Below are 227,520 nucleotides of genomic sequence, written 5' to 3' on the forward strand. Positions count from 1 at the left end.
GTGTCCTCCCCGGCCGTGCCGGTCTGTTCGCCGACCTTGTCGGCCGTCCTGTGCTGTTCGGGGCCGCCGGTCGTGAGCTGTTCGCCGCCGGTCTGGAGCCGTTCGCCGCCGGTCCCCCGCTGTTCGGCCTTGCGGCGCTGGGCGATGCGCGCCTGGCGCGGGTCGAAGGGCGTCGCGGGGGCCTTCTCGCCGCGGAGCTCCTCGAGGAGTGCGGTGATGGCGGCCATGATGACTTCCGTTGCCTCCTTGAGGAGTTCGGGCGTCATCTCCTTGTCGTAGAAGCGCGCCAGGTCGACCGGCGGACCGGCGAGGACGTGGTGCGTCTTGCGCGGCAGGATCTGCGGCTTCTTCGCGTACGGCGGCAGGAGTTCGTTGGCGCCCCACTGCGCGACGGGAATCACCGGGCACTTGGTCTGCAGGGCTACACGGGCGGCGCCGGTCTTGGCGGTCATGGGCCACAGATCGGGGTCGCGGGTGAGCGTTCCCTCGGGATAGAACGCGACGCATTCACCGCGTTCCACGGCGTCGATCGCGGCCCGGAACGCACTGAGTGCGTCGGTGCTCTCGCGGTAGACGGGGATCTGTCCGGTACCCCGCATCACGGCACCGACAAATCCGCCCTTGAATAGTCCGTTCTTGGCTAGGAAACGCGGCACACGTCCGGTGTTGTACTGAAAGTGCGCGTAAGCGAAAGGGTCGACATGAGAATTGTGGTTCACCGCGGTGATAAATCCACCGTCGCCCGGAATGTGTTCCACACCACGCCAGTCCCGCTTGAGAAGAACCACCAGCGGCGGTTTTGCGATGACCGCCGCCAGGCGGTACCAGAAGCCGATTCTGCGGCGGGACACTCGGACACCTTCCTCTGCTCACTTGTCATGCGCTGGTGCGCCGCACAAGTGTCGCCCCAGGTTCTTCGTCTGTCGAGAACACCGTATGCCAAGCCCTTCGGACGACTTGTCCCAAGGACCGGTCACCGGCTGTCCACAGGGCCGCACACAGTACGCGCCGACAGGCGAGAATGGGCGGCGATGCGCACACAAGCCGACCGTGCCGAGCCGTTCGCGTGGAGCCTGGTCATCCCCCTGAAGCCCCTGGCGCGGGCGAAGAGCCGACTTGCGGCCGCCGCGGACGACCGGCTGCGCCCCTCGCTCGCCCTCGCCTTCGCGCAGGACACGGTGGCCGCGGCGCTCGCCTCAGGTGCCGTACGGGATGTGGTGGTCGTCACGGACGACGCCCGCGCGGCACGCGAGTTGGCGTCCCTGGGCGCCCGCGTCGTGCGGGACGAGCCGGGCGCCGGCCTCAACGCCGCGCTGTCCCACGGCGCCCGCACGGCCAGGGCGCTGCGCCCCTCGGCGGCGGTGGCGGCGCTCAACGCGGACCTGCCCGCTCTTCGCCCGGCGGAATTGACGCGAGTTCTGGATTACGCCCGTGCATTTCCGCGCGCATTTCTCCCGGACGCCGCAGAATTCGGAACGACACTGCTGTGCGCGAAGCCGGGAGTCCCGCTCGCCCCGAAGTTCGGCGAGGCCTCACGGGCCCGGCACACGGCCTCGGGCGCCGTGGAGATACCCCTGCACGACGTGGCGAGCGTCCGCCAGGACGTGGACACCCCCGGGGACCTGGCCGCGGCCCTGTCCCTGGGTGTCGGCCCGCACACGGCGGCGGCCGCGGACCGGGCGCTGTTCAGAGGGTCTGCAGCGTCACCAGAGTGATCCGCCGCTCCTGCTCCCCCGCCGCCTCGTCGAGCTCGATCCGCACCCGCTGACCGGGCCGCAGCAGCCGCAGCCCGCCGGCGTCGAACGCGGCGCCGTCGAAGGGCACCGGAGTGCCGTCGTCCAGAAGCACACTGCCGCTGCGGGTCTCGGGGTCGTACGTGTACGCGGTGGCCTGCATGCCCGCAGCGTATCGGGCGCCGCACACCGCCCGTACCGCGTACCCCGTGCCGCCGTACCGCGCGGGCGGGCGCGGACGCCCGCCTCGCGCACCGGCTCCGGACACACCGCGGGCCGGGCTCCCCGAGAGGAGCCCGGCCCGGCGCGTGAGTGAGCCCTGCCTACCGTTACTTCTTCCTGGCGGTGGCCTTCTTGGCGGTGGTCTTGCGCGCCGTCGACTTCTTGGCGGGCGCCTTCTTGGCCGTCGCCTTCTTCGCGGGCGCGGTCTTCTTCGCGGTGGCCTTCTTGGCCGTGGTGGCCTTCTTCGCGGCGGTCTTCTTGGCCGGAGCGGCCTTCTTCGCCGTCGCCTTCTTGGCCGTCGTCTTCTTCGCCGCGGTCTTCTTCGCGGTGGTCTTCTTTGCCGTCGCCTTCTTGGCGGTGGTCTTCTTCGCCGCCGCCTTCTTCGCGGTGGACTTCTTGGCCGCTGCCTTCTTCACCGTGGAACGGGTGGAAGTGCCGCCGGAGAGGCTGCCCTTGGGCGCCTTCTTCACCGCGACATCGTTCTTCGGGAGCTTCTTCGAGCCGCTCACCAGGTCCTTGAAGCCCTGACCCGCACGGAAACGCGGAACCGAGGTCTTCTTCACGCGCACGCGCTCCCCGGTCTGGGGGTTGCGTGCGTAGCGGGCCGGACGGTCGACCTTCTCGAAAGAGCCGAAGCCGGTGACCGAGACCCGGTCGCCGCTGACGACCGAGCGGACGATGGCGTCCAGGACCGCGTCGACGGCGTCGGCGGCCTGCTGACGGCCACCGACCTTGTCGGCAATCGCTTCTACGAGCTGCGCCTTGTTCACGTCTTCCCCTTCGGAGACATTGCCAGAACCAATGTGTTCAAGCTTTTTCGCACGTTAGGCAGATGTATACCGCAAATCAAACACGAAACGGGCTAATCACCCTTGTGCCGCAACGAACTGAAGACTCAGTGAGTTCCGTCAGTTCGGCCCGGATCGGCATCCGCGGGGAATCGCTCTGAGTCCAGTTCACTCATGAACTGGTCCAGGCGCCTGGCCGCATCGGTGAGATCGTGTTTGGCCGCGGCCGTAATGACCAGCAGCTTCCGGGTCAGCGCCATCCGTACGCCCTCCGGGACTTGCAGTGTGCGCACCGTCGCGTGCGCTTCTTTCAGCCGGTCCGCGACGAGCCCGTAGAGCTCGAGTTGGCTGTCGCGGTCCATGCACTGATTGTGCCATCTAGGGCGAGTTGTCGCCTCGCGAGGTCTCAGCGTGCCGCCCAAATGGGGTTTTCGGGCTTCGAGGGGGCCTTAAGTCGTGCTGGCCACGCGTCTGCGAAGGTCTCCTGCCCAGAGCCCCAACTCGCATGCCTCATCGGCGTGTTGGCGCTGGTCCGGGGCAAACGAACGAACCGCGGTCTGCGTGCAGACCGCGGTTCGGATGAGGTTGTCGATTCGGTTGCCCGAATGGCCGATTCAGACCTGGACGGTGCGCGGCTTGTGTGCAGGGCGCTTGGTCTCGTAGGCCGCGATGTCGGCTTCGTTCTGCAGCGTGATGCTGATGTCGTCAAGGCCGTTCAGCAGTCGCCAACGGGAGTTCTCGTCCAGCTCGAACGAGGCGGTGACGCCTTCGGCACGCACCTCGCGGGCCTCCAGGTCGACGGTGATCTCGGCCTGCGGGTCCTTCTCGGTGAGCTCCCACAGCGCGTCGACGACCTTCTGGTCGAGGACGACCGTCAGGAGGCCGTTCTTCAGCGAGTTACCGCGGAAGATGTCGGCGAAACGGGACGAGATGACGGCCTTGAAGCCGTAGTTCTGCAGCGCCCACACGGCGTGCTCGCGGGACGAGCCGGTGCCGAAGTCGGGACCCGCCACCAGGACCGTGGCGCCTTGCCGCTCGGGCTTGTTGAGGACGAAGGTCTCGTCCTTGCGCCAGGCCTCGAACAGCCCGTCCTCGAAGCCGTCACGGGTGACTTTCTTCAACCAGTGGGCCGGGATGATCTGGTCGGTGTCGACGTTGCTGCGGCGCAGCGGGACGGCCCGGCCGGTGTGCTTCGTGAATGCTTCCATGGCTGTTCAGACTCCAGCGGGCGTCGGGGCGTCGGTCAGGTCGGCGGGGGCGGCCAGGTGGCCGGTGACCGCGGTGGCGGCGGCGACCTGCGGAGAGACCAGGTGCGTACGACCGCCCTTGCCCTGCCGGCCTTCGAAGTTGCGGTTGGAGGTGGACGCGGAGCGCTCACCGGGCGCCAGTTGGTCGGGGTTCATGCCGAGGCACATCGAGCAGCCCGCGTGCCGCCATTCGGCGCCGGCGGCCTTGAACACCTGGTCCAGGCCCTCCTCGACGGCCTGCAGACCGACCCGGGCGGAGCCGGGAACGACCAGCATCCGTACGCCGTCGGCGACTTTGCGGCCCTTGACGATCTCGGCGGCGGCGCGCAGATCCTCGATACGACCGTTGGTGCAGGAACCTACGAAGACGGTGTCGACCTTGATGTCGCGCAGCGGCTGACCGGCCTCCAGACCCATGTATTCCAGGGCCTTCTCGGCCGCGAAGCGCTCCGAAGCGTCTTCGTACGAAGCGGGGTCGGGGACGTTGGCCGACAGCGGCGCGCCCTGACCGGGGTTGGTGCCCCAAGTCACGAAGGGCGCCAGCGAATCGGCGTCGATGACGACCTCGGCGTCGAAGACCGCGTCGTCGTCCGACTTCAGCGTCTTCCAGTACGCGACGGCCTCGTCCCAGTCCGCACCCTGCGGGGCATGCGCGCGGCCCTTGATGTACTCGAAGGTGGTCTCGTCGGGGGCGATCATGCCCGCGCGGGCGCCGGCCTCGATCGACATGTTGCAGATGGTCATCCGGGCCTCCATCGAGAGCTTCTCGATGGCGGGGCCGCGGTATTCCAGGATGTAGCCCTGGCCGCCGCCGGTGCCGATCTTCGCGATGATCGCGAGGATCAGGTCCTTCGCCGTTACGCCCTCGGGGAGTTCACCGTCGATGGTGATGGCCATGGTCTTCGGGCGGGCCAGCGGCAGCGTCTGCGTGGCGAGCACGTGCTCGACCTGCGAGGTGCCGATGCCGAACGCCAGCGCGCCGAAGGCGCCGTGCGTGGAGGTGTGCGAGTCACCGCAGACCACGGTGGTGCCGGGCTGGGTCAGTCCCAGCTGCGGTCCCACGACGTGGACGACGCCCTGCTCGACGTCGCCCAGCGGGTGCAGCCGTACGCCGAAGTCCGCGCAGTTCTTGCGCAGCGTCTCCAGCTGGGCCCGGGAGACCGGGTCGGCGATGGGCTTGTCGATGTCGAGGGTCGGGGTGTTGTGGTCCTCGGTGGCGATGGTCAGGTCGAGCCGGCGCACCTGGCGGCCGCCCTTGCGGAGACCGTCGAAGGCCTGCGGGCTGGTCACCTCGTGCAGCAGGTGCAGATCGATGAAGAGGAGGTCGGGCTCGCCCTCGGCGCGCCGGACGACGTGGTCGTCCCAGACCTTCTCCGCGAGTGTCCTACCCATCGCTTTCCCTCCGGCCGGCAGTTGTGTGCCCGGCCACTTCTAGAGATGTGAGCGGCAACGCCCGTACCCCTCGTGCCGAGCGTGATCCGCTGGGCCCGTTGGTCTGCGGGCCGCTGTGGTTACAGGGTGACAAGTTCCCTGGGAAATTGAACTTGCGTTTCACAGAGTGAGACGCGAGTATCGACGCATGGACAACTCTAGCGGCGTCGGCGTCCTGGACAAGGCAGCCCTTGTCCTGGGCGCCCTGGAGTCCGGTCCGGCCACCCTCGCGGGTCTGGTCGCGGCCACCGGGCTCGCACGACCTACTGCACATCGTCTCGCTGTGGCCCTCGAGCACCACCGCATGGTGGCGAGGGACATGCAGGGCCGGTTCATCCTCGGCCCGCGGCTCGCCGAACTGGCGGCCGCGGCCGGCGAGGACCGCCTGCTCGCCACGGCGGGCCCCGTACTGACCCACCTCCGTGACGTGACCGGCGAGAGCGCCCAGCTCTACCGCCGCCAGGGCGACATGCGCATCTGCGTCGCCGCGGCGGAACGCCTGTCCGGACTGCGGGACACCGTCCCGGTGGGCTCGACGCTCACCATGAAGGCCGGCTCGTCGGCGCAGATCCTGATGGCCTGGGAGGAGCCGGAGCGCCTGCACCGCGGCCTCCAGGGCGCCCGCTTCACGGCCACGGCCCTGTCCGGCGTACGGCGCCGTGGCTGGGCCCAGTCGATCGGCGAGCGCGAGCCGGGCGTGGCCTCGGTGTCGGCGCCGGTGCGCGGCCCGTCGAACCGCGTGGTCGCCGCCGTCTCGGTCTCCGGACCGATCGAGCGGCTGACGCGGCACCCGGGCCGGATGCACGCCCAGGCCGTGATCGACGCGGCGGGCCGCCTCTCCGAGGCGCTGCGCCGCACCGGCTGAACTCCCCTTGTACGTAAGGCCGGATCCGCCTCAACGCCGCGGCGGGTCCGGTCGTCCGGGCGCACGAACCGTCCATCGCGCGCCTCCTCAACGGCTTTCCGTGCGCCGGGAGTTGACGTCTCCGCACGCGAACACTCCGGCAGCTCACGACAGTTGACCGCCGCTCCCCCTCGTCCCGGAACTCCGGGGGATCTCCACGGCAACGCGAAGAGGCCCTCCGCATTGCTGCGGAGGGCCTCTTCGATGCGTACCCCCGACCGGATTCGAACCGGCGCTACCGCCTTGAGAGGGCGGCGTGCTAGGCCGCTACACAACGGGGGCGAGATCGCGTGTTTCCACGTGATACAGCTGGCCTACCAGGACTCGAACCTAAACTAACGGAACCAGAAACCGTCGTGCTGCCAATTACACCATAGGCCAATGCTTGTCAAGCAAGCAGTACCCCCGACCGGATTCGAACCGGCGCTACCGCCTTGAGAGGGCGGCGTGCTAGGCCGCTACACAACGGGGGCCCTAGCGATCCTGCATCAGGAACAGTGGGTGCGACCCGATCTGTTCCCGCGGGAAGGATCTGTACCCCCGACCGGATTCGAACCGGCGCTACCGCCTTGAGAGGGCGGCGTGCTAGGCCGCTACACAACGGGGGCGTTGCAGATAAGCTCTGCGAGCTGGCCTACCAGGACTCGAACCTAGACTAACGGAACCAGAAACCGTCGTGCTGCCAATTACACCATAGGCCACCAAAACGCAACTCCCTGCTGGGAGCTTTGTTCGGCTTGCGCTTTCCGGCCGGACTCTCGGTCCGGCGGGCGGCGCAGAAAGAACATTACCCGAAGGTGGACGGCGCTCCAAAACGGGTATCCCCGGCCAGCAGTCCGGGCAGCTCCGCGAGCCCGGTGATCCGCCGTACGCCGGGCGGCACTTCGGCACTCGGAGGCTCGGCCCCGCTGCGGTCGAGCCAGATCCCGAGCAGCCCGGCGTCGTGGGCGCCGCGGGCGTCGATCTCGGGCTGGTCGCCCACGTACGCGACTTCCGCGGGGTCGAGGGCGAGGGTCGTGCAGGCCGCGTGGAAGGCCTCGGGGGCGGGCTTGGCGACGCCGAGTTGGGCCGCGCAGAGCAGCGCCTCGAAGCGGTCGCGTACGCCGAGGAGGCGCAGCTTCCGCTCCTGCTGGTCGGCGTGGGAGTTGGAGAGGACGGCGTGCCGGTAGCCGTCGGCGAGGGCGTCGAGGGTGGGGAGCGTGTCGGGGAAGAGGGCCCAGGCGGATTCGTAGTGACCGAGATAACGGTGGAACCAGGCGTCGGACTCGGCGTCGGTGAGGGCCGGCTGGTCCAGGAAGTCGCGTACGCGGTCGCGGCGCTGGGTGAGGAAGTCCGCTTCGCCGGTGCTGAAGCGGCCCCAGTGGCGTTCGGTGGTGGCCTTCCAGCGGGCCAGGGCGTCGGCGGCGGTGCCGTAGCGCCCGAGCGCGCCTTCGGCTTCGAGGTGGGCCCGCATGCCGGCCGTGTCCGCGCTCGCGTAGTCGAAGAGGGTGTCATCGATGTCCCAGAGGACGGCTTTGAGCGGCATGAGGTCGACGTTAGCCCCGACGGCCTTCCCGGCTGGGGGTTCGGGGGTTATCCCCCGAAGAACGCAGTGTCGATGTCCCACAGGACGGCTCGGATGGGCATGGGGCGACGGTACGGCGAAGGGCCCGGGAGCCGTAGTGGCTTCCGGGCCCTTCGGGGCGTACGAGGGCGGACTCAGGCGGCGAGCTTCGCCAGTGCCGCGTCGATGCGGGTCAGGGACTTCTCCTTGCCCAGGATCTCCAGGGACTCGAAGAGGGGCAGGCCGACCGTGCGGCCGGTGACGGCTACGCGGACCGGGGCCTGGGCCTTGCCGAGCTTGAGGCCGTGCTCCTCGCCGGCGGCCAGGACGGCCTCCTTGAGGGCCTCGGGGGAGGTCCAGTCGGCCGCTTCGAGCTTGGCGCGGGCGGTGGTGAGCAGGGCCGCCGGGTCGCCCTTGCCCATGGCCTTGCTCCAGCTCGCCTCGTCCTCGACCGGCTCCTTCAGGAAGAGGAAGTCGACGTTGGCCGTGATGTCGGAGAGGACCGTGACGCGGGTCTGGGCGTGCGGGGCGATGGCCTCCCACTTGGCCTGGTCGAAGTCCTCGGGGGCCCAGTTGGCGTGCGGGGCCTTGAGCCAGGGCTCGCAGGCCGCGGCGAAGTCCTTCACGTCCAGCATGCGGATGTGGTCGGCGTTGATCGCCTCGGCCTTCTTGAGGTCGAAGCGGGCCGGGTTGGCGTTGACGTCCGCCAGGTCGAACTTCTCGATCATGTCCTTGATCGAGAAGACGTCCTGGTCGGCGGAGAACGACCAGCCGAGCAGGGACAGGTAGTTGAGCAGTCCCTCGGGCAGGAAGCCGCGCTCGCGGTAGAGGTTGAGGTTGGCCTGCGGGTCGCGCTTGGAGAGCTTCTTGTTGCCCTCGCCCATGACGTACGGCAGGTGCCCGAAGGTGGGGACCTCCTTGGCGACGCCGAGCTCGATCAGGGCCTTGTAGAGGGCGATCTGGCGCGGGGTGGAGGAGAGCAGGTCCTCGCCGCGGAGCACGTGCGTGATGCCCATGAGCGCGTCGTCGACCGGGTTCACCAGGGTGTACAGCGGGGCGCCGTTGGCGCGGACGATGCCGTAGTCCGGGACGTTCTCCGGGGTGAAGGTGAGCTCGCCGCGGACCGCGTCGGTGAACGTGATCGGCTCGTCGGGCATCCGGAAGCGGATGATGTACGTCCGGCCCTCGGCGTCGAAGGCCTGCTTCTGCTCGGGGGTGAGGACGCGGCAGGTGCCGTCGTAGCCGGAGGGCTTGCCGGCGGCGCGGGCGGCCTCGCGGCGGGCGTCCAGCTCCTCGGTGGTGCAGTAGCAGGGGTAGGCGTAGCCGCCGTCGGTCAGCTGCTGCGCGACGTCCTTGTAGAGGTCCATGCGCTGCGACTGGCGGTACGGGGCGTGCGGGCCGCCCACCTCCGGCCCCTCGTCCCAGGTCAGGCCCAGCCAGCGCATCGAGTCCAGGAGCTGCTCGTACGACTCCTCGGAGTCCCGGGCCGCGTCGGTGTCCTCGATGCGGAAGACCATGGTGCCGCCGTTGTGCCGGGCGTAGGCCCAGTTGAAGAGGGCGGTGCGGACCAGGCCCACGTGGGGGTTGCCGGTCGGGGAGGGACAGAAACGGACGCGGACGTCTGCGTTAGCCACGCTTGATCACCTTGTTGGTGAGAGTGCCGATGCCTTGGATGGTGACGGCGACCTCGTCGCCGACGTTGAGGGGGCCGACTCCTGCGGGGGTGCCGGTGAGGATCACGTCTCCGGGGAGCAGGGTCATCGCCTCGGTGACGTTGACGATCAGGTCCTCGATGGAGTGGATCATCTGGCTCGTGGAGCCGAGTTGGCGTTGTTCGCCGTTGACCGTGCACTGGATCGCGAGATCGCTCGGGTCGAGGTCGGTCTCCACCCAGGGGCCGATGGGGCAGGCCCCGTCGAAGCCCTTGGCCCTGGCCCACTGCTTCTCGCGGCGCTGGACGTCGCGGGCGGTGATGTCGTTGGCGCAGGTGTAGCCGTAGATGACGTCCTTGACGCGTTCGCGCGGGACCTCGCGGCACATGCGGCCGATGACGACGGCGAGTTCGGCCTCGTGGTGGAGCTCCTCGGTGAAGCCCGGGTACACGATGGGGTCGCCGGAGCCGATCATCGAGGTGGTCGGCTTGAAGAAGGCGAAGGGGGTCTCCGGGACCTCGTTCCCCAGCTCCTTGGCGTGGTCGGCGTAGTTGCGGCCGAAGGCGACGATCTTGTTGCCGATCACCGGGGGCAGCAGGCGGACCTTGCTGAGCGGGACCTTGACGCCGCTGAGCTCGAAGTCGGCGTACGGAATGCCCTTGATGATGTCGAGGACGAGTTCGCCGTCCGTCGCGGTGGAACTGTCGCCCTCGACCGCGCCGAAGGCGACATTGCCGTCGATGGAGAACCTGGCGATGCGCACGGAATGCGGGCCCCTCTGCTTGCGGTGCCTGGAGACTGACGCTCCAGGCTAACGCGCTCGGTCCTGTCTTCGATCTCCCGTCGTCACCCGGAGGGTGGCCCCGCGGCGTTCGGTGCGTGCTCTCGGCGTGCCGGGCGAAGGCCCTCGATTGGGGTCTCCCCTGCTCGAGCGAAGCCGAGAGCTTGGGGAAGGAGCTACTTGGGTCTTTGCCCGGTGCGGCGAGAGGGCGTGCCGGGCGTCTCGGGGCAGGCGGGAGATCGAAGACAGGACCGAGGGGGGTGCGACCTCGCGGTATTACTCCGCGGCCACCGTGACGGGGGCCTCCATGAGGACCGTACGGCGCGGGTTGGCCGTGTTGGTCGGGAGCTCGGCGAGGTCGGTGAGCTGCTCGGGCTGCTCGGGGGCGGCCTGCAGTTCTTCGGCGTCCGTCAGGTGCGCCAGGGTGGTGCGCCGCGGGTTGGCTATGTTGTGGAACATCATCGTCGTCTTCACGGCGGCTTCGACCTCTTGTGCTCTCTGTGGACGGGGGGTTGACGGCTGAGCCATCCCTGTAAAGCGTCAGGCTAAACATTTGAATTCCCCGCAAAGGCGGGAACTCCCCTTGATCTTCATGTGAGTTTGCTCACGAAAGGCCGGACGAAGCAGACAGAACGGACTAGTTGTGGTCACTGCCGGAACGGACATTCCGGCACTGAAGCGCTGATTCCGCTCCCGATCATGGCGACTGGGACACCCCCCACACGTAAGCCGTACGCAAGGAAAAGTCCGTTATGGATGGGATGTTGCTCGACATCTCGTAACACACTCGTCACCAGCTGTCACAGACGTCACAGCCCCGCAGCAGGGCTTGTTGGAGATCCGGCACTGTGCTGGAATTCCGGGAACCGCCGCAGGTATGAACCGGCGCGCACGGGCGCAACGCAGCGTCGAGTGGCGGTGGGGAGGGGGAGACGCGCCGGTCACTCACGACCACCAGGGGCCCGCACGGGTTCCATGACGCCGACACCGTCCCACCGCTCGCGCGGCGGGGCGCCTGGTCCAGAGGTTGCGACGCTAGTGCAGGGACGTTTCAAGAGGGAAGGCAGCGCTGCGGCGAAGCCGGAGCTGCGCGGCGGGACGGGCCCCGTGCCCGGCAACTCCTCAACCCCCGACGCCGCGGGCTCCGACGGCGGCGGCCGCGGCAAGGGCACCGGTGTGTCCAGTGGCGGCCCGGCCCCCGCGAGTCCGAAGAAGCCCTCCTCGGCCGGCTCGCGAATAGCCCTGCGCAACTGGCGCATCTCGACGCGCCTGGTCTCCCTGCTCGCGCTCCCCGTGGTCGCCGCGACCTCGCTCGGCGCCATCCGCATCAGCGACTCCGTCGACGAGATGGAGCAGCTTGACCGGATGAAGCTGCTCACCGACATGACGAAGCAGGCCACCGAGCTGGCCGCCGCGCTCCAGGACGAGCGTGACCAGTCGGCGGGCCCGCTCTCACACGGCGCCAAGGCCACGGACTTCACCGTCAAGGGCGCCCGCAGCAAGACCGACCGCGCCCGCGACTCGTTCCTGCACGGCACCTCGGACATCGACGACGCCCGCGGCGACCAGGCGATCGACAGCATCCGCCAGAACGTCGTGCAGATCTCCACGCAGCTGCGTGTCCTCAAGGACGTCCGCCGCGACGCGTACAAGGAGGGCCTGCCGACCTCGCAGACCGTCTCCAGCTACAACCAGCTGATCGAGCAGCTGCTCGGCCTCTCCCGGGACATGGCGCTCGCCACCAGCAACCCGGAGATGATCCAGCGCACCCGTACGCTCGCGGCCTTCTCGTCCGCCAAGGAGTACGCGTCGGTGCAGCGCGCCGTGATCTCCGCCGCGCTCCCGCCGAACAAGACCGAGTTCGGCAAGCTCTCCGACAACGACCGCCTCTACGCGCTCTCCGCCCTGCGCAACGAAGAGGCCGAACTCGACAGCTTCCAGCGGTCGTACGAGGGCACCGGCGGCAACGCGGCCGAGCTGATGAAGCCGCTCGACGACTCCAACGCCGTCATCAAGGACGCCAACGACTACGCGGCCCGCGTCCTGGAGAGCCCGAGCGGCCTGAAGAACCGCGAGAAGCGCTCGTACCCCGACTGGAACGACGCCGCCACCACCAAGCTGCGGCAGATGGCGCTGATCGAGACCACGCTCCTGAACGACATGGAGCAGGAGGCCCGCAACCTGCGCGACGAGTCGCAGCGCGAGGCGATCATCAACGGTGCGCTGATCCTGCTCGTCCTCGGCGTCTCCCTCGTCGGCGCGTTCGTCGTGGCGCGGTCCATGATCCGCTCGCTGCGCCGCCTCCAGGACACCGCGACCAAGGTCGCCCAGGACCGGCTGCCCGACCTGGTCAAGCAGCTCTCCGAGGCCGACCCGCAGGACGTCGACACCTCCGTCGAGTCCGTCGGTGTGCACTCCCGGGACGAGATCGGCCAGGTGGCCACCGCCTTCGACGACGTGCACCGCGAGGCCGTCCGGCTCGCCGCCGAGCAGGCCCTGCTCCGGGGCAACGTCAACGCGATGTTCACCAACCTCTCGCGCCGTTCCCAGGGCCTCATCCAGCGTCAGCTGTCGCTGATCTCCGAGCTGGAGTCCCGTGAGGCTGATCCCGATCAGCTCTCCTCCCTCTTCAAGCTCGACCACCTCGCGACCCGCATGCGTCGTAACGGTGAGAACCTCCTCGTCCTCGCCGGTGAGGAGCCGGGCCGTCGCTGGACCCGCCCGGTCCCGCTGGTCGACGTGCTCCGCGCCGCCGCGTCCGAGGTGGAGCAGTACGAGCGGATCGAGCTGGCCGCCGTGCCGACCACCGAGGTCGCGGGACGCGTCGTCAACGACCTCGTGCACCTGCTCGCCGAGCTGCTTGAGAACGCCACCTCGTTCTCCTCGCCGCAGACCAAGGTCAAGGTCACCGGTCACGCGCTGCCCGACGGCCGTGTGCTGATCGAGATCCACGACACCGGCATCGGCCTCTCCCCCGAGGACCTCGCCGCGATCAACGAGCGGCTCGCCTCGCCGCCCACCGTGGACGTCTCGGTCTCCCGCCGCATGGGTCTGTTCGTGGTCGGCCGCCTCTCGCAGCGCCACGGCATCCGCATCCAGCTCCGCCCGTCCGACTCCGGTGGTACGACGGCGCTCGTCATGCTGCCCGTCGACGTCGCCCAGGGCGGCAAGAAGGTTCCGAGCAAGGCCGGTGCGCCCGCGCCGTCCGGCGGTCCCGCCGCGGCGCAGTCCGCCGCGGGTGTCGCCGCCGCGCGCCGTGGCGGACAGGGCGGTGCCGCCGGTGGCCGCCTCGGTGCCACGCCGGGCGCCGGGCGCGCCCAGAGCGGCCAGAGCGGCTTGGCCGCCGGGTCGGGTCCGCGCGCCGCGCTGCCCAGCCGGGGCAACGGGCCGGGGCAGGACCAGGGGCGGCCGGGTGCCGGTCAGGGGCAGGGTCCCGGTGCCGGTCAGGGTCAGGGTCCCGGTGCCGGTCAGGGCCCGGGCGCCGGTCAGGGGCAAGGCCCCGGTGCCGGGCAGCCGCAGGGTGGTGCGCCGCGTGCTCCGCAGGTGTCCGGCGGGCTGCCGCCGCGTCCCGGTGCCGGTGGGCCGCAGGACCGTCCGGCCGATCCGCAGGGCCGACCCGGTGTGGGTGACGCGCTCAACGGCGGTCAGCGTTCGGACGTCTTCGGCGGACCGCTTGGCGCCCAGCCTTCCGGTCCCGCCGGTGGTGCTCAGCCGTCCGGTCCCGCCGGTGGCGCCCAGCCGTCCGGTCCCGCCGGTGGCGCTCCCGTACCGTCGCGGCAGCGGGGGGATCAGGGGCAGGGCCGTCCCGAGGCGGGCCGGCCGCAGCTGCCGCCGCGGGGTGGACCGCGGGCCGAGCTGCCCGGCGGCAACCCGCAGCCGCAGGCCGGGTCCTGGGGTGCCAAGCAGGACCTGCACCCCTCCGTCGACGCCGCGCGCGAGCAGCACGACTCGGCGCCGCCCGTCGACTCCACCGCGCAGCTCGCCCGGATCGAGCCCGACGACCGCCAGGGCGACCGTCAAGGACCGGGCTCCACGGCCGAGTTCGCCCGCCCCGACTTCGACGCCCCGCGTCCCGACGCCAGCGGCCCGCACTCCGTACCGCAGCAGCCGGGACCGGACGTGCACGGCCCCGGTTCCACCGGCCAGTTCGCGCGTCCCGAGCTGCCGCAGGCGCCGCTCGGCGGCGGTGCGCGCAACGGCGCCCGGGACACCGGCGAGCACCAGGCACCGCGCCCGCCGCAGCAGCACCCGGCCCCGCATGCCCCGCAGCAGCCGCAGCAGCCGCAGCAGGAGCGCCCCGACGAGCTGACGGGCCCGGTCGAACTGCCTCCGGGCGACGGCCGTACGCCGCTGTACGACACCCTGGAGACCAACTGGTTCCACGGGCAGCAGCAGGAGCGCCAGCAGCAGGCCCAGGCTCAGCAGGGCCAGGCACAGCAGGGCCAGCCCCGGCAGGCGCAGGCTCAGCAGTCCGCACAGGAGCCGCCGCAGAACGGTGGCCGTCCCGCCGCTCCGGGCCGGCGCCCCGAGCCGCAGGCCCCGCCGATGCCGCCCACGCCTCCGGGTACGCCCGCCAACTGGCGCCAGTCCCCCAACGACGAGCTGGTCCGTCAGGCCGAGCGCGTCAAGCAGCCTTCGGCGGGCGGGGTCACCACCTCCGGCCTGCCGCGCCGCGTGCCGCGGGCGAACCTCGTGGCCGGTACGGCACAGCAGCAGCAACAGCAGCAGGGCGGCCCGCAGGTGTCACGCTCGCCCGACGACGTGCGCGGCCGGCTGACCAACCTCCGCCGTGGCATCCAGCAGGGCCGCGAGGCCGGCACCGGCCAGACCGGCAGTTTCCGCAGCCCCTCTCACCAGCAGGAGCGTTAGTTGAGTCCGAGCCAGGCGGCGCAGAATCTGAACTGGTTGATCACCAACTTCGTGGACAACACCCCAGGGGTGTCCCACACGGTGGTGGTGTCGGCCGACGGTCTGCTGCTCGCGATGTCCGAAGGTTTCCCGCGCGACCGCGCCGACCAGCTGGCGGCGGTCGCCTCCGGCCTGACCTCCCTCACGGCGGGCGCCTCCCGCATCTTCGAGGGCGGCCCGGTCAACCAGACCGTGGTGGAGATGGAGCGCGGCTTCCTCTTCATCATGTCCGTCTCCGACGGCTCCTCGCTCGCCGTACTGGCGCACCCCGAGTGCGACATCGGCCTCGTCGGATACGAGATGGCCCTGCTCGTCGACCGGGCGGGCAGCGTGCTCACCCCGGATCTGCGCGCCGAGCTCCAGGGGAGCCTGCTGCACTAGCCAGAGCGCACCAGCCAGGCGCGCACCAGCAGGAGCGCACCGCACCCCGCCCACCCGTCCGGCCCGTCCCCCACCGGCCCACTTGAAGACGGCTAGCCGACCACTTGCTGTCCAGCCCGGAGGATCCATGACCCCGCCCACCGCCGCTCACGACCCGTACGGAGCTCATTCCGCGTACGGGCCTGAGGGCGACCAGCCACTGGTCCGTCCGTACGCGATGACCGGTGGCCGGACCCGGCCGCGCTACCAGCTCGCCATCGAGGCGCTGGTGAGCACGACGGCCGACCCGGCCCAGCTGATGGGGCTGCTCCCCGAGCACCAGCGGATCTGCCACCTCTGCCGTGAGGTGAAGTCGGTGGCTGAGGTGTCCGCGCTCCTGGGTATGCCGCTAGGGGTGGCCCGGATCCTGGTCGCGGACCTCGCCGAGGCGGGACTCGTGGCCATCCACCAGCCCGGCGGCGACGAGAACGCCGGCGGACAGCCAGATGTGACACTGCTCGAAAGGGTGCTCAGTGGACTTCGCAAGCTCTAGCGGCGGTGCAGCCCGCTCTACCACCAGCGCGAAAATCGTGGTGGCGGGCGGCTTCGGCGTGGGCAAGACCACGTTCGTCGGCGCCGTCTCGGAGATCAACCCGCTGCGCACGGAAGCCGTCATGACCTCGGCCTCGGCAGGCATCGACGACCTGACGCACACCGGCGACAAGACCACCACCACGGTGGCCATGGACTTCGGCCGCATCACCCTCGACCAGGACCTGATCCTGTACCTCTTCGGCACCCCCGGACAGGACCGCTTCTGGTTCATGTGGGACGACCTCGTACGCGGCGCCATCGGCGCCGTCGTGCTCGTTGACACGCGTCGCCTCGCGGACTGCTTCCCGGCCGTGGACTACTTCGAGAACTCCGGCCTCCCGTTCGTCATCGCCCTCAACGGCTTCGACGGACACCAGCCCTACCAGCCCGACGAAGTCCGCGAAGCCCTCCAGATCGGCCCCGACACCCCCATCATCACCACCGACGCCCGCCACCGCGCGGACGCCAAATCGGGCCTCATCACCCTGGTCGAGCACGCCCTCATGGCCCGGCTGCGATAACGACTACGCCTCAAAGTCGGATACGACACAAGGAAGTTGTCGTAGGCGTCACGGAGCGGGCTGTGTCCTTTGACACGGCCCGCCCGGGTGTTCATAACGTTTCGACAGAGAATTCCGCCGTCGCCGACACAGCTCGCATTCGCGCGGTACCGCTGCGCTCATATCGCGCTCCCCTTTTGCTGAACCTTCTTCTTTATGCCCGTTTTATCTGAGGCTCAGGTCACCGAAATCAAGCTCTCCCCACTGTTTGGAGGAGCCGCCGCTGACGTGCTGAAATTCGCTGAACTGCCCAGTAGCCATACGGGTGTGAACCAGTAGCAATACGGGTGTGAAGACGAAGCGGCACGATGCAGGTGCCCTCGCCGAGAGGTTGTTGGTCGAGTGAGGCGAAGCAAGAACAGCCCCGAGCCGCAGGAGCGGGGCAACTTCACCCCGCCGTCGCGCGGGGCTGCAGCACCCGCGCCGGCGCCGGTGCCTGGGGCCGACGCGGCGCCCACCGGCAGCGGCAGCAAGTTCTCGCCCCGCAACTGGCGTGTGCCCACACGTCTGAACGCGATTCTCCTCATACCCGTGATCGTGGCCATCGTCATGGGCACCTTTCAGGTCAAGGGCTCCATTGACACGTGGAGCGAGGCCGAGGACGCGGAGAAGACCGCGCTCATCGTGCGCGCCGCCGAGAACTACGGCCAGGCGCTGCTGAACGAACGCGACCTGTCCGCCGCCCCGCTGCTGAGCGGCAAGGGCACCAACGGCACGGTCGACAAGGCCCGCGACGCCACGGACGCCGCGAAGGCCGCCTTCGACGAGGCCGTCGCGGACATGCCGGAGAAGCAGGGCCTGGAGCGGCGCCTCGCGCTCTTCAAGGAGAACGAGTCCAAGCTGACGGCCCTGCGCAAGGCGGCCTACACCCGCGCCATGGACCCGGTGAAGACCGAAGAGGGCTACGTCACCGTCCAGCACTCCCTGATGGAGTTCGCCAACGAGCTCGGCCTCGGCACCGGCAACATCACCAGCTACGGCCGTACCGTCTACGCCGTCTCGCTCGCCAAGGCCGCCGTCTCCCTGCAGCGCTCCATCGGCACCCACCTGATCGTCCGCCCGAGCTCCGAGCGCGCGACGCTCGAGGCCCAGTCCACCGCGTTCAGCTCGTACGCGTACCTGGAGAACATCGCCATCGGCGAGTACGTCTCCGCCGGTACCGAGCAGGACTACGAGGACCTCAAGTCCGTGCTGCGCGGCAAGCAGGACGAGGGCAAGAAGAAGCTCGCCGCCGCCGCGAAGGAAGCCCGCGCGAACGGCCAGGAGTTCACCCCGCCGCCCTCGCCCGAGAAGATGATCAAGCTGATCGGCAGCGGTGCGAGGCCGTCGACGCTGCGCGCCCAGGGCGTCACACCCGAGGCCTGGTTCGCCGTCACCACCGCCAAGTTCGACGGCTACCGCGAGATCGAGACCCAGCTGATCGACAAGGCGGTCGCCGAGTCCGCCGCGATCGCCGACGACGCCGAGCGGGACGCCTACATCAACGGCGCCATCGTGGTCGCCGCCGTGCTCGCCGCGTTCATCATCGCCGGCATGATGGCCCGCCAGATGAGCCGCAGCATGCGCCAGCTCCGCACCGCCGCCTTCGGCATCGCCGAGCAGCGCCTGCCGATGCTGGTCGACCAGCTCTCCCGCACCGATCCGGGCCGGGTCGACACCCGCGTCCAGCCCATCCCGATCAACACGCAGGACGAGATCGGCGAGGTCGCCCGCGCCTTCGACCAGGTGCACCGCGAGGCCGTCCGGCTCGCCGCCGAGCAGGCCCTGCTCCGGGGCAACGTCAACGCGATCTTCACCAACCTGTCGCGCCGCAACCAGTCGCTGATCGAGGGCCAGTTGACCCTGATCACCGACCTGGAGAACAACGAGGCCGACCCGGACCAGCTGGAGAACCTCTTCCGCCTGGACCACCTCGCGACCCGTATGCGCCGCAACGGCGAGAACCTCCTGGTCCTCGCCGGCGAGGAGCCCGGCCGCCGCTGGGACCAGCCGGTCCCGCTGGTCGACGTGCTCCGCGCCGCCTCCTCCGAGGTGGAGCAGTACGAACGCATCGAGCTGTCCGGCGTCCCCGAGGCCGAGATCCACGGCCGTGCCGTGACCGACCTCGTGCACCTGCTCGCCGAGCTCCTGGAGAACGCGACGACGTTCTCCTCCCCGCAGACCAAGGTTCGTGTGACCGCCACCCGTCTCCCCGACGGTCGGGTCATGATCGAGATCCACGACAAGGGCATCGGCCTCACCGCCGAGGACTTCGCGGACATCAACCACAAGCTGGCCAACCCGCCGACCGTGGACGCCGCGATCTCCCAGCGCATGGGTCTGTTCGTGGTCGGCCGGCTCTCCGACCGGCACCACATCCGCGTCCAGCTGCGCCCCTCCGGCGAGCAGGCGGGCACGACCTCGCTCGTCATGCTCCCGGACGCGATCACCCACGGTGGCAGTGGCGCCGACCTGCCGGAGAGCGAGTTCACGGTCTCCCGGATCGTGCCCGAGCAGCAGCAGGCGCCCGCGTACGAGGCCCCGCCGCTGCGCACGGCCGCCGAGCTCGGCTTCGACGACAGCCGCTACGACGAGGGCGACGCCTCGCTCGACCCGGTGGGCCGCTCCCTCCTCCGCGAGGAGCGCCGCGCCGCGCTCGAGTCCCAGGGCGAGCGCCCGCTCTACCGCGACGAGGTCTCCCCGCACCCGTACGACCAGGGTGACCAGGGCGGCCGGGAGCAGTCCTACGAGCAGCAGGGCACGTACGACGGCCAGCAGGCCGCGTACGAGCACCAGGGCGGCTACGAGCAGGGTTACGAGCAGCAGGACCCGTACGCGCAGCAGGGCGGCTACGAGCAGGGTTACGCGGCCCAGGGCGGCGGCTACGACGGCTATCCGGAATCCGCGTACCCGGAATCCGGCTTCGACGGCCAGGGCACCCCGCAGGACCCCGCCCAGGACGCATACGCCAACTACAACGGCCAGCCCCAGCAGGGCGGTTGGCAGCAGCAGGGCCCCGCGACGGACGCCTTCGGGAACAGCTACGAGCCGGAACCGGAATCTGCTCCCAGCGCTCCTCAAGCGGACCGTGAGCGCGTAGGCTTCGACCGTCAGGGACCTGCCCCTTCCTCCGCGCACGAGCTGACCGACGCGGGCCTGCCGCGCCGCGGGAGCACGCCCGCGAGCAACGGCCACCGGAACGCGACGGGCGACGTGTGGACGCCGGGGCCGGTCCAGGACACCACTGCCCCTTCGCCGCAGGCGGAGAACGCACCCGCAGGAGCGGACGGCAGCGGTGCCGGCGACGACGATTGGCGTTCCGCCAACGACGAGCGCTGGCAGCGCGCCGAGCAGCTCCGGCAGCCCAGGGCCGGCGGCGTCACCTCGTCGGGGCTGCCGCGCCGGGTCCCGAAGGCCAACCTGGTCGAGGGCACGGCGGAGCAGACCCCGCAGGGCGGACCCCAGGTCTCCCGCGCCCCCGAGGACGTGCGTGGCAGGCTGAGCAACCTGCGCCGCGGCGTCCAGCGGGGACGTGACGCGGGCAGCGACGACTCGAACGGCCAGGGCCTCGGTCCTGGTGGCAACTACAACCAGGAGCGTTAGTGTGAGCCCGATGAGCCAGGCGGCGCAGAACCTGAACTGGTTGATCACCAACTTCGTGGAGAACACCCCCGGTGTCTCCCACACGGTGGTGGTCTCCGCCGACGGACTCCTTCTGGCGATGTCCGAAGGGTTCCCCCGCGACCGCGCCGACCAGCTGGCGGCCGTCGCTTCGGGTCTGACCTCGTTGACCGCGGGTGCGTCCCGCATCTTCGAGGGCGGCAGCGTGAATCAGACAGTTGTGGAGATGGAGCGAGGATTTCTCTTCCTCATGTCCATCTCCGACGGTTCCTCCCTTGCTGTACTCGCACACCCCGAAGCGGACATCGGTCTCATCGGGTACGAGATGGCGCTTCTGGTCGACCGGGCGGGCACCGTGCTCACCCCCGACCTGCGCGCCGAGCTTCAAGGGAGCCTTCTCAACTAGTGCTCAACTAGCAGACAGGCAGTGCGTATTCGCGTCCCGTGGCCTTAAAGTTCGGGGCGCGGCACCACATTGATGGATGCCCGGCACAGTCGGAGGAGGAAGCACGTGGCAAGTGGCGCAACACCCCCAGAGGGTTCGTCTTCGGCCAACTGGTCATACGGCCCGGCCCAGGGCGGCCAGGGCGGCGACGGCACGCCCAACCGCTACAACTTCCCCTCCGCCCCCAGCCGTCGGCAGCAGCAGCCCTACGCACCGCCCCCGCAGCGCCACCAGCAGCCGTACGACCAGCAGCGGCCTCCGGCGCCGCGCGCCCCGTACGAGCAGCAGGCGTCGCCGCGCATCCAGCCCGTGCAGCCGCAGCCGCGCCCCGCGGAGCAGCAGCCGGCGGGGGGTGCGCACAACCCGCTCGTGCGTCCGTACGCCATGACGGGCGGACGCACCAGGCCGCGGTACCAGCTCGCCATCGAGGCGCTGGTGCACACCACGGCGCAGCCGCACCAGCTTCAGGGACAGCTCCCCGAGCACCAGCGGATCTGCAACCTGTGCCGGGAGATCAAGTCCGTCGCGGAGATCTCGGCACTGCTCTCCATCCCCCTCGGGGTGGCCCGGATCCTGGTCGCGGACCTCGCGGAAGCCGGACTCGTGGCCATCCACCAGCCCGGCGGCGACGAGAACGCCGGCGGACAGCCAGATGTGACACTGCTCGAAAGGGTGCTCAGTGGACTTCGCAAGCTCTAGCGGCGGTGCAGCCCGCTCTACCACCAGCGCGAAAATCGTGGTGGCGGGCGGCTTCGGCGTGGGCAAGACCACGTTCGTCGGCGCCGTCTCGGAGATCAACCCGCTGCGCACGGAAGCCGTCATGACCTCGGCCTCGGCAGGCATCGACGACCTGACGCACACCGGCGACAAGACCACCACCACGGTGGCCATGGACTTCGGCCGCATCACCCTCGACCAGGACCTGATCCTGTACCTCTTCGGTACGCCCGGACAGGACCGCTTCTGGTTCATGTGGGACGACCTCGTACGCGGCGCCATCGGCGCCGTCGTGCTCGTTGACACGCGTCGCCTCGCGGACTGCTTCCCGGCCGTGGACTACTTCGAGAACTCCGGCCTCCCGTTCGTCATCGCGCTCAACGGCTTCGACGGACACCAGCCCTACCAGCCCGACGAAGTCCGCGAAGCCCTCCAGATCGGCCCCGACACCCCCATCATCACCACCGACGCCCGCCACCGCGCGGACGCCAAGTCGGCGCTGATCACGCTGGTGGAGCACGCGCTGATGGCCCGCCTCCGCTAGCGCGTTTGTGGCATCTCCGGTCCCGCACCCCTGAGTTGGGGGTGCGGGACTTTTTGTTCCCCACCCCGCCCCTTCCCGAGAGCTTGCAGCGGCCGTCTTTCGGGTGCTGCGCCGTCGTGGCTGGTCGCGCCCCGCGGCGGAGCCGCAAATGTCACAGCCCCGCGCCCCTAGAAACCAGCCCCTCCGGCGTTTGAGGAGCGGGGGTCCGGGGGCTGGCCCCCGAAGCGCCGCAGGCTTTCGGGAAGGGGCGGGGTGGGGAAACCAAACAGCCCCCGCCCTCCCTGGCAAGGGGAAGACGGGGGCTGCCCGTAGGGAGTGGGAGGGCTCAGCCCTGCCAGCTGTGCGGCGCGCGGAAGCCCGGCGTGCGCTCCAGTCGGCGCCAGCCGGCCTTGGACCGGCCGCGGGCCGGGGCAACGGCAGCGGGCTGCGCGGCGGCGCGGGCCATCAGGACGGCGGTGATGGCCGCCAGCTCCTCCGGCTCCGCGTGGCCCTTCTCGACCCGCAGCAGGTGATCGGTGGGAGTGCTCATGAGTTCGGGGTCTCCGTAACGTGTGAGGCGGGACGAAAAGTCACTGGGGCGGGTTGCCGTGCTTGCGGGACGGCAGGTCCGCGTGCTTGTTGCTGAGCATCGCGAGCGCGGCCACGAGGACCTCGCGGGTCTCGGCGGGGTCGATGACGTCGTCGACGAGGCCGCGCTCGGCCGCGTAGTACGGGTGCATCAGCTCGGCCTTGTACTCCTTGACCATGCGCGCCCGCATCGTCTCCGGGTCCTCGGCCTCGGCGATCTGCCGCCGGAAAATCACGTTAGCGGCGCCTTCCGCACCCATCACCGCGATCTCGTTGGTCGGCCACGCATACGTCAGGTCGGCGCCGATGGACTGTGAGTCCATGACGATGTAAGCACCGCCGTACGCCTTCCGCAGGATGAGCGAGATCCGCGGCACCGTCGCGTTGCAGTACGCGTACAGCAGCTTCGCGCCGTGCCGGATGATGCCGCCGTGCTCCTGGTCCACGCCCGGCAGGAAGCCCGGAACATCGAGCAGCGTGACGATCGGGATGTTGAAGGCGTCGCACATCTGCACGAAGCGCGCGGCCTTCTCCGAGGCCTCGATGTCGAGGACACCGGCGAGCGCCTGCGGCTGGTTGGCGACGATGCCGACGACCTGGCCGTCGAGGCGGGCCAGGGCGCAGACGATGTTGCGGGCCCAGCGCTCGTGGACCTCCAGGAAGTCGCCGTCGTCGACGAGTTCCTCGATGACCTTGTGCATGTCGTACGGCCGGTTGCCGTCCGCGGGGACCAGGTCGAGCAGGACGTCGGAGCGCCGGTCGGCGGGGTCGTCGCAGTGTGCGGTCGGGGGGTTCTCGCGATTGTTGGACGGGAGCATCGACAGGAGGTAGCGGACCTCGGCGATGCAGGTCTCCTCGTCGTCGTACGCGAAGTGCGCGACGCCCGAGGTCTCCGCGTGGACGTCCGCGCCGCCCAGGCCGTTCTGCGTGATCTCCTCACCGGTGACGGCCTTCACGACGTCCGGGCCGGTGATGAACATCTGCGAGGTGTCCCGCACCATGAACACGAAGTCCGTCAGCGCCGGCGAGTAGGCGGCGCCGCCCGCGCACGGGCCGAGCATCACCGAGATCTGCGGGATCACACCCGAGGCCCTGGTGTTGCGCTGGAAGATCCCGCCGTAACCGGCGAGCGCGCTGACGCCCTCCTGGATACGGGCGCCCGCGCCGTCGTTGAGCGAGACCAGCGGCGCACCGGCCGCGATGGCCATGTCCATGATCTTGTGGATCTTCGTGGCGTGCGCCTCACCCAGCGCACCGCCGAAGATCCGGAAGTCGTGCGCGTACACGAAGACCGTCCGGCCCTCGACCGTGCCCCAACCGGTGATCACACCGTCCGTGTACGGCTTCTTGGCCTCCAGGCCGAAGCCGACCGCGCGGTGCCGGCGCAGCTGCTCGACCTCCTTGAACGAACCCGGGTCGACCAGGAGCTCGATCCGCTCCCGGGCCGTCAGCTTGCCCTTGGCGTGCTGGGCGGCGGTGGCCTTCTCGCTGGGGCCGGCCAGCGCCTGGGCGCGGATCTCGTGCAGCTCGGCCACGCGGCCGCGGGCGTCTGCGGGCTCACCCGGGGTGTCGTCCAAAACGGTCATGTAGCGACCTTACGAAGCCGACCAAGGAAAACGGGCCGTCGACTCCTCACAGTCTCCGGCCCGTTTTCCTGGTACCCCCGGACAGAACCCGGACAGGAACCCTCCGGTGTGCAGTTGAAGTGACTGCTCAGGGGGGCGTCGGCTTGTGGTGATTCCACAAAAGCGCGGGATGGCTCAGCTGAGAGTCACCTCACAGCGGTGACCGCCGCCCGCCGTGCCCGGAGTGATCCGCAGCCTCAGTTCGCGCCCCGTGGAGAGCACCTCCACCGACGGATCGTGCGCGGTGACGCGGGCGACCCGGCGGCGCCAGACGAGCTCGAAGGGCCGCCCGGTGCGGGTCGGCTCGCTGACCGTGAGGCCGGCGGTGCGGCCGCGGCGGCGCAGCAGCACGCTGGCCGGCCCGGTCACGGTGAGGTCCCTCACCGTACCGGGCGTCCAGAAGTTGGCTGCGGTCAGGCCGAGGGAGGGGACGGCGACGGCCTGGCGGGCGCTGTCGTTGGCGAGGGTCCGCAGCCAGCCGCGGTCGGCGGCGCGCTCCGCGAGCTCGCGCGGCCCGGCGCCGGGCATGAGGAGGTAGACGTACGAGGCGTCGGTGGGGTCGGTGCCGTGGTCGAGCCAGAGGGTCTGCCAGCGGCGGGTGCGGCGCTCCGTGGAGCTGGTCGTGTTGATGTCGGACCAGGCGCCCGTGCGGTCCTCGCGGAGCGTGCGCAGGCGTCCGCCGGAGGGCAGGACCCAGCCGCCGTGGCCCTCCAGATGGGCCCAACGGCTCCGTACCGTAAGGGAGTTGGAGCCGGACTCGCCGAGATTCCGGTTGTCGACGATCGTCTCCACGGGCGCGCCGTCGCGCGCCGTGATGCCCGCGCCGAGGCAGATCACCGCATCGGCCGCGCAGAACCAGGACTTGCGGGCCTCCAGGGTGGAGCCGAGTCCCTTCAGATGCTGGCCGACGGCCGCGAACTCGCCGTCGGTGACCCCGCCGACCCACTGCGCGTCGGGTTTCGGCTCGCCCCATTCGCCGCCCGCCTTGTCGGCAAGTCGTTTGGTGGACACGGTCGTTCCGGGCAGCCGGTAGAAGTCGACGGTCGGCCAGAACCAGTCGGTGTACTGGTCGGTCTTGCCCTCCGGGCCCCACCAATAGACCATGCCCGCGCCCGTGTGCCAGCCGCGCGGGTTCTCGCCGTTGCCGCACTCGTAGTACGAGATCCGCTCCGAGGCCATCGAGATGTTCGCGGCCCAGCCGGGGCGGCGGTGCACGGACCGGTCCATGGACGTGAAAAGGCGGTGCGCGACCGGCTCGGGCGCGGCGGGTACGGGCGACGCCTGGACGGCGTGAAGGCGGGCCAGGTCGTCGGTGCCGAACTGGCGGCCCGTGAGGATCGGGATGACCGTGTCGCGCGCGATCCAGCCCTTGACCATGCCGTGCCAGCGATCCCGTTCGGCGGGGCTCGCGCCCTGGGCGAGCAGGGCGATCGCGGCGATCAGGGCGTGGCCGTGGAAGTGGTCGGAGCGCATCACCCGCCGGTCGTCGGATTTCAGGTAACCGCGGCTGATGGCACGGCCGTTGACGCTGTCCATCATCAGGCCGTCGTGGATGAGCGGCGCGAAGGCGTGCTCGACGCTGTCGAGGATGATCTGCCGCTTCGGGTCGGTCACCTCCCAGGTGGCCCCGGTGAGCAGCGCGAAGAGCCGCCCGAGCCCGTCCATCAGGACCTGCCCGTACGTACCCGAGTACGCGACCCAGGTGTGCTGCACGAACGAGCCGTCGGCGTAGAGCCCGTCCCCCTTCGTGACGTACGGGAAGACCGGGGAGAGGGCATCGCGGGCGAGGGCGATCTTCTCGGGCTTCTTGCCGACGATGCCGCGCAGGGCGACCGAGCGGCACAGGTCGACGCGGTTGGCGCCGGTCGAGGTGCCGGTGTAGTCGCCGAGCATGCTGTCCGGGATGAAGTGGTCGACGGCCGCGCAGGCCGCCTCACGCTGGGCCTCGGTCAGCTCGTCGTAGAGCGTGGCGACGATGTCGAGGAGCAGGCGGGGGCTGCCGATCTGCCACTCCCACCAGTTGCCGTAGCGGGTGGTGGACGGGTTGTAGACGGTCACGGAGAGGTGGTCGAGGCCGCGCTTGATGTCGGCGAGGAGGGTCTGGTCGCCCGTGAGTCCGGTGCCTTCCTGGGCGTACGCCCTGGTCATCGTCCAGAGACGGCTGTAGCTCTGGGTGATGCCGGCGGGCGGGTCGAAGGGGTGACCGGGCCAGAGGGAGTCGGCGGTGGGCGCCATGGTGCCGCGGAAGCCGCGGGCGAGTTCCCCGGTCTCCTTGAGGCGGGCGGCGAAGGGCTCGGCGGCCGGGTCGTAGCCGGTGCCGAGCTGGATGGTGAGCCAGCGGGCTCTGAGGGTGTCGTACTCGTCCTCGGCTGCCGCAGCCGGTCTCGCGGTTCCGAGCACCGTGAGCGCGGCCCCGGCGGCTGTGGCGCTCGTGGCTGTCAGGAACGTACGGCGTGTCGTCGGCACGTCTCAACCTCCGCAGTGGGTACAGGCGTTGCCCCGGTCGGCGTGGTCTATACCGTTACCGCCGCTGCGGCTCCCGACAAGGATTTCGACACGCCTGAATCCGGCCCGCGGGACCCGACCTCCCCAAACTGTTGAAAGTTGAACTTCTCCGCGCTACAGTGAATCTCGTTGAACGTTAAACCTCCTGCTTCGGAGCCTCTCCGGAGCCGTCCCCCTCAGGAGCAGTCATGGGCATCTTCAGCCGCAAGAACGACACCGCCACCGTCCCCGCACAGGTCAGCCCCGAGCTGGCCGCGCTCACCGGCGAGTACACGATCGACCCGTCGCACTCCTCGCTCGGCTTCACCGCCCGCCACGCGATGGTCACGAACGTCAAGGGCGCCTTCCTCGACTTCGAGGGCGGCCTGAGCCTCGACGGCTCGAACCCGGCCGCGTCCGCCGCGAGCCTCGACATCAAGATGGACAGCGTCGACACCGGTGCGCCGGACCGCGACGGCCACCTCAAGAGCGCCGACTTCTTCGACGTCGAGCAGTTCCCGGCGATGACCTTCCGCTCCACCTCGGCGGAGGCCCTCGGCGGCGACGACTACCGGATCACCGGCGACCTCACCATCAAGGGCGTCACCAAGCCGGTCACGATCGACCTGGAGTTCAACGGCTCGGCCACGGACCCGTTCGGCAACGAGCGCGTCGGCTTCGAGGGCAAGGCGGAGATCCTGCGCTCGGAGTGGGACCTGACCTGGAACGCCGCGCTCGAGACGGGCGGCGTGCTGATCTCGGACAAGATCAAGCTGAGCTTCGACATCTCGGCGATCAAGAAGTAACCGTTCGCGAGGCCCGGGAGAACCCCGGGCACCCCTCCCCATGAGCTGCGCCCGCCCTCCGCTCCCCCGTCGGAGGGCGGGCGCTCATGCCCCGAGCCGGGCCACCGCCGCCCGCAGCGCGGCCTCCCGCGCCTCGGCCGTACGCGCCTTCAGGAGCGGCAGCAGCACGAGATACGCGTCCGTCCGGCCGAGCTTCTCGTACGCCCGTCTCGCCTTCGGGTCCGCGTCGAGCGCCGCCGCGAGATCCTCCGGGACGGTGGCGTCCTTCTGCGAGGCGTACGCCGCGTCCCAGCGGCCGTCCGCCTTCGCCGCCTCGATCTCCGCGAGCCCCGGCTCCCGCATCCGGCCGTCGGCGATCAGCTCCGCGACCCTGCGCACGTTCACCTGCGACCACACGCTGCGCGCCCGTCTCGGCGTGATCTTCTGCAGGTAGTACACCGCGTCAACTCCCTTGCGCTGACCGGTGATCCAGCCCCAGCACAGCGCCGCGTCGTTCACCTCGGCCGCCGTCACCGACGCGATGCCCGAGCCCTTCTTGGCGACCTTCACCCAGATCCCCGCCTGCACGTCGTGATGCCGCTCCAGCCAGCCCTCCAGCCCGGCCAGGTCCACGAACTCCAAGGTCTCCGTCATACGTTCGATCCTGCCACCGACCACTGACAGTCGCCCTCGAACTCACACCACACGACCTTGCCCGGCACGCGCTCCCCCACCCCCCAGCGGTCCGCGAGCGCCGCGACCAGCTGCAGCCCGCGCCCACCCTCGGCATCCGGCTCCGCGCCGGGCGTCCGCACCTCGCCGTCGCCGCTGTCATGCACTTCGATGCGTACGGTGCGGTCGGGGCGGCGATCGATCCGCAGCAGATAGCCGCGCCCCGGCGGTACGCCGTGCAGCAGGGCGTTGGTGGCGAGTTCGCTCACGCAGAGCGCGATGTCGTCGGCGCGGGCGGTCACTTCCCAGTCCTTCAGCGCCCGGCGCGCGAACTCCCGCGCGGCGGGGACGGACCTGCGCTCCCGGCGGTAGAACGCCTCGCGGAGGGAGGGGAGTTGGGGTTGCTCGTTCATACGGCGAATGTCACAGGGAGTGACTAAGCTCATCCAGTGAGTCAGCTCGTACAAGGCGTTTGTACGGGCCGTGTACGGAGTCGTACGGCTCCACAGGGGGAAGGACGCGGCCATGCACCCGGCGAAGAAGCCCAGGAAGAGCACCTCGTGGTGCGTGGTCGGCGCGCAGCTCGCCCATTTCCGCAAGCAGGCCAGACTTACGCAGTTCCAGTTGGCGGAGGAGATCGGCGTCCACGTCGACACGATCGCCTCGATCGAGCAGGGGCGCCGCGCGCTGCACATCGATCTGGCCACGCAGCTCGACGAATTCCTCGCGACTGGTGGGGTGTTGGCGATCGGGGCCAGCCATATGCCCACGCGGGAGCGGTTTCCGGCGTTCGCGCAGGACTTTATTGAGTACGAGCAGGAGGCGTTGACGCTGCTCTGGTACGAGAACCAGGTCGTGCCGGGGTTGCTCCAGACCGAGGCGTACTCCCGAGCTGTGTTCTCGTGCCTCTATCCGCCCCTGGACGAGGAGGAGTTGGACGACTGGGTCACTGCACGCCTCGACCGCCAGAAGGTCTTCCAGCGCAAGCCACGCGTGATGGCCAACTTCCTGTTAGAGGAAGTGGTCCTGCACCGCCCCATCGGAGGCCGAGAGGTTCTGCGCGACCAGATTCGACACCTGCGGAAATGCGCCGAACTCCCTTTCCTCGGGCTGCAGATCATGCCGACCGACCGGGAACTCCACGCCGGTCTGGCCGGGCCCATGGTGCTCCTGGAGACCCCTGATCACGATCAACTGGCGTACGTCGAAGGGCAGCTGGTGAGCTTCCTGCACGATGATCCAGACAAGGTCAGTGTGCTCCAACAGAAGTATGGGATGCTGCGTTCGCAGGCCCTCTCTCCCACCGAGAGCATGCGCCTGCTGGACGATCTGCTTGGAGAGACATGAATTGGTTCAAGTCCAGCTACAGCAGCGACCAGGGCGGCGCCTGCCTCGAAGTCGCCTACGAATGGCGGAAGTCGAGCTACAGCGCCAGCGCAGGCGCCGACTGCGTCGAGATCGCCACCCACCCCGCCGCCATCCACATCCGCGACTCCAAGAACCCCGGCGGGCCGGTCCTCACCGTCGAACCGGCCGCCTGGGACGCCTTCGTCAGCGCGCGGTGGAGCTAAGGATCGCGTCTCGGAGCGAGGCCGTCATCGCGTCGAGGCAGGAGGCGAAGTTCTCGCCGTCGGCCGCTTCGATCCATCGCGCGAGGGCGTTCTCGTAGGCGATGGTCGCGGTCTGCGCCACGAGACGTGCGGTCTCTCGGTCCGTGCCTCGGTCCGCCAGTGCTGTGGCGATCGACGCGGCGACCTCCGCCAGCTTCGTCCGGTCGCGTTCCTGGAGTTCCGGGCTGGCGTCGATCACCGCGCGGCGCTCGGCCGCGTTCTGAGTGTGAGCGACGAGTTGTGCGCCGACTCGACCAAGGGCCTCAAGAGCCGCCACGAGGGGCGGCGCTTCGCGGTGGACCGCGCGTACGGCCTTGTAGACCGCGGGCGGCAGTTTCTCCGAGTCCGCGAACAACACCGCGCGCTTGTCGGGGAAGTAGCGGAAGTACGAGCGGCGGGTGATCCCGGCGCGCTCCGCGATGTGCGTCACCGTCACGTCGTCGTACCCGCGCTCCATGAAGAGCTCAAGTGCCGCCTTCGCGAGACGCGCCTGCGTGCCGGAATCCCATCTCGCCATACCCCCGACCCTAACAAGTGATGACACACTGAGACATCACAAACGGGGGGCACCCCCACGGCGCCCCCCACGACGCCCCGGACCACGGCCACACTCAGCGGCGCTGGTCCGGATCGCGGATCCCATCGATGATCCGGGTCCAGTTCTCCTTCCCGTGGCCGTCGGCGATCGCTCGGTGATAGTGGGACTGGACAGCGCGCGGCAGCGTCAGGTCGATGCCGACGGCGGCGCTCGTGGCGACGATGTGGTCCGCCGTGGCGCCCATCATGGTCGCCGTGCTCAGGTGGCCCGGGTGCTCGCCCGCGTCGATCTGCGCGCCGACGTTCTCCTCGCCTGCCTGGAGCATCGCCGGGATGTCGGCCAGCGTCGGCATCAGCTCCGGGACGGCCTCCGCGGCGGTGATCCCGGCCGAGCCGAGCAGCGCCGTCGCGTGCATCAGCGCCGAGAGGCTCGTCAGGAAGACGTCCAGGTGGGCCTGGTACATCAACTGCGCGAGGCCCGCGTCCTCGCCGAGGTAGCGCGGCGCTCCGATCCGGGCCAGCGCCGGGCGGTGTGCCTCGAAGGCGTCGGACGGCCCGCTGTAGTAGACGTACGCCGCCTCGGTGCCCACCATCGGCGCGGGCACCATCACCCCGCCGGTGACGAACCGTGCCCCGTGCTCGGCCGCCCAGGCCGCGGCCTCGCGGGCGCGGTCGGGGGTGTCCGAGCTGAGGTTGACGATGGTGCGACCGGCCAGGGCCGTACCGGCGGCGCGGAGTACGTCGTACATCGCCTGGTAGTCGGTGAGGCTGAGGATGACCAGCTCACTCGCGGCGACCGCCTCGGCGGGCGAGGCGGCCAGGACGGCGCCGTCGGCGACGACGCCGTCGGCCCGGCCCGCGGTGCGGTTCCAGACCGTGACCGGGTGACCGGCGGCGAGCAGCGAGCGGACCATGGCCTGACCCATGGGGCCGAGGCCGATGAGCGTGACGGGCGTGGCGTTCACGCGGCGTCTCCTTCGTTCGTGGTGGTGGAGGAGGAGTTCGTGGTGGAGGAGGAGTTCGTGGTGGTGGAGGAGTTCGTGGTGGTGGAGGAGGCTTCGGCGCGCAGGCTCTCGTAGATCCGCGCGAACCCCTCCGTGCCGTGGCCCGCGGCGATCTCGCGGCTGATGAGCGTCTGGACGGCGGCGATCGGGGCGGGGTCGACGCCCTCCTCCTCGCTGGCGCGCACGAGGTGCGACAGGTCGGAGAACTCCAGACTCTGCTGGCCCGGGACGGTGTAGTCCCCGCCGTCGACGACCTTCGCGAGGGCGGCGAGTTCCTGGGTCATGGCGGACAGGAACGGGGCCTGCCGGGCGGCGAACCCGGACGCGCTCATCCCCGCGGAGGCGGCCATCGCGGCGCCGTGGAAGAAGCCCGCGAACATCTGGTACATCCCCGACAGCATCGCCAGGTCCACAAGCGCGGCCCGCCCGGCGTCCGTGCCGTGGAACTCGCTCGGGGCCCAGAGGTCGAAGGTCGGCAGCAGGGCGTCGTAAGCGGCCCGCGAACCGCTGTAGAAGAACTGCCCCTCGCCGGATCCGATCATGGAAGGTACGGCCATGATGGCGCCGTCGAGGTAGTCGATACCGTGCTCGGCCGCCCAGGACGCCAGGGCGCGGGACTCGTTCGGGGTCGTGGTGGTGACGTTGACCAGGGTGCGACCGCGCAGCTCGTCGGCGACCGGACCGAGGGTCTCCTTGACCGAGGAGTGGTCGAGCAGGCAGGCGACGACCACCGGGCTCGCCGCCACGGCCTCGCGCACCGGGTCCACGGCACGGGCGCCGTGGGCCACCAGTGCGGTGGCACGGCCGGGGGTGCGGTTCCAGACGGTCACGGAACGGCCGGCGTCGAGCAGGGTGGACGCCAGGACGCTGCCCATCGCGCCGAGGCCGAGCAGGGTGACGTCGGTCAACTGGGATGATTCTTCAGTGCGTTCAGGTTGTGCAGGCATGTCCACCATGCTGCTCAAGGCGGTAGCGTCGTGGAAGTACCCACTATTTACTGCGGTACTTACCTTTTGGTAAGTGAGGAGCGGCAGCCATGGCGAAAGCACCGCGCAACGGCCCCTACATCTGCGGGATCGACGCCGCACTCGACGTCGTCAGCGGCAAATGGAAGGGCCTCGTCCTCTGGGAGCTGCACGCGCACGGCATCCGGCGCTTCGCCGAACTGCGCCGCGCGCTGCCGGGAGTGAGCGAGAAGATGCTGACCCAGCACCTGCGCCAGATGGAAGAGGACGGTCTCGTCCACCGCACGGTCTACGCGGAAGTCCCGCCGAGGGTGGAGTACGGGCTGACCGAGGCGGGCGAGGCGCTCAACGAGGCGCTGCTGCCGCTCGGTGAATGGGGGCAGAACCGGATCCGGCGCAACGGCCTCGACGTCGTCGCGCACCCCGACTCCGAGGTGTCGGCTTCCGCTTAGAACCCGCCGCCGAAGTCCCCGCCTCCGAACCCTCCCCCGTCCCCGAAGCCGCCGCCGAAGTCGCCGGAGCCGAAGTCGGAGCCCGAGCTGTCGCCGCCCTCGAAGCCGCCCTCGCCGGAGCCGTAGTCCGTGGCCGCGTAGGCCGGGCTCGCCATCATGTGGCCGAGCATCGTGCCCATGAGCAGACCCGGCAGCAGGCCGCCGCCGAAGTAGCCGCCCGCCCAGGGGCCGTACACCGGTCCCGCCTCGTAGTACGGGCGGCGGCCGGTGGGGGTGTCGACGGTGCGGACGGCGGGGTCCTCACCCTCTTCGATCCGCGTACGGTCCGCCGCGCAGACCGGCACGTCTCGCGGCGTACCGCCCTCGGGGGCCCAGGACATGTCCGCTACGGCCGGGCCGTGGCGCGGATCGAAGAAGCACGGAGGCCTGCGGACCGGCAGCTCGCGGCCCTCGCGGCGCGCGGCCAGGACGGCGAGCGCGAACCGGCCGTCCTCGATCGCCTCGGTCACACCGCGCACGTCCTCGGGCCGTTCCGCCTGGCCCATCAGGGACTTGGCCTTGTCGTACGCGTCGAGGGCGTGCTCGTAGTCGGTGCGCATCTCGTCCGTGGCGCCGGGTTCGCTCGGGTGGAAGTCCAGACGGTCCAGTTCCTCGCCGAACGCGGTGATGTCCTCGTCGACGACGACTCGCAGCTTGGCCAGGGCCGCCCACTCGGCGTCGGCCTTGCGCTTGCGGTTCCGCCTCACCAGCGCGTACGCACCGGCACCGCCGGCGAGGGCGACCGCGCCCAGACCGATCAGGGCGGCGGGGTCGAAGTCGTCGGCCGCGGTGTCCCAGGAGGCGGGGGCGGAGCCGGCGGCGTCGCGGACCGCCAGGTCGACGAAGCTGTTGAGGCGCTCCGTGACGGTGGTGCCCTCGACGCTCTCCTTGATGTTGTTCAGCGCATTCGAGGGCAGCGTGCTGGGGTTCGCCGCAGCGTTCAGCCGGTCCCCGACGCCGATGACGTAGACGCCCTCCACACCGGTCTGGGTCCGCAACCGGTTGAAGAGGGTGTCATCCGTCGGATAGTCCTGCGGCAGCACAGCCACGAACACCGGCTTGTCCGCGTTCTCGATCTTCGTGGCGAGAGCGTCCGCATCCGCGGCGGAGAGCAGGCCGGAGGCCGCGGGGTCGACGTAGACAGGGCTCTTCTTCAGGGCCTGTGCCACTTCGGACACGGGCGTCGCGGCCTGTGCCCCGGGTGCCACTGTGAAGGCGACACCCAGGGCCAGAAGCAGTGCCAGGATCACTCGGACGGTGATCCGTACCGATATGAGAGGCCTCATACCTCGACGGTAACTCGGTCGGCCGTCATTCGACCGGCCTAGGAGGCCACCGGTTGCAGGCCTCGGGTCGGGCGGCTACTCCGTGGGCTCGACCCCGGCGCGCAGCAGACCGTAGGTGTACGCGTCCTCCAGGGCCTGCCAGGAGGCGGCGATGACGTTCTCCGCGACGCCGACGGTGGACCACTCGCCGGTGCCGTCGGAGGTCGAGATCAGGACGCGGGTCGTGGAGGACGTGCCGTGCGTGCCCTCCAGGATGCGGACCTTGTAGTCGACCAGCTCCAGCTTGGACAGCTCCGGGTAGAACCGCTCCAGGCCGACGCGCATCGCCATGTCGAGGGCGTTGACCGGACCGTTGCCCTCGGCCGTGGAGACGATCCGCTCGCCCTTCGCCCAGAGCTTCACCGTGGCCTCGTTGGCGTGCGTGCCGTCGGGGCGGTCCTCGGTGATGGCGCGCCAGGACTCGGTACGGAAGTAGCGGCGCGGGCGGCCCTCGACCTCCTCGCGGAGCAGCAGCTCGAAGGAGGCGTCGGCGGCCTCGTACGAGTACCCCTTCAGTTCGCGCTCCTTGACGCGCTGGACGACGCGGCCGACCAGCTCGCGGTCGCCGCCCAGGTCGACGCCGAGTTCCTTGCCCTTGAGCTCGACGGAGGCGCGGCCCGCCATGTCGGAGACCAGCATGCGCATGGTGTTGCCGACGAGCTCGGGGTCGATGTGCTGGTACAGGTCCGGGTCGACCTTGATGGCGGAGGCGTGCAGGCCCGCCTTGTGCGCGAAGGCCGAGACGCCGACGTACGGCTGGTGCGTGGAGGGGATGAGGTTGACGACCTCGGCGATGGCGTGCGAGATCCGGGTCATCTCGGCGAGCGCGCCCTCGGGCAGGACCTGCTTGCCGTACTTGAGCTGGAGGGCGGCGACGACCGGGAAGAGGTTGGCGTTGCCGACGCGCTCGCCGTAGCCGTTGGCGGTGCACTGGACGTGGGTGGCGCCCGCGTCGACGGCGGCGAGGGTGTTGGCGACGGCGCAGCCGGTGTCGTCCTGGGCGTGGATGCCGAGCCGGGCGCCGGTGTCGGCGAGGACGGTGGCGACGACGGCCTGGACCTGGGCGGGGAGCATGCCGCCGTTGGTGTCGCAGAGGATCACGACGTCGGCGCCGGCCTCGGAGGCGGTGCGGACGACGGACTTCGCGTACGTGGGGTTGGCGCGGTAGCCGTCGAAGAAGTGCTCGCAGTCGACGAAGACGCGGCGGCCCTGCTCGCGCAGGTACGACACGGTGTCGGCGATCATCGCGAGGTTCTCGTCGAGCGTGGTGCGCAGGGCGAGTTCGACGTGCCGGTCGTGGGACTTGGCGACGAGTGTGACGACCGGGGCGCCGGAGTCGAGGAGGGCCTTGACCTGCGGGTCGTCGGCGGCCTTCACATGCGCCCTGCGGGTGGCACCGAAGGCCACCAGCTGGGCGTGCTTGAACTCGATCTCCTGCTTGGCGCGGGCGAAGAACTCGGTGTCGCGGGGGTTGGCGCCCGGCCAGCCGCCCTCGATGAAGCCCACGCCGAAGTCGTCCAGGTGCCGGGCGATGGTCAGCTTGTCCGCGACGGTGAGGTTGATGCCCTCGCGCTGCGCGCCGTCGCGCAGCGTGGTGTCGAAGACGTGGAACGAGTCGTCGGGATTTCCCGTGCTTACCGTCATGCTGATCTGGCTCCTGTTTTTGGATCTCGGTCTGCCGGAATGACCGGTTCCACCGTTCCCCTATGATCCCTCGCGCTCCGTTCCCGGTGTGAGGTGGGCCGGGAAAACAGAAAAACCTCTCGCGGGTGCGAGAGGTCTGCGCGCGGGTCTGGGACGACGGTGTCCGCCCGTACGGGGTGGTACGGAGCGGTCACTGCGGACCGGCGCGCTCGCTGCGAATAATCATCGCGATGCGGAACACGCGGTGAGTTTTGCACAAGTTGCCCCTTCCTGGGGCGGGGGTCTCACGATGCGGTCGGCCGCATGACGTGGTGTCCGTCACGAGGCCGACCGCCTGAACGTCAGGAGACCTTGGCCTCCACGGGAGCGGATACGGAGGCATCCGTGGGGGCATCGGCGCACAAAACCTCCACGCGTCGCTGCGACGCCTGAGCAGTGGTCCGGACCTACGATGCTGGCGCTTCTGTTGTGAACACGACACCCCCACCCTGTCGGGAGGCAGCACGTGAAGCGCACTCTGGCCACCGCCGTGACCCTGGTGGCACTCCCCCTCACCCTCCTACTCCCCGGCTCCCCCGCGGCCGCCGCGTCCGGCGCCGACGAGCCCTCGCCCGCCCCCGGCGTCCGTGCGGGCGCCGACACGTACCAGCGCAGCGCGGACCTCGCGCGCGAGCTGGGCGGGCGCAGTGCGGGCAGTTACCTCGACACCCGCACGGGCGACCTGGTCACCACGGTCACGCGCGAGGCGGACGCCGAACTGGTCCGGTCCCGCGGCGGCACGCCGAAGCTGGTCGAGCGCAGCGGCACCCGGCTGCGGGAGGCGGCCACCGCCCTGGAGAAGGGCGCCAAGATCCCCGGCACCAGCTGGGGCGTGGACCCCAGACGCAACCAGGTCGTCGTCGAGGCCGACTCCACGGTCTCGGCGGCCGGGTACGCCACGATCGAGCGGGTCGCGGGCACCCTGGACGGAGCGGTCCAAGTCACCCGCGTACCGGGCGAGTTCACTCAGGAGGTGGCGGGCGGTGACGCGATCTACGGCGGCGGCTCCCGCTGCTCGGCCGCCTTCAACGTCTCCAACGGCGCGACCCGGTACTTCCTCACGGCCGGGCACTGCACCGACTCGGTCGCGAACTGGAGCGCCTCCTCCGGCGGCCCGGTGATCGGCCGGCGCACCGGGTCGAGCTTCCCGACCAACGACTACGGCATCGTCAAGTACACCGACGGCTCGGCGCCCGCGGGCCATGTGAACCTCTACAACGGCGGCTACCAGGACATCACTTCGGCCGCCACGGCCGTGGTCGGCCAGGCGCTCAAGAAGTCCGGGTCGACCACCAAGGTCACCTCGGGCTCCGTCACGCAGACCGACGTCACCGTGAACTACGGCAACGGCAACTACGTGTACGGCATGGTGAAGACCAACATCTGCTCGTCCGGCGGCGACAGCGGCGGCGCGCACTTCGCGGGCACCACGGCCCTCGGCATCCACTCCGGCTCCGGCGGCACCTGCGACAACGGCGTCGGCTCGGCGGTCTTCCAGCCGGTGCAGGAGGCACTGACCGCTTACGGGGTCGACGTCTACTGATCCGCGTACGGAAGATCGCGTACGGAACCGCCTACGGAACCGCCCACCGAACGGCAAGAGCGGCGCACCCCCCGTCCCGGGGTGCGCCGCTCGGTCATACGCCCAGCGCGTCGTCCACGAACTCCCGTACGTGCGCTATGACTTGATCCCTTGCCGTGCCCGGCAGGCCCACCGCCACATGCAGCGAGAAGCCGTCGAGCAGGGCGCGAAGGCGGGCCGCGAAGCGCTCCGGGTCGACCGCGCGCAGCTCGCCGCGCGAGATGCCCTCGGCGAGCAGCGCCACCAGGTCGCGGTGCCAGGCCTTCTCGATGGCGGCCTGCCGGCCGCGCGACTCGGCCTCCTCGTCCGCGTACTGCGAGCGGTTCCAGACCTCCAGCCACAGCGTCCAGTGCGGGTCGCGGGGCGCGTTCGGGACGTACAGCTCGACATACGCGTCCAGGCGGGCGCGCGCCGGCTCCGTGGAGTCGAGGAGCGTGCGGCGCTCCTCGCCGAGGCGGCCCTCGCTCCACTCCAGGGTCTGCAGGAGCAGCTCGTCCTTCGTCTTGAAGTAGTAGAGAAGGTGGCCGCTGCTCATGCCGACCTCACGGCCGAGCGCGGCCATGGTGAGCCGGTCCAGGCCGCTCTCGGCGATCATCGCCATGGCGGCGGACAGCACCTGGTCGCGCGGTGGGGCGTGCCTGCGCGCGCGGGCTCCCGGAGCCATGCGGGTCTCTCCTCGGATCACACCTTGGGCTGCTGCTGGGTGATGCAGTGGATGCCACCGCCTCCCGCGAAGATCGTACGGGCATCGACGAGGGTGACGGTCCGGTCCGGGAAGAGCCTGCGGAACGTACCGGCCGCGAGCTCGTCGCGCGGATCGTCGAAGGAGCAGAGCACGACGCCGCCGTTGCAGAGGTAGTGGTTGATGTACGAGTAGTCGGCCCAGCCGCCGTCCTCTTCGCGGATCTTGGTGGGCGCGGGCACCTCGACGACCTGGAGGCTTCGGCCCTTCGCGTCGGTCTGGGTGCGCAGGAACTCGACGTTCTCCTGGCAGGGCTCGTGGTCGGGGTGCTCCGGGTCGGGCTGGGTATGCGCGACGACGACTCCGGGTCCGGCGAAGGCGGCGACGATGTCGACGTGGCCGAGGGTGCCGTAGCCGTGCGGGGGGTAGTCGGCGGCCAGGCCACGCTTCAGCCAGATCGCCTTGGTGGTGCCGAGTTTGGCGTGGATCTCCGCCTCGACCAGCTCTTTGGTCCAGCCGGGGTTGCGCTCCGGGCCGAGCTGCACGGTCTCGGTGAGGAGCACGGTGCCTTCGCCGTCCACGTGGATGCCGCCGCCCTCGTTGACGAGCGACGAGCTGTGCACGGGGACTCCGGCCAGGTCGGCGACGTACGAGGCGATCTTCGTGTCGTGCTCCCAGGTGGCCCACTCCTGGGCGCCCCAGCCGTTGAACACCCAGTCCACGGCGGCCAGTTGGGTGCCGTCGGTGACGAAGGTCGGACCGATGTCGCGCATCCACGCGTCGTCCAGCTCCCGCTCGACCAGCTCGATGTCGGGGCCGAGCAGGGCGCGCGCGGAGGCGGACTGGCCGGGGCCGTGGACGACGGTGACCGGCTCGAAGCGGCGTACGGCGCGGGCCACGGCGGCCCAGGCGGCGCGGGACTCTGCCAGCTCCTCGGAGGACGAGAACGTGGTGTTGGGGCCGGGCCAGGCCATCCAGGTGCGCTCGTGCGGGGCCCACTCGGGCGGCATGCGGAACGTCATGGGGATCCTTCTCGCAAGAGGGGTCGGTCAGGGGTCGGTCAGAGGAAGTACAGGCGGTTGAGTGACATCGACTCGACGGGCTCGGAGCGCAGCGGGTCGCCGTCGAGCGTGACGAGGCCGCTGCGTGCGTCCACGTTCACGTCGCCGATACGGGAGTTGAGCAACAGGTCGGCCGGGCCGATGCCGCGGGTGCCGCGCACGGCGACGCGGCGGCGCCGGGTCGGCATCAGGTCGTGCCCGCGGTCGATGGCGGCCTGCGCGACGAAGGCCACGGAGATCTCCGCGGGCGTCGCCCCGTGCGCCCCGAACTGCGGTCCCAGGACGAGGGGTTCGCAGGTGTCGGTGGCGGCGTTGGGGTCGCCGGTGACGCCGTACGCGGGGAAGCCGGACTTGAGGACGAGCTGCGGTTTGGCGCCGAAGAACTGCGGCTGCCACAGCACGATGTCGGCCATCTTGCCGACCTCGATGGAGCCGACCTCGTGCGAAAGGCCGTGCGCGATCGCCGGGTTGAGGGTCAGCTTCGCCATGTAGCGGAGCACGCGCGCGTTGTCGTCGTGCACGCCGTCGCCCTCCATCGGGCCCAGCTCGGCCTTCATCTTCCCGGCCATCGCGAACGTACGCCGCACGGTCTCACCCGCCCGACCCATGCCCTGCGCGTCCGACGAGGTGATCCCGATCGCGCCCAGGTCGTGCAGGACGTCCTCGGCACCCATCGTCCCGGCCCGGATCCGGTCTCGGGCCATCGCCGCATCACCCGGCAGATCCGTCTTCAGGTCATGGACCGAGACGATCATCCCGTAGTGCTCGGCGACCGCGTCCCGCCCGAAGGGCAACGTCGGATTGGTGGACGAACCGATCACATTCGGCACGCCCGCCATCTTCAGCACGTTCGGCACGTGACCGCCGCCGCAGCCCTCGATGTGGAAGGCGTGGATCGTACGACCGTCAAGAACGCTGAGCGTGTCCTCCACCGACAGGCACTCATTCAACCCGTCGCTGTGCAGGGCGACTTGGACGTCATATTCCTCGGCAACGCGCAGCGCGGTGTCCAACGCCCGCGTGTGCGCGCCCATGTCCTCGTGCACCTTGAAGCCGGAGGCCCCGCCCTCGGCGAGCGCCTCCACGAGGGGAGCACCGTCGGAGGACGAACCCCTCGCCAGGAAGCCGATGTTGACCGGCCAGGCATCGAACGCGCCGAACGCATTGCGCAGCGCCCAGGGCGAGTTGACGCCGACACCCCACACCGGGCCGAACTCCTGGCCGATGATCGTGGTGACACCGGAAGCCAGCGAGGCCTCCATCACGCGCGGCGACAGCAGGTGCACGTGGGTGTCCACGGCACCGGCGGTGGCGATCATGCCCTCGCCGGAGACGATGGTGGTGCCGGTGCCGACGACGACGTCCACACCGTCCAGGGTGTCGGGGTTACCGGCCCGCCCGATCGCGGAGATCCGCCCTTCCCTGATCCCGATGGAGACCTTCCGGATCCCCTGCACCGCATCGATCACCAGCACATTGCTGATCACGACATCGCAGGTCTCGCGTACGGCCGCGGCCTTGAGATGCAGCCCGTCACGGGCCGTCTTGCCGAAACCGGCCAGGAACTCGTCGCCGTGCTTCTGCGAGTCCGACTCGACACGGACGACGAGCCCGGAGTCGCCGAGCACGACGCGGTCACCGGCGCGCGGACCGTGCACGGAGGCGTACTCGCGCGGGTCGATGTGCTCGCTGGTCGGCACGCCGTGGTCGGTGTGCCTGGTGGGCCTGCTCATGCTCGGTCTCCCTTCGTGACCCCCAGGTATCCGCAGGCCGCGGCGCGGCGCAGAGCTTCTTCCTTCGCGCCGGGCGCGTCCAGCGCTCCGTCGACGAGACCGGCGAAGCCGATCGCGATCCGAGCGCCCCCGATCGGTACGAGACCGACCTCGGCCTCGCCGCCCGGGTCGAAGCGGAACGACGCCCCGGCGGGGATCGCGAGCCGCATGCCGTACGCCGCGGAGCGGTCGAAGTCGAGCCGCGGGTTGGCCTCGAAGAAGTGGAAGTGCGAGGTCACGCTGACCGGGACGGAAGCCGTGTTCCGCACGGCGAGCCGCACGTCCGGCTCGGGCTCCTCGTGCGCCGGTCCGGGCAGCACGGCGCCGGGGGCCCAGTCACCGAGGGAGCCGCCCCGCAGCGGGTCGGAGACGACGGCGAGGCGGGAGCCGTCGTCGAAGACGGCCTCCACATGCACCTCGGTCACGACGTCGGCGACGCCGGGCAGCACATCGTCCGGGCCGAGCACGGAACGGGCGCGCTCTATGGCCTCGGCGAGGCGCAGCCCGTCACGGGCGGCCTCGCAGACGGTGTCGGCGATCAGGGCGGTCGCCTCGGGGACGTTGAGTCGCAGACCGCGGGCGCGGCGGGCGCGGGCCAGCTCGGCGGCGTTGAACAGCAGCAGCCGGTCCCGCTCGGTGGGGGTGAGTCGCACGGCACTCCCTCGCTTCCAGTTAGCACGACACTCTAAACCCGGATCCGGAATCGGCAAAGGATTGACGCGGAACCTTGACGTACTTCACGGTAGCGAGCCTAGATGAGTTAGAGCACCACTCAAATTGCATGCTCGCACTTACGCCACGGACAGGGGACGCCGATGCCGATCGAACAGCGCGGAGTGGACACCATCCCGGAAGCGGAACGCACCAGCGGCCCGCGTGACCTCATCTCGATCCTGCTCGGCTCGAACCTCTGCCTGGGGGTGATCGTCTTCGGCTGGCTGCCGCCGTCCTTCGGGCTCGGCCTGTGGCCGTCCGTCACGGCGATCGTCGCGGGCACCGCCGTCGGCGTCCTCGTCACGGCCCCGCTCGCCCTGGTCTCACTGCGCACCGCGACCAACCTCTCCACCTCCAGCGGCGCCGCCTTCGGCGTCCGCGGCCGCCTCATCGGCTCGGTCGTGGGCCTGCTGCTGTCGCTCGGCTACACCGCGCTGACGCTGTGGATCGGCGGCGATGTCATGATCGGCACGCTGGCCCGGCTGACCGGGATGCCGGACGGCGGCCTGGTGCACGCCCTGGTGTACGCGCTGCTCGCGGGCGCCACCGTGGTCGGCGCGGTCTTCGGCTACCAGCTGCTGCTCCGCCTCAGCAAGGCGCTCGCCGTCGGCATGACGGTCCTGCTCGCCCTCGGCGTCCTCGCGTACGCGGGCGACTTCACGACCGCCGCCCCGCCCGAGACCCCGTACCTGCTCGGCTCGTTCTGGCCGACCTGGCTGTTCGCCGCGGTCGCCGCGGGGCTCAGCGGACCGGTCGCGTTCATCACCCTGCTCGGCGACTACTCCCGCTACATCTCCCCCACCCGGCACTCCTCGCGGACCGTCCTGCGCGCCACGGGTGTGGGCCTGACGGTGGGCCTCCTGCTCCCGCAGCTCTTCGGCACGTTCACGGCGCTCGCCGCCCGCGCGGGCCTGGACTACGCGGGCCCGCTGGTCGACGCGGCCCCCGGCTGGTACCTGCTCCCGCTCCTGCTCGCCGCCACCGCGGGCTCGGTCGGCAACGCGGGTCTGATGCTGTACTCGATGGGCCTCGACCTGGACGCGATCGTCCCGCGCGCCAGCCGTACGCAGGCCACGGTGATCGTCGCCGTCGTCGCCACCGCGTTCGTCTTCCTCGGCCACTTCGCGTGGGACGCCCAGTCGGCGATGACGTCCTTCGTCCTGCTCCTGACGGCGATCGGCACGCCCTGGGCGGTGATCACCCTCATCGGCCACCGGCGCCTGCGCGGCCGTTACGACCCGGAAGCCCTCCAGGTCTTCAACAACCGCTCCCGGGGCGGCATCTACTGGTACCGCGCCGGCTGGGAACCCCGCGCCACGACGGCCTGGACGGCGGGCGCGCTGATCGGCCTGGCCTCGGTCTCGACCCCGCTGTACGAGGGCCCGCTGCTCGGCCTGACCGGCGGCGTCGACTGCAGCTTCGTGCTGTCGGGGGTGGTGGGGGGTGTGGTGTACGCGCTGCTGAAAGCACCGGTGCCCGCACCGGAGCCGTCCGGTGCGGGCACTACAGAGGTGCGCCAGAGCGTGAGCTCGTAGGCCGTGTCCTTTACGGACACGACCTAGCCCAGCACGTGCATCCAGCCGTGCTTGTCCTCCGCCTTGCCGCGCTGGACGTCGAGGAGCGCGTCGCGCAGTCGCATCGTGACCGGGCCCGGCTCGCCGTTGCCCTGGGTCCACTCGGTGCCGTCCGTCTTGACGGTGCCGACCGGGGTGATCACCGCGGCCGTGCCGCAGGCGAAGACCTCGGTGAGCGTGCCGTTCGCGGTGTCCTCGCGCCACTGGTCGATGGAGACGCGCTCCTCCACGGACTCGTATCCGAGGTCACGGGCGACCTCCAGGAGCGAGTCGCGCGTGATGCCCTCCAGGATCGAGCCGGTGAGGGTCGGCGTGACGATCTTGTCCTGGTACACGAAGTACAGGTTCATGCCGCCGAGTTCCTCGACCCACTTGTGCTCCACGGCGTCGAGGTAGCAGACCTGGTCGCAGCCCTGCTCCGCGGCCTCGGCCTGGGCGAGCAGCGAAGCGGCGTAGTTGCCGCCGGTCTTGGCGTCGCCCATGCCGCCGGGCACGGCGCGCACGCGGTCCTGGGAGGCCCAGATGGAGACGGGCTTCACGCCACCGGGGAAGTACGCGCCGGCGGGGGACGCGATCACCACGAACAGGTACTCGCTCGCGGGCTTCACGCCGAGCCCGACCTCCGTGGCGATCATGAACGGCCGCAGGTAGAGCGACTCCTCCCCGCCGTGCGCCGGAACCCACGCCTTGTCGTGCTGGACGAGCACGTCGCAGGCCTCGACGAAGGTCTCGACGGGCAGCTCCGGCATGGCCAGACGGCGGGCCGAGGCCTGGAAGCGGCGGGCGTTGGCGTCGGGCCGGAAGGTGGCGACGGAGCCGTCGGGGCGGCGGTAGGCCTTGAGGCCCTCGAAGATCTCCTGCGCGTAGTGCAGGACGTTCGTCGCCGGGTCGAGCGACAGCGGGCCGTACGGCACCAGCTGACCGTCGTGCCAGCCACGCCCCTCCGTCCACTTGATGGTGACCATGTGGTCGGTGAAGTGGCGGCCGAATCCGGGGCTGGCCAGGATCGCGTCCCGGTCCGCGTCGGAGAGCGGCCTCGAGGAGGGCTTGAGCTCGATCGTGGGCGTCGTCATGAGTGCTTGTCCTTCACCGTTTCGTGTGTGTCGGACCGCGCTCACGCCGCCCTGAGGCGACTTGTCTCGTACTCGCTCATCCCGCATTCCGCGGCCCCACGTCCGATTATCGCTCGGCTGGGGCTGTGACTGAAAACGGTGTGGCTGCGGTCCAGATGTCGATGGTGGCACCCGGAGGCGCATACGAGAAGCCGCCGGGTGCGTGTGCGACCCGGCGGCTTGGTAACCCCTGAGGTGGAGCGGCCGGGTCAGCCGGCTACTCGCCCGGCGAGCGCGTCGCCGATCTCGTCCGTGGTACGGGAGTTCTCGCCGCGCTCGGCCAGGTCGGCGGAGACGGCGTCCTCGATGCGCGCGGCCTCGGCGTCGTACCCGAGGTGGCGCAGGAGGAGAGCGACGGAGAGGACCGTGGCCGTGGGGTCGGCCTTGCCCTGACCGGCGATGTCCGGGGCCGAGCCGTGCACGGGCTCGAACATGGACGGGAACTCGCGGCTCGGGTTGATGTTCCCGGAGGCCGCGACGCCGATGCCGCCGGAGACGGCCGCGGCGAGGTCGGTGATGATGTCGCCGAAGAGGTTGTCGGTGACGATCACGTCGAAGCGGGCCGGGTCGGTGACGAGGTAGATCGTCGCGGCGTCGACGTGGATGTAGTCGGTGGTGACCTCGGGGAACTCCTCGGCCACGCGGTTGAAGACGTCCGTCCACAGGTGACCGGCGTACGCGAGCACGTTGTTCTTGTGGACCAGGGTCAGCTTCTTGCGCGGGCGGGCCTGGGCGCGGGCGAAGGCGTCCCGGACGACGCGCTCGACGCCGAAGGCCGTGTTCACGGAGACCTCGGTGGCGACCTCGTGCGGGGTGCCCTTGCGGATCGTGCCGCCGTTGCCGGTGTACGGACCCTCGGTGCCTTCGCGTACGACGACGAAGTCGATCTCGGGCTCGCCCTTGAGCGGCGTCGAGACGCCGGGGAGCAGGCGCGAGGGGCGCAGGTTGACGTGGTGGTCGAAGAGGAAGCGGAGCTTCAGCAGGAAGCCGCGCTCCAGGACGCCGGACGGGACGCTCGGGTCGCCGATGGCGCCGAGGAGGATCGCCTCGTGCTTCTTGAGGGCGTCCACGTCGGCGTCGGTGAGGGTCTCACCGGTGGCGTGGTACCGCTTCGCGCCGAAGTCGAACTCCTTCGTCTCCAGCTTCACATCCTGCGGGAGCACCGCGGAGAGCACCTTGAGCCCCTGGGCTACGACCTCCGGGCCGATGCCGTCGCCGGGGATGACTGCGAGATTGATGCTGCGAGACATGGTTTGAGGGTACGCGGTTGTCTTACCCGGTGACATTCGCTGTCCGTTATTTGGACGCACCCCCTGAGGGCTCCGCCCCCGGCCCCCCGCTCCTCAAACGCCGGAGGGGCTGATCGCGCAGTTCCCCGCGCCCCTGTCAATCCAGCCCGTCCGGCGTATCAACACCGTTCGTTCACCCAAAAGCCTGGCCCCAGTTGGAAGTTACTGGCAAGTTCGGCCGCATGGACACGCCTGACGTCGGTATCCCGAAACAGCTAGCGCAGCGCCTGAGCATGCCGGAGCAGCACGAGTACCTGCGGGCCAAGCACGCCCGCCCCAAGGTCTCCCGGCGCGGAGCGCTCATCGGTGGGCTCGCGACGGCGGGCGCGGCGGGCGGCGCGGGGCTGCTCGTCGGTTCGGGGAGCGCCGCCGCGGCCTCCCCCGCGCCGGCCACGAGCGGCGCCACCGCCAAGGTGGACGGCTCGCTCGTCGCCCCCTTCGGCCGACACCTCGCCTTCGGCGCCGATCCGACGACGCAGATGCGGATCTCCTGGCAGGTCCCGTTCGCGGTGAAGCAGCCGTACGTCCGGATCGGCACGACGCCCTGGGAGTTGAGCCGGAAGATCGAGGCGGAGGTGCGCCCGCTGCACACCCCGGCCCTGTCGAAGAAGCTGCCGGAGGTGGAGCAGTACTACCTGCACGCCGCCTTCGACCACCTGAAGCCGGGCACTACGTACTACTACGGCGTCGGCCACGAGGGCTTCGACCCGGCCGCGCCCGAGCGGATGGGCACCATCGGCACGTTCCGTACCGCGCCCGCGAAGCCGGAGAAGTTCGTGTTCACGGCCTTCGGCGACCAGGGCGTGAGCTACCACGCCCTCGCCAACGACCAGTTGATCCTCGGTCAGAACCCGTCGTTCCACCTGCACGCGGGCGACATCTGCTACGCGGACTCCAGCGGCCTGGGCAAGGAGTCGGACACGTACGACGCACGCGTGTGGGACACGTTCCTCGCGCAGACCGAGTCGGTGGCGAAGTCCGTGCCGTGGATGGTGACGACCGGCAACCACGACATGGAGGCCTGGTACTCGCCGAACGGCTACGGCGGCCAGTCGGCCCGCTGGTCGCTCCCCGAGAACGGCTTCGACCCCGAGAACGCCCCGGGCGTCTACTCGTTCCGCTACGGCAGCGTCGGCGTGGTGGCCCTGGACGCCAACGACGTCTCGTACGAGATCCCCGCCAACAAGGGCTACACGGACGGCAAGCAGACCGCCTGGCTGGACAAGCGCCTCGCCGAGCTGCGCGCGGACGCGGACGTCGACTTCATCGTGGTCTTCTTCCACCACTGCATGTACTCGACGTCCACGCACGCCTCGGACGGCGGGGTGCGCGACGCCTGGCTGGAGCTGTTCACCAAGCACCAGGTGGACCTGGTGATCAACGGCCACAACCATGTGTACGAGCGCACGGACGCCGTGAAGAACGGCGAGGTCGGCAGGCCCGTGCCGGTCGGCGGGAGCACGGACCCGACGCGTGACGGCATCGTGTACGTCACGGCCGGCGGCGCGGGCAAGGAGCTGTACGGCTTCGGGCCCGGCGTGAAGGACAGCTACGAGGGCCACGTGAACGACCGGGAGTCGATCGTCACGTTCCACTGGACGAAGCTGCGGCTGCCCGACCCGGACACGGTGGAGTGGTCACGGGTGCGGTACACCGGCTACTCGTTCCTCGCGGTGGAGGTGGAGACCGGAGCGAAGCCGCGGATGACGGTCTCCGCGCTCGCCGAGAGCGGCGAGCGCATCGACCACTTCGAGGTCGTACGGGGTGGTCAGCGGGGCGATCGGGGCGGCAGCGCCGCTCAGTGACCCGTCTCGCCGCCGTTGTCCCTCCGGTCGAGAGCGCGCTGGAGGGCGGCGGCGGCGTTCTTGCGCTCGGTCTCCCCGATGCGGGGGGCGCGGCGGACTCGGCGGGCGGCGACGGTCGTCTCGGTCATGAGGATTCGACTCCTTGAGGGGCACGACGGAGTGCGGAGAGGGGGGTACGAGACGCCGGAGGGGCGGGGAGCGGGGGCGGCAGGGGTTGCCTGCGGGGGTGCCCGGCTCACGACCGCCATTCGCTGGATCGAGCGAGACGTTCGGCTCCTACCAAGCTAAGCGAGCATCGAGCCGCTGTCTCTACAATTACTCGGACTTCCTACTATCTGAGACGGCGATCATGAAGCGGAGCCCGCGGAGGCCTCTCTTCCTGCGCCGCCGCTCAGCCCTTGAGCTCCCTCAATTCCCTGATCAGCGCCCTGACTACGGGTGTTCCGGCGAGCTCGGGCGTCGTCACCCAGCCGATCGAGCGGAACGGGCGGTCCGGGCCGAGATCGGTGATCTGAACCGAGGGCGGTGCTCCGGTCAGCGAGAGCTCGGGCATGATCGCCATTCCGTGACCGGCGCTCACCATCGACAGCACCGCTCCGTCGTCCCCGGTCTCGACGGTGGCGCGCGGGATCCAGTCCTGCTCGCTCCACCAGCGCCGGGTGTACGAGCCGCAGTTCTCCACCCAGTCGACCAGCGGCAGCGACCGCGGATCGGGGTGCCCGGCCGGATGCACGAACGCGTACGCCTCCTCCCGGAGCACGTCGCCGGTCAGGCCCGGCAGGATCGGCGAGGTCTCCCCGATCGTGGCGATCCCGACGTCCGCACGCCCGGCGAGCACCTCGCCCCCCGTGCCCGCGCCCACTTCGCGTACGACCTTGACGCGGGCGTCGATCCCCGGGTGCCGTTCGCGCAGCCGCCCCAGCGCCTCGGGCAGCAGATGCAGCGCGGCGCTGCGGAAGGCGGCGATCCGCAGCGGGCCCTCGATCCGGCCGCGCTCCGCGCCGCGCACCTCGGCGGCCATCGCGTCGAGCAGATGCAGCACGCGGCGCGCGTAGGCCACGGCGCGCTCCCCCGCCGCGGTCGGCGCCGCCCCCGCGCGTCCCCGCGTGAACAGCACGGCACCGAGCTTGCGCCCACCCGTCTCCCGCCACCGCCCTACTCGAGGCCCTTCGGGCCGCCCCTCAGGATGGTGCCCCGCACCGAGTGCGAGACCGCGGACTGCGTCAGTCCGAGCGCCGAGGCCGCCGACGAGAAGCCGCCCCGCTCGGCCACGGCGACGAGCGTCCGCAGTTCGTGCGGTGCCAGATCCTGCTCGGCCATCGCGCGGGCCACCTCTCTCACCTGTACGTATGAGCACCGCTCATACCCGGCGCCGTTCCATGAGCCCAACCCTCTGCCCGGCCCGCGGATTCCCGCCTACGTTTCCGGCCATGACGAACGACACCGCCCTCACCGTCCACCAGACCGCCCGCCCGCACGGTTTCCCCACCCCCGACCACTTCGCGTTCGTGGAGTCGGCCGTCCCGCATCCGACTCCCGGCACCGCCCTGGTGGAGAACCTGTACTGGTCCGTGGACCCGTACCACCGCGAGCTGATGGACGACGTGCCCGGCGGCTTCGCGCTGCACGCGTCGCTGGAGGGGCGGACCGTCGGCCGGGTCGTGGAGTCGCGCGAACCCTCCGTGAAGGAGGGCGAGTTGGTCTTCCACCGGCAGGGCTGGCGCACCCACGCCGTGGTCACGCCCGACGAGGTCCGCCGCCTGCCGCACTTCGACGGGGTGCCGCTCTCGGCCCACCTGAGCATCCTCGGCGGCACCGGCCTGACCGCCTACGTCGGGCTGACCCGGATCGCCCGGCTGCGGGAGGGCGAGGACCTGTTCGTGTCGGCCGCGGCGGGCGGCGTCGGCACGGCCACCGCACGGCTCGCGCGACTGCTCGGCGCGGGGCGGATCGTGGGCAGCGCGGGCTCGGCGGCGAAGGTCGCCCACCTCACGGCGGAGGTCGGGTACGACGCCGCCTTCGACTACCACGACGGGCCCGTGGCCGAGCAGTTGGCGAAGGCCGCGCCCGACGGCTTCGACGTGTTCCTGGACAACGTCGGCGGCGAGCACCTCGGCGCCGGGATCTCCGCGCTGCGGGAGCACGGCCGGGTGGTGCGGGTCGGCACGGTCAGCCAGTACAACGACCCCGACGCACCGCCCGTCCGCTTCAACCACGCCGACGTCGTGGAGAAGTCCTTGCGCCTGGAGGGCTTCCTCGTCCGCGACTACCGGGACGTGCAGGAGGAGTTGTACGAGTTCGTCGTGCCGCATCTGCAGGGTGGGCGGGTCGCGTTGGACGAGACGGTGACGGAGGGGTTCGAGTCGATCGTGGACGCGTTCCTCGGCATGCTGCGTGGGGCGAACCTGGGCAAGACGATCGTGCGGTCGCCTGCGGCGGGCTGATCCCCTCCCCGCCCCTTCCCGAAACTGGGGGCCAGCCACCCAGACCCCCGCTCCTCAAACGCCGGAGGGGCTGATTTTGCAGCCGGGAAGAAAAATCACCGCCCCCGTCCGGCGTGGGGACCGTACGGGGGCGGGTGTTCAGACGGGCAGCGAATCTCAGCCCATGTGCGGGTAGGAGTAGTCGGTCGGCGAGACCAGCGACTCCTTGATGGCGCGGGTCAGCGTCCAGCGCATCAGGTTCTGCGGGGCACCGGCCTTGTCGTTGGTGCCCGAGGCACGACCGCCACCGAACGGCTGCTGCCCGACGACGGCACCGGTCGACTTGTCGTTGATGTAGAAGTTGCCCGCGGCGAAGCGGAGCTTCTCCATCGCGTCGGCCGCGGCCGCACGGTCGGAGGAGATGATCGAGCCGGTCAGCGCGTACGCGGACACGGACTCCATCTGCGCCAGCATCTCCTCGTACTTGTCGTCCTCGTAGACGTGGACGGCGAGGATCGGGCCGAAGTACTCGGTCGTGAAGACCTCGTTCTCGGGGTCGGTGCACTCGATGACGGTCGGGCGGACGAAGTAGCCCTCCGAGTCGTCGTAGGTGCCACCGGCGACGATCGTGCAGGACGCGTCGGCCTTGGCACGGTCGATCGCGGCCTTGTTCTTCGCGAAGGAGCGGTCGTCGATGACGGCGCCGATGAAGTTCGTCAGGTCGGTGACGTCACCCATCTTGATGCCGTCGACCTCGGCCGCGAACTGCTCCTTGAAGCCGTTGTTCCAGATCGAGGCGGGGACGTACGCACGCGACGAGGCGGAGCACTTCTGGCCCTGGAACTCGAAGGAACCGCGGGTCAGCGCCGTCTTCAGGACCGCCGGGTCGGCCGACGGGTGGGCGACGACGAAGTCCTTGCCGCCGGTCTCGCCGACGATGCGCGGGTACGACCGGTACTTCTCGATGTTGTTGCCGACCGTCTTCCACAGGTGCTGGAAGGTCTTGGTCGAGCCGGTGAAGTGGATGCCCGCGAGCTCCGGGTGCTCCAGGGCGACCTCCGAGACCGCCAGGCCGTCACCCGTGACCAGGTTGATGACGCCCTTCGGCAGACCGGCCTCCTCCAGGAGCTGCATGAGCAGCACGGCGGCGTGGGTCTGCGTCGGGGACGGCTTCCACACGACCACGTTGCCCATGAGGGCCGGGGCGGTCGGCAGGTTGCCCGCGATGGCCGTGAAGTTGAACGGCGTGATCGCGTACACGAAGCCCTCGAGCGGGCGGTGGTCCAGACGGTTCCACACGCCCGGCGCGTTGGCCGGGGGCTGCTCGGCGAGGATCTGGCGGGCGTACGAGACGTTGAAGCGCCAGAAGTCGATGAGCTCACAGGGGGTGTCGATCTCCGCCTGCTGGGCGGTCTTCGACTGGCCGAGCATCGTCGAGGCGGCGAGCGTCTCGCGCCAGGGGCCGGAGAGCAGCTCGGCGGCGCGCAGGATGATCGCGGCGCGGTCGTCGAAGGACATCGCGCGCCAGGCCGGGGCGGCGGCGAGCGCGGCGTCGATCGCGTCCTGCGCGTCCTGCGTGGTGGCGTTGCGCGCGGTGCCGAGGACCTTCTGGTGGTTGTGCGGCTGTACGACCTGGAAGGTCTCGCCGCCACCCAGGCGACGCTCGCCGCCGATGAAGCACGGCAGGTCGATCGGGTTCTCGGCCAGCTCCTTGAGCTTGGCCTCCAGGCGGACACGCTCGGCGGAGCCGGGGGCGTAGCCGTGCACCGGCTCATTGACGGGGGTGGGGACCTGGGTCACGGCGTCCATGTATTCCGTCCTCCTTGGTGGGGTTCTGATGAGGGGTGTGGGGCTCGGCCCTGGGCCAAGTCTCGGTGCCCGACGGTCAGTTCTTGGTGATCGTCGAGCGGGCGAAGAAGAGCAGGTTGGCGGGCTTCTCCGCGAGGCGCCGCATGAAGTAGCCGTACCAGTCGGTGCCGTACGCGGTGTAGACGCGCATGCGGTGTCCCTCGGCGGCCAGCCGGACATGCTCCTCGCTGCGGATGCCGTACAGCATCTGGAACTCGTACTCGTCCAGTTTGCGCCCGGCACGGCGGGCGAGCTCCTGGCTGATGGCGATGAGTCGCGGGTCGTGGGACCCGATCATCGGGTAGCCCTCGCCGTGCATCAGGATCTTCAGGATGCGGACGTACGCCTTGTCGATCTCGCCCTTGTCCTGGTAGGCGACCTCGACGGGCTCCTTGTAGGCGCCCTTCACGATCCGGACCCGGCTGCTGTTCGCGGCGAGGCGGCGGGCGTCGTCCTCGGTGCGGAACAGGTACGCCTGGATGACGCAGCCGGTCTGCGGGAAGTCCTTCCGCAGCTCGTCGTGGATGGCGAACATCGAGTCGAGGGTCGTGTGGTCCTCGGCGTCAAGGGTCACCGTGGTGCCGATGGCGGCGGCGGCCTCGACGACGGGGCGCACGTTGGCAAGCGCCAGCTCGTGGCCGCCCGCCAGCGCCTGGCCGAACATCGACAGCTTCACGGACATCTCGGCCTTGGTGCCGAGGCCGAGGCCCTTGAGGTGCGCGATCAGGTCCAGGTACGCGTCCCGGGCGGCGGCGGCCTGCTCGGGCGTCGTGATGTCCTCGCCGACGACGTCGAGGGTGACTTCGAGGCCCTTGGCGACGGCGTCCTCGACGACCGGCACGACCTGGTCGACGGTCTCGCCGGGGATGAACCGCTCGACGACCTGCCTGGTGCCCGGCGCGGCCGACACGAAGCGGCGCATCTTGTCGCTGCGCGACGCGGCGAGAATCACGGGAGCCAGCACGGGGCACCTCCAGAACGGATGTGAAGGGAGCGACTCCCGGGCGGTCGGTGACCGAAAGGGAGCGGCAGGGGGAACCACCGTGAAACCTAAGGTTCGCTCCGATCCTGAACCATCGACAGGTGTCACGCATCCGTGCCCTGCATCTCAGACATCTGTATGGGACAGGCTTCCGAGTGCCGCACAATGGCCCTCGTGAAGGGCGACTACCAGGACCTGGTCGATGAGATCTCCGCGCTGCTCGGAGCGCCCGCGACCTTGGAGAACCGGGATTTCGAGCTGATCGCGTTCGGCGCGCAGGACAGCGACGGCATGGACGAGCTGGACCTCGATCCGGTGCGTACGCGCTCGATCCTGACCAGGAAGTCCACCGCCGCGGTGCGGTCCTGGTTCGAGGGCTTCGGCATCACCCGCGCGGACGGCCCGGTGCGCATCCCGGCGGCCCCGGACGCGGGCGTGCTGCGCGCCCGGATCTGTCTTCCGGTACGCCACCGGGGCGTGGTCCACGGGTACGTGTGGCTCCTGGACTCGGAGCCGGGCCCCTCCGCCGCCCAACTGGACGCGGCCCTCCAGGTGACGGAGCGGATCGGGGTGCTGCTCGCGGCGGAGGAGTCGGCGGGCGACGACGTGGCCCGCGAGCTGCGCGCCCTGCTCACCGCCCCGGCGGGTTGGCAGCGGGAGGCGGCGACGACGGCCCTGCGGGACGCACTGGGCGCGGCGGCCGACGAGCTGCACGCGCTGGTGTGCGTCACGCCGTGGCCGGCGTCGGCCTCTCCGGGTGCTCGGCGGGCGCCGGGCACGGTCGCGGTGTGCACGGTGCCGGGGGCGCCGGGTGCCACGGCCGGGGCTCCGGCGGGGCCGCAGACCCTGGCCGCGCTGGTGCGGCTGCGCTCGGCGGAGGTGCTCGGGCCCGCGCGGACGGCGGCCGGACGGCTCGTCGACGCGGTGGACGGTGCGGGCACGACGGGCACGACGGGCACGGCGGGCATCGCGGTGCCGCGCCGCGGCCTCGGCGAACTGCCCGCCGCCTGGCAGGAGGCCGCTGCGGCGGCGCGCGCGGCGGCGGCCCGGCGGGCGGCGGCGACGAGCGGGGGTCCCGGCGGTACGGCGGTCGCGGCCGAACGGGTGGCGGAGTGGGCCGAGTTGGGCCCGTACCGCCTGTTGACCGCGCTGCCCGCGGAGGCCGCGCACGATCCGGTGGTGGAGCAGCTGCTCACCCGTCCCGAACTGGCCCGCACCGCCGAGGTGTTCCTCGACCAGGCGGGCCAGGCGGGGCGCGCGGCGACGGCACTCGGCATCCACCGGCAGACGCTGTACTACCGGCTGTCGCGGGTGGAGCAGCTGACTGGGCTCGACCTGGACGCCGGGGAGGACCGGTTGCTGCTGCACATGGCGTTGAAGGCGGCGCGGCTCTAGTTCCTCCCCTTCCCGAAAATCCTGCCGGACGGGCCTCCGCAGGATTTCGGGAAGGGGCGGGGAGGGGAAACAAAAAGCGGGGCCCAGAGTGCCGAACCGCACCCCGAGCCCCGCCAACTCCCCAACTACTCCGACAGGTTGACCGACCGAGCCGACGTCGCGCCGATCTCCGCCGCCAGCTCCGTGAGAACCTGCGCCGGAACCGTGTCGTCCACGGTCAGGACCGCGAGGGCCTCACCACCGGCGGCCGCCCGCGACACCTGCATGCCCGCGATGTTCAGCCCGCCCTCGCCGAGGACCCGGCCGACCGTGCCGACGACACCGGGACGGTCCGCGTACCGCAGCACCACCATGTGGTCGGCGAGCGCCAGGTCGATGTCGTGCTCGCCGATCGCGACGATCTTCTGCAGGTGCTTCGGCCCGGCCAGCGTGCCGGAGACCGCGATCTCCTCACCGCCGGACAGCGTGCCGCGCACCGTGACCATGTTGCGGTGGTCGGGCGACTCGGACGTGGTGGTCAGCCGCACCTCGACGCCGCGCTCCTGCGCGAACAGCGGGGCGTTCACGTACGACACCGTCTCGTCCACGACGTCCTCGAACACGCCCTTGAGCGCGGAGAGTTCGAGCACCTTGACGTCGTGCTGGGTGATCTCGCCGCAGACCTCGACGTCCAGGCGGACGGCGACCTCACTGGCGAGCGCGGTGAAGATCCGGCCGAGCTTCTCGGCGAGCGGCAGACCCGGGCGTACGTCCTCGGCGATGACACCGCCCTGGACGTTCACCGCGTCCGGCACCAGCTCACCGGCGAGCGCGAGGCGCACCGACTTGGCGACGGCGATACCGGCCTTCTCCTGCGCCTCGTCCGTGGAGGCGCCGAGGTGCGGGGTGCAGACGACCTGGTCGAACTCGAAGAGCGGCGAGTCCGTGCACGGCTCCTTGGCGTACACGTCCAGGCCGGCGCCGGCGACGCGGCCCTCCTTGAGCGCCGAGAACAGCGCCTCCTCGTCGACGATCCCGCCGCGCGCGGCGTTCACGATGCGGACGCTCGGCTTGACCTTGTGCAGCGCCTCGTCACCGATGAGACCGAGGGTCTCGGGGGTCTTGGGCAGGTGCACGGTGATGAAGTCGGAGACCTCGAGCAGCTCGTCGAGCGAGAGCAGCTTGACGCCCATCTGCGCGGCCCGCGCGGGCTGGACGTACGGGTCGTACGCGACGACCTTCATGCCGAAGGCCGACATGCGCTGGGCGACCAGGACGCCGATGCGGCCGAGGCCGACGACACCGAGGGTCTTCTCCGCGAGCTCGACACCCGTGTACTTGGAGCGCTTCCACTCGCGGTTCTTCAGCGCGGTGTTGGCCTGCGGGATGTTGCGCGCGGTGGCGACGAGCAGGCCGCAGGCCAGCTCGGCGGCCGTGACGATGTTGGACGTCGGGGCGTTGACGACCATCACGCCGGCCTTGGTGGCGGCGGACACGTCGACGTTGTCGAGGCCGACACCGGCTCGTGCGACGACCTTCAGCTTCTTCGCGGCGGCGATGGCCTCTGCGTCCACCTTGGTGGCGGAGCGGACCAGGATCGCGTCGACGTCGGCGATCGCGGGGATCAGCTCGGCGCGGTCGGCGCCGTTGCACTGCCGGATCTCGAAGTCCGGACCCAGCGCGTCCACGGTCGCGGGCGACAGCTCTTCGGCGATGAGTACGACGGGTTTGGCAGGGTTCGAGCTCACGTGTGTCCTCACAAGTCCATTGCGGACGGCCGTCCCGACGGCCGCAGGCGGAGGGGCAAGCCGCGTGGAAGACGCACGACGCTGTGGGCCTGACGCGTATGTAGTACGGCAGTCTAGTGCCGGTGCGGAGGTGGTCTTGCGCCTCAGCGGAAGGGATCACCCGTCCGTGTGGGACGGGTTGGACAACAGGGCCGGAGCAAGCTGCTCCGGCCCTGTCGGCTGAGGCTTACGCCTCCTCGTTCACCCAGCTCATGAGCTTGCGCAGCTCCTTGCCGGTGGTCTCAAGCAGGTGCTCGGAGTCCTGCTTCTTGTACTCGTTGTACTTCTTCAGACCGCCGTGGTACTCGTCCATCCACTGCTGGGCGAAGGTGCCGTCCTGGATCTCGGCGAGGACCTTCTTCATCTCGGCCTTGGTCTGGTCCGTGATGATCCGCGGGCCGGTGACGTAGTCGCCCCACTCGGCGGTCTCGGAGATGGACCAGCGCATCTTCTCCAGGCCGCCCTCGTACATGAGGTCCACGATGAGCTTCAGCTCGTGCAGGCACTCGAAGTACGCGATCTCCGGCTGGTAGCCGGCCTCGGTCAGGGTCTCGAAACCGGCCTTGACGAGCGCGGCCGTGCCACCGCAGAGAACGGCCTGCTCGCCGAAGAGGTCGGTCTCGGTCTCCTCGGTGAAGGTCGTCTTGATGACGCCGGCGCGGGTGCCGCCGATGCCCTTCGCGTACGAGAGCGCCAGCGCGAAGCCGTTGCCCGTGGCGTCCTGCTCGACGGCGGCGATACACGGAACGCCGCGGCCCTCCTCGTACTGGCGGCGGACCAGGTGGCCCGGGCCCTTCGGGGCGACCATGCAGACGTCGACGCCCGCCGGGGGCTTGATGAAGCCGAAGCGGATGTTGAGGCCGTGGCCGAAGAACAGGGCGTCGCCGTCCTTCAGGTTCGGGGCGATCGTCTCCTCGTAGACCTGGGCCTGGATCGGGTCCGGGACGAGGATCATGATGACGTCGGCCTCGGCGGCGGCCTCCGACGGGGTGACCACGCGCAGGCCCTGCTCCTCGGCCTTGGCCTTGGACTTCGAGCCCTCGTGCAGACCGACGCGGACGTCGACGCCCGAGTCGCGCAGCGACAGCGCGTGGGCGTGGCCCTGGCTGCCGTAACCGATGACCGCGACCTTGCGGCCCTGGATGATGGACAGGTCCGCGTCGTTGTCGTAGAACAGCTCGGCCACTGGAGATCTCCTATGTGTGCTGGTGGTGCGTCCCACCGTACGGCGGGCAGAGGGTGAGAGGGTGTCGGGTCTCGGTATCCGAGAGGCGCGCCGCGGGGGCGCGCCCGCGCGTCAGGCCGAGCGGTCGAGGGCGCGCAGCGAGCGGTCCGTGATGGAGCGCGAGCCACGGCCTATGGCGATCGTGCCGGACTGGACGAGTTCCTTGATGCCGTAGGGCTCCAGCATCCTGAGCATCGCCTCCAGCTTGTCGCTGGATCCGGTGGCCTCGATGGTGACCGCCTCGGGCGAGACGTCCACGGTCTTGGCGCGGAACAGCTGGACGATCTCGACGATCTGCGAGCGGGTCTCGTTGTCGGCGCGGACCTTGGCGAGGACGAGTTCGCGCTGGACGGCCTGGCCGGGCTCGAGCTCCACGATCTTCAGGACGTTGACGAGCTTGTTCAGCTGCTTGGTGACCTGTTCGAGGGGGAGGTCCTCGACGTTGACCACGATGGTGATGCGGGAGATGTCGGGGTGCTCGGTGACACCGACGGCGAGCGAGTCGATGTTGAAGCCGCGGCGCGAGAACAGGGCGGTGATCCGGGCCAGGACACCGGGCTTGTTCTCGACCAGGACGGAGAGCGTGTGCTTGGACATGTCTCGTGAGTCTCTCTTTCGCTCTCTTGGGCCTCAGTCGTCTGCCGCGTCGCCGAAGTCGGGGCGGACGCCCCGGGCGGCCATGACCTCGTCGTTGGAGGTGCCGGCGGCGACCATCGGCCAGACCTGGGCGTCCTCGTGGACGATGAAGTCGACGACGACCGGGCGGTCGTTGATCTCGTTCGCCTTGGCGATGACCGCGTCGAGCTCGGCCGGGTCCTCGCAGCGCAGCGCGACACAGCCCATGGCCTCGGACAGCTTCACGAAGTCCGGGACACGGGTGCCCTTGCGGGCGGCCTTGCTCGCGCCGACCTGGGAGCCGGTGTTCTCGTGGCCGGTGTCTTCGGAGTGCAGGACGGTGTTGGAGTACCGGCCGTCGTAGAACAGGTTCTGCCACTGGCGGACCATGCCGAGGGCGCCGTTGTTGATGACGGCGACCTTGATCGGGATGTTGTTCAGGGCGCAGGTGGTCAGTTCCTGGTTGGTCATCTGGAAGCAGCCGTCGCCGTCGATCGCCCAGACCGGGGCCTCGGGGCGGCCGGCCTTGGCGCCCATGGCGGCGGGGACCGCGTAACCCATGGTTCCGGCGCCGCCGGAGTTGAGCCAGGTCGCGGGCTTCTCGTAGTCGATGAAGTGCGCGGCCCACATCTGGTGCTGGCCGACGCCGGCCGCGAACACCGTGCCCTCCGGGGCGAGTTGGCCGATCCGCTGGATGACCTGCTGCGGGGCGAGGCTGCCGTCCTCGGGCAGGTCGTAGCTGAGCGGGTAGGTCTCGCGCCAGCGGTCGAGCAGCTCCCACCAGGCGGCGTACCCGCCCTTGGCGGCCTCGCCGACGTGGCCTTCGGAGTGCTCGGTCTGCAGGGCCTGGACCAGGTCGGCGATGACCTCGCGGGCGTCACCGACGATCGGGACGTCGGCGGCGCGGTTCTTGCCGATCTCCGCGGGGTCGATGTCGGCGTGCACGATCTTCGCGTACGGGGCGAAGGAGTCGAGCTTGCCGGTGACGCGGTCGTCGAAGCGGGCTCCGAGGGCGACGATCAGGTCGGCCTTCTGCAGCGCGGTGACGGCGGTGACCGCACCGTGCATGCCCGGCATTCCCACGTGCAGCGGGTGGCTGTCGGGGAACGCGCCGAGCGCCATCAGTGTGGTGGTGACGGGCGCCCGGGTGAGTTCTGCGAGGACCTTCAGCTCGGCGGTGGCGTGCGCCTTGAGCACACCGCCGCCGACGTACAGGACGGGCCGCTTGGCCTGGGCGATCAGCTTGGCCGCCTCGCGGATCTGCTTGGCGTGCGGCTTGGTCACCGGCCGGTAGCCCGGCAGGTCGGCCTGCGGCGGCCAGCTGAACGTGGTCTTCGCCTGCAGCGCGTCCTTGGCGATGTCCACCAGGACCGGGCCCGGACGGCCGGTGGAGGCGATGTGGAAGGCCTCCGCGATCGTCTTCGGGATGTCCTCGGCCTTGGTGACCAGGAAGTTGTGCTTGGTGATCGGCATGGTGATGCCGACGATGTCCGCCTCCTGGAAGGCGTCCGTGCCGATGGCCTTCGAGGAGACCTGGCCGGTGATCGCGACGAGCGGCACCGAGTCCATGTGCGCGTCGGCGATCGGGGTGACCAGGTTGGTGGCGCCGGGGCCCGAGGTGGCCATGCAGACGCCGACCTTGCCGGTGGCCTGCGCGTAACCGGTGGCCGCGTGGCCCGCGCCCTGCTCGTGGCGGACCAGGATGTGGCGGACCTTGGTGGAGTCCATGAGCGGGTCGTAGGCCGGCATGATCGCGCCGCCCGGGATGCCGAATACCGTCTCGGCCCCGACTTCCTCGAGAGAACGAATGAGGGACTGCGCACCCGTCACCTGCTGGGCGGGGGCGGTCTGCTGTCCAGAGGGTCGGGGCCGCGGCTGCGGATGGGCCCCGGTGGCCTGCTCGGTCATCGGCGTCTCTTCTCGAAGCTAAGAGGGTGTTTTGCGAGGGTATGTGAGGTGCCAGTGCAATAAAAAACCCCTCGTGCCCAGAGGCAAGCGAGGGGAGCGCGTCGGTTCCAGTAGCGCTGAGATCTCTGCGGTGTCCGCAGTCCCAGCCTTAGCCGACGCGCTTTCCAAGTACGAGAATTCGGGTGCGCATGGCATTGACCCTCTCCCCGCCCCCCAGGATGTGTCAAGTGGGTGGGACGGCCGTCTCATTATGTGAGCGCAGCCGGGTGTCTCTGGTACCGCCGATCACCGCGCCGCCCACGAAGACCGGCTCGGCCGGACCCTGCGGCACCGCATAGTCGGCTCCGGCGAGGGCTCTGCGCAGCCGGTGCTCGTCGAGGGGGCCGGCGAAGGCCATGCCCTGGCCGTGCGTACAGCCCATCTCGCGCAGGGCGACGACCTGCTCCGGCAGGTCCACGCCGTCGGCAAGGGACTGCAGGCCGAGGTCGCCCGCGATGCGGAGGAGACCGCTGGTGATCTTGTGGAGCCTGGCCGATTCGACGACGCCCTCGACCAGGGAGCGGTCCAGCTTCAGTACGTCCACGGGGAGGCGGCGCAGCGCGTTGATCGCGGCGTGGCCGGTGCCCAGGCCGTCCAGGGCGATGCGGACGCCGAGTCTGCGCAGTGCGGCCAGGCGCCGCTCCAGGTCGTCGAGGGGCGTGCGCGGGTCGCTGTCGGCCAGCTCGATGACGAGGGCGCCGGAGGGCAGTCCGTACCGCGTCAGGAGCGCCTCGACGGAGCCGAGGGGCATGGAGCGGTCGAGGAGGCGCTGAGCGCTCATCCGGACGGTCACGGGGACGGCGTGCCCGGCGCGACCGCGCTCGGCGGCCTGCTCGACGGCCTCCTCCAGGAGCCAGCGGCCCAGCTCGGCGGCGCGGTCGTGGTCGTCGGCCACGCGCAGGAACTCGGCGGGTGTGAACAGGATGCCCTGGGCCGAGCACCATCTGGCCTGCGCGGCGACGGCGGTGACGTCCCCGGAGCCGAGCGAGACCACCGGCTGGTGCAGGAGCACGAACTCGCCCTCGTGCAGCGCGCTGCGCAGCCGCGTGGCGAGCTCGGCCTTGCGGACGACCTCGGCCTGCATCTGGGGCGCGTACAGCACGACACGGCCCTTGCCCGCGGCCTTGGCGCGGTACATCGCGAGGTCGGCGTTGCGCAGCAACTCCCCTGCGGTGATGCCGGGTTCGGCGAAGGCGACGCCGATGGAGGCGGCCACGCGCACGTCCTGGCCGTTGATGGCGTACGGCTCGGAGAGGCGCACCCGCAGGCGGTCCGCGAGCTCGTAGATGTGCCGTTCGCGCGCCGCGCGGTCGCGGGTGCCGTCGCCGACGATGAGCGCCGCGAACTCGTCGCCGCCGAGGCGGGCGGCGGTGTCCCCGGAGCGTACGGATTCGGCCAGTCTGCGGGCGGCCTGGACGAGGAGTTCGTCGCCCGCCTGGTGGCCGATGGTGTCGTTGACGCCCTTGAAGCCGTCGAGGTCGATGAAGAGCACGGCGGTGCCGCGGTCCCCGATGCGTCTGCCGCCGAGGGCGCCCGCGACGCGCTTGGTGAACAGGGCGCGGTTGGGCAGGTCGGTGAGCGGGTCGTGCTCGGCGTTGTGCTGCAACTGGGCCTGCAGGCGGACCCGTTCGGTCACGTCACGGCTGTTGAAGATGAGGCCGCCGTGGTGCCGGTTGACGGTCGACTCCACGTTCAGCCAGGTGCCGCTGCCGGAGCGGAAGCGGCACTCGATGCGCGTGGTCGGCTCGTCCTGTGGGCGTACGGCGAGGAAGCGGCGGATCTCGTGGACGACGCGGCCGAGGTCGGCGGGGTGGATCAGCGTGGCCAGCTCGGAGCCGACCAGCTCGTCCGCGTCCCGGCCCCAGACTCCGGCGGCGGCCGGGCTGACGTACCGCAGGATGCCGTTCGGGGCGGCGATCATGATGACGTCGCTGGAGCCCTGCACCAGGGAGCGGAAGTGGTTCTCCTTCTGGGCGAGTTCCTGGGTGAGCGTGATGTTGTCGAGCAGCATGATCGCCTGGCGCACGACCAGGGCGAGCACGACCGTGCAGGCTGTGAAGAGCACGACGCGGTCGACGCTGCGGCCGTCCAGGGTGTTGTAGAGAATCCCCAGCGTGCAGACGGCGGCGGCCAGATACGGGGTGAGTGCGGCCAGCGAGCCCGCGATCGGCCGCGGTCCGCGCCCGGCACCACGCCCCGCGCCGCGCCGCGGTCCGGTCGCGTCCGCCGCCCGTCGCGCCTCGGGCCCCGGCTCGCTCTCGGCCTGCTCGCGGGGGGTGACCCACGGGGCGTACGCGAGGAGCAGGGAGCCGGCGAACCAGCCGGCGTCGAGGATCTGGCCCGAGCGGTACGACTCCCGCAGCAGCGGGGACGTGAACAGGGCGTCGCACATCACCGTCAGGGCTATCGCGGCGATCGCCGTGTTCACCGCGGAGCGGTTGGTCGCGGAGCGCCGGAAGTGCAGGGCGAGGACCATGCTGATGAGCGCGATGTCGAGCAGTGGGTACGCGAGCGCCAGCGCGGCGTGCGAGACGCTCAGGTCGCCGAACTCGGCGGTGTGCGCGAGGGCCAGGCTCCACGCGAGCGTCAGGAGCGAGCCGCCGATCAGCCAGGAGTCGAGCCCGAGGCAGACCCAGCCGGCGCGCGTGACGGGCCGCTTGGCGAGCACGAGCAGTCCGACGATGGCGGGCGGCGCGAAGCACAGGAAGAACAGGTCGGCGAGGCAGGGGCTCGGCACGGGGCGCTCGAGCACCACTTCGTACCAGCCCCAGACGGCGTTGCCGAGCGCCGCCATCGCGGAGGAGATGCCGAAGAGCAGCCAGGCGGGCCGGAAGCGGCTGTGCTTGCTGCGGGCGTAGAGGAAGCACGACACGGCGGCCACGGCGGCGGCGGCGCTGAGGCCGAAGTCGCCCATGATGTACGAGAGTTCGTCCGAGCCCCAGCCGACGGCGGAGCCCGCCGCGTACGCCGCGCAGACGCCCGCGAGCAGCAGCTGGTTCAGCTGGCTGCGGCGCGGGTCGAGGAGGCGGACCTGCCACGCTCCCGGCGCGTTCACCGGGCCACCCACCTCGGGCGGGGCCACCGGGCCTTCGCGTCCCCGGCGGGCGCGGTCCTGCCGCGCAGCGCTCGCGCGTAGGGAGCCCTCGTGCGTGGCGGTGCCCCGCGGGGCGCTCTGCGGTCGCTCGCGGGCAGTGGAACGCGCGGTGGTCGCCGCCGGCGGCCCTGCCGCTTCGGAGTGTTCGCCCATCGGCCGTACATCGCCCGTCGCCCCCTCGTCCTCTGCTGTCTCCCCTGGCGCCGAACTCCGCCTGGCGCAGCCCCTGTCGGGACGATACACCAGTCTCGTCACTCAGGGACATAGTCTCTCTACGCTCCGTGACGACCAGCGGTGATGCAAGCACGGGGCGCACGCGGGCGATGGCGGAGCGTGCGCAACGGCCTTGAGAAATGGCCCAGTTGAGGCGTTTATTCAGTGATGTGTACGACGTTGTCCACGGGATCACCGTCGGCGAACCGGTTCAACTGCCGTACGAGCAGCCTCTTGGCGCGCGGCAGGAAGGCGGAGCTGCTGCCGCCGACGTGCGGGCTCACCAGAAGGTTCGGAGCATGCCACAGGGGGTGTCCGGCGGGCAGCGGTTCCGGGTCGGTGACGTCGAGCGCCGCGCTGATCCGGCCGCTCTCCAGTTCGGTCAGGAGCGCGTGGGTGTCGACCACCGGACCGCGCGCGACGTTCACCAGGAGCGCGCCGTCCCGCATCCCGGCCAGGAACTTCGCGTCCGCAAGGCCCTTCGTCTGCTCGGTGAGGGGCGTGCAGAGGATCACCACGTCGGCGTCGGGGAGCAGGGCGGCCAGTTCGGCGAACGGGTGCACGGGGCCGCGCTCCGTGGTGCGGGCGGAGCGCGCGATGCGCACGACCCGCGCGCACTCGAAGGGGGCGAGCCGGTCCTCGATGGCGGAGCCGATGGACCCGTAGCCCACGATGAGCACCGACTTGTCGGCCAGGGCCGGGTAGAAGCCGGAGCGCCACTCCTCCTTGCGCCGGGCCTCGACGAAACCGGGGATGCCGCGCAGGGACGCCAGGACGAGCGCGAGCGTCAGCTCCGCGGTGGACGCCTCGTGCACACCGCGCGCGTTGCACAGCCGCACGCCGGGACGCAGGTCGGCGGCGCCGGGCAGCATGTGGTCCATGCCCGCGGTGAGGGTCTGCACGACCTGCACGGACGTCATCGCGGACAGCGGCCGGACGCAGACCTCTGCGGGCTTCATGTACGGCACGACGTAGAACGCGCAGTCCGCGGGGTCGGCCGGGAAGGCGTCCTCGCCGTCCCAGATCTGGTAGTCGAAGCCGTCCGGAAGTCCGGGGACGGTGTCGGGCGCGAAGGGGATCCATACGTCTCGTGCGGTCATGCCCAGGAGGCTAACTGCCGGTCCCGCACGGGCGGACGCGGTGTTCGGCATGCGGTACGGGCGGGGTCAGGGGCGGTCGCACGCGCGCGTGGTGGTCGTTTCGGGACGGGTCGCACGCGCGCGTGGTGGTCGTTTCGGGACGGGTCGCACGCGCGCGTGGGGGCGGCTTTGAGGCTGGGCGCACGCGCGCGTGGTGCCGGTTTCGGGGTGGTCAGGGGCGGGCTGAGCGCGGTGCCCGTGGGCGCAGACGTTAGTTTGGGGCGCGGTTCGTATCGTGGGGAGGAACGGGCAGGTGGAGCGCAGGACGATCGGCGCGGGGGCGCTCGATGTGGGCGCGGTCGGCCTCGGCTGCATGCCGATGAGCTGGGCCTACACCGGCTCGCAGCAGCGTGGGGACGAGTCCCTGCGTACGGTGCACGCCGCCCTCGACGCCGGTGTGAGACTCCTCGACACGGCGGACATGTACGGGCCGTTCACCAACGAGCTGCTCGTCGGCCGGGTGCTGAAGGAGCGCCGCGCGGACGCGTTCGTATCGACCAAGTGCGGGCTGCTCGTGGGTGAGCAGCACATCGTGGCCAACGGGCGGCCCGGGTATGTGAAGCGGGCCTGTGACGCCTCACTGCGTCGGCTGCAGACCGATGTGATCGACCTCTACCAGCTGCACCGCGCCGACCCCGAGGTGCCGATCGAGGAGACCTGGGGCGCGATGGCGGAGCTCGTCACCGCGGGCAAGGTGCGCACGCTCGGGCTGTGCGCCGTGGGCGCGCGGGCGCAACGAAGCGCGCAGCGGAGCACGCCCGCAGCCGGACCGCGAAGGGTCTCGCGGGGGCGCGGGCCCGGAGCGGCCCTGTACGAAGGAACGATCCGGCAGTTGGCGCGGATCCAGCAGGTCTTCCCGGTCAGCGCCGTCCAGGCGGAGCTGTCGGTGTGGTCGCCGGAGGCCCTGGAGACGCTGCTGCCGTGGTGCGAGGCGCGCGGGATCGGGCTGCTCGCGGCGATGCCGCTCGGCAACGGCTTCCTGACCGGCACGCTGACGCCGGGGCAGGGCTTCGAACCTGACGATCTGCGGGCCCGGCACCCCCGGTTCGCGGCCGAGACGATGGCGTCGAACCAGTCGATCGTGGTGGGCCTGCGCCGCGTCGCCGAGCGCCACGGCCCGGAGGTCACCCCGGCCCAGGTGGCGCTCGCCTGGCTGCTCACGCGGGGTCCGCACGTGGTGCCGGTGCCGGGCACGAAGCGCGCGCGGTGGGCGGTGGAGAACGCGGCCGCCGCCGAGCTCACGCTGACGCACCGCGACCTGACGGAGCTGGCGGCGCTGCCGGTGGCGGAGGACTCCTGGGAGTAGGCCCCGGGGCTCCGATCCCCTGCCGCTTCTCTGCCGCTTCCCTGTCGCTTCTCTGCCGGTTTCCCTGCCGCTTCTCTGCCGGTTTCCCTGCCGCCCAGCGCCGGTCGTCGCGGAATGAGCCGGGGCGGTCGCCGTACGTGATTCCTGTTGCGGGGAACTTCCGCGGCTGCTGCGGTGTAGGAACAGGTGAGGATGAACACGCTGTCCGCGTCGAAGGGATGCCTGTCGTGCAACGACCAGCTGTGGCGGCCGCGTTGGCCCTCTCCGCCCTGCTCCTGACCGGGTGTTCCGGAGATGGGGACGGCACCGGCGACGGCCCGGCGGGTGGGCGGAGCAGCGAGGCGAGCCCCGGCGGCAAGGCCTCGCCCTCGGACCGCGCCACCGCCGACTCCGTACCGCCCGACAAGGGTGAGGCGAAGGTGGTGGGCACGCTCACCGAGAACCTGAAGTCGCCGTGGGGCCTGGCGGCGCTGCCGGGCGGCGACCTGATCGTGTCCTCGCGGGACGAGGGCACGATCACGCGCATCGACGGCAAGAGCGGCGAGAAGACCGAGCTCGGCTCCGTACCGGGTGTCGCGCCCGGCGGCGAGGGCGGCCTGATGGGCCTGGCGATCTCGCCCGACTACGCCTCGGACCGCATGGTGTACGCCTACTTCACCACCGCGTCCGACAACCGCATCGCCCGCATGCTGTACGACGAGAAGAAGCCCGCGGGCGAGCAGCTCGGCGCCCCCGACACGGTGCTGCGGGGCATCCCGAAGGGCACGATCCACAACGGCGGCCGGATCGCGTTCGGCCCGGACAAGATGCTGTACGCGGGCACCGGCGAGACCGGGGACACCGGCCTCGCGCAGGACAAGGACTCCCTTGGCGGCAAGATCCTTCGGATGACACCGGACGGCCGGCCCGCGCCGGGCAACCCCGAGGCCGACTCGCTCGTGTACTCGTACGGCCATCGCAATGTGCAGGGCCTCGCCTGGGACGAGAAACAGCGGCTGTGGGCGGCCGAGTTCGGGCAGAACACCTGGGACGAGCTGAACCTGATCAAGCCCGACGGGAACTACGGCTGGCCCGAGGTCGAGGGCAAGGGCGAGGGGGATTCGGAGTATGTGAATCCGGTCGCCCAGTGGAGGACCGACGAGGCCTCCCCCAGCGGCATCGCCTGGGCCGAGGGCTCGATCTGGATGGCGGGCCTGCGCGGCGAGCGGCTCTGGCGCATCCCCCTGGACGGCACGAAGGCCTCGGCGGATCCGCAGGCGTTCCTGACCGGGAAGTACGGGCGGCTGCGCACCGTCGTCGCGGAGAGCGGCGCCAAGCTGTGGCTGGTCACGAGCGAGACGGACACGCGCGGCGAGCCGGAGGAGGGCGACGACCGGGTGCTGCGGCTGCAGGTGAGGTAGGTCCTCGCCGGACGGGCCTCCTCAATCGCCGGAGGGGCTGGATTTTCAGGGGCGCGGGGCTGTGACATCTGCGGCTACGCCGCGGGGCGCGACCAGCCACGACGGGGCCGCAGCCGAACGACGGACCTGGGGCCGGGGGCGGAGCCCCCGAGGGCCGTCCGCCGAGGACTCGGGAAGGGGCGGGCAGGGGAAAGATCAGGCCCCCGGCGGAAACAACCGCAACCGATGCGCCAGCGCAGCCGCCTCGCCGCGTGCCGAGACGCCCAACTTGGCCAGGATGTTGGAGACATGGACGCTGGCCGTCTTCGGCGAGATGAACAGCTCCTCAGCGATCAGCCGGTTGCTGCGGCCGAGCGCGACCAGGCGCAGCACATCCCGCTCGCGGCTCGTCAGGCCCAGGTCACCGGCCGGATCGGCGGGCCCCGCGCCACCCGTGGCTCTCTGCCGCCCTCCCGGGTCCGGCTCGGTGAGCGGTATCCGGGCGCGCTGGGCGAGCAGGGCGATGTCCTCGGCGAGAGGGCGGGCGGCCAGGTCCTCGGCGGTGGCGCGGGCCTGGCGCAGGAGTTCGGCCGCGTGCGTACGGGCGGTGTCGTCGGGGCGGGCGGCGAGCAGGGCCTCGGCCGCGCGGTGCCGCACCTGTGCGAGGTCGAAGGGCCGGTCCAGGGCCTCGAAGGCGGCCAGGACCTCCGCCCAGTGCTCGGGGGTGTCCGCGTTCTCGGCACGGGCCAGCTCGGCCCTGACCCACTGGTCGTGCGCGCTCCACACCGGCACCGGCGTCGCCAGGGTCTTGCGGACCGTACGCAGCGTCTCCAGGGCCTCGGCCCGGCCGGACTCCGCGGCGGGCAGGCCGCGGGCGTCGGCCTCGGCGGTGGTGGCGGTGAGCACGAGCGGCCAGCCGTACCGCTGCGTGCCGGGCGGGAGACCCGCGGCCGCGAGCTCGCGGAGTCCGGCGCGGAGGTCGAGGATGCGTCCCTCGCGGGCGGCGATGCCCAACTCGATGGTGAGCAGCGGGAGTTCGTACTGCGGCTGGGGGTCGTACGTGCCGTACTGCTCGTGGGCGGCGGCGAGTTGACGGCCTGCGGTGGCGAGGTCGCCGCGGTACAGGGCGAGGCGGGCGACGCGTTCGGCGGCCGAGCCGCGCGGTTTGGCACTGAGGGCGCTGCGGCGCACCTGCTCGACGGCCGTCAGGGCCTCCTCCCACCTGCCCAGGGAGATCTGCGACTCGGCGAGGTTGGCCCAGACCCAGCCTTCGGTGTCGAGGAGGCCGAACTCGCGGCAGAAGGCGATGCCCTCGGTCGCGGTGCGCACGGCGTCGGCGGAGCGGCCGACGCCCTCCAGGGCGGACGGCAGGTTGATGTGCACCCGGGCCAGGTCGGCGATCATTCCGCGTTCGACGGCCTGCTGCCTGACCTCGTACATCTCCGCCAGGCCCGGTTCCACCGAGCCCGCCTCGACGAGGAGTCCCGCGCGGGTGAGCCGGGCGTTCAGCTCGATGTCCTCGGCGGCCACCATGCGCGCGTACTGCACGGCCCGCTCGGCCGCCGCGATGGCCTCCGGGCCCGGTTCGTGCAGCGAGTGCCAGGAGGCGAGGTGGGTGAGGACGTCGGCATGCACGACGGAGGGTGGCAGTCCGCGCATCAGGTCCTCGGCGTGGGCGAGTTCCTCCCGGCCGTCGCCGCGGCCGAGCGTGGAGACGAGGCGGGAGCGCTGGGTCCAGAACCAGGCGCTGCGCAGTGCGTCGCCGTCGTCGCCGTCGTCGCCGAGCAGCCGCAGGGCGCGCTTGGTGATCTTCAGCGCGGTCTCGCGCTCGCCGCACAGCCGCCCGGCCACGACCGCCTCCGCCAGGAGGTCCAGGAAGCGCAACGGCCCGCTCGCACCGTCGGATTCCGCCTCCGCGGCGGCGCCGTGGCCACCGCGCGGGGACAGTGGTGGGCGGAAGCCTTCCGTGAACTCGGAGGGGCGCAGGCGGGCGTGGACCTCGTCGGGCACGTCCTCCCAGAGCTCCATCGCCCTCTCCAGGAGCCGGAGTTGCTCGGCGTAGGCATGCCGGCGGCGGGCCTCGACCGAGGCGTGCAGCACGGCGGGCAGGGCCTTGGCCGCGTCATGGGCCGCGTACCAGTAGCTGGCCAGGCGGGTGGCGCGCTCCCCGGCGCGGACCAGTCCGGGGTCGGCCTCGAGCGCCTCGGCGTACCGGCGGTTGAGTCGGGAGCGCTCGCCGGGCAAGAGGTCGTCGCTGACGGCCTCGCGGACCAGGGAGTGCCGGAAGCGGTAACCGGCGCCGTCGGCCGAGGCGAGCAGCAGGTTCTCGCCGACGGCGGCGCGGAGCGCTTCGAGGAGGTCGTCCTCGGCGAGCCGGGCGACCTCGGCCAGGAGTTCGTACTCGACCGTGGAGCCGCCCTCCGCGACGATCCGCGTGACCCGCTGGGCCTGCTCGGGCAGTGCCTCCACACGGACGAGCAGCAGGTCCCGCAGGGAGTCGGGGAGCGTGCCGGGGCCGTCCTCGTCCCGCGCGCAGACCAGCTCCTCGACGAAGAACGCGTTGCCGTCGGACCGCTCGAAGACCATGTCGACCAGCGCCTCGTCCGGCTCGGAGGCGAGCATTCCGGTGACTTGGCGGCGGACCTCGGCGCGGGTGAAGCGGGGCAGTTCGATCCGCTCGACGGTACGCAGCCGGTCCAGCTCGGCCAGGAGCGGGCGCAGCGGGTGGCGGCGGTGGACGTCGTCCGCGCGGTACGTGGCGATCACGACGAGTCGGCCGCCGCGGAGCGCACGGAACAGGTACGCCAGGAGGTGGCGGGTGGAGGCGTCGGCCCAGTGCAGGTCCTCCACGACCAGGACGACCGTGCGCTCCGCGGCGATCCGCTCCAGGAGCCGCACCGTCAGCTCGAAGAGGCGGGCCATCGCCTCTTCGTCGTGCCGGCTGCCGCGCGGCGGGGCGCTGCCCGGCTCGCCCAGCTCGGGCAGGAGCCGGGCCAGCTCCTCCTCGCGGCCCGCGGCAGCCGCCGCGACCTCGTCCGGCAGCAGGCCGCGCAGTGCGCGCAGCGCCGTCGAGAACGGGGCGAACGGCAGTCCGTCCGCGCCGATCTCCACACAGCCGCCGACCGCGACGACGGCGCCCGCACGCCGCGCCTCGGCGCCGAACTCCTCGACGAGCCGGGTCTTCCCGACCCCGGCCTCGCCCGCGAGCAGCAGCGACTGCGGCTCGCCCGCGGCGGCACGCGCAAGCGCGGCACGCAGCACGGCGAACTCACCGGTGCGCCCCACGAACACGGGGCTCAAGGACCTGATCTCCACGTCTGCGAGCATGGCACAGGGGTCTGACAACGCCCCCTCGACCGCTGACTCCCGCATTCCGCCTACGAGTTGGGCCCGAGCCGGGACCGGCAGGGCGACCGCGCTCGCCTCCCCCGTCACGCGGCGCGCGTGAACCGGAACCTGCGGGGCGGCTCGTTCACCCGCCCCTCCGGATCACGGGATCCGGAACGGCGGCCCGAACGCCGGGACCTGCCCTCGCGCACGGCCGCGCGCACCTCGGCCACCAGGCGGTGCGCCTCGGCCTCGGCGATCAGCTCGTCGCTGCGCATCCGCTGCATCTCGTAGTCGTACACGGCGTCCTCCGAAGGTCGGCTCCACGGCACCTGCCGGAACGGCCCGGTGCGGTGACTTCACCTTCGCCGCCCAGGTGGGCCGACCACATCGGGAGTTCGCCGCATCTACGACATGCCAAGGGCCTCAGACCGCGTAAGGAGGGGACTTACGCCGGTCCGAGGCCCTGGTCCGAAGGGCGTCCCATGGCTCAGGACGCGGAGGGAAGTCCGAGGATCAGATCCGTGTACTTGGCGACGGCGAGCAGCAGGCCGATCGCGCCGAGGCCGACTCCGGCCCAGGCCACCGACTTGATCCACGGCGCCTGGACCCGGCCGGGCGTGCCGAACGAGGGACGGGCGAGCACCACGACGCCGACGACCACCGCGAGCAGCGCGAACGCGCCGCCGATCAGCGCGGTGAGGTGCCACTGGTTGCCGTAGAGCGCCTGGATCTGCTGGGCGACACCGGCGGTCTGGGCGGTCTCCAGCTGGCCGACGAGGTTGGAGCGGGCGGCGGCCACGGTGCCGACCCAGCTGCCGGTCAGGGACACGACACCGAGCCCGGCGGCGATGACGGCCGCGGCGCCCTGTCCGACGCCGTAGGACTTGTCCTGAGATACGGCCTCGGTCTCGCTGTCGGAGTCCTCGGCGTCCTCGAAGTCGTCGGCGTCACCGTCGGACACCGCGTCGGCCTCGGTATCGGCCTCAGTACCGGAATCCGCCGCTGCCTTCTCAGGCGCAGCCTGCTTCTCCTCGCCGGGCTCGACGGCGGTCTCGGCGGTCTCGGGGTTCTCGGCCGTCTCGGACTCGGCGGCGGCCTTCGTGCCGCCCTGTGCTGTCTTCGTCTCTGTGCTCATCTTGCGCACGCTAGGTGTCGCGTCTGAGAGCTTTCTTAACGCGCAGGGGGGACGTGCCCCGGTCAGCGGCGCTCACCGGACAGCAGGTCCTGGTCGCGGTCTTCGTCATCGCCCTGGCCCGTGTCCACGCCCGCATCCACGCCCGCATCCACGCCCGCTTCCACCTCCGGCCGCTGAGCCGGTATGGCCGCCACCGCACCGCACTCCGGCGGCTCGATGCTGATGCGCGGGAGCCACCGGTCGACTCGGCGCGGCAGCCACCAGTTGGCGCCGCCGAGCATGTGCATGAGGGCCGGTACGAGCAGGGTGCGCAGCACGAACGCGTCGAGCGCGACGGCCGCCGCGAGGGCGATGCCGAACATCGCGATGACCCGGTCGCCGCTGAGCACGAAGGCCAGAAAGACCGAAATCATGATCACGGCGGCGGAGTTGATCACCCGGCTGGTCTCGGCGAGCCCGACCCGCACCGCGCGGCGGTTGTCACCGGTCTCCAGCCACTCCTCGTACATCCGGCTGACCAGGAACACCTGGTAGTCCATGGAGAGCCCGAAGAGCACGGAGACCATGATCACCGGGAGGAAGGGCTCGATCGGCCCGGCCCGGCCGAGGCCGAGGAGTTCGCTGCCCCAGCCCCACTGGAAGATCGCGACGACGACACCGAAGGCTGCGGCGACGGCGGCCACGTTCATCGCGGCGGCCTTCAGCGGGATGCCGACGGACCGGAACGCGAGCAGGAGCAGCAGACAGCCGAGCCCGATCACCACGCCCACGAAGAGCGGCAGTTTGCCGACGATGACATCGGCGAAGTCGTCGTAGCCCGCGGTGACCCCGCCCACGTGGACGTCGAGCGCGGAGCCGGACTCGGCGCGGGCCTCGGGCAGCACCTCGCCGCGGAGCCGGTCGACGAGATCGCTGGTGGCCTCGGACTGCGGGGCGGAGTCCGGCACGACGGTGAGGAAGCCGATCTGGCCGTGTTCGTCGTACGTCACCGGGGTGACCGTCGCGACGCCCTCGGTGTCGCGCAGCGTGGTCGGGAGCTGGTCGAGGGCGACCTTGTCCTCGGCGTCGTGTATCTCCGCGACCAGCGTGAGCGGGCCGTTCACACCGGGCCCGAAACCGGAACCCCCAGAACCGGAACCCCCGGAACCGGAAGCCGCAGAACCGGAAGCACCGGACCCGGAGCCCCCGGAACCGGCACCGTCGCCCCCCGCGAGCAGGTCGTACGCCTGCCGGGTGGTCGAGGACACCGGATTGTTGCCCTGGTCGGAGGTGCCGAGGCGGAGCGAGAACGTGGGCAGGGCGAGGACGGCGATCACGATGAGCGCGAGGGCGCCGAGCAGCTTCGGGTGCTTCTCCACGAACGCGGACCAGCGGGCGGCGAGCCCGGTCGGCAGTTCGGGCTGCGGCCCGTGCTCGGCGAGGGCGCGGCGCTCACGGCGGGACAACGCGCGCGTGCCGATGAACGAGAGCAGCGCGGGCAGCAGCGTCACGGACGCGGCCACGGTCAGGACGACGGTGAGGGACGCGGCGATCGCGACGCCGTTGAGGAAGCTGAGGCGCAGGATGAGCATGCCGAGCAGGGCGATGCACACAGTGGCGCCAGCGAAGGCGACGGCGCGCCCGGTGGTGGCGACGGCGTTCTGCGCGGCCTCGGCGACGGACAGGCCGCGTTTCAGGCCGCGGCGGTGCCTGGTCACGATGAACAGGGCGTAGTCGATGCCGACGCCGAGGCCGATGAGCAGGCCCAGCATGGGCGCGAAGTCGGCGACCGTCATGACGTGGCCGAGCAGCACGGTGCCCGCGTACGCGGTGCCGACGCTGACCAGGGCGGTCGCTATCGGCAGCAGGCTCGCGGCGAGTGATCCGAACGCGATGAGCAGGACGACCGCGGCGACGGCCACGCCCACGGCCTCCGCGAGGTGTCCGCCGGGCGCCTCGGTGAGGCCGACGGCGCTGCCGCCGAGCGCCACTGTCAGGTCACCGGAATCCGCCGCACGCGCGGTGTCGACGACGGCCTCCGCCTGTGCGGGTTTGATGTCGTGGACGGGCCCGTCGAAGGTGACGGTGGCGTACGCGGTGTGCCCGTCGCGGCTGATCTGTCCGGCGCCGTCGGCGTGGTACGGGCTGACGACGGAGGCGACGCCGGGCAGCCGTGCGATCTCGTCGAGGGTCCGGGTCATCGTCTGCTGGACGCCGGCCGCGTTCACGGTGCCGGTGTCGCTGTGCCAGACGACGGTGTTGCTGTCGCCCGCCAGCTCGGGGAAGCCGGACTCCAGGAGCTCGGTCGCGCGGCCCGATTCGGTGCCGGGGACGTCGTAGTTGTTGGAGTACGCAGTTCCGGCGAGGGTCGCGGCGGCGCCGACACCGATGAGAGCGAGAAGCCAGAGCAGAACGGCTACGAGACGGCGCCTGACGCACCACCGAGCAAGTGCTGCCACTGAGCTGCTCCCTGGATGTTTGTGGATCTTCATCGGGAACATGACCCGCAAAGAACACTTACCCGATACATATCCGACATCGGGCTTTACATCGAGCACTCTGACAGCAAGCGGAGATCCTTTGCCCCTTTCGTGGTCATTCTCACAGGGGCGGCCACGGCTGCGGTACGGAGGTCCCGGGCCCATGGGCCGAAGGAATCGGGCCCAGGGGAAGAGGGCCCGGAACCATCCGCGGGGAGCAGCCGTCGAGGTCAGCCGGACACGCTGTCCCGGCCGTTCTCGATGTGCCCCATCAGCCGCCGCCGGAACGGTTCGTCACCCGCGGCCACGATCGCCAGGTCGTACCAGCCGTGCGCCTCGGCCGTCTCGTACGCGACGCTGCGCCTCTTGCCCGGCCGCACGCGGACGGTGCGCGGCGGCACGTCGGCGTACGCGAGCGGGCGGATCGTGAAGGTCAGGTCGGCGCTGCCGGTGTTGCGCAGGGTGAGGCGGACGGCACGCGCGCGTGCGTCGATCTCCGTGCTCACCGCGGCGGTTCCGTCGGCGCTCCCGGCGAACTCTCTGCGGAACCCGTTGGGCCCGGTCACGGTGAAGTCGTACGCACCCTCGGTAAGGGGCACGCGCAATGGTGCGGCGCCCCTTACATCGACGTGCTGCGGCACCTCGAACTCACCGGCGTACGGATAGAGCGCGAAGTGCGCGCTGGAGCGGCCGGTGTTCGTCAGGCGCAGCTCGACCTGCTTGCCGTCGCCGCTCACCCGGCCGTGCGCGTCCGGCTGGTACGGCAGTGCGCGGGCGGGGCGGCGGCCCGGCTCCTGCTCGGGCATCCGCTGGTCGGCGGGCGGCTGCGGGCGCCAGCGGCCGGAGAAGGGCGGTACGGGCCCCGGCTGCTCGACCTCCGGCTGCGGTCGGCCGCGCGTGAAGTCGAAGGCGCCGGTCAGATCGCCGGTGACCGTGCGCCGCCAGGCACCGATGTTGGGCTCCTCGATGCCCGTCCACCGCTCCAGGAAGCGGATCACGGAGGTGTGGTCGAAGACCTCGGAGGAGACATGGCCGCCGACCGTCCACGGCGACACCACCAGCATCGGCACCCGTATCCCGAGCCCCGTGGGCTTCCCCTGCCAGTGCTCCTCGGTGACGTCGGCGGACGGCACGGGCGGCGGCACATGGTCGAAGAACCCGTCGTTCTCGTCGTAGTTGATGAACACGGCGGTGTGCCGCCACACCTCGGGGTGCGAGGCGAGGGCGTCGAGGACCTTGTAGACGAGGGTCGCGCTGTGGATCGGCGAGGACGAGCCGGGGTGCTCGGAGTCTTGCGCGGACGGCACCAGGTAGGACACCTCGGGGAGCTCGCCCGCCGCGATGTCGCGGCGGAACTCGTCGGCGAGCGTGCCCGTCGGAACCCGGCGCAGGGCGCGCTCGAACAGCGAACGCTCCTTCGCGTCAAGGGACTTCACGCCCTCCTCGAGGACCGCGAGCAGCTTCTCCCGCTCGGCCTCGTCGGCGGCCTCGCGGACCTTCGCGTAGAAGGACTCCATGTAGGTGTGCTCGGTCTTGGCGAGGACCTTGCGGGCGATGGCCTTGAAGGTGGTGAAGAACTCGATCTGGTTGTCGGTGAAGTTCTCCCACTCGGTGTACGTGCGCCAGCTGCGCCCCGCCTTCTCCAGGCGCTCGGCGTACGTGCCCCAGTCGTAGCCGGGGTGCGTGCCCTCCGCGTAGGCGTCGTTGCCGACGGCCCGGTCGCCGTTCGCCTCGTCGCCGGTCTTCCCGCTCCACAGGTGGTTGCGGTTGGGGCTGGTGGAGGTGTGGATCGAGGAGTGGTAGGCGTCGCAGAGGGTGAAGGTGTCCGCGAGCTCGTAGTGCAGCGGGATGTCCTCGCGCGTGTAGTACGCCATCGTGGCCGCCGACTTGGCGGAGATCCAGTTGTCCATCCAGCCCTTGTTCCAGGCCTTCGCGCCTCCGGACCAGGAGTGGTCGAGGTCGCCGATGTACTGCAGGTCCTTCTGCTGAGCCTCGGCTGCCGCGCGCACCGGGAAGGGCAGCACGGTCCGGCCGAGCGGCGCGGGCTGCTCGAACACCGGCTTCCCGCCGGGCAGTTGGACCGCGTTGCGGTCACCGAAGCCGCGTACGCCGCGCAGGGTGCCGAAGTAGTGGTCGAAGGAACGGTTCTCCTGCATCAGGATCACCACGTGCTTGACGGCCTTCAGGCCACCGGCGGGCGGCTCGGCGGCCAATGCGGCCTGCAGCGAGGGCGGAAGCAGCGAGCCCGCCGTGGCGACGCCCAGCGCGCCGCCGCCGAGCGCGAGCAGCCGCCGCCGCGAAAGCCCTGCGCCTGAAGTGTCCGTGGTCAACTGATCCTCCCGAGTTCGGTGTAACGCTCGGGAAGGTATGCAGCACGGATGGATCAGGGAAGACGTACGGCCAACTCAGGGGTGAACGGTCCAAGCACCGGGCCCCGTTGTCCAAACCCGCCGCCCACGCCAAGGGCGGGACCGGAAGTTCCGGTCCCGCCCTTGGCGCGTACGAAATCGGGGTCAGCCCTCGACGCCCAGCTTCTCCAGGATCAGCTCCTTGACGCGGGCCGCATCGGCCTGGCCGCGGGTGGCCTTCATGACCGCGCCGACCAGGGCGCCGGCCGCGGCCACCTTGCCGCCGCGGATCTTGTCCGCGATGGCCTGGTTGCCGGCGATGGCCTCCTCGACGGCGGCGGTGAGCGCGCCCTCGTCGGAGACGACCTTCAGGCCGCGCTTCTCGACGACGGTGTCCGGGTCGCCCTCGCCCGCGAGCACGCCCTCGATGACCTGGCGGGCCAGCTTGTCGTTGAGGTCACCGGCCGCGACGAGTTCGGCGACCCGGGCGACCTGCGCCGGGGTGATCGACAGCTCGTCGAGCGCCTTGCCCTGCTCGTTGGCGTTACGGGCCAGCTCGCCCATCCACCACTTGCGGGCCTGGTCGGCCGGGGCGCCCGCGTCGATCGTGGCGACGATCGGGTCGACCGCACCGGCGTTGAGCATCGACTGCATGTCGTGCTCGGTGACACCCCACTCCTCGCGCAGCCGGTTGCGGCGCACGCGCGGCATCTCCGGCAGCGTCGCCCGCAGCTCCTCGACCCACTCACGGGCCGGGGCGACGGGGACGAGGTCGGGCTCCGGGAAGTACCGGTAGTCCTCGGCGTTGTCCTTGATGCGGCCCGAGGTGGTCGAGCCGTCGTCCTCGTGGAAGTGTCGGGTCTCCTGCACGATCGTGCCGCCGGAGGAGAGCACCGCCGCGTGCCGCTGGATCTCGAAGCGCGCCGCCCGCTCCACGGAGCGCAGCGAGTTGACGTTCTTCGTCTCGGAGCGCGTGCCGAACTCCTCGCGCCCGTGGGGCCGCAGCGACAGGTTCACGTCGCAGCGCATCTGGCCCTTGTCCATGCGCGCCTCGGAGACGTCCAGGGACCTGATGACCTCGCGCAGCTCCGCGACGTACGCCTTGGCGACCTCGGGGGCCCGCTCGCCCGCGCCCTCGATGGGCTTGGTGACGATCTCGATGAGCGGGATGCCCGCGCGGTTGTAGTCGAGCAGGGAGTGGGACGCGCCGTGGATACGGCCGGTGGCGCCGCCGACGTGCGTCGACTTGCCGGTGTCCTCCTCCATGTGGGCGCGCTCGATCTCCACGCGGAAGACCTCGCCGTCCTCCAGCTGGACGTCCAGATAGCCGTTGAAGGCGATCGGCTCGTCGTACTGCGAGGTCTGGAAGTTCTTCGGCATGTCCGGATAGAAGTAGTTCTTCCGGGCGAAGCGGCACCACTCGGCGATCGAGCAGTTCAGCGCGAGGCCGATCTTGATGGCGGACTCGACGCCGGTCGCGTTGACGACGGGCAGCGAGCCGGGCAGGCCGAGGCAGGTCGGACAGGTCTGCGAGTTGGCGTCCGCGCCGAGCGCGGTCGAGCAGCCGCAGAACATCTTCGTCCTGGTGCCGAGCTCGACATGGACCTCCAGGCCCATGACGGGGTCGTACGACGCGAGCGCGTCCTCGTACGACACCAGGTCAGTCGTGACAGTCACGGTGAAACTTTCCCTCTCAGCCCAGCAGGACGTCGTCGTCGCCGAGCCGCTTCAGCTCGCGATAGAGGATCGCCAGGCCGGTGACGATGGCGGCGGCGGAGACCGCGGCGTCGGCGAGACGCAGCAGGTCGTTGTCCTGGCGGGCCATCTTCGCCTGCTTGGCGACGCTCAGCGCGCCGAAGGCGGTGCTGGCCAGCGATACATAGACACCGGTCTTGGACTTCTTGAAGTTCTTGGCCTTCTTTGCCATGGCAGTCACAGCGACGGAGCCTCCTCAAGCAGCGGGTGACCCCACTTTTCCACGAAGGCGGCCTCTACGGCGGCGCCGACCTTGTAAAGCCGGTCGTCCTTCATGGCGGGGGCGATGATCTGCAGCCCGACGGGCAGGCCGTCCTCCGGCGCGAGGCCGCAGGGCAGCGACATGGCGGCGTTGCCCGCCAGGTTCGTCGGCAGTGTGCACACATCCGCGAGGTACATCGCCATCGGGTCGTCGGCGCGCTCGCCGATCGGGAAGGCGGTGGTCGGCGTGGTCGGCGAGACGATGACGTCAACCTGCTCGAAGGACTTCGCGAAGTCCTGCGTGATGAGCGTGCGGACCTTCTGCGCGGAGCCGTAGTACGCGTCGTAGTAGCCGCTCGACAGGGCATACGTGCCGAGGATGATGCGGCGCTTGACCTCGTCACCGAAGCCGGCCTCACGGGTGAGCGCGGTGACGTCCTCGGCGGACTTCGTGCCGTCGTCCCCGACGCGCAGGCCGTAGCGCATGGCGTCGAAGCGGGCCAGGTTCGAGGAGCACTCGGACGGCGCGATCAGGTAGTACGCCGCGAGCGCCAGGTCGAAGGACGGGCAGTCCAGCTCGACGATCTCGGCGCCGAGCTCCTTCAGCAGCGCGACCGACTCGTCGAAGCGCTGCACGACACCGGCCTGGTAGCCCTCGCCGCGGAACTGCTTGACGACGCCGACGCGCATCCCGGCGACGGAGCCGTTCTTCGCGGCCTCGACGACCGGCGGGACCGGGGCGTCGATGGAGGTGGAGTCCATCGGGTCGTGCCCGGCGATGGCCTCGTGCAGGAGGGCCGCGTCGAGGACCGTACGGGCGCAGGGGCCGCCCTGGTCGAGGGAGCTGGAGAAGGCCACCATGCCGTAGCGGGAGACGCCGCCGTAGGTCGGCTTGACGCCGACGGTGCCGGTGACGGCCGCGGGCTGGCGGATGGAGCCGCCGGTGTCCGTGCCGATGGCGAGCGGGGCCTCGTACGACGCGAGCGCGGCGCTCGAACCACCGCCGGAACCGCCCGGGATCCGGGTGAGGTCCCAGGGGTTGCCGGTCGGGCCGTAGGCGCTGTTCTCCGTCGACGACCCCATCGCGAACTCGTCCATGTTGGTCTTGCCGAGGACGACGACGTCGGCGGCCTTGAGCTTCTTGACCAGCGTCGCGTCGTACGGCGGGAGCCAGCCTTCGAGGATCTTCGAGCCGACCGTCGTCGGGACGCCCTCAGTGGTGAAGATGTCCTTCAGCGCGAGCGGGACGCCGGCAAGGGGGCCGAGCTTCTCGCCCGCCTCGCGCTTGGCGTCGACGGCGCGGGCCTGCGCGAGCGCGCCCTCGCGGTCGATGTGCAGGAAGGCGTGCACCTTCTCGTCGACGGCTTCGATCCGGGCCAGGTGCGCCTCGGTGACCTCGACGGCGGTGAGCTCACCGGAGGCGATCTTCGCGGCGATCTCGGCGGCCGTGAGCTTGATGATGTCCGTCATGATGGGTTAGTCCTCCCCCAGGATCTGCGGCACCTTGAAACGCTGCTGCTCCTGGGCCGGGGCGCCGGAGAGCGCCTGCTCGGGGGTGAGCGACGGACGGACCTCGTCCGCGCGCATGACATTGGTCAGCGGCAGCGGGTGAGAGGTCGGCGGTACGTCTTGGTCGGCGACCTCGGAGACGCGTGCTACTGCGCCGAGAATGTCGTCGAGCTGGCCGGCGAAGTGGTCGAGCTCTTCGTCCTTCAGCTCCAGACGCGCCAGCCGAGCGAGGTGGGCGACCTCCTCGCGCGTGATGCCAGGCATGCGGATCCTCACTGGGATGAGCGTGATGTGTCTGGCCCAATCCTATGGGGCCCGGCCCTGTGCCCGTTAAACGGTTGGCCGGAGGGGCGCCGTGGCCGGGGCGCGGAGGGGTGCCTCGGCGGGGGCGCGGAGGTGTGTCTCGTAAGAACGCGAACGGGTGTCTGCGCAGGACCGTTACTTCACCACATGCCCGGAGGGCCGATCCGCTTCCTCCTGGGTGTCGTCCTGGTCCGTCTCCGCCGACAGCTCCGCGGGGCGGCGCCAGCCGCGCGAGCCGCGGGCGCGGAGCCAGGACGTGGTCTCGTCGGCGGGCATCGCGGCCGCGACCAGCCAGCCCTGCACCGCGTCACAGCCGAGGTCCCGCAGCCGCTCCCAGGTCTCGTCGTCCTCGACGCCCTCCGCGACGACGAGGAGGCCGAGGGAATGGGCGAGGTCGACGGTGCAGCGGACGATCTCCGCGTCCTCGTTGTCCACGGCGAGGCGGGCCACGAACGAGCGGTCGATCTTCAACTCGCTGACGGGCAGCCGCCGCAGGTGCACGAGCGAGGAGTACCCGGTGCCGAAGTCGTCGAGGGACATCTTCACGCCGTGCCCGGTGAGCCCGGCCAGGGTGTCCGCGGCGCGCTGCGGGTCCTCGAGCAGGACGTGTTCCGTTATCTCCAGCTGGAGCGCGCCCGCCGGGACGCCGTGCCGGGCCAGGCGGGCCGCGACGGCGCCCGCGAAGCCGGGCGTGTGGACGTCCCGCGGCGAGACGTTCACCGCGACCGGCACCTTCAGGCCCTGCTTGTGCCAGCGCGCGACCTGGGCGAGCGCGGTCTCCAGGACGTACTCCGTCAGGTGCGGCATCAGTCCGGACGACTCGGCGATCGCGATGAACTCGTCCGGCGGGACCTTGCCGCGCTCCGGGTGCACCCAGCGGACCAGCGCCTCCAGGCCGGCGACCTGGCCGTCGAAGCGGACCTTCGGCTGGTAGTGCAGCTCGACGTCGCCCGCGTCGAGCGCGCGCCGCAGGTCGCCCAACAGACCGAGGCGGTCGGGGGTGTTGGAGTCCCGCTTCGACTCGTACACCTCGACGCCGGTCCGGTCCCGCTTCGCCTGGTACATCGCGACGTCGGCCCGGCGCAGCAGGCCCTCCGCGTCCAGGGCGTGGTCGGGGAAGACCGCGAGGCCGGCGCTCGCCTCCAGGACGAGGGTCAGCCCGTCCAGGTCGAGCGGGGAGCTGAGCTCGGCGACGAGGCCGCGGGCGACCCGCTGCGCGCTGGTCGTGGAGTCGCAGGTCGGCAGGAGTACCGCGAACTCGTCGCCGCCGAGCCGCGCGGCCTCCGCACCGCGCGGCAGGGCGTGCCGGAGCCGGTCGGCGATCTGCAGCAGCAGCCGGTCACCGGCGAGATGACCGAGGGTGTCGTTGACGGAACGGAACCGGTCGAGGTCGATCAGGACGAGGGCGGAACGCGCCCCGACCCGCTCGGCCTCGTCGAGCGCGGTCCAGGTCCGCTCCAACAGCCACTGCCGGTTGGGCAGTCCGGTGAGCGGGTCGCGCAACTGCTCCTCGGCCCTGGCCCGGGCGATCCACAGCGTGGAGTCGAGCGCGATCAGCGGGACCGCGAAGAGCGGCAGCAGGATCGGCAGGGCGGTGGCGACCACGCAGATCAGCGGGGCGATGCCGAGCAGCGCGACGCCGACGAGGGCCTGACGGACCACGGCGGTACGGGCGACGGTCGGCAGGCCCGCGCCGTGCGGCGCGTTCATGTACCAGAGCAGCAGGCGGGTCACCAGGAGATACGCGGCGGCGACCAGCACGATCTCCGGTGCGCTCCAGACGTTCCAGCTGTTCGGGTCCCAAGGGGTCTCGACGGTCGGGGCCTGGCCGAAGGCGGCGAGGACCAGGGCTCCGGCGCCGATGCCGATGATGTCCACCGCGCCGTGCAGCACGGCCTGCCACCAGCGGCGTCTGCGGGCGGCGGCGACCAGGACCACGACGCTGAGGCTGACCATGCCCGCGGGCACCCAGCCGTAGAGCAGCAGCACGGCGAGAGTGAGGGCGGCTCCGGAACCGGTGCCACCCCACCAGCGCTCGCGGCCGAGGAGCACGAGATGGCCGACGATGACGCCGGTGAGCACGGCGAGCGACCAGCCGACGACGCCGCTGGGGAAGAGTGCGTGGTGATCGGTGAAGGCTCGGACGAACCCCGCTGCCAGGACCACTGCCGCGGTGGCCGCGACCGCGGCCGGCAGCGCGGGCAGCATCAACCGGCGCAGCCCTGACACCGGATCGGCGCTTTCGGTCGGTTTCATTCCCGTCCCTCTCACAGCCGGCGGTGCCCACGCCACGCGGCCCTCGTGTTCAGAAGTCACCGCGTCTGAAAACCCTTCTCCAGGCTCTCGTGGAGCCGGAGATACCCCATTCGGCAGCGGGGCACGGCAGGCGCACTCCTCAACAGTAGGCCGCAGAAGGCTTCTACGGGCAGCGGTCGACAACGGTTGCCCGAATGCGACCCGACCACCCGTATGCATCTGGTATGCGCTGAACGAGTGGCCTTCAACCGCTACTCCTCGGCCGAAAGTGCGACATCCCGAGCGGCGTCGGGGCCTTGGTCCAGGAGCACCTCGAAGCCTTCTTCGTTCAGAACCGGGACTTTGACCTGCATGGCCTTGTCATATTTCGAACCCGGATTCTCACCAACCACCACAAAAGACGTCTTCTTGGAGACGGATCCGGTCACCTTGGCTCCAAGACGCTGCAGCGCCTCTTTTGCGCCATCTCGCGTATATGTCTGCAACGTTCCGGTCACGACGACCGTCAAACCCTCCAGCGGACGCGGCCCTTCGTCGCCCGCGCCCTCCTCCTCCATGCGGACTCCCGCGGTCCGCCAGCGGTCGATGATCTCGCGGTGCCAGTCCACCTCGAACCACTGCTTGAGGGAGGCCGCGATGGTCGTCCCGACGCCCTCGACGGCGGCCAGCTCCTCCTCGCTCGCCTGCTCGATCCGGTCCATGGAACGGAACTCGCGGGCCAGGGCCTCCGCGGCGACCGGGCCGACGTGGCGGATCGACAGGCCCGTGATCACGCGCGCGAGCGGGCGGTCCTTGGCCTCCTGGATGTTCTTCAGCATCGCGAGGGTGTTGGCCTTGGCCTCGCCCTTCTGGTTCGCGAAGAACGTGACGACCTTCTCCTCGCCGGTCTTCGGGTCCCGCTTGGGCAGACCGGAGTCCTGGTCCAGTACGTACGACTTGATGGGCAGGAGCTCTTCGACGGTGAGGTCGAAGAGGCCGCTCTCGTCCTTCAGGGGCGGCTCGGCGGGCTCCAGGGGCTGGGTGAGCGCGGTGGCCGCGACATAGCCGAAGTTCTCGATGTCCAGGCACTTGCGGCCCGCGAGGTAGAAGAGCCGCTCGCGCAACTGGGCCGGGCAGGAGCGGGAGTTGGGGCAGCGCAGGTCGATGTCCCCCTCCTTCATGGGCCGCAGCGGCGTGCCGCACTCGGGGCACTCGGCGGGCATCACGAACTCCCGCTCGCTGCCGTCCCTGAGGTCCACGACCGGGCCGAGGATCTCCGGGATGACGTCTCCGGCCTTGCGCAGCACCACCGTGTCACCGATGAAGACACCCTTGGCCTTGACGACCTCCTGGTTGTGCAGCGTCGCGAACTCGACCTCCGAGCCGGCCACCGTCACCGGCTCCACGCACGCGTACGGCGTGACGCGGCCGGTGCGGCCGACGCCGACGCGGATGTCCACCAGCTTGGTGTTGACCTCCTCCGGCGCGTACTTCCAGGCGATCGCCCAGCGGGGCGCGCGCGAGGTGGAGCCGAGGCGGCCCTGCAGCGGGATCTCGTCGAGCTTGACGACGACACCGTCGATCTCGTGCATCACGGAGTGGCGGTTCTCGCCGTAGTACGCGATGAACTCGCGGACGCCGTCGATGCCGTCGACCACCTTGTTGTACTGCGCGGTGGGCAGGCCCCAGTCCCGCAGCAGCTCATAGGCGTGGCTCAGGCAGTCGATGTCGAAGCCCTCGCGGGCGCCGATGCCGTGCACCACCATGTGCAGCGGACGCGTGGCGGTGATGCGCGGGTCCTTCTGGCGCAGTGAACCCGCCGCCGCGTTGCGGGGGTTGGCGAACGGCTTGTCGCCGTGCTCCACCAGGCGGGCGTTGAGCTCCTCGAACTTCTCCATCGGGAAGAAGACCTCGCCGCGGATCTCCACGAGCTCCGGGATGCGCTCACCCTTCAGGCGCTCCGGGATGTCCGCGATCGTGCGGACGTTGGGCGTGATGTCCTCGCCGGTGCGGCCGTCCCCGCGCGTGGCGGCGCGGGTGAGCCTGCCGTGCTCGTACGTCAGGTTCACCGCGAGGCCGTCGACCTTCAGCTCGCACAGGAAGTGGTAGCCCCCCGAGCCGACCTCCTTCGCCACGCGGTCGGCCCAGGAGGCGAGTTCCTCGTCGTCGAAGGCGTTGTCCAGGGACAGCATCCGCTCGCGGTGCTCGACCGCGGTGAACTCCGTCTCGTACGCCCCCGCGACCTTCTGCGTCGGGGAGTCCGGGGTGCGCAGCTCCGGGTGGCGGTCCTCCAGGGCCTCCAGGGAGCGCAGGAGCTTGTCGAACTCCGCGTCGCTGACGACCGGCTGGTCCTTCACGTAGTACCGGAAGCGGTGCTCCTCGATCTGCTCCGCGAGCTGGGCGTGCTCCTCGCGCGCCTGAGCGGGCACGGAGCTCCCGGTCGAGGCAGTCTGTGCGTCCTTGTCGCCGGCCACCGTCTTCGTCCTCCCGTAACGGTTACTCAGGGTTGTCCGCGAGTGATCTCGCCGCCGTGACACAGTGCGCGAGCGCCTTGCGGGCGTACGCGGGAGAGGCCCCCGCGAGTCCGCACGACGGCGTCACCACGACCGAGTCCGCGAGCAACCCCGGATTCAGCCCCAGCCTGCGCCACAGCGTCCTGACACCACTGACGTTACTGGCAGGGTCTGACAATGCGGCGTCGGTGGACGGCACGACGCCCGCGAACAGCTTCGTACCGCCCTCGACGGCCTCCCCGATGGAGTCCTCGTCACGTTCGGTGAGGAGGCCGAAGTCGAAGGAGACCCCGGCGACGCCCGCGCGCCGCAGCAGCGCGAACGGCACATCCGGGGCGCAGGAGTGGACGACGACGGGGACGCCCGCCGCCTCCATGACCGACCGCAGCGTGGCCTCGACGACCTGCCGGTCCGCCGCGCGGTGCGTGCGGTAGCCGCTGGCGGACTTGATCTGTCCGCGCAGTACGGCGGTGAGGGACGGCTCGTCGAGCTGCAGGACCGGCGTGGCCCCGGGCACGCGGCGGCGCACGTCGTCGAGGTGCCGGACCAGGCCCTCGGCGAGCGAGCCCGCGAGGTCGCGGCAGGCCCCGGCGTCGGAGAGCGCGGCCTCGCCGTTCTTCAGCTCCAGGGCCGCGGCGAGCGTCCACGGCCCCACGGCCTGCACCTTCAGCGGGCCCTCGTACCCGTGCGCGAACTCCTCCAGGGCGTCGAGGTCCTCACCGAGCCAGGACCGGGCGCGGCGGGTGTCCATGCCGGGGCGGTCGCCGATGCGCCAGCCGCTGGGCTCCACGCGCGCGTAGACCTCGACGAGGAGGCCGGCCGTGCGGCCGATCATGTCGGCGCCCGGTCCGCGCGCGGGCAGCTCCGCGAGGTACGGGAACTCCTCGAAGGTGCCGGTGACGGTTTTCGCGGCCTCGCGGGCGTCGCCCCCGGGCAGGGAGCCGATGCCGGTGGCGGGGCCGAAGACGTGCTCGCTCATCGGCCGGGCCGCACCGTCAGGTCGTTGACCTCCGCGTCCCGCGGCAGGTCGAGGGCCATCAGGATCGTCGTGGCCACGGACTCCGGGTCGATCCAGCGGTCCGCGTCGTACGCCTTGCCCTCCTGCTGGTGCACCTTGGCCTGCATGGGGCTGGCCGTGCGCCCCGGGTAGACCGTGGTGACGCGCAGGCCGTTGGGCTTCTCCTCGGCCCGCAGGGAGTCGGCGAGCGCCTTCAGGCCGTGCTTGGACGCGGCGTACGCCGACCAGTCGGCGTGGGCGTTCAGGCCCGCGCCCGAGTTCACGAAGAGCACCTGGCCCTGGGCGACGCGGAGTTGGGGCAGGAAGTGCCGGGTCAGCTCGGCCGGCGCGATCAGGTTCACCTCCAACTGGTGGCGCCAGACCTTGGGGGTGAGGTCGCCGACCTGGCCGAGGTCGACGACGCCCGCGATGTGCAGCAGCGAGTCGACCCGGTCGGGCAGCGCCTGGTGCGAGAACGCCCAGGAGAGGCGGTCCGGCTCGGCGAGGTCGCCGACGAGGGTGCGGGCGCCTTCGTACCGCTCGGCCAGTTCCTTGGCGCGGCCGGCGTCGCGCGCGAGGAGGACGAGGTCGTCGCCGCGCTCGTGCAGTCGGCGCGCGACGGCGGCGCCGATGCCGGAGCCCGCTCCGGTGATCACATGGGTAGCCATGCGGGCCATTCTCGCAACAGGCGGATCAGCGCGTGCCCATGGACTCCTCGAGATACGCCAGGGCACCGACCGGCTCCTCCGCGAAGAAGACCAGGTCGGTGAGGGGAACGGGCAGGAAGCCCTCGTCGTCCATGCGACGGAACTGGGTCTTCAGGCCGTCGTAGAAGCCCGCCGTGTTCAGGAGCACCACCGGCTTCGTGGTCCTGCCGTGCTTCTTCAGCTCCAGGATCTCGGTGGCCTCGTCGAGCGTGCCCGTGCCGCCGACCATGATCACCACCGCGTCGGCGTTCTCCAGGAGCGCCGCCTTCCGCTCCGCGAGGTCGGCCGTGACCAGCATCTGGTCGGGCTCCGTGACGGGCCGCGCCTTGGCCTGCAGGAACTCCACGGAGACGCCGAAGAGGCGGCCGCCCGCCTCCTGCACGCCGTCCGCGACGACCTTCATCAGGCCGACGTCGGAGCCGCCCCACACCAGCGTGTGGCCGGCCTTGCCGAGCAGCTCGGCGAACTCGCGGGCGGGGCGGGTGTAGCGCTCGTCGAGCTCGGCCGCGGAGAGGAAGACGCAGATGTTCATGCAGTCACCGTACGACCCGCCACCGACACTCCGTCCCCGCCCCGCGGCCGGCCAACTCCACGCGCGCGTGCGGGAAGATCCGGCACCGCGCGGGTGCTGTACGGAGTGACGCCGACCGCACTCCTGGGAGGGCCGCCGTGGCCGAGGGACACCCGACCGAGGGACACAAGATCACCGTCGAACAGGGCACGCAGCACGTGCGCGTGGTGCGCGACGGGCAGGTGATCGCCGACAGCGCCCGCCCCCTGGTGCTGCGCGAGACCGGCTACCCGGCGCGCTACTACCTGCCGCCGCAGGACGTCCGCACGGAGCTGCTGGCGCCCTCGGAGACGCACACGTACTGCCCGTTCAAGGGCACCGCTTCCTACTGGTCGCTTCCGGAGGCGCCCGATCTGGTGTGGGCGTATCCGGAGCCGAAGCCTCAAGTGGCCGATATCAAGGACCACTTCTGCTTCTACGAGGTGGAGGAAGTGACGGGCTGAGAACCGGCGCTGCTACGCGGCGGCCGTCGCGCGCCCCGTCGTCGCGATGGTCGCCGAGCCCACCACGCGCGTGCCGTCGTAGAGCACGATGGCCTGGCCCGGGGCGACGCCACGGACCGGCTCGTCGAACGTGACGTGCAGCGTGCCGTCGACCAGCTCCGCGCGGACCGGGGTCTCGCCGCCGTGCGCCCGCAGCTGCGCGGTGTACGTGCCGGGGCCTGCCGGGGCGGTGCCGCACCAGCGGGGCTTGATCGCGGTGAGGGCGGTGACGTCGAGCGCCTCGACCGGGCCGACCGTCACGGTGTTGTTCACCGGCGAGATGTCCAGGACGTAGCGCGGCTTGCCGTCCGGGGCCGGGGTGCCGATGCGCAGGCCCTTGCGCTGGCCGATCGTGTAGCCGTACGCGCCCTCATGGGTGCCGAGTTTCGTGCCGGTCTCGTCGACGATGTCGCCCTCAGCCTTGCCGAGGCGGTTCGCGAGGAAGCCCTGGGTGTCGCCGTCGGCGATGAAGCAGATGTCGTGCGAGTCGGGCTTCTTGGCGACGGCGAGGCCACGGCGCTCGGCCTCCGCGCGGATCTCGTCCTTGGTGGTGACGGTGTCGCCGAGCGGGAACATCGCGTGCGCGAGCTGCCGGTCGTCCAGGACACCGAGGACGTACGACTGGTCCTTCGCCATGTCGGACGCGCGGTGCAGTTCGCGGTTGCCGTCGGCGTCCGTGACGACCTGGGCGTAGTGCCCGGTGGCGACGGCGTCGAAGCCGAGGGCGAGGGCCTTGTCGAGGAGCGCGGCGAACTTGATCTTCTCGTTGCAGCGCAGGCACGGGTTGGGCGTGCGACCCGCCTCGTACTCGGCGACGAAGTCCTCGACCACGTCCTCGCGGAAGCGGTCGGCGAGATCCCACACGTAGAAGGGGATGCCGATGACGTCGGCCGCGCGGCGGGCGTCGCGGGAGTCCTCGATCGTGCAGCAGCCGCGGGCTCCGGTGCGGAAGGACTGCGGGTTGGCCGAGAGTGCCAGGTGCACTCCGGTGACGTCGTGCCCGGCCTCCGCGGCGCGGGCGGCGGCGACGGCTGAGTCGACCCCGCCGGACATGGCGGCGAGGACACGGAGGCGGCGCTGCGGGGCGGCGGGGATCTCAGTCATAACTCCTCCAGGGTAGACGGAACCTTCGAGGACCCCTCGCGCGTTTCTACGATCACGGGGAGCACGGGGAGGTTCAGTGGCCGAGGAGCAGTCCGGCGGCGAGAAGGACGAGCAGCGGGAGCGGTCGGGGCGAGGCGTGAGCAGACGCGGGCTGCTGATCGGCGGCGCGGTCGTCGTGGGCGCGGGCGCGGCGATGTTCCACGAGGAGCTGGGCCGCCTGTGGTGGCGGGTGCCCGGCATCGACAAGCAGCGCAACGACGGGGACGTGGACCACAGGGGCGCGCAGTGGATCGCGGCCTCGGAGGCGAACCTGCGGTACGCGGACCGGCCCGCGGACTTCACGGTGGACCGCATTGTCATCCATGTCACGGAGGGCAGTTACGCGACGGCGGTGCGGGTCTTCCGCGATCCGCTGCACGCCGCGGCGACGCACTATGTGATCCGCGCGAAGGACGGCCACATCGCGCAGATGGCCCGCGAGCTGGACGTCGCGTTCCACGCGGGCAACCGCGCGTACAACGAACGCAGCGTCGGCATCGAGCACGAGGGCTTCGTCGACAAGCCGGAGACCCTGACGGACGTGATGTACCGCTCGTCGGCCCGCCTGGCGGCGGACATCTGCGCGCGGTACGGGATACCGGTGGACCGCGAGCACATCATCGGCCACAACGAGGTCCCGGGCGCCACGCACACCGACCCGGGGCGGCACTGGGACTGGGACAAGTACATGCGCCTTGTGCGGGCCGCCGCGAAGGAGCGCGCCGAGTCAGCGGCTAGCTGAGCCCCGCCGACCGCGCCCGTTCCACCGCCGGGCCGATCGCCTTCGCCACGGCCTCGATGTCGGCGCGGGTCGTCGTGTGCCCGAGGGAGAAGCGCAGGGTGCCGCGGGCCAGGTCCGGGTCGGTGCCGGTGGCGAGCAGGACGTGGCTCGGCTGGGCCACGCCCGCCGTGCACGCGGAGCCGGTGGAGCACTCGATGCCCTGGGCGTCGAGGAGGAGCAGCAGCGAGTCGCCCTCGCAGCCGGGGAAGGTGAAGTGCGCGTTGGCGGGCAGCCGGCCGAGGGCGTCCGGGCCGGCCGGCGCCGGGTCGCCGCCCAGGATCGCGTCGGGTGCGGCGGCGCGGACGGCGGTGATCAGCTCGTCCCGCAGGCCGCCGATCTCCTGCGCGAACCAGTCGCGGCGCCCGGCGGCGATCCGCCCGGCCACGGCGAACGCGGCGACGGCCGGGACGTCGAGGGTCCCGGAGCGCACATGCCGCTCCTGCCCGCCGCCGTGCAGCACGGGCACGGGGCTGTACTCCCGGCCGAGCAGCAGCGCCCCGATGCCGTACGGACCGCCGACCTTGTGGCCGCTGACCGTCATCGCGGCGAGCCCGGAGGCACCGAAGTCGACGGGGAGCTGACCGAAGGCCTGGACGGCGTCGGCATGCAGCGGAACGTCGAACTCGGCTGCCACGTCGGCGAGTTCACGCACCGGCATGACCGTGCCGATCTCATTGTTGGCCCACATGACCGTGGCGAGGGCGACGTCGTCGGGGTTGCGCTCGATGGCCGCGCGCAGCGCCTCGGGGTGCACCCGGCCGTACGCGTCGACGGGCAGGTACTCGATCGTCGCGCCCTCGTGCTCGCCGAGCCAGTGCACCGCGTCGAGCACGGCGTGGTGTTCGACGGGGCTGGCGAGGACGCGGATGCGCGCGGGGTCGGCGGCCCGGCGCGCCCAGAACAGGCCCTTCACGGCGAGGTTGTCGGCCTCGGTGCCGCCGGAGGTGAGGACGACTTCGCTGGGGCGGGCGCCGAGTGCGTCGGCGAGGGTCTCGCGGGCCTCCTCGACGGTGCGCCTGGCCCGCCGCCCGGCGGCGTGCAGGGAGGAGGCGTTGCCGACGACGGTGAGCTGCGTGGTCATCGCCTCGACGGCCTCCGGAAGCATCGGAGTGGTCGCGGCGTGGTCGAGATAGGCCATGGTGCGATCGATTCTACGAGCCGCGGGGAGGGGGCACGGCGGGCGTAGGGGGGCACGACGGGGTCCCGCGCAACCCTGGCGCCGAGTGTCAGTACCAAATAGCCTTACGGTCATGACAGCCAAGCGGTTTCTCGACCACGCCAACCGGGCCATCGACCAAGCCAACCGGGCTCTCGACCACGACTGGGTACTCGACCGCACCTTCCACAGCTCTTCCGGCGAGGTCCGCTGGGCCGCGCTCGGCGCATCCGAGGCGCCTCCCCTCGTCTTCGTCCACGGCACCCCGTTCTCGTCGTACGTCTGGCGATCCGTCGCCCGCGCGCTCGCCCCGCACCACCGGGTCCACGTCTGGGACCTGCCGGGGTACGGCGCCTCGGAGATGCGGGATGGCCAGGACGTCTCCCTCGACCAACAGGCCCGCGTCTTCACGGAACTGCTCGACCACTGGGGCCTGGACCAGCCCGCCGTCGTCGCGCACGACTTCGGCGGCTGCATCGCGCTGCGCGCCCACCTGCTGCACGGGGCGCGCTACGAACGACTGGCCCTGCTCGACCCGGTGGCGCTCGCCCCGTGGGGCTCGCCGACCTACCGGCTGCTCGGGGCGAACGCCGAGGTGTTCGCCCAGCTCCCGGCGCCGCTGCACGCAGCCCTGGTACGGGAGTACCTGGGCTCGGGAAGTCATCTCGGGCTGCACCCCGAGGTCCACTCACGCCTAGTCGCGCCGTGGTGCACCCCGGAGGGGCAGGCGGCGTTCTACCGGCAGATCACCCTGAACGACCAGCGCTTCACCGATGAGATCCAGGACAGATACGGGGAGCTGAAGCTTCCGGTCCTGGTGTGCTGGGGCGCCGAGGACACCTGGATCCCGGTGGCCAAGGCACACGAACTGGCCGAGGCGATCCCGGGCGCCGAGCTGCGCGTGTTCGAGGGCGCCGGACATCTCGTACAGGAGGACGCCCCCGCGGAGCTGGCGGCGCAGCTCGCCCGCTTCCTCGGCTGAGCCCTCGGCGCGGGCTCAGCTCAGCCGAAGTTCCAGACCACCGCCGAGTTGGCGCTGGTCAGGGCGGCCAGGACGAGCAGGTCGGCGACGCCCAGACCGAGGCCGAGGTAGGCGCGGCCACGGCGAGCGGTACCGGCGCGCAGCGCGAGGCAGGCGAGGACGATGGCGATCGGCCCGAGGACGACGTTCAGGACGAGCAGCCCGAGGAGGCCGAGGACGAAGGACGCGACGGCCATGGAGTCGGGGCGGCGGGTCGCCCCGTCGGGCAGGCGGGCGCGGTCGGCGAGCAGGGAGGAAGGCACGGGACTCACTCCGATCGGTGGCGCGCGAGCTGCTCACGCACCGCGAAGACGGCCAGCCAGCCGGCGATGACGGCGGCGGCCACGAGGGATACGGAGAGGGGGAGTTGGGCCACGGAGCCGAGCAGAACGCCCAGCAGCAGCAGCGCGGCGACAAGTGCGATCACGTTACGCCTCTCAGATTTCAGCGTACGACTGTTCACTGACTGCCGAGTCTAAAGGGTGCGAGGGGTCCCTCGCGACAGAGAACGGTTGTTTACTGAGTTCCATGAGTCACACTCCCGACGCCCCGGGCACACGCCAGGCCCAGAAGCTGCGGACCCGCCAGGCCCTCATGTCCGCGAGCCTGGAACTCCTGGAGCAGCAGAGCCTCAGCAGCCTCGGTCTGCGCGAGGTGGCACGGGCGGTCGGCATCTCCCCCGCGGGCTTCTACCGCCACTTCTGCGGCATCCCGGACCTCGGCGTGGCCCTGGTCGAGGAGACCCTGGGCAGTCTGCGCACCCTGATAGCCGCGATCCTGACCGAGACCGGCGACACCGAGCGGCGCATCGCGCACACCGTCGAGCTGATCGCCCGCCATATCGCCGAGCAGCCCGCCTACTTCCGTTTTCTGGTACGTGAGCGGACCGGCGGAGTGGCCCCGGTGCGCCAGGCCATCGCGACCCAACTCGACCTGTTCTCGGAGGAGTTGACCGAGGTGCTGGCCGCGGAGACCGAGCTGCGCGGCTGGCAGCCCGAGGATCTCCGCATGCTGGCGGGCATGTACGTGGACCAGATGGTGATGACCGCGGCCGCGCTCCTGGAGGCCGGGCCGGACGCCACGGAGGAGACCGCGCGCATCACCCGTACCGCCCGACGCAGGCTGCGCCTGATCAACGTGGGCAGCGAGCACTGGCTCGACGCGGGTCAGCCGCCGTCCGCGTAAAGCCCGGTTCAGCCGTCGTCCGCGTAGAGCCCGACGATCGACGACGCCGCCCGCGCCAGTTCGCGGCGGGCCTCCGACGGGGAGAGGACCTCGGCGCGGTCGGCGAAGGAGAGCAGCTGGCGGATCTCGCGGATGTCACCGAAGGCGAGGCGCACGGGGACCCAGTCCTCGTCGTCGAGCCCCTCCGCCGGGAGCGCCGTCATGTAAGCGCCGTTCATCCGGACGAACATGTCGAGCCAGGGCCGCCGCACCCGCGCCTCCACGACGATCGCGCCCGAGCGGTCCTCGACGCGGCGCCGCAACTCCTCCCATACGTCGGCGAGTTCGACACCCGGCCGCCTGCGCACGGGCTCCCCGGTCACCTCGGCCGCCTCGACGCGGTCGACGCGCAGCAGCCGCGGGGCGCCGTCCCGGTCGGCGACCAGGTACCAGACACCGGCCTTGGAGACGAGGCCGTACGGGTCGACGGTGTAGTCGCGCGCCGCCGACCGGCCGCTGTGGCGGTAGCGCACATCGATGCGGCGGTCGCTGAACACGGCGTCCTGCAGGGCCTCCAGGTCGACCGCGGGCCGCGGTCCGCCGAGCCAGCGCACCGGGTCGACGAGGATGCGGCGCGCGGCCAGTTCGGCGCCGGGCCGGTGCGGGGCGGGCAGTGCGGCCATGACCTTGCGCAGCGCCGAGCCGATCGCAGAGTCCAGGCCGAGCGCGGCGTGCGTGCCCTCCGCGGCGAGCACGAACAGCGCCCGCGACTCGTCGGCCGTGAGCCCCGTGACATCCGTGCGGTAGCCGGGCAGCAGCGCGATGCCGCCGTGCCGGCCGCGCTCCGCGTACACCGGGACGCCGCTGCCGGAGAGCGCCTCGACGTCGCGGTAGATCGTGCGGACGGACACTTCGAGGCGCTCGGCGAGTTCATGCGCGGGCACGCGGCCGCGGGTCTGGAGCAGCAGCAGGATGGAGAGCAGCCGTTCGGACTTCACGCCACCCAGGATCGCCCACCCATACGCGTACGGGGATCAGCGGGCGAGGACCGTCCTGGCCAACTGCCGGGACTGGGCGACGAGTCGGCCCGCGCTGTCCCAGACCTCGGCGTCCTCCTCCAGGAAGCCGCCCGCGAGGTTGCGGGTGGCTATGGCGACGCGCAGCGGGCCCGGGGCGGGGCGGCAGCGCACATGCACGGTCAGCTCGACGGTCGGCACCCAGCCGGAGAGGCCGAGCTCGAAGGCGGTCGGCGGGAGGGCGTCCACGGTGAGGAGCAGGGAGAGCGGGTCGGCGTCACGGCCGTCGGCGAGGCCGAACCAGGCGCGCATCTCGCCCTTGCCGGAGGGTGTGCCGAGGGCCCAGCCGAGGGTGGCGGGGTCCAGCTTCAGCCACAGCCGCTCGGCGATGGCGGTGCTGCCCTGCACGGGGGCGTCGTCGGGCGCGTCCTGCGGGCCGAAGCACTGGTCGACGGGCGGGATGGGCGGGACCTCGGCCGATGTGCGGACGTCGTCGGGCAGGGCGTCCAGGTCTCCGTACGAGGCGATGACGCGGATGCGTTCCACCTCGGTGCCGTCGGCCTCGTACTGGACGAGGGAGGCCTGGCCGGTGGAGAGGGTGCGGCCGGCGCGGACGGTGTCCGTGCGGATCACGGCCGGGCCCGGCTGGGAGGCGGTGAGGTAGTGCGCGGAGATCGTGAACGGGTCGGGGTGCGGCAGGGCGTCGGCGAGGGCGCGGCCGATGACGGCGAGCAGATAGCCGCCGTTGACCGCGTTGATGATCGTCCAGCCAGCGGAGAGTTCGGTGTCGTAGACGCCCTCCGCGCGGCGCACCACCGCGGTGTCGCGGTCGAACTCGCTGTCGCCGATGGTGGCCCGTGTCGTGGCCTGCGCAGCCTGCGTGCCCTGAGTCATGGATGCACGGTACAACAGGCAACTACTGAGCGGTAGCTTTTTCGTCGACCGCGGATCGCCGGTTCCAGGCGCGCGGGGCCCGCCAGTGCCGGGTGATGGCGAGCAGCCGCAGCACGAACGCGGTGATGACGGCGAGGGCACTGGTGTAGCCGTTGAGGATCTCGAAGTGGATGCAGAGGACCACGATGCCCGCGCCGACCATGGCCGGCACCGCGTACAGGTCACGGTCCCAGCGCAGCAGCGACGGCACCTCGTTGGCGAGTACGTCGCGCAGCACGCCGCCGCCGACGGCCGTGGCGAGGCCGAGCGCGGCGGATGCGGTGAGGCCGAGGCCGTACTCGTACGCCTTTATCGTGCCCGCCACGCAGAACAGGCCGAGGCCGGCCGCGTCGAAGACGTTCACGGCCAGGTTGATCCGCTCCACCTCCGGGTGCAGGAAGAAGACCAGGGCCGCGGCGAAGAGGGGGGTGACGAAGTAGCCGAGGTCGGTGAAGGCGGACGGGGGTACGGCACCGATGATCACGTCCCGGAAGATGCCGCCGCCGAGCGCGGTGACCTCGGCGAGTACGGCGATGCCGAACACGTCGAAGTTCTTGCGGACCGCGAGGAGGGCCCCGGAAATGGCGAACACGAAGATTCCGACCAGATCAAGGCTGTGCTGGACGGAGGGTGTGAAGAGGTCCTGGATCACGGGGTGCATTGTGCCGGGTCCGTGCCGGTGCGTTCAGGTGCGGGCCGACCTGGGCACCCCCAGGGGGCTCCGCCCCCGGCCCCCCGCTCCTCAATCGCCGGAGGGGCTTCTTTTCGCGCTCCGCGCTCGTCCTCAATCGCCGGACGGGCTCAAATTGAGCCCCTCCGGCGATTGAGGAGGCGACGTCAGTCCGCGGACTTCGACGCCCCCGGGACCTCCACCCCCGCCGCCTCCGCCGCGGCCACCGCCGCGGTCAGCAGGACCGTGTCCTGTGGGGCCTGGTCCTCCGCGTTCTCCGGGTGGTGGCAGGCGACCTGGTGGCCCGTGGCCAGGGAGAGCATCGGGGGCTCGGCCGTCTTGCAGATCTGTGTCGCCTTCCAGCAGCGCGTGTGGAAGCGGCAGCCGCTCGGCGGGGCGATCGGGGACGGCACGTCGCCGCGGAGCAGGATGCGTTCGCTCTTCGCCGCGCGGCGTCGCGGGTCCGGCACCGGCACGGCGGAGAGCAGCGCCTTCGTGTAGGGGTGCATCGGCGACTCGTACAGCGACTTGCGGTCCGCCAGCTCGACGATCTTGCCGAGGTACATCACCGCGATCCGGTCCGAGACGTGCCGGATGACCGACAGGTCGTGGGCGATGATCACGTAGGTGAGGCCGAGCTCCTGCTGGAGGTCGTCGAGGAGGTTGACGACCTGCGCCTGGATGGAGACGTCCAGGGCCGAGACCGGCTCGTCGGCGACGACCAGCTTCGGCTTCAGGGCCAACGCCCTTGCGATGCCGATGCGTTGACGCTGGCCGCCGGAGAATTCGTGCGGATAGCGGTTGTAGTGCTCGGGGTTGAGGCCGACGACCTCCAGGAGTCGCTGGACCTCCTTCTTGATGCCGCCCTCGGGCGTGACGCCCTGGAGCTTGAAGGGGGCCGAGACGATCGCGCCCACGGTGTGCCGGGGGTTCAGCGACGAGTACGGGTCCTGGAAGATCATCTGGACGTCGCGGCGCATCGGGCGCATCCCGCGCACGCCCAGGTGCGTGATGTCGCGGCCCTCGAACTCGACCGTGCCCGCGGTGGGTTCGAGCAGCCGCGTGATCAGCCGGCCCATGGTCGACTTGCCGCAGCCGGACTCGCCGACGACGCCCAGGGTTTCGCCCGAGCGGACGTCGAAGTCGATGCCGTCGACGGCCTTGACCGAGCCGACCTGCCGCTTCAGCACGCCCTTGCGGATCGGGAAGTGCTTCTTCAGGCCGGTGACCTTGAGCAGGACCTCGCCCGGCGCGGGATCCTTGCTCAGCACCGCGGAACCGGAGTCGGCGCTCTGCTCGGGAATCGTCACGGGCGTGCCCTGCCCCTCGGGACGGTCTTCGCGGTTCTCGCGCATCTCGCGGAGTTCACTGTCTTCGCTTCGCTCTTCGCGACGGTCTTCGCGTCGGTCTTCGCTCACAGCTTGGGCGCAATCTCTTCGGTCCAGATACGTTCCCGCTGCTCCAAGGAGAGGTGGCAGGCGCTCCAGTGGCCGCTGTCGGTCTCGGCCAGCTCGGGGCGCACCTCGCGGGTCACATTGCCCTTCGGCACGTCCGCGTACGGGCAGCGCGGGTTGAAGGCGCAGCCGGACGGGATGTTGATCAGCGAGGGCGGGGAGCCCTTGACCGGGATCAGACGCTCGGTCTGCTCCTTGTCGATCCGCGGCATCGACCCCAACAGGCCCCAGGTGTACGGGTGTTGGGGCTCGTAGAAGACCTTCTCCGCGGGGCCGCGCTCGACGCAGCGGCCGCCGTACATCACCAGGATGTTGTCGGCGAGCTCGGCGACGACGCCCAGGTCGTGGGTGATGACGATGACGGCCGAGCCGAACTCCTTCTGCAGATCGCGGATCAGGTCCAGGATCTGCGCCTGCACCGTCACGTCGAGCGCGGTGGTCGGCTCGTCGGCGATAAGGAGTTCGGGGTTGTTGACCAGCGACATCGCGATCATCGCGCGCTGCCGCATACCGCCGGAGAACTCGTGCGGGTAGGAGTCCACGCGCTTGTCGGGCTGCGGGATGCCGACCCGGTCGAGCATCTCGATCGCCCGCTTGCGCGCGGCCTTCTTGTCGACGTCGTGGTGGACGCGGTACGCCTCCACGATCTGCTTGCCGATCGTGTAGTACGGGTGCAGCGCGGAGAGCGGATCCTGGAAGATCATCGCCATCTCGCGGCCGCGCAGGCGGCGCACCTCGTCCGGGTCGGTGGTGAGCAGCTCCTGGCCGTCCAGCCAGATCTCGCCGGAGATCTGCGCCTTGCGCTTGCCGTACTGACCGGCGGTGTGCAGGCCCATGATGCCGAGCGAGGTGACGGACTTGCCGGAGCCCGACTCGCCCACGATGCCGAGGGTCTGCCCCTTCTCCAGCTGGAAGCTGAGGCCGTCGACGGACTTCACGAGGCCGTCGTCGGTGGGGAAGTGCACCTTCAGGTCGCGTACTTCGAGGAACGCGGAGGGTGCGGGAGAGTCGCTCGCGACCGGCTCGCCGACGGCGGCTCCGGTCTTCTTCAGGTCGCTCATCCGAGCCTCACTCGCGGGTCGATCACGGCGTACATCAGGTCTACGACGAGGTTGGCGAGGGCGATGGCGAGGGCCGTGCACAGCGTGACGCCGAGGATCATCGGCAGGTCCTTGCCCTCGATCGCCTTGACCGCCTCCTGGCCGAGCCCCGGCAGGTTGAAGGTGGTCTCGGTGAGGATGGCGCCGCCGATGAGGATGCCGAGGTCCAGGCCGAAGACGGTGAGGATCGGGGTCATGGTGGAGCGCAGGGCGTGCCGCCGGATGACCACGGGCTCGGTGACGCCCTTGGCGCGGGCGGTACGGATGTAGTCCTCGCCGAGCACTTCGAGCATGGTGGCGCGGGTGAGCCGTGCGTACATGGCGGCCTGGAGGAAGGCGAGCACGATCCAGGGCAGGATCAGCGTCTCCACCCAGGTGCCGATGGAGTCGCTCGTGGTGAGCGAGTCGTCGAGGCTGAACCAGCCGAGGCTGTGGACGAAGACGCCCATCGCGATCATGCCGGTGAAGAAGATCGGCATGGAGACACCGCCGAGGGCGGTGATCATCGCGGCGCGGTCCCAGATGGTGCCCCGCTTGAGCGCGGAGACGACACCGACGGTGACACCGCCGATGAGCCACATGACGGCCGCACCGCCGGCGAGCGCGAGGGTGACGGGCAGGGCGTCCTTGACGGTCTCCCAGACGGGGAGTTCCGTACGGAACGAGTAGCCGAGGCAGGGCGCGCCACAGTGCGTGACGTTTTCACCGCTGCCGTAGTCCCGGCCGAGCGGAATGCCCTTGACGAACTCCCAGAACTGGACGAGCAGCGGATCGCTCAGGCCCAACTTCTGCCGGATGCCCTCCAGTTGCTCGGCGCCGGAGTTCTTGCCGGCGAAGAGCACGGCGAGGTCCTGGCCCGACCACTTGGGCAGCATGTAGAAGATGACGAAGGTCGTCAGGAGGACGACCAGCACCATCACGAAGACGGCGCCCAGGCGCCGGATGAGATAAGCAAGCACTGTGCGCGGCCCGCCGGCGGCCGGATCTCCGGGTCTCGGAGCTCCGGCCGCCGACCGGGGCCATCACCTGCCCTTCGGACTGGCGGGGTTCGGCGGTTGGGAGGTGGTGGCTACTACTTCACGCCGAGCGAGATGTAGTCGTAGCGACCGCTGTAGGCGGCCGAGGTGTAGACGTTGGTCACCCTCGATCCGCGCCAGGTGATGTTCTTCTCCTGGATGAACGGCATCCACACGGCCTGGTCGATCACGCGGTGACTCAGGTCCTTGTAGATCTTGGCGGCGTCCTCGGGCGTCTCGGCCGCGATGGCGTCGTCGAACATCTTGTCGATCTTCGGGTCGGAGACCTGCGCCTCGTTGTAGTTGCCGTTCTCGAAGATGAAGCGGCTGTCCCACAGCGGCTGGCCGAAGCCCTGGCCGGACGGGAAGTCCGGGCCCCAGCCGGCCATGATCATGCCGTAGCCGCGCTTCGCGACGACCGAGGGCGAGCCGGTGATGCTGGAGGACTCGGAGCCGACGATGGTGTCGACCTCCAGCTTGATGCCGACCTTGGCGAGGTCCTGCTGCAGCTGCGTGGCCGCTTCCTTCTCGTTGGGCTGGTCGCTGCGCGCGCTGATCTTGGTGGAGAAGCCGTTCGGCTTGCCGCACTTCTTCAGCGCGTCCTTGGCCTTGGCGACGTCCGGCTTGCCCTTGCGCTCCAGGACGCCGTACGGGTCGTAACTGGCGTCCGAGCCCGGGATCGACTTGGGCAGCGGGCTGACCGCGATCTCACCGGCGGCGAGCTTGCCGCCGCGGGTCTTCTGCAGCGCGGCGAAGTCGGTGCCGTAGAAGACGGCCTTGCGGCACTCCAGCTTGTCGAAGGGCTTCGCCTTCGTGACCAGGGCGACGTACCGGATGAAGTCCGTCTCCATGTTGTCGACGTTGTCCTTGTGGTCCTGCATGGCGGAGATACGGCCCGACTGGGTCATACCGGTGCCATTCATGTCGATGTCGTACTTGCCCTCCATCAACTTCTTGTCGTTCTCCTCCTTGTTGGAGGAGAAGGTGACGGTGACCTTGTCCGGCAGCGCGGGCCGCACCGGGTCGGAGGACTCCTTCCACTCGGTGTTGCGCACGAGCGTCAGGGACTTGCCGGGGCGGTACGACTCGAACTTGTACGGGCCGGACGAGAACGGCATGTTCGCGTACTTGGCCTTGGTGTCCTTCTCCTGCTTCACGGGGGAGCCGGAGGGCATGGCCAGCATGTTCTCGAAGTCGCTGTTGGGCTTCGGGAGCTTGAAGATGATGGTCTGGTCGTCGGGCGTCTCGATCGCCTTCAGACCGAGCTTGTCCTTCGACTTGTCCTTGTACGGGCCCTCGTACTCGCCCTTGGGGTCGAGCACGTTCTTCAGGTACGCGGGACCACCGGTGATGACCTCGGTCGCCCAGATGCGCTCGATGCCGTACTTGATGTCCTTGGAGGTCAGCTTCGAGCCGTCCTCCCAGGTGAGCCCGTCACGCAGCTTGTACGTGTAGGTCTTGCCGTCGTCGCTGATCTCGGCCTTGTCCTTGGCCAGGTCGGGGACCAGGTTGTTGGACGCCTCGCCCGGCTTCGTGTCGTAGGTGACCAGGGTGCGCGTGTAGAAGCGCATAAAGTCCCAGGTCATGCCGTAGTAGGCGCGCTGCGGGTCGGCCGAGTCGATGGGCTGCTTCGCGATGAACCGCAGCGTGCCGCCCTTCTTCTTCGACGCGTTGGCGACCTTGTTGATGCCCGCGTTGTAGCCGGCACCCTTGCTGTCGTCCTCGGTGTCGCCGCCGCCACAGGCCGTGGTGGTCATCAGCGCCGCGACGACCAGGGCCGCACCTGCGGTGAACCTTCGTTTCGTGGAAGCTCTGGGCATTTGTCTCGCATCCTCCGAGATTCGCGGTCCTTGGCTTTGGTGGCCTAGGAGCCTTTGGGCAGAAGCCACCTGACGGTGCGGCAGGGGCAGCTCAGATGAGGGTCAACGGGTTCCCTTGGGGTCCAGGGCGTCGCGCAGCCCGTCGCCGAAGAGGTTGAAGGCCAGCACGGTCAGGAAGATCGCCAGACCGGGGAAGACCATGAACATCGGGTCGTGCTCGTAGACGTTGAGCGCGTCCCGGAGCATGCCGCCCCAGGAGGCGGTCGGCGGTCGGACACCCACGCCGAGGAAGCTCAGGGCCGCTTCGGTGAGGATGTTGGTCGGGATCATCAGCGTGGTGTAGACGGTGATCGGCGCGACCAGGTTCGGCAGCAGTTCGCGGAAGAGGATGTGTCGCGATCCGCCGCCCAGGCTGCGCGCGGCCTCCACGTACTCCCGCTCGCGCAGGGACAGCGTCTGACCGCGCACGATGCGCCCGATGTACGGCCAGCCGAAGAGGCCGATGACCAGGATCAGGGTGGCGATGCGGACGCCGCTGCCGGAGAGGCCGAACAAGTCGTCCGGGAGCACCGAGACGAGGGCGATGATGAAGAGCAGCTGCGGGAAGGAGAGCAGCACGTCCATCGTGCGGCTGATCACCGCGTCCACCCAGCCGCCGAAGTACCCGGCGATGATGCCGAAGAGCGTGCCGAGGACGACGGCGACGACGGCGGCGAGCACGGCGACGAGCATCGAGATGCGGGCGCCGTAGACGATCCGGCTGAACACGTCGCGGCCCGTGTTGGGTTCGACGCCGAAGAGGAAGTCTCCGCTGATGCCGCCGAGCGCACCCTTGGGCAGGTTGGTGAGGTCTTCCAGCCGGTCCAGGTTGCCCTCGTTCGGCGGGTGGCCGAGGAGGCCGACGATCACCGGGGCGAAGACGCTCACCACGACCAGGAGCACGACAACGATGCCACCGGCCAGGGCGACCTTGTCCTGCTTCAGGCGGTTCCAGGCGATCTGCTTGAGGGAGCGCCCTTCGACCTTCTTGGCCCCGGACCCGTCCGCGGCCTCGACGGGCGCGGCCTTCGCCACGTCCGTGGGTGTGTCATGCATTGGCGCCGTCATCGTGGCAGGGACCCCTCTCAACCGGTGGTGACCGGCCCACACTTGCCGCTGTAGCGACTGGTTCGTATGCGTGGCGCAAGCGGCACCGGCCCTCGGGCCGTTTGGTCTGGCAGCTCGCACACAGGCCCGAAAGGCCGTACATCCGGGGAGTCTTCAATGTGTCCGCGATCACCCGCCAGCCCTGGTGGTGAATGGATGCGCAACCGTGATGTGGCCAGCGGGCTTCCGTTATGCGAACGTCCGGTTCGCCCTCGCGGGCGCGCAAATTCGGTCAACTTGCCGCAGAGGGGCTTAAGTTGCGAGGGGGTCCCAATCCGTGGGCTCGGGGGCCAGTCCCCGGACCCCCGCTCCTCAATCGCCGGAGGGGCTGATTTTTCAGCCCCTCCTTCGGGAAGGGGCGGGGAGGGGAAGAGGCAGCGTCAGTACCCGCCCTGTTGCGGGTAGCCGTAGCCCGCGCCGCCCGGGGCCACGTGGGCCTCTCGGTCGTAGAACGGGCGGGAGTTGGCGCGGAGCCACATCGCGACCGGGTCGTACTCGTCGGAGAGCGCGACCGTCGAGACGGGGAGGCCCTCCGGCACCGCCGCGATGGACTGCTGCATCATCGCCCGCACCGCGTCGACGGACGCCGCGTCCGTGCCGTACACATCCAGGCCGATCGCCAGATACGGCGCGCCCACCGCGGGCTGCACCCACGCGCGGCGCAGCGAGCGGACGACCGGCGTGCGGTGCGCGTTCTGCGTCAAGTGGGCGTAGAACTGCGGGATTTCGACGGCCGGTTCGGACAGCCGCAGGGGGCCCGCGGGGGCCTTGTCCAGGCCGGTCGCGATGCGCCGCAGGTCCAGCCACGGGATCCCGACGCCGCCGCCGGGCGCGTGCGGGTTGAGCCAGAGGCCGTACTGGTCGGGGAAGAGCGTGCGGGCCACGTCGACGCCCGCGACGACCTCATGCGCACGGTTCCAGCCGGAGGCGGCGAGCTCCTGCGCGGAAGTCACGCAGGGGGCGTAGCCGAAGCCCTCCACGTCCATGTTCCCGTACTGCGCGTCCGGGGATCCGGCCTGGCCGTGCCAGAGGAGCATCCACACCCGGCCCTCGGCGATCGCGCCGAGCAGCGCTTCGTAGGCGTCGTACCGCCCGGGTGTGACCTGGCGCAGCATGTGCTCGACCTGCCCGACCGCAGCCGTGCCCGACGCACTCACTAGTTGACCGCCCCTTCGCCCCGTACGCATCGACTGCCGTCCCCGACCTCTCCCGGCCCGGGCACCCGGGCCGCACTGGGGACACCCGGGTCATCAAACCAGCTTATGCGGCGCGGTTCGCAGCGGCGCTCCACAGCCGGAATCCCGCCCAGAAGAGGAATACGATGCTCCGCCCGTCAGTGGCCGTCGGTGTAGAACGGCCGCGCCTTCTCCCGCATCCAGTCCGCCACCGGGTCCTGGGTGACGTCAAGCAGGACCAGGTTCACCGGCCATGCCACCGGCACGCGGCCGAGCGCACGGCCCAGCGCGTCCATCGGTCTGTTCCGGTCTGCGCCCTCCCAGTTCGACAGCTCGACGCCGACGAACATCACCGGGCTCTCACCCTCGATGCTCGCGAGGCAGCGGCGCGCGCTGCGCACCACGCCCGTGGCGGCGAACTCCTCGCCCGCGGCGGCCAGGAAGTCCACCGGGTCGTCCTGCCAGTCCGGCTGGAACAGCCGGACCCGGCCGCCGGTCGTCGGCCCGTCCAGCTCGGTGCGGCCGGTGCGGCACAGCTCCGCCACCGCGGGCGGCGGCAGCGGCACCCCGACCGCGCCCTCGGGGTTCACGGCGATGCCGAGCAGCGGCGGAAGGCCGCGGGCGAACTCCACGGCGGGCGCGACGGTGTACGGCATGTGCTCGCCGGCGACCCGGCGCAGCTGTTCCTCGGAGCTGAAGACCGGTACGTAGGCCGCGCCGCCGATGTCCATCGTGGGCAGGTCCAGGTTCGGGCTGTCCTGGCTGCCGCCGTTCGGCAGCGGGACCCAGACGCGGCTGCGGCCGAGCACCTGCAGGATCCGGCCGCCCGCCGACGCGGGACCGGGCTCGGCACCGGCGCCGAGCGAGGCCGCGAGGACCTCCTCCAGCTCGTTCGCAGGCCAGCCTCCGTACGGATGCCCCTGAGGCCCCTGCGCACCCTGTCCCGGAATGTCCATCTCGTACCTCTGCCGCCCTGCTTCACCTACGTGTCCGCACCTGCGCCCCAGACCCTAACTCCTCGGCCAGGGGCGGCGAGGAGCCGTCCACGGGTGGGCTCCCGGCGGCGGTCAGCGTCCGAAGCCGATCCCCCGCAGCCGGTCCACCGCGTCCCGGTCGAGCAGCACCGCCGAGGCGCAGCCCGCCGGGATACGGCCCCGCTCCGCGTCCCGGACCAGGCGGCCGACGGCCCTGCGGTGCCGCGCGAAGGCGTACCGCGAGACGCCGCGGCCGCGCTCGCGCTGGCCGGCGAGGGCCGTGTCCGGGTCGACGTCGAGCAGCAGCAGATGCAGTCCGCGGCCGCGGCGCTGCGCCTCGCGGGCGAGCCAGCGGCGCACCCAGGACTGCGTACCGCAGTCGTGCACGACGACGCTCGCGCCGGAGCGCAGGGCGCGGCGCAGGCCGGCGTAGTGCGCGACCCGGACCAGGGGGCGGTACAGCGCGTACGGCAGGAAGCCGGGCATCCGGCGGGCCCAGCGGTCGCGGGCGTCCTGGGAGTCGAACCGGGGCGAGGCCACCACGCGGTCGATCAGCGTCGTCTTGCCGCTGCCGGGCAGGCCCGAGACCACGACGAGGTCGCCCGCGCCGAAGCACAGCTGCCGCGGCGCCCGCCCGGCGCGGTGCCGCAGGTCCCGGACCACGGGCGCGGGACCGAGCGCCTCCGCCGCCGCGGCGCCCGGCTGCTCGGGCACCGCGACACCATTCGTCGCGGTCATCGCCGGATACGCGCTGGCCTTGTGCACCGTGATCGTCCTCCCCGTTCGGTCACGCGACTCTTCTCGCCCACTGTAAAGAGACGGTAATGCGGCACAAGCGGATTACCCCATTACCTGTGTCACCACCCTCGCCCACCTGTGACCTGGCCGTCGCCGTGCACCGGCCCGGTCACAGATCCGCAGCGGCCCGCTCCGCGCGGGCGCAGGCGTGCAATGATGTGCGGGCCAACTCCATACCGGCCGCTTGAATCCGCGCGGGAGAGCCCCCAGCCAGCATCGGGGCGCCGAAGGAGCAAGATCCTCCCTTGAATCTCTCAGGCCCAGTTACCGCGCGGGCGAGGCAGATCTGAAAAGCGAGCCGCGCTGTGTGGCTCCACCCAAGGTGCAAGCCGGGCTCCCGGCGAACCTCTCAGGTTGTGAATCCCAGGTTGTGAAACCGCGGGTTCCGATGACAGATGGGGAGGACGACCTCGCCAGTCATGCCCCGGGAGCCACACACATGAGCCCATCCGTATCGCCGCGCCGTACGGCGCTCGACGCGCTGCACCGTTCGCTCGGCGCGACCATGACCGACTTCGCGGGCTGGGACATGCCGCTGCGCTACGCAAGCGAGCGCGACGAGCACAACGCCGTCCGCACCGCCGCCGGCCTCTTCGACCTCTCCCACATGGGCGAGATCACCGTCACCGGCGTACAGGCCGCGGACCTCCTCGACCACGCCCTGGTCGGCAACATGGGCTCCATCAAGCCCGGCCGCGCCCGCTACACCATGATCTGCCGCGAGGACGGCGGCATCCTCGACGACCTGATCGTCTACCGCCTGGAGGCCGACACCTACATGGTCGTCGCCAACGCCTCCAACGCCCAGACCGTCCTCGACGCCCTCGTCGAGCGCGCCCCCGGCTTCGACGCCGAGGTCCGCGACGACCGCGAGGCGTACGCGCTGCTCGCCGTGCAGGGCCCGCACTCCCCCGCGATCCTCAAGTCGGTCACGGACGCCGACCTCGACGGCCTCAAGTACTACGCGGGCCTGCCCGGCACCGTCGCGGGTGCCCCCGCCCTGATCGCCCGCACCGGCTACACCGGCGAGGACGGCTTCGAGCTGTTCCTCGCGCCCGAGCACGCCGAGCAGGTCTGGCAGGCGCTCACCGAGGCGGGCCAGGAGTACGGCCTCGTCCCGGCCGGCCTGTCCTGCCGCGACACCCTGCGCCTGGAGGCGGGCATGCCGCTGTACGGGCACGAGCTCAGCACCGCGCTGACGCCGTTCGACGCCGGACTCGGCCGCGTCGTGAAGTTCGAGAAGGCCGGTGCTTTCGTCGGCCGTGACGCGCTCGCCGCCGCCGCCGAGCGCGCCGAGAAGAACCCGCCGCGCAAGCTCGTCGGCCTGATCGCCGAGGGCCGCCGGGTGCCCCGCGCAGGCATGGCCGTAGTGGCCGACGGCACCGTCATCGGCGAGATCACCTCAGGGGCCCCGTCCCCGACCCTCGGCAAGCCGATCGCGATGGCGTACGTCGACGCCGCGCACGCCGAGCCCGGCAGCAAGGGCGTCGGCGTGGACATCCGCGGCACCCACGAGCCGTACGAGGTCGTGGCGCTGCCCTTCTACCAGCGGCAGAAGTGACACACCCGCTCCGCACTTCCCTCCCCTCGTCCCTCAGCACTCCACCGCGTACAGGAGAATTCAGGCCATGAGCAACCCCAAGGAACTGCGTTACAGCAAGGAACACGAGTGGCTGTCGGCGGCCGCCGACGGTGTGTCCACGATCGGCATCACCGAGCACGCCGCGAACGCGCTCGGCGATGTGGTCTTCGTCGAGCTGCCCGAGGTCGGCGCGACCGTGACCGCCGGCGAGACCTGTGGCGAGCTGGAGTCGACCAAGTCGGTCAGCGAGCTGTACTCGCCGGTCACCGGTGAGGTCGTCGAGGCCAACGAGGACGTCGTGAACGACCCGTCGCTCGTCAACTCGGCCCCGTTCGAGGGCGGTTGGCTCTTCAAGGTCCGCGTCTCCGAGGAGCAGCAGGACCTGATGTCCGCCGACGAGTACACCGAGTTCTCCGGAAGCTGAGGCGCCGTACCCATGTCTGTGCTGAACACCCCTCTCCACGAGCTCGACCCCGACGTCGCCGCCGCCGTCGACGCCGAGCTGCACCGCCAGCAGTCCACCCTCGAAATGATCGCCTCGGAGAACTTCGCTCCGGTCGCCGTCATGGAGGCGCAGGGCACCGTCCTCACCAACAAGTACGCCGAGGGCTACCCGGGCCGCCGCTACTACGGCGGCTGCGAGCACGTCGACGTCACCGAGCAGATCGCGATCGACCGGATCAAGGACCTGTTCGGCGCCGAGTACGCCAACGTCCAGCCGCACTCCGGCGCCTCCGCCAACCAGGCCGCCCTCTTCGCGATCGCCCAGCCCGGCGACACGATCCTCGGCCTCGACCTGGCGCACGGCGGCCACCTCACCCACGGCATGCGCCTGAACTTCTCCGGCAAGCAGTTCAACGTGGTCGCGTACCACGTCGACGAAGCCGGTCTGGTCGACATGGCCGAGGTCGAGCGCCTCGCCAAGGAGAACCAGCCCAAGGTGATCATCGCGGGCTGGTCCGCCTACCCGCGCCACCTGGACTTCGCCGAGTTCCGCCGCATCGCCGACGAGGTCGGCGCGAAGCTGTGGGTCGACATGGCGCACTTCGCCGGTCTCGTCGCCGCCGGACTGCACCCCAACCCGGTGCCGTACGCGGACGTGGTGACCTCCACCACCCACAAGACGCTCGGCGGCCCCCGCGGCGGCGTCATCCTGGCCCGGAACAAGGACTTCGCGAAGAAGCTGAACTCCGCGGTCTTCCCCGGCTTCCAGGGCGGCCCCCTGGAGCACGTGATCGCCGCCAAGGCCGTGTCCTTCAAGGTCGCGGCCAGCGAGGACTTCAAGGAGCGCCAGCAGCGCACCCTGGACGGCGCCCGCATCCTGGCCGAGCGCCTGGTGCAGGACGACGCCAAGGCCGCCGGCGTCGACGTCCTCTCCGGCGGCACCGACGTCCACCTGGTCCTCGTCGACCTGCGCAACAGCGAGCTCGACGGACAGCAGGCCGAGGACCGCCTCCACGAGGTCGGCATCACCGTCAACCGCAACGCCGTCCCGAACGACCCGCGGCCCCCGATGGTCACCTCGGGCCTGCGGATCGGCACCCCGGCGCTCGCCACGCGCGGCTTCGGGGCGGAGGACTTCCGCGAGGTCGCCGACATCATCGCCGAGGCCCTCAAGCCGGACTTCGACGCCGAGTCGCTCAAGGCCCGCGTCACCGCCCTGGCCGAGAAGCACCCGCTCTACCCCGGCCTGAAGTAAACCGGGACACTTTCGTACCCTTTAGTTCGTACGTACGAAAGGTCGGGGCACCCCGCACACTGGACAGTGTCAGTGAGCGAGGTGCCCCGCACCACGTCCACACCCCCCGCACGTCCTGCACCGCCCTTGTTTCTCTGCGTCACCCCCGGCAGACAACGGCGTCTACCAACCACCCCTTGGAGTTCCCGTGGCCATCTCGGTCTTCGACCTGTTCTCGATCGGCATCGGCCCGTCCAGCTCCCACACCGTGGGCCCGATGCGCGCCGCCCGGATGTTCGCCCGCCGCCTCAAGAACGAGGGCCTGCTCGCCCACACCACCGCCGTCCGCGCCGAACTCTTCGGCTCCCTCGGCGCCACCGGCCACGGCCACGGCACCCCCAAGGCCGTCCTCCTCGGCCTGGAGGGCGACTCCCCGCGCACCGTCGACGTGGAGAGCGCCGACGACCGCTTCGAGCACATCAAGCAGAGCGGCCGCATCAACCTCCTCGGCGCCCACGAGATCGACTTCGACTTCGACGAAGACCTGATCCTGCACCGCCGCAAGGCCCTGCCGTACCACGCCAACGGCATGACGATCCACGCGTACGACCAGGAGGGCGCCCTCGTCCTGGAGAAGACGTACTACTCCGTGGGCGGCGGCTTCGTCGTCGACGAGGATGCTGTCTCGGGCGAGAACCCGATCGTCCCCGAGGACACCGTCCTCAAGTACCCCTTCCGCACCGGCGACGAGCTGCTCCGCCTCGCGGGCGAGACCGGCCTGTCCATCTCCGCCCTCATGCTGGAGAACGAGAAGGCCTGGCGCACCGAGGACGAGATCCGCGAGGGCCTCCTCGACATCTGGCGCGTCATGCAGTCCTGCGTCTCCCGCGGCATGTCCCGCGAGGGCATCCTCCCCGGCGGCCTCAAGGTCCGCCGCCGCGCCGCGAACAGCGCCCGCAAGCTGCGCTCCGAAGGCGACCCGGCCGCCCTCGCCATGGAGTGGATCACCCTCTACGCGATGGCGGTCAACGAGGAGAACGCGGCGGGCGGCCGGGTGGTCACCGCCCCGACGAACGGCGCGGCCGGCATCATCCCGGCGGTCCTGCACTACTACATGAACTTCGTGCCCGGCGCCGACGAGGACGGCGTCGTCCGCTTCCTCCTCGCCGCCGGCGCCATCGGCATGCTCTTCAAGGAGAACGCCTCCATCTCCGGCGCCGAGGTCGGCTGCCAGGGCGAGGTCGGCTCCGCCTGCTCCATGGCCGCGGGCGCCCTCGCCGAGGTCCTCGGCTGCTCCCCCGAGCAGGTCGAGAACGCCGCCGAGATCGGCATGGAGCACAACCTCGGCCTCACCTGCGACCCCGTCGGCGGCCTCGTCCAGATCCCCTGCATCGAGCGCAACGGCATGGCCGCCGTGAAGGCCGTCACCGCCGCCAAGATGGCCATGCGCGGCGACGGCTCCCACAAGGTCTCCCTCGACAAGGTCATCAAGACCATGCGGGACACCGGCGCCGACATGTCCGTCAAGTACAAGGAGACCGCCCGCGGCGGACTCGCGGTGAACATCATCGAGTGCTGAACCGCTGAGCAGTACGTACGAAAGAGGGCGCCGTGGTCGAACGACCACGGCGCCCTCGTCGTACGTATCGACGGGCCCGCTCAGTGCAGCGCCTTGAGGCCGATCACACAGCCCACGATCCCCGCGAGCAGCAGCAGCTTCAGGAGCGACACCGGCTCACCGCCGAACACCATCCCGTACACGACGGTCAGCACCGCGCCGATGCCCACCCACACCGCGTACCCCGTGCCCACCGGCAGCGTGCGCAGCGCGAACGCCAGGCCGGCCATGCTCAGGACGAGACCCACACCGAACACCACGGTGGGCCAGAGACGACTGAAACCCTCGGACTTGCCGAGCGCGGTCGCCCAGACGGCCTCGAGGACACCGGAGACGACAAGAACGATCCAAGCCATGACGGAACGGCTCCCTTCGGCGCCGTCGTCAATACCGGGTACGGCGCACCTCGTCCGGGAGCCGGTCGGGCTCTGCCTCCAGAATCCCACAACCCGCGCAGGTCAGAGCGGTGACCCCGACCACAGCGACCGGTTCCGCGCCCGCACCCCGGCCCCGATCCCCGCCAGCACCTCCGCCACCGGCAACGGCTCCGACCGGCGCCCACCCCGCAACCGCAACGCCACCCGCCCGTCCACCGCCTCCTTCGGCCCGATCACCGCCAGATACGGCACCAGGCGCGCCGCCCTGATCCGCGCCCCCAGACTCCCCCGCCCCGGCCCGACCAGCTCCGCCCGCAGCCCGGCCCGCACGAACTCCTCCACACAGCGCTCCGCCTGAGGCACCTGCTCCTGGGACAGCGGCACCACCGCCACCTGCAACGGCGCCAGCCACGCCGGAAACGCACCCCCGTACACCTCGATCAGCCGCGCCACCAACCGCTCCACGCTCCCGACGACGCTGCGGTGCACCATCACCGGCCGGTGCCGCGCCCCGTCCGCCCCCACGTACTCGAGGCCGAAACGCTCCGGCTGATGGAAGTCGACCTGCACGGTCGACAGGGTCGACTCCCGCCCCGCACGGTCCACGATCTGCACGTCGATCTTCGGCCCGTAGAACGCCGCCTCCCCCTCGACCGCCTCGTACGGCAGCCCCTCCGCGTCCAGCACCTCGGTCAGCAGCGCCGCCGCCCGCTCCCACATCGCCGGGTCGGCCACGTACTTCCCACCCGCACCCGGCAGCGACAGGCGGTACCGCGCCGCCTCGATACCCAGGTCCGTGTACGCCCGCCGGATCAGCCGCAGCGCGGCGCGCGCCTCGTCGGCTGCTTGGTCGAGGGTGCAGAACACATGCGCGTCGTTCAGCTGGATCGCCCGCACCCGGGTGAGCCCGCCGAGCACACCGGACAGCTCCGCGCGGTACATCCCGCCCAACTCGGCCATACGCAGGGGCAGTTCACGGTAGCTGTGGGCGCGGGAGCGGTAGATGAGCGCGTGGTGCGGACAGAGGCTGGGCCGCAGCACGACCTCCTCGCCGTCCGCGTCCGAGCCGAGGTGCATGGGCGGGAACATGTCGTCGCTGTAGTGCGACCAGTGCCCGGAGATCTCGTACAGCTCACGCTTGCCGAGCACGGGCGAGTACACATGCCGATACCCGGCCTGCCGCTCCAACTCCTTCACATACTCCTCCACTTCATGCCGGATCACGGCGCCGTCGGGCAGCCAGTACGGCAGGCCCGCGCCCATCAGCGGGTCGGTGTCGAAGAGGTCGAGGGCGCGGCCGAGGCGCCGGTGGTCGTGCTGTTCGGGGTGCATGGCGGGGTTCATGGCGGGGTCTCCTCGCTGAGGTGGGCGGGCGAGTGACCACACGGCGAAGCCCCGGGGCACTCGCCCGGGGCTTGGACTTGCGGTGGTGGATCAGCAGTCAGCGCGCCGGGACGGTGTCCGGCGTCGTCGTGGAACGCATCGCGCGCTGCGGTACGGCTGGCTGCATGGGCCTACGGTAAGCAGCTCGGGCGAGGGGGCCGCAACCGATTAACTGCCGTGGCCCGCCTTCCCGTTGTGTCCGGCTTGTGGATGCACTGGGCGGACCTTTCACCATTTCCGCCCCTGCCGCGCGTAGGTGTTTCGGGCCCTCCACGGCCGGGCACGTCACAGACCCCAGTTCTCCCGATCACCGGAAGGCGACTTCATGATCCGCGGGATAGACGTCAGTTCCTACCAGTCCGACTTCAGCACCGAGGGCGTCGACTTCGTCATCGTCAAGGCGACAGAGGGCCGCTCCTACGTCAACCCCCGCATGAACGCCCAGGTGAAGAAGGCCCGCGACGCCGGCTGCGTGGTGGGCTTCTACCACTTCCTGTGGCCGGGCAACATCAAGGCACAGGCGGAGTACTTCGTCTCGAAGGCGGCGGAGAGAAAGGGGGACATTCTGGCTTGCGACTGGGAGCGGACGGGCGAGGGGACTTATGCGAGCAATGCGCAGAAGGATCAGTTCATCAAGGAAGTGAAACGGCTTCGACCGTCGCATCGAGCGGGCCTGTACTGCAATCGGGATTTCTGGCTGACTGTCGACACGACGTCCTACGCGGGTGACTTCCTCTGGATTGCCGACTATGTCACCGCCGGAAAGCCCCGCATCCAGGCCAAGTGGCGCATCCACCAATACACTTCGACGCCGCTCGACAAGAACGTCGCAGACTTTTCCAGCCGAGCGGCGATGAAGGACTGGGCGACTATCAGCTGAGCTTTCGCCGCAATTTACCTGCTGGCGGGTCGGCCAGATAGGCGTTCATGACTTCGTAGGTCTTGAGGTGCGGCGGCATCGCTTCGTACCAGGAGATGCCGCTGATGTTGCACCTCCCGCACACCAGGCCACGCACGCATCGGCCGCAGGCTCGCGCGCCAGGACAACAGGCGTGGTCGTGGTCGATGTGCGGGGTACCGGCCCGCCCCATTTCCCGAGTGCCGCATATCGCGCACACGCCGCCCTGGTGGGCCAGGAGTTCATCGACGAACTCCTTCGTCACCTTGTAGTGACTCAGGCGCACCCGTGCCGCATTACAGGGCTTGCAGTACGGGCGAGGCAAGCCGGAGTTCGAGTGCACCGAATACTCGGACAACGCCTTCTCCTCGCCGCACTGAAGGCATTCGACGCGCCCCCTCTCCGCCATCGCCAGGAAGTCGCCTTGACTCCTCTTCGGGCGCAGGGGCCTCAATTCCTGTCCAGACTTGGCCTGTTGATAGTGACCGCTGCACAGCCCCTTGGCTACCGTCGCACGAACGCAGCCGCTGAAGCCACAGTCGCGAACCGACTCATCTGCCAAAGGAGTCAGTCGCTTCCCCCGGCACATCTGCACGTAATGGGCCCTGCACAGCCCATTCTTGAGGTCATGCCGATCCGAACTCCGCTCGCAGTACCACCCCTTCCCCACAGCCATACAAACCCTCACCGTTCCGCGCCGCTCACCACGTGCATCAACGTTCACGAACCGAACAACGAGTCGAATCCGTACGGGTTACGCCCCGGCCCCATCACCCCCGCAACCGCCCCAACGCCTCCCCCAACTTCCCCGCAGCGCCCGCGCGGCGCCCTCCGCGTCGCTCTGGTCGGGGGTCGGTGAGGGCCTGTCGGAGGGCGGGGGGAACTCGGCGAAGAGGTCGGTGAGTACGGGGTTATGGGCGGCGGCGACCACGGCGGCGGGCGGCGCGGGCCGTGGCGGGGAACGCGGCCGTGGGCCCGCACCACGGGGGGGGGGGCCCACGGTGGGTGGGGCTCAGGCCTTGCTGAGGTGGGTCCAGAACTCGTCGAAGGAGAGCACCTTGTCCTGGTTGCTGTCCTGCGCGCCGATGACGGCCTCGGCCACGGAGTCGGTCACGTTCCAGTCGCCGCCCTGCGCGAGCGCCTGCTTGAACTCGGCGGCGGTGATGAAGCCGTCCCCGTCCGTGTCGATCCGCTGGAACTGCGCGCGTGCTGCCTCGATGTCCGCCACTGGGTCCACCCCTTCTTGGTGCGTTACTGACGGAGGTCAGATTATCGGGGCCTGTTCCGGTGTCCGTCCGGAGAGTCCGGGTCAGCGGACGAGCTCAGCGGAAGACGCCGGTGTGGCCGAGGGAGTAGCGGCCGGGCTGGGGGTAGACGGCGAGGCCGTGCGGGCCGCCGCCGACGGGGATCTTGGCGAGCTGGGCGCCGGTGCGGGTGTCGATGGCGTAGACCTCGGAGTCGTACCGTCCGGACAGCCAGAGGACCTTGCCGTCGGCGGAGACGCCGCCCATGTCGGGGCTGCCGCCGTCGGGGAGCCACCACTTCTTGGTGAGCTTGTTCTTCGGGAAGTTGAAGACGGAGACGGAGCCCTCGCCGCGGTTGGGGATGTACATCTCCTTGGAGTCGCGGCTGATGTAGAGGCCGTGGGCGCCCTTGCCGGTGGGCATCAGCTTGGGGGTGGTGAACTTCTCGCCGTCGAGGACCCAGACGCCGTGGGCCATCATGTCGGCGATGTAGAAGGTCTTGCCGTCGGGGGAGATCTTGACGTCCTGCGGCATGGCGCCCTCGAAGGGCAGTTTCTGCTGGCCGATGACCTTCATCTTCTGGGTGTCGACCTTGAGGAGTTCGGCGGAGAACTCGCAGGAGACGATGAAGTAGCGGCCGTCGGCGGAGAAGTCGGCGTGGTTCACGCCGTAGCAGCTGACGGGTTCGGTGTGCTCGCGCTTCATGGTGTGCGGGTCGCGGAAGACCAGCTCGCGGTCGAGTGAGGCCATGACGACGGCGTGCTTGCCGTTCGGCGTGAAGTAGAGGTTGTACGGGTCGTGGACCTCGACGTCGGGCCCGCGCCGCTTGGCGGTCTTCGGGTCGATGGGGGTGAGTGTGTGGCCGCGGTTGTTGTTGACCCAGAGCGTCTTGAGGTCCCAGGAGGGCACGACGTGCTGGGGCTGGGTGCCGACGTCGATCGTGTCGATGACCTCGAACTTCTTCGGGTCGATCACCGAGACGGTGTTGGAGTTGGTGTTGGGGACGTACACGCGCGAGGGGAAGTCCTTGACCACCGGGGACAGTTTGTTCGGCCGGTCGGCGGCGTAGAGGTCGTTGGGGTCGAGGACGGGCGGCATGCCGGGCAGGCCGTCCTCGACCTTCTTGGGCTTGGCGGGCTTCTCGGCGAGCGAGGCGCGGGAGTTGTCGTCGGCGGGGGCGGCGCAGGCGGCGAGGGCGGCGCTCGCGGCGAGCAGGGAGGCGCACATCAGGACGCGGGTGCGCCGGGTGAGGGGGAGGCGGGTCTTCGGGTGGGGGTTCATGTGGTCAGCAGCTCCGTGGTGGTCACCGCGCCGAGGCCGCGGCGGTCGATCTCTTCCAGGACGGCGGGCAGCGCGGCGACCGTGTCCGCGTACCCGAAGTGCAGGCTCACCACCGATCCCTTCCTGATCCGGCCGGTGACGCGGCGCACGACGGTCGGTGCGCCCGGCGAGGTGAAGTCCAGGGAGTCGGTGTCGTACGACAGGACGTGCGGGTAGCCGGCGCGTTGGGCGAGCTTGCGCACGAGCGGGCTCGCGTACTGGGCGCGGGAGGGCCGGAACCAGGTGCCGATGGATCCGGTGAGGCGTCGCAGGCGGTTCGCGCAGCCGGTGATCTCGGCGTACGCCTCGTCCTCGGGCAGGGAGTTGATGTCGAGGTGGCGCAGGGTGTGGTTGCCGATCTCGTGGCCGCCGTCGAGGATCCGGTGCGCCATCTCGGGGTGTTCGTCGAGCCAGCGGCCGACGGCGAGGACGGTGACGCGGGCCTCGGCGCGTTCGGCCTCGGCGAGCAGGGCCTTGGCGGTCTTGGGGGCGCCCTGGCCGTGGAAGGTGAGGGCGACGCGGGGGCGGTCGCGGGGGCCGTGCTCGATCTGGCCGGGCAGTCCGGGGAAGCGGCGGGGTCCGGCGGCCGGGGGCGCGGCGGAGGGGGGTGTCTTCTTCTCGGGGGTGCTCCTGGCGGTGTCGTCCGTGCCGCAGGCGGCGGTGAGCGCGCCCGCGAGGGCGAACAGGGCTCCGGTACGCAGGGCGCCGCGGCGGTCCGTTGAAGTCACCCCGCTATTTAAGGGCGAGGCCCCTTCATTGGTAATGATTCACCCAAATTAGGACGTTTACGGGTCACCTGCCGCACAGTTTGCGCTTAACCAACGTTTACAAGGTAGGTGCCACAGGTCACCATGGATTCATTTGGTGAAGCACGCCCGGTCTGCCATAGTTGAATGCATCGACCCCCATTGACCCGGGCCAGGTCGTCTCAGCGGTCGTGGATCACACCCCCGAAGATCCACGGCACGCCCACAGAAGCCCCCGCAACGCCGCGACGCGGCGCGAGGGGGCTTCTGTGCGTACGGGCACACGAGACCGTGCCCGTAAGGGAGTTCAGCGCTCGGTGATGCGCATCTCGAACCAGGTGGTCTTGCCGCGCGGGAGCAGGTCCACGCCCCAGCGGTCGGAGAGCTTGTCGACCAGGAACAGGCCGCGGCCGCTCGTGTCCGTCTCCTGCACCGGCATCAGGCAGGGCAGCCCGCGGGAGGGGTCGCGGACCTCGACGCGGATCCAGCCGGGCCTGCGCCCCATCTTCAGGCCGAAGACGCGCGCGCCCGTGTGCCGTACGGCGTTGCCCACCAGCTCCGAGACGAGCAGCACGACGATCTCCGCGACCTGCGGTGTGAGCCCCCACTTGCGGAGCACGACGACCTGGGCGAGCCGGCGCGCGGCGCCCGCGGACTCGGGGCGGGACGGGAGCGGCACCTCGGCGTCCGTGGGATTGCCGTACAACTCCAGGGCCTTCAGGGCCTGTTCGTCCTCGACGGCCGGGGTCCACCGCATGGCGGTCACTGCGCCGTGCCGCCGCGGTCGTTCACTGCCCTCAAGCCCCGCCATGCACCCATCATGGCGGGCCAGGGCGCCCTCCGGGGCCGTTCCTGCGGAATACGCCCCCCGGAACCACCAATTCCGGGGGTGCGCACCGGCATATGCCTAAGGCACGAATGATGCCGGTGCGCCCCATCTGACCTGCGATGACCGGCAGTTGACGGTCGTACGAACCCTTCAGTGGGCGCCCCGCGCTTAAGGCTGCCTTAAGGAACGGATAAGCCGGAGCCCGCCGATGCCATTCCCCCGGGAGTGTCAACTCCTCGTGAACGTGAGGCAGTTGATACTCCGGAGATGGAAGTGACTCAGAGGAACTTGGCCTTGCCCGGGCCCTCCTCGACGAAGCTGCGCATGCCGCGCTCGCGGTCCTCGGTGGCGAACAGACCGGCGAACCAGGTGCGTTCGACCGCGAGGCCGGTGTCGATGTCCGTCTCCAGGCCGGTGTCCACCGCCTCCTTCGCGGCGCGCAGCGCGAGCGCCGGGCCCTGGGCGAGCCTGGCGGCCCAGGCGTGCGCCTGCTCGTACACCTCGGCGGCGGGGACGACGCGGTCCACCAGGCCGATGGTCAGGGCCTCTTCGGCCTTCACCATGCGGCCGGTGAAGATCAGGTCCTTGGCCTTGGACGGGCCGACCAGGCGGGCCAGGCGCTGGGTGCCGCCCGCGCCCGGGATCAGGCCGAGCAGGATCTCCGGCTGGCCGAGCTTGGCGTTGTCGGCGGCGATCCGGTAGTCCGCGCAGAGCGCCAACTCGCAGCCGCCACCGAGCGCGTAGCCGGTGACGGCGGCGACGACGGGCTTCGGGATACGGGCGATCGCGGTGAAGGAGTCCTGGAGGGCGCGGGAGCGCAGGACCATGGCCGCGTGGTCCATGTCCTGCATCTCCTTGATGTCCGCGCCGGCCGCGAACACCTTCTCGCCGCCGTACACGATCACGGCACGGACGTCGTCGCGCCGCGTCGCCTCCTCGGCGAGCTCCTTGAGCCGGTCCTGGGTGGCGATGTCGAGGGCGTTCATCGGGGGGCGGTCCAGGCGGATCGTGCCGACGCCTGCGGAGACTTCGAGATTCACGGTCATGGACGGCAGGCTAACGGCCGTTCACGGAAAGGGCCCGGTGCAGTGGGTCACACTGCACCGGGCCCCGTACGACAGCGGCTACTTCTCCCACTCGTCCCAGTCGAGGTTCCAGGCGTTGAGGCCGTTCCACCACTGGATCTGCTTGTCCTTGGAGTTCTTCACGACGACCACGTCGCCGATCATCGACTGGTTGTAGAACCAGGCGGCCGGGGTCCCGCCGTCGCCACCGCCGCGCTGGTCGCGCAGGCCGACGCAGCCGTGGCTGACGTTGGTGTTGCCGAACGTGGAGTGCGCCGCCCAGTAGTTGCCGTGGATGAACGTGCCCGAGGTGGACAGGCGCATGGCGTGCGGCACGTCCTTGATGTCGTACTCGCCGCCGAAGCCGACCGTGTCGCCGTTCATCCGGGTCACCTTGTGCTTCTCGGTGATGACCATCTGGCCGTTGTACGTGGTCGTGGCCGGGGCGCCGGACGTGATCGGGATGGTCTTGATGCGCTTGCCGTCGCGCTCGACCGTCATCTTCTTCGACTTGGCGTCGACGGTGGAGACCTGGCTGCGGCCGATGGTGAACGAGACGGTCTTGGCCTGCTCGCCGTAGACGTCGGGGCGGCCCTCGACGCCGTCGAGGTTGAGCTTCACGGTGACCTTGGTGCCCGGCTTCCAGTACTTCTCCGGGCGGAAGTCGATCCGGTCGTTTCCGTACCACTTGTGGCGGATCTCGACCTTCGGCTCGGCCGTGACCTCGATGGCCTTCTCGACGGCCTCCGGGCTCGTGATGCCGCGGGTGAAGTTGACCGAGAACGGCATGCCCACACCGACCTTGGAACCGTCCTCGGGCGTGAAGTGCCCGATGAACGTGTTCTGCGGGGTGAGCGTCGTGAACGTGGTGTCCTTCGCGGACTCGCGGCCCGCGGCGTCCTTCGCCGTGGCGTGGACCTTGTACTTCGTCGAGGCGGCGAGGTGGTGGTCGGGCTTCCAGGCCGAGCCGTCGGCGGTGATCTCGCCCGGTATCTCGTTGCCCTTGGTGTCCGCGACCTCGACCTCGGTCAGCTTGCCCTCGTCGGCGGTTATCTTCAGGGCGCCGCTGGTGGCCACGGACTTCGAGCCGTCCTTGGGCGCGATCGTCACCACGGCCTTGGAGGGCTCGTTGGCCTTCGCCCGGCCCGAGCCGCCCTTCCCGTCGTCTCCCCCCGAACCGCCGCAGGCGGTCACGGCGAACAGTGCCGTGGTCAGTACGGCGGTCAGTACGGCCCTTCCCCGCCCACTGCCGCGGCGCCCCCGCGCACCAACCGACGCCCCCGATATCGGTCGCCCGTTCACGATCTGTCTCCCCTCGCCAGGCCAGATCCGGCCCCGCACCCCTGCGCAACTCGCGCACACCGCAAGATTACCGGCACCACCTGCGACGACGACTCCCCCGGAATGTCACCGTTCCGTTCCAAGTGGCGTCGGGGGGCGAGGGGTTGCGGGCCCGGCGAGGAGAGGCGGGCGGCACCGGTCCGCGCGGCCGGGACGCCAGGTCCTGTCTTCCCTCTCCCGTCGAGGTCAGCGGCGCAGTGCGGAGCCCGCCCGCCACTTCCGCCAGTCCATGTTCCAGCCGCTCAGGCCGTTGTCCGGATCGACCTTCTTGTCCTTGGAGTTGACGACCTCCACCACGTCCCCGACGAGACTCCGGTCGAAGAACCAGCCCGCCGGGGTGTCCGAGTGGCCGCCCTTGACGTCCCTCAGGCCCACGCAGCCGTGGCTGACGTTGGTGTTGCCGAACGTGGAGGACGGGGCCCAGTAGTTGCCGTGCAGGAATGTGCCGGAGGTGGTGAGGCGGATGGCGTGCGGCACGTCCGGGATGTCGTACTCGCCCTTGCCGTCGCCGTCCGTGAAGCCGACGGTCGCGCCGTTCATCCGCGTCACGTCGAGCATCTCGGAGATCACCATCTTGCCGTTGTACGTGGTGTTCTTGCCGCTGCCCGCGGTGATCGGCAGGGTCGAGAGGAGCTCGCCGTCCCTGCGTACCTCCATGGTGTGCTTGGCGGCGTCGACGAGGGAGACCTGGCTGCGGCCGACCGTGAAGCCGAACTGCTTCCGCTGCAGGCCGAACACGCCGGGCGAGCCCTCCACGTCGCGCAGGCCGAGGTCGACGGTGACCTGGGTGTCGGGCTGCCAGTAGTCCTTGGGGCGGAAGTCCAGGCGGGTCTTGCCGAACCAGTGCCCGGCGATCTCCACGGGCGGGTTCGACCGCACCCGCACGGCGCGCTCGACGGCCTCGCGGTTCTCGATCTCCTGGTTGAACTCCAGGGACACGATCATTCCGGTGCCGACGGTGGAGCGGTTCTCCGGCTTCACGTACGCGACGAAACGCTCGTCCGGTACGAAGGTGGTGAACTTGACGTGGCGGGCGTGCCGGCGGCCGTGGCCGTCCAACGCGACCGCGTCCACGGTGTACTTGGCGGCGAGGGCGAGCTGCTGGTGCTTCGGCTCCCAGCGCAGCCCGTCCTCGGAGATCCGCCCCGGTACGGCGGTGTCCTGCGCGTCCTGGAACTTGACCACCTTCACGGACTCCAGGCGCCCGGCGGGCACTTCGACCTCAAGCGCCTGGTCGGCGCTGACGCTGCGCTCGCCGTGGCCGGGGGTGATCCGGATCGCGTCCTCGGCCGTGCCCTTGCCGAACACCGCGTCGACCGAGTCGATCCCGCTGCCGGAGCAGCCGGCGAGGCCGGCCAGAAGGGCGGCGAGGCCCACCCATGTCAGTACTGTCGCAAGCTGTCGTCTCACGCCTGCACAACGACGCTGCCCGCTCAAGGGAAACGTGCCCGCACCGTCGACTGGCGCACCGTCGACTGGCGCACCGTCGATCGCCCTGCGGGCTCGTCCTCAAACTCCCCCAGCCTTCGGCCGGGAGGTGCCCCCAGACGGGCTGGAATGGGTACCGCTCCCGCCCCAGTCGTACCCCCGTATCCACCGATCGGTTGATGCCGCTTCGAGCGCGATGGTGGATGGTCCGCACGGCCCGCCCCCGCGAAGCTCGCATGCATGGCAATCATCGAGGTAAGGGACCTGAGGAAGGTCTACGGGGGCAGGGCCGCCGTCGACGGGGTGTCGTTCGCCGTCGAGGAAGGGGAGATCTTCGGGGTTCTCGGCCCGAACGGCGCGGGCAAGACCACCACCGTCGAGTGCGTCGAGGGGCTGCGCGTCCCCGACTCCGGGCTCGTGCGGGTCGCCGGGCTCGACCCGGTCGCGGACCACCGCGAGGTCACGCAGCTGCTCGGCGCCCAGCTGCAGGAGAGCGAGCTGCAGGCGAAGCTCACCGTGCGCGAGGCGCTGGAGCTGTACAGCGCGTTCTACGAGAAGCCGGTCGACTGGCGGCCGCTGGCCGAGCGGCTCGGGCTCGGCGAGAAGCTGGACTCCCGCTTCGGGAAGCTCAGCGGCGGCCAGAAGCAGCGGCTGTTCATCGCGCTCGCGCTGATCGGCGGGCCGCGCGTGGTCGTGCTCGACGAGTTGACCACCGGGCTCGACCCGCGCGCCCGCCGGGACACCTGGCAGCTGATCGAGGAGGTGCGGGCGAGCGGCGTGACGGTCCTCCTGGTCACGCACTTCATGGAGGAGGCGCAGCGCCTCTGCGACCGGATCGCGGTGATCGACCGGGGCCGGCTCGCCGCGCTCGACACCCCGGCGGGCCTGATCGGGCGGTCCGCGAGCTCCACCGTCATCTCGTTCACGCCGTCCCGGCCACTCGACCCGCGCGAGCTCGCCGAGCTGCCCGCGGCGACGTCCGTGGCGACCGACGAGCGGGACGGCCGGGTCACGGTCAACGGCACGGACGACACCGTCAACGCCGTCATCTCGCTGCTCGCCCGGCAGCACGTCACCGCCCATCAACTCCGTGTCGTCGACGCCACGTTGGACGACGCGTTCCTCGACCTCACGGGAGCCACGACATGAGTGCCCTCGCCACACCCACGCGTTCCCGCCTCACCCCGTCCCGGGCCGACGGGGCCGTCTTCAAGGCGGAGCTGGCGCTGTTCCGCCGCGAGCCCGGCAGCCTGTTCTGGATCATGATCTTTCCGACCGGGCTTTTCGTCGTCCTCGGTACGATCCCCGTCTTCCGCGAGGTCGGCGAGGCCATCCCGGGGATGCGGCTCATCGATGTGTACGTGCCCATCGCCATCCTCACCTCCCTGCTCATGGCCTCCGTCCAGGCCATGCCTCCGGTGATCACCGGCTATCGCGAGCAGGGCATCCTGCGCCGCATGTCGACGACCCCGGTACGGCCCGCCACGGTCCTGGGCGCGCAGATGGCGCTGCACGGGATCGCCGCGCTCGTCTCGGCGGCCCTGACGATCTCCGTGGGTGCGCTCGCGTTCGACGTACCGCTGCCGAAGCAGGGCCTCGGGTACCTTCTGGCGCTCGCGCTCTCGGTGTGCGCGGCGCTCTCCCTCGGCGCCCTGCTCTCGGCTCTCTCGCGTACGTCGAAGGCGGCGAACGCGGTGGGTGCGGTGGCGTTCTTCCCGATGATGTTCAGCGCGGGCCTGTGGATGCCGGTGCAGACCATGCCGGACATGCTGGGCCGGATCATGGAGGTGCTGCCGTTCGGCGCCGCGTCCCAGGCCCTGAGCGCGGCCGGTGCGGGCGACTGGCCGAGCCTGACGCACCTGGGCGCGCTCGCGCTGTGGACGGTGCTCCTGACGGGCGCGGCGGCCCGCTGGTTCCGCTGGGAGTGAGCAGGGCTGTGGACCAGACTGTGGCCATGGGCATCAGGCGCGGCATCACCTCCCGGCTGACCCGAGGGGCGGCGGCGGAGGCCGCGCCCCTCGACGCGGCGACGGCGCACGCCCAGGTCGAGCGGCGCTGGGAGCTGTTCCTGCGCTGGGGCCCGTACGCCCTGCTCGGGTTCACGGCCGTGCTGCTCGTCGCCACGGACGGGTTCCTGCTCACGTCGACGGCCGAGCGGTGGGCGGCGGCCGGCCTGGTCGTGGCGGGGTTCGCGCTGCAGGTGTGGTGGACCCTGGTGAGCCCGCGGCACTCGGCCGGTCCGAGCACCGCGGGGGCCGTGTACTACGGGGTGCGCTGGGCGATCGCGTTCGTGCTGTCGTGGCTGAACCCGTTCGCCGCGTTCTACGCGGTGCTCGGCTACTTCGGCGCGGAGCGGGAGCTGCCGCGCCGCATGGTTCCCGTCGGCCTGTTCGGCACCGCGGTCACCATCGCCGGTTCGCAGTCCGGCGGCTTCCCGCCCGGGGACCGGGCCGGCTGGCTGCTGTTCGCCGCGGTGCTCGCCGTGCACATCGTGCTGATCTACGTGTTCGGGCAGCTCGCCCTGCACGAGGAGAAGCGGGCGACCGTGCACAGGGCGACGATCGCCGAGCTGGAGGAGACCAACGCCCGCCTCCAGCAGGCCCTGGACGAGAACGCGGCGCTGCACACCCAACTCCTCGTACAGGCGCGGGAGGCGGGCGTCGCGGACGAGCGGCGGCGGCTCGCCGCGGAGATCCACGACACGATCGCGCAGGGACTGACCGGGATCATCGCCCAGCTCCAGGTCGTCTCCGGCACCGCCGACCCGGCCCTCGCCGAGGAGCATCTGAACCGCGCGTCCGCCCTGGCCCGGCACAGCCTGGGCGAGGCCCGCCGCTCGGTGCAGAACCTCGGCCCGGCCGCCCTGGAGCACCACGCGCTGCCCGAGGCGCTGAAGCAGACGGTGGCGGAGTGGGCCGAACGCACGGGTGTGCGCGCCCGGTTCACGGTCACGGGTACGGCGGAGCCGCTGCACGACGAGATCGAGGCGACGCTCCTCCGCATCGCCCAGGAGGCGCTGTCCAACGCGGACCGGCACGCGGGCGCGGGCCGGGTGGGCGTGACCCTGTCGTACATGGCGGGGGAGGTCGCCCTCGACGTACGGGACGACGGCCGGGGATTTGAACCCCTTGCCGTGGAGCCGCGTTCGGGCTCGGGCGGCTTCGGGCTCGACGGGATGCGGGCGCGGGCGGAACGGGTGGCGGGGGCGGTGACGGTCGAGTCCGAGCGGGGGCAGGGCACGGCGGTCTCCGCTCGCGTACCGTTGCTCCGCCATGACCAGTGATCGCATCACCCTGCTCATCGTCGACGACCACCCTGTCGTACGGGACGGTCTGCGCGGCATGTTCGCGGCGGCGCCCGGCTTCGACGTGCTCGGCGAGGCGGCCGACGGCGTCGAGGCCGTCCGTCTCGCGGCCGAACTCGACCCGGACGTCGTCCTCATGGACCTGCGGATGCCGGGCGGCGGCGGGGTGGCCGCCATCGAGGAGCTGAGCAGGACCGGGGCCCGCGCGAAGGTCCTGGTCCTCACCACGTACGACACCGACTCGGACACCCTGCCCGCGATCGAGTCCGGCGCGACGGGCTACCTCCTCAAGGACGCCCCGCGCGACGAGCTGTTCACCGCGGTCCGCGCCGCCGCCGAGGGGCGTACGGTCCTCTCCCCCGCGGTCGCCTCGCGCCTGGTGTCCCGGGTGCGCGCTCCGGGGAGCGAGCCCCTCTCGGCCCGCGAGCGCGAGGTCCTCGCCCTGGTCGCGAAGGGCACCCCGAACCGGGAGATCGCCGCGGAGCTGTTCATCAGCGAGGCGACGGTCAAGACCCATCTGACGCACATCTACGGCAAGTTGGGCGTGAAGGACCGGGCGGCTGCGGTGGCGACGGCGTACGACCGGGGCATTCTCGGCTGAAACGGGCAGGACTTGGGCACATCGGGGCCAGGCCCTGTGACAGTTCTGTGACGGCGGCGCATCGGAGCCGTTGTTCTGCATGCATAGCTTCGCAGGACACCTGTTGAGATCTGCCTCTAGGAGGGCACGTGGCCGAGGGGCCTGATCCCGAGAAGCGGTTCGACGACTCCGAACTGCTCGACATGTCCCAGGGCGACCCGGCGCAGGCCCGGCTGCTGCGCAAGTCCCTGGAGACCCTGGCCGCCGGGCACGGTGGCGACGCCCTGAAGGAGATGGCCCGGGAGGTCCTGTCGGGCCGCTCCAGCCTGCGGGAGGCGGCGAACGTCTCCGCGTACTCCGAGGGGCTCATCGAGCAGGCCCGGCCGATGACCGAGAAGTGGGCGTCGATGTCCGACGTCGAGCGCGAGGAGGTGGCCGCCGAGGGGCGGCGCGCCATCGCCGCCGAGCAGGAGCAGATCGACGGGGAGCGGCGCGAGGCGGCCGCGGAGGCGGCGAAGAAGCAGCGGCACGACGGCCGCGGCTGGTCACTGTACTGAGGGGCGGGCACACACCGTGGGTTTCAACGTAGAACCGGGTGCGATCGACGGCTTCGCCTCGCTCGTCTCGCGCGGCGCCGAGGGCGCCACGAAGGCCGTGGCGTACGCGACCAACAACACGGAGATCGACAAGGCGCTCGGCGGCAGCCTCTGGGACACGGTCGCCGGCAGCCACGACGAGTACGTGGAGGGCGCCAAGAAGGCGCTGCGGAAGATGGAGAGCGTCCTCGGCTCGTCCCACACGGAGCTGGCCAAGTCCGCCACGTACTACCGGGAGACGGACCGGGGTGAGGCCGAGCGGATGGACTCCACCTACCCGGGCTCCAAGGCCGGTGGTGGCGGCGCCTCCGAGGGCGGCAATGGCAGCGACTTCGGGGACGCGGAGGACGCCGATGCAACCCTGAAGAAGCCGGACGGCGACAGCGACAACCCGCTGATCGCGTACGGCGAGGGGCACGCCGCGGAGTTCCAGCAGAGCCCGGTACAGAAGACGCTCGGCACGGTGATGGACCTGGGCAGCCCGTCGACGGTGGCCGTGGAGGCGGTGAAACTCCTCTTCGGCGTGGACATCTTCGGCGAGATCAACAACTGGGTCTTCGGCGACTGGAACAAGTACAACGACTGCGCCACCGTCTGGGGCAACCTCGGCTCGTTCTGTGACGCGACGGCGGCGAACCTGAAGAAGGGCACCGGGAATGTCGGGGTGACCTGGCAGGGCAACGCCTATGACGCGGCGAAGGTCTACTTCGACGAATTCGGCGGGAAGCTCGGGCAGTTCAAGGAGACCTTCGAGTCGCTGAAGTCCTGCTACCAGCAGGGGGCCATGCAGGCGTTCCAGCTCGCCGAAGTGCTGAAGGCCGGCATCGTCTTCATCGCCGACATGGCGATCATCTGGATGGCGAACATGGCGGCGGCCACCGCCATCAACGCCATTCCCGTCGGCGGCCAGGTGGCCTCGGTCGCCATGTTCGCGCTCGCCGCCGCGCAGGCCGTGATGATCATCCAGCGGTACGCGGCCCTGGTGAAGGCCTTCGACGCGACGATGCTCGCCATCACCGCGCTCGGCATCACCATGGCCACGGCGGTCAACGGCTTCTCGGCGGCCGACGGCTTCCCCGAGGCCAGCTCCGCCGGCTACGACAACCGTGTGGTCTCGTGATGGGGTTCTCGTTCTCGGACGAGCAGTTGGAGATGTACCTCTCCCGGGCTCGGCTGCTGTCGGCGTTCACGGTGCCCGCGTATCTCGCGCTGTTGTTCTTCTTCGCCAACGAGGAGGGCTGGCGCTGGAGCCTGCTCGCCCTGCTCGTACTGCCGCCGGTGGCTGCGGTGTTGGGGCACATCGGGAAGCGGGACATTCGGCCGGGGCTTGCCACGGGGGCGATTGTTCTGTCGGCTGCGCCGTTGCTGGTGGTGGGTGGGATCGAGGCGTTGTAGGCCCCTCAATTTGAGCCCCTCCGGCGATTGAGGAGCGGGGTCTGGGGCGGAGCCCCAGTTTCGGGAAGGGGCGGGTAGGGGAAAAGCCCGCGCCCGCACCCCTAACGGCGCGTGGCCACCAGGGCCGAAGTCGTCGGCGTGGTCAGAACCTCCGTAGCGGCCAGCGCCCCGTGTGTGAGGTAGAAGACCCGCAGCTCGTCCACCTCGCCCTCGAAGCGGGGCGGCCACTCGGGGGACGGGGTGAAGTCGTCCATGACGAGGATGCCGCCGGGGGCGAGCAGGTCGACCACGGCCTGCGGGTCGTCCCGCTTGCCGCCGCCGTCGCAGAAGAACACGTCGAACGGCGCGTGCTGTTCGAGCAGGCGCCAGTCGCCGGTGAGCACCTCGACGCGCGGGTCGGCCGCGAACACCGCCGACGCGCGGCGCGCCAGTTCCTCGTCCCGTTCGACGGTCACGAGGCGCGCCCCGGCGCCCAGGCCGCTGTGCAGCCAGGCCGTACCGACCCCCGTGCCCGTGCCGCTCTCCGCGATCAGCCCGTGCGGCTTGGACGCGGCCAACGCCCTTAGCAGTCGGCCGACTTCGGGGATGCAGCTCTTCCCGAAGCCGAGGTCGGCGGCGATCCCCTCGGCTGTCGTGACGTGGGGCGGGAGCTCTCGTGCCGCGGTACCGACCTTGCTCATGTCGTCCTTTCCGGGGGTCAGAGCCGCACGCTCAGCGCGTACAGCCCCGTCCTCGCGTACACGATCACTGAGGTGGGTCCCCAACATGCCAGATGAGCGCGGGAGTTGAGAGGGGGTTCACCGACACCCCCCACCCGCGTCCGGATAGCGAACACTCCCCTCCGCCCAACGGACCATTTCCGGCCAACCTGCTGACGTGGTCCTGACATGTTCCGCCTCTGCTGACACTCTTCCCCTGCACCGGACGTGTCTGCTCCCCCACGGCTCCACCGCCGACGCGTTCGTCGCGTACTCCCCCCACCTGCACCGTGCTCTGCCTTGTTCTGCCCGGGCGGCCACCCACCGTCCGGTCCCGTCGGCCGCGCGATCCGCGGCCCGCAGAAGGAGTCAGCTGTGACACGCACCTCCCCACGCACCTCCCCCCGCTCCCGCCGCAGACGCACCGGCGCCGTCGGCGCGCTGCTCGCCACCGCCGCCCTGCTCTCCGTCGGCCTCCAGTCCGGGCCCGCCGCGGCCGCGGGCAAGGCCGACCCGGGCGCGCTGCCCGCGAAGCTCTCCCCGTCCGAGCGCGCCGGACTGCTGCGCGATGCGGACGCCGAAAAGGCCCGTACGGCAACGGAGTTGGGCCTCTCCGCCGCCGAGAAGCTCGTCGTCCGCGATCTCGTCCAGGACCGGGACGGCAGCACGCACACCCGCTACGAGCGCACGTACGACGGACTGCCCGTCCTCGGCGGCGACCTGGTCGTCAGCAAGAGCGAGGCCGGCCGCACCGAGGCCGTGGCGAAGGCGAGCCGGGCCCGGCTTGCCGGTGTCGGCACCCGGGCCGAGGTGACCGCGAAGGCCGCCGAACGCCAGGCGGTCGGGCTCGCGAAGGCCGACGGGGCGACCCGTACGGACGCCTCGGCGCGCAAGGTCGTCTGGATGGGCCACGGCGGCGCGCCCGTCCTCGCGTACGAGACCGTCGTCGGCGGACTGCAGAAGGACGGGACGCCGAACGAACTGCACGTCGTGACGGACGCCCGCACCGGCAAGAAGCTCTTCGAGCGGCAGGCCGTGCACAACGGCACCGGCAACACCCAGTACAGCGGCCAGGTCACCCTCGGCACCGCGCAGTCGGGCAGCAACTACACGCTCAGCGACACCGCCCGCGGCAACCACCGCACGTACAACCTGAACCGCGGCACCTCAGGGCAGGGCACGCTGTTCAGCGGGGCCGACGACGTGTGGGGGAACGGCAGCCCGTCCAACCTGGAGACCGCGGGCGCCGACGCGCACTACGGGGCCGCGCTCACCTGGGACTACTACAAGAACGTGCACGGCAGGAGCGGCATCCGCGGGGACGGCGTCGGCGCGTACTCCCGCGTCCACTACGGCAACAACTATGTCAACGCCTTCTGGCAGGACAGCTGCTTCTGCATGACGTACGGCGACGGCTCCGGCAACGCCAAGCCGCTGACCTCGATCGACGTGGCCGCGCACGAGATGACCCACGGCGTCACCTCCCACACCGCGGGCCTCATCTACAGCGGCGAGTCCGGCGGCCTCAACGAAGCGACCAGCGACATCTTCGCCGCAGCCGTCGAGTTCCACGCGGGCAACGCCCAGGACGTGGGCGACTACCTCGTCGGCGAGAAGATCGACATCCGCGGCGACGGCACCCCGCTGCGCTACATGGACCGGCCGAGCCGTGACGGCGCCTCGAAGGACGCCTGGTACTCCGGCATCGGCAGCATCGACGTGCACTACTCCTCGGGTCCGGCCAACCACTGGTTCTATCTGCTCTCCGAGGGCAGCGGGAAGAAGACCGTCAACGGCGTCGCGTACGACTCGCCGACCTCCGACGGGCTGCCGGTCACCGGCATCGGCCGCGAGAAGGCCGCGCTGATCTGGTTCAAGGCACTGACCACCAAGTTCAACTCCCGCACGGACTACGCGGGTGCGCGCTCCGGCACGGAGGCGGTGGCCGCCGAGCTGTACGGCGCGACGAGCGCCGAGTACAAGGCCGTGCAGGACGCGTGGGCGGGCGTCAACGTCGGTGCGCGGCCGGGCGGCGGCGACCCGGGCGGTGCGGTGTACGAGAACACCGCCGACGTGGCGATCCCGGACAACGGGGCGGCGGTCACCTCGGACGTCGCCGTGGCCGACCGGACGGGGAACGCGCCGTCCGACCTCAAGGTGGGCGTGGACATCGAGCACACCTGGCGCGGGGACCTGGTGGTGGACCTGGTCGCGCCGGACGGGACGGTGTTCAACCTGAAGCCGTTCAGCTCGTCCGACTCGGCCGACGACGTGCGGACCACGTACACGGTGAACGCCTCCGGGGAACGCGCCGCGGGCACCTGGAAGTTGCGGGTGCAGGACCGGGCGGCGCAGGACACCGGGTACATCAACAGCTGGAAGCTGACGTTCCCGTAACCGGCACGGACGGGGGCGAGCGGGCGGCGTCCGGGGCAACTTGCCCGGGGCGTCGCCCAGTTCGCATTTCTGGGTCACCTATCGGGTTTGTGTATCTGGTTCGCGTATCGGGCTTGCGTATGGGGGTTCGCGTCTCGGGTTCGCGTCTCGGGTTCGCGTCTCGGGTTCGCATATCGGACGGAGCGCCACGAGTATTGGTCAAGTTTCGGTCAACCTGGCGAAACCCTCCTGACATGTACGCGCCCTAGGTGAAACTCTCTCCCCGCACGGCACAGCCGCAACACAGCACCCAGCACTACGTACTTCCCCGTCCGGATGGGCCCCCACGCCGTCCGGACACCCCACATCCAGGGAGTAGAGAGTGTCGCCCCACATATCGCGCCACATGTCCACCAGACGAGCCGCCACCGCCGCGGGCACGGCGATCATCGCCGCCGCCCTGATCGGCACCGGCCTCAGCACCGCCAACGCGGCGCCCACCCCTGAGCCGACCCCCGCCGCCGCGCCCGTGAAGCTCTCCGCCTCGCAGCGCGCCGAGCTGCTGCGCGACGCGGACGCCGAAAAGGCCCGTACGGCGAAGGAGTTGGGCCTCTCCGGCGCCGAGAAGCTCGTCGTCCGGGATGTCGTCAAGGACCGAGACGGCAGTGTCCACACCCGCTACGAGCGCACGTACGACGGACTGCCCGTCCTCGGCGGCGACCTGGTCGTGCACGAGACCAAGTCCCGCAAGACGGAGGGCGTCACGAAGGCCCGCGCCGGTGACCTGAAGGTCGACACCGCACGCGCCAAGGCCGCGCCGAAGGGCGCCCGCGCCGTCGTCTGGGCGGCGAGCGGCACCCCGCGCCTCGCGTACGAGAAGGTCGTCAAGTCCACCAAGAAGGACGGCACCCCGAGCCGGCTGCACGTCGTCACGGACGCCCGCTCCGGCAAGAAGATCTTCCAGTGGGACGACATCCGCACCGGTGCCGGCCACACCCAGTACAGCGGCGACGTGGAGCTCGGCGCCAAGCAGGAGTCCAGCGGCTTCTCGCTGACCGACGTCGAGCGCGGCGAGCACAAGACGTACGACCTCGGGGGCGGCACGTCGGGCCAGGGCAAGCTGGTGGCCGGCGAGGACGACGAGTGGGGTGACGGCACCCCCGCCAACAAGGAGACCGCGGCCGCCGACGCGCACTTCGGCGCCGCGCTGACCTGGGACTACTTCAAGAACGTGCACGGCCGCGACGGCATCAAGGGCGACGGCGTCGGCGCGTACTCGCGCGTCCACTACGGCAACAACTACGTCAACGCCTTCTGGGACGACAGCTGCTTCTGCATGACGTACGGCGACGGCGAGGGCAACGCGAAGCCGCTGACGTCCATCGACGTGGCCGCGCACGAGATGACCCACGGCGTCACCTCCAACACCGCGGGCCTGATCTACAGCGGCGAGTCCGGCGGCCTCAACGAGGCGACCAGCGACATCTTCGCCTCCTCCGTCGAGTTCGCCGGGAACAACAAGGAAGACGTCGGCGACTACCTCATCGGCGAGAAGATCGACATCCGCGGCGACGGCACCCCGCTGCGCTATATGGACAAGCCCTCCAAGGACGGCAAGTCCAAGGACGACTGGTACAAGGGCATCGGCAGCATCGACGTCCACTACTCGTCGGGTGTCGCCAACCACTTCTTCTACCTGCTGTCCGAGGGCAGCGGCGCGAAGGAGATCAACGGCGTGAAGTACGACTCCCCGACCGCCGACGGCAAGGCCGTCACCGGCATCGGGCGGGAGAAGGCCGAGAAGATCTGGTTCAAGGCCCTCACCACGTACATGACGTCCAACACCGACTACGCCAAGGCCCGCACGGCGACGCTCGACTCCGCCAAGGACCTGTACGGCGCGGACTCCGCCGAGTACAAGGGCGTGGACGCGGCCTGGGCGGGAGTCAACGTGAAGGCGGCCAAGGGCGGCAAGCACTGAGCCACGGCACCTGACGTTACGCACCTGACGTAACGCACCTGACGTGACGACGGCGGGCGGTACCGGACCTGGTCCGGTACCGCCCGTCTACGCTGACCGCATGAGCGCCCCGCAGCCACTGAGCGCCCCGCAGCCACTGAAAGTGCTCCTCGCCGACGACGAGGCCCTGCTGCGCGCCGGGGTGCGCGCGATCCTCTCCGCCGCCCCCGGCCTCGACGTCGTCGCCGAGGCCGCCGACGGGCGCGAGGCGATCGACCTCACGCTCCGGCACCGCCCGGACGTGGCCCTGCTCGACATCCGCATGCCCCGGCTCGACGGGCTCCAGGCAGCCGAGGAGCTGCGCCGCACCGCGCCCGGCACGGCGCTGATCATGCTCACCACGTTCTCCGAGGACGCGTACATCGCCCGTGCCCTCGGCTGCGGCGTCAGCGGCTTCCTGCTGAAGTCCGGCGATCCGCGTGAACTCCTCGCCGGGGTACGGGCCGTGGCCGACGGCGCCGCCTGCCTCTCCCCCGAGATCGCCCGCCGCGTCATCGCCCACCTGGGCCCGGACCGCCTCACCCGCGCCGCCGACGCCCGCGCCCGGCTCGCCGCCCTGACCGCCCGCGAGCGCGAGGTCGTCGCCCTGGTCGGCGCGGGCCTGTCCAACGCCGAGATCGCGGCGCGTCTGCATGTCGTCGAGGGCACCGTGAAGGCGCACGTCAGCGCGGTCCTGAACCGGCTCGCCCTGAAGAACCGGGTCCAGCTCGCGATCCTCGCGTACGAGGCGGGGGCGGCACACTCGGACGGCCCGGCCTGACGCTGCTCGTCCATGACTTTCGTCGGGGGCCCGGCCGCCGACGATCGGGCAAGGTGGTCGCATGCGCAGCGAACGGCCCCGTGACCGGCTCATCGACCTGGTCTTCTGGGGTGCCGTCAGTGCCCCCGTACTGCTGGTCGGCACCCCGTTCGACGGCCTCGGCGATGCCCTCGCCGTGGCCGTGCTCGGCGGGGCCGTCCTCGTCTCCCGGGCGCGGCCGCTGCTCGCCCTCGCCCTGGTGCTCGGCCTGGTGCTGTGGCTGACGCCGGAACAGTTCCTGGTGCCGTGCTCCCCGGCCCTGGTCGCCTTCGGCTGGCTCGCCGGACTCCGCCTGGACCGGGCCCGGCCGGCCGTCCACCTCCTGGCGGGCACGGGCGCGCTCGGCCTTCCCCTGACGCTGCTGCGTGAACGGCCGCTGCTCTGGGGCTGGTTGACGCTTCTGCTCACGCTCGCGACGCTCGCCTTCGTCCCATGGCTGGCGGGTCGCTGCGTACGGCAGTACGGGCAGCTCGTCCGGTCCGGCTGGGAGCTGGCGGCGCGGATGGAGCGCGAGCAGCAGGTGATCGCCGACCGCGAGCGGGTGCGTGAGCGCTCCCGGATCGCCGCCGACATGCATGACTCCCTCGGGCACGAACTGGCCCTGATCGCGGTGCGCGCGGCGGCCTTCGAGGTCGACCCGGACCTTCCGGGGGACCGGCAGGCCGCGGCCCGGGAGCTGCGCGAGTCGACGGCCGCGGCGACGTCCCGGCTGCGGGACGTCATCGGCGTACTGCGGACGGATGCCGCGCCTCCGTTCTCGCCCGCCGACGAGACGGTGGCCCAACTCGTCGAACGGGCCCGGGAGTCCGGCCTCGTGGTGACGCTGAACGCCTCGCACGGCGGGCCGACGCTCTCCCCGATGACGGATCGCGCCGTGCACCGCGTCGTCCAGGAGTGCCTGACGAACGCGGCGAAGCACGCGCCGGGCACGGAGGTGACGGTGGCGGTGGAACGGGTCGGTCCGCTGGTCCGGGTGCGTTCCGTCAACCCACAGGGCGTACCGGCTGTGCTTCGCGAACGGGCGGTTGGTGTCGAAGTCGGTGCGGCGGTAGGTGCTTTCAGGGCTCGGCGGTAGGTCCTTTCAGGGCTCAGCGGTCGGGCGGGGCCGGGCGTGGGGTGCGGTCGGGGGGCGGCGCGGGGCGTGGTCGTTTCTCGTGTGGCGCCACCGGGCACCTGAACCCCACGCATTCCGGGCAACTCCACCCTGGGCCGCGACGCGCAGTCGGCGGCGGGAAGGGGACCACTACGCATGTCGGAAACCGTGACGCGTTCAGGGACCGCACGGGCCCGGCCCGTCGGCGCCGAGCATCGGCAGCTCGTGGACTCGCTGGCCCCGCTGCTGCGGGACTGGCTGCCGCGGCAGCGGTGGTTCGCCGGGAAAGGGCGGCCCGTCACCGGGTTCGCCCCGGTCTCGGTGACGGCACTTCGGCCACCCTCGGCCGAGCCCGGTCTGCTGCACCTGCTCGTCGACACCCAGCAGCCCGGCCGGGACACGGACTGCTACCAACTCCTGCTCGGCGTACGGCGAACACTCCCGCCGCACCTGTCGGACGCGCTGCTCGGCCGCCCCCGAGGCGGCCCGCTCGCCGGGCTCGCCGTGTACGAGGCGCTGCACGACCCGCTGCTCGCCGGGGAGCTGATCGACCGGCTGCGCACACCCGGCGCCCTCGGCGCACTGCACTTCGAACGCCCCCGCGGACCGGCCGTCCCCGACTCCCTCACGCCCCGCGTCCTCGACGTGGAGCAGACCAACTCCTCCCTCGTGTACGGCGATACGTACATCCTCAAGCTGTTCCGCCGCGTCGCCCCCGGCACCCACCCCGAGCTGGAGCTGTCCCGCGCCCTGGCCGGCGCGGACTGCCCGCGCGTGCCGACCCCGGTGGCCTGGGCCGGGGCGCGGCCGGGCGGTACCGCCGAGCCGTACGTCCTCGGCCTGCTCCAGCCCTTCGTCGCGGGCGCCGCCGACGGCTGGACGCTGGCACTGCGCGCCCTCGACGACGGCGCCCCCTTCACCCGCGAGGCCGCGGCGCTCGGCCGTGCCACGGCCGAGGTCCACCGGGCGCTCGCCCGCGCCCTGCCGATCGCCGCGCTCGCCCGCTCGCGCACGGAGGCCCTTGCCGCCGCGATGACGGAACGGCTCGACGCCACCGCCCGCGCCGTGCCCGCCCTGCGCCCGTACGCCCCCGCCCTGGCCGCCGCGTACACCGCGCTCGGCGCCCTCGACGACACCCGGCGCACCGTCCAACGCGTCCACGGCGACCTGCACTTGGGGCAGTGCCTGTGCGGGGCGGACGGCGCCTGGCACGTGATCGACTTCGAGGGCGAGCCGGCCCGCCCCCTCGCCGAACGCCGCCGCCCGCACCCGGCCGTACGCGACATCGCGGGCATGCTCCGCTCCTTCGACTACGCCGCGTACACCCACCGGGCCTCGGACTGGGCTGCGGCCTGCCGGGAGGCGTACTGCGACGGGTACGCCGAGGCCGCGGGCCACGACCCGCGCGCCGAGCGGACGCTGCTGCGCGCCTACGAGACGGACAAGGCGGTGTACGAGGTCCTGTACGAGGCCCGGCACCGGCCCGACTGGCTGCCGGTGCCGATGTCGGCCATCCGCCGCTTGGCGGCGCCCCGCTAGTACCCGTCCAGCCCGTCTAGTACCCGTCGACGCCCAACTCCGTGATCCCGGCGTATATCCAGGACCACAGCTCGCCGCTGGGCGTGCCCTTGTCGAAAAGGCCGGGGGCGAGTTCGTTCAGCTCGTCCAGGAACACCAGCGTCACGTCGTCCTGGTCACCCTCCGCCGGATAGGGGTGCCAACAGGCGTTGCTGTAGCGGTAGACGGCTTCCAGTGCGCGGGTGAACACGTCGAGATCCGGGGCGAGGGTGACGAGTTCGCCGTTGCTCGGCCCGTCGGAGTTGCCGTGGACGTGCACCGTCCCCTCGGCGCCGTGCAGGTACACCTCGCCGTACGTGCAGGAGCCGAGGGCGATCAGGTCCTCGGGCAGGCCGTCGCCGACGGCGGGCTTCATGGCGTCTGGCGTGTACGTCTCGTACTCGTCGAACGCGCACGACCACCATGCGGGCAGCCCGATGCCCGTCAAGTGGGCTCTGCTCGCCGGGTGTTGCAGCGCTTCGGGAAGATCCTCCGCAGGGATCCGCCGAGCCCACTTCGCGCCGAAGGATTCGTCCACCCGCGCTGCGGTGAGCGGCCCCTCGATCTGTCTGCGGGTCGGCAGAGCAAGGCCTTCCGCCGCGTCGCTCGACGACGGGTCGACCTTCCCGCGCGGCCAGTCGTGCAAGGTCCGGGCGTCGGTCTCGAGGACCGCCACACCGTGCTCCCCGGTCACCAGGTGACGGGACTTGTGCCCCTCGACGGAGAGAACGTCTGCTTCGCTCCAGTTCCACGGCGCGTTCAGCGCCCAGTCCCGCAGCTGTGGGGCGTCCCACAGCCGCGGCGCCCCTTCCTCCGGCTCGGCGTCGGCCGGGATCTGCACCCTGTCCCCGGTCTCGGTCTCGAACCGGACGGGGCCCCGCTGGTCGGCCACCTCCAGCACGTCACGCCCGTCGTGCAGCAACCGGCGCACCCTGTAGTAGTCCCCGTTCAAACTCGGCTGCGCCACGAACCAGTTGACCGGGCGCCACCACGCCCACACCGTCCGCCACGGCATTCCCGGCTCGGCGGCGGCGACCAGCTCCGCGTACGAGGACTCACCCGTCGCCACCGCCGCGAAGTGCAGCCAGGCGGCGAACTCGGCTCTCGGCACGTCCGCGACGCCGAACATCGCCTCCGCTTGGAGGAAGACCTCGCGCCCGACTCCAGGGGATGCCTCCTCTATGCGCGCTCGCAGCGCCGCGCGGTCGGCGTCGAGCAGCCGCGCCGGGTCCGCCAGCACACCGTCCAGTTCGGCTTCGAGTCCGAGTTCGTCCACCTGTTCGCTCATGCCGCCATGCTGCCACCCACCACTGACAATCCTTCCTCGGGGAACGGCAGTTCACGGCTGTGCACGACGCCCAGGCCCTGCGTGGCCCGGGTCAGCGCCACGTACAGGTCGCTCGTGCGGAACGCGCCCGGCTCGACCACCACGACCTTGTCGAACTCCAGCCCCTTGGACTGCCGCGCGTCGAGCAGCACCAGCTGATGTGTGAGGTCGGGGGCCGCGCCCGCGGTGACCCCGTCGAGCACCTCGGCGAGCTCCGCGTGCAGTCCGCGCGGCGCGATCACCGCGAGCCGCCCCTCCTCGGGCAGCTCCCGCGCGACCGCCTCGGCGACGGCTCCGGGAAGATCGTCCGTGCGCCGCACCCACGGCCGCACCCCCGTCGACCGCACGGACCTCGGCGGCTCGAACTCGGGCGACTCGGCGCGCAGCACGTCCGCCGCGACGTCCATGATCTCGGCGGGCGTACGGTAGTTGACGCCGAGCCGGACCATCTCCCAGCGGTCCTCGACGTACGGCGCGAGGATGTCCGCCCACCTGCCGACGCCCGCCTCCGAGCCGGTCTGGGCCGGGTCGCCGACGAGGGTCATGGAGCGGGTCGGGATGCGCCGCATCAGCAGCCGCCAGGCCATCGGCGACAGCTCCTGCGCCTCGTCCACGATGATGTGGCCGAACGCCCAGGTCCGGTCGGCGGCGGCGCGCTCGGCGGCCGTGCGGTGGTCCGCCTCCTCCTGGCGCTCCGCCATCCGCTCCGCGTCGATGATGTCGTGCGCGGCGAGGACCTCGGCGTCCTCCTCGTCCTTGTCCTCGAACTCGTAGGTCCGCGAGGCGTACGAGACGTCGAGCACGCCCTGCGCGTACTCGATCTGCTGCTGCCGCTCGGCCTCCTTCGCGGCCCGCTCCGCGGAGTCGTCGATGCCGAGCAGCTCCGCCGCCTCGTCCAGGAGCGGCACATCCGCCTCGGTCCACGGGGCGCCCGGCGCGCGCCTGATCGCCTCGGCGTCGGCGTCCGGCACGTACCCCCGCGGGTCCTCCAGAAAGTCGGCGACCAGGCCCTGCGGGGAGAGCGGCGGCCACAGCGAGTCGATCGCGGCGTGCACCTCGGAGCTGGTGGCGATCTCCTTGCCGATCTGCGCCATGTCGTCGGGCCCGAGCAGGTTGGGCCCGCCGAACGGGTCGGCGCCGAGCCGGTCCACGAGCTGCTCGGTCAGCGCGTCGATGAGGGCGAACACAAAGTAGGGGCGCGCGAGGTTGTGCGGCAGATGGGTCGTACGGGCCCGCGCGCGGGCGTCCTCGGCCATGCCGCGCTCCAGGTGGAGCGTGCCGTAGTCGTCGTGGTCGATCTCCAGGACCGGGTCGGGCACGGACTGCCGGTCGCGCACGACGGCCGCGAGCGCCTCGGCCATGTCCGCGCGCCCCTTCACGGCGGCGGCCGCCGGAGTGTCCGCACCGGTGGCGTGCACGCCGGGGTACAGCTCGCCGATGGTGGAGAGCAGCACGCCGGTCTCGCCGAGCGAGGGCAGCACCTCGCCGATGTAGCCGAGGAACGCCGGGTTCGGGCCGACGATCAGGACGGCCCGCTTGGCGAGCAACTCCCGCTCCGCGTAGAGGAGATACGCGGCCCGGTGCAGCGCGACGGCGGTCTTGCCGGTGCCGGGTCCGCCCTCGACGACCATGACGCCGCGGTGCGGGGCGCGGATGATGCGGTCCTGCTCGGCCTGGATGGTCTGCACGATGTCGCCCATGCGGCCGGTGCGGGCCGTGTTCAGGGCGGCGAGGAGCACCTCGTCGGCGTTGTGGCCCTCGAATCCGGTGCGGGTCGGGTCGTCGAGGTCGAGGATCTCGTCGTGGAGTTCCGTGACCGTACGCCCCTCGGTGGTGAGGTGACGGCGGCGCCGGATTCCCATCGGGGTGTGCCCGGTGGCGAGATAAAAGGGGCGGGCGACGGGCGCGCGCCAGTCGATCAGGAGCGGGGTGCGCGCGGCGTCGTCGGCGCGGATTCCGATACGCCCGATGTGATGGTGGCCACCGCCGCCACCGCCTTCCGTGCGCGCGTGGTCAATTCGTCCGAAACAGAGACCGGATTCGACACCGGCGAGTTCGGCGGCGCTACGGGCCTGCTCATCGGCGGTGATGTCCCGCTCCAGCTTGGCCTGCCTGCCGTTGCCCAGCTGCGCCAACGCGAAGCGCGCGGCCGCCGCGCGCTCGGCCCGGAGTTCGTCGAGACGGGCGTAGAGGCGGTCGACGAATTGCTGTTCGCGCTGCAATTCAACGGAATCCCCGGTTGACAATTCCACTCCTCATGGGCTACGGTGTCTTTAGTTGGCCACCTTCCAGAGGGAACACCTCAAGGAATGAGTGGCCTTTTCTGTGCGTACACAGAAACACTCAATATAGCCACAGAAATGGACCGGACGTCAAACGCCCGCCCTACGTACCGGCAAACTCCCGAGGTCTCCCGGGGAATTCCGCTGTTCACAGAGCCCGTCGTTCACGGAGCCGTCGTTCACGCAGCCCTTCGTTCACGGACCCCACCGGCTACGCGTCGAGCACCTCCGCGAGCTCCTGCGCCAGCTTCCGCTTCGCCCGCGCCCCCACCATCGACCGCACCGGCTCCCCGTCCCGGAACACGAGCAGCGTCGGCGTCGCCAGCACGCCGTACGCGAGCGTCGTCTCGGGATTGCGGTCCACATCCAGCTGTACGACCTTCAGCCGCTCCCGCTCCTCCCCGGCCAGCTCGGCCAGGACCGGTGCGAGCTGGCGGCACGGGCCGCACCACTCCGCCGTGAACTGCACCAGCACCGCGCGGTCCGCGACGCCGAGCACCTCCGCGCCGAACTCCTCATCGGTCACTTCGACCACCGCAGTCATGTCTCTGTCCCCTCCGTCGTCGTCAGCTCGCATCGCGGGGCCGGGCCGCCAGGGGCCTCCGCCTCCGCCACGAGCGCCTCACGGGCCTGCTCGGCCCGCGCGAGCTGCGCCCCGACCTGCGCCCGCACCGAGGTCAACTCCCCGATGAGCGCGTCGAGTTCGGTGAGCTTGCGGCGGTACACGGCGAGCGAGTCCGGACACGAGTCGCCCTGCGGATGCCCGGCCCGCAGACACTCCACGAACGGCCGGGTCTCCTCCAGGCCGAAGCCGAAGTCCTGCAAGGTCCGGATCTGCCGCAGCAGCCGCAGATCCGCCTCGTCGTACGTCCGGTATCCGTTGCCGTCCCGCCGCGCGGGCAGCAGCCCGCGCGACTCGTAGTACCTGAGCGTCCGCGTACTGGTACCGGCCCGCTCCGCGAGTTCACCGATGCGCATGCGTACGAACGTAACCCTTGACCCTGACGTCAAGGCCAGCCCTGCCGGCGGGGGCCCGGGGAGGGCGGGGTCCCCACCGGCAGGGAGCACGGGCGGCGGCTACGGCTACGGCTACGGCTCCGGCTCCGGCTCCGGCTCCGGCTCCGGCTCCGGCTCCGGCTCCGGCTCCGACTACGGCTACGGCTTGGTCGAAACGGACACGTAGTCCACCACCATCGGCTTGCCCGGCTCCGTGCTCGCCACCGGTGTGGCCTTCCCCGCGACGCCGTCCGGGAACGCGCCGCCCATCGCGACGTTCAGGAGCAGGAAGTACCCGGCGTGGTCCGTCATGTTGGCCCACGTCTCGGCGGAGAAGCGGTCCTGGGAGAGGCTGTGGAACTGCTCGCCGTCGACGGACCACCGCAGCTGGTTCGGGGAGACCGAGCGGTCCCACTCGAAGCGGTACGTGTGGAAGCCGGACTGGCACGTCGAGCCGGGGCAGGCGCGGCTGCCGCCCAGGCCCTGGGTCTCGTTGCAGTCGCCGCCCGGGTTCACGCCGCAGTGCAGCACACCCCAGACCTGGTCCAGGCCGTTGACGTTCTCCATCACGTCGAACTCACCGATGGCCGGCCAGTTGTGGTAGTTCCCGCGGTACGGGGAGCCGAGCGCCCAGAACGCCGGCCAGTAGCCGAGGGCCGCGTCGCCGGTCACGTTGGGCATGTGGATACGCCCCTCGATGGCGAGGACGCCGCCCTCCGGTGCCTTGAAGTCGCTGCGCTTGGTCTCGATACGGGCCGAGGTCCAGTTGCCGGAGCCGTCGCGCAGTGGGGTGATGCGCAGGTTGCCCTCGCCGTCGAGGCTGAGGTTGTCGGGTGAGTCGGTGTAGTTCTGGATCTCCCCGGTCCCCCAATTGGCGGGGCCTCCGGGGTAGTTGTGGCCGAGGTCGATCTGCCAGTTGTCGGCGGAGGGCAGCGACCCCGCTGCGCCGTCGAAGTCGTCGCTCCACTGGACGGTCCAGCCGTCCGGCGGGGGCGGTACGTCACTGGTGGTCGTACCGGATGCGGTGCCGGGTGCCAGCAGGGCGGCGATGACGGCCACGGCGCCGAGTCCGGCGGCGAGTGCGGAGCGTTTGTTGATGCTTCTGCTCATGGAACACCTCCGTGGGGGGAGAGGGGGTGGAAGGTATGAGAGCGCTCTCAGAGTTTTGTAGTTGCAGGCGGGTGGGGCGTCAATGGGGCGGACGCGTCAACTTCTCGAAGCAGTACGGGAGTTGGCCCTACCGGCTGGTCCGCGGCCGCCCGTGGCCGGTCCATGGCGTGAGCCCGGTGCGGCTCCCCGTACGGCCGGGCCCGGACGTGGCAGGGTGGCCGCGGTGCTGTTCGGGGGCCGGAACCGGTCCCTCCGGAAGGCGAGGAGGAGACGGCCATCCGTGTCATGACGTGGAACCTGTGGTGGCGGTTCGGGCCGTGGGAGGAGCGGCAGCGGGCGATCCTGGCGACGCTGGGCGAGCTGCGGCCGGATGTGATCGGCCTCCAGGAGGTGTGGGCCGTGGGCGGCCGGAACCTCGCGGGGTGGCTGGCGGACGAGCTGGGCATGCACTGGACGTGGGCGGCCTCGGAGCTGCCCGGGCCGTGGCGCCGTCGGCTGCCCGACTCGGAGCCGGACCGCGCGGTCGACGTGGGCAACGCGGTGCTCAGCCGCTGGCCGCTCCTCGACCGTGCGGTGCTGCGGCTGCCCGCGCCGGTAAAGCGGGACGACGGGCGGGCCGCGCTGTACGCGCTCCTGGACGCGCCGGGCGGGCCCGTGCCCTTCTTCACCACGCACCTCAACTCGGACGTCCCGGCGTCGGCGCTACGGGTCCAACAGGTGCGGGCGATCGCCGAGTTCATCGCCGAGCGCCGCGCCGCCTCCTCGTTCCCGCCCGTCCTCACCGGCGACTTCAACGCCTGGCCGGACTCCGACGAGATGCGCCTGCTCGGCGGGGTGCGGACGGCGGCGCCGGTACCGGGCCAGATCCTCCTCGACGCCTGGGAGTACGCCGACCCGGCCCAGCCTTCGGCGACCTGGGACGCGGCCAACCCGTACGTGGCCCGGACGTTCAGCCCGACCGTCCGTATCGACTACATCCACGTGGGCCACCCGGGCCCGCGCGGCCTCGGCCACGTCCGGTCGGTCCGGCGGGTGGGACACGGCCCGGTGGACGGGGTGTGGCCGTCGGACCATGCGGGGGTACTGGCGGAGCTGGCGGGCGGCGAAGGCTGAGCCGAACCGTCGAACGGGCCCCCGGTGCCGATCCGTTGAGCCGATCCGTTGAGCGGGTCCGCGGAACCAATCCGCGGAACCAATCCGTGGAACCGCGAGGGACTTTCCGCACGTCACAGGTGTGGAGCGCCCGCCGCGGACGGCCGGGCGCCGCGCATGACGGAGGGGGCGCGCGTGAGCGACGGGACGGGTTACGGCATACGTGCCGGGCAAGTCGGCACTGCCGCAGGCAGGTTGGACACGGCGGCGGACGAGCTGGACACGGTCAAGTCGATCATTCCGCCGGACCTGAGCATGCCCCCGGAAGTGATGGGCGGCGAGGAGGCGGCGCCGGCCTTCAACGCGTTCGCGGAGGCTTGGCAGCGCGAGGCGACCGTGCTGCGGGATGCCCTGCGGGAGATCTCCGGCAAGTTGAACACCACGACGAACAACTACGCCGCGGCGGAGCAGGGAGCGGAGACGCAGCTGCGCCGCGCGGCGCCCGCGCGGGCGGGCCTGTCGGACTTCAACTGACGTCGTCTGCACGGCTTTTGCACCATCAAGAAATCGGGGGATCACGTACATGACGGCAGCCAGGAACACCGTACGCACGGACGACGATCTGGCAGGGCTCGACGTGTCGACGCTGCTGCGGTTCGGGCTGGGTGAGGGCAGCCGGATGCGTACGGCGCTCTTCGGCGACGGGGCGGTGAGCGCGGCTGTGACGCTCGGCCGGGCGGGCGTGTACCCGCGTGCGGTGGCGTTCCTCGCGAAGGTCGTACGCAGCGGGGGCGCGGCGTACGCGGCCGGCCTGCCGGAGCCCGTCCCCGGCCGGGAGGCCGCCGACACGGTCCGCTCCTGGCTGGAGGCCGGGGCGAGCGTGGCGCGCACGGTCGAGGACGACGAGTCACTGGCGCGCTGGCTGTCGGCGGTGGCGGAGATCATGGCGGTACGCGGCATGGCGACCGCGTCGCACGGGGGCCGGGGCTGATGGCCGGCGAGGACACGACAACCCGACGGGCCGAACTGCTCGCCGCGCTGCACGACATCGAGGGCGCGGACTCGAAGAACGACCTGATCGTGGCGATCGACCGGGCACTGGCCGTTCCCGCACCGATGGGCGACCCGGACACGATCGAGTCGGCGGCCCGGGCCTACGGAAAGGCTGCGGACCACTGCCGGCACGAGGTCGAGGCGCCGGTCGAGCAGGTTTCCGACAAGGAGCTCAAGCAGTCCTGGGAAGGCATGGCGAGTCTGACGGCCCAGGGTGTCATCAAGGCTGCCGCCCGCACCGCCCAGCAGATGAGCGAGGCGTTCGACGTCGGCCGGAAGGTCTTGCACCGTTTGGCGGACAACGTCGACAAGGCACAGAAGAAGGACAAGCCGGCCTCCGAAGCGCTGATCCGGGCACGCACCTTGCTCGGCGGTGAAGACGGCTTCTTCGACGACATGGTGGAGAAGGACGCCGAGGAGGCGGAGAAGGAGCGCGTGCGCGGGATCGCCAAGGTCGGTGCCGCGGAGCGGAGGGAGGCTGCCCAGATCGCTGACGACGCCGCGCGTGCCGCGGCCCGTGATCTCAACAAGCTGGCGGCGGAGGCCGGCGCCGGGAAGATGACCGGTAAGGGCCTCAGCGCCGTCGACAAGATGATGCTCGCCGAGGCGTCCACACTCGGCGAGAACAACTCGGACCGCAAGTACAACGAGATCCTCACGGCGAACGATCTCGAACGCTCCAGCGCCCGGCTCAATCGTATGAGCCCCGCCGAACGTGCCGAATTCCAGCGGATGCTGGACGAGGCCGACAGTCCGGAGCAGCAGGCGTACCTGCTGAAGGCACTCGCCGCTGGACACGGCATGAAGACCCTGCAGGACTTCAACGAGGACATCGACGGCAAGAGCGAAGCATGGCTGCAGCGGCATCTGGACCCGGTGGTCGCGGAGACCGACTCCAACGGGAAGTTCGGGACGCACGAGCAGTCGAACGTCTTCCAGGGCAAAGAGTGGGCCCAGGGCGGCGATGGGAACGAGGGCAGCTGTGTGGCCTCGTCCACCGTCCATGCCAGAGCCATGGTCGACCCCGTCTACGCACTGGAGTTGACCGGCGGGCCGGACGGCAACGAGGAATCGGGGGAGGCGTTCCAGCGACGGCTGATCGATGAGCAGCACCGCGTCCACGAGGACGGTGACGGCGTGAACAGCGGATTGTTCGGCACCGGCCCTCCTGAGGGGATGGACGACGAGGGCTGGTCGGAGGTGGCCGACAACGAGCTCAACTCGCCCACGGGCGCGGACTACGAACGCCAGGACCTGGGCAGCGCGAACGCGCGCAGGGGTGCGCTTCCCGAGATCGAACAGGCCGTGGCGGAGGGCAGGCCGGTGCCCATCAAGACCGTGGGTCCCGATGGGGCGCACGCCCTCGTGATCACAGCCCAGGAGGGGAGCATGCTGCAGGTCCACAACCCCTGGGGCTTCACCACTTGGGTCTCCGAGGACGACTTCGTCGACGGCAAGCTGGGCGGGGCGACCAGAGACCGGCTCCCCGAAGCCACTGGCGTCCACATTCCCAGGTGAGGCACGCGTGCGAAAGCTGAGCAAGAAGCTCATCGGGGCGCTCTCCGCCGCTCTCGCCCTGCTCGTCCTCGGCGGATACGTCGTGTACGAGGAGTTCATCGACACGGGGATGTGCTGCGTCAAGCCGACCATCGCCGACATGCCGAAGGGCCCCGACGGGGAGATCGACGTGGCCTCCCAGAGCGTGACGACCCAGGTTCCCGCCGGCTACGACTTCTCCATCCACGTGCGCCCGGGCGGCGGCGCCGACGACTGGCAGGTCGCCGAATCCGGAGAGGCGGGTGGCGTGCTGCGCGCCAAAGGCGCCAAGACCGTCAAGGGCACCCGCTACTTCAAGTTCCGCGCGCTCAGGCCCGGGAAGTCGCGCATCGTTCTGAAGGAGACCGACGGCGAGCGCACCATGACCTACCCCGTCGAGGCCGTGGGCGGCGGCGAATCGACGTACACGGAACCCGACCCCGAAGGGGTGCCGGAGGAAGGCAACGCCCGCGAGTTCGAGCGTGACAGCCGCAGGCTGGACGGCGACTTCGTAGGCACCGTCTCCCTGAGTAAAGGCGAGGACTACCTCATCGCCAACCGCTACAGCAACCAGCCCGGCTACACCTGGACACTCACCGAGGACAGCGACGACGGCCTGACCGTGGCCTCGCCGGACCCTCGGTACACGACGGGCGACCCGGCGGCAGCGCGACAGGACTGGTACTCGCTCAGCTCCCTCAAGAAGGGCACCACCACCCTCAAACTCTTTGGCTGCTACCGCTGCACGTGGGACGACCAGCCCAGCACCCCCGAGAGCAAGAAGTTCTCCGTCACCAAGACCCTCACTGTGGTGGTGCATTGATGCGAGTGAGGCGGTTGATGCCGCTGGGCATGTCGAAGCGGGCCCGTTGGGTCGCGGCCTGCGCGGCCGTGCTGATGCTCGGCGGCGGGTACGTCGCGTACGAGGAGTTCATCGCCGACGACATGATCTGCTGCGCCCTCCCCCCGCCCCTCTACAACGTGCCGCGCGGCCCCGACGGGGAGATCGACATCGCCTCGCAGTCCCTGCGGCCCGAGGTGCTCGTCGACCACGACTTCTCGATCCACGTACGGCCGGGCGGCGACGCCGACGATTGGCGGCTCGCCGAGTCCGGGGAGGCGGCGGGCGTCGTGCGCGCGCGGGGCGTCAAGGACGTGGACGGCACGCGGTACTTCAGGTTCCGCGCCGTGAAGACGGGGACGGCGCAGATCGTCCTGGAGGAGGTCGACGGGAAGCGGACGATGACGTACTCGGTCGAGGTCAAGGAGGGCACTCAGGTGAGCGGCGTCCTCGGCGACCCCGAGGACCGGTACGGCCGCCCCGACGAGGACCTCCCACCGGACCAAGTCCGCACGATCGAAGGGGACTTCGACGGCGCCGTCACCGTGCACCCCGGCGAGACCTTCCGGATCGCCAACCACTACGACAACCAGCCGGGCTACACGTGGCAGATCGTGGGCCCGCCCGACGAGTCGGTCCTGACGGACTACCTGTCCGGCGTGCACACCACCGGCGACGCGGCGACGGTACGCCAGGACTGGTACGAGTTCACCGCCTCCGGCAAGGGCACGACCGAGGTGAAGCTGTTCGGCTGCTACCGGTGCACGGACGGAATCAAGGCAGAGACGGCCGAGAGCAAGAAGTTCTCCGTCGCCAAGACCCTTACGGTGACGGTGCGTTGAACGGGTTGTCCCTGAGGCGACCGTGCCCCGCGGAGCAATGGTGTGCGCAGACCACATGCCCACCCCCGCCTCCACCCCCGGCCCCACCCCCGCCATCGGCACCCTCGTCCGGGACGTACGGCGCGACCGGCTCGGTGAGTTCCGGGGCGAGTGCTGCGGGCGCTGGTTCCTTCGGCCCGTGCGGGGCGGGAGGGAGTGGGAGGCCGCTCCCGAGGACGTACAACTCGCCGACCCCGCACAGCGCCTGCGCGCCGGCACCGCGCGGGCGAACGCGCGCAGCAGAGGGAGGTGCTGTGAACCGTCGAAGCACAGCTCAGGACGTGACCGTCGAGGACGCCGAGGCGGCCCGCCGCGCGCTGGCCGAAGCGCTCACGGAAGCGGGGATCACGCAGCCCTCACTACGGGTCGCCCCCCTCGCGTACGTGGGCGAACCCGCCGTCCCCCTCATGGAGTTGGGCCGCTGCAACATCCCCACCGCGCGAGCGCTCACCGTGGCGCTGAGGGGGGCGTCAGTCCGTGACCCGAGCCCCGATCGCCCGGGCCCGGCGGCGCGCCTCGGGGCTGAGGCCCTTGCGGCGGGGCGAGGTGCGGCGGTTGTACGCGGTGGGCTGGGAGACGTAGCTCAGGGAGCGCGGGCCGGGTTCGGCGATCACGCACGCGAACCGGGGGTCACCCGCGTACACGATCCCGTCGACGCCCTTGCGGGCGATGCGGTCCCAGGGGCGGAGGAAGAGGCCGGACAGCTTCGGGGACACGGACTTCTCCGGCTTGTCCGGGTCGGGCAGGCGAAATTGGGCCTTGCGCCCGCGCGGGTCGTACTGGACGCCGCCCGGCTGCCGCAGCCAGGGGTAGGTCATCAGGATGCGGCGCATCCGCCGGAACTTGCCCAGGCGGTCGCCGGACATCACCGCGTTGTACGCGATCACGCACAGCACCAGGGCTGCCGGAATGGCCGCCCACTCCGGCAGCACGACCACCGTCACGTACAGCACGCCCCACCACAGCGCCCACCAGCCGACGAACTTGGCCGTCTGGCCGGCCACGGAGCGGGACCAGGCGGCGGGAGTGCCCGGGTCCTCCCAGGCCACCGGCCCGGCGAACGGTCCTTCGAGCCCGCCCTGCTTCGCGTACACGCTCACTCCTCGCTCTTCCGGGTCAGCCGAAGTCGGCCGTGATGCCGTCCTTGATGGTGCCGGACTCCCCGTCGGGAGCCGACGGCAGTGGTGCTCAGCGACAGCACCGCCGGCTGGTACCCGGAGGGCGCGGGGATGTACACGTCGCACTGGTAGAGGTCCTGCGCGGGCATCCCCGCGACCGCGGGCGCGGTGACGAGGGTGTCGCAGAACGATCCGCGGCCTCCGCCGGGAAGCCGGAGCCGTTCCACGCGTGGCGTTCTCCCCCGCGGACGCCGCGCGCACAGGCACTTGCCCGATAGGCGCGCCGTCGCCCCGCCGAGCAGATTCCGCTCGGCGGGGCGACGGGACGAAGTGCGTACAGCTGCGCAGCGGCTACGCGCAGTCGTGCGCGCTGGACGTACTGGAGCCGATCACCACATCCGCGCCCGCGAGGGTCGTCAGGTGCACGGCGTTGACCGTGAGGCCCTTGTCGGCGCCCTCCACAGGGATCTGCTCGTTGACCACGAGCTTGCCCGCGAGGCCGAGGTCGACCTCGAAGCCCGGGGTGTCGGGGATCTCGACCGGGTTGCCGGCGACGGTCAGTTCCAGCTCGACGCTGCCGGCCGACGCCTCACAGCTGCTGGTCGACTTCGCGGTGAGCCCGGAGACACCCACGACCGGGAGGCCGGGCAGGCCGATGCTCGCGTCGGCGACGGTCGCGGTCGACGTGACCGCGCTCGGACCGACCTCGGCGGCGACCTCGGCGCAGAGCGCGTCGGCGTTCAGGACCACCGCGTTGACGCTCTCGGCGCACTCGGGGCCCAGGCTCTCCGCCTCGGCCGTACGGAGGGTGCCGGTGTCCGGGGTCGGGTCGATGCTCAGCGGGAGCAGCGGGAGCGGAACCTCGGCGGCGAGACCGTACGAACGGCCCTCCACGTGCTGGAGCTTGAGGTCCGCGTCGGCCGTGGACTTCACGTACGCGTCGTCGCCCGCGAAGGTGGCGGTGAGCGGCACGGTGCCGTCGTCCGTCAGCTTCTGGTCCGCGACCTCGACCGTGCAGCTCGCCGTGCCGTCGGCGTCCGTCTCTCCGTCACAGGTCTGCACGGCGCCGCCGCCGTCCTCGGAGCCGAGCTCGAAGGAGACCTCCCGGCCCTTTACGGGCTCGTCCGACTCCTCGGTCCTCAGCTCGGCGGAGAGGGTGGCTTCGGAGCCGTTGGCGATGCTCTTGTCGCCGGTGTAGGCGAGGGTGGTGTCCTCGGGCTCGGGGTCACCGGGGTCGCCGCCGTCGCGACAGTTGCTGCTGATCAATTCCTTGCGGTTCTCCTGAACCGGGTAGGGCGCCAGGTTCTTTCCCTCCAGGTGGATGTCCACGCCCTCATCGTTTAGCCGTTGGTCGAAGTGAAGGTGCGCGACTGTGGCTTCGGTCGAGCCCAGGGTGCCGATCTGCTGGCCCTGTTTGACCTCCGCGCCCTCCTCGACATCCTGGCTGTCCAGGTGCAGGTAGCGGGTCTGCCAGCCTCCCCCGTGGTCGAGCTCCACGTACTTCCCGGCGCCACCGCCCTCGCCGAGGTGCACGGTGCCGTCGGCTGAGGCAAGGACGGGCTTGCCCCGATCGGCCTCACCGCTGCCCCAGTTGATGTCGATCGCTCCGTCATACTCGTGCTCGGAGAAATAGGTCCAGCCCTTCTCGTCGCACTGGTACGGGGCTTTGAAGTCCGGGCGCTCCTCCAGCGGGTCCGCCGACGCCGTAGGCGCACTCAGCGCGGCCGCCGCCAAGACCCCTCCCAGCACCATGGCTATACGTCTCTTCACTTCTTCCCTCCCCGTCGCGGTACGCCACTTGGTGTGGCCATGACTATGGGAGAGGGAGCGCACCGGCCCCGGCCAGGGGATTACGCCCTGGCGCAAACGGACCCTTCGCCTCCGGCACCGCCGACCCCGCCCCGACCCCCGCCAGCTCCGCCCCCAGCGGGGTGGCCACATGCAGCACCTCGCCGCCCAGCCGCGTGCTGGTGACCAGGCCCGCGCCCCGCAGCGCCGTCGCGTGCCTGCTGGCGCTCGCCGCGGACACCCCGATGCGCAGGGCGAGTTCACTGGTCGAGCAGGGGTGGGCCAGCGCCCGGATCGCCAGCGCCCGCGTGCGCCCGAGCACCGGGGCCAGGCCGTCGACCGGCGCGCGCGTCCGGGCCCGCGCCCCGGGGACTCCCGGCTCCCCCGCCCGGGCCGGATAGACGAGCACCGGCGGCAGCTCCGGGTCGATCAGCGTCACCGGGGCCACACAGAAGTAGGACGGGACGAGCGTGATGCCCCGCCCGCCGAGACGCAGGTCCCGGTCGACCGGATAGTCGGCACTGAGGACGGGCCAGGCCCACCGCATCGTCGGCGACAGCGTGCCGAGCAACCGCCCGACCCCGCCGTCCAGGACGCGCCGCCCGCACGCCGCACGCTCCGCGAACAACGTCTCGTCCAGCTCGGCCAGGCAGGGGTGGACGAGCTCACGGTGGTACACGGCGAGCGCCTGCGCCAGATCGCGCCTGCCCTCCCGGTCGCCGTCGGCCAACTGACGTACCCACAGTGGACGTTCACGGGTACGGAACACCGCAGCGAGGTCGGCGGCGAGCGCCCGGCGCCGAGTGCCGCGGATCAACTCCAAACCGTCCGCCAAGGGTGGCTGGCCCGGTGGAGTGAGGAAGTCCGGAAAGCTGCCGCGCGGCGGTACGAGCGCGGTGAGCCGGCTCAGCACACCCCGCAGGTCCAGCCGCCCGCGCCCGCGCAGCCGGTCCCGTACGTGACCGACCCAGGGTCGGCAGCGGGCGGCCGGTCTGGACGCCTGGAGCTGATGGAGACTGAGCGTCAGCTCCCACATGACGTCCGGGCGCGCGGCCACCGTCGTACGCGCAAGATCCTCCGCCGTGAAGTGAATACGCAGTGCCATGCCGTCCCCCGATCGTGGTCACCACGCGAGCGAAGCCATCACCGTAAGTGATGTCGATAAATGAATGATTGATGCGAACAGGCCCTGAATCGGGCGCGCAGCGGGGCCTGTTCGGACACGGCTCGCGCAGAGAGAGGGCGAGCGACGCCCACCGAGACCCCTGCCGTCGTTGTGCGTTGAGGGGAGCCCGGCGGGTCGCCTCGCTCGTCCCACGCGCCCCGCCCGCCTCGGTTCCGTCCACACCGTGGACGCCCTCGTACCCCTTATGGGCTAAACGATCTCCGCAGGTACATGGCGGGGCCACCGGCTGCGCAGTGTGATCGCGTGACTGTCATCACCGTGCGGCGTGCGGGTTCCGCCGTCCTGTTGTCCCTCGTGCTGCCCCTGCTGCCCCTGCTGCCGGCGGCCGGCGTCGCCGATGCCCGCCCCCGTACGGACAGTTGCGCCTACGCGGGTGTCGATCTGCCGCTCGAAGAGCTCGGCGAGGTGGCACGGGAGCAGGGGGTCAGGGAGGCGGTACGGAGGGCCTGTCGCCGCACGACGCCCTCCCCTCCGCCCCCGCCGAAGCCTCGACCGAAGCCGAAGCCCGAGCCGAAGCCCGAGCCGCCGCGGGTCGCGCCCGAGCCGCCCGCCCCTCCGCCTCCACCTCCGTCCGAGCCGCCGCCCTCGAAGGCCCCGCGCCCGAGTCCCACCCCGACGCCTTCGGCCACGCCCTCCCCCTCCTTCTTCCCGCCCCCGCCGCGCGCCCGGCCGCAGCGGGCCGAGGAGCGGGGCGGCTCGGCGGTCACCCGGACGCTGCTGCTCGTCGCCCCCGCCGTGATCGCCGCCGCCTTCGGAGCGGCCAACGCGAGCGGCGGCGCTACCGGCCGCGCCGGCGGCCGCTCCTGACCGACCACACCCCACCACCAACCAGCAACTCGCCCTGAAGGGACCTCAGTTGAGCAACTGGCTCGCGCTCACCCTCGCCATGGCCGCCGCCTGCGCCGCCGTCGTCATCACCGCGTTCCTGCGCGACCGGCGCGCCTCCGAGGACGAGGACCCGGACGACACCCCCGACGTCATCGAGTACATGACGATGATGATCGGCGTGGTCTACGCCATCGTGCTCGGCCTCGCCATCGCCGGAGTCTGGGAGGGGCGCGCCGCCGCCGAGGACACCGCGCGTGCCGAGGCCTTCGCGCTGCACGAACTCCGCGAGCGCGCCGCCGACTTCCCCGCCCCGACCGCCGACCGCATCCGCTCCGGGGTCGACGCCTACGTCCACCACTCGGTCACCAAGGAGTGGCCTGCCTTCGCCGACTCCGGTGAGCTCACCGACCGCGGCGACCAGCTCCTGACCGACGTCCGCAGGACCGTGCTCGACCACCAGCCGCGCACCGACAGCGAGAGCCGCGCCTCCTACGCCCTCGCCGACCAGGTCACCGCGGCCGTCGAGGCGCGCAATACCCGGGCGCTCGACTCCGGTTCCACCCTCGGCGGGGTGGTGTGGTTCGGGCTGATCGCGGGCGGGCTCGTCAGCGTCGGCATGCTCTTCGCCCTGCAGCTGCGGCGTTCGACACGGGAGTTGATCCTGGCCGGACTGTTCACGGCCCTGATCTCGTTCCTGCTGTTCCTGGTCTGGCAGTTCGACGACCCGGCGGCCCGGGACGCGGCGGGACTGATCGAACCGTTCACCTCACTGTTCCCGGGGGCCACCTGACGCCGTAGATCCCGTAGATCCCGTAGATCCCGTAGATCCCGTGGATCCCGTGGATCCCGTGGATCCCGTGGATCCCGTGGATCCCGTGGATCCCGTGGATCCCGTGGATCCCGTGGATCTCGTGGATCTCGTAGACCCCGGTACTTCTTCCGCGGGGACGGCGGCGAGGAGCGCCCCGGACCCCGTACGCGATCCGTCTGCCCCGAACTCCCTTGACCTCAAGCCCACTTGAGGCTCCATGGTTCTCGCATGGACACACAGCTCACGGACACCCAGCCCACGGACACCCAGCCCACCGACACCGACACCGGCCCCCGGACCGATGCCGCCGATCTCGCGGCCATCGGGCAGGTCGTCGCCACCGTCCAGCGCACCCAGCGCGCCAAGGACGCCGAGGGGTTCCTCGCGCTCTTCCACCCCGACGCCCTGTGGACCACCGGCCACGGCAAGGTCCTCGTCGGCCTCGACGCCATCGCCGAGTTCACGCGTGCCGTGCTGCCGCAGGCCGACTGGGACGGGGAGGTCACGTACGACGTCGTCCACGCGCAGTTCCTGCGCCCGGACGTGGCGGCGGTCAAGGTGCGGCAGGTCTACCACGCACCCGACGGCGACCCGGGCGGGGACACCGAGGGCGCGCCGCTGTACGTGATGAGCCGGCAGAGCGACGGCAGATGGCTGCTGCACGCCTGCCAGAACACGCCGGTCCTCCAGGGCTGAAGGGCCCCGGCGGACACGACTACGACGGCAGTACGGCAGCTACGACGGCGGCGGGCCGCCCCCGGACAAGGGGCGGCCCGCCGCGCATCAGCCACAGAGGCAGAGGGTCAGACAGTTCAGAGAGTCAGAGGGTCAGAGGGTCAGAGGGTCAGAGGGTCAGAGGGCCTTGACCGGCTCCTTCTCCCCCGCTCCCCCAGGCCCCTCCGACTGCTCCGGCAGCTCCACCTCCGAAGCGGGCGCGTGGTCGTCGACCAGGGTGCGCTCGTCGAACGGGATCTGTCCGGCGAGGACCTGCGCGGCGCGCTCCTTGTCGATCTCCTTGGTCCAGGTGCCTACGAGGACCGTGGCGACGGCGTTGCCCGCGAAGTTGGTGAGGGCGCGGGCCTCGCTCATGAAGCGGTCGATGCCGACGATCAGGCCGACGCCGTCGACCAGTTCGGGCCGGTGCGACTGCAGGCCGCCCGCGAGCGTGGCCAGACCGGCGCCGGTGACGCCCGCCGCACCCTTCGACGCGATGATCATGAAGACCAGGAGCGAGATCTGCTCGCCGAGCGACAGCGGGTCGCCCATCGCCTCGGCCACGAACAGCGAGGCCATCGTCAGGTAGATCGCGGTGCCGTCGAGGTTGAAGGAGTAGCCGGTCGGCACGGTGATGCCGGTGACGGGCTTGCTGACGCCGAGGTGCTCCATCTTCGCGATGAGCCGCGGCAGGGCGGACTCCGAGGACGAGGTGGAGACGATCAGCAGGAACTCGCGGCCCAGGTACTTCAGGAGCGTGAAGATGTTGATGCCCGTGACGATCTTCAGGATCGCGCCGAGCACCACGAAGACGAACAGGGCGCAGGTGACGTAGAAGCCGATCATGATGACCGCGAGCGACTTCAGGGCGTCCAGGCCGGTCTCGCCGACGACCGCGGCGATCGCGCCGAACGCACCGACCGGCGCGGCCCACATGATCATGCCGAGGACGCGGAAGACGAGGCGCTGGATGTGCCCGATGCCGCGGATGATCGGCTCACCCGTGGACCCCATCGCCTGCAGCGCGAAGCCGCAGAGCAGGGCGACGAGCAGGGTCTGCAGGACCGACTCGCCGGTGAAAGCGGAGACGATCGTCGTCGGGATGATGCCGAGCAGGAAGTCCGCGGTGGACTCCGATCCGCCCTCGGCCTGCGCCTCGCCGGCGCCGCGTACGGCCTCGGTGAGCTGCAGTCCGTGGCCGGGCTCCAGGATGTTGCCGACGACCAGGCCGATGGCGAGGGCGACGGTCGACATCAGCATGAAGTACCCGAGCGCGAGCCCGCCGACGGCGCCGACCTTGGCGGCCTTCCGTACGGAGCCCACGCCGAGGACGATGGTGCAGAAGATGATCGGCGAGATCATCATCTTGATCAGGTTCACGAAGCCGGTACCGAGTGGCTTCAGCTCCACCGCGATGCCTGGCGCGGCGAAACCGACGGCAATGCCGAGCAGCACCGCGCCGATCACGGCGATATAGAGAAAGTGGGTTCTGTCCCGCTTGGCGGCCACGGTGCCTCCTCGCACATACGGCTCTGTTGACGACCCTGCCGACGCCGGGAGAGCTCCAGCCCACCTCGGAAAACGCGGCTCACGTCCTGACAGCGGTCCCGGTGAATATCCATCACGGCCGTGACCCGGGTCACCCTTGCGTTCATTTAGTTCGTGCTTATACGACCAGGCACCATGGACGTGTGCCCCGAATCCCCCACGTCCCGCACGTCCCCCGCCCGCACGTCCCCCGCCCCCGCAGCCTCGCCGGCCAGCTGTTCGCCATGCAGGTCGTGCTCGTGGCGGTGGTCGTGGCCGGGTGCGCCGTGTTCGCGTACCTCACCGCGCACCGGATGGCCGAGGACGCGGCGGAGCGGCAGGCGGCGGCCACCGCGCGGGCCGTCGCCGAGTCGCCGTCGGTGCGGGCGGCGGTGCGGGAGGCGGATCCGAGCCGGGTGCTGCAGCCGTACGCGGAGAAGGTGCGCAGGGCGACCGATGTGGACTTCGTGACGATCATGAATCCGCGGGGGATCCGCTGGACGCATCCGACGCCGGAGAACATCGGCGAGAGGTTCCTCGGGCACATCGGGCCCGCCCTGGAGGGCCGGACGTTCCACGAGACGTACACCGGGACGCTCGGTCCCTCCGTGCGGGTGGTGACGCCGATCGAGGACCGGGGGCGGATCGTCGGCCTGGTCAGTGCGGGCATCACGATCGAGGAGATCACCGAGCAGGTACGGGACCAGCTGACCGCGCTCGTCGGGGTCGCGGCGGCCGCGCTCGCGCTCGGCGGGCTCGGTACGTACGTGGTGAACGCGCGCCTTCGCCGGCATACGCACGGGATGAACGCGGCCGAGCTGTCGCAGATGCACGGGTACCACCAGGCGGCGCTGCACGCGGTGCGCGAGGGGCTGCTGATGCTGGACGGGCAGCGGCGGATCGCGTTGATCAACGACGGGGCGCGGGAACTGCTCGGGCTCGGTGAGGAAGCGGTCGGCCGGGGCATCGCGGATCTGGGGCTGCCGACGCCGTTGACGGGGGCGCTGCTCGCCGCCGAGCCGCGGGTCGACGAGGTGCATCTGACCGGTGACCGGGTGGTCGTGCTCAACACCTCGCCGGTGTCCGGGGGCGAGCGGCGCGGCACCGTCGTCACACTGCGGGACCACACCGAACTGCAGGCCCTCACCGGGGAGTTGAACCACGAGCGGGGGTTCACGCAGGCCTTGCGCTCGCAGGCGCACGAGGCGGCGAACCGGCTGCACACCGTGGTCTCGCTGATCGAGCTGGGCCGCGCCGACGAGGCGGTGCGGTTCGCGACGGCGGAGCTGGAGCTGGCGCAGGCGCTGACCGACCAGGTGGTGACGTCGGTGGGTGAGCCGGTGCTCGCGGCGCTGCTGCTCGGCAAGGCGGCGCAGGCCAACGAGCACGGGGTGGAGCTGGTGGTGTCCGAGGACAGCCGGATGGACGACGGGCTGCTTCCGGACTCGCTGCCGGCCCGTGACCTGGTGACGGTCCTGGGCAATCTGATCGACAACGCGGTGGACGCGGCGACCGGCACACCGGGCGGTCGGGTTACGGTGACCGCGCGCGCCGCCGAGGCGGAGCTGCTCCTCCGGGTCGGCGACAACGGGCCCGGCATACCCGCGGACACGGATGTGTTCCGGCGCGGCTGGTCCGGCAAGGGACCGGGGCGCGGCCTCGGCCTGGCCCTGGTCCGGCAGACGGTGCACCGGCACGGCGGCTCGGTCGAGGTGACCGACTCCGCGGACGGCGGTGCGGAGTTCACCGTACGGCTGCCGCTGCGACGAGAGGGGCGGCCCCCAGGGGGCGAGGCGTGATCCAGGACGTGTCCGCATGACCGGAGAGGGGCCCGCATGACCGGAGCCGAGGACTCCGCGCCCGCGATCCGGGTGCTCGTCGTCGAGGACGACCCGGTGGCGGCGGACGCGCACGTCCAGTACGTGGACCGGGTGCCCGGATTCCGTACGGTCGGCAAGGCCCACTCGGGCGCCGAGGCGCGCCGGGTGCTCGACCGGACCGAGGTGGACCTGCTGCTGCTCGACCTGTACCTGCCGGACGGCCACGGTCTGCAGCTGGCGCGTTCGCTGCGCGCGGCGGGGCATCACGCGGATGTGATCGCGGTGACGTCGGCGCGTGATCTGACGATCGTGCGCGAGGGCGTCTCGCTCGGGGTCGTGCAGTACGTCCTGAAGCCGTTCACCTTCGCCACGCTGCGGGACCGGCTCGTGCGGTACGCGGAGTTCCGGGGCGCGGCCGGGGAGGCGGACAGTCAGGCCGAGGTGGACCGGGCGCTCGCGACCCTGCGTTCGCCGGGGCCGGTGGCGCTGCCGAAGGGCTTGAGCGCGCCGACCCTGGAGCGGGTCACGCAGACGCTGCGGGCGGCCTCGCCCGAGGGCCTGACGGCGACGGCCGCGGCGGCCGCGGCGGGTCTGTCGCGGATCACGGCCCGCCGCTATCTGGAGCACCTGGTGACATCGGGCCGGGCGGCGCGCAGCCCGCAGTACGGACAGGTCGGCCGCCCGGAGCTGCACTACCGGTGGCTGAGCGGCTGAGCGGCTGAACGGCTGCTGAGCGGCGGATGACGACTGATCGGCTGAGCGGCTGAGCGGCACCCGGGCCGGAGGCCTCGTACCGCGCGCGCAATAACAACGTTGTCACGGAACCTCAGACCCCCTACGCACAGGCATTGACCAGCCTCGGAGCGTCGCCTTACGTTCACCGGGCAGCCAGCGAAGGCGCCCGCCAAGGCCGCCCGGTCACGTATGGCTGGTAGGAGGTCGTGCCGTGCCCCGCCCCAGCGCTCCCGTGCTCCTGACCGCCGCCGCCGTGTTCGCCGCCGCCACGCTCACCGCCTGCGGTGGGGGCGCCGAGAGCGACCCGGACGTCGTGAAGGTCTCGTACAAGCAGTCCACGGACAACCAGATCCGGGTGATGGACAAGTACCTGGGCGAGATGAAGAAGCAGTTCGAGAAGGCGCATCCGGGCAAGAAGGTGAAGCTCGTCCCGATCAAGGCGCCGGACTCGGAGTACTACACGAAGCTGCAGCAGATGCTGCGCTCCCCGAAGACCGCTCCCGACCTCGTGTACGAGGACACGTTCCTCATCAACTCGGACATCACGAGCGGGTACTTGAAGCCCCTGGACCCGTATCTGAAGAAGTGGAAGGACTGGGACCAGTTCGTCGACACCGCGAAGGCGGCGGCGAAGGGCGAGGACGGCAAGACGTACGGCGTGCCGGACGGGACGGACACGCGGGGCCTGTGGTTCAGCAAGGACATCTTCAAGAAGGCGGGCCTGCCCGAGGACTGGCAGCCGAAGAACTGGGCGGAGATCCTGGACGCGGCCCGCACGATCAAGAAGAAGGTCCCGGGCGTCATCCCGCTGAACGTCTACACGGGCAAGCCCGCCGGTGAGATGGCCACGATGCAGGGCTTCGAGATGCTGCTCTACGGCACGGGCGAGGACCCGCTGTACGACCAGGACGCGAAGAAGTGGATCGCGGGCGGCAAGGGCTTCAAGGACTCGCTGGAGTTCGTGGAGACCGTCTACAAGGAGAAGCTCGGCCCCGAGGTCTCCGACGCGCTCGACCCGAACATCGGCACCCGCGCCCGCGGCGAGCTGATGCCCGAGGGCAAGCTGGCCATCAACCTGGACGGCTCGTGGCTGCCGCAGGACTGGCAGGCCGGCGCGGGGCACGAATGGCCCGAGTGGTCAAAGGAGTTGGGCCTCGCGCACATGCCGACGCAGCACGGCCAGGCGCCCGGCAAGGTGAGCATGTCCGGCGGCTGGACGTGGGCGGTCCCGTCGAAGGCGGCCAACCCGGACCTGGCCTTCGAGTTCATCGAGACGATGCAGACGAAGGCGAACGCGCAGAAGTGGTACGTGGCCAACTCGGGCATCGCGGTCCGCGAGGACGTCGCCGCCGACCCGGCGTACGTGAAGGCGCAGCCCGGCATCAAGTTCTTCACGGACCTGGTGGAGTACACGCACTACCGCCCGGCGTATCCCGCGTACCCGAAGGTGTCGACGGCCATCCAGGAGGCGATGGAGGGCGTGACGACCGGGGACGCCTCGGTCGCCGAGGCAGCGAAGGGGTACGACGAGGAGCTGGACTCCGTGACGAACGGTGAAGTGGTCAAGAAGTGACCGCTGCCCCACAGGCCGCCGCCAAGGCACCCTCCCCCGGCCCGCGCCGCACGCTGGCGCGGGCCCTGCCCGCCTCCCCCGGCGTGGTCCTGCTGCTGTTGTTCCTGGCGGGCCCGATCGGCTACTGCGTCTATCTCGCCTTCACGGACCTGCAGTTGACGGGTCAGGCGGAGTCGTCGTTCGTCGGTCTGGAGAACTTCACGAAGGCCTTCGGGGACGAGGACTTCCTCAACGCGGTCTGGCTGACGCTGGTGTTCACGGTGGTCTCGTCCCTGATCGGCCAGAACACGCTCGGCCTCACGCTCGCGGCCCTGATGCGGCGCGCGTCCAGGCCGGTGCGCACGCTGACCGGCGGGATCGTGGTGGTGGCGTGGGTGCTGCCCGAGGTGGTCGCGGGCTTTCTGCTGTACGCGTTCTTCCGCCGCGAGGGCACCCTGAACGAGATCCTGGACTGGCTCGGACTGCCCGGCCAGAACTGGATGTTCACGCTGCCGATCCTGGCGGTGTCGTTCGCGAACGTGTGGCGCGGCACGGCGTTCTCGATGCTGGTGTACTCGGCGGCCCTGAACGAGATCCCGAAAGAGGTCACGGAGGCGGCGGAGGTGGACGGCGCGAGCGGCTGGCGGCGCATGTGGCACATCACGCTGCCGATGATCCGCCGCTCCATCGGCACCAACCTGATGCTCAACACCCTGCAGACCCTGTCGGTGTTCGGCCTGATCTGGGTGATGACCCGCGGCGGCCCCGGCAACCGCAGCCAGACCCTGCCGCTCTACATGTACGAGCAGGCCTTCCAGAACCACATGATCGGCTACGCGACGGCGGTGGCGCTGCTGCTGCTCGTGGTCGGCTCGCTGTTCTCCCTCGTCTACATGCGCCTGCTGCGCACGGAGGCCTGAGTGTCCGACGCCGTGAAGCTCCCCGTGCCCGACGCCGTACGGCGCACCGCTGCCGCCCGCCGCACGACGCGCAGGCTCGCCGCGGACGTTTCGCTCCTCGCCGTGGCGGCCGCGTTCGTCCTGCCGCTGGCCTGGGTGCTGCTCTCCGCCGTGGACGCCGACGCCGATCTGCGGGTGAAGGTGCCGAAGGAGTTCACCTTCGCCAACTTCGACGCGGTGCTCGTCGACGACGTGACGTTCACGCCGCTGCTCAACAGCCTGATCCTGTGCGGCGGCGCCACCCTCCTGACGGTCGCGTGCGCGGCCCTCGCGGCGTACCCGCTGTCCCGCTACCGCTCCCGCACGGGCCGTGCCTTCCTGGCGACGGTGCTGTTCGCGACGTGCCTGCCGATCACGGCGATCATGGTCCCGGTGTACGCGCTGTTCGTCCAGGTGGAACTGATCGACACGATGCACGGCACGATCCTGTTCTTCGCGGCGTCCCAACTGCCGTTCGCGGTATGGCTGATGAAGAATTTCATGGACGGCGTGCCGAAGGAGCTGGAGGAGGCGGCCTGGACGGACGGGGCGTCCCCGTTCCAGTCCCTGCTGCGGGTCGTGCTGCCCCTGATGGGGCCCGGCATCGCGGTCGTGACGGTCTACTCGTTCGTGATGATGTGGGGCAACTTCTTCGTCCCGTTCATGCTGCTGCTCTCCCCCGAGCAGATGCCGGCCTCGGTCAGCATCAACGACTTCTTCGGCAACCGCGGCACGGTGGTCTACGGCCAGCTCGCGGCGTTCTCGATCATCTACTCCACCCCCGTGCTGCTCCTCTACATCCTGATCGCCCGCCGCCTGGGAGCCGGTTTCGCGCTCGGCGGGGCGGTCAAGGGGTGAGGACTTCCGAGTAGTAAGCCGTTACTTGGACCTTCCTACGACGAGTGTGCTCCCTGTAATCCTGGGTGAACGCACCGTAGGCGACTGTTGAGTAGCGTTCTAGCGTGACCGCGTGCATCAGAGCCAGGCTGCAGGCGCCACGCCGCCCTTCAACAACCTTGCTGCCCGGCGGCTGCGTGAGGCGCTCGGGATGGCGCACGGCCATGTCGCGTACAGCCTGCGGGCCAGTTACGGACTGTCGTACGTCACACCGGACACCGTGGCCGACTGGGAGCGTGGCCGGAGTGTGCCCACATCGGCCGAACTCACCGCGCTCGCGGGGGCGTTGTGGTGTGCGCCGGGTGAACTCCTGGGCGCCGCGACGACCCTGCGGGAGCACCGGATCTCCTGCGGGCTCGCCACGCAGGACGTGGCCCGGCAGGTGGGCCTCGAGCACGACGCGTATCTGCGGATGGAGGAGAGCGGCCGGTGGCGGGGCAACGAGCGGCAGTCGGCGGCGCTCGCCGAGGTCCTGTCACTCGGGGTGCGGGACTTCATCACGGTCACGGGCCGCGAGGAGACCCTCGCCGACCTGCTGCGCAGCGCGGCCACGGCCCGCTGGGAGGGCTATGTCCGCCCGGTGACCAAGCTGGTGCCGCTGCCGAAGGCCACGGTGGAGGCGGTGCTCGACGGGCTGCACGGCGAGTACCACGCGCGGATGGTGGCCACGCTGAGCTGGTCCGGCATGGAGGCCGGGGACGAGAACTCCGGGCGGGACTTCCTGGAGCGGATCGTGAAGGAGTTCTGGTCGGCGGTGCGTGACCGGGAGGGCTGACCTCCCCCGAGTACCACGTGCGCGAGCCCCCGGTCTGTGGGGGGCCGGGAGCTCGCGTACGTACCCGCGTCGCGGGAGCGTCAGAAGACCGACTCGGCCTCCGCCATGCGCGCCTGAGGCACCGTCTTCAGTTCGGTGACGGCCTCGGCGAGCGGGACCATCCGGACGTCCGTGCCGCGCAGCGCCGTCATGTGCCCGAACTTCCCGCGGTGCGCGGCCTCGACGGCATGCCAGCCGAAGCGCGTGGCGAGGACCCGGTCGTACGCGGTGGGGACGCCGCCGCGCTGGACATGGCCGAGGATGACCGGCTTGGCCTCCTTGCCGAGGCGCCGCTCCAGTTCGTGTGCGAGGGCGGTGCCGATGCCCTGGAAGCGTTCGTGGCCGAACTGGTCGATGGCGCCCACGCCGTAGTCCATCGTGCCGTCGGCGGGGTGGGCGCCCTCGGCGACGCAGACGACGGCGAACTTCTTGCCGCGGGCGAAGCGTTCCTCGACCATCTTGACCAGGTCGGCGGGGTCGAACGGGCGCTCCGGGAGGCAGATGCCGTGCGCGCCCGCCGCCATGCCGGACTCCAGGGCGATCCAGCCGGCGTGCCGGCCCATCACCTCGACGACCATCACGCGCTGGTGCGACTCGGCGGTGGTCTTGAGGCGGTCCATGGCCTCGGTGGCGACGCCGACGGCGGTGTCGAAGCCGAAGGTGCGGTCGGTGGAGGAGATGTCGTTGTCGATGGTCTTCGGCACGCCGACCACCGGCACACCGGCGTCCGACAGCATGCGGGCGGCGGTCAGGGTGCCTTCGCCGCCGATCGGGATGAGCGCGTCGAAGCCGCTCTTCTCGATGAGTTCCTTGGCGTTGTCGCAGGCCGCGCGGAAGCGGTCGCGCTCCAGGCGGGAGGAGCCGAGGATGGTGCCGCCGCGGGCCAGGATGCCGCTGACCGCGTTCAGGTCGAGGGCGCGGTAGCGGCCGTCGAGCAGGCCCGCGTACCCGTCCTCGAAGCCGATGACCTCGTCGCCGTAGTTGGTGACGGCGCGGTGCACGACCGACCGGATCACTGCGTTCAGGCCGGGGCAGTCGCCGCCTGCGGTGAGAACTCCGATACGCATCGTGCTGTGTCTCCTGCTCCGTAGTCGTAAGCCCGACCGGTTTCCGATTGTTCCACGCGCTCCGGGGGCACGCTTGCGGCGGGCGCTTTATCCACCCGCAAGGGTATTGTCAAGGGGGCATAGCCGCCCTATCGAGTATTTTTGTAGAGCCTTGAGCGAGCGACGAAACGGAGAGCACGCGTGACGCGCAGCGTGTACGTGACCGGGATCGACCGCGGCGACGGCCGCCAGGTAGTGGAGCTGGGAGTCATGGAGCTCCTGACCCGTCAGGTCGACCGGGTGGGGGTGTTCCGTCCGCTCGTGCACGACGGTCCCGACCGGCTCTTCGACCTGCTGCGGTCCCGCTACCGGCTGAGCCAGGACCCGTCGTCGGTGTACGGCATGGACTACCACGAGGCGTCCGCGCTGCAGGCCGAGCGCGGCACCGACGAGCTGGTCTCGCAGCTGGTCGACCGCTTCCACGAGGTGGCCCGGGACTACGAGGTCGTCCTCGTCCTCGGCACCGACTTCGCCGACACCCAGCTGCCCGACGAGCTGTCCCTGAACGCCCGCCTGGCCAACGAGTTCGGCGCCTGGGTGCTTCCCGTCGTCGGCGGCCGGAAGCAGACCGCCGAGTCCGTGCGCGCCGAGGCCCGCAACGCGTACCGCGCGTACGAGGGTCTGGGCTGCGAGGTCCTCGCGATGGCGGTCAACCGGGTCGCGCCCGTCGACCGGGACGCGATCGCGGAGCGGCTCTCGACCCAGCTCCCGGTGCCCTGCTACGTCCTGCCGGACGCGCCCGCCCTGTCCGCGCCGACCGTCGCGCAGATCACGCACACCCTCGGCGGAACGGTTCTGCTCGGCGACGACTCGGGTCTCGCCCGGGACGCGCTCGACTTCGTCTTCGGCGGTGCGATGCTGCCGAACTTCCTGGGCGCGCTGACCCCGGGCTGCCTGGTCGTGACGCCCGGGGACCGGGCCGACCTGGTGGTGGGGGCGCTCGCCGCGCACAGCGCCGGTACGCCGCCCATCGCGGGTGTCCTGCTCACCCTGAACGAGCGGCCGAGCGAGGAGATCCTGCGCCTGGCCTCGCGGCTCGCGCCCGGTACGCCGGTGATCTCGGTGACCGGCAACTCCTTCCCGACGGCGGCCGAACTCTTCGCCCTGGAAGGCAAGTTGAACGCCGCGACGCCCCGCAAGGCGGAGACCGCGCTCGGCCTGTTCGAGCGGCACGTCGACACCTCGGGTCTGCTGAGCCGCCTGGAGGTGTCCCGCAGCGGCCGGGTCACGCCGATGATGTTCGAGCACAAGCTGATCGAGCAGGCCCGCTCCGACCGCCGCCGCGTGGTCCTGCCGGAGGGCACCGAGGAGCGCGTGCTGCGCGCCGCCGACGTCCTCCTGCGCCGCGGGGTGTGCGACCTGACGCTGCTCGGGGACACCGAGGTGATCCGCAAGAAGGCCGCGGACCTCGGCATCGACCTCGCCGACTCGCAGCTGATCGACCCGCAGACCTCGGAGCTGCGCGAGAAGTTCGCCGAGCAGTACGCGGCGCTGCGCGCCCACAAGGGTGTGACCGTGGAGCTGGCGCACGACGTGGTCGCGGACGTGAACTACTTCGGCACGCTGATGGTCCAGGGCGGCCTCGCCGACGGCATGGTGTCCGGCTCGGTGCACTCGACGGCGGCTACGATCCGCCCCGCCTTCGAGATCATCAAGACGAAGCCGGACGCGAAGATCGTCTCCTCGGTCTTCTTCATGTGCCTCGCCGACGAGGTCCTCGTGTACGGCGACTGCGCGGTCAACCCGGACCCGAACGCCGAGCAGCTCGCCGACATCGCCGTCCAGTCGGCCACCACGGCCCGGCAGTTCGACGTGGACCCGAAGGTCGCGATGCTCTCGTACTCGACGGGCACGTCCGGATCGGGCGCCGACGTCGACAAGGTCCGCGAGGCGACCGAGCTGGTCCGCGGGCAGCGCCCGGACCTGAGGATCGAGGGCCCGATCCAGTACGACGCGGCCGTGGAGCCCTCGGTGGCCCGCACCAAGCTGCCGGAGTCCGAGGTCGCGGGCCAGGCGACCGTGCTGATCTTCCCGGACCTCAACACCGGCAACAACACCTACAAGGCCGTGCAGCGTTCGGCCGGCGCGATCGCCGTCGGCCCGGTCCTCCAGGGGCTGCGCAAGCCGGTCAACGACCTGTCCCGCGGCGCGCTCGTCGGGGACATCGTGAACACCGTCGCCATCACGGCGATCCAGGCCCAGACGCCCGCCACCTGACCCCTCACCGAAAGCAGTACCCGTGACAGCGACCCGCATCCTCGTCCTCAACTCCGGCTCCTCGTCGGTGAAGTACCAGCTCCTCGACATGCGCGACAACTCCCGCCTGGCCATGGGCCTGGTGGAGCGCATCGGCGAGGAGACCTCCCGGCTCAAGCACACCCCGCTCACGGGCGAGGACGCCGAGTCGCGCGAGCAGAACCGCCCGATCGCCGACCACGACGAGGCGCTGAAGGCGGTCGCCGCGGAGCTGTCGCACGACGGACTCGGCCTGGACTCCCCCGAACTGGCCGCGATCGGGCACCGGGTGGTGCACGGCGGCCAGACCTTCACGCAGCCGACGGTGATCGACGCCGCGGTCCTGGCGGAGGTCGAGCGGCTCATCCCGGTGGCGCCGCTGCACAACCCGGCCAACCTGACGGGCATCCGTACGGCGATGGCACTGCGCCCCGACCTGCCGCAGGTGGCGGTCTTCGACACGGCGTTCCACACGACGATGCCGGAGTCGGCGGCGCGCTACGCGATCGACGTGCAGACCGCCGACGAGCACCGCATCCGCCGCTACGGCTTCCACGGCACGTCGCACGCGTACGTCTCGCGCAAGGCGGCCGAACTCCTCGGCAAGCAGCCGGAGGACATCAACGTCATCGTGCTGCACCTGGGCAACGGCGCCTCGGCGTCGGCGGTGCGCGGCGGGGTGTGCGTGGACACCTCGATGGGTCTGACGCCGCTCGAGGGCCTGGTGATGGGGACGCGTTCAGGGGACGTCGACCCTGCGGTCATCTTCCATCTGATGCGGGTGGGGAAGATGTCGGCGGACGAGATCGACGTCCTGCTGAACAAGAAGTCGGGCCTGATCGGCCTGTGCGGCGACAACGACATGCGGGAGATCCGCCGTCGTATCGACGAGGGCGACCAGGAGGCGCGGCTCGCCTTCGACATCTACATCCACCGGCTGAAGAAGTACATCGGCTCCTACTACGCGGTGCTCGGCCGGGTGGACGCGATCGCGTTCACGGCCGGGGTCGGCGAGAACGCGGCACCGGTGCGCGAGGCTGCGGTCGCGGGCCTGGAGGAGCTGGGCCTTGCGGTCGACAGTGAGCTCAACGCGGTGCGCTCGGACGAGCCCCGGGTCATCTCACCCGAGTACGCGCGGGTCGCCGTCGCCGTGGTCCCCACCGACGAGGAGCTGGAGATCGCCCGGCAGACCTACGCACTCGTGGCAAACCAGGCAGCCGAACGCAACGACTGAGCACGCCACCGCCCATTTGTAGTTTCCGCCAGATGGAATATTCCTTAGCGAAACAAACCGATAGGATCCGCCTCATGCGCCGTTCCAAAATCGTCTGCACTCTGGGCCCCGCCGTCGACTCGTACGAGCAGCTGAAAGCGCTCATCGAGGCCGGGATGAACGTGGCCCGCTTCAACTTCAGCCACGGCACCCACGCGGAGCACCAGGAGCGTTACGACCGGGTGCGCGAGGCTGCCAAGGACACCGGCCGAGCCGTCGGCGTCCTCGCCGACCTCCAGGGCCCCAAGATCCGTCTGGAGACCTTCGCCGAGGGCCCCGTCGAGCTGGTACGCGGTGACGAGTTCACCATCACCACCGAGGACGTCCCGGGCGACAAGTCCCTCTGCGGTACGACCTACAAGGGCCTGCCGGGAGACGTCGCCAAGGGCGACCAGGTCCTCATCAACGACGGCAACGTCGAGCTCAAGGTGACCGACGTCGACGGCCCCCGGGTCAAGACGATCGTCATCGAGGGCGGTGTCATCTCCGACCACAAGGGCATCAACCTGCCCGGCGCGGCCGTGAACGTCCCCGCCCTGTCGGAGAAGGACGTCGAGGACCTGCGCTTCGCGCTGCGGATGGGCTGCGACATGGTCGCCCTGTCCTTCGTGCGCGACGCCGACGACGTCAAGGACGTCCACAAGGTGATGGACGAGGAGGGCCGCCGGGTCCCCGTCATCGCCAAGGTGGAGAAGCCGCAGGCCGTCGCCAACATGGCGGCCGTCGTCGCCGCCTTCGACGCGGTCATGGTGGCCCGCGGCGACCTGGCCGTCGAGTACCCGCTCGAAAAGGTCCCGATGGTGCAGAAGCGGCTCGTGGAGATGTGCCGCCGCAACGCCAAGCCGGTGATCGTCGCGACCCAGATGATGGAGTCGATGATCACCAACTCCCGCCCCACGCGCGCCGAGGCCTCCGACGTGGCCAACGCGATCCTGGACGGCGCGGACGCGGTGATGCTGTCGGCCGAGTCGAGCGTGGGCGCGTACCCGATCGAGACGGTCAAGACCATGTCGAAAATCGTCCAGGCCGCCGAGGAGGAGCTGCTCTCCAAGGGCCTCCAGCCGCTCGTCCCGGGCAAGAAGCCGCGTACGCAGGGTGGTTCGGTGGCCCGTGCCGCCTGCGAGATCGCGGACTTCCTGGACGCCAAGTCGCTCGTCGCCTTCACCAAGTCCGGCGACACCGCGCGCCGCCTGTCCCGCTACCGGGCCGCGCAGCCGATCCTGGCCTTCACCTCCGAGCAGGAGACCTGCAACCAGCTCTCGCTGAGCTGGGGCGTGGAGTCCCGGCTCGTGCCGCACGTCGACAACACCGACGCGATGGTCGACCTGGTCGACGCCGAGCTGCTCAAGCTGAAGCGCTTCAACGCCGGCGACACGATGATCATCACCGCCGGTTCGCCCCCCGGCGTCCCCGGCACCACCAACATGGTCCGGGTCCACCACCTGGGCGGCGAGAGCGCCTGACGCTCCACTCGTACGAACGCCGAGGGCGCCCTCTTCATCTGAAGGGGGCGCCCTCGGCGTGTGCGGCCGTGCCTGGCTCTGCTGACTCAACTCACAGCTGAATCAGCTCACTTGGTGATCGTCTGGTGGAACCCGGGGACGGTCAGGTTGCCGCCGAACTGGGCCGCCTGCACCACCTTGACGTTCGTCAGGTAGATCGTCGGGATGTTCAGCGGCGGCGGGTGCTCCGGGTCGAACGTGACCGGGATCAGGCCGAAGAGGTGGCCCGAGAGACGCTCGGTGTACATGATCGTCTCGCCACCGCGGATGGTGGACGTCGCACCCTTCGCGGACTGGATGTGGTACGTCTCGCCGCCCGGACCCTCGACCGTCTGGTGCAGGTCGCCGATGTCCGTGCCCTTGCTGATCACGTACTTCATGACCTGCTTCTTCTTGCCGCCGGCCGTCGTCAGATTGACGATGCCCTTGTAGTCGGCGCCCTTGAGCAGCAGCGAGCTGGCCTGCAGGTTCCACGGGTCGTCCGGGATCGGAGCCGGCGGCGTCTCGTCGTCGCCGTCGACCTTCTTCTCCTCGACGCACGGGAACGGCTTCTTGCCGTCCGCGTCCGGGGCCAGCGGGTCGGTCGCCTCCGAGGGCTTCAGGCCATCGGCGGTGTCCTTCGCCTTGTCGGCGGCGTCCTTCGCCCCGTCGGTGACCTTGCCGACCGTGTCCTTGGCGCCGTCGACGGTGTCCTCGACCGGGTCCGTGACGCTGCTCTTCTCGTCCTCGGACTTGGTGTCCTGCGAGGCGGAGGGATCCGGGGACGGCTCCTCGGACTCCTTCTCGTCCGGCGTGAAGACGTCCTTGAGCGCGTCGCCGACGCCCAGCGGGTCGAGCGGGTTCTTGCTCTCGGACGGGGACGGCTCGGGCTCCGGCTCGTCGGCCTTGTCACCGGAGGAGGGGGACGGGGACGGCTCGGGCTCGTCGCCCTGGTCCTTCCCGTCCGCGGACGGCGACGGAGTGGGCTCCTTCGCCTCGTCCTTCTCGCCCTTCTTCTCCTGCTCGGCCTTCTTGTCCTTCTCCGCCTCGTCCGCGTCCTTGTCCGGCGCCGTGACGCAGGGGCCGTCCCTGAACGGGTTGTCAGGGATGGGCTTGGCGTGCGCGAGGGTCGGGGTCAGACCCATGCCCATGAGGATGCTGGTGGGCATGGCGGCGATGGCTATCGCCTTGCCTGCGGGCATGTTCAGCCGCGTGATGAGCGGCTTCTTCGGGGCGGCGTGCCGCGGCCCGGTTCGGTTACGGGAACCAGCCTCGGTGCCCTCGTACTGCACCTCATCACCCGGCACGGTGCCTCCCGTTCGTCTCGTTCATCGAGCCCGTTCCTGTCAGGTCGTCAAGCGCACCGTTCACGGCAGGCTCCGCCCGGTCGTCGTCCGTGGCGGGCCCTTCGGAGTCACGGCTCCGGTGGGCAGCCCGGCCGCCCGCGTCCCCGGCCGGAGCCCAGGAGACGGCGAGCGCACCGCCGATCAGCGCGAGCAGGAACCCGACGAGGAATCCGCCGATGTTGGACACCACCAGGGAGACCAGCGCGAGGAGGATCGCGGCGACACCCGCGAAGACCCGCGAGTGGTGCTGGAACCACATGGTGAGGCCGAGCACGATCAGCAGGACGCCGATGATCAGCGAACCCGCCCCGGCGGTGGTGGCCATGGCGAGCGTCAGGTTGCCGAGCTTGATGTTGCCGTAGGGCAGATAGGCGATCGGCAGGCCGCCGAGGATCGTCAGGAGGCCCGCCCAGAAGGGCCGGCCACCACGCCAGGCCCTGAACTTCCTCCGGTGGATCGTGAGGAAGTGGTCGTTCGGCCCCTCTGTCACGGCGCTCATGGGACAACAGCTCCTTGGAACCGGCGGTACGTGAAATTCAGTGCGGATCTGTGGTGGCGGGCGGGGAGACACAGGACTCCGCGCCCGCCGGGCCAGCAAGCCGACGGCAACCCGGGACCGGAACCGATGCCGGGGGCCGCAGGACTGGGCGAGTGCTTAGAAGCACTCCTTCTTGCCCTTGTGCAGCTTCATGTGGAGACCGCTCAACTTGAAGGTGCCGGCGCTGGTCGCCCACGCCGTCTGCTCGATGTTGCTGAGGATGGCCCGGTCGGCCTCCTGCGCGAAGCCGTTCGGGTTCGCCTGCTCCTTGCCGCCCTTCATGCCGGGGCCCTTGGTGGACTGACCGGCGGCGACACCGATGTTGAGGCCGCGGAACTCCGCATCGGCGTCGAGCTGCGCGACGTCGATGTAGAGGTTCTCGGCCTCGACGGGCTTGCTGCCTTCGCCGCCCGCCTTCAGCTGGAGCGTGATGTCACCGAGCACCGGCACGTGGGACACCACGGACTGGCACATGTTGGTGATCGTGGCGGTCTTGAACGCCGAGACAGAGACGGGGTGGAGGGCCTTCTTGCCCTCCATGTCGACGCCGACGTCGACGCCGCCGTACTGGACCAGACCCTTGCCGTCGAGCTGGTCGGCCGACACCTTGAACGACTGACCCGACACACTGAACGATGCCGCGAGCGCGCCCTGCCCGAGGGCGACGCCTATCGCGGCAGTCGCCGCGACGCTCGGCACCATGACCACGGCGAACCGCTTCCACCTGGTTCCGCCACGAGCCACGGATTCCATGAGTTCCTCCTTCTCGGACGTACATCTCCGGCCGCGACTTGAGCCTTGCGGCGCAGCCGGGCAGGGATGGGAGAAGTGCTACGTCCTCGGGAAGGAGCGCCCGCATCACGGGCGCGACTGCGCCCGAAGCACCGGCGATCACCCCCGAGCGACAACCACTGGTCGCGCCTGCACGCAACCTCTCGGACAGGCCCTGCCGTTCGGCAGAGACCCCCCTGTCCTCGACCGTCGGCGGCGCCTTCGGCCACTCGGTGGGGACCCAGGGGCCCCACGGCCCCGAACTGGTTGTCGGGAGTGCGGGCATGGACCGAGCGTGGCCGATCGTGGTGCATTCCGAGCGCCCGCACAAGGGGGTTCGTTACCCGCTGGTAACGGCTGGATAACCAGGCCACGACGGGGTGGCATCACCCGGCCACACTCGGTGCAGCCAACCCCTGGAACAGATCCGGAAATTGGCTAATGGAACCGGACAGAACCCACCCGTCGACTTACTCCAAGTAACAGCGGCCGCGATTACCAAGTTTTGGTAAAACGCGGCCGCTGAATCGCTCTGTCGTCAAATTTTCACAAGGCCGCTGCGGACCCGGCCGTTTAGGGCCAGGTCATCAACTGGCCCGCGGAGGAAGGCCGGCGGCGCGGTGAAGCGCCGCGCGGAACGCCCGGGTCAGAACAGCGCGCGGGCAAGGGCCGAGCGCGCCGAGGCCACTCGCGGGTCCTCCGCGCCGACCACCTCGAAGAGTTCGAGGAGGCGTACGCGGGCGGCGTTGCGGTCGTCGCCGAAGGTGCGCTTGACCGTGTCGACCAACCGCCCGAAGGCGTCCTCGACATGACCGCCGACCAGATCGAGGTCGGCCGCCGCGATCTGCGCCGCCACGTCGGCGGGCTTCTCGGCGGCGTCCTTGCGCACCTGCTGCGGGTCCAGGCCATGGACGCGCTGCAGGAGTTCGGCCTGGGCGAGGCCGAGCTCGGCCTCGGAGTTGCCCGGGTCGTCGGCGAGCACGTTCTTGTACGCCTGCACCGCACCGCCCAAGTCCCCGGCGTCCAGGGCCTGTACGGCCGCTTCGAGCAGCGCGTCGTACGGGCCGACCGGCTCCTCGGCGGGGGCCGCGTCCTCGGTGGCGTCCGGGTCGACCGTGATGCCGGTGATACCGAACCGCTCCTCGGCGACCTGGACCAGCTGGTCGATGGTCTCGCGGATCTGGGCCTCGGGCGCGGCGCCCTGGAAGAGGGGCAGGGCCTGACCGGCGACGACGGCGAAGACAGCCGGGATGCCCTGGATCCCGAACTGCTGCATCAGCATCTGGTTGGCGTCGACGTCGATCTTGGCGAGGAGGAAACGGCCGTTGTACTCGGTGGCGAGGCGTTCGAGCAGCGGGCCGAGCTGCTTGCAGGGCTCGCACCACTCGGCCCAGAAGTCGAGGACGACCGGGACCTCGGCGGAGCGCTGCAGGACGTCGTTCTCGAAGCCGGCCTCGTCGACGTCGATGACGAGGTTCGCGGGGGAGACGGCGCCGCCGCCGCCCTGCCGCGCGGACTCCGCGCGGGCCTGCTCCGCCTTCGCCTTGGCCTCCTGGGCCGCCTTCACCGCGGCGAGGTCGACGACTCCGCTCATGGACATGTTCCGTGGCTGCATGAGTACATCCTCCCCCTTCCGCGCGCGGCTGTGAAAAGCACGGTGAAAAGCCCTGCCGAATCGCGCGGACGTCCGGCAGAATCCGAGGCCTCGGCGCCGGAGTCGCGGCTCGGTGAGGACCGCGGCCCGTCCGCAGGCCCCCCGCCGGATTGCGAGGCGTACGGACAGGTCACGGTCCGGGTCCCGAGGAGGACCGGTACTGCGATGGCGCGAGGTCCCCACCCCGCACCTGTGGTTGCCGCCCGGGGGCTCCCCGTCGAAGTCCCACGAGCTTTCGCTACGCCTCGTAGCGTATATCTCCGCAGGTCCTCGCGCCCAGCCGTCGTCGGTGATCTCCCTCACGGAATCCGCGTGGGGTGCGCCGGACTTACCGGCGGGTATCGTCGGCCGCATGCGCCGCACAACCCCACCTGCCGGGCGGAAGGGACGCCCCCGGAGCCCCGAGGCCGACGCCGCGATCCTGTCGGCGACCCGACAGGCCCTGGTCGACCTCGGCTGGTCGAAGCTGACGATGGGGGACGTGGCCGCCCGCGCGGGCGTCGCGAAGACGACCCTGTACCGGCGCTGGGCAGGCAAGAGCGAGCTGGTCGTGGACGCGGTGGCGGTGCTCTTCGACGAGCTGGAGCTGCCCGACCGCGGCAGCCTCGCCGCGGACGCGGAGGGCGTGGTCCTGCAGTTCGCGGCCCTGCTCGAACGGCCGGAGGCGCGTACGGCGTTGATGGCGGTGGTCGCGGAGTCCACCCGCGACGAGGCGCTGCGCACGCGCATCCGGCACGCGATCGTGGACCGCCAGAAGCGCCTGGTCCTGGAGGGCCGCAGGCGCGCCCAGGAGCGCGGCGAGCTCCCCTACGAGGCGGACGAGGCGGCCGCCTCGCGCACCGCGGACCTGATCTTCGACGTGGTCGCGGGGGCGGTGGTGCACCGGTCGCTGGTCAGCGCGGAGCCGGTGGACGTCGCGTGGGCACGCAGCTTTACGGTTCTGCTGCTGGGGGGACTGGCAGCGACGTCGGCACCCCCAGGGGGCTCCGCCCCCGGCCCCCCGCTCCTCAATCGCCGGAGGGGCTGAATTTTCAGCCCCTCTGGGGGCACCTCCCAGCGGTAGCTGGGGGAGATTGAGGAGGCCCGTCCGGCAGGCCACGCGGCGTCAGCCGCATATCGACACAGCCGGGAAGGGGCGGGGCGGGGAGAAAATCAGCCCTTCCAGGCGCAACTGCCCAGAGTCACCCGCCCCGACTCCACCAACCCCTCGGCCTCGCGGGCCGGGAGGAGCGTGCTGCGCGAGCCCTTGCAGACGACCGTGCGGGAGCCGTGGCCCGCGAGGTCGGTGAGGATCTGGTCCCAGTGGCGGTACTGGACGTCGTGCCCGGTGTCCGCGTAGCGCCGTACGACCTCACGGCCCGGCAGGGCGTTCTGCCAGGTCTTGAGGGTGGACGGCGGCACCGTCGTGTCCTTCTCGCCCGCGTAGAGGAAGACCGGGGCCCGGAGCGCGGCGAGGTCGGGGCCCGGACGGTCGCAGTAGAGGCGCTGCTCGTGCACCTGCGGGGCCACATCGCCCTGCTGGCCGCGCTGGTTGAAGGTCCGCGCCCCCTCCTCGTACGCGGTGTCGGCGAAGCCGGGGATCGACTTGACGGGGCTGTCGTCGGGGAGCGCCCACCACTTGCGCGGGTCCTTGACCGAGTCCTCAAGGGCCGCGGCGAGCTCGTCGTCGGACAGCGCGCAGTACGAGGGCTTCGCGCCGTACGGGGGCAGGGCGGCCGCCAGGTGGAGGGCGCGGATGCGGTCGGGGGCGCGGGCGGCGAGTTCCGCGGCGTAGGGGCCGCCGCCGGAGATGGCGATGACGGAGACCTTCTCGACGCCGAGCCGGTCGAGGACCGCGAGGGCGTCCTCCGCGAAGTCCCCCTTGTCCAGCTTCGCGTCGAACTCCGTGTCGCCGAAGCCGTTGCGCTCCACGGATATGAGGCGCAGGCCCATCGAGTCCCGGGTGGAGGCGAAGAAGTCCGTCATGTGCTGGGCGCGGGCGGAGGTGCCCGTACCGCCGATGAAGAGCACCGGCCGGCCGTCGCGCGGGCCCGCGTCGGTGAAGTGCGCCGTACGGCCGGAGGGCAGCTTCGCCGCGCGCACATCGGGGCCGAGCGAGTCGAACTCGTCCTGCACCTTCGGCAGTCGGGGCGCGTCGGCGACGACGGGCCCGCCCCCGACCAGGAGCGCGCCGAGCACGGCCAGGGCGGAGGCGCCGAGGGCGGTGACGGCGAAGTGCGTGTGGCGGCGGGGCGCGCTCAAGATGTCCTCCGGGGCAGGTGCGGGTACCGCGACCGCGCCTACCCCGGCGGATGACCTTGAATCCCCCGACCGCGAAAACCTCCCGGGAAGCCGGGGAGCCCCCGGAACTGGTCAGAACCCGCCAGGCTCCAGAACCCGGCAGGCTCCAGAACCCGGCGGGCTCTAGAACCCCGCGGGCTCCGTGTACACCCCCCACTCGTCCCGCAGCGCGTCGCAGATCTCGCCGAGGGTGGCCTCCGCGCGGACCGCGTCCAGCATCGGGCCGATCATGTTGCCGCCGTCGCGGGCCGCGTCGAGCATCGCGTCGAGCGAGGCCCGCACCCGGGCGTCGTCCCGGCCGGACTTGCGGCCGCCGAGCGCGCGCACCTGCTCGCGCTCCACCTCGTGGCTGACCCGCAGGATCTCCAGGTCGCCGGTGACGGACGGGGTGTTGACGTTGACGCCGACGACCCTCTTGTCGCCCTTCTCCAGGGCCTGTTGGTACTGGAAGGCCGACTCGGCGATCTCGCCGGTGAACCAGCCGTCCTCGATGCCGCGCAGGATGCCGGACGTGATGGGCCCGATGGGGTGCTTGCCGTCGGGGTGCGCCCTGAGGCCCCGCTCCTTGATCTGGTCGAAGATCTTCTCGGCGTCCGCCTCGATCCGGTCGGTGAGCTGCTCCACGTACCACGAACCGCCAAGGGGGTCCGCGACGTTGGCGACGCCGGTCTCCTCCATCAGCACCTGCTGCGTGCGCAGCGCGATCTCGGCGGCCTGCTCGCTGGGCAGCGCGAGCGTCTCGTCGAGGGCGTTGGTGTGCAGGGAGTTGGTGCCGCCGAGCACCGCGGAGAGGGCCTCGACGGCGGTCCGTACGACGTTGTTGTACGGCTGCTGCGCGGTCAGCGAGACGCCGGCGGTCTGGGTGTGGAAGCGGAGCCACTGCGCCTTGTCGGTCTTGGCGCCGTAGACCTCCTTCATCCAGCGGGCCCAGATGCGCCGCGCCGCACGGAACTTGGCGATCTCCTCGAAGAAATCGACATGCGCGTCGAAGAAGAACGAGAGGCCAGGCGCGAACACGTCGACGTCGAGCCCGCGCGAGAGCCCCAGTTCCACGTACCCGAAGCCGTCCGCGAGCGTGTACGCCAGCTCCTGCGCGGCCGTCGCCCCGGCCTCGCGGATGTGGTACCCGGAGACGGAGAGCGGCTTGTACGCGGGGATGTCGCGCGCGCAGTGCTCCATCAGGTCGCCGATGAGGCGGAGATGGGGCTCGGGCTCGAAGAGCCACTCCTTCTGCGCGATGTACTCCTTGAAGATGTCGGTCTGCAGCGTGCCGTTGAGCGCGCCCGGGTCGACGCCCTGGCGTTCGGCGGCGACGAGGTACATGCAGAAGACCGGCACGGCGGGCCCGGAGATGGTCATCGACGTCGTGACGTCACCGAGCGGGATGTCCTTGAACAGGACCTCCATGTCGGCGGCCGAGTCGATGGCGACGCCGCAGTGGCCGACCTCGCCGAGCGAGCGCGGGTCGTCGGAGTCGCGGCCCATCAGCGTCGGCATGTCGAAGGCGACGCTGAGTCCCCCGCCGCCGTTGGCGAGGATCATCTTGTAGCGCTCGTTGGTCTGCTCGGCGTTGCCGAACCCGGCGAACTGGCGGATCGTCCAGGTCCGGCCCCGGTACCCGGTGGCGTAGAGCCCTCGGGTGTACGGGTACTCGCCGGGCCAGCCGATGCGCTCGAACCCCTCGTACACATCCCCGGGCCGTGGCCCGTAGACCGGCTCCACCGGATCACCGGAGAGCGTGCTGAAGTCGGCGTCGCGCTTGCGTGCGGCGTCATAGCGGGCCTGCCAGCGGCGGCGGCCGTCCTCGATGGGGTCAGCGTCCATGCACTCCAATTTACTAGGACGTCCTAGTACCTGTCGATGGCAGCCGGGTTCCGGTCTCGCCCGGCACGCGCCTGGCACCCGCCTGGCATCCGCTCGGCATCCGGCGAAAACGGCTCTGACCAGCTGAAAGGCTCTCTTCCAGCCGTCCCTCTCAGGCCCGCAGCGCCGCCAGATGGGCGCTGCGCACCTCCGCCGTCTGCCCCTGCACCACCAGGAAGAGGCCTTCGCGCGCGAGCCGCTGCGCCGGGGCGGAGAGGCTGAAGGCCCGGCCGCCGCCGACCACGATCGCCGCCGTCGTCGCCGCCCGCATCAGGTCGTACGCCCGCGTCTTGACCGCGAGCCGCGCCTGCAGCTCCTCGGCCGCCGGCACCTCGTCGACCAGGGCGTACGCGTCCCGGCGCGCGGCGTCGAGGCGCTCGCGCAGGACGCCCGCCGTGTCCTTGGCCTCGCCGTCCTCGGCGGCGTCCAGCAGGTCGAGGGCGGCGCGGGCGACGCCGAAGACGGCCGGGTTCGTGTTGGTGTTCTTCGGGCGGTCGGCGGCGGCCCACTCCTCGTACGGCTGCCGGATCACCAGGCCTTCCGCGGGCACGGTCAGGCCGTCCAGGACCAGGCCGACCGTGCGGGCGCCGGTGAGCGCGGCCATCTGCAGCGGGGCCGTCGGCTTCAGGCCTGCCTGCTCGCGCGGCTCGGCGAGGACGAAGACGACCTCGCCGTCCTCGGTGGCGCCGCCGAGCAGGAACACGTCGTTCAGGCCCCAGCCGCTGTACCAGGGCACCCGCCCGTCGAAGCGCCAGGAGCCGTCGGGCAGCTCGGTGGCGCGGACCGGCAGCTTCGGGAAGGCGCGCAGATGCGAGAAGGCGATCCCGGCGAGCGTGCGGCCCTCGGCGAGCGGGCGCAGCCAGCGCTCCCGGGCCGTCTCCTCGCCCGCCATGAGGGTGCGTACGGGCGTGTGGTGCTGGGCCTGGATGAAGAACGTGGAGCAGCAGGCGCCCGCGAGGATCTCCGCGACCTCCCGCCCGACGGCCGCGGGCGCCGCCGAACCCCCGTACGCGGCGGGCGCGTTGACGCCGAGCACGCCGGACGCCTTGACCGCGGCGATCGCCTCGGGCGTGACGCCCTCCCGGTCGTGCCGCTCGGCGGCGGGCGCGAGGACGTCGTCGGCGAGGCGACGGGCGGCGTCGGCCAGGGGGTGGTGGACAGGGGGCATGGATGTACTCCTCGCGTTTCCTCGGGTGCCCGGGCGGGTGCGTCCAGGATGAGCACGGCTACCGCATCCGGTGTCAAAGAAAAGACGCGCACGTCCGCGATGCGGGCGTGCGCGCCTCAAGAACGCGGGAGTGGTCAGGCCTTGACGGCTCCGGGGGCCGGGTCGGTCACCTTGGCGGCGAGCTCGGCGGAGATCTTGCGCTCCACGAAGAACGCGGCGGTCGGGATGGTGCCCGCGAGCAGGACCCACAGCTGCTTGCCGACCGGCCACTTGGCCTTGGAGCCGAGGTCGAAGGCGAAGACCAGGTACACGACGTACAGCCAGCCGTGCGCGATGCTGACGACCTTCGTGAAGTCCGCGGCCCCGTCCAGGCCCAGGGCGTACTTGCCGATCATGCCGAGGCACAGCAGGACCAGGAGGACACCGGTGATGTAGGCGAGGGCGCGGTAGCGGGTCAGCACGGATCGCTTCATGCGTACGAGCGTAACCGCCCGTTTTGCGCGATCTTCAGGCGACCCCGCGCAGCGCCGGACGCGCTGTGGCTCAGCTCTCCTCGAAGTCCTGCGCGGCCACCCGCAGCGGCCGCAGCATCGCGAAGATCTCCGCGCACTCCTCGGCGTCGTACGCCCCGAGGCCGAACTCCATGGCCATGAGGTCGCGGGTCGCCGCGTCGACCGCCTCGCGGCCCTTGTCGGTGATGGAGGCGAGGGTGCCGCGGCCGTCGTTGGGGTTGGGGCGCTTGGCGACGAGGCCCGACTTCACGAGCCTGTCCACGGTGTTGGTGACCGAGGTGGGGTGCACCATCAGGCGCTCCCCGATCTTCGACATGGGCAGCTCACCCGCCTTGGAGAAGGTGAGCAGCACCAGCGCCTCGTACCGCGCGAAGGTCAGTCCGTACGGCTTGACCACCGCGTCGACCTCGGCGAGGAGGATCTGGTGGGCGCGCATGATCGAGGTGATCGCGGCCATGGACGGCACGGAACCCCAGCGCTGCTTCCAGAGTTCATCAGCTCGCGCGATGGGGTCGAACGACAGACTGAGCGGCTTCGGCACGCACCCGACCTTACCGGGCGGTCACATGGCGGTCAGCCCCGTCTCGCAGTACGGTCGACGGCCCGCGCACCGGGGGCACTTCGGAGGCCGGAGGGAGCGGGCGCCCGCCTCTCAGCACCCCCTCTCCCCGCCACCTCTCAGCGCCCCCTCTCACGCCTCCTCCCACCGCCCCCTCTCAGCGCTCAGCGGTTCACCTACGGTCCGAGGCTTCGGGCGCAGGGCATACCCCGTACGGCCGACCTCCGCACCCACGCCTGGCCCACCATCGGCCCACTGACCTGGTCCGCTGCGGTGTCGCAACAGAACGGAAGCATGTCCGTTATGCCACGCTTGCCCGGTCCTTTCGTGCGCCGCAGTCCAAGGGGGCAGGATGCCCGCCCACACCACCCGCACCGACCACCGCAGCCGCCGCGGCCGCCGTGCGCGCCGCCGGCTCGCGCGCGGCGCGGCCGCGCTCGCCGCCGTCGGGCTCGCGCTCGGCTGCACCCCGGAGTCGGACGACCCGCAGACCAAGGACGCGGCGCTCGTGCGCGGCCCGTCCAAGCCGGTCGGCGGGAAGTCCGAGTTCTGGGTGGACCCGAGCAGCCCGGCCGCCCAGCAGGTCGCGAGCTGGCGGGCGGAGGGCCGCGACTCCGACGCCGAGGTGCTGCGCCGCATCGCCGACCAGCCGATGGCCGCGTGGCCGGCCGGTGACGACCCGGGTCCGACGATCAAGGCGGCCACGCGCGGCGCCGCCAAGGAGAACCGCACCGCCGTCCTCGTCGCGTACAACATCCCGCACCGCGACTGCGGCCAGCACTCGCGGGGCGGCGCACAGAGCGCGGAGTTCTACCGGCAGTGGATCGACGCGTTCGCCGACACCATCGAGGACAGCAAGGCGCTGGTGATCCTGGAGCCGGACGCCGTCCCGCACGTCGTGGACGGCTGCACCCCGCCCGAGTACCAGGAGGAGCGCTACCAGCTGCTGTCCGAGGCTATCGACCGCCTCAAGAAGCAGCCGAACGTCAAGGTCTACCTCGACGCCGGGCACTCCGCCTGGGTCCAGGACCACGGCAAACTCACCCAGGCGCTGGGGAAGGCGGGCATCGACCGCGCCGACGGCTTCGCCCTGAACGTCTCCAACTTCCAGACCGACGCGGCCACGAAGGCGTACGGCAAGGACCTGTCGAAGCTTCTGGGCGGCAAGCACTTCGTGATGGACACCGGCCGCAACGGCAACGGCCCGATGGCCGGCGACGGCGCCGAGGCCTGGTGCAACCCGCCCGGCCGGGCCCTCGGCAACCGGCCCGGCACCAAGACCGGCGACCCGCTCGTCGACGCCCACCTGTGGATCAAGCGCCCCGGCGAGTCCGACGGCGAGTGCCGGGGTGGGCCTCCGGCGGGCAAGTGGTGGCCGGAGTACGCCCTGAGCCTGGCGCGCAACTCGAAGGGGTAGTCGCTCCCGCACCATCGGCTCGGTTGCCGCCGACCGCCCTGCGGGCTGGGGCCTGTCCGGGGAGGGGCTCAACTACCGCCCGAAGGCGTGCTCGACACCCGGGTCGTGGCCGTGGGGGCGAGTGCGGCCTGGGTGGCCGTCGGGGTGATCTCCGGTACGGGTGATGCGGCCCCGCCCCGTACGGGTTCGGGCGCGACCTCGACCGGCGCGCCCGCACCCGCCCGCCGCCCGCGGAACTCGCCGAAGGCCCAGATGCTGACCGGGGCGAGCGAGATCACCAGGCCGAGGATCGACCACGTCCGCATCGCCGCGTGGCTGTGGCCGAGGAACAGCGAGGCGGCGAGCGAGACGAAGAGCAGCGCCGCCCAGGCCAGATGGACGCGGAACGTGAGCAGCCGGTCGGGGCTGGAGTCGTTGCCCTTGGGGGTGACGACGAACTTGCAGGGCCTGCGCAGGATCGCGGCTCCCAAGGACTTGGCGTAGATCGGCGCGGAGAGCGCGGACATCGCCATCCCGGCGAGGCCGCCGGAGCCCTCGGGTTCGTGCGGGGAGACGTTGTGCCGCCGGTTCCAGAGGTACATGCCCACCTGCAGGGCGGCGGCGTCGCTGTAGAGCATCAGCCAGATCGACGCGGCGACCTGGGTGCCGGACGCCCCGAACCACAGGAACAGGAAGCAGCTGAGGATGCCGAGCGTCCAGTTCACGGCGGTCATCGGGTAGTAGACGAGCATCAGTGAGTAGTTGAAGAACCGTCCGGGAGGCATCCGGAAGGGCGCCCGCCAGTACTGCTTGATGACGGTCTCGTACGTGCCGCGGGACCAGCGGAGCTGCTGCGTGAAGAAGTCGGTCCAGGAGGCCGGGCCCTCACCGACGGCCAGGACGTCCGGGGTGTACACGGAGCGCCAGTGCCGGCCGGTGCGCGGGTTCTTGGTGCGGTGCAGCTCGAAGCCGGTGGCCATGTCCTCGGTGATCGAGTCGTAGAGGCCGCCGACCTGCTTGACAGCGGCTATCCGCACGGCGTTGTTGGTGCCGACGAACATGGGGGCGCGGTAGCAGTTCCCGGCCCGCTGGATCAGCGCGTGGAAGAGGAACTGCTGGGACTCGGCGGCCTTGGTGACGGCGGTGTCGTAGTTCCCGTACACCTGAGGTCCGACGACGAACGCGACATCCGGGTCCCGGAAGTAACCCATCATCCGCTCGAGGAAGTTGGGGAGCGGGACGTGGTCGGTGTCCACCGAGGCGAAGAAGTCGTAGCCGTCGCCGTGCATCGCGATCCAGGCGTTGTAGTTGCCGTGCTTGGTGCGGGACTTGTGGACGCCCTTCTCGCGGTTCCACTCCGGCACCCCCCTGCGGCTGAAGTGCCGTACGCCGAGTTCGGCGCAGAGCGCCTTCGCGTCGCCGTTGTCACCCTCGTCCAGGAGCCAGACGTCGAGCTGTCCCGTGTGGCGTATTCGGGTCGCGCCCTCGAGGGTGGCGCGGACCATGCTGAGGGGTTCCTTGCCGGGAACGTACGTGGTGAGGAAGGCGACGCGGGTGCCCGGCTCGGGGGTGACGGGTATCGGGTCCCGGGCCACCAGCGTCGCGTGGGCTATGGAGACGACGTTGACGAGCATGAACAGCTCGATCAGGCCGATCGCCACGAGCATCGTGACGTCGAGGCCCATGAGCCAGCGGTCGCCGCCCTCGCGCCGCGTCCAGTGGGTCGGCCAGACGAGGTAGACGAGCAGGAGGCCGGTGAGGACGGGGGCGAGCGTCATCAGGAGGACGGCTCGTATTCGGTGCGGCTCGCTGGAGAGGAGCCTGGTGTACTGCACCCGGTAGCCCCCGCCGTCGCCACTGGCCGGCTCGGTGAGCGGCCCGGCGAGTGTGCTGTGAGTGTCGTAGTCGTAGCCCTCCGGCCGCACAGCGCCTCCAGGTCTTCGATGATCTGGCGATGGCAGGTTCTGGTACGAACGAGCCAATACGTCTACAAAAAGGGAGATTTCCTGGGGTGTCGAACCGGACGCGTCCGTGTGAGCGGTTCTGAGGCGAGCCCTATGACCGGGGTTGCGGAGCGGAGCGCCGTTGCTGTCGGGGAGTCAGCGACGAGGGGACGCCGCGCGGGCACGCCAGGAGTGCGCCGGGAGATGCGGCGATTGGTGGTCCCACCCGGCGCGACGGGAACGTGGGCGCGGGTCGCGCAGCGCGTGGGAACCACGCGCCAGCGCAATGAAGACAGCCGTGAAGGCAGCCAGTTCCAAGTGGTTCGGGCTGCCTTTGACGACCTTGATCATGTGACGGTGTATCACCAGGACACCGGCAGCGCCTTGGGACCGCGGATCAGACCTCCCGTCTGCCACTCGATCCGCTCGGGCGGCACGGCAAGCGCGAGTGCGGGGTAGCGGTCGAGCAGGGTGGCGATGATGATCTCGGATTCCATCCGGGCCAGCATCGAGCCCACGCAGTGGTGGGGTCCGTTCCCGAAGGCCATGTGGGCGATGGGCCCCCGGTCGAAGTCCAGTGCGTCGGGGTCCGGGAAAGCCTCGGGGTCGCGATTGGCTGCGAGGTACGACGAGTAGACCGCCTCGCCGGCCCGGACCACGACACCGGCGATCTCGAGGTCCTGCGTGGCGATCCGCGGCAGGCCCACTCCGCTGCGGTGCGGGATGTAGCGCAGCAGCTCGTCGACGGCCTGCGGAATCATGTCCGGCTCGGCGCGCAGCCGCTCCAGTTGCCGAGGATGGGTGAGCAGGGCATACACCATGTTGGCGCTGTTGTTGCGTACGGCGTGCGCACCGCTCACGAGGATGGCGGTGGCCAGGGAGATGGCCTCCGGCTCCGTGATCTCACCGGCGTCGGACGCCGCGGCGAGGACTCCGGCCAGGTCGTCGCACGGCTCCTCGCGACGCCGGGCGAGCAGATCGACGACGCATTCGCGAACGGTCGTCCTGGCGTCGCTGCTCTGCTCCGGGGCCGGACCGGGAGTCATGATCAGGTTCGCCCAGGACGTCATGCCCTCGCGCATGTCCTGGTCCATCCCGAGGAGGTCGGCGACGGCCGCGAGCGGGAAGGGGCCGTGCAGGTGCTCCACGAGGTCCGCCGGTGAGCCGTGCCGCTCCATCGCGTCGAGGAGGCTGTCGGCGGTGCGCTGCGCGGCGGGCCTGAGCTTCTGCATGCTCTTGCCGGTGAACGCCCGCGCCACGACGCGGCGCATGTCGTTCAGTCGTGGCGGGTCGGCGTAGTTGAGGGACGCCTGCTGGGAGGCGATCGCGTGCGGCGAGGAACTGGTGACCGTACGCCCGACCAACTCCGCCCTGCTGAAGCGCGGGTCGGTCGTCGCCGCCTTGACGTCGGCGTAGCGCGCCATGAGCCAGGCGCTGCCCTCGCCGAACGGCAACTGGACCCGAGTGGCCCGCTCGTCCCGCAGCCGGTCGCGCAGGAAGGGGTCGAACTCGAGGCCCTCAAGGTCGTCGAGACTCCAGCAGTGGACCGCCTCGTCCGAAGCCGATTCCGTCTCGAGGCCGAAGGCCGCGCGCGGCTCTGACGTCATGCTGCATCTCCCTGCCTTGGTGTCGAGTTCGTTGCCGCTCCCAGCGGTCGTTTCCGCGGGACGCAGGCTGCGACATGCCTTCCCGCCCGTCGCTCGATCCGCCGCCCGCGCCGCCCAGCGTCACCGGATTGGCCCCGTCAACCCGGCGGATCGATCCCGCGCGCGCAATGCGGATGGGTCCGTGAGGCTTTGTCCGAACAGGAAAGGAGAGCCGCCGTGGCGACTCTGTGCAGACCAACGGTGTCCGTGCCCGAACATGTGATCACCATGGAGCAGACCCTCGACCTGGCCCGGTCCGTGCATCCGGACCATCCGCAGCTCGACCTGGCCCTGCGGTTGATCGAGAACACCGGTGTCGCGAAGCGGCACATCGTGCGGCCCATCGAGGAGACCCTCACGCACCCCGGCTTCGAACAGCGCAACGCCGTCTACGAAGCCGAGGCCAAGGCCCGCGTACCGAAGGTGGTACGTCAGGCGCTGGCCGACGCGGAACTGCGCCCGACGGACATCGACCTGATCGTCTACGTGTCCTGCACCGGCTTCATGATGCCGTCCCTCACCGCGTGGATGATCAACACGATGGGCTTCCGCACCGACACCAGGCAGCTGCCCATCGCCCAGTTGGGGTGCGCGGCCGGTGGGGCAGCGGTGAACCGTGCGCACGACTTCTGCACGGCATACCCGGAGGCGAACGCGCTGATCGTCGCCTGTGAGTTCTGCTCCCTGTGCTATCAGCCGAGCGACCTGGAGGTGGGAAACCTCCTCTCGAACGGCCTGTTCGGGGACGGCGTGGCCGCCGCAGCCGTCCGGGGCCGCGGTGGCACCGGCATCGAACTGCGGCGCAACGGCTCGTACATCATTCCCCAGACGGAGGAATGGATCTCGTACGCGGTCAAGGCGACCGGGTTCCACTTCAGGCTCGACCGGCGGGTTCCCGGCACCATGGAACCGCTCGCTCCGGTGCTGAAGCAGATGGCCAGGGCACACGGTTGGGACGCCACCGCGTTGGATTTCTACATCATCCATGCCGGTGGCCCACGGATCCTCGACGACCTCAGCAAGTACCTCGGTGTGGCATCCGAAGCATTCCGTTTCAGCAGGGCCACACTGACCGAGTACGGCAACATCGCGAGCGCCGTCGTCCTGGACGCGTTGCGCCGGCTCTTCGAGGAGAACGGCACCCGCGACACCGCGCGAGGCCTCCTTGCAGGGTTCGGCCCGGGCATCACCGCCGAGATCGCACTGGGCAACTGGAGCACGGGACGAGAGGCCACCTAGGCGAGACCACTGGGCGAGACCGCGTCACGGAGGAATCGAAACAATGCTGAGGGACGGCCCCGACACGGCGCAGCCACCCATCACCCACTGGCCGGCCCTGAACCTGGACGGGGTCGACTTCGACCCCGTCCTCTCCGGGCTGATGCAGGCAGGACCGGTGACCCGCATCAAACTCCCCAACGGAAGCGGGTGGGCCTGGCTCCTCTGCCGGTACGACGACGTGCGGATGGTCACCAACGACCCCCGCTTCAGCCGCAAGCTGGTCGTCGAGAACGATGTCACCCGCCTGGCCCCCCACTTCATCCCCGTCCCCGGCGCAGTCGGCTTCGAGGACCCGCCCGACCACACGCGGCTGCGTCGCGCCGTCGCCGGGGCGTTCACCACAGGCGGTGTGGAGCGCCTTCGTACGCGGGCACAGGAACTCCTCGACGGACTCGTCGACGGCATCCTGCGCGACGGACCGCCGGTGGACCTGACGGAGCGCCTGCTCGCGCCGTTCCCTCTCGCCGTCGTGTGCGAGTTGATGGGCGTTCCGGAGGCCGACCGCTCCAAGGTGCACGAATGGACCACCCTGATCCTCTCCTCGGCCCACGGCGCCCGGCGCAGCGAGCAGGCCAAGGCGGACATGTTGGCCTACCTCGGCGAACGTCTGCGCGAGGGAGGCGGAACGGGCGGTGACACAGTCCTCGGGCTCCTCGTCAAGGCCGTCGCAGCCGGAGAGGTCACCGAGGAGGAAGCGACCGGCCTCGCCCTGCTCATCCAGATCGGCGGCGAGGCGGTCACCAACAACGTGGGCAACATGGTCTACATCCTGCTCACCCGGCCGGACCTCCTTGAGCGGCTGCGCAGCGAACCCGAGTTGCGGCCCTCGGCGCTCAACGAACTCCTGCGCTACATCCCGCACCGCAACGCCGTCGGCCTCTCCCGGATCGCCCTCGAAGACGTCACCGTCGCCGGCCATCTCATCCGCGCGGGCGAAGCTGTCTACGTCTCCTATCTCGCCGCCAACCGCGACGCGGAGGTCTTCCCCGACCCCGACGAGCTGCGGCTCGACCGCAGCCCCAACCCGCACGTCTCCTTCGGGTACGGCCCCCACTACTGCCCCGGAGCCGTGCTGGCCCGCCTGGAGTCCGAACTGCTCGTGGATGCGCTGCTCGACCGGTTCCCGGAGCTGCGGTTCGCCGTCCCTCCGAACGAACTGCGCTGGCGCCCCGGAGCGCTCATCCGGGGGCCCGAAGGGCTCCCGGTGACCTGGTCATGACCGCACACCTCGCCCGTTCGGGACTCCTCGTGCCGCCCGGCCAGGGCCGGACCCTGATCACTCCCGCCCAGCAGGTCACCTTCAAGGTCACCGGGGAGCACTCCCAGGTGAGCTCGAGCTTCGAGGTCGTCGTACCGCCCGGCTTCGACGTCGGGGCCCACAAGCACACGCGCAGCGAGGAACTCTTCTACGTCCTCGAAGGCGAACTCGACGTGATGGCGTTCGAGCCCCGCGTCCGCACGGGGGACGACTGGCGGCACTGGCAGGCACTCGACGGCCGCCGGGTCGTCCGTGCGACCCCCGGAACCGTCATCGTTGTTCCGCCCGGCTGCCCGCACGCCTTCGCCAATCCCACGGGCGAACCGGCCAGAATGTTCTTCCAGGCCTCACCGCCACCGGATCACGAGCGGTACTTCGAGGAGCTCCTCGCCCTGCTCGACTCCGGCACGTCACCGGACCCCGCGGCGATCCAGGAACTGCGGGCCCGCTACGACATCGAGCAGCTCACTCCGCTGCGTCACGACCTGTCCTGACCGCCAGGACACCCCCACTTCACTCCGCCCTCATGCTCGGGAGATTCCATGCTGCGCACTCGGCGCACGCTGCGCACCGCCATGCGTGTCCTGCCCACCTCAGTTCTCGTCGTGGCCTCGGTGGCCATGGCGCCGGCCCCCGCCAAGGCCCCTCTGCCGGCCCACTGGTGCACCGTCAACGGTGAAGAGGCCCCGCCCGGAGAGAAGGTGACAGGAACGCCGGGCAGCGACACGATCCTGTGCGAGGGGGACGTGCAGAACGTCATCCTCTGGGGAGGCGGCGGCGGGGACAAGATCCGGGTCAAGGGCCTGGTCGTCGACGCGTCGGTCCTGGGTGGCGAGGGCGACGACACCATCCAGGTCAACAACCTCTATCCCCGCAACGCCGACTCCATGGTCCGCGGCGGCGGTGGCGACGACACCATCATCACCGCGTTGGTCGTGGGGACGGCCGAGCACGGCGCCACCGTCCACGGCGACCACGGCGACGACGAGATCACCACGGGCGCCGTGCAGGGCCAGCCCGGTACGTACCAGCGCGGCGGTGGCCAGGTGTTCGGCAACGACGGCAACGACACCATCCGCACCAGCGCGGTCGACCTCGGCGGCCGGATCGTCGGCGGCAGCGAGAACGACATCATCGAGCCCAAGTCCCTGGGCGTCGAGTCCTCCGGGACCATCCAGGGCGGACCGCACAACGACGTGATCCGGGGTCGGGGGGGCGAGGTCCTGACCATCGGCCCCGGTTGGGCGGTGGTCGACGGAGGCCTGGGAGCCGACCGGTGCAACGTGAAGCACGCAGGGGTGGGCGAGCGGATCCGGAGCTCAGTCGCGAGCTGCCCCTGAGGGACGGCGGCCCCGGTGGGCGCCATGGGCGCGCTCCACGGACAGGCCGCCGGGCAGCATGAGAAAGGTCAGGACGGCTCCGGCGACGAAGATTCCCGCCGCCGCCGTGAAGACGGTGTGATAGCTCCCCAGGACGGCCCGCGCCACGACATCGGGCGTGGGCCGTCTGCCCGCCAGATGGGCGGCGGCGGAGCCCGCGGCCAGGGTACTCATGAGAGCCGTGCCGACCGATCCTCCGATCTGCCGCATGGCGTTGACCGTGGCCGAGCCGACACCGGCGTCCCGGGGGTCGATGCCCGCGGTGCCGAGGTTCATGGCGGCCGCCGTGATCAGGCCCATGCCGAGGCCGGTGGCGACCTGGCCCGGCACGATGTCGACGACGTACGGGCGATCCGGTGAGAGGCCCGTCATCCACGCCATGCCGACCGCCGCGAGCAGCATGCCGCCGGTGACGCGCGCACGGGCATCGAGCCTGCGGAACAGGCCCGTGCCGCTGCCGACCGCGCTGATCACGATGCAGCCGGACATGGGCATGAAGGCGAGGCCGGTCCTGGCGGGGCTGTAGCCACGGGTGTGCTGCAGGTAGTACGCGAGGAACAAGAAGACCCCGAACATGCCCAGGCCGGTGATGAACACCGCCACCAGCGCCGTCCCGCGGACGCGGTCGAGCACGATGCGCAGCGGCAGCAGCGGGTGCCGGGCCCTGCTCTGCCACCACACGAACGCCGCGATCAGCACGGCACCGGCCGTGAGGAAGCCCCAGCTGTCCGGAGACGTCCAGCCGTGGACGCCGGCCCCCGCGAGGCCGTACACCACGCAGAAGAGCCCGGACGACGCCAGCGCGGTGCCGGGCAGATCGAGCCTGGGCGGGGCGGTGGGCCGTTGCCGCCTGAGCAGCAGTGCACCGCCGGTGACGGCGACGGCGGCGAAGAGGACATTGACGTAGAGCGTCGAACGCCAGCTCAGATGCTCGGTGAGCAGGCCGCCCAGGAGCAGGCCCACCGCGCCCCCCGAGGCGGCGAGGGCCCCGAACACGCCGAACGCCCTGCCGCGTTCGGGACCGGCGAAGGTCGTCGTGAGCAGGGCGAGCGCGGCGGGTGCGAGGAGGGCCGCGCACACCCCTTGCAGGGCGCGGGCCGTCACCAGGATCTCGAAGGTGGCCGCGGCGCCGCCGAGCGCGGAGGCGGCGGCGAACCCGATCTGGCCGATGAGGAAGGCACGTCGGCGCCCGCACAGGTCGGCCACCCGCCCGCCGAGCAGCAGGAGGGTGCCGAAAGCCATGGCGTACGAGGTCACCACCCACTGGCGGCGGCTGTCGGAGAACCCGAGGTCGGCCTGCGCGGAGGGCAGGGCGATGTTCACGATGGTGGCGTCGAGGACGACCATGAGCTGAGTGAGGCCGATGACCGCGAGGATCTTCCAGCGGCGCGGATCGGGCGGCGGTGCGGCCGCGGTCTGCCCGCGGTCGGTGTGGGTTCCGCCCGTGGGCCCCGTTGCCATGGTGCGACTCCGTGAGGTGCGCGGGATCTGTCTGAGATCCATCTGACCTGCTGCGGGGGCGGGGCGCATCCGGGGGATTCCACCCGGTCGGGGCCGGAACGCCGGAGAGCCCCCCGCCGGCGGGGGGCTCTCCGGGTGCTGCTGATCCGCCGGACAGCTCCTAGTCGGAGAGGTGGCGCTCCACCGTCTCGACCTTCGACGTCATGCCGTCCGTCACACCGGGGCGGATGTCCGCCTTGAGGACGACCGAGACTCGCGGGGCGCGCGCCTCGACGGCGGCGACGGCTCGCTTCACGACGTCCATCACCTCGTCCCACTCACCCTCGATCGAGGTGAACATCGCGTCCGTACGGTTCGGCAGGCCGGACTCGCGGACGACGCGGACGGCGTCGGCGACGTACTCCCCCACGTCCTCACCGACTCCGAGCGGGGTCACGGAGAAGGCGACGATCACGCCTCGACCACGCCTTCGCGGCGGGCGCGGGAGGCGATGACGGCGGCCTCGGCCTCGCTCTTGAGCTTCTTCTCGGCGAAGAAGCCGCCGGTGGGCAGGACGGAGAGGACGAAGTAGAGCGCGGCCCGCTTGACGTCCCACTTGGTGCGGTTCCAGGCGTCCAGCCAGAACAGTACGTACAGGACGAACAGGAGGCCGTGGATCGCGCCCATCACCGGCACCGCGTTGAACTCCGTGGTGCGCTTGAGCACCGAGCAGACGAGCAGCAGCAGGAAGGAGATGGCCTCCGGCGCGGAGACCAGGCGCAGGCGGCGGAGGGCGGAGGCGGTCTTGAGGTCCACGGGTCACCTTCGTCGGGGGGCGAATGCGGTAAAGGGTCGTTCGCCGTGCGGCAGATCATCTTGTGAACGTGCGCACAAGCTCGGCTCCCATTGTGGCAGCCGTACTTTGCCGACTCTTTATCAGGGTCCGATTCCGGGTCGACTACCGTCGGGCCGTGGCACAGTTCCGACTGCAAGGCAGCAAGGTGCTCGCCGTCTCCCTGACGGGCGACAACGTGAAGGCGAAGAACGGCTCGATGGTCGCGTACGACGGCCGGATGGCCTTCAAGAAGATGTCCGGCGGCGGTGAGGGCATACGCGGCATGGTCACGCGCCGCCTCACCGGTGAGCAGATGACAGTGATGGAAGTGAAGGGCCACGGCACCTGCTTCTTCGCCGACCGCGCGAGCGAGATCAACCTGGTCCACCTCCAGAACGACACCTTGTACGTGGAGTCCAGCAACGTCCTGTGCGCCGACGGCACCCTGCGCACCGGCACCAGCTTCACCGGCCTGCGCGGCGCCTCGCAGGGCAACGGCCTGTTCACCACGACGATCGAGGGCACGGGCCAGGCGGCGATCATGTCGGACGGCCCGGCGGTGGTACTCCGGGTCTCGCCGCAGTACCCGCTGACCGTCGACCCGGGGGCCTACATCGCGCACCAGGGAAACGTGAGCCAGAGCTTCCAGTCGGGCGTGAACTTCCGCACCTTCATGGGCGAGGGTTCCGGTGAGTCCTTCCAGATCCGCTTCGAGGGCGACGGCCTGGTGTACGTCCAGCCCAGCGAGCGGAACACCGTCGGCGGGGAGGTCTGATGCCGTTCCGTGAGGTCAACTCGAAGATGGTCGAGGCGACGGTGACGCCGGGCGTGCGGCTGTTCAGCCAGCGCGGGGCGATGCTCGCGTACCGGGGCGAGGTGTCCTTCACGCCCAATGTGCAGGGCGGGCAGGGCGGCGTGATGTCGATGGTGGGGCGCCGGGTCGCGGGTGAGGCGACGCCGCTGATGACCGTCGAGGGCAATGGCACGGTGATGTTCGGGCACGGCGGGCACCACATCGAGGTGATCAACCTCGCCGGGGACACGCTGTACGTGGAGGCGGACCGGCTCCTTGCCTTCGACGGGACGCTTGAGCAGGGCACGATGTTCATGGGCTCGCAGGGCGGCGTGATGGGCATGGTGCGCGGCCAGGTCACCGGTCAGGGCCTGTTCACGACGACCCTGAAGGGTCGCGGCGCGGTGGCGGTCATGGCGCACGGAGGCGTCATAGAGATCCCGATCACCCCGCAGACCCCGGTCCACGTCGACCCGCAGGCGTACGTCGCCCACCACGGGGACGTACGCAACAAGCTGTCCACGGCGCTCGGTTGGCGGGACATGGTGGGGCGCGGATCGGGCGAGGCGTTCCAGCTGGAGCTGTCCGGGAGCGGCTCGGTGTACGTCCAGGCATCGGAGGAGAAGCTGTGAGCGGTCCCGTGGTCCTCGACCCGATGACGCTGCCGAGCGACGACAACGTCAACCCGTACACCTTCTGCGTGGAGCTGCAGGGGAGCCAGTGGTTCCTGCAGAAGGGGAAGATGATCGCCTACTACGGGTCGATCGACTTCCAGGGCATCGGGCACGGCCGCCTGGACCGGCTCGTGCGGACGTCGTTCCATTCGCCATTGCACGCGAGCGACTGGGTCGTGGCGGAGGGCAGCGGCAAGATGCTCCTCGCCGACCGGGCCTTCGACGTCAACTCCTTCGATCTGGAGGAGGGCAACCTGACCATTCGCTCCGGCAATCTCCTCGCTTTTCAGCCAACTCTCGCGCTGAAGCAGAGCATCGTCCCCGGGTTCCTGACGCTCATCGGCACGGGCAAGTTCGTGGCGGCGAGCAACGGCCCGGTGGTGTTCATGGAGCCGCCGATCCGGGTGGACCCGCAGGCCCTGGTCGGCTGGGCGGACTGCCCCTCGCCGTGCCACCACTACGACCACGGGTACATGACCGGGATCATGGGCGGCGTACGGGCACTGACCGGGCTCGGCGGGGTCTCCGGCGAGGAGCACCAGTTCGAGTTCGTGGGCGCCGGGACGGTGCTGCTGCAGTCGTCCGAGGCGCTGATGGCCGAGCAGGCGACCGGGGCTGCGCCGCAGGAGCCCGGGGTGCCGGGCGGCGGCGGGCACGGCGGTCAGGGGGCACCGAGGCTTCCCGGCCAGCTGGGAGACCTCCAGCGTCGCTTCGGGCTGTGAGCGGTAGTCTGCGGAATGTGACGGCTTCGAACAGAAATGTTCGAGCGGCGGAGTTCTGCACGACGTGCGCGCCGTCACATCGGGGAACACTCGTTTACTTTTCAACTTCTTAGGTAGAATCGATACATGGAGACCGAAACGGCCACCCCCTGGCTGACCGAAGCCGAGCAGTGCGCCTGGCGCACGCATCTGGAGGTCAACAGGCTGCTCACGTACCAGCTCGAGAGGGACCTGCAGCCCTTCGGCCTGACCATGAACGACTACGAGATCCTGGTCAACCTCTCCGAGTCCGATGACCAGCGGATGCGGATGAGCGACCTCGCGACGGCCACGCTGCAGTCCAAGAGCCGCCTCTCGCACCAGATCACCCGCATGGAGAACGCCGGCCTCGTCCGCCGCGCGAACTGCGAGTCGGACCGGCGGGGGCTCTACGCGGTCCTGACCGACCAGGGCATGGAGACCATGCAGAAGGTCGCGCCGCACCACGTGGAGTCCGTGCGCCGGCACTTCATCGACATGATGGACCCGGAGGCCCTGCAGCAGCTGCGGGCCACCCTCACCCCGATCGCCGAGCAACTGCGCACGGAACGCGGCAGGCCCTGACTCGGTTCGGCCCGGTTCAGCCCGGTTCAGCCCTTCCTGACGTCAACCCCCGCTAGCCCAGCGGGAGTTCGACCCGGAACAGGGCCCCGCCGGCCGCCGACTCGCCCACCGTGAGACGGCCGCCGTGGCGCTCGACCACGTCACGGGCGATGGCCAGGCCCAGGCCCGCGCCGCCGTCGTCGCGGCTGCGGGCGTCGTCGAGCCGTACGAACCGCTGGAAGATCCGCTCCCGCTCTTCCGCGGGCACCCCGTCCCCGTCGTCCGCGACGGTGAGTACCGCGCGGGTGCCCTCGGCGCGTGCCTCCACCGTGATGCGGGAGTGCGCGTGCCGCTGCGCGTTGTCCAGGAGGTTGCCGAGGACCCGCCCCAACTGCGAGCGGGAACCGGCCAGTTCGGCGCCCTCCACGGCCGCCACCTCCACCGGGAGACGGTCGCCGGAGCGCTGCGAGACCTCCTCGCGTACGAACGCCGCCAGGTCGAGGTTCGCCTCCCCCGGCCGCTCCCCCGCGTCCAGGCGGGCGAGCAGGAGCAGGTCGGCCGCGAGCTGCTGGAGCCGTACGGTGTCCGCGACCGCGCCGTCCACGTCCAGCAACTCCGGGTGCGCGGCGCCCACTTCGAGCTGGGTGCGGAGCGAGGCGATCGGGCTGCGCAGCTCGTGCGAGGCGTCCGCGACGAACCGCCGCTGCCGCTCCACGCTCGCCTCCAGGGCCGTCAGGGTCTCGTTGGTGGTACGCGCGAGCCGCGCCACCTCGTCGTGCGCGTCCGGCTCGGGCACCCGCCGCGACAGGTCCTCCGAGGCCGTGATCGCGGCCATCTCGGCGCGGATCCCCTCCACGGGGCGCAGCGCGCGCCGGGTGACCAGCCAGGTCGTACCGCCGACCACGAGCAGCAGGGCGGGCAGGCCGATCAGCATCGCCGTGGCCGCCGTGCCGACCGCGCTCTCCTGCGCCTCCAGGGGCGCGCCCGCGTAGACCAGGACCGTCTCGTCCCGGACGTCGCTCACCTCGACCTCGGCGAAGCGGTACGCGGCCTTGTCGCCGTCGACGGTCGCCCGGCCGGTGCTGTGCCGGGTGACCTCGCCGAACTCGCCGACCTCCGGATCGTCGTCCTCGTCGTCGTCCCGGTGGGCGCCCGGGTTCCGCACCGGCTTCACCCCGGGCACGCCGGTGCCCTGAATCGCCTCCAGGTCCTCGGAGACCGCGAGGACGCGGTCGTCCTTGTCGACGACCTGCACCGGATGGTCCTCGCCGTCCGGCAGGTCGAGGTCCCGGTACGGCGTACGGGCGGCGATCTGCGAGGCCACCTGGCGGGCCGCGTTGTCCGCTTCGGCGTCGGCCTGGTCGCTCAGGTTGCTGCGCAGCGAGAGCAGCACGGCGAGGCCCGCGGCGACCAGGGCCACGGCGACGACGAGGGTGGCGCCGAGCGTGGCCTTGGCCCGGATCGAGCCGAACACGCGCCTCACCGCGACTCCAGGCGGTAGCCGGCGCCGCGCACCGTCTTGATCAGCGGGGCGCCCAGCTTGCGGCGCAGCGCGCTGATGTAGACCTCGACGATGTTCGGGTCGCCGTCGTACGCGAAGTCCCAGACGTGCTCCAGGATCTCGGCCTTGGACACGACCGTGCCGGCGCGCGTCGCGAGCTGCTCGAGGACCGCGAACTCCTTTGCGGTGAGCGTCACTTCGGCGCCGTCGCGGTGGACCCTGCGGGCGGCCGTGTCGACCTCGATCACGCCGAGCCTGATGACCGGCGAGGGCCCGGCGTTCCCGCGCCGCCGCAGCAGCGCCTTGATCCGGGCGACGAGGACGACGTACGAGAACGGCTTCGTCAGGTAGTCGTCGGCGCCGGTGTCCAGGCCCTCGGCCTCGTCGTACTCGCCGTCCTTGGCGGTCAGCATCAGGATCGGCACCTCGTGTCCGGCGGCGCGCAGGGCGGCGCAGACGCGGTAGCCGTTCATGCCGGGCAGCATGATGTCCAGGACGACCAGGTCGTACACGCCCTCGCCCGCCCGGTGCAGGCCCTCCAGTCCGTCGTGGACGACGTCCACGGCGTAGCCCTCCGCGGTGAGGCCCTTGGCCAGGGACACGGCGAGCCGCTTCTCGTCCTCCACGATCAACAAACGCATGCGCCAAGGGTCCCAAACGCTTCCTGAACCGAACCTGAAGAGGGCTTCAGGCGGCTTCAGCGTGGCTTCAGGTGCGGTCGGTCAGATTGGTTCCCGTCGACACCGCACAGGGCCGACAGCAGCCAACACCACTGATCTCAGGGAGAGTTACCCATGAAGCGCAAGCTCGTCATCGCCACCCTCACCGCGGCCGTCCTGGTCGGCGGCGGCAGCGCGGTCGCCTTCGCGAACGGCGACGACGATGCGGCCTCGGCGGGGCAGGCGCAGGCCACGCAGAAGGTGTCGGTGGACGACGACCGGGACGATGACCGGGACGACCGGGGTGAGCGTGACGACCGTGACGACCGGGACGACCGGGACGACCGGGACGACCGGGGTGAGCGTGACGACGACCAGGTCCGGTCCGGCGACCTGACCATCAAGCAGGCCATCGACGCCGCCCTGAAGTCCCAGTCGGGCACGGCGGTCTCGGCGGACCTGGACGACGACGGCGGCACGCGTGCCTGGGAGGTCGACATCCGCGGCAACGGCACCACCACGTACACGGTCCACGTGGACGCGGGCAGCGGCAAGGTCCTCGCCACGGAGACGGAGACGGCGGACGAGGACTAGGAGCCTTTCCCCAGCCCGCCCCTTCCCGTAACTGGGGCTCCGCCCGGTGGCGTGCACCGGGCCACAGCGCGGGTCGGACCAGCTGAGGCCCTACCCCGACGTAAGCCCCGCCACCAGCTCGTCCGCCGCCGCGTAAGGATCGAGCTCGCCCGCGACGATGCGCTCGGCGAGGGCGGAGAGGCGGCGGTCGCCGTGCAGGTCGGCGATGCGTTCGCGCAGGGCCGTGACCGCGATCGTCTCCACCTCGTGGGCCGCCCGCGAGCGGCGGCGCTCGGCGAGCACCCCGCGCTCCTCCATCCACGCGCGATGCTTCTCCAGGGCCTCGACGACCTCGTCGACGCCCTCGCCGCGCGCCGCGACCGTCTTCACGATCGGCGGGCGCCAGTCGCCGGGGCCGCGGGACTCGCCCAGGCCCAGCATGTGGTTGAGCTCGCGGGCCGTCGCGTCCGCACCGTCCCGGTCAGCCTTGTTCACCACGTACACATCGCCGATCTCCAGGATTCCGGCCTTCGCCGCCTGGATGCCGTCGCCCATGCCGGGCGCGAGGAGGACGACGGAGGTGTCGGCCTGCGAGGCGATCTCCACCTCGGACTGGCCGACGCCGACGGTCTCGACGAGGACGACGTCGCAACCCGCCGCGTCCAGGACCCGGATCGCCTGCGGCGCCGCCCAGGCGAGGCCGCCCAGGTGCCCGCGCGTGGCCATCGAGCGGATGTACACCCCCGGGTCGGAGGCGTGCTCGGACATCCGCACCCGGTCGCCGAGCAGCGCGCCGCCGGAGAACGGCGAGGACGGGTCGACGGCGAGCACGCCGACCCGCTTCCCGGCCCGCCGGTACGCCGAGACCAGCGCCGACGTCGACGTGGACTTGCCGACGCCGGGCGAGCCGGTCAGGCCCACCACGTACGCACCGCCCGCCAGCGGGGCGAGCGCCGCCATCACCTCGCGCAGTTGCGGGGACGCCCCCTCCACCAGTGAGATCAGCCGGGCCACGGCCCGCGGCCTGCCCTCACGCGCCTGAGCCACCAGGGCGGGGACGTCCTGCATCACTGCTCCCGTTCTGTTCGTACGCCTGGGAACTCCAGGGACGGCGGACTGCGCGCGTCAGGCCTTCGGGACCCGGACGACGAGCGCGTCGCCCTGACCGCCGCCGCCGCACAGCGCGGCCGCGCCGACCCCGCCGCCGCGGCGCTTCAGCTCCAGGGCGAGGTGCAGCACGATCCGGGCGCCGGACATGCCGATGGGGTGGCCGAGGGCGATCGCGCCGCCGTTGACGTTCACCTTTTCCGGGGTAACGCCCAGGTCCTTCATTGACTGCACGGAGACGGCGGCGAAGGCCTCGTTGATCTCGATCAGGTCGAGGTCGCCGACGCTCAGGCCGTCCTTCTCCAGGGCGTGCTTGATGGCGTTGGACGGCTGCGACTGCAGGGAGTTGTCCGGACCGGCCACGTTGCCGTGCGCGCCGATCTCGGCGATCCAGTCGAGGCCCAGCTCCTCGGCCTTGGCCTTGCTCATCACGACGACAGCGGCGGCGCCGTCGGAGATCTGCGAGGCGGTGCCCGCGGTGATCGTGCCGTCCTTGGCGAAGGCGGGCCGGAGCTTGCCGAGGGACTCGGCGGTGGTCTCGGCGCGGATGCCCTCGTCCTGGGCGAAGACGACCGGCTCGCCCTTGCGCTGCGGGATCTCGACCGGCGTGATCTCGGCCTCGAACAGGCCGTTCTTCTGCGCGGCCGCGGCCCGCTGGTGGGACTGCGCGGCGATCTCGTCCTGCTCGGGGCGGGCGATGCCGAGGCGGGTGTTGTGCCTCTCCGTGGACTCGCCCATGGCGACGCCCTCGAAGGAGTCGGTCAGGCCGTCGTGCGCCATCGCGTCGAGCATCTCGATCGCGCCGTACTTGTACCCCTCGCGGGACTTGGGGAGCAGGTGCGGGGCGTTGGTCATGGACTCCTGACCGCCGGCCACGACGACGTCGAACTCGCCGGCGCGGATGAGCTGGTCGGCGAGGGCGATCGCGTCGAGCCCGGAGAGGCACACCTTGTTGATGGTGAGCGCCGGGACGTTCATCGGGATGCCCGCCTTGACCGCGGCCTGCCGCGCCGGGATCTGCCCTGCCCCGGCCTGCAGGACCTGGCCCATGATCACGTACTCGACCTGGTCGCCGGCGAGGCCCGCGCGGTCGAGTGCGGCCTTGATCGCGAAGCCGCCGAGGTCGGCTCCGGAGAAGGACTTGAGGGAACCAAGGAGTCGTCCCATGGGCGTGCGGGCCCCTGCGACGATCACCGAGGTCGTGCTGTTCGTTCCGGACATGAGGCACGGCCCCTTGGATGAGGAGTGAACGAGGGTTTACCTCAATGTAGTGAGCAGTACGTCCCCGGTCACCGGCCTTTCGGTGTGATCGCGCGCACGTTGCGTGATCAGGGGCGGCACGCTCCACTGGTGCCATGCTGACACGCATCGACCACATCGGGATCGCCTGCCACGACCTGGAGAAGACCGTCGAGTTCTACACGTCGACGTACGGCTTCGAGGTCTTCCACACCGAGGTCAACGAGGAACAGGGGGTACGCGAGGCCATGTTGAAGATCAACGAGACGTCCGACGGCGGCGCCTCCTACCTCCAGCTCCTCGAACCCACCCGCGAGGACTCCACGGTCGCCACATGGCTGGCCAAGAACGGCGAGGGCGTGCACCACATCGCCTTCGGCACCGCGGACGTCGACGCCGACGCCGCCGCGATCAAGGACAAGGGCGTACGGGTCCTCTACGAGGAGCCGCGGATCGGGTCGATGGGATCCCGGATCACCTTCCTGCACCCCAAGGACTGCCACGGCGTCCTCACCGAACTGGTCACTTCCGCGGCGGAGCCCTCCCAGGACCACTGACCTCCGCATCCCTGGGCCGGTAGGGTTGGGGGCGGCCGTCGCGCGTACCGGGCGGCCGTTGTCCGGGGTCGGGAACACCAGGTTTCGGGTCACTGGCATCGAGCGGCGGCTGTGTCTGGGCGGCAGTCCCTCGTACGCCGTTGATCTGTCACCATTCCCCGGGGGCGTTGTTCAGCGGACGAATGGCGCTCGTACGGAGAAATTTGCGACCAGGGGACGGATGGGACCGCGCAGTGCGGGGCTACGAACGCCAGGACAACTCGCGGGCTGACACCGGCCGGACCGACAGCCTCTCGCGGTTCGAGGCCGAGATGGATCGGCTGAAGACCGAGCGGGAGAAGGCCGTTCAGCACGCCGAGGATCTCGGCTACCAGGTCGAGGTGCTGCGCGCCAAACTGCACGAGGCGCGCCGCAGCCTCGCGTCCCGTCCTGCCTACGACACCGCCGATCTCGGTTACCAGGCCGAGCAGTTGCTGCGGAACGCCCAGATCCAGGCCGACCAGCTGCGCGCCGACGCGGAGCGCGAGCTGCGCGAGGCGCGCGCCCAGACGCAGCGCATCCTCCAGGAGCACGCCGAGCAGCAGGCCCGCCTGCAGGCCGAGCTGCACGGCGAGGCCGTCTCCCGGCGCCAGCAGCTCGACCAGGAGCTCAACGAGCGCCGCCAGACCGTCGAGTCGCACGTCAACGAGAACGTGGCGTGGGCCGAGCAGCTGCGCAACCGTTCCGAGCAGCAGGCCCGCCGCCTCGTCGACGAGTCCCGTACGGAGTCCGAGCAGGCGCTCACCGCCGCGCGCGCGGAGGCCGAGCGGCTCACCACCGAGGCACGGCAGCGGCTCACCAGCGCGGCCGAGACCGGACGGGCGGAGGCCGACGCGATCCTGCGCCGGGCCCGCGCCGAGGCCGAGCGCCTGCTGAACGCCGCCTCGCAGCAGGCCCAGGAGGCCACCGACCACGCGGAGCAGCTGCGTTCGACGACGGCGACCGAGGCCGAGCAGGCCCGCCGCCAGTCCGCCGAGCTGAACCGCACGGCCGAGCAGCGCATGACCGAGGCCGAGACGGCGCTGCGCGAGGCGCGGGCCGAGGCGGAGAAGGTCGTCACCGAGGCCAAGGAGTCCGCGGGGAAGGCGCTGGCCACCGCGGAGGCCACCAACGAGCAGCGCACGCGTACGGCGAAGGAGCAGGTGGCCCGCCTGGTCGGCGAGGCGACCAAGGAGTCGGAGGCCGCCAAGGAGGAGGCCGCCCAGGCCCTGGCCGACGCCCGCGCCGAGGGCGAGAAGCTGATCGCCGACGCCGCCGAGAAGGCTCGTACGATCACGGCCGAGGAGACCGCCTCCCAGCTCGCCGCGGCCGCGCGCAGCGCCGAGGAGTCGCTCAACAAGGCCGCCGAGGACGCCAAGCGGACCACGAAGGCCGCGAGCGACGAGGCGGAGCGGATCCGCAGCGAGGCCGAGGCCGAGGCGGACCGGCTGCGGGCCGAGGCGCACGACATCGCGGAGGAGCTCAAGGGCGCCGCGAAGGACGACACCAAGGAGTACCGCGCCAAGACGGTCGAGCTGCAGGAGGAGGCGCGCCGGCTGCGCGGCGAGGCCGAGCAGTTGCGGGCCGAGGCGGTCTCCGAGGGCGAGCGGATCCGCGCCGAGGCCCGGCGCGAGGCGGTGCAGAAGATCGAGGAGGCCGCTGCCTCCGCCGAGGAGCTGCTCACCAAGGCCCGCGGCGACGCCGAGGAGCTGCGTACCGCCGCGAGCACGGACGCCGAGAAGGTCCGCACCGAGGCCATCGAGCGGGCGACGACCCTGCGCAAGCAGGGCGAGGAGACCCTGGAGCGCACCCGCGCCGAGGCCGAGCGGCACCGCGACGAGGCCCGCGAGCAGGCCGAGGCCACGAAGGCGGAGGCCGAGGAGGCGGCGCGGCAGCTGCGCCAGGAGGCCGACGCGGCGATCGAGCGCCGACAGGCCGAGGCCGCCGGGGAGTTGACCCGGCTGCACACCGAGGCCGAGGAGCGCCTCACCGCGGCCGAGGCGTCCCTCGAGGACGCCCGCGCCGAGGCCGAGCGGCTGCGGCGGGAGGCCGCGGACGAGACGGAGCGGCTGCGCACCGAGGCCGCCGAGCGGATCCGCACGCTGCAGGCGCAGGCCGAGAAGGAGGCCGAGCGGCTGCGCACCGAGGCCGCCGCGGAGGCCTCCGAGTCGCGTGCCGAGGGCGAGGCCGTCGCCGTACGGCTGCGCAGTGAGGCCGCGGCGGAGGCCGAGCGGCTCAAGACCGAGGCGCAGGAGACCGCGGACCGGGTGCGCGCGGAGGCCACGGCCGCCGCGGAGCGGGTGTCGGCGGAGGCGGCCGAGGCGCTGTCGGCCGCCCAGGAGGAGGCCGCGCGGCGCCGCCGGGAGGCCGAGGAGCTGCTGTCCTCGGCGCGGACGGAGGCGGACCAGGAGCGGGAGCGGGCCCGCGAGCAGAGCGAGGAGCTGCTCGCCGCGGCGCGCAAGCGGGTCGACGAGGCGCAGGCCGAGGCGCAGCGCCTGGTCGAGGAGGCGGACCAGCGGGCCGGCGATCTGGTCGCCGCGGCCGAGCTGACGGCGCAGCAGGTGCGGGACTCCGTGGCCGGTCTGCACGAGCAGGCGCAGGAGGAGATCGCGGGGCTGCGTTCGGCGGCCGAGCACGCGGCGGAGCGCACCCGGGGCGAGGCCACCGAGGAGGCGGAGCGGGTCCGCACGGACGCGTACGCGGAGCGGGAGCGCGCCTCCGAGGACGCGACGCGGCTGCGGCGCGAGGCCCAGGAGGAGAGCGAGGCCGCCAAGTCCCTTGCGGAGCGCACCGTTTCGGAGGCGCTCGCGGAGGCCGAGCGGCTCAAGTCGGAGTCGACGGAGCTCGCCCAGCGGGCGCGTACGGAAGCGTCCGAGCGGCTCTCCGCGGCCGAGCAGGACGCGTCCCGGACGCGCGCGCAGGCGCGTGACGACGCCAACCGGATTCGTACGGACGCGGCGGAGCAGGCCGACCGGCTGATCGGTGAGGCGAGTTCGGAGGCCGAGCGGCTGCAGTCGGAGACGCGGACCGCGGCGGAGCGGCTGCAGTCGGAGACGCGGACCGCGGCGGAGCGGCTGCGGTCCGAGACGCAGGCCGCCGCCGACCAGCTCCGTGCCGAGAGCCAGGCCGCCGCCGAGCAACTGCGCGCCGAGACCCGCAGCGAGGCCGACCGGGCACTGGCCGAGGCGAGCGGCGAGGCGGAGCGGCTGCGCGCGGAGGCGGCGGAGACGGTCGGCTCGGCGCAGCAGCACGCGGAGCGGATCCGCAGCGAGGCCGAGCGGGTCAAGGCGGAGGCCGCCGCCGAGGCGGAGCGGCTGCGCGCCGAGGCGCGGGCCGAGGCCGAGAAGGCCCGGGACGAGGCCCGCGCGGACGCCAACAAGCGTCGTACGGAGGCCGCCGAGCAGGTCGACAAGCTCATCACGGAGTCGACGGCGGAGGCGGAGAAGCTGACGTCCGAGGCGCGCGAGCAGGCGCTGAAGACGACGGCGGACGCGGAGACGCAGGCCGACACGATGGTCGGCGCCGCCCGCAACGAGGCGGAGCGGCTGGTCTCCGAGGCGCGCACCGAGGGCCACTCGATGGTCGAGAAGGCGCGTACGGACGCGGACGAACTCCTCGTCGGCGCCCGCCGGGACGCGACCCAGATCCGGGAGCGGGCCGAGGAGCTGCGCGAGCGCATCACCGGCGAGATCGAGGAGCTGCACGAGCGGGCGCGGCGCGAGTCTGCCGAGCAGATGAAAACTGCGGGAGAGCGTTGTGACGCCCTGGTGAAGGCCGCCGAGGAGCAGCTGACCGAGGCGCAGGAGAAGGCCAAGGAGCTGCGGGCGGACGCCGATTCGGAGGCGAGCAAGGTGCGCATCTCCGCCGTGAAGAAGGCGGAGGGGCTCATCAAGGAGGCCGAGCTGAAGAAGGCCGACGCCGTGCGGGAGGCCGAGCGGCTCACCTCGGAGGCGACGGCGGAGGCCGCGCGGCTCGTCGAGGAGGGGCAGCGCGAGCTGGACGTCCTGGTGCGCCGCCGGGAGGACATCAACGCCGAAATCTCCCGGGTTCAGGACGTCTTGGAGGCTCTTGAGTCCTTCGAGGTGCCCTCGGCCGGCGGCAACGGCAAGGCGGGCAGTGGCTCCGGGGGCGGCGTCAAGGCGGGGGCGACGATCGGCGCCCCTCGATCGGGTGGGAAGTCGTCCGAAAACTGACCGGAACGCCATCTTCCGTGCTCGGCAAGGGTGTTGGGACGGCGCGCTGGCAAGCAGTCCGGCCATGAGCCACCCAAAAGGGGTGTCATTCTCCAGATCAAACGGGCAACTGCTCGATGACACGCCGCCATGACCCCTAGGATTCCTCCTAACACCTCACCGGTCTCAGTTGACAGGAACCCCATGAGCGACACTTCCCCCTACGGCTTCGAGCTTGTGCGGCGTGGGTACGACCGCGCTCAGGTGGACGAACGTATCTCCAAGCTCGTCTCCGACCGTGACTCCGCTCTCGCTCGTATCACCGCTCTGGAAAAGCGCATCGAGGAGCTCCACCTCGAGACGCAGAACGCCCAGGCCCAGGTGAACGACGCCGAGCCGTCGTACGCCGGCCTCGGTGCCCGCGTCGAGAAGATCCTCCGGCTCGCCGAGGAGGAGGCCAAGGACCTGCGCGAGGAGGCCCGTCGGGCCGCCGAGCAGCACCGCGAGCTGGCCGAGTCGGCCGCGCAGCAGGTGCGCAACGACGCCGAGGCGTTCTCCGTCGAGCGCAAGGCCAAGGCCGAGGACGAGGGCGTCCGGATCGTCGAGAAGGCCAAGGGCGAGGCGACCGCGCTGCGCACCGAGGCCCAGAAGGACGCGCAGTCCAAGCGCGAGGAGGCCGACGCCCTCTTCGAGGAGACCCGCGCCAAGGCCGCGCAGGCCGCCGCCGACTTCGAGACCAACCTCGCCAAGCGCCGCGAGCAGTCCGAGCGGGACCTGGCCTCGCGTCAGGCCAAGGCCGAGAAGCGTCTCGCCGAGATCGAGCACCGCGCCGAGCAGCTGCGCCTGGAGGCGGAGAAGCTGCGTACGGACGCGGAGCGTCGTGCGCGCCAGACGGTCGAGACGGCGCAGCGCCAGGCCGAGGACATCGTGGCGGACGCCAACGCCAAGGCCGACCGCATCCGCAGCGAATCCGAGCGCGAGCTGGCGGCCCTGACCAACCGCCGCGACTCGATCAACGCGCAGCTGACCAACGTGCGCGAGATGCTGGCCACCCTCACCGGTGCCGCCGTGGCCGCGCAGGCCGCGCCCGGCGGCGAGGAGGAGCCGGTCAGCCGCGGGGTTCCGGCGCAGCAGACCCGGTGACCGCACGGCCGCTGCCGTAAGCCGTTTCCTTCGGGAACGAATCGGCCCCGAGCGGCACGAAGCCCTCTGTCACTCCAGTGGCAGGGGGCTTTGTCCCGTTCTAGCGTGGGCCGCATGATCGAGCTCGAGGGCCTGACGAAGCGGTACGGGGAGAAGGTCGCCGTCAACCACCTCACCTTCACCGTCAGACCCGGTGTCGTCACCGGCTTCCTCGGGCCCAACGGCGCGGGCAAGTCCACCACGATGCGGATGCTCCTCGGCCTGGACCATCCCACCGCGGGCGACGTCCGGATCGACGGCCGGCACTACGACCAGATCCGGCACCCGCTCAAGTACATCGGCGCCCTCCTCGACGCCAAGGCGATGCACGGCGGGCGCAGCGCCTTCAACCACCTGCTCTGCCTGGCGCAGTCCAACGGCATCCCCCGGTCGCGGGTGGCCGAGGTGCTCGACACCGTGGGCCTGACCGCCGTCGCCAGGAAGAAGGCCAAGGGCTTCTCGCTCGGCATGGGCCAGCGGCTCGGCATCGCGGGCGCGCTGCTCGGCGACCCGCAGATCCTGATGTTCGACGAGCCGGTCAACGGCCTCGACCCCGAGGGCATCCACTGGATCCGGAATCTGATGAAGTCGCTCGCGGCGCAGGGCCGTACGGTCTTCGTCTCCTCGCATCTGATGAGCGAAATGGCCCTCACGGCCGACCACTTGGTCGTCATCGGCCAGGGGCGTCTCCTCGCGGACACCTCGATGGCCGACTTCATCCGGCAGAACTCGCGGTCGTACGTACGGCTGCGCTCACCGCAGCAGGAACGGCTCAGGGACGTGCTGCGGCAGGCCGGGATCACCGCCGTCGAGGCCGGAAACGGAACCCTGGAGGTGGACGGGGCGCGGTCGGAGCGGATCGGGGAGCTCGCCGCCGAGCACCAGCTCGTCCTCCATGAACTCAGCCCGCAGCAGGCGTCCTTGGAAGAGGCCTTCATGCAGTTGACCGCCGAGTCGGTGGAGTACCACGCGCATACGGAGACGGGCCCGCCGGACACCAACGGCTGGGCGGGCGGTGCGGGTGCCGCCCCTCCCGGTGCGGGCGGCGCCTGGGGCGAGCAGTGGCAGCGGCAGAAGAAGGCGGGGAGCTGAGCGGATGTCGTCGGGACGCGTACTCAAATCGGAGTGGACCAAGATCCGTTCGGTGGCGTCGACGGTCTGGACGCTCGGTCTCGCCGTCGTCGTGACGATCGGGCTCGGACTGCTCATCTCGATCCTCGCCAAGAACGACTTCGCCACCATGAACGCCCGCGACCGGCTCGCCTTCGACCCGACCGCGATCAGCTTCGCGGGCATGGGCCTCGGGCAGCTGGCGATGATCGTCTTCGGTGTGCTCGTGGTCTCGAACGAGTACAGCACCGGGATGATCCGCACCTCGCTCGCGGCGGTGCCGCAGCGCGCGGCGTTCCTGTTCAGCAAGATCGTGGTGGCCACGGCGCTCGCGCTCGTGGTGGCCATGGTCACCAGCTTCATCGCGTTCTTCGTCGGGCAGGCCGCGATGGGCGAGCACCGGGCCTCGCTGGGCGATCCCGGGGTGCTGCGGGCGGTGATCGGCGGCGGGCTCTACATGACGCTGATCGCGGTCTTCTCGATGGGCGTCGCCGCGATGCTGCGCAGCCCGATGCTGTCGCTCGGCATCCTGATGCCGTTCTTCTTCCTGGTCTCCAGCATCCTCGGCAATGTCTCGGCCACGAAGAAGATCGGCCAGTTCCTGCCGGACCAGGCGGGCCAGAAGATCATGCAGGTGGTCAGCCCGCTGGACGACGACGCTCCGTACGGGCCCTGGGGCGGCCTGGCGATCATGGTGGCGTGGGTGGCCGTGGCCGTTCTGGGCGGGTATGTGCTGCTCAAACGGAGGGATGCGTAAGGTTTGAAGGGCACATCTGTCCCGTCGGGAGGAGGCAGTCGTGAAGGGACGCAGTCTTCGTGAACTCGGGCTCGCCACCGTGCCGTTCGAGCATCCGCTGACCTACCCGGGCCTCCCGGTGCCCTGGCCGGCCCTGCTGCGCGGGGACCGGCTGCTGCGCCTTGAGGGCGGCACGGGTTCGCTCGCCGGAATGTACGTCGAGGGCGGGCCGCGGCTCGACCAGGTCCTGGACGACCTCGACCGCCGCCATCCCGTGCTCGCCGTCGGCTCCAACGCCTGCCCCGCCCAGGTCGCGTACAAGCTCGCGCGGCGCTCCCTCGCCTCGGACGTGCCGATGGTGCCGGTCACGGTGCGCGGCATCGCCATCGGGTGCTCCGCACATGTGGGGCGGGCCGGGTATGTGGCCGCCGCCCCCTACCCGGACCCGGACAGCACCCTCACCCTCGTCCTCAGCTGGCTCGACGACGCACAGCTCGCCGCCGTCGACGCCACCGAGCTCCCGAACTACCGCCGTCGCCCGCTGGACGAGAGCCACTTCGAGGGAGGCGGGCCCGGGGCCTGGATCTACACCGGGGAGCGGGGCGTGCTCGCCGGTCCCGACGGGCGGCCGCTGGCCGGGGGCGAGCAGGGGGCGCTGCTCACCGGGCTGCTCGCGGGATCGGCGGCGCTGCGCGCGCTGCTCGGGCCCGACGCGCGGTCCTGGGTGAGGGCGGCGCGGGCCGACGCGGCCGTGCGCGACACGGCCACGCGGCTCTTCGCAGACGAGGGCCGGGTCCTTCACCCGACTTGGCCGGAACCGTCAAGGCGTGGATATCCTCCTAACCCTTACGGGGGCGTGAGCACTGCCCCGACGTCCTGACCTCTCGATGGGTGCGGAGAATGATCGAGGCAGCCGGCCTGACCAAGCGCTACGGCGCGAAGACGGCCGTGTACAACCTTTCCTTCCAGGTCCGGCCGGGTACCGTCACCGGCTTCCTCGGGCCGAACGGATCGGGCAAGTCCACGACGATGCGGATGATCCTCGGGCTCGACAACCCGACCGCCGGACGCGTCACGATCGCCGGCTACCCGTACCGCAGGCTGCCGAACGCACCCCGCCAGGTCGGCGCGCTGCTCGACGCCAAGGCGGTGCACGGCGGCCGGCACGCCCGCAACCACCTGCTCTCGCTCGCCCAGCTGTCCGGCATCCCGGCCTCCCGGGTCGACGAGGTGCTCGGCGTCGTGGGCCTCAAGGAGGTCGCCAGGAAGCGGTCCAAGGGCTTCTCGCTCGGCATGGGCCAGCGGCTCGGCATCGCCGCCGCGCTCCTCGGCGACCCGCAGGTGCTGCTCTTCGACGAGCCGGTCAACGGCCTCGACCCCGAGGGCATCCTCTGGGTCAGGAATCTGATGAAGTCGCTCGCCGCCGAGGGGCGTACGGTCTTCGTCTCCTCGCACCTGATGAGCGAAATGGCCCTCACCGCCGAGCACTTGATCGTGATCGGCCGCGGCCAGCTGCTCGCCGACATGAGCGTCCGTGAGTTCATCGCGGCCAACTCGGCGGGCTTCGCACGCGTCCGTACGCCGGAAACCGAGCCGCAGCAGCGCGAGAAGCTGACGTCGGCGCTGACCGAGGCGGGCGGCCAGGTGCTGCCCGAGCAGGACGGCGCGCTGCGCGTCACGGGCCTGCCGCTGCCCCGCATCAGCGACCTCGCGCACGACGCGGACGTACGCCTGTGGGAGCTGTCGCCGCACCAGGCATCCCTGGAGGAGGCGTACATGCGGCTCACGCAGGGCGCCGTGGACTACCGCTCCACGGCCGACCAGCTGGGCGGCTTCCAGCAGCCGCAGCCGCCGGGGATGGCGCCGCCGGTGCCGGTGCCGGGCCAGGACCAGCCGGGCTGGTACCCGCCGCCCGCCCCGCAGCAGGGCGGACAGCCGAACCCGTACGCGGGCCAGGCCCCCGCCCCGCAGGCCCAGGCCCATGCCCCGGCTCAGCCGCAGGGCGCGACGCCGCCGGAGCACACGGCGATGCTGCGTACGCTGCCCGCGCCGCAGCAGGAGCAGCAGACGGCGATGCTGCGCAAGCTCCCCGAGCCGCAGCAGGAGCAGCCGCAGGCCCCGGCTCAGGACCAGCCGCAGGCCCCGGCGCAGCCGCTGCCCCAGGAGCAGGCGCCCGCCGCCGAACCGACCAAGAGCGACAACGAGGACGCCACCCGATGAGCACTCCGCCCACGCCCTCCGTGCCGCAGCCGCAGCAGCCCCCGTCCATGGCGCCCGCTCCCCCGCAGCAGCCGCAGCAGCCTCCGCAGGCGCCCCAGGGGCAGCCGGTCCCGCAGCCGCAGCAGCCTCCGCAGGAGCACACCGCGATGCTGCGCACCCTGCCCGCGCCGCACCAGCAGGCTCCGCAGGGCAAGGAGCAGCCCGCCCCGCACCAGGCCCAGCAGCCTCAACAGGCCCAGCAGGCCCAGCAGGCCCAGCAGCAGTGGCAGTCGGGCCCGCCCGTGGAGACGTACGTCTCGCCGATCCCGATCACGAAGACGCACCTCGGGCACGCGCTCGCCTCGGAGTGGACGAAGATCCGCAGTGTGCGCTCCACGATCTGGACGCTCGGCGTGATGCTCGTCCTGGTCCTCGGCATCGGCACGCTGATCGGCATCGTCGCCGCCTCGGCCGACATGGAGCTCGGCGGCAAGTCGGCCATCGGCCTCGGCTCCTTCGGCATCCTGCTCGGCATGCTGTGCGTGATGACGCTCGGCGTGCTGACCATCGGCTCCGAGTACGGCACCGGAATGATCCGTACGACGACGACGGCCTGCCCGTCCCGCAGCCGGATCCTGGCCGCCAAGGCGATCGTCTTCTTCGCCCTGGTCTTCGTCGTCACCACGGTGGCCGCCGCACTGGTGGCCATGGTGCAGACCGCCATGGTCGACGGGGCGAGCGCGACCGGCGAGGAGTGGCTGCGCGGCACGGTCGGCGTGGGCCTCTTCGTCGCGACGCTCGGGCTGCTGTCGCTCGCGGTGGGTGCCCTCGTACGGCACTCCGCCGGAGCGATCACGATCATGATCGGCCTGGTGCTGCTGCCGCTGGTCCTGGCCATGTTCATGTTCTCGAGGTCTCTGGAGGACCTGCAGCTGTTCCTGCTGCAGTACGCCGTCCCCAGCCAGCTGATCGCCTTCTACGGCGACTCGGTGGCCGGCGGCACGGGCCCCACGGGCTGGGAGCCGCTGTGGATCATGCTGGGCCTGACGGCCGTCGCCTTCGGCGGCGCGTTCCTCTCCACCGAGACCAGGGACGTCTGAGACACCGCCGCGAGGTCAGAACCTCGGCGCGTCACGGGACCGCCGCACCCGCGTGGTGCGGCGGTCCCGCGCGTTCCAGCAGGCCTTGTGCCAGTGCCTGCGGTCGTCGACGCCGCCGTGCTCCGGCCAGGCCACCACGTGCGGCACGGACGAGCGGATCTCCTGGTCGCAGCCGGGGCAGCGGTACGTCTTGCCGGGCCCGCCGGAACCCGCGACCTGCCGGACGGTGAACTCCTCGCCCTGCCACGACTCGGTGTACTGATGGCCGCCGTAACGCGGACGGTCGTCGTCCGCTCCCCTGCCGTTGGAGCCTGCGCCCTTGGGGCGGTTGCGGCGCGGAGACACGGAACACCTCACGTGCGTACGGAAGCCGATAAGACCGCTCCAGCCTACGCGCCGCATCCCTGGGTACCCGAGCCTCGGCGGAGGGACCGCCCTTCCGGGGCACTCTCCCGTATGAAAATGGGCCAACCTGTATGCCAGGCCGTGCCCTTGGCACGTGCTGCGCGTTGTTGCCCGTAGGGGAGGCCGCGTCGGCGCCGAGAGGCAGGAGTGCGATGCGTGTAGGAAGTTTTGTACTGGCCGCGCAGTTCCCGGGCCAGGGCCAGGGAGAGGCGCTGCACCGCGCCCTGCGGATCGGCGAGGTCGCCGAGGAGTCCGGGCTCGACTCGGTCTGGCTGGCCGAGCACCACTTCGTCCCGTACGGAGTGTGCCCTTCCGCGGCGACGTTCGCGGCGTTTCTGCTCGGCCGCACCCGAAGGATCCGCGTCGGCACCGCGGTGAGCGTGCTGCCCACCCAGCATCCGGTGGCCCTCGGCGAGCAGGCCGCGCTCCTCCACCTCACCAGCGGCGGCCGCTTCACGCTCGGCGTGGGCCGCGGCGGACCGTGGGTGGACCTGGAGGTCTTCGGCAAGGACATCGGGGCGTACGAGAACGGCTTCCCCGAATCCCTCGACCTGCTCCTGGAGTGGCTGCGCAAGCCTCGGGTCGGCGCCTCCGGGGAGCGGTACGACTTCCGTGAGGTGGCGGTTGTCCCGCGTCCCGACGAGGCGCTGTCCGGGCCCGCCGGTCCGGAGGTCGTGGTGGCCTGCACCTCGCCCGCGAGCGTCCGGCTTGCCGCGGAGCGGGGTCTGCCGATGCTGCTCGGTATGCACGTCGGGGACGAGGAGAAGGCCGAGATGGTGGCGTTCTGGCGGTCGAGCGCGCTGGCCGCGGGGCACGCGCCGGACGCCGTGCGGTCGGCCGGTCATGTCTCGGCCGGAGTGGCGCAGGTCGCGGACCGCGGTGCGCAGGCGGCGGAGACGCTCCTGAAGGCGATGCCGGGCTGGCTGAAACAGGGCCTGGACGCCCATGTCACGGTCGACGGCCGGGAGCGGCGGATGCGGGACCCGCTGGCGTACACCGAGATGCTCTGCGGGATCCACCCGGTGGGCACGCCCCGGCTGTGCGCGGACCGGCTCGCGGCGACCGCGGAGCGCACCGGCATCACGCGCTTCGCGCTGCTCATGGAGGGCTCCGGAGACCTGGCGGCGACGGAGGAGAACGTGCGCCGGCTCGGCGCGGAGGTGCTGCCGCAGCTCGGCTGAGAACTGCGGACGGGTGGGCTGCCGCCCCGGACTAGTGACACCTCCCGCGTACGGGACGGCAGCAACAGGCGTCAGCAGTCCCTGAGTTCCGGCGACTGGTTCAGCAACTGACCCCGTATGGAAGTGAACTTGGCCAGCCGGTCGTCGACCTCGGAGTCGAGCGGGAAGACCGCGACGCGGTGGCAGTTCTGGAACGCGAGACGCACTCCGAAGTGGCGCTGCAGCGCCCCTCGTATCGCGTCACTCGCGAGTGCACGCAGCAGCTGACCACGCGCCTGCTCGTCCGGCGGCGGCGTCTGGTTGTCGGCGAACTCGCCACCGTCCACCTTCAGCTGGGCCACCAGAGAGCTGATCATCTCCCATGCGTAGGGCAGGGAGGTCCGGACGCAGTCGACGAATGCGGCTTCGTCGACCTCGCCTCGCTCGGCCTGTTCCAACAGTGCCGGTGAGACGTCGAGCGACATGGGTTCTCCTCTCGCACCCCCGGGGAGCGGGGGCTGACGGACAGGCAAGGGGGCGACGCATACGCAGCGTGCACGCGTGACGACCACCCGCTTCCACGGTATGCAACCTGTCCTGCCCGCACCAGGAGAATGCGCGCACAACCGGCCATGGGCGAACGGTGTCCTTCCCGGAAAATGGGGCGGATCACCCATCCCCGTTCCTTCCCTGCGGTTCGTTGCACGAGGGCGTTTCGCGTGGAGCGGGGGGTGTCCAGTAGCGTTGCCGACCATGCGTCTCGTCATCGCCCGCTGCTCCGTCGACTACGCGGGCCGGCTCACCGCCCACCTCCCCCTCGCGCCCCGCCTCATCCTCGTGAAGGCGGACGGCAGTGTCTCGATCCACGCGGACGACCGGGCCTACAAGCCCCTGAACTGGATGTCGCCGCCGTGCACCCTGAAGGAGGGTTCGGGGGACGACGCGGGCGTCTGGACGGTCGTGAACAAGGCGGGCGAGAAGCTCATCATCACGATGGAGGAGATCCTGCACGACTCCTCGCACGAACTGGGCGTCGACCCGGGCCTCATCAAGGACGGCGTGGAAGCGCACCTCCAGGAGCTGCTCGCCGACCGGATCGAGACACTTGGCGAGGGATACACCCTGATCCGCCGCGAGTACCCGACGGCGATCGGCCCGGTCGACATCCTGTGCCGGGACTCCGACGGCGCGACGGTGGCCGTGGAGATCAAGCGGCGGGGCGAGATCGACGGCGTGGAGCAACTCACGCGCTACCTGGACCTGTTGAACCGCGACCCGCACCTGGCTCCGGTGAAGGGCGTCTTCGCCGCGCAGGAGATCAAGCCCCAGGCCCGCGTTCTCGCGACGGATCGCGGCATCGACTGCGCGGTCCTGGACTACGACGCCTTGCGCGGCATCGAGGACGACAAGCTGCGGTTGTTCTGAGCGGTCGTATACCGCGGACCGTTCCGCACCGTCGACTCGGTGGCCGTCTGACCGCCCTCCGGGCTCGTCCTCAAGCGCCGGACGGGCTGAAAAATCAGCCCCTCCGGCGTTTGAGGAGGCCCGTCCGGCAGGACTTTCGGGAAGGGGCGGGTCAGGGGAAAAGCACGCGCCGCCACCCTCAAGCCGAGCTCTCCACCCCCGAAGGCTCCCCGCTGCCCGACGGCGCAGCCGCACTGCTGCTGGCCGGTTCGCTGGAGCCGGGGTCCGTGTCCGAGGGCTCCGGGTCCGGGGAGGACGGCGGAGGTGAGGACGTCGGCGGCTTCGTGGTCGTCGGCGGCTTCGACGAGGACGGCGGCTTCGTCGTCGTAGGAGGCTTGGAGGAGCTCGGCGGCTTCGTGGTCGTCGGGTCGTCCGAGGGCGAGCCGCTCGGGCTCGGGGACTCGCTGCCGCTCGGGCTGTCCGAGGGCGAGCCGCTGCCGGGCGAGTCCGAGGTGCTCGGCGTCGACGGCGCGGCCGGGCCGCTGCTCAGCTCGTCCTCCGGCGGGTCCGCGGGCAAGTCGTCGTCCTGCTGTCCGGTCGTACGGTCGGGCCTGACCGTGTCGGGCGGCGTCTCGTCGTCGGAGATCGCACCGAGCGTCACCACGGTGCCGAGGACGACCGCGAGCAGCGCACCCGCCCCGGCCGCGGCGAGATTGCGTCGCGTACCGGCGACGGCCGCCTTGCGCGGGCTCTCCTCCTGCGGCTCGGCCGCCGCCCGGCTCACCACCGTCTGGATCTCGTCCGACGCGAAGCCGGGGCTCGGCGGCGCGGCGGACACCGCACGGGGCGGCGCCGCCCCGTCCGCACGCCGGCTCACCGGAAGGCCCGCGGGCGGTGTGGTGCCGTCGCGGTCGGAGACCAGGGCGAGGGCCCTGCGGCCCGCGACGGTGCCCCGCTTGTCGGCGAGCGCGCCGCGCATCCCGATGGACGCCTCCAGCTCCGTACGGGCCCTCTCCAGCTGGCCGCCGAGGAGCGCGAGGACGCCCAACTCGTGGTGGAAGTACGCCTCTTCGGCCACCTCACCGGCGAGCCTGGCCGCCTCCTGGCCGATGCGCAGGACCCGCTCCCAGGCGCCCCAGGCGAGCCCCGCCGCGAGCGCGGGCGCCGCGGTGCGGGCGAGCAGGACGGCCGAGCCGAGGTGCCCGGACTCGGTGCCGGGCACGAGCACGCCGAGCGCGGCGAGCAGCGCGTCGGACTCGGCGGTGGCACGTTCGGCGGTGACGGAGGGGTGGCCGGCCCACCAGGCGTAGTGCTGGGCGGCGCCGTGCGCGCGGGCGGGCGCGGTGTCCCCGTACCCGGCGGCTTCCAGCTGGGTGAGGACGCCCGCGGCGAGGCGGTGGCGCGCGCCGGTGGGGCCGACGAGCCCGGCGGCGGCGAGCTCGCCGAGCGCGGCGTCCGCGTGCGTGTCCCCGATGAGGGCGGGCAGATGCGCCTGGTGCGGCACCTCGCCGCCGAGCGCGACCGCGAACTCCAGGGTGGCGCGGGCGGATTCGCTGAGCCGGGACGCGAGCAGCGCGGCGGGCGCGGCGGCCTCGGCGAGGGAGGGCAGCGGTACGGGGCCGCCCTCTTCCGGACCGCCCTCGGCGTCCACCGCGTCGGCGAGGAGCCGGTCCCGCTGCCGCAGCAGCGCGCCGGCCTGCATGAAGCGCAGCGGCAGCCCTTCGGACTCGAACCACAGGTCGCCGGCGAGGGCCTCCTCCTCGTCGCTGAGCGGGCGGCCGGTGGCGAGTTCGAGGAGCTTCAGGCCCGCGGCCCGGTCGAGGCCGCCGAGGAAGACCTCCTCGACGTGCGACTCGGCGGACGGCGCGGCGACATCCGGGGTGGCCGCGAGCAGGTAGGCGCACTCGGGGGTGGCGTCGAGGAAGTCCTGCAGGGCGGCGCCGCCGAACTCCAGGTCGTCGAGGACGACGACGGCGCCGATGTCGTGGACGCAGGCGCGGAGTTGGGCCTCGTCGGGCCGGTGTCCGGGCGAGGCGTACACGGCGGCGTACAGCTCGTGGAGGAGTTCGGCCGCGGTGCGGCGGTGGCCGGAGAGCCGGACGACGCCGTCGGGCGCGAGGTCGGCGCAGTCCTCGGCGAGTGCCTCGAGGAGCGAGGTGCGCCCGGAGCCCGCGGGCCCGGTGAGGCGTACGGAGCGGCCGCGGGCGAGCAGCCGGGTGAGCCGTTCGCGTACCTCCTGGCGTTCCAGGAGCGGCGGCCGGACCCGCGCGGGGCCGGGCGGCGGGGGCGGCAGGGCGGCGCTGCGGCGGGCGGCGCGCTCGTCCGCGTCGTACCGCTGCGGGCTCGCGGGCTGCTCGCCGGGCGGGCATGGCTCGATCTCGCTGCCGTCGACGGGGTTGACGGTCAGCAGATAGTCCCCGGAGGTCAGCTGAACTGTCCGTACGGGCGCGGCAGCCCCGAACTCCGGGGTGCTCGGGTAGCCCCGGCTCGCGGAGTTCGGGGAGGAGTCGCGGTGCGGGCCCGCGGGGTGCGCGGGCGTCGCGGGGTCGTCGGGGCCGCGGCCGTGCTGACCGTGCTCCTCGGGTCCCCGGCTCGTCGGGTCCATGGTCAAAGCCCCCAAAAGCTTCGTATGCCTTGGCTTCCCCGGCCTTTCGCATACGGCTCTGTCGCTTCTGGTCCGGCACTCACGGGATAGGGGTGAGCGACCGAACCTTAGACCGTGGCGCGGTATCGCGGAACACCTGGGGTGGCGTGACGTCCGAGACGTCACGGTCTCACCGGATTTGTCGCGGCGGCGCGGCGCCGTGGGCGGCGCGCTCACCCTCGTCCCCGCGCGCGCTACAGGGGGTGCGCCCCGATCCCGCCCTCGATCGCGAGGATGCGGTGCAGCCTGGTGGCCACGAGCAGCCGCTGCATCTGCGGCGGTACGTTGCGCAGCACCAGGCGGCGGCCGCAGCGGCCGGCCTGGCGGTGGGCGCCCATGATGACGCCGAGTCCGGTGGCGTCGAGGGCGGCGAGGTCCGAGAGGTCGAGGACGAGGTCGCCCGCACCCTCGTCCAGGGCGGAATGCAGGGCAGTCCGGGCGTCCGCCGCGCTTCGGACGTCGAGGCTGCCCCCGACGGTCAGCTCGGCGTGGTCGCCCCTGATGTGCATATGCGCTCCCGAGAGTGCTGTGGCGTCGTCGCCACCGTCGTCACGTACGTCCCAACTGTGGTCTCACTGAACTGACGGGCCCACGGACGAGGAAGTTGTCGTCCGTGAGCGAACCGATACGCAATTCACCCCTGAGGGGGACCCGACCGGTGCCCGTACGGGTCGCGTACGGATGTCCGGCCGGGGTACGGCGGTTCAGTGCTGGTAGAACCCCTGCCCGCTCTTGCGGCCGATATCGCCGGCGTCGACCATGCGGCGCATCAGCTCCGGCGGAGCGAACTTCTCGTCCTGGGATTCCGTGTAGATGTTGCTGGTCGCGTGCAGCAGGATGTCGACCCCGGTCAGGTCGGCGGTGGCCAGAGGGCCCATCGCGTGGCCGAAGCCCAGCTTGCAGGCGATGTCGATGTCCTCGGCGGTGGCGACGCCCGACTCGTAGAGCTTGGCGGCCTCCACCACGAGGGCCGAGATCAGCCTAGTGGTCACGAAGCCCGCGACGTCGCGGTTCACGACGATGCAGGTCTTGCCGACCGACTCGGCGAACTCCCTTGCGGTGGCGAGGGTTTCGTCGCTGGTCTTGTAGCCGCGGACCAGCTCGCAGAGCTGCATCATCGGCACCGGCGAGAAGAAGTGCGCACCGACGACCCGCTCCGGACGCTCCGTCACGGCCGCGATCTTGGTGATCGGGATGGCGGAGGTGTTGGAGGCGAGCACGGCCTCGGGGCGCACGAGCTTGTCGAGCGTACGGAAGATCTCGTGCTTGACCTCGAGCTTCTCGAAGACGGCCTCGACTACGACGTCCGCGTCGGCGGCGCCGTCCAGATCGGTGGTCGTGGTGATCCGCGCCAGCGCGGCCTCCGCGTCCTCGGCGCTGAGCTTGCCCTTGCTCACGAACTTCTCGTACGAGGCCTTGATGCCGTCGGTGCCACGGGTCAGGGCCGCGTCGGTGACATCGCGAAGCACCACGTCCCAGCCCGCCTGGGCGGAGACCTGAGCGATACCGGACCCCATGAGTCCGGCTCCGACGACGGCGAGCTTCCGTGCCACTGTGCGATCCCCTTTGACAGTTGCGGTCTTACTCATGGTTAACAACGAACTCTCCGGCGGAGACTAGCGGGCGTGAGGCCCCCTTGGGGCGGTACGAGATACGCGTCACGTCTCATCTGACGGACATCACACGCCGTGGCTCGATCCGCTTGTCCGCACCGCGTAGTTGGGGCGTTTTCCGGCGGAAAGGTCGGCGTCCGCGCGGCGGAGGTCGGGAGTAACCTCGGCCACATGGTCATTCTGTCGCGCATCTACACCCGCACCGGGGACACCGGCACCACCGCTCTGGGCGACATGAGCCGCGCCCCCAAGACCGATCTGCGGATCGCGGCGTACGCCGACGCCAACGAGGCCAACGCCGTGCTCGGCACCGCGATCGCCCTCGGCGGCCTCGACGAGGAGGTCGTGGGCGTCCTCACGCGGGTCCAGAACGACCTGTTCGACGTGGGCGCGGACCTCTCCACGCCGGTCGTCGAGAACCCCGAGTACCCGCCGCTGCGCGTCGAGCAGAGTTACGTCGACAAGCTGGAGGCGGACTGCGACCACTTCAACGAGCAGCTGGAGAAGCTCCGTTCGTTCATCCTGCCCGGCGGCACGCCCGGCGCGGCGCTGCTGCACCAGGCGTGCACGGTCGTCCGTCGCGCCGAGCGCTCCACCTGGGCGGCGCTCGAAGCACACGGCGAGACGATGAACGCGCTGACGGCGACGTACCTCAACCGCCTGTCCGACCTCCTGTTCATCCTGGCCCGCATCGCCAACAAGGAGGTCGGGGACGTGCTGTGGGTGCCCGGCGGCGAGCGGTGACCTTCAGAGCCTGCTGAGTTCCTTCGCGGAGGCCCCGTCGCCGGCACCGGCCGGGGCCTTCTTCGGGAACAGGGTGTACGCGCCGGCGATCACCACGTTGATGCCGATCACGAACAGCATCCGCTGCTGCCACTGCTCAAGCGAGCCGGTCTGCCCCGGGTCCCCCACGTACCAGATCGCGCACTGCAGCAGCCCAAGGGCGATCGCCGAGGCGAGCACCCAGCGGGCCGCCAGCTTCCACTCGTGCAGCGCGCGGGCCATGCCGTACTTCGGGGTGGTGGGCGGCGGGCCGCCGAAGAAGCGGTGGGCGACGCGGACGTCGACCCACTTGACCGTGTAGTGGCCGAGGGCGATCGAGTAGCCGATATAGGCCGCCGCGAGGCCGTGCTTCCAGTCCGGCTCGGCGCCGCCGCGCAGATCGATCGCCGTGGCCACGAACAGGACCACTTCGAGCAGCGGCTCACAGAGCAGGACGGCGACGCTCGCGCGCGGCATCCTCGCCCAGTACCGCAGGGCGAGGCCCAGGGCGAGCAGCACCCAGAAGCCGGCCTCGCAGATGATGATGAGCGTGACGATCACGGGACTCTCCTCTCGCGGTCCCTCCAGCGTCCCGTCCTTGCCGCGCCCCTTCGTCGTCTGCGCTGACGAAGTGCGAGTACATCGAAGGATGCAGTCCCGCACCGTCCCACCTCGATCCGCATACGGAGGCCACGGCGCCGCCCGCCGTGTTGGATGGGGAGCGTGACTTCCGAGAGCCGACCCCGCGAGGCCGACCGCCCGCCGCGCCGACGCGCGGGAGTCGCGGGCCTGCCCCGGCCGCACCGGATCGACGTCCTGATCGCCCTCTCCGGCCTGCTCGGCGGCCTCGCCCTCTGGGGCATCGGCCTCGGCATGCGCACCTCGCCCGTCCCCTCGCTCCCGGACGCCTGGCTCCTCGTACCGCTGGCGCTCATGTCCGGCCTGGAGCTGCTGCGCCGCACGCTGCCGCAGACCGCGCTCGCCCTCGGCACACTCGTGCTGGTGGCCGACCAGTTCACGCCCGGCAACCTCGTGACCGTCATCCTCTTCGCGGACCTCGCGTACGCCGCCGTCCTGTACGGCTCGCCCGCCGCCGCCCGGCGCCTTCCGTGGGCCACCGGGCTCGCCACCGTCGCCGCCACACTCGGATTCCTGGCCTGGTTCCAGCAGCCCGAGGCGGTGCTGCTCGGCCTCATGGTCGGCCTCATCACGTTCACCCCCGCCACCACGGGCGCCATCGTCCGCAACCACCGGGACGCCGCCGAGGCCGCCCGGCTGCGGGCCCAACAGACCGCGCTGCTCGCCGAGATGGACCGCGCCCAGGCCGTCACCGCCGAGCGCGCGCGGATGGCCCGCGAGCTGCACGACATGGTCGCCAACCACCTCTCCGCCATCGCCATCCACTCCACCGCCGCGCTCTCCCTGGACGACCCGGGCACCACCCGCGACGCCCTCGGCGTGATCCGCGAGAACAGCGTCGACGGACTGGCCGAGATGCGCCGCCTCATCGGCCTGCTCCGGGACGGCAGCGACGACCACGAACCGGCGGCGGCGCCCACCCTCGACGGCCTCGCCACCCTCGCCGAACAGGCCCGCACCAACGGCCTCGACGTCACGCTCGACGACCGCCGCACCGACTCCGCCCGCCTCCCGGCCCCGGTCGAGCTGGCCGCGTACCGGATCGTCCAGGAGTCCCTCACCAACGCCCTCAAGCACGCCGCACCCGGCCCCGTCCACGTCGCCCTGAGCCTCGCCGACCGCACCCTGGCGGTGACGGTGACCAGCCCCTTCGGCGACCCCTCGGGGCCGCGCGCGCCGGGCTCGGGGGCCGGGCTCGTCGGCATGCGGGAGCGGGCCTCGCTGCTCGGCGGGGAGTTCGAGGCGGGCCCGCGCGACAGCGCCGAGGGCAAGATCTGGTACGTAGGGGCCGCACTGCCCGCCGGGGAAGCCACCGTGAAGGCCCGCGAAGGAGGAAGCGAATGATCCGGGTCCTGGTCGCCGAGGACCAGTCGGCCGTACGCGCGGGCCTCGTCCTGATCCTGGGCAGCGCCCCGGACATCGAGGTCGTCGGCGAGGCCGCGGACGGCGAGGAGGCGGTGGCCCGCGCCCGCGAACTCCGCCCCGATCTGGTCCTGATGGACGTCCAGATGCCCCGCCTCGACGGTGTCGCGGCCACCCGCAGGGTGGTGGCCGAGCAGCTCGCCGACGTCCTGGTCCTGACCACCTTCGACCTGGACGAGTACGTCTTCGGGGCGCTGCGCGCGGGCGCCTCCGGGTTCCTGCTGAAGAACACCGACGCCAAGGACCTGCTCGACGCGGTCCGTACGGTGGCGCGCGGCGAGGGCCTGATCGCGCCCGCCGTGACCCGCCGCCTGATCGCCGAGTTCGCCGCGGAGCCCACCCGCGCGCAGAGCGCCCCCGACGCCGCTGTCCTGAAGGCCGTGGACGCCCTCACCCGCCGCGAGCGCGAGGTCCTCCGCTGCCTCGGCCAGGGCCTGTCCAACGCGGAGATCGCGGTACGTCTGGACATGGCGGAGGCCACCGTGAAGACCCATGTGAGCCGGCTGCTCGGGAAGCTGGAGCTGCGCAGCAGGGTCCAAGCGGCCGTGCTGGCGCAGGAGTTGAACATCTGAGCACGCTCAGGACCGCCGGGGACGGGAGTCCGAGCCGAGTGTCCAGGCCGCCGGTCCGAGAGTGGCGGGATCCAGTGGTCCAGACCTATTGACGTAAAGTCCAGACCTTTCTACTCTCACGGCACTGCGGTGAGCACAGCACACGTCGACGACGTGCTCACGGGCGTCGCAGGGTCCCCCCACCCCATACGTCCGGACCTCATCCCGAGGAGGCGCACCATGCGCTTCAGGCTCAGATCACGGCAAAGACTCACAGCGGGACTGGCGACCCTGCTGCTGCCGTTCGGCTCGCTCGTCGCACTCGCCGCCCCCACCCAGGCCGCCCCGGCAGCCGCTGCGGCCTCGGAGGCTACCGCCACGTACACCAAGACCCAGGACTGGGGGAACGGCTTCGAGGGCAAGTGGACGGTGAAGAACACCGGCACCACCGCCCTGGCCTCCTGGACCGTCCAGTGGGACTTCCCCGCCGACACCAAGGTCACCTCGGCCTGGGACGCCGACGTCACCCACTCCGGCAACCGCTGGACCGCCAAGAACAAGTCCTGGAACGGCACGCTCGCCCCCGGCGCCTCCGTCACCTTCGGCTTCAACGGTACGGGCACCGGCGCCCCCGCCAACTGCACGCTCAACGAGGCCAGTTGCGACGGCGGCAGCGTCCCCGGCGACAACCCGCCCTCCACCCCCGGCACCCCCACGGCCGCGGACATCACCGACACCTCGGTCAAGCTCAGCTGGAGCGCCGCCACCGACGACAACGGCGTCAAGAACTACGACGTGCTGCGCGACGGCGCCAAGGTCGCGACGGTCACCGGCACGTCGTACGCCGACAGCGGGCTCACCGCCGGCACCGACTACTCGTACAGCGTCCAGGCCCGGGACACCGCCGACCAGACCGGACCGGTCAGCGGCGCCCGCGCGGTGCGCACCACCGGCGGCGGCACCGACCCGGGCCCCGGCCCCGGCGACCAGGTCAAGCTCGGCTACTTCACCAACTGGGGTGTGTACGGCCGCAATTACCACGTGAAGAACCTGGTCACCTCCGGCTCCGCGGCCAAGATCACGCACATCAACTACGCCTTCGGCAACGTCCAGGGCGGCAAGTGCACGATCGGTGACGCGTACGCCGACTATGACAAGGCCTACACAGCCGACCAGTCCGTGGACGGCGTCGCCGACACCTGGGACCAGCCGCTGCGCGGCAACTTCAACCAGCTGCGCAAGCTGAAGGCCAAGTACCCGCACATCAAGGTGCTCTGGTCGTTCGGCGGCTGGACCTGGTCCGGCGGCTTCACGGACGCGATGAAGAACCCGGCCGCGTTCGCCAAGTCCTGCCACGACCTGGTCGAGGACCCGCGCTGGGCCGATGTCTTCGACGGCATCGACCTGGACTGGGAGTACCCCAACGCCTGCGGCCTCAGCTGCGACACCAGCGGCCCGGCCGCGATGAAGAACATGATGCAGGCCTTCCGCACCGAGTTCGGCCAGAACGCCCTGGTCACGGCCGCCATCACAGCCGACGCCTCGTCCGGCGGCAAGATCGACGCCGCGGACTACGGCGGCGCGGCCCAGTACGCCGACTGGTACAACGTGATGACTTACGACTTCTTCGGCGCCTGGGCCAAGACCGGCCCCACGGCCCCGCACTCCCCGCTCACCTCGTACGCGGGCATCCCACAGGAGGGCTTCAACTCCGCCGAGGCGATCGCCAAGTTGAAGGCCAAGGGAGTCCCGTCCTCGAAGCTCCTGCTCGGCATCGGCTTCTACGGCCGCGGCTGGACCGGCGTCACCCAGAAGGAACCGGGCGGCACGGCGACGGGCGCGGCGGCCGGCACGTACGAGGCGGGCATCGAGGACTACAAGGTCCTCAAGTCCAAGTGCCCGAGCAACGGCCTGGCCGCGGGCACGGCGTACGCCCACTGCGGCACGGACTGGTGGTCGTACGACACCCCGGCGACGATCAAGTCCAAGATGACGTGGGCGAAGAACCGGTCGCTTGGCGGCGCGTTCTTCTGGGAGTTCAGCGGGGACACGGCTGACGGTGAGCTGGTGTCTGCGATCAACTCGGGCCTGAGCTAGCCGCTTTGACCGAAGGCCGGGCCACGGGAACGCCCCCTGTGGTCCGGCCTTCTTCCTCTCGCCACCCCAGGAGGGGCGGCCCGGGGCGCAGCCCCGGCCTAAGCGACGTTGACCCGCTGCCCCGGAGGCGCCGCCTCCAACCAGGCCAGGAACCCGGTCAGCGCATCCTCGCTCATCGCAAGCTCGATCCGCGTCCCGTCATGCGTACAACCGAGCACCACCGCATCGGAGAGCAACGCCAGCTCCTCCTCGCCGTCGGGCGCACGCCGGTCCACGACCTCGATCGCGGACCGCTCCAGCACCCGCCGCGGCCGCGGCGCGTACGAGAAGACCCGGAACCAGGCGATGCGGTCGCCGTTGTACCGGGCCACTCCATAGCTCCAGCCCTTGCCGGACGTGTCCCCGGGCTCGGGCGCGTTCCACCGCAGGGAACAGTCGAAGGTGCCGCCGGACCGCTGGATCAGGCGCCTGCGCAGCCCGAAGACGAAGAGCCCCACCAACACGAGCACGATCACCAGCGCGCACACAACCACAGCGAGGATCATCGGCACCGACCTCCTCGCTCCGTCCAGTCACGCAAACCGACCTTGCACCTGCATCGCCTCAGCCGCGGCCCGGTCCGGATCGCTCCGGTCCTGGCCGCGGCTGAGTCACACTCCGCGTCGCGCCGTCGTCAGCGCGCCGCCACCGCACGGAGGCGGACGTCCGCGCGACGCTCGGCGGCCGCGTCGGCCTCCGACTTCGCGCGCTCCAGCGCCCGCTCCGCACGCTGAACATCGATCTCGTCGGCCATTTCCACGGTCTCGGCCAACAGCGACAGCTTGTTGTCCGCGAACGAGATGAAACCGCCGTGCACCGCGGCGACGATCGTGCCGATCTCCTCAGAGGTCGTACGGATCGTCACAGGGCCCGACTCCAGCACACCGAGCAGCGGCTGGTGACCGGGCATGACGCCGATGTCGCCGGAGGTGGTGCGCGCCACGACCAGGGTGGCCTCGCCGGACCAGACCTGGCGGTCGGCGGCGACCAGCTCGACGTGCAGCTCAGCAGCCAAGGTTGGCTCCTCGGGTCACCACCCGGCGGGTTCAGCCGGGTGTTGGGTCAAATTCTAGTAGGCGTACCGGGAGGGGTGGGACGCGCCCACCCCTCCCGTGAGTCAGGGGACTCAGGAGACGCCGAGCTCCTTGGCCTTGGCCTTGAGGTCGTCAATGCCACCGCACATGAAGAACGCCTGCTCGGGGAAGTGGTCGTACTCGCCGTCGCAGATCGCGTTGAACGCGGCGATCGACTCGTCGAGCGGCACGTCCGAACCGTCCAGGCCGGTGAACTGCTTGGCGGCGTGGGTGTTCTGCGACAGGAAGCGCTCGACGCGACGGGCGCGGTGGACAACAAGCTTGTCCTCTTCGCCCAGCTCGTCGATACCGAGGATCGCGATGATGTCCTGGAGGTCCTTGTACTTCTGCAGGATTCCCTTGACACGGCTGGCCGCGTCGTAGTGGTCCTGCGCGATGTAGCGCGGGTCCAGGATGCGGGACGTGGAGTCCAGCGGGTCCACGGCCGGGTAGATGCCCTTCTCGGAGATCGGACGGGAGAGAACCGTCGTCGCGTCGAGGTGGGCGAACGTGGTGGCCGGGGCCGGGTCGGTCAGGTCGTCCGCGGGCACGTAAATGGCCTGCATGGACGTGATCGAGTGACCACGGGTCGAGGTGATGCGCTCCTGGAGCACACCCATCTCGTCCGCCAGGGTCGGCTGGTAACCCACCGCGGAGGGCATGCGCCCGAGCAGCGTGGAGACCTCGGAACCGGCCTGGGTGAAGCGGAAGATGTTGTCGATGAAGAGCAGAACGTCCTGCTTCTGCACGTCACGGAAGTACTCCGCCATGGTGAGCGCGGAGAGCGCGACGCGAAGACGCGTGCCCGGCGGCTCGTCCATCTGACCGAAGACGAGAGCGGTCTTGTCCAGAACCCCGGACTCTTCCATCTCGTCGATGAGGTCGTTGCCCTCACGGGTGCGCTCGCCGACGCCGGCGAACACGGAAACACCGTCGTGCAGCTTCGCCACACGCATGATCATTTCCTGGATGAGGACGGTCTTGCCCACACCCGCGCCACCGAACAGACCGATCTTTCCACCCTTGACGTACGGGGTGAGAAGGTCGACGACCTTCAGGCCGGTCTCGAACATCTCGGTCTTGGACTCGAGCTGGTCGAAGGCGGGGGCCTTGCGGTGGATGGACCAGCGCTCGGACTCCTTGCCGTTCTCCTCCGGGTGGTTCAGCACCTCACCGAGGGTGTTGAAGACCTTGCCCTTGGTGAAGTCACCGACCGGCACGGTGATGCTGGAGCCGGTGTCGGTCACCGTGGCCTGGCGGACCAGGCCGTCGGTGGGCTGCATGGAGACCGCGCGGACCACGCCGTCACCCAGGTGCTGGGCGACCTCGAGGGTCAGCGTCTTCTTCTCGCCCTCGTTCGCCGGGTCGGCGACCTCGACGTGCAGCGCGTTGTAGATCTCCGGCATCGCGTCGACGGGGAACTCCACGTCGACGACCGGGCCGATGACACGGGCGACACGGCCCGTCGCCGTCGCCGTCTCAACAGTGGTGGTCATTACTTGTCACTCCCCGCGGTCGCGTCGGTCAGGGCTGCGGAGCCACCGACGATCTCGCTGATTTCCTGGGTGATTTCGGCCTGGCGGGCCGCGTTGGCAGAGCGGGTGAGCGCTGTGATCAGATCACCCGCGTTGTCGGTCGCCGACTTCATCGCGCGGCGCGTGGCCGCGTGCTTGGAGGCGGCCGACTGAAGCAGCGCGTTGTAGATACGGCTCTCGACGTACCGCGGAAGCAGGGCGTCGAGGACGTCCTGACCCGAGGGCTCGAAGTCGTACAGCGGGCGGATCTCGTCCTTGGTGCCCGCCTCTTCGGCAACCTCGTCGAGGCTGAGCGGCAGCAGCCGGGCCTCGACCGCGTTCTGCGTCATCATCGAGACGAACTCGGTGTAGACGAGGTGGAGTTCATCCACGCCGCCCTCGGCCGTCTCCGTCTCGATGGCCTCGATCAGTGGACCGGCGATCGCCTTCGCGTCCGCGTAGCTGGGCTGGTCCGTGAAGCCCGTCCACTCGCCGGAGATCTTCCGCTCCCGGAAGTTGTAGTGCGCGATGCCACGGCGGCCGACGATGTACGTGTCGACCTCCTTGCCATCGGCCCGCAGCTTCTCGCTGAGCTGCTCCGCCGCCTTGATGGCGTTGGAGTTGAAGGCGCCGGCCAGACCACGGTCGCTCGTGAGGAGCAGGACCGCGGCCCGGGTCGGGTTCTCCACCTCGGTGGTCAGCGGGTGCTTGTCGCTCGCCCCCGTCGACACCGCGGTGACCGCGCGGGTGAGCTCGGTCGCGTACGGCGTGGAGGCCGCCACCTTGCGCTGTGCCTTGACGACACGCGAGGCGGCGATCATCTCCATCGCCTTCGTGATCTTCTTCGTCGCGGTGACGGACCGGATGCGACGCTTGTAGACCCGGAGCTGGGCTCCCATGAGTCAGGTCCCTTCCGTCGTCACTTGGAGACGTCGACGGCTGCCGGAGCGTCCTCGCCGATCAGCTTGCCGTCGGAGGTCTCGAACTGCTTCTTGAACTCGGCGATGGCGTCCCCGATGGCGGTCAGGGTGTCGTCCGACAGCTTGCCGCCCTCCTTGATGGAGGTCATCAGGCCCTGCTCCTTGCGGTGCAGGTGGTCGAGCAGCTCGCGCTCGAAGCGGCGGACGTCCGCGACCGGCACGTCGTCCATCTTGCCGGTGGTGCCGGCCCAGACGGAGACGACCTGGTCCTCGGTGGCCATCGGCTGGTACTGGTCCTGCTTGAGCAGCTCGACCATCCGCTGACCGCGCTCGAGCGACGCCTTCGACGCGGCGTCCAGGTCGGAACCGAAGGCGGCGAACGCCTCGAGCTCACGGAACTGGGCGAGGTCCACGCGGAGGCGGCCGGAGACCTGCTTCATCGCCTTGTGCTGCGCGGAACCACCGACTCGGGAGACGGAGATACCGACGTTCAGCGCGGGGCGCTGACCGGCGTTGAAGAGGTCCGACTCCAGGAAGCACTGGCCGTCGGTGATGGAGATGACGTTGGTCGGAATGAACGCCGACACGTCGTTCGCCTTGGTCTCGACGATCGGCAGACCGGTCATCGAGCCCTTGCCCATCTCGTCCGAGAGCTTGGCGCAGCGCTCGAGGAGGCGGGAGTGCAGGTAGAAGACGTCACCCGGGTAGGCCTCACGGCCCGGCGGACGACGGAGCAGCAGGGACACGGCGCGGTAGGCGTCGGCCTGCTTCGAGAGGTCGTCGAAGATGATGAGGACGTGCTTGCCCTCGTACATCCACTGCTGGCCGATGGCCGAACCGGTGTAGGGGGCCAGGTACTTGAAGCCCGCCGGGTCGGACGCCGGGGCGGCGACGATCGTCGTGTACTCAAGGGCGCCGGCCTCTTCGAGGGCACCACGCACGGAGGCGATGGTCGAGCCCTTCTGACCGATGGCGACGTAGATGCAGCGCACCTGCTTGTTCACGTCACCCGTGCGCCAGTTGTCGCGCTGGTTGATGATCGTGTCGACGGCCAGGGCGGTCTTGCCCGTCTGGCGGTCGCCGATGATCAGCTGACGCTGGCCACGGCCGATCGGGGTCATCGCGTCGACGGCCTTGTAGCCGGTCTCCATCGGCTCGTGCACCGACTTGCGGTCCATGACCGTGGGGGCCTGCAGCTCGAGGGCGCGACGTCCGCTGGTCTCGATCTCGCCGAGGCCGTCGATCGGGTTGCCGAGCGGGTCGACAACGCGGCCGAGGTAGCCCTCGCCGACGGCCACCGACAGGACCTCGCCGGTACGGCTGACCGGCTGGCCCTCCTCGACGCCGCTGAACTCGCCGAGGACGACGGCGCCGATCTCGCGCTCTTCCAGGTTCAGAGCGAGACCGAGGGTGCCGTCCTCGAACTTCAGCAGCTCGTTTGCCATGGCCGAGGGCAGGCCCTCGACCTTCGCGATGCCGTCGCCGGCCAGCGTGACCGTACCGACCTCCTCGCGCGAGGCCGCGTCCGGCTTGTACGCCTGGACAAAGTTCTCCAGCGCGTCCCGGATCTCCTCCGGCCGGATCGTGAGCTCCGCCATCTGGGTTCCCTGCTCTCCTTGTTGGGCCCGAAGTTTTCTTGGGGGGTCTGGGGCTGTTTCCCTTAGCGGCTTGCGCCGCGGGCCCCCAGGAATCCTCTGCACGGCCCAACTCGGGCCGTTAGCAATGCTTGTTGAGTTGGTGTGCGGCGACCTGGACGAACCAGGCTGCCGTCAGCCGGCCATCCGGCGGCTCGCGTCTTCGAGCCGGTCCGCGATGGAGCCGTTGATGACCTCGTCGCCGACCTGCACCCGGATCCCGCCGAGGACCTCGGGGTCCACGTCGAGGTTGAGGTGCATCTGCCGGCCGTACAGCTTGGCCAGCGATCCCGCCAGCTTCTGCTTCTGTCCGTCGGACAGCGGCACGGCCGAGGTGACGATCGCGACCGTACGGTTGCGGCGGTCCGCGGCGAGCTTGGACAGGGACTCGAGTCCCGCTTCCAGGCTACGTCCACGCGGGTGCGTCACCAGACGCGTGACCAGTCGCTCCGTGGGGGCCTCCGCACGGCCGCCGAGCAGGCTGCGCAGCAGCTCGCCCTTGGCCGATCCGGCGGCGCTACGGCTGGTCAGGGCCGCCCGCAGCTCGGTGCTCGAGGAGACGATCCGCCCGAAGCGGAACAGCTCGTCCTCGACGTTGTCGAGCTTGCCTGCACGCTGTGCCGCGTTGAGGTCGGCGATGTTCGCCAGCTCCTCGAACGCGTCCACCACGTCACGCGACTGCGACCAGCGGGAGCGGACGACGCCTGCCACCAGGTCGGCGGTCTCGGCGGAGACCTGCCCACCGAGCACCCGGCCCGCGAGCTCGGCCTTCGCCTCAGCGGCCTGCGCCGGGTCGGTCAGGACCCGACGCAGCGACACCTCGCGGTCGAGCAGCGCGGTGACGGCGGCCAGCTCGTCCGCAAGCGCGGTCGCGTCCACCGACGTGTTGTCGGTCAGCGCGTCGAGACGCTCTCGTGCGGCAGCCAGTGCCTCGCGGCTCGCTCCGTTCATCGCGCGGCCTCGGCCTTCTCCTCGAGCTCGTCGAGGAAGCGGTCGATGGTGCGGCTCTGCCGGGCGTGGTCCTCAAGGGACTCGCCGACGAGCTTGCCGGCCAGGGTGGTGGCCAGCTGGCCGACGTCCTGACGCAGCGACTGCGAAGCGGCCTTGCGGTCCGCCGCGATCTGCGTGTGGCCGGCAGCGATGATCTCCTCACGCTGCCGCTGGCCCTCAGCGCGCATCTCGGCGATGAGCTGAGCACCCTGCTCCTGCGCCTCCTGGCGCAGCCGCGCGGCCTCGTGCCGAGCCTCGGCGAGCTGAGCCTTGTACTGCTCGAGCACGCTCTGGGCCTCGGTCTGGGCGGCCTCGGCCTTCTCAATGCCGCCTTCGATCGCCTCCCGGCGCTGCTCCAGAACCTTGTTGATGTTCGGGAGGAGCTTCTTCCAGAAGAAGAAGAAGACGATGGCGAAGGCGATGGTGCCGACGAGCAGCTCGGGGCCGGGCGGGATGAGCGGGTTCTGCTCTTCCCCGGCCGCCAGCTGCACCAGGTTGGCGATCACATCAGTGCCTTTCGTCGAAAGTGTCAGGTAAGAACGGGTTACTTACCGAACACGAACGGCATAACGATGCCGATGAGGGCGAGCGCCTCACAGAAGGCGAAGCCCAGGATCTGGTTGGCGCGGATCAGGCCGGCGGCCTCGGGCTGACGGGCCAGGGCCTGGGTGCCGTTACCGAACACGATGCCGACGCCGATGCCGGGACCGATAGCGGCGAGACCGTAGCCGATGGAACCGAGGGATCCGGTGACGGCGGCGAGTTCGATGGTCGCGGACATGCCGTTACTTCCTTCTCTTTCATGGACCGGTGGGGGTTGGCCACCGGGCGATCTAGGGGGTGTTGCAGGCGGGGTGGCTCAGTGGTGCTCGGAGACCGCGCCCTGGATGTACGTGCAGGCGAGCAGCACGAAGACGTAGGCCTGGACGGCCTGCACGAAAAGCTCGAAGATGATCATCGCGACGGTCATCACGAAGGAGACACCGGCGGCGGGAATCAGCCAGGAGTTCAGCAGGTACCAGGAGGCGACCGTGAACATCACGAGCATCAGGTGGCCGGCGAACATGTTCGCGAAGAGCCGGACCGCGTGCGTGAAGGGTCGCACCAGGAGGTTCGAGAAGAGCTCGATGAACGAGACGAGCCACTTGATCTGGCCCAGCGAGGGGTCGTAACCCGTGACGTTCTTCCAACCGCCGACGAAGCCGTGGCGCTTGAACGTCAGCGAGACCCAGGTGACGTAGACGATCGCGGCGAGCACGGCCGGGTAGGCGATGATCGAGGAGACCGGGAACTGGGCCAGCGGGATCACGGACCAGATGTTCATGATCCAGATGAAGAAGAACAGCGAGACCATCAGGGGGACGTACTTCTCGCCCTCCTT

General features: G+C 70.7%; 205 protein-coding genes, 5 tRNA genes, 2 pseudogenes and 2 riboswitches (2 of these 214 only partly in view). Of the genes and pseudogenes, 86 read left to right on the top strand and 126 right to left on the bottom strand.

What is annotated here, in order from left to right; all coding sequences use genetic code 11:
- Positions 1-851: the 5' portion of a lysophospholipid acyltransferase family protein gene (locus RCO28_RS05185; protein WP_308939762.1), read on the bottom strand. It extends 7 nt beyond the left edge of the window; 851 of the gene's 858 nt are visible here — the first part of the coding sequence; the start codon lies at positions 849-851; its stop codon lies off the left edge, out of view.
- Positions 852-1,031: 180 nt separating this feature from the next.
- Here RCO28_RS05185 and cofC point away from each other — a divergent pair, with 180 nt between their 5' ends.
- Positions 1,032-1,715, top strand: a complete 684-nt coding sequence (gene cofC / locus RCO28_RS05190; protein WP_308939763.1) for a 2-phospho-L-lactate guanylyltransferase — start codon at positions 1,032-1,034, stop codon at positions 1,713-1,715.
- Here cofC and RCO28_RS05195 read toward each other — a convergent pair.
- From RCO28_RS05195 to leuC, 5 genes are all read right to left on the bottom strand, one after another.
- Positions 1,687-1,896 (bottom strand): hypothetical protein, encoded by a 210-nt coding sequence (locus tag RCO28_RS05195; protein WP_308939764.1) that lies wholly within the window; start codon positions 1,894-1,896, stop codon positions 1,687-1,689. The two genes, cofC and RCO28_RS05195, sit on opposite strands and share 29 nt — an antisense overlap.
- Positions 1,897-2,062: 166 nt before the next feature.
- A complete protein-coding gene (locus RCO28_RS05200; RefSeq protein WP_308939765.1) occupies positions 2,063-2,725 on the bottom strand; it encodes an HU family DNA-binding protein in 663 nt (220 codons plus the stop codon).
- Between the two features lie 125 nt (positions 2,726-2,850).
- Positions 2,851-3,105 carry a hypothetical protein gene (locus tag RCO28_RS05205; RefSeq protein WP_308939766.1) on the bottom strand — a complete coding sequence of 85 codons (255 nt, stop codon included), beginning with the start codon at positions 3,103-3,105 and terminating at the stop codon, positions 2,851-2,853.
- 252 nt (positions 3,106-3,357) lie between these two features.
- Positions 3,358-3,951, bottom strand: a complete 594-nt coding sequence (leuD, locus tag RCO28_RS05210) for a 3-isopropylmalate dehydratase small subunit (RefSeq protein WP_308939767.1) — start codon at positions 3,949-3,951, stop codon at positions 3,358-3,360.
- Between the two features lie 6 nt (positions 3,952-3,957).
- On the bottom strand, positions 3,958-5,382 hold the full coding sequence (gene leuC, locus RCO28_RS05215) for a 3-isopropylmalate dehydratase large subunit (RefSeq protein ID WP_308939768.1): 1,425 nt from the start codon (positions 5,380-5,382) through the stop codon (positions 3,958-3,960).
- Between the two features lie 187 nt (positions 5,383-5,569).
- On the opposite strand from leuC, the gene ndgR reads away from it, so the two are divergent.
- The gene (gene ndgR, locus RCO28_RS05220) at positions 5,570-6,286 is read left to right on the top strand and encodes an IclR family transcriptional regulator NdgR (protein ID WP_055552755.1); all 717 of its coding nucleotides are present in this window, start codon (positions 5,570-5,572) and stop codon (positions 6,284-6,286) included.
- Between the two features lie 248 nt (positions 6,287-6,534).
- Here the strand turns inward: ndgR and RCO28_RS05225 are convergent.
- From RCO28_RS05225 to RCO28_RS05265, 9 genes are all read right to left on the bottom strand, one after another.
- Positions 6,535-6,607, bottom strand: a tRNA-Glu gene (locus RCO28_RS05225).
- 27 nt (positions 6,608-6,634) lie between these two features.
- Positions 6,635-6,706: transfer RNA gene (locus tag RCO28_RS05230), tRNA-Gln, on the bottom strand.
- 19 nt (positions 6,707-6,725) lie between these two features.
- A tRNA-Glu gene (locus tag RCO28_RS05235) sits at positions 6,726-6,798 on the bottom strand.
- A 62-nt stretch (positions 6,799-6,860) separates the two neighbouring features.
- A tRNA-Glu gene (locus RCO28_RS05240) sits at positions 6,861-6,933 on the bottom strand.
- Positions 6,934-6,954: 21 nt separating this feature from the next.
- Positions 6,955-7,026, bottom strand: a tRNA-Gln gene (locus tag RCO28_RS05245).
- 86 nt (positions 7,027-7,112) lie between these two features.
- Positions 7,113-7,850 (bottom strand): HAD family hydrolase, encoded by a 738-nt coding sequence (locus RCO28_RS05250; RefSeq protein ID WP_308939769.1) that lies wholly within the window; start codon positions 7,848-7,850, stop codon positions 7,113-7,115.
- A gap of 173 nt (positions 7,851-8,023) precedes the next feature.
- On the bottom strand, positions 8,024-9,502 hold the full coding sequence (gene gltX / locus RCO28_RS05255) for a glutamate--tRNA ligase (protein ID WP_308939770.1): 1,479 nt from the start codon (positions 9,500-9,502) through the stop codon (positions 8,024-8,026).
- On the bottom strand, positions 9,495-10,283 hold the full coding sequence (locus RCO28_RS05260; protein WP_308939771.1) for a fumarylacetoacetate hydrolase family protein: 789 nt from the start codon (positions 10,281-10,283) through the stop codon (positions 9,495-9,497). Before RCO28_RS05260 ends, gltX begins: the two co-directional genes overlap by 8 nt.
- A gap of 294 nt (positions 10,284-10,577) precedes the next feature.
- The gene (locus RCO28_RS05265; RefSeq protein WP_308939772.1) at positions 10,578-10,775 is read right to left on the bottom strand and encodes a hypothetical protein; all 198 of its coding nucleotides are present in this window, start codon (positions 10,773-10,775) and stop codon (positions 10,578-10,580) included.
- 564 nt (positions 10,776-11,339) lie between these two features.
- Here RCO28_RS05265 and RCO28_RS05270 point away from each other — a divergent pair.
- The 8 genes from RCO28_RS05270 (at position 11,340) to RCO28_RS05305 (ending at position 22,029) form a co-directional block, all read left to right on the top strand.
- On the top strand, positions 11,340-15,170 hold the full coding sequence (locus RCO28_RS05270; RefSeq protein WP_308939773.1) for a nitrate- and nitrite sensing domain-containing protein: 3,831 nt from the start codon (positions 11,340-11,342) through the stop codon (positions 15,168-15,170).
- Positions 15,171-15,590, top strand: a complete 420-nt coding sequence (locus RCO28_RS05275) for a roadblock/LC7 domain-containing protein (RefSeq protein ID WP_282538966.1) — start codon at positions 15,171-15,173, stop codon at positions 15,588-15,590.
- Between the two features lie 127 nt (positions 15,591-15,717).
- Positions 15,718-16,122, top strand: a complete 405-nt coding sequence (locus tag RCO28_RS05280; protein WP_282538965.1) for a DUF742 domain-containing protein — start codon at positions 15,718-15,720, stop codon at positions 16,120-16,122.
- Positions 16,103-16,684, top strand: a complete 582-nt coding sequence (locus RCO28_RS05285) for an ATP/GTP-binding protein (protein WP_308939774.1) — start codon at positions 16,103-16,105, stop codon at positions 16,682-16,684. The genes RCO28_RS05280 and RCO28_RS05285 overlap by 20 nt, the downstream gene beginning before the upstream one ends.
- A 381-nt stretch (positions 16,685-17,065) precedes the next feature.
- The gene (locus tag RCO28_RS05290; protein ID WP_308939775.1) at positions 17,066-20,305 is read left to right on the top strand and encodes a nitrate- and nitrite sensing domain-containing protein; all 3,240 of its coding nucleotides are present in this window, start codon (positions 17,066-17,068) and stop codon (positions 20,303-20,305) included.
- A gap of 10 nt (positions 20,306-20,315) precedes the next feature.
- The gene (locus RCO28_RS05295; protein WP_308940288.1) at positions 20,316-20,729 is read left to right on the top strand and encodes a roadblock/LC7 domain-containing protein; all 414 of its coding nucleotides are present in this window, start codon (positions 20,316-20,318) and stop codon (positions 20,727-20,729) included.
- 105 nt (positions 20,730-20,834) lie between these two features.
- Positions 20,835-21,467: a DUF742 domain-containing protein gene (locus RCO28_RS05300; RefSeq protein WP_374991098.1), complete on the top strand. Its 633-nt coding sequence runs from the start codon at positions 20,835-20,837 to the stop codon at positions 21,465-21,467.
- Positions 21,448-22,029, top strand: a complete 582-nt coding sequence (locus RCO28_RS05305; RefSeq protein ID WP_282538961.1) for an ATP/GTP-binding protein — start codon at positions 21,448-21,450, stop codon at positions 22,027-22,029. Before RCO28_RS05300 ends, RCO28_RS05305 begins: the two co-directional genes overlap by 20 nt.
- 325 nt (positions 22,030-22,354) lie before the next feature.
- Here RCO28_RS05305 and RCO28_RS05310 read toward each other — a convergent pair whose 3' ends face one another.
- The 3 genes from RCO28_RS05310 to RCO28_RS05320 form a co-directional block, all read right to left on the bottom strand.
- On the bottom strand, positions 22,355-22,558 hold the full coding sequence (locus tag RCO28_RS05310; RefSeq protein ID WP_308939777.1) for an acyl-CoA carboxylase subunit epsilon: 204 nt from the start codon (positions 22,556-22,558) through the stop codon (positions 22,355-22,357).
- Between the two features lie 40 nt (positions 22,559-22,598).
- Positions 22,599-24,173: an acyl-CoA carboxylase subunit beta gene (locus RCO28_RS05315; protein ID WP_374991112.1), complete on the bottom strand. Its 1,575-nt coding sequence runs from the start codon at positions 24,171-24,173 to the stop codon at positions 22,599-22,601.
- A 183-nt stretch (positions 24,174-24,356) separates the two neighbouring features.
- Complete coding sequence (locus tag RCO28_RS05320) at positions 24,357-26,687, bottom strand: polysaccharide lyase 8 family protein (RefSeq protein WP_308939779.1); 2,331 nt, start codon at positions 26,685-26,687, stop codon at positions 24,357-24,359.
- A gap of 227 nt (positions 26,688-26,914) precedes the next feature.
- On the opposite strand from RCO28_RS05320, the gene RCO28_RS05325 reads away from it, so the two are divergent.
- On the top strand, positions 26,915-27,511 hold the full coding sequence (locus RCO28_RS05325; protein ID WP_308939780.1) for a YceI family protein: 597 nt from the start codon (positions 26,915-26,917) through the stop codon (positions 27,509-27,511).
- An 84-nt stretch (positions 27,512-27,595) separates the two neighbouring features.
- Here the strand turns inward: RCO28_RS05325 and RCO28_RS05330 are convergent, their stop codons facing one another.
- Positions 27,596-28,144, bottom strand: a complete 549-nt coding sequence (locus tag RCO28_RS05330) for a YdeI/OmpD-associated family protein (protein WP_308939781.1) — start codon at positions 28,142-28,144, stop codon at positions 27,596-27,598.
- Positions 28,141-28,575, bottom strand: coding sequence for an ATP-binding protein (locus tag RCO28_RS05335; protein ID WP_308939782.1), 435 nt, complete (start codon positions 28,573-28,575; stop codon positions 28,141-28,143). The genes RCO28_RS05330 and RCO28_RS05335 overlap by 4 nt, the downstream gene beginning before the upstream one ends.
- A 112-nt stretch (positions 28,576-28,687) precedes the next feature.
- On the opposite strand from RCO28_RS05335, the gene RCO28_RS05340 reads away from it, so the two are divergent.
- Both RCO28_RS05340 and RCO28_RS05345 read left to right on the top strand, forming a co-directional pair.
- The gene (locus RCO28_RS05340; RefSeq protein ID WP_308939783.1) at positions 28,688-29,509 is read left to right on the top strand and encodes a helix-turn-helix transcriptional regulator; all 822 of its coding nucleotides are present in this window, start codon (positions 28,688-28,690) and stop codon (positions 29,507-29,509) included.
- A complete protein-coding gene (locus tag RCO28_RS05345; RefSeq protein ID WP_308939784.1) occupies positions 29,506-29,733 on the top strand; it encodes a DUF397 domain-containing protein in 228 nt (75 codons plus the stop codon). Before RCO28_RS05340 ends, RCO28_RS05345 begins: the two co-directional genes overlap by 4 nt.
- Here RCO28_RS05345 and RCO28_RS05350 read toward each other — a convergent pair.
- From RCO28_RS05350 to RCO28_RS05360, 3 genes are all read right to left on the bottom strand, one after another.
- The gene (locus tag RCO28_RS05350) at positions 29,714-30,289 is read right to left on the bottom strand and encodes a helix-turn-helix domain-containing protein (protein ID WP_308939785.1); all 576 of its coding nucleotides are present in this window, start codon (positions 30,287-30,289) and stop codon (positions 29,714-29,716) included. The two genes, RCO28_RS05345 and RCO28_RS05350, sit on opposite strands and share 20 nt — an antisense overlap.
- A gap of 94 nt (positions 30,290-30,383) precedes the next feature.
- Complete coding sequence (locus RCO28_RS05355; RefSeq protein WP_308939786.1) at positions 30,384-31,274, bottom strand: NAD(P)-binding domain-containing protein; 891 nt, start codon at positions 31,272-31,274, stop codon at positions 30,384-30,386.
- Positions 31,271-32,260 (bottom strand): NAD(P)-binding domain-containing protein, encoded by a 990-nt coding sequence (locus RCO28_RS05360; RefSeq protein ID WP_308939787.1) that lies wholly within the window; start codon positions 32,258-32,260, stop codon positions 31,271-31,273. The genes RCO28_RS05355 and RCO28_RS05360 overlap by 4 nt, the downstream gene beginning before the upstream one ends.
- Positions 32,261-32,349: 89 nt before the next feature.
- On the opposite strand from RCO28_RS05360, the gene RCO28_RS05365 reads away from it, so the two are divergent.
- Positions 32,350-32,730 (top strand): helix-turn-helix domain-containing protein, encoded by a 381-nt coding sequence (locus RCO28_RS05365; protein WP_308939788.1) that lies wholly within the window; start codon positions 32,350-32,352, stop codon positions 32,728-32,730.
- On the opposite strand, the gene RCO28_RS05370 is transcribed toward RCO28_RS05365, so the two are convergent.
- Positions 32,727-34,055 (bottom strand): hypothetical protein, encoded by a 1,329-nt coding sequence (locus RCO28_RS05370; protein ID WP_308939789.1) that lies wholly within the window; start codon positions 34,053-34,055, stop codon positions 32,727-32,729. The two genes, RCO28_RS05365 and RCO28_RS05370, sit on opposite strands and share 4 nt — an antisense overlap.
- Before the next feature lie 75 nt (positions 34,056-34,130).
- Positions 34,131-35,738, bottom strand: coding sequence for a citramalate synthase (gene cimA / locus RCO28_RS05375; RefSeq protein ID WP_308939790.1), 1,608 nt, complete (start codon positions 35,736-35,738; stop codon positions 34,131-34,133).
- Between the two features lie 505 nt (positions 35,739-36,243).
- On the opposite strand from cimA, the gene RCO28_RS05380 reads away from it, so the two are divergent.
- Positions 36,244-37,320, top strand: coding sequence for a S1 family peptidase (locus RCO28_RS05380; RefSeq protein ID WP_308939791.1), 1,077 nt, complete (start codon positions 36,244-36,246; stop codon positions 37,318-37,320).
- A gap of 94 nt (positions 37,321-37,414) precedes the next feature.
- On the opposite strand, the gene RCO28_RS05385 is transcribed toward RCO28_RS05380, so the two are convergent.
- From RCO28_RS05385 to ureA, 4 genes are read right to left on the bottom strand one after another with little or no spacing between them, the layout of a single operon-like run.
- Positions 37,415-38,023: a TetR/AcrR family transcriptional regulator gene (locus RCO28_RS05385; RefSeq protein ID WP_308939792.1), complete on the bottom strand. Its 609-nt coding sequence runs from the start codon at positions 38,021-38,023 to the stop codon at positions 37,415-37,417.
- A gap of 17 nt (positions 38,024-38,040) precedes the next feature.
- Entirely contained in the window at positions 38,041-39,063 is a 1,023-nt protein-coding gene (locus RCO28_RS05390) for an agmatine deiminase family protein (protein ID WP_308939793.1), read from the bottom strand.
- Between the two features lie 38 nt (positions 39,064-39,101).
- The gene (locus RCO28_RS05395) at positions 39,102-40,835 is read right to left on the bottom strand and encodes an urease subunit alpha (RefSeq protein WP_308939794.1); all 1,734 of its coding nucleotides are present in this window, start codon (positions 40,833-40,835) and stop codon (positions 39,102-39,104) included.
- Positions 40,832-41,527: an urease subunit gamma gene (gene ureA / locus RCO28_RS05400; protein WP_308939795.1), complete on the bottom strand. Its 696-nt coding sequence runs from the start codon at positions 41,525-41,527 to the stop codon at positions 40,832-40,834. The genes RCO28_RS05395 and ureA overlap by 4 nt, the downstream gene beginning before the upstream one ends.
- Positions 41,528-41,689: 162 nt before the next feature.
- Between ureA and RCO28_RS05405 the strand changes: the two genes are divergently transcribed.
- Positions 41,690-43,123 (top strand): cytosine permease, encoded by a 1,434-nt coding sequence (locus tag RCO28_RS05405; RefSeq protein WP_308939796.1) that lies wholly within the window; start codon positions 41,690-41,692, stop codon positions 43,121-43,123.
- Between the two features lie 23 nt (positions 43,124-43,146).
- Here the strand turns inward: RCO28_RS05405 and RCO28_RS05410 are convergent, their stop codons facing one another.
- Both RCO28_RS05410 and RCO28_RS05415 read right to left on the bottom strand, forming a co-directional pair.
- A complete protein-coding gene (locus RCO28_RS05410; RefSeq protein ID WP_308939797.1) occupies positions 43,147-44,235 on the bottom strand; it encodes a branched-chain amino acid aminotransferase in 1,089 nt (362 codons plus the stop codon).
- Between the two features lie 248 nt (positions 44,236-44,483).
- Positions 44,484-45,524: a 3-isopropylmalate dehydrogenase gene (locus tag RCO28_RS05415; protein ID WP_308939798.1), complete on the bottom strand. Its 1,041-nt coding sequence runs from the start codon at positions 45,522-45,524 to the stop codon at positions 44,484-44,486.
- Positions 45,525-45,745: 221 nt separating this feature from the next.
- Between RCO28_RS05415 and RCO28_RS05420 the strand changes: the two genes are divergently transcribed.
- Positions 45,746-47,368 (top strand): metallophosphoesterase family protein, encoded by a 1,623-nt coding sequence (locus RCO28_RS05420; RefSeq protein ID WP_308939799.1) that lies wholly within the window; start codon positions 45,746-45,748, stop codon positions 47,366-47,368.
- On the opposite strand, the gene RCO28_RS05425 is transcribed toward RCO28_RS05420, so the two are convergent.
- A complete protein-coding gene (locus RCO28_RS05425; RefSeq protein WP_282539081.1) occupies positions 47,362-47,496 on the bottom strand; it encodes a hypothetical protein in 135 nt (44 codons plus the stop codon). The two genes, RCO28_RS05420 and RCO28_RS05425, sit on opposite strands and share 7 nt — an antisense overlap.
- 263 nt (positions 47,497-47,759) lie before the next feature.
- Positions 47,760-48,688, bottom strand: a pseudogene (locus RCO28_RS05430) (LysR family transcriptional regulator).
- A gap of 110 nt (positions 48,689-48,798) precedes the next feature.
- On the opposite strand from RCO28_RS05430, the gene RCO28_RS05435 reads away from it, so the two are divergent.
- Positions 48,799-49,812: an NADP-dependent oxidoreductase gene (locus tag RCO28_RS05435; RefSeq protein WP_308939800.1), complete on the top strand. Its 1,014-nt coding sequence runs from the start codon at positions 48,799-48,801 to the stop codon at positions 49,810-49,812.
- Between the two features lie 156 nt (positions 49,813-49,968).
- On the opposite strand, the gene pruA is transcribed toward RCO28_RS05435, so the two are convergent.
- On the bottom strand, positions 49,969-51,600 hold the full coding sequence (pruA, locus tag RCO28_RS05440; protein ID WP_308939801.1) for an L-glutamate gamma-semialdehyde dehydrogenase: 1,632 nt from the start codon (positions 51,598-51,600) through the stop codon (positions 49,969-49,971).
- A gap of 76 nt (positions 51,601-51,676) precedes the next feature.
- Entirely contained in the window at positions 51,677-52,603 is a 927-nt protein-coding gene (locus RCO28_RS05445) for a proline dehydrogenase family protein (protein ID WP_308939802.1), read from the bottom strand.
- A 192-nt stretch (positions 52,604-52,795) separates the two neighbouring features.
- On the opposite strand from RCO28_RS05445, the gene RCO28_RS05450 reads away from it, so the two are divergent.
- Positions 52,796-54,016, top strand: coding sequence for a helix-turn-helix domain-containing protein (locus RCO28_RS05450; protein WP_308939803.1), 1,221 nt, complete (start codon positions 52,796-52,798; stop codon positions 54,014-54,016).
- 125 nt (positions 54,017-54,141) lie between these two features.
- Here RCO28_RS05450 and serA read toward each other — a convergent pair whose 3' ends face one another.
- From serA to RCO28_RS05480, 6 genes are all read right to left on the bottom strand, one after another.
- On the bottom strand, positions 54,142-55,743 hold the full coding sequence (serA, locus tag RCO28_RS05455) for a phosphoglycerate dehydrogenase (protein WP_308939804.1): 1,602 nt from the start codon (positions 55,741-55,743) through the stop codon (positions 54,142-54,144).
- 226 nt (positions 55,744-55,969) lie between these two features.
- Positions 55,970-56,968 carry a ketol-acid reductoisomerase gene (gene ilvC / locus RCO28_RS05460; RefSeq protein WP_308939805.1) on the bottom strand — a complete coding sequence of 333 codons (999 nt, stop codon included), beginning with the start codon at positions 56,966-56,968 and terminating at the stop codon, positions 55,970-55,972.
- A gap of 111 nt (positions 56,969-57,079) precedes the next feature.
- Complete coding sequence (ilvN, locus tag RCO28_RS05465) at positions 57,080-57,604, bottom strand: acetolactate synthase small subunit (RefSeq protein ID WP_282539073.1); 525 nt, start codon at positions 57,602-57,604, stop codon at positions 57,080-57,082.
- A 33-nt stretch (positions 57,605-57,637) separates the two neighbouring features.
- Complete coding sequence (locus RCO28_RS05470; protein ID WP_308939806.1) at positions 57,638-59,530, bottom strand: acetolactate synthase large subunit; 1,893 nt, start codon at positions 59,528-59,530, stop codon at positions 57,638-57,640.
- Positions 59,531-59,753: 223 nt separating this feature from the next.
- Positions 59,754-62,624, bottom strand: a complete 2,871-nt coding sequence (locus tag RCO28_RS05475; protein ID WP_374991099.1) for a putative bifunctional diguanylate cyclase/phosphodiesterase — start codon at positions 62,622-62,624, stop codon at positions 59,754-59,756.
- A gap of 410 nt (positions 62,625-63,034) precedes the next feature.
- On the bottom strand, positions 63,035-63,976 hold the full coding sequence (locus RCO28_RS05480) for a 2-hydroxyacid dehydrogenase (protein WP_308939808.1): 942 nt from the start codon (positions 63,974-63,976) through the stop codon (positions 63,035-63,037).
- A 292-nt stretch (positions 63,977-64,268) separates the two neighbouring features.
- On the opposite strand from RCO28_RS05480, the gene RCO28_RS05485 reads away from it, so the two are divergent.
- The gene (locus RCO28_RS05485; protein WP_308939809.1) at positions 64,269-65,321 is read left to right on the top strand and encodes an aldo/keto reductase; all 1,053 of its coding nucleotides are present in this window, start codon (positions 64,269-64,271) and stop codon (positions 65,319-65,321) included.
- Between the two features lie 218 nt (positions 65,322-65,539).
- Positions 65,540-66,721 carry a PQQ-dependent sugar dehydrogenase gene (locus tag RCO28_RS05490; RefSeq protein WP_308939810.1) on the top strand — a complete coding sequence of 394 codons (1,182 nt, stop codon included), beginning with the start codon at positions 65,540-65,542 and terminating at the stop codon, positions 66,719-66,721.
- Between the two features lie 195 nt (positions 66,722-66,916).
- On the opposite strand, the gene RCO28_RS05495 is transcribed toward RCO28_RS05490, so the two are convergent.
- The 14 genes from RCO28_RS05495 to RCO28_RS05560 all read right to left on the bottom strand — a co-directional run bounded on the left by RCO28_RS05495 (position 66,917) and on the right by RCO28_RS05560 (position 86,724).
- Positions 66,917-70,027, bottom strand: a complete 3,111-nt coding sequence (locus RCO28_RS05495) for an AAA family ATPase (RefSeq protein ID WP_308939811.1) — start codon at positions 70,025-70,027, stop codon at positions 66,917-66,919.
- 104 nt (positions 70,028-70,131) lie between these two features.
- Positions 70,132-70,329: a hypothetical protein gene (locus RCO28_RS05500; RefSeq protein WP_308939812.1), complete on the bottom strand. Its 198-nt coding sequence runs from the start codon at positions 70,327-70,329 to the stop codon at positions 70,132-70,134.
- Between the two features lie 188 nt (positions 70,330-70,517).
- A complete protein-coding gene (locus RCO28_RS05505; RefSeq protein WP_308939813.1) occupies positions 70,518-71,165 on the bottom strand; it encodes a hypothetical protein in 648 nt (215 codons plus the stop codon).
- Positions 71,166-71,227: 62 nt separating this feature from the next.
- The gene (locus tag RCO28_RS05510; protein WP_308939814.1) at positions 71,228-73,603 is read right to left on the bottom strand and encodes an MMPL family transporter; all 2,376 of its coding nucleotides are present in this window, start codon (positions 73,601-73,603) and stop codon (positions 71,228-71,230) included.
- A gap of 251 nt (positions 73,604-73,854) precedes the next feature.
- Complete coding sequence (locus tag RCO28_RS05515; protein ID WP_308939815.1) at positions 73,855-75,954, bottom strand: phosphocholine-specific phospholipase C; 2,100 nt, start codon at positions 75,952-75,954, stop codon at positions 73,855-73,857.
- Between the two features lie 183 nt (positions 75,955-76,137).
- Entirely contained in the window at positions 76,138-77,649 is a 1,512-nt protein-coding gene (gatB, locus tag RCO28_RS05520; RefSeq protein ID WP_308939816.1) for an Asp-tRNA(Asn)/Glu-tRNA(Gln) amidotransferase subunit GatB, read from the bottom strand.
- Positions 77,650-77,665: 16 nt separating this feature from the next.
- Complete coding sequence (locus tag RCO28_RS05525; protein ID WP_282511984.1) at positions 77,666-77,899, bottom strand: hypothetical protein; 234 nt, start codon at positions 77,897-77,899, stop codon at positions 77,666-77,668.
- Positions 77,900-77,904: 5 nt separating this feature from the next.
- Complete coding sequence (gene gatA, locus RCO28_RS05530) at positions 77,905-79,398, bottom strand: Asp-tRNA(Asn)/Glu-tRNA(Gln) amidotransferase subunit GatA (RefSeq protein WP_308939817.1); 1,494 nt, start codon at positions 79,396-79,398, stop codon at positions 77,905-77,907.
- Positions 79,399-79,404: 6 nt separating this feature from the next.
- A complete protein-coding gene (gatC, locus tag RCO28_RS05535) occupies positions 79,405-79,701 on the bottom strand; it encodes an Asp-tRNA(Asn)/Glu-tRNA(Gln) amidotransferase subunit GatC (RefSeq protein ID WP_282511819.1) in 297 nt (98 codons plus the stop codon).
- Positions 79,702-79,875: 174 nt separating this feature from the next.
- On the bottom strand, positions 79,876-81,996 hold the full coding sequence (locus RCO28_RS05540; RefSeq protein ID WP_308939818.1) for a bifunctional diguanylate cyclase/phosphodiesterase: 2,121 nt from the start codon (positions 81,994-81,996) through the stop codon (positions 79,876-79,878).
- 251 nt (positions 81,997-82,247) lie between these two features.
- Positions 82,248-84,449, bottom strand: coding sequence for an NAD-dependent DNA ligase LigA (ligA, locus tag RCO28_RS05545; RefSeq protein WP_308939819.1), 2,202 nt, complete (start codon positions 84,447-84,449; stop codon positions 82,248-82,250).
- 22 nt (positions 84,450-84,471) lie between these two features.
- Positions 84,472-85,467: a methionine synthase gene (locus RCO28_RS05550; RefSeq protein WP_308939820.1), complete on the bottom strand. Its 996-nt coding sequence runs from the start codon at positions 85,465-85,467 to the stop codon at positions 84,472-84,474.
- A complete protein-coding gene (locus RCO28_RS05555; protein WP_308939821.1) occupies positions 85,464-86,153 on the bottom strand; it encodes an SDR family oxidoreductase in 690 nt (229 codons plus the stop codon). Before RCO28_RS05555 ends, RCO28_RS05550 begins: the two co-directional genes overlap by 4 nt.
- A gap of 25 nt (positions 86,154-86,178) precedes the next feature.
- Entirely contained in the window at positions 86,179-86,724 is a 546-nt protein-coding gene (locus tag RCO28_RS05560) for a TIGR00730 family Rossman fold protein (RefSeq protein WP_308939822.1), read from the bottom strand.
- A 137-nt stretch (positions 86,725-86,861) separates the two neighbouring features.
- On the opposite strand from RCO28_RS05560, the gene RCO28_RS05565 reads away from it, so the two are divergent.
- A complete protein-coding gene (locus RCO28_RS05565) occupies positions 86,862-87,206 on the top strand; it encodes a DUF427 domain-containing protein (RefSeq protein ID WP_308939823.1) in 345 nt (114 codons plus the stop codon).
- Positions 87,207-87,218: 12 nt separating this feature from the next.
- Here the strand turns inward: RCO28_RS05565 and mnmA are convergent, their stop codons facing one another.
- Entirely contained in the window at positions 87,219-88,349 is a 1,131-nt protein-coding gene (gene mnmA, locus RCO28_RS05570) for a tRNA 2-thiouridine(34) synthase MnmA (protein WP_308939824.1), read from the bottom strand.
- Between the two features lie 76 nt (positions 88,350-88,425).
- On the opposite strand from mnmA, the gene RCO28_RS05575 reads away from it, so the two are divergent.
- The gene (locus tag RCO28_RS05575; RefSeq protein WP_308939825.1) at positions 88,426-89,130 is read left to right on the top strand and encodes an N-acetylmuramoyl-L-alanine amidase; all 705 of its coding nucleotides are present in this window, start codon (positions 88,426-88,428) and stop codon (positions 89,128-89,130) included.
- On the opposite strand, the gene RCO28_RS05580 is transcribed toward RCO28_RS05575, so the two are convergent.
- A complete protein-coding gene (locus RCO28_RS05580; protein ID WP_308939826.1) occupies positions 89,123-90,307 on the bottom strand; it encodes a cysteine desulfurase family protein in 1,185 nt (394 codons plus the stop codon). The genes RCO28_RS05575 and RCO28_RS05580 overlap by 8 nt on opposite strands.
- A 112-nt stretch (positions 90,308-90,419) precedes the next feature.
- Here RCO28_RS05580 and RCO28_RS05585 point away from each other — a divergent pair, with 112 nt between their 5' ends.
- Positions 90,420-91,307: an alpha/beta fold hydrolase gene (locus RCO28_RS05585; protein WP_308939827.1), complete on the top strand. Its 888-nt coding sequence runs from the start codon at positions 90,420-90,422 to the stop codon at positions 91,305-91,307.
- A 20-nt stretch (positions 91,308-91,327) separates the two neighbouring features.
- On the opposite strand, the gene RCO28_RS05590 is transcribed toward RCO28_RS05585, so the two are convergent.
- Positions 91,328-91,543 (bottom strand): DUF4190 domain-containing protein, encoded by a 216-nt coding sequence (locus tag RCO28_RS05590; RefSeq protein WP_308940289.1) that lies wholly within the window; start codon positions 91,541-91,543, stop codon positions 91,328-91,330.
- A 71-nt stretch (positions 91,544-91,614) separates the two neighbouring features.
- A complete protein-coding gene (locus RCO28_RS05595; protein ID WP_308939828.1) occupies positions 91,615-91,773 on the bottom strand; it encodes a hypothetical protein in 159 nt (52 codons plus the stop codon).
- 101 nt (positions 91,774-91,874) lie between these two features.
- Here RCO28_RS05595 and RCO28_RS05600 point away from each other — a divergent pair, with 101 nt between their 5' ends.
- On the top strand, positions 91,875-92,531 hold the full coding sequence (locus tag RCO28_RS05600; protein WP_308939829.1) for a TetR family transcriptional regulator: 657 nt from the start codon (positions 91,875-91,877) through the stop codon (positions 92,529-92,531).
- A gap of 8 nt (positions 92,532-92,539) precedes the next feature.
- On the opposite strand, the gene RCO28_RS05605 is transcribed toward RCO28_RS05600, so the two are convergent.
- From RCO28_RS05605 to RCO28_RS05655, 11 genes are all read right to left on the bottom strand, one after another.
- Entirely contained in the window at positions 92,540-93,508 is a 969-nt protein-coding gene (locus RCO28_RS05605; protein WP_308939830.1) for a YafY family protein, read from the bottom strand.
- 36 nt (positions 93,509-93,544) lie between these two features.
- Positions 93,545-94,420 (bottom strand): thioesterase family protein, encoded by an 876-nt coding sequence (locus tag RCO28_RS05610; RefSeq protein ID WP_308939831.1) that lies wholly within the window; start codon positions 94,418-94,420, stop codon positions 93,545-93,547.
- A gap of 22 nt (positions 94,421-94,442) precedes the next feature.
- Entirely contained in the window at positions 94,443-95,111 is a 669-nt protein-coding gene (locus RCO28_RS05615; RefSeq protein WP_308939832.1) for a trimeric intracellular cation channel family protein, read from the bottom strand.
- Positions 95,112-95,296: 185 nt separating this feature from the next.
- The gene (locus RCO28_RS05620; protein WP_308939833.1) at positions 95,297-96,484 is read right to left on the bottom strand and encodes a dipeptide ABC transporter ATP-binding protein; all 1,188 of its coding nucleotides are present in this window, start codon (positions 96,482-96,484) and stop codon (positions 95,297-95,299) included.
- 59 nt (positions 96,485-96,543) lie between these two features.
- Positions 96,544-97,644 (bottom strand): ABC transporter ATP-binding protein, encoded by a 1,101-nt coding sequence (locus tag RCO28_RS05625; protein ID WP_308939834.1) that lies wholly within the window; start codon positions 97,642-97,644, stop codon positions 96,544-96,546.
- On the bottom strand, positions 97,641-98,642 hold the full coding sequence (locus tag RCO28_RS05630) for an ABC transporter permease (protein ID WP_308939835.1): 1,002 nt from the start codon (positions 98,640-98,642) through the stop codon (positions 97,641-97,643). Before RCO28_RS05630 ends, RCO28_RS05625 begins: the two co-directional genes overlap by 4 nt.
- Positions 98,643-98,755: 113 nt before the next feature.
- Positions 98,756-100,519, bottom strand: a complete 1,764-nt coding sequence (locus RCO28_RS05635; protein WP_308939836.1) for an ABC transporter substrate-binding protein — start codon at positions 100,517-100,519, stop codon at positions 98,756-98,758.
- A 102-nt stretch (positions 100,520-100,621) separates the two neighbouring features.
- Complete coding sequence (locus RCO28_RS05640; protein WP_308939837.1) at positions 100,622-101,626, bottom strand: ABC transporter permease; 1,005 nt, start codon at positions 101,624-101,626, stop codon at positions 100,622-100,624.
- A gap of 419 nt (positions 101,627-102,045) precedes the next feature.
- Positions 102,046-102,822 carry an enhanced serine sensitivity protein SseB C-terminal domain-containing protein gene (locus RCO28_RS05645; protein WP_308939838.1) on the bottom strand — a complete coding sequence of 259 codons (777 nt, stop codon included), beginning with the start codon at positions 102,820-102,822 and terminating at the stop codon, positions 102,046-102,048.
- 176 nt (positions 102,823-102,998) lie between these two features.
- Positions 102,999-103,796: an enhanced serine sensitivity protein SseB gene (locus tag RCO28_RS05650; RefSeq protein ID WP_308939839.1), complete on the bottom strand. Its 798-nt coding sequence runs from the start codon at positions 103,794-103,796 to the stop codon at positions 102,999-103,001.
- A 111-nt stretch (positions 103,797-103,907) separates the two neighbouring features.
- The gene (locus tag RCO28_RS05655; protein ID WP_374991113.1) at positions 103,908-104,552 is read right to left on the bottom strand and encodes an AAA family ATPase; all 645 of its coding nucleotides are present in this window, start codon (positions 104,550-104,552) and stop codon (positions 103,908-103,910) included.
- 245 nt (positions 104,553-104,797) lie between these two features.
- A riboswitch (glycine riboswitch) is annotated at positions 104,798-104,892 on the top strand.
- A 159-nt stretch (positions 104,893-105,051) separates the two neighbouring features.
- Here RCO28_RS05655 and gcvT point away from each other — a divergent pair.
- From gcvT to RCO28_RS05675, 4 genes are all read left to right on the top strand, one after another.
- Positions 105,052-106,173, top strand: a complete 1,122-nt coding sequence (gene gcvT / locus RCO28_RS05660) for a glycine cleavage system aminomethyltransferase GcvT (protein ID WP_308939840.1) — start codon at positions 105,052-105,054, stop codon at positions 106,171-106,173.
- Between the two features lie 67 nt (positions 106,174-106,240).
- On the top strand, positions 106,241-106,618 hold the full coding sequence (gene gcvH, locus RCO28_RS05665; RefSeq protein WP_308939841.1) for a glycine cleavage system protein GcvH: 378 nt from the start codon (positions 106,241-106,243) through the stop codon (positions 106,616-106,618).
- 12 nt (positions 106,619-106,630) lie between these two features.
- Positions 106,631-107,893, top strand: a complete 1,263-nt coding sequence (gene glyA, locus RCO28_RS05670) for a serine hydroxymethyltransferase (protein WP_308939842.1) — start codon at positions 106,631-106,633, stop codon at positions 107,891-107,893.
- Between the two features lie 187 nt (positions 107,894-108,080).
- Positions 108,081-109,451, top strand: a complete 1,371-nt coding sequence (locus tag RCO28_RS05675) for an L-serine ammonia-lyase (RefSeq protein ID WP_308939843.1) — start codon at positions 108,081-108,083, stop codon at positions 109,449-109,451.
- 80 nt (positions 109,452-109,531) lie between these two features.
- Here RCO28_RS05675 and RCO28_RS05680 read toward each other — a convergent pair whose 3' ends face one another.
- Together RCO28_RS05680 and thrS are read right to left on the bottom strand one after the other, a co-directional pair.
- The gene (locus RCO28_RS05680) at positions 109,532-109,846 is read right to left on the bottom strand and encodes a multidrug efflux SMR transporter (protein ID WP_308939844.1); all 315 of its coding nucleotides are present in this window, start codon (positions 109,844-109,846) and stop codon (positions 109,532-109,534) included.
- A gap of 16 nt (positions 109,847-109,862) precedes the next feature.
- Positions 109,863-109,922: riboswitch (guanidine-III (ykkC-III) riboswitch) on the bottom strand.
- Between the two features lie 26 nt (positions 109,923-109,948).
- Positions 109,949-111,211: a threonine--tRNA ligase gene (gene thrS / locus RCO28_RS05685; protein WP_308939845.1), complete on the bottom strand. Its 1,263-nt coding sequence runs from the start codon at positions 111,209-111,211 to the stop codon at positions 109,949-109,951.
- Between the two features lie 364 nt (positions 111,212-111,575).
- Here thrS and RCO28_RS05690 point away from each other — a divergent pair, with 364 nt between their 5' ends.
- Positions 111,576-112,130, top strand: coding sequence for a glycoside hydrolase family 25 protein (locus RCO28_RS05690; protein WP_308939846.1), 555 nt, complete (start codon positions 111,576-111,578; stop codon positions 112,128-112,130).
- Here RCO28_RS05690 and RCO28_RS05695 read toward each other — a convergent pair.
- From RCO28_RS05695 to RCO28_RS05730, 8 genes are all read right to left on the bottom strand, one after another.
- Positions 112,123-112,506 (bottom strand): endonuclease domain-containing protein, encoded by a 384-nt coding sequence (locus RCO28_RS05695; RefSeq protein ID WP_308939847.1) that lies wholly within the window; start codon positions 112,504-112,506, stop codon positions 112,123-112,125. The two genes, RCO28_RS05690 and RCO28_RS05695, sit on opposite strands and share 8 nt — an antisense overlap.
- 654 nt (positions 112,507-113,160) lie before the next feature.
- Positions 113,161-113,376, bottom strand: a complete 216-nt coding sequence (locus tag RCO28_RS05700; protein WP_308939848.1) for an EF-hand domain-containing protein — start codon at positions 113,374-113,376, stop codon at positions 113,161-113,163.
- 94 nt (positions 113,377-113,470) lie between these two features.
- Positions 113,471-114,673: a hypothetical protein gene (locus tag RCO28_RS05705; RefSeq protein WP_308939849.1), complete on the bottom strand. Its 1,203-nt coding sequence runs from the start codon at positions 114,671-114,673 to the stop codon at positions 113,471-113,473.
- Positions 114,670-115,440 (bottom strand): polysaccharide deacetylase family protein, encoded by a 771-nt coding sequence (locus RCO28_RS05710; protein ID WP_308939850.1) that lies wholly within the window; start codon positions 115,438-115,440, stop codon positions 114,670-114,672. The genes RCO28_RS05705 and RCO28_RS05710 overlap by 4 nt, the downstream gene beginning before the upstream one ends.
- Positions 115,441-115,765: 325 nt before the next feature.
- Positions 115,766-116,269, bottom strand: coding sequence for an ATP-binding protein (locus RCO28_RS05715; RefSeq protein ID WP_308939851.1), 504 nt, complete (start codon positions 116,267-116,269; stop codon positions 115,766-115,768).
- 296 nt (positions 116,270-116,565) lie between these two features.
- Positions 116,566-117,333: an enoyl-CoA hydratase-related protein gene (locus RCO28_RS05720; protein WP_308939852.1), complete on the bottom strand. Its 768-nt coding sequence runs from the start codon at positions 117,331-117,333 to the stop codon at positions 116,566-116,568.
- 78 nt (positions 117,334-117,411) lie between these two features.
- Complete coding sequence (locus RCO28_RS05725) at positions 117,412-118,653, bottom strand: Ig-like domain-containing protein (protein WP_308939853.1); 1,242 nt, start codon at positions 118,651-118,653, stop codon at positions 117,412-117,414.
- A gap of 225 nt (positions 118,654-118,878) precedes the next feature.
- On the bottom strand, positions 118,879-120,069 hold the full coding sequence (locus RCO28_RS05730) for an Ig-like domain-containing protein (RefSeq protein WP_308939854.1): 1,191 nt from the start codon (positions 120,067-120,069) through the stop codon (positions 118,879-118,881).
- 291 nt (positions 120,070-120,360) lie between these two features.
- On the opposite strand from RCO28_RS05730, the gene RCO28_RS05735 reads away from it, so the two are divergent.
- From RCO28_RS05735 to RCO28_RS05765, 7 genes are all read left to right on the top strand, one after another.
- Positions 120,361-121,269, top strand: a complete 909-nt coding sequence (locus RCO28_RS05735) for an ABC transporter ATP-binding protein (protein WP_308939855.1) — start codon at positions 120,361-120,363, stop codon at positions 121,267-121,269.
- Positions 121,266-122,048, top strand: coding sequence for an ABC transporter permease (locus RCO28_RS05740; protein WP_308939856.1), 783 nt, complete (start codon positions 121,266-121,268; stop codon positions 122,046-122,048). Before RCO28_RS05735 ends, RCO28_RS05740 begins: the two co-directional genes overlap by 4 nt.
- Before the next feature lie 26 nt (positions 122,049-122,074).
- Complete coding sequence (locus RCO28_RS05745) at positions 122,075-123,403, top strand: sensor histidine kinase (RefSeq protein ID WP_308939857.1); 1,329 nt, start codon at positions 122,075-122,077, stop codon at positions 123,401-123,403.
- Positions 123,393-124,025 carry a response regulator transcription factor gene (locus RCO28_RS05750; protein WP_308939858.1) on the top strand — a complete coding sequence of 211 codons (633 nt, stop codon included), beginning with the start codon at positions 123,393-123,395 and terminating at the stop codon, positions 124,023-124,025. The genes RCO28_RS05745 and RCO28_RS05750 overlap by 11 nt, the downstream gene beginning before the upstream one ends.
- A gap of 128 nt (positions 124,026-124,153) precedes the next feature.
- Positions 124,154-124,561, top strand: a complete 408-nt coding sequence (locus RCO28_RS05755; protein ID WP_308939859.1) for a hypothetical protein — start codon at positions 124,154-124,156, stop codon at positions 124,559-124,561.
- Positions 124,562-124,577: 16 nt separating this feature from the next.
- On the top strand, positions 124,578-125,720 hold the full coding sequence (locus RCO28_RS05760; RefSeq protein ID WP_308939860.1) for a hypothetical protein: 1,143 nt from the start codon (positions 124,578-124,580) through the stop codon (positions 125,718-125,720).
- A complete protein-coding gene (locus RCO28_RS05765) occupies positions 125,720-125,995 on the top strand; it encodes a hypothetical protein (protein WP_308939861.1) in 276 nt (91 codons plus the stop codon). The genes RCO28_RS05760 and RCO28_RS05765 overlap by 1 nt, the downstream gene beginning before the upstream one ends.
- Before the next feature lie 101 nt (positions 125,996-126,096).
- Here the strand turns inward: RCO28_RS05765 and RCO28_RS05770 are convergent, their stop codons facing one another.
- Entirely contained in the window at positions 126,097-126,675 is a 579-nt protein-coding gene (locus RCO28_RS05770) for a class I SAM-dependent methyltransferase (RefSeq protein ID WP_308939862.1), read from the bottom strand.
- A gap of 393 nt (positions 126,676-127,068) precedes the next feature.
- Between RCO28_RS05770 and RCO28_RS05775 the strand changes: the two genes are divergently transcribed.
- From RCO28_RS05775 to RCO28_RS05795, 5 genes are all read left to right on the top strand, one after another.
- Positions 127,069-129,090, top strand: a complete 2,022-nt coding sequence (locus RCO28_RS05775) for a M4 family metallopeptidase (protein WP_308939864.1) — start codon at positions 127,069-127,071, stop codon at positions 129,088-129,090.
- A 361-nt stretch (positions 129,091-129,451) separates the two neighbouring features.
- Positions 129,452-131,050, top strand: a complete 1,599-nt coding sequence (locus RCO28_RS05780) for a M4 family metallopeptidase (RefSeq protein ID WP_374991100.1) — start codon at positions 129,452-129,454, stop codon at positions 131,048-131,050.
- Between the two features lie 100 nt (positions 131,051-131,150).
- A complete protein-coding gene (locus RCO28_RS05785; RefSeq protein ID WP_308939866.1) occupies positions 131,151-131,849 on the top strand; it encodes a response regulator transcription factor in 699 nt (232 codons plus the stop codon).
- 61 nt (positions 131,850-131,910) lie between these two features.
- Positions 131,911-132,963: a histidine kinase gene (locus RCO28_RS05790; RefSeq protein ID WP_308939867.1), complete on the top strand. Its 1,053-nt coding sequence runs from the start codon at positions 131,911-131,913 to the stop codon at positions 132,961-132,963.
- A 174-nt stretch (positions 132,964-133,137) separates the two neighbouring features.
- Positions 133,138-134,520, top strand: coding sequence for a maltokinase (locus tag RCO28_RS05795; RefSeq protein WP_308939868.1), 1,383 nt, complete (start codon positions 133,138-133,140; stop codon positions 134,518-134,520).
- Positions 134,521-134,536: 16 nt separating this feature from the next.
- Here RCO28_RS05795 and RCO28_RS05800 read toward each other — a convergent pair whose 3' ends face one another.
- The 4 genes from RCO28_RS05800 to RCO28_RS05815 form a co-directional block, all read right to left on the bottom strand.
- Complete coding sequence (locus RCO28_RS05800; RefSeq protein WP_308939869.1) at positions 134,537-135,826, bottom strand: SUKH-4 family immunity protein; 1,290 nt, start codon at positions 135,824-135,826, stop codon at positions 134,537-134,539.
- On the bottom strand, positions 135,823-138,111 hold the full coding sequence (locus RCO28_RS05805) for a UvrD-helicase domain-containing protein (RefSeq protein WP_308939870.1): 2,289 nt from the start codon (positions 138,109-138,111) through the stop codon (positions 135,823-135,825). Before RCO28_RS05805 ends, RCO28_RS05800 begins: the two co-directional genes overlap by 4 nt.
- 247 nt (positions 138,112-138,358) lie before the next feature.
- Complete coding sequence (locus tag RCO28_RS05810; protein WP_308939871.1) at positions 138,359-138,691, bottom strand: thioredoxin domain-containing protein; 333 nt, start codon at positions 138,689-138,691, stop codon at positions 138,359-138,361.
- Entirely contained in the window at positions 138,688-139,125 is a 438-nt protein-coding gene (locus tag RCO28_RS05815) for a MerR family transcriptional regulator (protein ID WP_308939872.1), read from the bottom strand. The genes RCO28_RS05810 and RCO28_RS05815 overlap by 4 nt, the downstream gene beginning before the upstream one ends.
- Between RCO28_RS05815 and RCO28_RS05820 the strand changes: the two genes are divergently transcribed.
- Positions 139,124-139,330, top strand: a complete 207-nt coding sequence (locus tag RCO28_RS05820; protein ID WP_308939873.1) for a hypothetical protein — start codon at positions 139,124-139,126, stop codon at positions 139,328-139,330. The two genes, RCO28_RS05815 and RCO28_RS05820, sit on opposite strands and share 2 nt — an antisense overlap.
- Here the strand turns inward: RCO28_RS05820 and RCO28_RS05825 are convergent.
- Positions 139,309-140,253 (bottom strand): annotated as a pseudogene (locus RCO28_RS05825) (glycoside hydrolase family 16 protein); the annotation flags it as partial. The gene RCO28_RS05820 and the pseudogene RCO28_RS05825 sit on opposite strands and share 22 nt — an antisense overlap.
- 285 nt (positions 140,254-140,538) lie before the next feature.
- Between RCO28_RS05825 and RCO28_RS05830 the strand changes: the two are divergent.
- The 6 genes from RCO28_RS05830 (at position 140,539) to RCO28_RS05855 (ending at position 145,617) form a co-directional block, all read left to right on the top strand.
- Positions 140,539-141,366 (top strand): endonuclease/exonuclease/phosphatase family protein, encoded by an 828-nt coding sequence (locus RCO28_RS05830; protein WP_308939874.1) that lies wholly within the window; start codon positions 140,539-140,541, stop codon positions 141,364-141,366.
- Positions 141,367-141,540: 174 nt separating this feature from the next.
- A complete protein-coding gene (locus RCO28_RS05835; RefSeq protein ID WP_308939875.1) occupies positions 141,541-141,879 on the top strand; it encodes a type VII secretion target in 339 nt (112 codons plus the stop codon).
- A gap of 49 nt (positions 141,880-141,928) precedes the next feature.
- Positions 141,929-142,336 (top strand): hypothetical protein, encoded by a 408-nt coding sequence (locus RCO28_RS05840; RefSeq protein ID WP_308939876.1) that lies wholly within the window; start codon positions 141,929-141,931, stop codon positions 142,334-142,336.
- The gene (locus tag RCO28_RS05845; RefSeq protein ID WP_308939877.1) at positions 142,336-143,916 is read left to right on the top strand and encodes a WXG100 family type VII secretion target; all 1,581 of its coding nucleotides are present in this window, start codon (positions 142,336-142,338) and stop codon (positions 143,914-143,916) included. The genes RCO28_RS05840 and RCO28_RS05845 overlap by 1 nt, the downstream gene beginning before the upstream one ends.
- Before the next feature lie 7 nt (positions 143,917-143,923).
- Positions 143,924-144,757, top strand: a complete 834-nt coding sequence (locus RCO28_RS05850; protein ID WP_308939878.1) for a hypothetical protein — start codon at positions 143,924-143,926, stop codon at positions 144,755-144,757.
- Between the two features lie 29 nt (positions 144,758-144,786).
- Entirely contained in the window at positions 144,787-145,617 is an 831-nt protein-coding gene (locus RCO28_RS05855) for a hypothetical protein (RefSeq protein ID WP_308939879.1), read from the top strand.
- Positions 145,618-146,126: 509 nt separating this feature from the next.
- On the opposite strand, the gene RCO28_RS05860 is transcribed toward RCO28_RS05855, so the two are convergent.
- The 4 genes from RCO28_RS05860 to RCO28_RS05875 form a co-directional block, all read right to left on the bottom strand.
- Positions 146,127-146,750 carry a hypothetical protein gene (locus RCO28_RS05860; protein ID WP_308939880.1) on the bottom strand — a complete coding sequence of 208 codons (624 nt, stop codon included), beginning with the start codon at positions 146,748-146,750 and terminating at the stop codon, positions 146,127-146,129.
- Positions 146,751-146,752: 2 nt separating this feature from the next.
- A complete protein-coding gene (locus RCO28_RS05865; RefSeq protein ID WP_308939881.1) occupies positions 146,753-147,001 on the bottom strand; it encodes a hypothetical protein in 249 nt (82 codons plus the stop codon).
- A gap of 124 nt (positions 147,002-147,125) precedes the next feature.
- Positions 147,126-148,544 carry a choice-of-anchor P family protein gene (locus tag RCO28_RS05870; RefSeq protein WP_308939882.1) on the bottom strand — a complete coding sequence of 473 codons (1,419 nt, stop codon included), beginning with the start codon at positions 148,542-148,544 and terminating at the stop codon, positions 147,126-147,128.
- Between the two features lie 43 nt (positions 148,545-148,587).
- Positions 148,588-149,667, bottom strand: coding sequence for a winged helix-turn-helix domain-containing protein (locus RCO28_RS05875; RefSeq protein WP_308939883.1), 1,080 nt, complete (start codon positions 149,665-149,667; stop codon positions 148,588-148,590).
- Between the two features lie 324 nt (positions 149,668-149,991).
- Between RCO28_RS05875 and RCO28_RS05880 the strand changes: the two genes are divergently transcribed.
- The 3 genes from RCO28_RS05880 to RCO28_RS05890 all read left to right on the top strand — a co-directional run bounded on the left by RCO28_RS05880 (position 149,992) and on the right by RCO28_RS05890 (position 152,083).
- Positions 149,992-150,555: a hypothetical protein gene (locus RCO28_RS05880; protein WP_308939884.1), complete on the top strand. Its 564-nt coding sequence runs from the start codon at positions 149,992-149,994 to the stop codon at positions 150,553-150,555.
- Between the two features lie 49 nt (positions 150,556-150,604).
- A complete protein-coding gene (locus RCO28_RS05885; RefSeq protein ID WP_308939885.1) occupies positions 150,605-151,366 on the top strand; it encodes a hypothetical protein in 762 nt (253 codons plus the stop codon).
- 249 nt (positions 151,367-151,615) lie between these two features.
- A complete protein-coding gene (locus RCO28_RS05890; protein ID WP_308939886.1) occupies positions 151,616-152,083 on the top strand; it encodes an SgcJ/EcaC family oxidoreductase in 468 nt (155 codons plus the stop codon).
- Between the two features lie 156 nt (positions 152,084-152,239).
- Here RCO28_RS05890 and RCO28_RS05895 read toward each other — a convergent pair whose 3' ends face one another.
- Entirely contained in the window at positions 152,240-153,610 is a 1,371-nt protein-coding gene (locus RCO28_RS05895; protein WP_308939887.1) for a cation:dicarboxylate symporter family transporter, read from the bottom strand.
- A gap of 263 nt (positions 153,611-153,873) precedes the next feature.
- Here RCO28_RS05895 and RCO28_RS05900 point away from each other — a divergent pair, with 263 nt between their 5' ends.
- From RCO28_RS05900 to RCO28_RS05925, 6 genes are all read left to right on the top strand, one after another.
- On the top strand, positions 153,874-155,427 hold the full coding sequence (locus tag RCO28_RS05900; RefSeq protein WP_308940291.1) for a sensor histidine kinase: 1,554 nt from the start codon (positions 153,874-153,876) through the stop codon (positions 155,425-155,427).
- A gap of 36 nt (positions 155,428-155,463) precedes the next feature.
- A complete protein-coding gene (locus RCO28_RS05905; protein ID WP_308939888.1) occupies positions 155,464-156,162 on the top strand; it encodes a response regulator in 699 nt (232 codons plus the stop codon).
- A 232-nt stretch (positions 156,163-156,394) separates the two neighbouring features.
- Positions 156,395-157,756: an extracellular solute-binding protein gene (locus RCO28_RS05910; protein ID WP_308939889.1), complete on the top strand. Its 1,362-nt coding sequence runs from the start codon at positions 156,395-156,397 to the stop codon at positions 157,754-157,756.
- Complete coding sequence (locus RCO28_RS05915) at positions 157,753-158,655, top strand: sugar ABC transporter permease (protein WP_308939890.1); 903 nt, start codon at positions 157,753-157,755, stop codon at positions 158,653-158,655. Before RCO28_RS05910 ends, RCO28_RS05915 begins: the two co-directional genes overlap by 4 nt.
- Positions 158,656-159,531: a carbohydrate ABC transporter permease gene (locus RCO28_RS05920; protein ID WP_308939891.1), complete on the top strand. Its 876-nt coding sequence runs from the start codon at positions 158,656-158,658 to the stop codon at positions 159,529-159,531.
- Positions 159,532-159,643: 112 nt separating this feature from the next.
- Positions 159,644-160,345 carry a helix-turn-helix transcriptional regulator gene (locus RCO28_RS05925; RefSeq protein ID WP_308939892.1) on the top strand — a complete coding sequence of 234 codons (702 nt, stop codon included), beginning with the start codon at positions 159,644-159,646 and terminating at the stop codon, positions 160,343-160,345.
- Between the two features lie 80 nt (positions 160,346-160,425).
- Here the strand turns inward: RCO28_RS05925 and RCO28_RS05930 are convergent, their stop codons facing one another.
- Positions 160,426-161,451, bottom strand: a complete 1,026-nt coding sequence (locus RCO28_RS05930; RefSeq protein WP_308939893.1) for a 6-phosphofructokinase — start codon at positions 161,449-161,451, stop codon at positions 160,426-160,428.
- Between the two features lie 180 nt (positions 161,452-161,631).
- On the opposite strand from RCO28_RS05930, the gene pta reads away from it, so the two are divergent.
- From pta to pyk, 3 genes are all read left to right on the top strand, one after another.
- Positions 161,632-163,707 (top strand): phosphate acetyltransferase, encoded by a 2,076-nt coding sequence (pta, locus tag RCO28_RS05935; protein WP_308939894.1) that lies wholly within the window; start codon positions 161,632-161,634, stop codon positions 163,705-163,707.
- A 22-nt stretch (positions 163,708-163,729) separates the two neighbouring features.
- Complete coding sequence (locus RCO28_RS05940; RefSeq protein ID WP_308939895.1) at positions 163,730-164,959, top strand: acetate kinase; 1,230 nt, start codon at positions 163,730-163,732, stop codon at positions 164,957-164,959.
- Between the two features lie 74 nt (positions 164,960-165,033).
- The gene (pyk, locus tag RCO28_RS05945) at positions 165,034-166,461 is read left to right on the top strand and encodes a pyruvate kinase (RefSeq protein ID WP_308939896.1); all 1,428 of its coding nucleotides are present in this window, start codon (positions 165,034-165,036) and stop codon (positions 166,459-166,461) included.
- A gap of 107 nt (positions 166,462-166,568) precedes the next feature.
- On the opposite strand, the gene RCO28_RS05950 is transcribed toward pyk, so the two are convergent.
- The 4 genes from RCO28_RS05950 to RCO28_RS05965 all read right to left on the bottom strand — a co-directional run bounded on the left by RCO28_RS05950 (position 166,569) and on the right by RCO28_RS05965 (position 170,749).
- Positions 166,569-167,786: a hypothetical protein gene (locus tag RCO28_RS05950; protein WP_308939897.1), complete on the bottom strand. Its 1,218-nt coding sequence runs from the start codon at positions 167,784-167,786 to the stop codon at positions 166,569-166,571.
- Complete coding sequence (locus RCO28_RS05955) at positions 167,776-168,324, bottom strand: DUF6114 domain-containing protein (RefSeq protein WP_308939898.1); 549 nt, start codon at positions 168,322-168,324, stop codon at positions 167,776-167,778. Before RCO28_RS05955 ends, RCO28_RS05950 begins: the two co-directional genes overlap by 11 nt.
- A 156-nt stretch (positions 168,325-168,480) precedes the next feature.
- Complete coding sequence (locus tag RCO28_RS05960) at positions 168,481-169,116, bottom strand: DUF6230 family protein (RefSeq protein ID WP_308939899.1); 636 nt, start codon at positions 169,114-169,116, stop codon at positions 168,481-168,483.
- Positions 169,117-169,780: 664 nt separating this feature from the next.
- Positions 169,781-170,749 carry a tetratricopeptide repeat protein gene (locus tag RCO28_RS05965; protein WP_308939900.1) on the bottom strand — a complete coding sequence of 323 codons (969 nt, stop codon included), beginning with the start codon at positions 170,747-170,749 and terminating at the stop codon, positions 169,781-169,783.
- Between the two features lie 391 nt (positions 170,750-171,140).
- Between RCO28_RS05965 and RCO28_RS05970 the strand changes: the two genes are divergently transcribed.
- Entirely contained in the window at positions 171,141-171,815 is a 675-nt protein-coding gene (locus RCO28_RS05970) for a TetR/AcrR family transcriptional regulator (protein ID WP_308939901.1), read from the top strand.
- Between the two features lie 125 nt (positions 171,816-171,940).
- Here the strand turns inward: RCO28_RS05970 and RCO28_RS05975 are convergent, their stop codons facing one another.
- From RCO28_RS05975 to RCO28_RS05995, 5 genes are all read right to left on the bottom strand, one after another.
- Positions 171,941-173,029, bottom strand: a complete 1,089-nt coding sequence (locus RCO28_RS05975; protein WP_308939902.1) for an alpha/beta hydrolase — start codon at positions 173,027-173,029, stop codon at positions 171,941-171,943.
- Positions 173,030-173,191: 162 nt separating this feature from the next.
- Positions 173,192-174,892 carry a methylmalonyl-CoA mutase family protein gene (locus RCO28_RS05980; RefSeq protein ID WP_308939903.1) on the bottom strand — a complete coding sequence of 567 codons (1,701 nt, stop codon included), beginning with the start codon at positions 174,890-174,892 and terminating at the stop codon, positions 173,192-173,194.
- A gap of 151 nt (positions 174,893-175,043) precedes the next feature.
- Entirely contained in the window at positions 175,044-176,099 is a 1,056-nt protein-coding gene (locus RCO28_RS05985) for an acyl-CoA dehydrogenase family protein (RefSeq protein ID WP_308939904.1), read from the bottom strand.
- A 134-nt stretch (positions 176,100-176,233) separates the two neighbouring features.
- The gene (locus RCO28_RS05990) at positions 176,234-176,572 is read right to left on the bottom strand and encodes a DUF3817 domain-containing protein (protein ID WP_308939905.1); all 339 of its coding nucleotides are present in this window, start codon (positions 176,570-176,572) and stop codon (positions 176,234-176,236) included.
- A 70-nt stretch (positions 176,573-176,642) separates the two neighbouring features.
- Entirely contained in the window at positions 176,643-177,152 is a 510-nt protein-coding gene (locus tag RCO28_RS05995; RefSeq protein ID WP_308939906.1) for a MarR family transcriptional regulator, read from the bottom strand.
- Between the two features lie 370 nt (positions 177,153-177,522).
- On the opposite strand from RCO28_RS05995, the gene RCO28_RS06000 reads away from it, so the two are divergent.
- Positions 177,523-178,587 carry a glycoside hydrolase family 6 protein gene (locus RCO28_RS06000; protein ID WP_308939907.1) on the top strand — a complete coding sequence of 355 codons (1,065 nt, stop codon included), beginning with the start codon at positions 177,523-177,525 and terminating at the stop codon, positions 178,585-178,587.
- A 68-nt stretch (positions 178,588-178,655) separates the two neighbouring features.
- Here RCO28_RS06000 and RCO28_RS06005 read toward each other — a convergent pair whose 3' ends face one another.
- The 3 genes from RCO28_RS06005 to RCO28_RS06010 form a co-directional block, all read right to left on the bottom strand.
- Entirely contained in the window at positions 178,656-180,491 is a 1,836-nt protein-coding gene (locus tag RCO28_RS06005; protein ID WP_308939908.1) for a cellulose synthase catalytic subunit, read from the bottom strand.
- A 174-nt stretch (positions 180,492-180,665) separates the two neighbouring features.
- Entirely contained in the window at positions 180,666-180,860 is a 195-nt protein-coding gene (locus RCO28_RS39305) for an acyl-CoA carboxylase subunit epsilon (protein WP_374991101.1), read from the bottom strand.
- An 11-nt stretch (positions 180,861-180,871) separates the two neighbouring features.
- Positions 180,872-182,116, bottom strand: coding sequence for a cytochrome P450 (locus RCO28_RS06010; protein ID WP_308939909.1), 1,245 nt, complete (start codon positions 182,114-182,116; stop codon positions 180,872-180,874).
- A gap of 189 nt (positions 182,117-182,305) precedes the next feature.
- On the opposite strand from RCO28_RS06010, the gene RCO28_RS06015 reads away from it, so the two are divergent.
- The 4 genes from RCO28_RS06015 to RCO28_RS06030 are packed head-to-tail and all read left to right on the top strand — an operon-like array spanning position 182,306 to position 186,034.
- Positions 182,306-183,394, top strand: a complete 1,089-nt coding sequence (locus RCO28_RS06015) for a type III polyketide synthase (RefSeq protein ID WP_308939910.1) — start codon at positions 182,306-182,308, stop codon at positions 183,392-183,394.
- A 43-nt stretch (positions 183,395-183,437) separates the two neighbouring features.
- Positions 183,438-184,655 carry a cytochrome P450 gene (locus RCO28_RS06020; RefSeq protein ID WP_308939911.1) on the top strand — a complete coding sequence of 406 codons (1,218 nt, stop codon included), beginning with the start codon at positions 183,438-183,440 and terminating at the stop codon, positions 184,653-184,655.
- Positions 184,652-185,188 (top strand): cupin domain-containing protein, encoded by a 537-nt coding sequence (locus RCO28_RS06025; protein ID WP_308939912.1) that lies wholly within the window; start codon positions 184,652-184,654, stop codon positions 185,186-185,188. The genes RCO28_RS06020 and RCO28_RS06025 overlap by 4 nt, the downstream gene beginning before the upstream one ends.
- A 48-nt stretch (positions 185,189-185,236) precedes the next feature.
- The gene (locus RCO28_RS06030; protein WP_308939913.1) at positions 185,237-186,034 is read left to right on the top strand and encodes a hypothetical protein; all 798 of its coding nucleotides are present in this window, start codon (positions 185,237-185,239) and stop codon (positions 186,032-186,034) included.
- Here the strand turns inward: RCO28_RS06030 and RCO28_RS06035 are convergent.
- From RCO28_RS06035 to RCO28_RS06045, 3 genes are all read right to left on the bottom strand, one after another.
- A complete protein-coding gene (locus RCO28_RS06035; RefSeq protein WP_308939914.1) occupies positions 186,014-187,534 on the bottom strand; it encodes a DHA2 family efflux MFS transporter permease subunit in 1,521 nt (506 codons plus the stop codon). The two genes, RCO28_RS06030 and RCO28_RS06035, sit on opposite strands and share 21 nt — an antisense overlap.
- A 160-nt stretch (positions 187,535-187,694) precedes the next feature.
- The gene (locus RCO28_RS06040; protein ID WP_161693979.1) at positions 187,695-187,988 is read right to left on the bottom strand and encodes an MTH1187 family thiamine-binding protein; all 294 of its coding nucleotides are present in this window, start codon (positions 187,986-187,988) and stop codon (positions 187,695-187,697) included.
- On the bottom strand, positions 187,985-188,329 hold the full coding sequence (locus RCO28_RS06045; RefSeq protein WP_308939915.1) for a DUF3817 domain-containing protein: 345 nt from the start codon (positions 188,327-188,329) through the stop codon (positions 187,985-187,987). Before RCO28_RS06045 ends, RCO28_RS06040 begins: the two co-directional genes overlap by 4 nt.
- Positions 188,330-188,484: 155 nt before the next feature.
- Between RCO28_RS06045 and RCO28_RS06050 the strand changes: the two genes are divergently transcribed.
- The 4 genes from RCO28_RS06050 (at position 188,485) to RCO28_RS06065 (ending at position 191,140) form a co-directional block, all read left to right on the top strand.
- Entirely contained in the window at positions 188,485-189,123 is a 639-nt protein-coding gene (locus RCO28_RS06050) for an AIM24 family protein (RefSeq protein WP_308939916.1), read from the top strand.
- Positions 189,123-189,773, top strand: coding sequence for an AIM24 family protein (locus RCO28_RS06055; protein ID WP_308939917.1), 651 nt, complete (start codon positions 189,123-189,125; stop codon positions 189,771-189,773). Before RCO28_RS06050 ends, RCO28_RS06055 begins: the two co-directional genes overlap by 1 nt.
- A complete protein-coding gene (locus RCO28_RS06060) occupies positions 189,770-190,537 on the top strand; it encodes an AIM24 family protein (RefSeq protein WP_308939918.1) in 768 nt (255 codons plus the stop codon). Before RCO28_RS06055 ends, RCO28_RS06060 begins: the two co-directional genes overlap by 4 nt.
- Before the next feature lie 126 nt (positions 190,538-190,663).
- The gene (locus tag RCO28_RS06065) at positions 190,664-191,140 is read left to right on the top strand and encodes a MarR family transcriptional regulator (protein ID WP_308939919.1); all 477 of its coding nucleotides are present in this window, start codon (positions 190,664-190,666) and stop codon (positions 191,138-191,140) included.
- Between the two features lie 52 nt (positions 191,141-191,192).
- Here the strand turns inward: RCO28_RS06065 and RCO28_RS06070 are convergent, their stop codons facing one another.
- Entirely contained in the window at positions 191,193-192,602 is a 1,410-nt protein-coding gene (locus tag RCO28_RS06070) for a HAMP domain-containing sensor histidine kinase (RefSeq protein ID WP_308939920.1), read from the bottom strand.
- Complete coding sequence (locus RCO28_RS06075; RefSeq protein ID WP_308939921.1) at positions 192,599-193,261, bottom strand: response regulator transcription factor; 663 nt, start codon at positions 193,259-193,261, stop codon at positions 192,599-192,601. The genes RCO28_RS06070 and RCO28_RS06075 overlap by 4 nt, the downstream gene beginning before the upstream one ends.
- A gap of 153 nt (positions 193,262-193,414) precedes the next feature.
- On the opposite strand from RCO28_RS06075, the gene RCO28_RS06080 reads away from it, so the two are divergent.
- Positions 193,415-193,873 carry a PepSY domain-containing protein gene (locus RCO28_RS06080; protein ID WP_308939922.1) on the top strand — a complete coding sequence of 153 codons (459 nt, stop codon included), beginning with the start codon at positions 193,415-193,417 and terminating at the stop codon, positions 193,871-193,873.
- Between the two features lie 90 nt (positions 193,874-193,963).
- Here RCO28_RS06080 and meaB read toward each other — a convergent pair whose 3' ends face one another.
- Together meaB and RCO28_RS06090 are read right to left on the bottom strand one after the other, a co-directional pair.
- Positions 193,964-194,920 carry a methylmalonyl Co-A mutase-associated GTPase MeaB gene (meaB, locus tag RCO28_RS06085; RefSeq protein WP_308939923.1) on the bottom strand — a complete coding sequence of 319 codons (957 nt, stop codon included), beginning with the start codon at positions 194,918-194,920 and terminating at the stop codon, positions 193,964-193,966.
- Between the two features lie 57 nt (positions 194,921-194,977).
- A complete protein-coding gene (locus tag RCO28_RS06090) occupies positions 194,978-196,180 on the bottom strand; it encodes an acetyl-CoA C-acetyltransferase (protein ID WP_308939924.1) in 1,203 nt (400 codons plus the stop codon).
- Positions 196,181-196,314: 134 nt separating this feature from the next.
- Here RCO28_RS06090 and mce point away from each other — a divergent pair, with 134 nt between their 5' ends.
- The 8 genes from mce (at position 196,315) to RCO28_RS06130 (ending at position 207,272) form a co-directional block, all read left to right on the top strand.
- Positions 196,315-196,755: a methylmalonyl-CoA epimerase gene (gene mce, locus RCO28_RS06095; RefSeq protein ID WP_308939925.1), complete on the top strand. Its 441-nt coding sequence runs from the start codon at positions 196,315-196,317 to the stop codon at positions 196,753-196,755.
- 233 nt (positions 196,756-196,988) lie between these two features.
- On the top strand, positions 196,989-200,966 hold the full coding sequence (gene scy, locus RCO28_RS06100) for a polarized growth protein Scy (protein ID WP_308939926.1): 3,978 nt from the start codon (positions 196,989-196,991) through the stop codon (positions 200,964-200,966).
- A gap of 183 nt (positions 200,967-201,149) precedes the next feature.
- Positions 201,150-202,088: a cellulose-binding protein gene (locus RCO28_RS06105; RefSeq protein WP_308939927.1), complete on the top strand. Its 939-nt coding sequence runs from the start codon at positions 201,150-201,152 to the stop codon at positions 202,086-202,088.
- A 114-nt stretch (positions 202,089-202,202) separates the two neighbouring features.
- A complete protein-coding gene (locus RCO28_RS06110; RefSeq protein WP_308939928.1) occupies positions 202,203-203,219 on the top strand; it encodes an ABC transporter ATP-binding protein in 1,017 nt (338 codons plus the stop codon).
- Between the two features lie 4 nt (positions 203,220-203,223).
- Positions 203,224-203,994 carry an ABC transporter permease gene (locus tag RCO28_RS06115; protein ID WP_308939929.1) on the top strand — a complete coding sequence of 257 codons (771 nt, stop codon included), beginning with the start codon at positions 203,224-203,226 and terminating at the stop codon, positions 203,992-203,994.
- Positions 203,995-204,034: 40 nt separating this feature from the next.
- Entirely contained in the window at positions 204,035-204,853 is an 819-nt protein-coding gene (locus RCO28_RS06120; RefSeq protein ID WP_308939930.1) for a hypothetical protein, read from the top strand.
- Between the two features lie 20 nt (positions 204,854-204,873).
- On the top strand, positions 204,874-206,193 hold the full coding sequence (locus RCO28_RS06125) for an ABC transporter ATP-binding protein (RefSeq protein WP_308939931.1): 1,320 nt from the start codon (positions 204,874-204,876) through the stop codon (positions 206,191-206,193).
- 146 nt (positions 206,194-206,339) lie between these two features.
- On the top strand, positions 206,340-207,272 hold the full coding sequence (locus RCO28_RS06130; protein ID WP_374991114.1) for an ABC transporter permease subunit: 933 nt from the start codon (positions 206,340-206,342) through the stop codon (positions 207,270-207,272).
- A 15-nt stretch (positions 207,273-207,287) separates the two neighbouring features.
- On the opposite strand, the gene RCO28_RS06135 is transcribed toward RCO28_RS06130, so the two are convergent.
- A complete protein-coding gene (locus RCO28_RS06135) occupies positions 207,288-207,617 on the bottom strand; it encodes an ATP/GTP-binding protein (RefSeq protein ID WP_308939932.1) in 330 nt (109 codons plus the stop codon).
- Between the two features lie 212 nt (positions 207,618-207,829).
- Here RCO28_RS06135 and RCO28_RS06140 point away from each other — a divergent pair, with 212 nt between their 5' ends.
- Positions 207,830-208,858, top strand: a complete 1,029-nt coding sequence (locus tag RCO28_RS06140) for an LLM class flavin-dependent oxidoreductase (RefSeq protein WP_308939933.1) — start codon at positions 207,830-207,832, stop codon at positions 208,856-208,858.
- Between the two features lie 71 nt (positions 208,859-208,929).
- Here RCO28_RS06140 and RCO28_RS06145 read toward each other — a convergent pair whose 3' ends face one another.
- Positions 208,930-209,322, bottom strand: a complete 393-nt coding sequence (locus tag RCO28_RS06145; RefSeq protein ID WP_282533116.1) for an SCO5389 family protein — start codon at positions 209,320-209,322, stop codon at positions 208,930-208,932.
- 268 nt (positions 209,323-209,590) lie between these two features.
- On the opposite strand from RCO28_RS06145, the gene nucS reads away from it, so the two are divergent.
- Positions 209,591-210,262 (top strand): endonuclease NucS, encoded by a 672-nt coding sequence (nucS, locus tag RCO28_RS06150; protein WP_187370004.1) that lies wholly within the window; start codon positions 209,591-209,593, stop codon positions 210,260-210,262.
- Positions 210,263-210,440: 178 nt separating this feature from the next.
- Here nucS and RCO28_RS06155 read toward each other — a convergent pair whose 3' ends face one another.
- From RCO28_RS06155 to RCO28_RS06165, 3 genes are all read right to left on the bottom strand, one after another.
- Positions 210,441-212,846, bottom strand: a complete 2,406-nt coding sequence (locus RCO28_RS06155) for an ATP-binding protein (RefSeq protein WP_308939934.1) — start codon at positions 212,844-212,846, stop codon at positions 210,441-210,443.
- 233 nt (positions 212,847-213,079) lie between these two features.
- Entirely contained in the window at positions 213,080-213,394 is a 315-nt protein-coding gene (locus tag RCO28_RS06160) for an STAS domain-containing protein (protein ID WP_282542453.1), read from the bottom strand.
- Positions 213,395-213,589: 195 nt separating this feature from the next.
- Positions 213,590-214,438, bottom strand: coding sequence for a 3-hydroxyacyl-CoA dehydrogenase family protein (locus RCO28_RS06165; RefSeq protein ID WP_308939935.1), 849 nt, complete (start codon positions 214,436-214,438; stop codon positions 213,590-213,592).
- Positions 214,439-214,669: 231 nt separating this feature from the next.
- On the opposite strand from RCO28_RS06165, the gene RCO28_RS06170 reads away from it, so the two are divergent.
- Positions 214,670-215,242: a cob(I)yrinic acid a,c-diamide adenosyltransferase gene (locus tag RCO28_RS06170; protein ID WP_308939936.1), complete on the top strand. Its 573-nt coding sequence runs from the start codon at positions 214,670-214,672 to the stop codon at positions 215,240-215,242.
- A 3-nt stretch (positions 215,243-215,245) separates the two neighbouring features.
- Here RCO28_RS06170 and RCO28_RS06175 read toward each other — a convergent pair whose 3' ends face one another.
- Positions 215,246-215,821 carry a hypothetical protein gene (locus RCO28_RS06175; protein WP_308939937.1) on the bottom strand — a complete coding sequence of 192 codons (576 nt, stop codon included), beginning with the start codon at positions 215,819-215,821 and terminating at the stop codon, positions 215,246-215,248.
- A gap of 228 nt (positions 215,822-216,049) precedes the next feature.
- Here RCO28_RS06175 and RCO28_RS06180 point away from each other — a divergent pair, with 228 nt between their 5' ends.
- The 3 genes from RCO28_RS06180 (at position 216,050) to RCO28_RS06190 (ending at position 219,969) form a co-directional block, all read left to right on the top strand.
- A complete protein-coding gene (locus tag RCO28_RS06180) occupies positions 216,050-217,243 on the top strand; it encodes a histidine kinase (protein ID WP_308940293.1) in 1,194 nt (397 codons plus the stop codon).
- Positions 217,240-217,893: a response regulator transcription factor gene (locus RCO28_RS06185; protein ID WP_308939938.1), complete on the top strand. Its 654-nt coding sequence runs from the start codon at positions 217,240-217,242 to the stop codon at positions 217,891-217,893. Before RCO28_RS06180 ends, RCO28_RS06185 begins: the two co-directional genes overlap by 4 nt.
- 219 nt (positions 217,894-218,112) lie before the next feature.
- Positions 218,113-219,969, top strand: a complete 1,857-nt coding sequence (locus RCO28_RS06190) for a glycoside hydrolase family 18 chitinase (protein WP_308939939.1) — start codon at positions 218,113-218,115, stop codon at positions 219,967-219,969.
- Between the two features lie 98 nt (positions 219,970-220,067).
- Here RCO28_RS06190 and RCO28_RS06195 read toward each other — a convergent pair whose 3' ends face one another.
- The 9 genes from RCO28_RS06195 to atpB all read right to left on the bottom strand — a co-directional run.
- On the bottom strand, positions 220,068-220,514 hold the full coding sequence (locus RCO28_RS06195) for a DUF2550 domain-containing protein (protein WP_308939940.1): 447 nt from the start codon (positions 220,512-220,514) through the stop codon (positions 220,068-220,070).
- A gap of 128 nt (positions 220,515-220,642) precedes the next feature.
- Positions 220,643-221,023: a F0F1 ATP synthase subunit epsilon gene (locus RCO28_RS06200; protein ID WP_308939941.1), complete on the bottom strand. Its 381-nt coding sequence runs from the start codon at positions 221,021-221,023 to the stop codon at positions 220,643-220,645.
- Positions 221,024-221,134: 111 nt separating this feature from the next.
- On the bottom strand, positions 221,135-222,577 hold the full coding sequence (atpD, locus tag RCO28_RS06205; protein ID WP_308939942.1) for a F0F1 ATP synthase subunit beta: 1,443 nt from the start codon (positions 222,575-222,577) through the stop codon (positions 221,135-221,137).
- Positions 222,577-223,494, bottom strand: coding sequence for a F0F1 ATP synthase subunit gamma (locus RCO28_RS06210; RefSeq protein ID WP_308939943.1), 918 nt, complete (start codon positions 223,492-223,494; stop codon positions 222,577-222,579). The genes atpD and RCO28_RS06210 overlap by 1 nt, the downstream gene beginning before the upstream one ends.
- Before the next feature lie 20 nt (positions 223,495-223,514).
- Positions 223,515-225,113: a F0F1 ATP synthase subunit alpha gene (gene atpA, locus RCO28_RS06215; protein WP_308939944.1), complete on the bottom strand. Its 1,599-nt coding sequence runs from the start codon at positions 225,111-225,113 to the stop codon at positions 223,515-223,517.
- A 171-nt stretch (positions 225,114-225,284) separates the two neighbouring features.
- Positions 225,285-226,100 (bottom strand): F0F1 ATP synthase subunit delta, encoded by an 816-nt coding sequence (locus RCO28_RS06220; protein ID WP_308939945.1) that lies wholly within the window; start codon positions 226,098-226,100, stop codon positions 225,285-225,287.
- Positions 226,097-226,645: a F0F1 ATP synthase subunit B gene (locus tag RCO28_RS06225; protein ID WP_308939946.1), complete on the bottom strand. Its 549-nt coding sequence runs from the start codon at positions 226,643-226,645 to the stop codon at positions 226,097-226,099. Before RCO28_RS06225 ends, RCO28_RS06220 begins: the two co-directional genes overlap by 4 nt.
- A gap of 38 nt (positions 226,646-226,683) precedes the next feature.
- Positions 226,684-226,920: an ATP synthase F0 subunit C gene (gene atpE / locus RCO28_RS06230; protein WP_308939947.1), complete on the bottom strand. Its 237-nt coding sequence runs from the start codon at positions 226,918-226,920 to the stop codon at positions 226,684-226,686.
- A gap of 78 nt (positions 226,921-226,998) precedes the next feature.
- Positions 226,999-227,520, bottom strand: partial view of a F0F1 ATP synthase subunit A gene (gene atpB, locus RCO28_RS06235; RefSeq protein ID WP_308940294.1) — the 3' portion only. The gene runs 249 nt beyond the window's last position; 522 of the gene's 771 nt are visible here — the last part of the coding sequence; the start codon falls outside the window, past its right edge — the gene reads right to left on this strand; the stop codon is at positions 226,999-227,001.

The organism is Streptomyces sp. LHD-70, assembly GCF_031157275.1.
In the GTDB taxonomy this organism is placed as follows: Bacteria; Actinomycetota; Actinomycetes; order Streptomycetales; family Streptomycetaceae; genus Streptomyces.

What these genes read in the sequence shown, in the direction of transcription:
- nucS (WP_187370004.1), top strand. Translation starts at nt 209,591, where the DNA reads ATGCGTCTCGTCATCGCCCGCTGCTCCGTCGACTACGCGGGCCGGCTC.
- RCO28_RS05580 (WP_308939826.1), bottom strand. Translation starts at nt 90,307, where the DNA reads ATGGCCTATCTCGACCACGCCGCGACCACTCCGATGCTTCCGGAGGCC.
- RCO28_RS05330 (WP_308939781.1), bottom strand. Translation starts at nt 28,144, where the DNA reads ATGACGGAGACCTTGGAGTTCGTGGACCTGGCCGGGCTGGAGGGCTGG.
- RCO28_RS05335 (WP_308939782.1), bottom strand. Translation starts at nt 28,575, where the DNA reads ATGAACGAGCAACCCCAACTCCCCTCCCTCCGCGAGGCGTTCTACCGC.
- gatA (WP_308939817.1), bottom strand. Translation starts at nt 79,398, where the DNA reads ATGACGGACATCATCAAGCTCACGGCCGCCGAGATCGCCGCGAAGATC.
- RCO28_RS05800 (WP_308939869.1), bottom strand. Translation starts at nt 135,826, where the DNA reads ATGAGCGAACAGGTGGACGAACTCGGACTCGAAGCCGAACTGGACGGT.
- RCO28_RS06140 (WP_308939933.1), top strand. Translation starts at nt 207,830, where the DNA reads ATGCGTGTAGGAAGTTTTGTACTGGCCGCGCAGTTCCCGGGCCAGGGC.
- atpA (WP_308939944.1), bottom strand. Translation starts at nt 225,113, where the DNA reads ATGGCGGAGCTCACGATCCGGCCGGAGGAGATCCGGGACGCGCTGGAG.
- RCO28_RS05655 (WP_374991113.1), bottom strand. Translation starts at nt 104,552, where the DNA reads ATGACCGCGACGAATGGTGTCGCGGTGCCCGAGCAGCCGGGCGCCGCG.
- RCO28_RS05960 (WP_308939899.1), bottom strand. Translation starts at nt 169,116, where the DNA reads ATGGAATCCGTGGCTCGTGGCGGAACCAGGTGGAAGCGGTTCGCCGTG.
- RCO28_RS05990 (WP_308939905.1), bottom strand. Translation starts at nt 176,572, where the DNA reads ATGAAGCGATCCGTGCTGACCCGCTACCGCGCCCTCGCCTACATCACC.
- leuD (WP_308939767.1), bottom strand. Translation starts at nt 3,951, where the DNA reads ATGGAAGCATTCACGAAGCACACCGGCCGGGCCGTCCCGCTGCGCCGC.
- cofC (WP_308939763.1), top strand. Translation starts at nt 1,032, where the DNA reads ATGCGCACACAAGCCGACCGTGCCGAGCCGTTCGCGTGGAGCCTGGTC.
- RCO28_RS05205 (WP_308939766.1), bottom strand. Translation starts at nt 3,105, where the DNA reads ATGGACCGCGACAGCCAACTCGAGCTCTACGGGCTCGTCGCGGACCGG.
- RCO28_RS05470 (WP_308939806.1), bottom strand. Translation starts at nt 59,530, where the DNA reads ATGACCGAGCAGGCCACCGGGGCCCATCCGCAGCCGCGGCCCCGACCC.
- mnmA (WP_308939824.1), bottom strand. Translation starts at nt 88,349, where the DNA reads ATGACTGAGATCCCCGCCGCCCCGCAGCGCCGCCTCCGTGTCCTCGCC.
- RCO28_RS05790 (WP_308939867.1), top strand. Translation starts at nt 131,911, where the DNA reads ATGCGCAGCGAACGGCCCCGTGACCGGCTCATCGACCTGGTCTTCTGG.
- RCO28_RS05340 (WP_308939783.1), top strand. Translation starts at nt 28,688, where the DNA reads ATGCACCCGGCGAAGAAGCCCAGGAAGAGCACCTCGTGGTGCGTGGTC.
- RCO28_RS06000 (WP_308939907.1), top strand. Translation starts at nt 177,523, where the DNA reads ATGCCCGCCCACACCACCCGCACCGACCACCGCAGCCGCCGCGGCCGC.
- RCO28_RS05415 (WP_308939798.1), bottom strand. Translation starts at nt 45,524, where the DNA reads ATGTCTCGCAGCATCAATCTCGCAGTCATCCCCGGCGACGGCATCGGC.
- RCO28_RS06125 (WP_308939931.1), top strand. Translation starts at nt 204,874, where the DNA reads ATGATCGAGGCAGCCGGCCTGACCAAGCGCTACGGCGCGAAGACGGCC.
- RCO28_RS05930 (WP_308939893.1), bottom strand. Translation starts at nt 161,451, where the DNA reads ATGCGTATCGGAGTTCTCACCGCAGGCGGCGACTGCCCCGGCCTGAAC.
- RCO28_RS05325 (WP_308939780.1), top strand. Translation starts at nt 26,915, where the DNA reads ATGGGCATCTTCAGCCGCAAGAACGACACCGCCACCGTCCCCGCACAG.
- RCO28_RS06010 (WP_308939909.1), bottom strand. Translation starts at nt 182,116, where the DNA reads ATGACGTCAGAGCCGCGCGCGGCCTTCGGCCTCGAGACGGAATCGGCT.
- RCO28_RS06030 (WP_308939913.1), top strand. Translation starts at nt 185,237, where the DNA reads ATGCTGCGCACTCGGCGCACGCTGCGCACCGCCATGCGTGTCCTGCCC.
- RCO28_RS06025 (WP_308939912.1), top strand. Translation starts at nt 184,652, where the DNA reads ATGACCGCACACCTCGCCCGTTCGGGACTCCTCGTGCCGCCCGGCCAG.
- atpD (WP_308939942.1), bottom strand. Translation starts at nt 222,577, where the DNA reads ATGACCACCACTGTTGAGACGGCGACGGCGACGGGCCGTGTCGCCCGT.
- RCO28_RS05620 (WP_308939833.1), bottom strand. Translation starts at nt 96,484, where the DNA reads ATGCGCGAGAACCGCGAAGACCGTCCCGAGGGGCAGGGCACGCCCGTG.
- RCO28_RS05855 (WP_308939879.1), top strand. Translation starts at nt 144,787, where the DNA reads ATGTCGAAGCGGGCCCGTTGGGTCGCGGCCTGCGCGGCCGTGCTGATG.
- RCO28_RS05590 (WP_308940289.1), bottom strand. Translation starts at nt 91,543, where the DNA reads ATGGCCGTCGCGTCCTTCGTCCTCGGCCTCCTCGGGCTGCTCGTCCTG.
- RCO28_RS05845 (WP_308939877.1), top strand. Translation starts at nt 142,336, where the DNA reads ATGGCCGGCGAGGACACGACAACCCGACGGGCCGAACTGCTCGCCGCG.
- RCO28_RS05720 (WP_308939852.1), bottom strand. Translation starts at nt 117,333, where the DNA reads ATGACCGTGAATCTCGAAGTCTCCGCAGGCGTCGGCACGATCCGCCTG.
- RCO28_RS05505 (WP_308939813.1), bottom strand. Translation starts at nt 71,165, where the DNA reads ATGAGCACAGAGACGAAGACAGCACAGGGCGGCACGAAGGCCGCCGCC.
- RCO28_RS06110 (WP_308939928.1), top strand. Translation starts at nt 202,203, where the DNA reads ATGATCGAGCTCGAGGGCCTGACGAAGCGGTACGGGGAGAAGGTCGCC.
- RCO28_RS06160 (WP_282542453.1), bottom strand. Translation starts at nt 213,394, where the DNA reads ATGCACATCAGGGGCGACCACGCCGAGCTGACCGTCGGGGGCAGCCTC.
- RCO28_RS05310 (WP_308939777.1), bottom strand. Translation starts at nt 22,558, where the DNA reads ATGAGCACTCCCACCGATCACCTGCTGCGGGTCGAGAAGGGCCACGCG.
- RCO28_RS05555 (WP_308939821.1), bottom strand. Translation starts at nt 86,153, where the DNA reads ATGGCTACCCATGTGATCACCGGAGCGGGCTCCGGCATCGGCGCCGCC.
- RCO28_RS05420 (WP_308939799.1), top strand. Translation starts at nt 45,746, where the DNA reads ATGGACACGCCTGACGTCGGTATCCCGAAACAGCTAGCGCAGCGCCTG.
- mce (WP_308939925.1), top strand. Translation starts at nt 196,315, where the DNA reads ATGCTGACACGCATCGACCACATCGGGATCGCCTGCCACGACCTGGAG.
- RCO28_RS05635 (WP_308939836.1), bottom strand. Translation starts at nt 100,519, where the DNA reads ATGCCCAGAGCTTCCACGAAACGAAGGTTCACCGCAGGTGCGGCCCTG.
- ndgR (WP_055552755.1), top strand. Translation starts at nt 5,570, where the DNA reads ATGGACAACTCTAGCGGCGTCGGCGTCCTGGACAAGGCAGCCCTTGTC.
- RCO28_RS05295 (WP_308940288.1), top strand. Translation starts at nt 20,316, where the DNA reads ATGAGCCAGGCGGCGCAGAACCTGAACTGGTTGATCACCAACTTCGTG.
- RCO28_RS05640 (WP_308939837.1), bottom strand. Translation starts at nt 101,626, where the DNA reads ATGACGGCGCCAATGCATGACACACCCACGGACGTGGCGAAGGCCGCG.
- ilvN (WP_282539073.1), bottom strand. Translation starts at nt 57,604, where the DNA reads ATGTCCAAGCACACGCTCTCCGTCCTGGTCGAGAACAAGCCCGGTGTC.
- RCO28_RS05980 (WP_308939903.1), bottom strand. Translation starts at nt 174,892, where the DNA reads ATGGACGCTGACCCCATCGAGGACGGCCGCCGCCGCTGGCAGGCCCGC.
- RCO28_RS05965 (WP_308939900.1), bottom strand. Translation starts at nt 170,749, where the DNA reads ATGCAGCCACGGAACATGTCCATGAGCGGAGTCGTCGACCTCGCCGCG.
- RCO28_RS05480 (WP_308939808.1), bottom strand. Translation starts at nt 63,976, where the DNA reads ATGACCGCACGAGACGTATGGATCCCCTTCGCGCCCGACACCGTCCCC.
- RCO28_RS05195 (WP_308939764.1), bottom strand. Translation starts at nt 1,896, where the DNA reads ATGCAGGCCACCGCGTACACGTACGACCCCGAGACCCGCAGCGGCAGT.
- RCO28_RS05785 (WP_308939866.1), top strand. Translation starts at nt 131,151, where the DNA reads ATGAGCGCCCCGCAGCCACTGAGCGCCCCGCAGCCACTGAAAGTGCTC.
- leuC (WP_308939768.1), bottom strand. Translation starts at nt 5,382, where the DNA reads ATGGGTAGGACACTCGCGGAGAAGGTCTGGGACGACCACGTCGTCCGG.
- RCO28_RS06220 (WP_308939945.1), bottom strand. Translation starts at nt 226,100, where the DNA reads ATGAACGGAGCGAGCCGCGAGGCACTGGCTGCCGCACGAGAGCGTCTC.
- glyA (WP_308939842.1), top strand. Translation starts at nt 106,631, where the DNA reads ATGTCTGTGCTGAACACCCCTCTCCACGAGCTCGACCCCGACGTCGCC.
- RCO28_RS05280 (WP_282538965.1), top strand. Translation starts at nt 15,718, where the DNA reads ATGACCCCGCCCACCGCCGCTCACGACCCGTACGGAGCTCATTCCGCG.
- RCO28_RS05745 (WP_308939857.1), top strand. Translation starts at nt 122,075, where the DNA reads ATGGGCATCAGGCGCGGCATCACCTCCCGGCTGACCCGAGGGGCGGCG.
- RCO28_RS05390 (WP_308939793.1), bottom strand. Translation starts at nt 39,063, where the DNA reads ATGACGTTCCGCATGCCGCCCGAGTGGGCCCCGCACGAGCGCACCTGG.
- RCO28_RS05405 (WP_308939796.1), top strand. Translation starts at nt 41,690, where the DNA reads ATGCCGATCGAACAGCGCGGAGTGGACACCATCCCGGAAGCGGAACGC.
- RCO28_RS05740 (WP_308939856.1), top strand. Translation starts at nt 121,266, where the DNA reads ATGAGTGCCCTCGCCACACCCACGCGTTCCCGCCTCACCCCGTCCCGG.
- RCO28_RS39305 (WP_374991101.1), bottom strand. Translation starts at nt 180,860, where the DNA reads ATGATCAAGGTCGTCAAAGGCAGCCCGAACCACTTGGAACTGGCTGCC.
- RCO28_RS05370 (WP_308939789.1), bottom strand. Translation starts at nt 34,055, where the DNA reads ATGAGGCCTCTCATATCGGTACGGATCACCGTCCGAGTGATCCTGGCA.
- RCO28_RS05905 (WP_308939888.1), top strand. Translation starts at nt 155,464, where the DNA reads ATGACCGGAGCCGAGGACTCCGCGCCCGCGATCCGGGTGCTCGTCGTC.
- RCO28_RS05550 (WP_308939820.1), bottom strand. Translation starts at nt 85,467, where the DNA reads ATGAGCGAGCACGTCTTCGGCCCCGCCACCGGCATCGGCTCCCTGCCC.
- RCO28_RS06035 (WP_308939914.1), bottom strand. Translation starts at nt 187,534, where the DNA reads ATGGCAACGGGGCCCACGGGCGGAACCCACACCGACCGCGGGCAGACC.
- RCO28_RS06210 (WP_308939943.1), bottom strand. Translation starts at nt 223,494, where the DNA reads ATGGGAGCCCAGCTCCGGGTCTACAAGCGTCGCATCCGGTCCGTCACC.
- RCO28_RS05900 (WP_308940291.1), top strand. Translation starts at nt 153,874, where the DNA reads ATGCAGGTCGTGCTCGTGGCGGTGGTCGTGGCCGGGTGCGCCGTGTTC.
- RCO28_RS05625 (WP_308939834.1), bottom strand. Translation starts at nt 97,644, where the DNA reads ATGAGCGACCTGAAGAAGACCGGAGCCGCCGTCGGCGAGCCGGTCGCG.
- RCO28_RS05650 (WP_308939839.1), bottom strand. Translation starts at nt 103,796, where the DNA reads ATGGACATTCCGGGACAGGGTGCGCAGGGGCCTCAGGGGCATCCGTAC.
- RCO28_RS05890 (WP_308939886.1), top strand. Translation starts at nt 151,616, where the DNA reads ATGGACACACAGCTCACGGACACCCAGCCCACGGACACCCAGCCCACC.
- RCO28_RS05560 (WP_308939822.1), bottom strand. Translation starts at nt 86,724, where the DNA reads ATGAACATCTGCGTCTTCCTCTCCGCGGCCGAGCTCGACGAGCGCTAC.
- RCO28_RS05840 (WP_308939876.1), top strand. Translation starts at nt 141,929, where the DNA reads ATGACGGCAGCCAGGAACACCGTACGCACGGACGACGATCTGGCAGGG.
- RCO28_RS05715 (WP_308939851.1), bottom strand. Translation starts at nt 116,269, where the DNA reads ATGGCGGGGCTTGAGGGCAGTGAACGACCGCGGCGGCACGGCGCAGTG.
- RCO28_RS05540 (WP_308939818.1), bottom strand. Translation starts at nt 81,996, where the DNA reads ATGAAACCGACCGAAAGCGCCGATCCGGTGTCAGGGCTGCGCCGGTTG.
- atpE (WP_308939947.1), bottom strand. Translation starts at nt 226,920, where the DNA reads ATGTCCGCGACCATCGAACTCGCCGCCGTCACCGGATCCCTCGGTTCC.
- RCO28_RS05985 (WP_308939904.1), bottom strand. Translation starts at nt 176,099, where the DNA reads ATGCCCCCTGTCCACCACCCCCTGGCCGACGCCGCCCGTCGCCTCGCC.
- RCO28_RS05425 (WP_282539081.1), bottom strand. Translation starts at nt 47,496, where the DNA reads ATGACCGAGACGACCGTCGCCGCCCGCCGAGTCCGCCGCGCCCCCCGC.
- RCO28_RS05610 (WP_308939831.1), bottom strand. Translation starts at nt 94,420, where the DNA reads ATGACTCAGGGCACGCAGGCTGCGCAGGCCACGACACGGGCCACCATC.
- RCO28_RS05350 (WP_308939785.1), bottom strand. Translation starts at nt 30,289, where the DNA reads ATGGCGAGATGGGATTCCGGCACGCAGGCGCGTCTCGCGAAGGCGGCA.
- RCO28_RS05735 (WP_308939855.1), top strand. Translation starts at nt 120,361, where the DNA reads ATGGCAATCATCGAGGTAAGGGACCTGAGGAAGGTCTACGGGGGCAGG.
- RCO28_RS06195 (WP_308939940.1), bottom strand. Translation starts at nt 220,514, where the DNA reads ATGATCCTCGCTGTGGTTGTGTGCGCGCTGGTGATCGTGCTCGTGTTG.
- RCO28_RS05830 (WP_308939874.1), top strand. Translation starts at nt 140,539, where the DNA reads ATGACGTGGAACCTGTGGTGGCGGTTCGGGCCGTGGGAGGAGCGGCAG.
- RCO28_RS06115 (WP_308939929.1), top strand. Translation starts at nt 203,224, where the DNA reads ATGTCGTCGGGACGCGTACTCAAATCGGAGTGGACCAAGATCCGTTCG.
- pyk (WP_308939896.1), top strand. Translation starts at nt 165,034, where the DNA reads ATGCGCCGTTCCAAAATCGTCTGCACTCTGGGCCCCGCCGTCGACTCG.
- gcvH (WP_308939841.1), top strand. Translation starts at nt 106,241, where the DNA reads ATGAGCAACCCCAAGGAACTGCGTTACAGCAAGGAACACGAGTGGCTG.
- RCO28_RS05360 (WP_308939787.1), bottom strand. Translation starts at nt 32,260, where the DNA reads ATGCCTGCACAACCTGAACGCACTGAAGAATCATCCCAGTTGACCGAC.
- gcvT (WP_308939840.1), top strand. Translation starts at nt 105,052, where the DNA reads ATGAGCCCATCCGTATCGCCGCGCCGTACGGCGCTCGACGCGCTGCAC.
- RCO28_RS06065 (WP_308939919.1), top strand. Translation starts at nt 190,664, where the DNA reads ATGGAGACCGAAACGGCCACCCCCTGGCTGACCGAAGCCGAGCAGTGC.
- RCO28_RS06185 (WP_308939938.1), top strand. Translation starts at nt 217,240, where the DNA reads ATGATCCGGGTCCTGGTCGCCGAGGACCAGTCGGCCGTACGCGCGGGC.
- RCO28_RS05525 (WP_282511984.1), bottom strand. Translation starts at nt 77,899, where the DNA reads ATGGCAAAGAAGGCCAAGAACTTCAAGAAGTCCAAGACCGGTGTCTAT.
- thrS (WP_308939845.1), bottom strand. Translation starts at nt 111,211, where the DNA reads ATGAACCCCGCCATGCACCCCGAACAGCACGACCACCGGCGCCTCGGC.
- cimA (WP_308939790.1), bottom strand. Translation starts at nt 35,738, where the DNA reads ATGACGGTAAGCACGGGAAATCCCGACGACTCGTTCCACGTCTTCGAC.
- RCO28_RS06090 (WP_308939924.1), bottom strand. Translation starts at nt 196,180, where the DNA reads ATGTCCGGAACGAACAGCACGACCTCGGTGATCGTCGCAGGGGCCCGC.
- RCO28_RS05820 (WP_308939873.1), top strand. Translation starts at nt 139,124, where the DNA reads ATGCGTACGAACGTAACCCTTGACCCTGACGTCAAGGCCAGCCCTGCC.
- RCO28_RS05250 (WP_308939769.1), bottom strand. Translation starts at nt 7,850, where the DNA reads ATGCCGCTCAAAGCCGTCCTCTGGGACATCGATGACACCCTCTTCGAC.
- RCO28_RS05750 (WP_308939858.1), top strand. Translation starts at nt 123,393, where the DNA reads ATGACCAGTGATCGCATCACCCTGCTCATCGTCGACGACCACCCTGTC.
- RCO28_RS05765 (WP_308939861.1), top strand. Translation starts at nt 125,720, where the DNA reads ATGGGGTTCTCGTTCTCGGACGAGCAGTTGGAGATGTACCTCTCCCGG.
- RCO28_RS05875 (WP_308939883.1), bottom strand. Translation starts at nt 149,667, where the DNA reads ATGGCACTGCGTATTCACTTCACGGCGGAGGATCTTGCGCGTACGACG.
- RCO28_RS05680 (WP_308939844.1), bottom strand. Translation starts at nt 109,846, where the DNA reads ATGGCTTGGATCGTTCTTGTCGTCTCCGGTGTCCTCGAGGCCGTCTGG.
- RCO28_RS06075 (WP_308939921.1), bottom strand. Translation starts at nt 193,261, where the DNA reads ATGCGTTTGTTGATCGTGGAGGACGAGAAGCGGCTCGCCGTGTCCCTG.
- RCO28_RS06170 (WP_308939936.1), top strand. Translation starts at nt 214,670, where the DNA reads ATGGTCATTCTGTCGCGCATCTACACCCGCACCGGGGACACCGGCACC.
- RCO28_RS06020 (WP_308939911.1), top strand. Translation starts at nt 183,438, where the DNA reads ATGCTGAGGGACGGCCCCGACACGGCGCAGCCACCCATCACCCACTGG.
- RCO28_RS06130 (WP_374991114.1), top strand. Translation starts at nt 206,340, where the DNA reads ATGCTGCGCACCCTGCCCGCGCCGCACCAGCAGGCTCCGCAGGGCAAG.
- RCO28_RS05365 (WP_308939788.1), top strand. Translation starts at nt 32,350, where the DNA reads ATGGCGAAAGCACCGCGCAACGGCCCCTACATCTGCGGGATCGACGCC.
- RCO28_RS05770 (WP_308939862.1), bottom strand. Translation starts at nt 126,675, where the DNA reads ATGAGCAAGGTCGGTACCGCGGCACGAGAGCTCCCGCCCCACGTCACG.
- RCO28_RS05495 (WP_308939811.1), bottom strand. Translation starts at nt 70,027, where the DNA reads ATGCTCGCAGACGTGGAGATCAGGTCCTTGAGCCCCGTGTTCGTGGGG.
- RCO28_RS06190 (WP_308939939.1), top strand. Translation starts at nt 218,113, where the DNA reads ATGCGCTTCAGGCTCAGATCACGGCAAAGACTCACAGCGGGACTGGCG.
- RCO28_RS05955 (WP_308939898.1), bottom strand. Translation starts at nt 168,324, where the DNA reads ATGAGCGCCGTGACAGAGGGGCCGAACGACCACTTCCTCACGATCCAC.
- RCO28_RS05970 (WP_308939901.1), top strand. Translation starts at nt 171,141, where the DNA reads ATGCGCCGCACAACCCCACCTGCCGGGCGGAAGGGACGCCCCCGGAGC.
- RCO28_RS05585 (WP_308939827.1), top strand. Translation starts at nt 90,420, where the DNA reads ATGACAGCCAAGCGGTTTCTCGACCACGCCAACCGGGCCATCGACCAA.
- RCO28_RS06055 (WP_308939917.1), top strand. Translation starts at nt 189,123, where the DNA reads ATGCCGTTCCGTGAGGTCAACTCGAAGATGGTCGAGGCGACGGTGACG.
- RCO28_RS05810 (WP_308939871.1), bottom strand. Translation starts at nt 138,691, where the DNA reads ATGACTGCGGTGGTCGAAGTGACCGATGAGGAGTTCGGCGCGGAGGTG.
- gatC (WP_282511819.1), bottom strand. Translation starts at nt 79,701, where the DNA reads ATGCCTGGCATCACGCGCGAGGAGGTCGCCCACCTCGCTCGGCTGGCG.
- RCO28_RS05795 (WP_308939868.1), top strand. Translation starts at nt 133,138, where the DNA reads ATGTCGGAAACCGTGACGCGTTCAGGGACCGCACGGGCCCGGCCCGTC.
- RCO28_RS05385 (WP_308939792.1), bottom strand. Translation starts at nt 38,023, where the DNA reads ATGGCTCCGGGAGCCCGCGCGCGCAGGCACGCCCCACCGCGCGACCAG.
- RCO28_RS05690 (WP_308939846.1), top strand. Translation starts at nt 111,576, where the DNA reads ATGATCCGCGGGATAGACGTCAGTTCCTACCAGTCCGACTTCAGCACC.
- RCO28_RS06145 (WP_282533116.1), bottom strand. Translation starts at nt 209,322, where the DNA reads ATGTCGCTCGACGTCTCACCGGCACTGTTGGAACAGGCCGAGCGAGGC.
- RCO28_RS05395 (WP_308939794.1), bottom strand. Translation starts at nt 40,835, where the DNA reads ATGAGCAGGCCCACCAGGCACACCGACCACGGCGTGCCGACCAGCGAG.
- RCO28_RS05410 (WP_308939797.1), bottom strand. Translation starts at nt 44,235, where the DNA reads ATGACGACGCCCACGATCGAGCTCAAGCCCTCCTCGAGGCCGCTCTCC.
- RCO28_RS05600 (WP_308939829.1), top strand. Translation starts at nt 91,875, where the DNA reads ATGAGTCACACTCCCGACGCCCCGGGCACACGCCAGGCCCAGAAGCTG.
- RCO28_RS05705 (WP_308939849.1), bottom strand. Translation starts at nt 114,673, where the DNA reads ATGAACCCCCACCCGAAGACCCGCCTCCCCCTCACCCGGCGCACCCGC.
- RCO28_RS06105 (WP_308939927.1), top strand. Translation starts at nt 201,150, where the DNA reads ATGAGCGACACTTCCCCCTACGGCTTCGAGCTTGTGCGGCGTGGGTAC.
- pruA (WP_308939801.1), bottom strand. Translation starts at nt 51,600, where the DNA reads ATGGACGCCGTGACCCAGGTCCCCACCCCCGTCAATGAGCCGGTGCAC.
- RCO28_RS05815 (WP_308939872.1), bottom strand. Translation starts at nt 139,125, where the DNA reads ATGCGCATCGGTGAACTCGCGGAGCGGGCCGGTACCAGTACGCGGACG.
- RCO28_RS06155 (WP_308939934.1), bottom strand. Translation starts at nt 212,846, where the DNA reads ATGGACCCGACGAGCCGGGGACCCGAGGAGCACGGTCAGCACGGCCGC.
- RCO28_RS05490 (WP_308939810.1), top strand. Translation starts at nt 65,540, where the DNA reads ATGCCTGTCGTGCAACGACCAGCTGTGGCGGCCGCGTTGGCCCTCTCC.
- RCO28_RS06080 (WP_308939922.1), top strand. Translation starts at nt 193,415, where the DNA reads ATGAAGCGCAAGCTCGTCATCGCCACCCTCACCGCGGCCGTCCTGGTC.
- RCO28_RS05345 (WP_308939784.1), top strand. Translation starts at nt 29,506, where the DNA reads ATGAATTGGTTCAAGTCCAGCTACAGCAGCGACCAGGGCGGCGCCTGC.
- meaB (WP_308939923.1), bottom strand. Translation starts at nt 194,920, where the DNA reads ATGCAGGACGTCCCCGCCCTGGTGGCTCAGGCGCGTGAGGGCAGGCCG.
- RCO28_RS05435 (WP_308939800.1), top strand. Translation starts at nt 48,799, where the DNA reads ATGACGAACGACACCGCCCTCACCGTCCACCAGACCGCCCGCCCGCAC.